Source organism: Actinokineospora bangkokensis (assembly GCF_001940455.1).
Classification (GTDB): domain Bacteria; phylum Actinomycetota; class Actinomycetes; order Mycobacteriales; family Pseudonocardiaceae; genus Actinokineospora; species Actinokineospora bangkokensis.
The window spans coordinates 102,057-330,343 of sequence record NZ_MKQR01000028.1; the positions used below are offsets into that span (position 1 = coordinate 102,057).

Annotated in this window: 204 protein-coding genes, 1 tRNA gene and 1 riboswitch (1 of these 206 only partly in view); of the genes, 107 read left to right on the forward strand and 98 right to left on the reverse strand. The window is 74.1% G+C overall.

Translation table 11 applies throughout. The features are described from left to right. Positions 1-380 precede the first annotated feature (380 nt). A complete protein-coding gene (locus BJP25_RS27585; protein WP_233158302.1) occupies positions 381-905 on the forward strand; it encodes a MarR family winged helix-turn-helix transcriptional regulator in 525 nt (174 codons plus the stop codon). 2 nt (positions 906-907) lie between these two features. After that, complete coding sequence (locus BJP25_RS27590; protein WP_075977952.1) at positions 908-2,545, forward strand: MDR family MFS transporter; 1,638 nt, start codon at positions 908-910, stop codon at positions 2,543-2,545. A gap of 66 nt (positions 2,546-2,611) precedes the next feature. Here the strand turns inward: BJP25_RS27590 and BJP25_RS27595 are convergent, their stop codons facing one another. Together BJP25_RS27595 and BJP25_RS27600 are read right to left on the reverse strand one after the other, a co-directional pair. Then, a complete protein-coding gene (locus BJP25_RS27595; RefSeq protein ID WP_075977953.1) occupies positions 2,612-3,436 on the reverse strand; it encodes an intradiol ring-cleavage dioxygenase in 825 nt (274 codons plus the stop codon). A 152-nt stretch (positions 3,437-3,588) separates the two neighbouring features. Further along, a complete protein-coding gene (locus BJP25_RS27600; protein ID WP_075977954.1) occupies positions 3,589-4,086 on the reverse strand; it encodes an inorganic diphosphatase in 498 nt (165 codons plus the stop codon). Positions 4,087-5,685: 1,599 nt separating this feature from the next. On the opposite strand from BJP25_RS27600, the gene dacB reads away from it, so the two are divergent. The 16 genes from dacB (at position 5,686) to BJP25_RS27685 (ending at position 23,636) form a co-directional block, all read left to right on the forward strand. Beyond that, a complete protein-coding gene (gene dacB, locus BJP25_RS35895; RefSeq protein WP_233158303.1) occupies positions 5,686-8,994 on the forward strand; it encodes a D-alanyl-D-alanine carboxypeptidase/D-alanyl-D-alanine endopeptidase in 3,309 nt (1,102 codons plus the stop codon). 41 nt (positions 8,995-9,035) lie between these two features. Continuing rightward, complete coding sequence (locus BJP25_RS27615; protein ID WP_084794616.1) at positions 9,036-10,100, forward strand: zinc-dependent metalloprotease; 1,065 nt, start codon at positions 9,036-9,038, stop codon at positions 10,098-10,100. Continuing rightward, entirely contained in the window at positions 10,097-11,038 is a 942-nt protein-coding gene (tilS, locus tag BJP25_RS27620; protein ID WP_075977958.1) for a tRNA lysidine(34) synthetase TilS, read from the forward strand. The genes BJP25_RS27615 and tilS overlap by 4 nt, the downstream gene beginning before the upstream one ends. A 10-nt stretch (positions 11,039-11,048) precedes the next feature. After that, positions 11,049-11,594 carry a hypoxanthine phosphoribosyltransferase gene (gene hpt, locus BJP25_RS27625; RefSeq protein WP_075977959.1) on the forward strand — a complete coding sequence of 182 codons (546 nt, stop codon included), beginning with the start codon at positions 11,049-11,051 and terminating at the stop codon, positions 11,592-11,594. 241 nt (positions 11,595-11,835) lie between these two features. Beyond that, positions 11,836-14,181: an ATP-dependent zinc metalloprotease FtsH gene (ftsH, locus tag BJP25_RS27630; RefSeq protein ID WP_075977960.1), complete on the forward strand. Its 2,346-nt coding sequence runs from the start codon at positions 11,836-11,838 to the stop codon at positions 14,179-14,181. Positions 14,182-14,238: 57 nt separating this feature from the next. Continuing rightward, positions 14,239-14,862 (forward strand): GTP cyclohydrolase I FolE, encoded by a 624-nt coding sequence (gene folE, locus BJP25_RS27635; RefSeq protein ID WP_075977961.1) that lies wholly within the window; start codon positions 14,239-14,241, stop codon positions 14,860-14,862. Further along, a complete protein-coding gene (folP, locus tag BJP25_RS27640) occupies positions 14,859-15,692 on the forward strand; it encodes a dihydropteroate synthase (protein ID WP_075977962.1) in 834 nt (277 codons plus the stop codon). The genes folE and folP overlap by 4 nt, the downstream gene beginning before the upstream one ends. Beyond that, positions 15,689-16,072, forward strand: a complete 384-nt coding sequence (gene folB / locus BJP25_RS27645; RefSeq protein WP_075977963.1) for a dihydroneopterin aldolase — start codon at positions 15,689-15,691, stop codon at positions 16,070-16,072. Before folP ends, folB begins: the two co-directional genes overlap by 4 nt. Beyond that, a complete protein-coding gene (gene folK / locus BJP25_RS27650) occupies positions 16,069-16,554 on the forward strand; it encodes a 2-amino-4-hydroxy-6-hydroxymethyldihydropteridine diphosphokinase (protein WP_075977964.1) in 486 nt (161 codons plus the stop codon). Before folB ends, folK begins: the two co-directional genes overlap by 4 nt. A gap of 8 nt (positions 16,555-16,562) precedes the next feature. Further along, on the forward strand, positions 16,563-17,030 hold the full coding sequence (locus BJP25_RS27655) for a DUF3180 domain-containing protein (protein WP_075978465.1): 468 nt from the start codon (positions 16,563-16,565) through the stop codon (positions 17,028-17,030). Between the two features lie 45 nt (positions 17,031-17,075). Then, complete coding sequence (locus tag BJP25_RS27660; protein ID WP_075977965.1) at positions 17,076-19,043, forward strand: DUF6779 domain-containing protein; 1,968 nt, start codon at positions 17,076-17,078, stop codon at positions 19,041-19,043. A gap of 60 nt (positions 19,044-19,103) precedes the next feature. Further along, positions 19,104-20,261 carry a PrsW family intramembrane metalloprotease gene (locus BJP25_RS27665; RefSeq protein ID WP_075977966.1) on the forward strand — a complete coding sequence of 386 codons (1,158 nt, stop codon included), beginning with the start codon at positions 19,104-19,106 and terminating at the stop codon, positions 20,259-20,261. A gap of 169 nt (positions 20,262-20,430) precedes the next feature. Further along, positions 20,431-21,342, forward strand: coding sequence for a Rossmann-like and DUF2520 domain-containing protein (locus tag BJP25_RS27670; RefSeq protein ID WP_075977967.1), 912 nt, complete (start codon positions 20,431-20,433; stop codon positions 21,340-21,342). Continuing rightward, on the forward strand, positions 21,339-22,238 hold the full coding sequence (gene panC, locus BJP25_RS27675; RefSeq protein ID WP_075977968.1) for a pantoate--beta-alanine ligase: 900 nt from the start codon (positions 21,339-21,341) through the stop codon (positions 22,236-22,238). Before BJP25_RS27670 ends, panC begins: the two co-directional genes overlap by 4 nt. Positions 22,239-22,374: 136 nt before the next feature. Continuing rightward, positions 22,375-22,857, forward strand: a complete 483-nt coding sequence (gene panD, locus BJP25_RS27680; RefSeq protein ID WP_075977969.1) for an aspartate 1-decarboxylase — start codon at positions 22,375-22,377, stop codon at positions 22,855-22,857. Positions 22,858-22,859: 2 nt separating this feature from the next. Further along, entirely contained in the window at positions 22,860-23,636 is a 777-nt protein-coding gene (locus BJP25_RS27685; RefSeq protein WP_075977970.1) for a type III pantothenate kinase, read from the forward strand. A gap of 30 nt (positions 23,637-23,666) precedes the next feature. On the opposite strand, the gene BJP25_RS27690 is transcribed toward BJP25_RS27685, so the two are convergent. Next, positions 23,667-24,404, reverse strand: coding sequence for a class I SAM-dependent methyltransferase (locus tag BJP25_RS27690; protein ID WP_075977971.1), 738 nt, complete (start codon positions 24,402-24,404; stop codon positions 23,667-23,669). A 258-nt stretch (positions 24,405-24,662) separates the two neighbouring features. Here BJP25_RS27690 and BJP25_RS27695 point away from each other — a divergent pair, with 258 nt between their 5' ends. Further along, positions 24,663-25,007 carry a histone-like nucleoid-structuring protein Lsr2 gene (locus BJP25_RS27695; protein ID WP_075977972.1) on the forward strand — a complete coding sequence of 115 codons (345 nt, stop codon included), beginning with the start codon at positions 24,663-24,665 and terminating at the stop codon, positions 25,005-25,007. A 6-nt stretch (positions 25,008-25,013) separates the two neighbouring features. On the opposite strand, the gene BJP25_RS27700 is transcribed toward BJP25_RS27695, so the two are convergent. Beyond that, entirely contained in the window at positions 25,014-25,850 is an 837-nt protein-coding gene (locus BJP25_RS27700) for a (2Fe-2S)-binding protein (protein ID WP_143219351.1), read from the reverse strand. A 409-nt stretch (positions 25,851-26,259) separates the two neighbouring features. Between BJP25_RS27700 and BJP25_RS27705 the strand changes: the two genes are divergently transcribed. The 3 genes from BJP25_RS27705 (at position 26,260) to BJP25_RS27715 (ending at position 30,031) form a co-directional block, all read left to right on the forward strand. Then, positions 26,260-28,812: an ATP-dependent Clp protease ATP-binding subunit gene (locus BJP25_RS27705; RefSeq protein ID WP_075977973.1), complete on the forward strand. Its 2,553-nt coding sequence runs from the start codon at positions 26,260-26,262 to the stop codon at positions 28,810-28,812. 107 nt (positions 28,813-28,919) lie between these two features. Beyond that, positions 28,920-29,234 carry an antibiotic biosynthesis monooxygenase family protein gene (locus tag BJP25_RS27710; protein ID WP_075977974.1) on the forward strand — a complete coding sequence of 105 codons (315 nt, stop codon included), beginning with the start codon at positions 28,920-28,922 and terminating at the stop codon, positions 29,232-29,234. 5 nt (positions 29,235-29,239) lie between these two features. Beyond that, entirely contained in the window at positions 29,240-30,031 is a 792-nt protein-coding gene (locus BJP25_RS27715) for an SIR2 family NAD-dependent protein deacylase (protein ID WP_075977975.1), read from the forward strand. 420 nt (positions 30,032-30,451) lie between these two features. Here BJP25_RS27715 and BJP25_RS27720 read toward each other — a convergent pair whose 3' ends face one another. Beyond that, the gene (locus tag BJP25_RS27720) at positions 30,452-31,471 is read right to left on the reverse strand and encodes an endonuclease/exonuclease/phosphatase family protein (protein WP_075977976.1); all 1,020 of its coding nucleotides are present in this window, start codon (positions 31,469-31,471) and stop codon (positions 30,452-30,454) included. Between the two features lie 139 nt (positions 31,472-31,610). Between BJP25_RS27720 and BJP25_RS27725 the strand changes: the two genes are divergently transcribed. Next, the gene (locus tag BJP25_RS27725; protein WP_075977977.1) at positions 31,611-32,576 is read left to right on the forward strand and encodes an ATP-binding cassette domain-containing protein; all 966 of its coding nucleotides are present in this window, start codon (positions 31,611-31,613) and stop codon (positions 32,574-32,576) included. Continuing rightward, entirely contained in the window at positions 32,573-33,370 is a 798-nt protein-coding gene (locus BJP25_RS27730; RefSeq protein ID WP_075977978.1) for an ABC transporter permease, read from the forward strand. Before BJP25_RS27725 ends, BJP25_RS27730 begins: the two co-directional genes overlap by 4 nt. 4 nt (positions 33,371-33,374) lie before the next feature. Here the strand turns inward: BJP25_RS27730 and BJP25_RS36375 are convergent, their stop codons facing one another. Together BJP25_RS36375 and BJP25_RS27740 are read right to left on the reverse strand one after the other, a co-directional pair. Further along, on the reverse strand, positions 33,375-36,563 hold the full coding sequence (locus BJP25_RS36375) for a BTAD domain-containing putative transcriptional regulator (RefSeq protein ID WP_075977979.1): 3,189 nt from the start codon (positions 36,561-36,563) through the stop codon (positions 33,375-33,377). 23 nt (positions 36,564-36,586) lie between these two features. Continuing rightward, positions 36,587-38,035 carry a M1 family metallopeptidase gene (locus BJP25_RS27740; protein ID WP_075978467.1) on the reverse strand — a complete coding sequence of 483 codons (1,449 nt, stop codon included), beginning with the start codon at positions 38,033-38,035 and terminating at the stop codon, positions 36,587-36,589. 59 nt (positions 38,036-38,094) lie between these two features. Between BJP25_RS27740 and BJP25_RS27745 the strand changes: the two genes are divergently transcribed. Continuing rightward, entirely contained in the window at positions 38,095-38,847 is a 753-nt protein-coding gene (locus tag BJP25_RS27745) for an alpha/beta fold hydrolase (protein WP_075978468.1), read from the forward strand. Between the two features lie 10 nt (positions 38,848-38,857). Here BJP25_RS27745 and BJP25_RS27750 read toward each other — a convergent pair whose 3' ends face one another. The 4 genes from BJP25_RS27750 to BJP25_RS27765 all read right to left on the reverse strand — a co-directional run bounded on the left by BJP25_RS27750 (position 38,858) and on the right by BJP25_RS27765 (position 42,032). Next, positions 38,858-39,355, reverse strand: coding sequence for a 2'-5' RNA ligase family protein (locus BJP25_RS27750; RefSeq protein WP_075977980.1), 498 nt, complete (start codon positions 39,353-39,355; stop codon positions 38,858-38,860). A 52-nt stretch (positions 39,356-39,407) separates the two neighbouring features. Then, positions 39,408-40,445, reverse strand: a complete 1,038-nt coding sequence (locus BJP25_RS27755; RefSeq protein ID WP_075977981.1) for a peptidoglycan recognition protein family protein — start codon at positions 40,443-40,445, stop codon at positions 39,408-39,410. Between the two features lie 162 nt (positions 40,446-40,607). After that, the gene (locus tag BJP25_RS27760; RefSeq protein ID WP_075977982.1) at positions 40,608-41,498 is read right to left on the reverse strand and encodes an HhH-GPD family protein; all 891 of its coding nucleotides are present in this window, start codon (positions 41,496-41,498) and stop codon (positions 40,608-40,610) included. A 42-nt stretch (positions 41,499-41,540) separates the two neighbouring features. Then, positions 41,541-42,032, reverse strand: coding sequence for a beta-class carbonic anhydrase (locus BJP25_RS27765; RefSeq protein WP_075978469.1), 492 nt, complete (start codon positions 42,030-42,032; stop codon positions 41,541-41,543). A gap of 177 nt (positions 42,033-42,209) precedes the next feature. Here BJP25_RS27765 and BJP25_RS27770 point away from each other — a divergent pair, with 177 nt between their 5' ends. Continuing rightward, on the forward strand, positions 42,210-42,878 hold the full coding sequence (locus BJP25_RS27770) for a hypothetical protein (protein ID WP_075977983.1): 669 nt from the start codon (positions 42,210-42,212) through the stop codon (positions 42,876-42,878). 6 nt (positions 42,879-42,884) lie between these two features. Here BJP25_RS27770 and BJP25_RS27775 read toward each other — a convergent pair whose 3' ends face one another. Continuing rightward, on the reverse strand, positions 42,885-43,985 hold the full coding sequence (locus BJP25_RS27775) for a LacI family DNA-binding transcriptional regulator (RefSeq protein WP_075977984.1): 1,101 nt from the start codon (positions 43,983-43,985) through the stop codon (positions 42,885-42,887). Between the two features lie 170 nt (positions 43,986-44,155). Here BJP25_RS27775 and BJP25_RS27780 point away from each other — a divergent pair, with 170 nt between their 5' ends. Genes BJP25_RS27780 through BJP25_RS27790 form a run of 3 tightly spaced genes read left to right on the forward strand, consistent with a single transcriptional unit; the run spans position 44,156 to position 46,806 of the window. Beyond that, positions 44,156-45,142: a metal ABC transporter solute-binding protein, Zn/Mn family gene (locus BJP25_RS27780; protein WP_075977985.1), complete on the forward strand. Its 987-nt coding sequence runs from the start codon at positions 44,156-44,158 to the stop codon at positions 45,140-45,142. Beyond that, positions 45,139-45,957 (forward strand): metal ABC transporter ATP-binding protein, encoded by an 819-nt coding sequence (locus BJP25_RS27785; protein ID WP_075977986.1) that lies wholly within the window; start codon positions 45,139-45,141, stop codon positions 45,955-45,957. Before BJP25_RS27780 ends, BJP25_RS27785 begins: the two co-directional genes overlap by 4 nt. Before the next feature lie 9 nt (positions 45,958-45,966). Beyond that, positions 45,967-46,806, forward strand: coding sequence for a metal ABC transporter permease (locus BJP25_RS27790; RefSeq protein ID WP_075977987.1), 840 nt, complete (start codon positions 45,967-45,969; stop codon positions 46,804-46,806). A 94-nt stretch (positions 46,807-46,900) separates the two neighbouring features. On the opposite strand, the gene BJP25_RS27795 is transcribed toward BJP25_RS27790, so the two are convergent. The 9 genes from BJP25_RS27795 to BJP25_RS27835 all read right to left on the reverse strand — a co-directional run bounded on the left by BJP25_RS27795 (position 46,901) and on the right by BJP25_RS27835 (position 55,942). Continuing rightward, complete coding sequence (locus BJP25_RS27795) at positions 46,901-48,115, reverse strand: DUF445 domain-containing protein (RefSeq protein WP_075977988.1); 1,215 nt, start codon at positions 48,113-48,115, stop codon at positions 46,901-46,903. A gap of 165 nt (positions 48,116-48,280) precedes the next feature. Next, positions 48,281-48,931 (reverse strand): hypothetical protein, encoded by a 651-nt coding sequence (locus BJP25_RS27800; RefSeq protein ID WP_075977989.1) that lies wholly within the window; start codon positions 48,929-48,931, stop codon positions 48,281-48,283. A 130-nt stretch (positions 48,932-49,061) separates the two neighbouring features. Then, positions 49,062-50,495: an MBOAT family O-acyltransferase gene (locus tag BJP25_RS27805; protein WP_075977990.1), complete on the reverse strand. Its 1,434-nt coding sequence runs from the start codon at positions 50,493-50,495 to the stop codon at positions 49,062-49,064. A gap of 388 nt (positions 50,496-50,883) precedes the next feature. Continuing rightward, positions 50,884-51,840: a 23S rRNA (guanosine(2251)-2'-O)-methyltransferase RlmB gene (gene rlmB, locus BJP25_RS27810; RefSeq protein WP_075977991.1), complete on the reverse strand. Its 957-nt coding sequence runs from the start codon at positions 51,838-51,840 to the stop codon at positions 50,884-50,886. A 1-nt stretch (position 51,841) separates the two neighbouring features. Beyond that, entirely contained in the window at positions 51,842-53,233 is a 1,392-nt protein-coding gene (gene cysS / locus BJP25_RS27815; protein WP_075977992.1) for a cysteine--tRNA ligase, read from the reverse strand. 135 nt (positions 53,234-53,368) lie between these two features. Further along, the gene (locus BJP25_RS27820; protein ID WP_075978470.1) at positions 53,369-54,058 is read right to left on the reverse strand and encodes an HAD family hydrolase; all 690 of its coding nucleotides are present in this window, start codon (positions 54,056-54,058) and stop codon (positions 53,369-53,371) included. A 161-nt stretch (positions 54,059-54,219) separates the two neighbouring features. Beyond that, positions 54,220-54,690 carry a 2-C-methyl-D-erythritol 2,4-cyclodiphosphate synthase gene (ispF, locus tag BJP25_RS27825; RefSeq protein ID WP_075977993.1) on the reverse strand — a complete coding sequence of 157 codons (471 nt, stop codon included), beginning with the start codon at positions 54,688-54,690 and terminating at the stop codon, positions 54,220-54,222. Continuing rightward, positions 54,687-55,376, reverse strand: a complete 690-nt coding sequence (ispD, locus tag BJP25_RS27830) for a 2-C-methyl-D-erythritol 4-phosphate cytidylyltransferase (protein ID WP_075977994.1) — start codon at positions 55,374-55,376, stop codon at positions 54,687-54,689. Before ispD ends, ispF begins: the two co-directional genes overlap by 4 nt. Positions 55,377-55,450: 74 nt before the next feature. After that, positions 55,451-55,942 carry a CarD family transcriptional regulator gene (locus tag BJP25_RS27835; protein ID WP_075977995.1) on the reverse strand — a complete coding sequence of 164 codons (492 nt, stop codon included), beginning with the start codon at positions 55,940-55,942 and terminating at the stop codon, positions 55,451-55,453. Positions 55,943-56,242: 300 nt separating this feature from the next. Here BJP25_RS27835 and BJP25_RS27840 point away from each other — a divergent pair, with 300 nt between their 5' ends. Both BJP25_RS27840 and radA read left to right on the forward strand, forming a co-directional pair. Continuing rightward, positions 56,243-56,929: a copper chaperone PCu(A)C gene (locus tag BJP25_RS27840; RefSeq protein ID WP_233158304.1), complete on the forward strand. Its 687-nt coding sequence runs from the start codon at positions 56,243-56,245 to the stop codon at positions 56,927-56,929. A gap of 60 nt (positions 56,930-56,989) precedes the next feature. Next, a complete protein-coding gene (radA, locus tag BJP25_RS27845) occupies positions 56,990-58,372 on the forward strand; it encodes a DNA repair protein RadA (protein WP_075977996.1) in 1,383 nt (460 codons plus the stop codon). A 28-nt stretch (positions 58,373-58,400) separates the two neighbouring features. On the opposite strand, the gene BJP25_RS27850 is transcribed toward radA, so the two are convergent. From BJP25_RS27850 to BJP25_RS27880, 7 genes are all read right to left on the reverse strand, one after another. Further along, complete coding sequence (locus BJP25_RS27850; protein WP_075977997.1) at positions 58,401-59,135, reverse strand: ESX secretion-associated protein EspG; 735 nt, start codon at positions 59,133-59,135, stop codon at positions 58,401-58,403. A gap of 10 nt (positions 59,136-59,145) precedes the next feature. After that, positions 59,146-60,423 carry a hypothetical protein gene (locus tag BJP25_RS33795; protein ID WP_143219352.1) on the reverse strand — a complete coding sequence of 426 codons (1,278 nt, stop codon included), beginning with the start codon at positions 60,421-60,423 and terminating at the stop codon, positions 59,146-59,148. Between the two features lie 13 nt (positions 60,424-60,436). Then, on the reverse strand, positions 60,437-61,039 hold the full coding sequence (locus tag BJP25_RS27860) for a DUF3558 domain-containing protein (protein ID WP_075977998.1): 603 nt from the start codon (positions 61,037-61,039) through the stop codon (positions 60,437-60,439). Continuing rightward, positions 61,036-61,530 (reverse strand): PE domain-containing protein, encoded by a 495-nt coding sequence (locus BJP25_RS27865; RefSeq protein WP_075977999.1) that lies wholly within the window; start codon positions 61,528-61,530, stop codon positions 61,036-61,038. Before BJP25_RS27865 ends, BJP25_RS27860 begins: the two co-directional genes overlap by 4 nt. Positions 61,531-61,631: 101 nt before the next feature. Next, a complete protein-coding gene (gene otsB / locus BJP25_RS27870) occupies positions 61,632-64,160 on the reverse strand; it encodes a trehalose-phosphatase (protein WP_075978000.1) in 2,529 nt (842 codons plus the stop codon). A gap of 33 nt (positions 64,161-64,193) precedes the next feature. Further along, positions 64,194-65,633: an alpha,alpha-trehalose-phosphate synthase (UDP-forming) gene (locus BJP25_RS27875; RefSeq protein WP_075978001.1), complete on the reverse strand. Its 1,440-nt coding sequence runs from the start codon at positions 65,631-65,633 to the stop codon at positions 64,194-64,196. A gap of 107 nt (positions 65,634-65,740) precedes the next feature. Then, complete coding sequence (locus BJP25_RS27880; RefSeq protein ID WP_084794750.1) at positions 65,741-67,075, reverse strand: threonine/serine exporter family protein; 1,335 nt, start codon at positions 67,073-67,075, stop codon at positions 65,741-65,743. A 253-nt stretch (positions 67,076-67,328) separates the two neighbouring features. Here BJP25_RS27880 and BJP25_RS27885 point away from each other — a divergent pair. After that, positions 67,329-67,401: transfer RNA gene (locus BJP25_RS27885), tRNA-Thr, on the forward strand. Between the two features lie 55 nt (positions 67,402-67,456). Here the strand turns inward: BJP25_RS27885 and BJP25_RS27890 are convergent. The 8 genes from BJP25_RS27890 to BJP25_RS27925 all read right to left on the reverse strand — a co-directional run bounded on the left by BJP25_RS27890 (position 67,457) and on the right by BJP25_RS27925 (position 75,992). Further along, positions 67,457-68,179: a site-specific integrase gene (locus tag BJP25_RS27890; RefSeq protein WP_143219353.1), complete on the reverse strand. Its 723-nt coding sequence runs from the start codon at positions 68,177-68,179 to the stop codon at positions 67,457-67,459. Between the two features lie 159 nt (positions 68,180-68,338). After that, positions 68,339-68,980: a thioredoxin domain-containing protein gene (locus BJP25_RS27895; protein ID WP_233158305.1), complete on the reverse strand. Its 642-nt coding sequence runs from the start codon at positions 68,978-68,980 to the stop codon at positions 68,339-68,341. Beyond that, complete coding sequence (locus tag BJP25_RS27900) at positions 68,980-70,407, reverse strand: AAA family ATPase (RefSeq protein ID WP_075978474.1); 1,428 nt, start codon at positions 70,405-70,407, stop codon at positions 68,980-68,982. Before BJP25_RS27900 ends, BJP25_RS27895 begins: the two co-directional genes overlap by 1 nt. A 738-nt stretch (positions 70,408-71,145) precedes the next feature. Next, positions 71,146-71,877, reverse strand: a complete 732-nt coding sequence (locus tag BJP25_RS27905; RefSeq protein WP_075978475.1) for an IclR family transcriptional regulator — start codon at positions 71,875-71,877, stop codon at positions 71,146-71,148. A gap of 99 nt (positions 71,878-71,976) precedes the next feature. Next, the gene (locus tag BJP25_RS27910) at positions 71,977-72,942 is read right to left on the reverse strand and encodes a cyclase family protein (protein WP_198943620.1); all 966 of its coding nucleotides are present in this window, start codon (positions 72,940-72,942) and stop codon (positions 71,977-71,979) included. Further along, positions 72,935-73,120 (reverse strand): hypothetical protein, encoded by a 186-nt coding sequence (locus tag BJP25_RS27915; RefSeq protein ID WP_198943621.1) that lies wholly within the window; start codon positions 73,118-73,120, stop codon positions 72,935-72,937. Before BJP25_RS27915 ends, BJP25_RS27910 begins: the two co-directional genes overlap by 8 nt. A 107-nt stretch (positions 73,121-73,227) precedes the next feature. After that, positions 73,228-74,646: a TRAP transporter large permease subunit gene (locus BJP25_RS27920; RefSeq protein WP_075978004.1), complete on the reverse strand. Its 1,419-nt coding sequence runs from the start codon at positions 74,644-74,646 to the stop codon at positions 73,228-73,230. Further along, positions 74,646-75,992, reverse strand: a complete 1,347-nt coding sequence (locus tag BJP25_RS27925; protein WP_075978005.1) for an RraA family protein — start codon at positions 75,990-75,992, stop codon at positions 74,646-74,648. Before BJP25_RS27925 ends, BJP25_RS27920 begins: the two co-directional genes overlap by 1 nt. Positions 75,993-76,285: 293 nt before the next feature. On the opposite strand from BJP25_RS27925, the gene BJP25_RS27930 reads away from it, so the two are divergent. The 10 genes from BJP25_RS27930 to BJP25_RS27975 all read left to right on the forward strand — a co-directional run bounded on the left by BJP25_RS27930 (position 76,286) and on the right by BJP25_RS27975 (position 94,908). After that, positions 76,286-77,059 carry a PP2C family protein-serine/threonine phosphatase gene (locus BJP25_RS27930; RefSeq protein ID WP_084794752.1) on the forward strand — a complete coding sequence of 258 codons (774 nt, stop codon included), beginning with the start codon at positions 76,286-76,288 and terminating at the stop codon, positions 77,057-77,059. Between the two features lie 2 nt (positions 77,060-77,061). Continuing rightward, complete coding sequence (locus BJP25_RS27935; RefSeq protein WP_075978007.1) at positions 77,062-78,396, forward strand: FHA domain-containing protein; 1,335 nt, start codon at positions 77,062-77,064, stop codon at positions 78,394-78,396. Further along, a complete protein-coding gene (locus tag BJP25_RS27940) occupies positions 78,393-80,156 on the forward strand; it encodes a serine/threonine-protein kinase (protein ID WP_075978008.1) in 1,764 nt (587 codons plus the stop codon). Before BJP25_RS27935 ends, BJP25_RS27940 begins: the two co-directional genes overlap by 4 nt. A gap of 89 nt (positions 80,157-80,245) precedes the next feature. Continuing rightward, positions 80,246-86,386: an Ig-like domain-containing protein gene (locus tag BJP25_RS27945; protein WP_075978009.1), complete on the forward strand. Its 6,141-nt coding sequence runs from the start codon at positions 80,246-80,248 to the stop codon at positions 86,384-86,386. A gap of 31 nt (positions 86,387-86,417) precedes the next feature. Next, positions 86,418-87,383 (forward strand): AAA family ATPase, encoded by a 966-nt coding sequence (locus tag BJP25_RS27950; RefSeq protein ID WP_075978010.1) that lies wholly within the window; start codon positions 86,418-86,420, stop codon positions 87,381-87,383. Between the two features lie 5 nt (positions 87,384-87,388). Next, complete coding sequence (locus BJP25_RS27955) at positions 87,389-88,651, forward strand: DUF58 domain-containing protein (RefSeq protein ID WP_143219354.1); 1,263 nt, start codon at positions 87,389-87,391, stop codon at positions 88,649-88,651. Further along, on the forward strand, positions 88,648-90,864 hold the full coding sequence (locus BJP25_RS27960) for a transglutaminase-like domain-containing protein (protein ID WP_143219355.1): 2,217 nt from the start codon (positions 88,648-88,650) through the stop codon (positions 90,862-90,864). Before BJP25_RS27955 ends, BJP25_RS27960 begins: the two co-directional genes overlap by 4 nt. A gap of 739 nt (positions 90,865-91,603) precedes the next feature. Further along, positions 91,604-92,548 (forward strand): methionyl-tRNA formyltransferase, encoded by a 945-nt coding sequence (locus tag BJP25_RS27965; RefSeq protein ID WP_075978012.1) that lies wholly within the window; start codon positions 91,604-91,606, stop codon positions 92,546-92,548. Positions 92,549-92,717: 169 nt separating this feature from the next. After that, positions 92,718-94,055, forward strand: coding sequence for a lysine N(6)-hydroxylase/L-ornithine N(5)-oxygenase family protein (locus BJP25_RS27970; RefSeq protein ID WP_075978013.1), 1,338 nt, complete (start codon positions 92,718-92,720; stop codon positions 94,053-94,055). A gap of 58 nt (positions 94,056-94,113) precedes the next feature. Then, on the forward strand, positions 94,114-94,908 hold the full coding sequence (locus BJP25_RS27975; protein WP_075978014.1) for a PIG-L family deacetylase: 795 nt from the start codon (positions 94,114-94,116) through the stop codon (positions 94,906-94,908). Positions 94,909-94,953: 45 nt separating this feature from the next. On the opposite strand, the gene BJP25_RS27980 is transcribed toward BJP25_RS27975, so the two are convergent. Further along, a complete protein-coding gene (locus tag BJP25_RS27980; RefSeq protein ID WP_075978015.1) occupies positions 94,954-95,901 on the reverse strand; it encodes a threonine ammonia-lyase in 948 nt (315 codons plus the stop codon). A 187-nt stretch (positions 95,902-96,088) separates the two neighbouring features. Between BJP25_RS27980 and BJP25_RS34430 the strand changes: the two genes are divergently transcribed. Further along, complete coding sequence (locus tag BJP25_RS34430) at positions 96,089-96,952, forward strand: hypothetical protein (protein WP_075978016.1); 864 nt, start codon at positions 96,089-96,091, stop codon at positions 96,950-96,952. A 33-nt stretch (positions 96,953-96,985) separates the two neighbouring features. Here the strand turns inward: BJP25_RS34430 and thiE are convergent, their stop codons facing one another. After that, complete coding sequence (gene thiE / locus BJP25_RS27990; RefSeq protein ID WP_075978017.1) at positions 96,986-97,666, reverse strand: thiamine phosphate synthase; 681 nt, start codon at positions 97,664-97,666, stop codon at positions 96,986-96,988. 57 nt (positions 97,667-97,723) lie between these two features. Next, positions 97,724-97,828: riboswitch (TPP riboswitch) on the forward strand. On the opposite strand from thiE, the gene thiO reads away from it, so the two are divergent. From thiO to BJP25_RS28010, 4 genes are all read left to right on the forward strand, one after another. Continuing rightward, entirely contained in the window at positions 97,821-98,936 is a 1,116-nt protein-coding gene (gene thiO / locus BJP25_RS27995; RefSeq protein WP_075978018.1) for a glycine oxidase ThiO, read from the forward strand. (Overlaps the previous riboswitch by 8 nt.) Further along, a complete protein-coding gene (thiS, locus tag BJP25_RS28000; protein WP_075978019.1) occupies positions 98,933-99,133 on the forward strand; it encodes a sulfur carrier protein ThiS in 201 nt (66 codons plus the stop codon). Before thiO ends, thiS begins: the two co-directional genes overlap by 4 nt. Before the next feature lies 1 nt (position 99,134). After that, positions 99,135-99,890 (forward strand): thiazole synthase, encoded by a 756-nt coding sequence (gene thiG / locus BJP25_RS28005; protein WP_075978020.1) that lies wholly within the window; start codon positions 99,135-99,137, stop codon positions 99,888-99,890. Between the two features lie 50 nt (positions 99,891-99,940). Further along, a complete protein-coding gene (locus BJP25_RS28010) occupies positions 99,941-100,378 on the forward strand; it encodes a MarR family winged helix-turn-helix transcriptional regulator (protein ID WP_075978021.1) in 438 nt (145 codons plus the stop codon). A gap of 14 nt (positions 100,379-100,392) precedes the next feature. On the opposite strand, the gene BJP25_RS28015 is transcribed toward BJP25_RS28010, so the two are convergent. Beyond that, positions 100,393-101,733: an MFS transporter gene (locus BJP25_RS28015; protein WP_084794754.1), complete on the reverse strand. Its 1,341-nt coding sequence runs from the start codon at positions 101,731-101,733 to the stop codon at positions 100,393-100,395. Between the two features lie 66 nt (positions 101,734-101,799). Continuing rightward, positions 101,800-102,549: a GntR family transcriptional regulator gene (locus BJP25_RS28020; RefSeq protein ID WP_075978023.1), complete on the reverse strand. Its 750-nt coding sequence runs from the start codon at positions 102,547-102,549 to the stop codon at positions 101,800-101,802. A 173-nt stretch (positions 102,550-102,722) separates the two neighbouring features. Here BJP25_RS28020 and BJP25_RS28025 point away from each other — a divergent pair, with 173 nt between their 5' ends. Genes BJP25_RS28025 through BJP25_RS28035 form a run of 3 tightly spaced genes read left to right on the forward strand, consistent with a single transcriptional unit; the run spans position 102,723 to position 105,283 of the window. After that, the gene (locus BJP25_RS28025; RefSeq protein WP_075978477.1) at positions 102,723-103,739 is read left to right on the forward strand and encodes an SIS domain-containing protein; all 1,017 of its coding nucleotides are present in this window, start codon (positions 102,723-102,725) and stop codon (positions 103,737-103,739) included. A 23-nt stretch (positions 103,740-103,762) separates the two neighbouring features. Beyond that, on the forward strand, positions 103,763-104,317 hold the full coding sequence (locus tag BJP25_RS28030; RefSeq protein WP_084794631.1) for a winged helix-turn-helix transcriptional regulator: 555 nt from the start codon (positions 103,763-103,765) through the stop codon (positions 104,315-104,317). A gap of 57 nt (positions 104,318-104,374) precedes the next feature. Continuing rightward, complete coding sequence (locus tag BJP25_RS28035; RefSeq protein ID WP_075978024.1) at positions 104,375-105,283, forward strand: N-acetylglucosamine kinase; 909 nt, start codon at positions 104,375-104,377, stop codon at positions 105,281-105,283. Between the two features lie 4 nt (positions 105,284-105,287). Here the strand turns inward: BJP25_RS28035 and BJP25_RS28040 are convergent, their stop codons facing one another. Further along, positions 105,288-105,959, reverse strand: coding sequence for a DUF3159 domain-containing protein (locus BJP25_RS28040; protein ID WP_198943622.1), 672 nt, complete (start codon positions 105,957-105,959; stop codon positions 105,288-105,290). Positions 105,960-106,173: 214 nt separating this feature from the next. On the opposite strand from BJP25_RS28040, the gene BJP25_RS28045 reads away from it, so the two are divergent. Further along, on the forward strand, positions 106,174-106,962 hold the full coding sequence (locus BJP25_RS28045) for an SGNH/GDSL hydrolase family protein (protein WP_143219356.1): 789 nt from the start codon (positions 106,174-106,176) through the stop codon (positions 106,960-106,962). Between the two features lie 506 nt (positions 106,963-107,468). On the opposite strand, the gene BJP25_RS28050 is transcribed toward BJP25_RS28045, so the two are convergent. The 7 genes from BJP25_RS28050 to thiC all read right to left on the reverse strand — a co-directional run bounded on the left by BJP25_RS28050 (position 107,469) and on the right by thiC (position 117,130). Continuing rightward, positions 107,469-110,252 carry an AfsR/SARP family transcriptional regulator gene (locus BJP25_RS28050; RefSeq protein ID WP_075978027.1) on the reverse strand — a complete coding sequence of 928 codons (2,784 nt, stop codon included), beginning with the start codon at positions 110,250-110,252 and terminating at the stop codon, positions 107,469-107,471. A gap of 434 nt (positions 110,253-110,686) precedes the next feature. After that, complete coding sequence (mgrA, locus tag BJP25_RS28055) at positions 110,687-111,715, reverse strand: L-glyceraldehyde 3-phosphate reductase (RefSeq protein WP_075978028.1); 1,029 nt, start codon at positions 111,713-111,715, stop codon at positions 110,687-110,689. A gap of 64 nt (positions 111,716-111,779) precedes the next feature. Next, positions 111,780-112,967, reverse strand: a complete 1,188-nt coding sequence (locus tag BJP25_RS28060; protein WP_233158346.1) for a DUF445 domain-containing protein — start codon at positions 112,965-112,967, stop codon at positions 111,780-111,782. Positions 112,968-113,026: 59 nt separating this feature from the next. After that, complete coding sequence (locus tag BJP25_RS28065) at positions 113,027-113,665, reverse strand: Abi-alpha family protein (RefSeq protein WP_143219357.1); 639 nt, start codon at positions 113,663-113,665, stop codon at positions 113,027-113,029. A 112-nt stretch (positions 113,666-113,777) separates the two neighbouring features. Beyond that, the gene (gene thiD, locus BJP25_RS28070; protein WP_075978031.1) at positions 113,778-114,614 is read right to left on the reverse strand and encodes a bifunctional hydroxymethylpyrimidine kinase/phosphomethylpyrimidine kinase; all 837 of its coding nucleotides are present in this window, start codon (positions 114,612-114,614) and stop codon (positions 113,778-113,780) included. Positions 114,615-114,686: 72 nt separating this feature from the next. Continuing rightward, complete coding sequence (gene thiD, locus BJP25_RS28075; RefSeq protein ID WP_075978032.1) at positions 114,687-115,493, reverse strand: bifunctional hydroxymethylpyrimidine kinase/phosphomethylpyrimidine kinase; 807 nt, start codon at positions 115,491-115,493, stop codon at positions 114,687-114,689. Beyond that, positions 115,490-117,130 carry a phosphomethylpyrimidine synthase ThiC gene (gene thiC, locus BJP25_RS28080; RefSeq protein ID WP_075978033.1) on the reverse strand — a complete coding sequence of 547 codons (1,641 nt, stop codon included), beginning with the start codon at positions 117,128-117,130 and terminating at the stop codon, positions 115,490-115,492. Before thiC ends, thiD (BJP25_RS28075) begins: the two co-directional genes overlap by 4 nt. A gap of 224 nt (positions 117,131-117,354) precedes the next feature. On the opposite strand from thiC, the gene BJP25_RS33805 reads away from it, so the two are divergent. Beyond that, positions 117,355-117,990: a hypothetical protein gene (locus BJP25_RS33805; RefSeq protein WP_075978034.1), complete on the forward strand. Its 636-nt coding sequence runs from the start codon at positions 117,355-117,357 to the stop codon at positions 117,988-117,990. 498 nt (positions 117,991-118,488) lie between these two features. Here BJP25_RS33805 and BJP25_RS36380 read toward each other — a convergent pair whose 3' ends face one another. Further along, a complete protein-coding gene (locus tag BJP25_RS36380; protein WP_075978035.1) occupies positions 118,489-119,130 on the reverse strand; it encodes a LytR C-terminal domain-containing protein in 642 nt (213 codons plus the stop codon). Beyond that, positions 119,127-119,429 carry a DUF3263 domain-containing protein gene (locus BJP25_RS28095; RefSeq protein WP_075978036.1) on the reverse strand — a complete coding sequence of 101 codons (303 nt, stop codon included), beginning with the start codon at positions 119,427-119,429 and terminating at the stop codon, positions 119,127-119,129. Before BJP25_RS28095 ends, BJP25_RS36380 begins: the two co-directional genes overlap by 4 nt. A gap of 114 nt (positions 119,430-119,543) precedes the next feature. Between BJP25_RS28095 and BJP25_RS28100 the strand changes: the two genes are divergently transcribed. Then, positions 119,544-120,113: a peptide deformylase gene (locus BJP25_RS28100; RefSeq protein WP_075978037.1), complete on the forward strand. Its 570-nt coding sequence runs from the start codon at positions 119,544-119,546 to the stop codon at positions 120,111-120,113. Positions 120,114-120,144: 31 nt separating this feature from the next. Here BJP25_RS28100 and BJP25_RS28105 read toward each other — a convergent pair whose 3' ends face one another. The 5 genes from BJP25_RS28105 to BJP25_RS35915 form a co-directional block, all read right to left on the reverse strand. Next, complete coding sequence (locus BJP25_RS28105) at positions 120,145-122,376, reverse strand: AAA family ATPase (RefSeq protein WP_075978038.1); 2,232 nt, start codon at positions 122,374-122,376, stop codon at positions 120,145-120,147. Positions 122,377-122,759: 383 nt separating this feature from the next. After that, on the reverse strand, positions 122,760-123,692 hold the full coding sequence (pssA, locus tag BJP25_RS28110) for a CDP-diacylglycerol--serine O-phosphatidyltransferase (protein WP_075978479.1): 933 nt from the start codon (positions 123,690-123,692) through the stop codon (positions 122,760-122,762). Positions 123,693-123,748: 56 nt separating this feature from the next. Then, positions 123,749-124,450: a phosphatidylserine decarboxylase gene (locus tag BJP25_RS28115; protein WP_075978039.1), complete on the reverse strand. Its 702-nt coding sequence runs from the start codon at positions 124,448-124,450 to the stop codon at positions 123,749-123,751. Between the two features lie 80 nt (positions 124,451-124,530). Next, complete coding sequence (locus tag BJP25_RS28120) at positions 124,531-124,950, reverse strand: PIN-like domain-containing protein (protein ID WP_075978040.1); 420 nt, start codon at positions 124,948-124,950, stop codon at positions 124,531-124,533. Further along, positions 124,947-125,087, reverse strand: coding sequence for a hypothetical protein (locus tag BJP25_RS35915; protein WP_233158307.1), 141 nt, complete (start codon positions 125,085-125,087; stop codon positions 124,947-124,949). The genes BJP25_RS28120 and BJP25_RS35915 overlap by 4 nt, the downstream gene beginning before the upstream one ends. A gap of 65 nt (positions 125,088-125,152) precedes the next feature. Here BJP25_RS35915 and BJP25_RS35920 point away from each other — a divergent pair, with 65 nt between their 5' ends. Next, the gene (locus tag BJP25_RS35920; protein WP_233158308.1) at positions 125,153-125,350 is read left to right on the forward strand and encodes a hypothetical protein; all 198 of its coding nucleotides are present in this window, start codon (positions 125,153-125,155) and stop codon (positions 125,348-125,350) included. Between the two features lie 467 nt (positions 125,351-125,817). On the opposite strand, the gene BJP25_RS28130 is transcribed toward BJP25_RS35920, so the two are convergent. Then, complete coding sequence (locus BJP25_RS28130) at positions 125,818-126,099, reverse strand: GlsB/YeaQ/YmgE family stress response membrane protein (protein ID WP_075978041.1); 282 nt, start codon at positions 126,097-126,099, stop codon at positions 125,818-125,820. Between the two features lie 374 nt (positions 126,100-126,473). After that, the gene (gene moeA, locus BJP25_RS28135; RefSeq protein WP_269844586.1) at positions 126,474-127,664 is read right to left on the reverse strand and encodes a molybdopterin molybdotransferase MoeA; all 1,191 of its coding nucleotides are present in this window, start codon (positions 127,662-127,664) and stop codon (positions 126,474-126,476) included. Between the two features lie 127 nt (positions 127,665-127,791). Between moeA and BJP25_RS28140 the strand changes: the two genes are divergently transcribed. The 4 genes from BJP25_RS28140 (at position 127,792) to BJP25_RS28155 (ending at position 134,137) form a co-directional block, all read left to right on the forward strand. Further along, a complete protein-coding gene (locus BJP25_RS28140) occupies positions 127,792-128,421 on the forward strand; it encodes an AIM24 family protein (RefSeq protein WP_075978042.1) in 630 nt (209 codons plus the stop codon). A gap of 90 nt (positions 128,422-128,511) precedes the next feature. Continuing rightward, positions 128,512-129,891, forward strand: a complete 1,380-nt coding sequence (locus BJP25_RS28145) for a serine/threonine-protein kinase (protein ID WP_075978043.1) — start codon at positions 128,512-128,514, stop codon at positions 129,889-129,891. A gap of 197 nt (positions 129,892-130,088) precedes the next feature. Then, on the forward strand, positions 130,089-131,711 hold the full coding sequence (gene groL / locus BJP25_RS28150; RefSeq protein ID WP_075978044.1) for a chaperonin GroEL: 1,623 nt from the start codon (positions 130,089-130,091) through the stop codon (positions 131,709-131,711). Between the two features lie 221 nt (positions 131,712-131,932). Further along, the gene (locus BJP25_RS28155) at positions 131,933-134,137 is read left to right on the forward strand and encodes a HelD family protein (RefSeq protein ID WP_084794755.1); all 2,205 of its coding nucleotides are present in this window, start codon (positions 131,933-131,935) and stop codon (positions 134,135-134,137) included. 20 nt (positions 134,138-134,157) lie between these two features. Here BJP25_RS28155 and BJP25_RS28160 read toward each other — a convergent pair whose 3' ends face one another. Both BJP25_RS28160 and BJP25_RS28165 read right to left on the reverse strand, forming a co-directional pair. Continuing rightward, positions 134,158-134,643 carry an SRPBCC family protein gene (locus BJP25_RS28160; RefSeq protein WP_075978046.1) on the reverse strand — a complete coding sequence of 162 codons (486 nt, stop codon included), beginning with the start codon at positions 134,641-134,643 and terminating at the stop codon, positions 134,158-134,160. After that, positions 134,597-135,088: an ArsR/SmtB family transcription factor gene (locus tag BJP25_RS28165; RefSeq protein WP_075978047.1), complete on the reverse strand. Its 492-nt coding sequence runs from the start codon at positions 135,086-135,088 to the stop codon at positions 134,597-134,599. The genes BJP25_RS28160 and BJP25_RS28165 overlap by 47 nt, the downstream gene beginning before the upstream one ends. 115 nt (positions 135,089-135,203) lie before the next feature. On the opposite strand from BJP25_RS28165, the gene BJP25_RS28170 reads away from it, so the two are divergent. The 6 genes from BJP25_RS28170 to BJP25_RS28195 all read left to right on the forward strand — a co-directional run bounded on the left by BJP25_RS28170 (position 135,204) and on the right by BJP25_RS28195 (position 137,926). Beyond that, positions 135,204-135,449 (forward strand): PspC domain-containing protein, encoded by a 246-nt coding sequence (locus BJP25_RS28170; protein WP_075978048.1) that lies wholly within the window; start codon positions 135,204-135,206, stop codon positions 135,447-135,449. Between the two features lie 69 nt (positions 135,450-135,518). Beyond that, positions 135,519-135,818 carry a hypothetical protein gene (locus BJP25_RS28175; protein WP_143219358.1) on the forward strand — a complete coding sequence of 100 codons (300 nt, stop codon included), beginning with the start codon at positions 135,519-135,521 and terminating at the stop codon, positions 135,816-135,818. A 310-nt stretch (positions 135,819-136,128) separates the two neighbouring features. Continuing rightward, positions 136,129-136,335, forward strand: a complete 207-nt coding sequence (locus BJP25_RS33810) for a hypothetical protein (RefSeq protein WP_143219359.1) — start codon at positions 136,129-136,131, stop codon at positions 136,333-136,335. Positions 136,336-136,410: 75 nt separating this feature from the next. Further along, complete coding sequence (locus tag BJP25_RS28185) at positions 136,411-136,698, forward strand: protease inhibitor I42 family protein (protein WP_075978481.1); 288 nt, start codon at positions 136,411-136,413, stop codon at positions 136,696-136,698. A gap of 140 nt (positions 136,699-136,838) precedes the next feature. After that, positions 136,839-137,441 (forward strand): RNA polymerase sigma factor, encoded by a 603-nt coding sequence (locus tag BJP25_RS28190; protein WP_408607235.1) that lies wholly within the window; start codon positions 136,839-136,841, stop codon positions 137,439-137,441. A 5-nt stretch (positions 137,442-137,446) separates the two neighbouring features. Further along, positions 137,447-137,926, forward strand: coding sequence for a hypothetical protein (locus BJP25_RS28195; protein ID WP_075978052.1), 480 nt, complete (start codon positions 137,447-137,449; stop codon positions 137,924-137,926). A 933-nt stretch (positions 137,927-138,859) separates the two neighbouring features. On the opposite strand, the gene BJP25_RS28200 is transcribed toward BJP25_RS28195, so the two are convergent. Together BJP25_RS28200 and BJP25_RS28205 are read right to left on the reverse strand one after the other, a co-directional pair. Further along, on the reverse strand, positions 138,860-140,173 hold the full coding sequence (locus BJP25_RS28200; RefSeq protein ID WP_075978053.1) for a M1 family metallopeptidase: 1,314 nt from the start codon (positions 140,171-140,173) through the stop codon (positions 138,860-138,862). Between the two features lie 12 nt (positions 140,174-140,185). Next, positions 140,186-144,070, reverse strand: a complete 3,885-nt coding sequence (locus BJP25_RS28205) for a Pls/PosA family non-ribosomal peptide synthetase (RefSeq protein WP_075978054.1) — start codon at positions 144,068-144,070, stop codon at positions 140,186-140,188. A 253-nt stretch (positions 144,071-144,323) separates the two neighbouring features. Between BJP25_RS28205 and BJP25_RS28210 the strand changes: the two genes are divergently transcribed. Beyond that, positions 144,324-144,626: a PadR family transcriptional regulator gene (locus BJP25_RS28210; RefSeq protein ID WP_084794638.1), complete on the forward strand. Its 303-nt coding sequence runs from the start codon at positions 144,324-144,326 to the stop codon at positions 144,624-144,626. Between the two features lie 73 nt (positions 144,627-144,699). Then, complete coding sequence (locus BJP25_RS28215; RefSeq protein WP_075978055.1) at positions 144,700-145,791, forward strand: XdhC family protein; 1,092 nt, start codon at positions 144,700-144,702, stop codon at positions 145,789-145,791. 31 nt (positions 145,792-145,822) lie between these two features. On the opposite strand, the gene BJP25_RS28220 is transcribed toward BJP25_RS28215, so the two are convergent. Continuing rightward, the gene (locus tag BJP25_RS28220) at positions 145,823-146,761 is read right to left on the reverse strand and encodes an o-succinylbenzoate synthase (protein WP_075978483.1); all 939 of its coding nucleotides are present in this window, start codon (positions 146,759-146,761) and stop codon (positions 145,823-145,825) included. A gap of 50 nt (positions 146,762-146,811) precedes the next feature. On the opposite strand from BJP25_RS28220, the gene BJP25_RS28225 reads away from it, so the two are divergent. Then, positions 146,812-147,612, forward strand: a complete 801-nt coding sequence (locus BJP25_RS28225) for a serine hydrolase domain-containing protein (RefSeq protein ID WP_075978056.1) — start codon at positions 146,812-146,814, stop codon at positions 147,610-147,612. 13 nt (positions 147,613-147,625) lie between these two features. On the opposite strand, the gene BJP25_RS34435 is transcribed toward BJP25_RS28225, so the two are convergent. Together BJP25_RS34435 and BJP25_RS28230 are read right to left on the reverse strand one after the other, a co-directional pair. Then, complete coding sequence (locus BJP25_RS34435; protein WP_158075728.1) at positions 147,626-147,802, reverse strand: hypothetical protein; 177 nt, start codon at positions 147,800-147,802, stop codon at positions 147,626-147,628. 39 nt (positions 147,803-147,841) lie between these two features. Further along, positions 147,842-149,503 (reverse strand): DNA repair helicase XPB, encoded by a 1,662-nt coding sequence (locus tag BJP25_RS28230; protein WP_075978057.1) that lies wholly within the window; start codon positions 149,501-149,503, stop codon positions 147,842-147,844. A gap of 104 nt (positions 149,504-149,607) precedes the next feature. Between BJP25_RS28230 and BJP25_RS28235 the strand changes: the two genes are divergently transcribed. The 3 genes from BJP25_RS28235 (at position 149,608) to BJP25_RS28245 (ending at position 151,626) form a co-directional block, all read left to right on the forward strand. Then, positions 149,608-150,105, forward strand: a complete 498-nt coding sequence (locus BJP25_RS28235) for an LppU/SCO3897 family protein (protein WP_075978058.1) — start codon at positions 149,608-149,610, stop codon at positions 150,103-150,105. Positions 150,106-150,179: 74 nt separating this feature from the next. Then, positions 150,180-150,770, forward strand: coding sequence for an LppU/SCO3897 family protein (locus BJP25_RS28240; RefSeq protein ID WP_075978059.1), 591 nt, complete (start codon positions 150,180-150,182; stop codon positions 150,768-150,770). A gap of 133 nt (positions 150,771-150,903) precedes the next feature. Beyond that, entirely contained in the window at positions 150,904-151,626 is a 723-nt protein-coding gene (locus BJP25_RS28245; RefSeq protein ID WP_075978060.1) for an LppU/SCO3897 family protein, read from the forward strand. A 96-nt stretch (positions 151,627-151,722) separates the two neighbouring features. Here BJP25_RS28245 and BJP25_RS28250 read toward each other — a convergent pair whose 3' ends face one another. Genes BJP25_RS28250 through BJP25_RS28265 form a run of 4 tightly spaced genes read right to left on the reverse strand, consistent with a single transcriptional unit; the run spans position 151,723 to position 155,107 of the window. Further along, on the reverse strand, positions 151,723-152,514 hold the full coding sequence (locus tag BJP25_RS28250) for an ABC transporter ATP-binding protein (RefSeq protein WP_075978061.1): 792 nt from the start codon (positions 152,512-152,514) through the stop codon (positions 151,723-151,725). A 1-nt stretch (position 152,515) separates the two neighbouring features. Then, on the reverse strand, positions 152,516-153,298 hold the full coding sequence (locus BJP25_RS28255; protein WP_075978062.1) for an ABC transporter permease: 783 nt from the start codon (positions 153,296-153,298) through the stop codon (positions 152,516-152,518). Further along, on the reverse strand, positions 153,295-154,068 hold the full coding sequence (locus BJP25_RS28260; RefSeq protein WP_233158309.1) for an ABC transporter permease: 774 nt from the start codon (positions 154,066-154,068) through the stop codon (positions 153,295-153,297). The genes BJP25_RS28255 and BJP25_RS28260 overlap by 4 nt, the downstream gene beginning before the upstream one ends. Before the next feature lies 1 nt (position 154,069). Next, positions 154,070-155,107: an ABC transporter substrate-binding protein gene (locus BJP25_RS28265; RefSeq protein WP_084794640.1), complete on the reverse strand. Its 1,038-nt coding sequence runs from the start codon at positions 155,105-155,107 to the stop codon at positions 154,070-154,072. Positions 155,108-155,617: 510 nt separating this feature from the next. On the opposite strand from BJP25_RS28265, the gene BJP25_RS28270 reads away from it, so the two are divergent. The 4 genes from BJP25_RS28270 to BJP25_RS28285 are packed head-to-tail and all read left to right on the forward strand — an operon-like array spanning position 155,618 to position 160,613. Next, positions 155,618-158,797 (forward strand): sensor histidine kinase, encoded by a 3,180-nt coding sequence (locus BJP25_RS28270; protein ID WP_075978063.1) that lies wholly within the window; start codon positions 155,618-155,620, stop codon positions 158,795-158,797. Beyond that, a complete protein-coding gene (locus tag BJP25_RS28275; RefSeq protein ID WP_075978064.1) occupies positions 158,794-159,219 on the forward strand; it encodes a roadblock/LC7 domain-containing protein in 426 nt (141 codons plus the stop codon). Before BJP25_RS28270 ends, BJP25_RS28275 begins: the two co-directional genes overlap by 4 nt. Before the next feature lie 49 nt (positions 159,220-159,268). Continuing rightward, entirely contained in the window at positions 159,269-160,027 is a 759-nt protein-coding gene (locus tag BJP25_RS35925; protein ID WP_332888646.1) for a DUF742 domain-containing protein, read from the forward strand. Beyond that, entirely contained in the window at positions 160,008-160,613 is a 606-nt protein-coding gene (locus tag BJP25_RS28285; RefSeq protein WP_075978065.1) for a GTP-binding protein, read from the forward strand. Before BJP25_RS35925 ends, BJP25_RS28285 begins: the two co-directional genes overlap by 20 nt. 70 nt (positions 160,614-160,683) lie before the next feature. On the opposite strand, the gene BJP25_RS28290 is transcribed toward BJP25_RS28285, so the two are convergent. Continuing rightward, positions 160,684-162,948 carry a helicase-associated domain-containing protein gene (locus BJP25_RS28290; protein ID WP_075978486.1) on the reverse strand — a complete coding sequence of 755 codons (2,265 nt, stop codon included), beginning with the start codon at positions 162,946-162,948 and terminating at the stop codon, positions 160,684-160,686. Positions 162,949-163,027: 79 nt separating this feature from the next. Here BJP25_RS28290 and BJP25_RS28295 point away from each other — a divergent pair, with 79 nt between their 5' ends. From BJP25_RS28295 to BJP25_RS28310, 4 genes are all read left to right on the forward strand, one after another. Further along, the gene (locus BJP25_RS28295) at positions 163,028-163,207 is read left to right on the forward strand and encodes a hypothetical protein (RefSeq protein WP_075978066.1); all 180 of its coding nucleotides are present in this window, start codon (positions 163,028-163,030) and stop codon (positions 163,205-163,207) included. A 124-nt stretch (positions 163,208-163,331) separates the two neighbouring features. Next, positions 163,332-164,714, forward strand: a complete 1,383-nt coding sequence (locus BJP25_RS28300) for an NAD-dependent malic enzyme (RefSeq protein WP_075978067.1) — start codon at positions 163,332-163,334, stop codon at positions 164,712-164,714. Positions 164,715-164,762: 48 nt separating this feature from the next. After that, a complete protein-coding gene (moaC, locus tag BJP25_RS28305) occupies positions 164,763-165,236 on the forward strand; it encodes a cyclic pyranopterin monophosphate synthase MoaC (protein WP_075978068.1) in 474 nt (157 codons plus the stop codon). Then, positions 165,233-166,162, forward strand: coding sequence for a molybdenum cofactor biosynthesis protein MoaE (locus BJP25_RS28310; RefSeq protein WP_075978069.1), 930 nt, complete (start codon positions 165,233-165,235; stop codon positions 166,160-166,162). The genes moaC and BJP25_RS28310 overlap by 4 nt, the downstream gene beginning before the upstream one ends. A gap of 384 nt (positions 166,163-166,546) precedes the next feature. Here the strand turns inward: BJP25_RS28310 and BJP25_RS36385 are convergent, their stop codons facing one another. The 3 genes from BJP25_RS36385 to moaA form a co-directional block, all read right to left on the reverse strand. Then, the gene (locus BJP25_RS36385) at positions 166,547-167,221 is read right to left on the reverse strand and encodes a LysM peptidoglycan-binding domain-containing protein (RefSeq protein WP_075978070.1); all 675 of its coding nucleotides are present in this window, start codon (positions 167,219-167,221) and stop codon (positions 166,547-166,549) included. A gap of 445 nt (positions 167,222-167,666) precedes the next feature. Next, positions 167,667-167,972: a MoaD/ThiS family protein gene (locus tag BJP25_RS28320; protein WP_233158311.1), complete on the reverse strand. Its 306-nt coding sequence runs from the start codon at positions 167,970-167,972 to the stop codon at positions 167,667-167,669. 2 nt (positions 167,973-167,974) lie between these two features. Then, positions 167,975-169,018: a GTP 3',8-cyclase MoaA gene (gene moaA / locus BJP25_RS28325; protein WP_075978071.1), complete on the reverse strand. Its 1,044-nt coding sequence runs from the start codon at positions 169,016-169,018 to the stop codon at positions 167,975-167,977. Between the two features lie 110 nt (positions 169,019-169,128). Between moaA and BJP25_RS28330 the strand changes: the two genes are divergently transcribed. From BJP25_RS28330 to BJP25_RS28355, 6 genes are all read left to right on the forward strand, one after another. Next, positions 169,129-169,521, forward strand: coding sequence for a TOBE domain-containing protein (locus tag BJP25_RS28330; RefSeq protein ID WP_075978072.1), 393 nt, complete (start codon positions 169,129-169,131; stop codon positions 169,519-169,521). A 62-nt stretch (positions 169,522-169,583) separates the two neighbouring features. Beyond that, a complete protein-coding gene (modA, locus tag BJP25_RS28335; RefSeq protein WP_075978073.1) occupies positions 169,584-170,345 on the forward strand; it encodes a molybdate ABC transporter substrate-binding protein in 762 nt (253 codons plus the stop codon). A gap of 20 nt (positions 170,346-170,365) precedes the next feature. After that, positions 170,366-171,130 (forward strand): ABC transporter permease, encoded by a 765-nt coding sequence (locus BJP25_RS28340; protein ID WP_075978488.1) that lies wholly within the window; start codon positions 170,366-170,368, stop codon positions 171,128-171,130. Then, positions 171,127-172,227 (forward strand): sulfate/molybdate ABC transporter ATP-binding protein, encoded by a 1,101-nt coding sequence (locus BJP25_RS28345; protein WP_075978074.1) that lies wholly within the window; start codon positions 171,127-171,129, stop codon positions 172,225-172,227. The genes BJP25_RS28340 and BJP25_RS28345 overlap by 4 nt, the downstream gene beginning before the upstream one ends. A gap of 10 nt (positions 172,228-172,237) precedes the next feature. Beyond that, positions 172,238-173,023: an HAD-IIA family hydrolase gene (locus BJP25_RS28350; RefSeq protein WP_075978489.1), complete on the forward strand. Its 786-nt coding sequence runs from the start codon at positions 172,238-172,240 to the stop codon at positions 173,021-173,023. A gap of 65 nt (positions 173,024-173,088) precedes the next feature. After that, a complete protein-coding gene (locus BJP25_RS28355; protein ID WP_233158312.1) occupies positions 173,089-174,024 on the forward strand; it encodes a metallophosphoesterase family protein in 936 nt (311 codons plus the stop codon). A gap of 10 nt (positions 174,025-174,034) precedes the next feature. On the opposite strand, the gene BJP25_RS28360 is transcribed toward BJP25_RS28355, so the two are convergent. Beyond that, positions 174,035-174,442 (reverse strand): YccF domain-containing protein, encoded by a 408-nt coding sequence (locus BJP25_RS28360; RefSeq protein ID WP_075978075.1) that lies wholly within the window; start codon positions 174,440-174,442, stop codon positions 174,035-174,037. Between the two features lie 93 nt (positions 174,443-174,535). On the opposite strand from BJP25_RS28360, the gene BJP25_RS28365 reads away from it, so the two are divergent. The 3 genes from BJP25_RS28365 (at position 174,536) to BJP25_RS28375 (ending at position 177,785) form a co-directional block, all read left to right on the forward strand. Next, positions 174,536-176,176, forward strand: coding sequence for an AMP-binding protein (locus tag BJP25_RS28365; RefSeq protein ID WP_075978076.1), 1,641 nt, complete (start codon positions 174,536-174,538; stop codon positions 176,174-176,176). Between the two features lie 235 nt (positions 176,177-176,411). After that, positions 176,412-177,026: a TetR/AcrR family transcriptional regulator gene (locus BJP25_RS28370; protein ID WP_075978077.1), complete on the forward strand. Its 615-nt coding sequence runs from the start codon at positions 176,412-176,414 to the stop codon at positions 177,024-177,026. 108 nt (positions 177,027-177,134) lie between these two features. Then, positions 177,135-177,785: an HAD family hydrolase gene (locus BJP25_RS28375; RefSeq protein ID WP_143219360.1), complete on the forward strand. Its 651-nt coding sequence runs from the start codon at positions 177,135-177,137 to the stop codon at positions 177,783-177,785. On the opposite strand, the gene BJP25_RS28380 is transcribed toward BJP25_RS28375, so the two are convergent. After that, positions 177,735-177,926 carry a hypothetical protein gene (locus tag BJP25_RS28380; RefSeq protein ID WP_075978078.1) on the reverse strand — a complete coding sequence of 64 codons (192 nt, stop codon included), beginning with the start codon at positions 177,924-177,926 and terminating at the stop codon, positions 177,735-177,737. The two genes, BJP25_RS28375 and BJP25_RS28380, sit on opposite strands and share 51 nt — an antisense overlap. Positions 177,927-178,128: 202 nt before the next feature. Between BJP25_RS28380 and BJP25_RS28385 the strand changes: the two genes are divergently transcribed. Beyond that, on the forward strand, positions 178,129-178,515 hold the full coding sequence (locus BJP25_RS28385; protein ID WP_075978079.1) for a cold-shock protein: 387 nt from the start codon (positions 178,129-178,131) through the stop codon (positions 178,513-178,515). 438 nt (positions 178,516-178,953) lie between these two features. On the opposite strand, the gene BJP25_RS28390 is transcribed toward BJP25_RS28385, so the two are convergent. From BJP25_RS28390 to BJP25_RS28400, 3 genes are read right to left on the reverse strand one after another with little or no spacing between them, the layout of a single operon-like run. Continuing rightward, positions 178,954-179,412, reverse strand: coding sequence for a DUF2771 family protein (locus BJP25_RS28390; RefSeq protein ID WP_084794647.1), 459 nt, complete (start codon positions 179,410-179,412; stop codon positions 178,954-178,956). 10 nt (positions 179,413-179,422) lie between these two features. Next, positions 179,423-181,447 (reverse strand): MFS transporter, encoded by a 2,025-nt coding sequence (locus BJP25_RS28395; protein WP_408607221.1) that lies wholly within the window; start codon positions 181,445-181,447, stop codon positions 179,423-179,425. 59 nt (positions 181,448-181,506) lie between these two features. Next, a complete protein-coding gene (locus tag BJP25_RS28400) occupies positions 181,507-182,295 on the reverse strand; it encodes a glutaminyl-peptide cyclotransferase (protein WP_075978081.1) in 789 nt (262 codons plus the stop codon). Positions 182,296-182,353: 58 nt separating this feature from the next. On the opposite strand from BJP25_RS28400, the gene BJP25_RS36485 reads away from it, so the two are divergent. The 3 genes from BJP25_RS36485 to BJP25_RS28415 are packed head-to-tail and all read left to right on the forward strand — an operon-like array spanning position 182,354 to position 187,187. Further along, positions 182,354-183,778, forward strand: coding sequence for a DUF3027 domain-containing protein (locus BJP25_RS36485; RefSeq protein WP_084794649.1), 1,425 nt, complete (start codon positions 182,354-182,356; stop codon positions 183,776-183,778). Between the two features lie 8 nt (positions 183,779-183,786). Next, on the forward strand, positions 183,787-186,720 hold the full coding sequence (locus BJP25_RS28410) for a sacsin N-terminal ATP-binding-like domain-containing protein (protein WP_075978492.1): 2,934 nt from the start codon (positions 183,787-183,789) through the stop codon (positions 186,718-186,720). A 29-nt stretch (positions 186,721-186,749) separates the two neighbouring features. Next, positions 186,750-187,187 carry an acetyltransferase gene (locus tag BJP25_RS28415; protein ID WP_233158313.1) on the forward strand — a complete coding sequence of 146 codons (438 nt, stop codon included), beginning with the start codon at positions 186,750-186,752 and terminating at the stop codon, positions 187,185-187,187. A 59-nt stretch (positions 187,188-187,246) separates the two neighbouring features. On the opposite strand, the gene BJP25_RS28420 is transcribed toward BJP25_RS28415, so the two are convergent. Beyond that, the gene (locus BJP25_RS28420; protein WP_075978082.1) at positions 187,247-187,531 is read right to left on the reverse strand and encodes a DUF2530 domain-containing protein; all 285 of its coding nucleotides are present in this window, start codon (positions 187,529-187,531) and stop codon (positions 187,247-187,249) included. A gap of 17 nt (positions 187,532-187,548) precedes the next feature. On the opposite strand from BJP25_RS28420, the gene BJP25_RS28425 reads away from it, so the two are divergent. The 3 genes from BJP25_RS28425 to BJP25_RS28435 all read left to right on the forward strand — a co-directional run bounded on the left by BJP25_RS28425 (position 187,549) and on the right by BJP25_RS28435 (position 191,061). Beyond that, complete coding sequence (locus BJP25_RS28425; protein ID WP_084794651.1) at positions 187,549-189,069, forward strand: NCS2 family permease; 1,521 nt, start codon at positions 187,549-187,551, stop codon at positions 189,067-189,069. Between the two features lie 117 nt (positions 189,070-189,186). Then, the gene (locus BJP25_RS28430; RefSeq protein ID WP_075978083.1) at positions 189,187-189,621 is read left to right on the forward strand and encodes a MarR family winged helix-turn-helix transcriptional regulator; all 435 of its coding nucleotides are present in this window, start codon (positions 189,187-189,189) and stop codon (positions 189,619-189,621) included. Between the two features lie 192 nt (positions 189,622-189,813). Further along, entirely contained in the window at positions 189,814-191,061 is a 1,248-nt protein-coding gene (locus BJP25_RS28435) for an MFS transporter (RefSeq protein ID WP_075978495.1), read from the forward strand. Positions 191,062-191,354: 293 nt separating this feature from the next. Here BJP25_RS28435 and BJP25_RS28440 read toward each other — a convergent pair whose 3' ends face one another. Together BJP25_RS28440 and BJP25_RS28445 are read right to left on the reverse strand one after the other, a co-directional pair. Continuing rightward, positions 191,355-191,993 carry a superoxide dismutase gene (locus BJP25_RS28440; protein ID WP_075978084.1) on the reverse strand — a complete coding sequence of 213 codons (639 nt, stop codon included), beginning with the start codon at positions 191,991-191,993 and terminating at the stop codon, positions 191,355-191,357. Between the two features lie 100 nt (positions 191,994-192,093). Further along, on the reverse strand, positions 192,094-193,596 hold the full coding sequence (locus BJP25_RS28445) for a glutamate-cysteine ligase family protein (protein WP_075978085.1): 1,503 nt from the start codon (positions 193,594-193,596) through the stop codon (positions 192,094-192,096). A 103-nt stretch (positions 193,597-193,699) separates the two neighbouring features. Between BJP25_RS28445 and BJP25_RS28450 the strand changes: the two genes are divergently transcribed. Next, on the forward strand, positions 193,700-194,587 hold the full coding sequence (locus BJP25_RS28450) for a TrmH family RNA methyltransferase (protein ID WP_408607222.1): 888 nt from the start codon (positions 193,700-193,702) through the stop codon (positions 194,585-194,587). Further along, entirely contained in the window at positions 194,565-195,137 is a 573-nt protein-coding gene (locus BJP25_RS28455; protein ID WP_075978086.1) for a DUF2537 domain-containing protein, read from the forward strand. Before BJP25_RS28450 ends, BJP25_RS28455 begins: the two co-directional genes overlap by 23 nt. A 39-nt stretch (positions 195,138-195,176) precedes the next feature. Here the strand turns inward: BJP25_RS28455 and BJP25_RS28460 are convergent, their stop codons facing one another. The 10 genes from BJP25_RS28460 to BJP25_RS28505 form a co-directional block, all read right to left on the reverse strand. After that, on the reverse strand, positions 195,177-197,018 hold the full coding sequence (locus tag BJP25_RS28460; protein WP_075978087.1) for an ABC transporter ATP-binding protein: 1,842 nt from the start codon (positions 197,016-197,018) through the stop codon (positions 195,177-195,179). Further along, the gene (locus BJP25_RS28465; RefSeq protein ID WP_075978088.1) at positions 197,015-198,808 is read right to left on the reverse strand and encodes an ABC transporter ATP-binding protein; all 1,794 of its coding nucleotides are present in this window, start codon (positions 198,806-198,808) and stop codon (positions 197,015-197,017) included. Before BJP25_RS28465 ends, BJP25_RS28460 begins: the two co-directional genes overlap by 4 nt. Positions 198,809-198,962: 154 nt before the next feature. Next, positions 198,963-200,048: a septation protein SepH gene (gene sepH / locus BJP25_RS28470; RefSeq protein WP_075978089.1), complete on the reverse strand. Its 1,086-nt coding sequence runs from the start codon at positions 200,046-200,048 to the stop codon at positions 198,963-198,965. Positions 200,049-200,296: 248 nt separating this feature from the next. Continuing rightward, positions 200,297-201,433: a phosphoserine transaminase gene (gene serC, locus BJP25_RS28475; protein WP_075978090.1), complete on the reverse strand. Its 1,137-nt coding sequence runs from the start codon at positions 201,431-201,433 to the stop codon at positions 200,297-200,299. Positions 201,434-201,719: 286 nt separating this feature from the next. Next, the gene (locus BJP25_RS28480) at positions 201,720-203,072 is read right to left on the reverse strand and encodes a serine hydrolase domain-containing protein (protein WP_075978091.1); all 1,353 of its coding nucleotides are present in this window, start codon (positions 203,070-203,072) and stop codon (positions 201,720-201,722) included. 44 nt (positions 203,073-203,116) lie between these two features. Then, the gene (locus BJP25_RS28485; protein WP_075978092.1) at positions 203,117-203,740 is read right to left on the reverse strand and encodes a response regulator; all 624 of its coding nucleotides are present in this window, start codon (positions 203,738-203,740) and stop codon (positions 203,117-203,119) included. Continuing rightward, the gene (locus tag BJP25_RS28490; protein WP_143219361.1) at positions 203,737-204,909 is read right to left on the reverse strand and encodes a sensor histidine kinase; all 1,173 of its coding nucleotides are present in this window, start codon (positions 204,907-204,909) and stop codon (positions 203,737-203,739) included. The genes BJP25_RS28485 and BJP25_RS28490 overlap by 4 nt, the downstream gene beginning before the upstream one ends. Further along, positions 204,891-205,694: an ABC transporter permease gene (locus tag BJP25_RS28495; protein ID WP_075978093.1), complete on the reverse strand. Its 804-nt coding sequence runs from the start codon at positions 205,692-205,694 to the stop codon at positions 204,891-204,893. The genes BJP25_RS28490 and BJP25_RS28495 overlap by 19 nt, the downstream gene beginning before the upstream one ends. Next, complete coding sequence (locus BJP25_RS28500; RefSeq protein ID WP_075978497.1) at positions 205,691-206,515, reverse strand: ABC transporter ATP-binding protein; 825 nt, start codon at positions 206,513-206,515, stop codon at positions 205,691-205,693. The genes BJP25_RS28495 and BJP25_RS28500 overlap by 4 nt, the downstream gene beginning before the upstream one ends. A 148-nt stretch (positions 206,516-206,663) precedes the next feature. Then, on the reverse strand, positions 206,664-207,815 hold the full coding sequence (locus BJP25_RS28505) for a citrate synthase 2 (RefSeq protein WP_075978094.1): 1,152 nt from the start codon (positions 207,813-207,815) through the stop codon (positions 206,664-206,666). A gap of 342 nt (positions 207,816-208,157) precedes the next feature. Between BJP25_RS28505 and pdxH the strand changes: the two genes are divergently transcribed. Together pdxH and BJP25_RS28515 are read left to right on the forward strand one after the other, a co-directional pair. Continuing rightward, entirely contained in the window at positions 208,158-208,817 is a 660-nt protein-coding gene (gene pdxH / locus BJP25_RS28510) for a pyridoxamine 5'-phosphate oxidase (protein ID WP_075978095.1), read from the forward strand. 106 nt (positions 208,818-208,923) lie between these two features. Then, positions 208,924-210,201, forward strand: coding sequence for an MFS transporter (locus tag BJP25_RS28515; RefSeq protein ID WP_233158314.1), 1,278 nt, complete (start codon positions 208,924-208,926; stop codon positions 210,199-210,201). 133 nt (positions 210,202-210,334) lie between these two features. Here the strand turns inward: BJP25_RS28515 and BJP25_RS28520 are convergent, their stop codons facing one another. After that, positions 210,335-211,159, reverse strand: a complete 825-nt coding sequence (locus tag BJP25_RS28520) for an MBL fold metallo-hydrolase (RefSeq protein ID WP_075978096.1) — start codon at positions 211,157-211,159, stop codon at positions 210,335-210,337. Positions 211,160-211,264: 105 nt separating this feature from the next. On the opposite strand from BJP25_RS28520, the gene BJP25_RS28525 reads away from it, so the two are divergent. Next, positions 211,265-212,173, forward strand: a complete 909-nt coding sequence (locus BJP25_RS28525) for an aldose 1-epimerase family protein (protein ID WP_075978097.1) — start codon at positions 211,265-211,267, stop codon at positions 212,171-212,173. Further along, positions 212,170-213,369, forward strand: coding sequence for an amidohydrolase (locus BJP25_RS28530; RefSeq protein ID WP_075978098.1), 1,200 nt, complete (start codon positions 212,170-212,172; stop codon positions 213,367-213,369). Before BJP25_RS28525 ends, BJP25_RS28530 begins: the two co-directional genes overlap by 4 nt. A 93-nt stretch (positions 213,370-213,462) precedes the next feature. Here the strand turns inward: BJP25_RS28530 and BJP25_RS28535 are convergent, their stop codons facing one another. Then, positions 213,463-214,608 (reverse strand): acyl-CoA dehydrogenase family protein, encoded by a 1,146-nt coding sequence (locus BJP25_RS28535; protein WP_075978099.1) that lies wholly within the window; start codon positions 214,606-214,608, stop codon positions 213,463-213,465. A gap of 94 nt (positions 214,609-214,702) precedes the next feature. On the opposite strand from BJP25_RS28535, the gene BJP25_RS28540 reads away from it, so the two are divergent. The 3 genes from BJP25_RS28540 (at position 214,703) to BJP25_RS28550 (ending at position 218,273) form a co-directional block, all read left to right on the forward strand. Further along, positions 214,703-215,296, forward strand: a complete 594-nt coding sequence (locus BJP25_RS28540; protein WP_075978100.1) for a TetR/AcrR family transcriptional regulator — start codon at positions 214,703-214,705, stop codon at positions 215,294-215,296. A gap of 210 nt (positions 215,297-215,506) precedes the next feature. Continuing rightward, positions 215,507-216,817, forward strand: a complete 1,311-nt coding sequence (locus tag BJP25_RS28545; protein WP_075978101.1) for a citrate synthase — start codon at positions 215,507-215,509, stop codon at positions 216,815-216,817. Between the two features lie 88 nt (positions 216,818-216,905). Continuing rightward, on the forward strand, positions 216,906-218,273 hold the full coding sequence (locus BJP25_RS28550) for a cryptochrome/photolyase family protein (protein ID WP_075978102.1): 1,368 nt from the start codon (positions 216,906-216,908) through the stop codon (positions 218,271-218,273). Between the two features lie 299 nt (positions 218,274-218,572). Here the strand turns inward: BJP25_RS28550 and BJP25_RS28555 are convergent, their stop codons facing one another. Next, complete coding sequence (locus BJP25_RS28555) at positions 218,573-219,757, reverse strand: ABC transporter permease (protein ID WP_075978103.1); 1,185 nt, start codon at positions 219,755-219,757, stop codon at positions 218,573-218,575. Continuing rightward, the gene (locus BJP25_RS28560; protein ID WP_233158315.1) at positions 219,754-220,683 is read right to left on the reverse strand and encodes an ABC transporter ATP-binding protein; all 930 of its coding nucleotides are present in this window, start codon (positions 220,681-220,683) and stop codon (positions 219,754-219,756) included. Before BJP25_RS28560 ends, BJP25_RS28555 begins: the two co-directional genes overlap by 4 nt. Positions 220,684-220,864: 181 nt before the next feature. Here BJP25_RS28560 and BJP25_RS28565 point away from each other — a divergent pair, with 181 nt between their 5' ends. Genes BJP25_RS28565 through BJP25_RS28575 form a run of 3 tightly spaced genes read left to right on the forward strand, consistent with a single transcriptional unit; the run spans position 220,865 to position 223,287 of the window. Next, positions 220,865-221,299 carry a YbaB/EbfC family nucleoid-associated protein gene (locus tag BJP25_RS28565; protein WP_075978104.1) on the forward strand — a complete coding sequence of 145 codons (435 nt, stop codon included), beginning with the start codon at positions 220,865-220,867 and terminating at the stop codon, positions 221,297-221,299. A 16-nt stretch (positions 221,300-221,315) separates the two neighbouring features. Continuing rightward, the gene (locus BJP25_RS28570; RefSeq protein WP_075978105.1) at positions 221,316-221,615 is read left to right on the forward strand and encodes a type VII secretion target; all 300 of its coding nucleotides are present in this window, start codon (positions 221,316-221,318) and stop codon (positions 221,613-221,615) included. Positions 221,616-221,622: 7 nt separating this feature from the next. Continuing rightward, positions 221,623-223,287, forward strand: a complete 1,665-nt coding sequence (locus BJP25_RS28575) for a transglycosylase SLT domain-containing protein (protein WP_075978106.1) — start codon at positions 221,623-221,625, stop codon at positions 223,285-223,287. Positions 223,288-223,659: 372 nt separating this feature from the next. Here the strand turns inward: BJP25_RS28575 and BJP25_RS28580 are convergent, their stop codons facing one another. Together BJP25_RS28580 and BJP25_RS28585 are read right to left on the reverse strand one after the other, a co-directional pair. Beyond that, complete coding sequence (locus BJP25_RS28580) at positions 223,660-225,183, reverse strand: glycerol-3-phosphate dehydrogenase/oxidase (RefSeq protein ID WP_075978107.1); 1,524 nt, start codon at positions 225,181-225,183, stop codon at positions 223,660-223,662. A 10-nt stretch (positions 225,184-225,193) separates the two neighbouring features. Beyond that, positions 225,194-225,811 carry a TetR/AcrR family transcriptional regulator gene (locus tag BJP25_RS28585; protein WP_075978108.1) on the reverse strand — a complete coding sequence of 206 codons (618 nt, stop codon included), beginning with the start codon at positions 225,809-225,811 and terminating at the stop codon, positions 225,194-225,196. Between the two features lie 17 nt (positions 225,812-225,828). On the opposite strand from BJP25_RS28585, the gene BJP25_RS28590 reads away from it, so the two are divergent. Beyond that, on the forward strand, positions 225,829-227,505 hold the full coding sequence (locus BJP25_RS28590; protein ID WP_408607223.1) for an FAD-binding oxidoreductase: 1,677 nt from the start codon (positions 225,829-225,831) through the stop codon (positions 227,503-227,505). Here the strand turns inward: BJP25_RS28590 and BJP25_RS28595 are convergent. After that, the gene (locus tag BJP25_RS28595) at positions 227,459-227,860 is read right to left on the reverse strand and encodes a hypothetical protein (RefSeq protein ID WP_075978109.1); all 402 of its coding nucleotides are present in this window, start codon (positions 227,858-227,860) and stop codon (positions 227,459-227,461) included. The two genes, BJP25_RS28590 and BJP25_RS28595, sit on opposite strands and share 47 nt — an antisense overlap. Before the next feature lie 102 nt (positions 227,861-227,962). Continuing rightward, on the reverse strand, positions 227,963-228,287 hold the end of the coding sequence (locus BJP25_RS28600; protein WP_075978110.1) for an SDR family oxidoreductase. It continues 491 nt past the right edge of the window; the window shows 325 of its 816 coding nt (coding positions 492-816); the start codon falls outside the window, past its right edge; its stop codon occupies positions 227,963-227,965.

The window sequence follows — 228,287 nt, forward strand, 5'->3', positions numbered from 1 at the left end:
CCCCCGAGGACAGGCCCCACCACGCCAAGCACCCCCGTCCACACCGAGCAAGATCACCACGCCCCACGCGTCACCATCCGCAACCCCCGCCCACCCAAGGGGCTCTGGTCCCTTGCGGCCAGTCTACTGAGGACCCCTCCCGCCCACCCCCGCGACGATCTTGCCTGTGGACAACTCGCCCACCATCGGGTGATGCCACCCCACCCCGTTCGCACTGGGCGAAACGACCGAAACCTCCTCCACGGACAGTCACCCCCGGCGAACAGCAAGCTCATGTGACCGCCATCGCACGAAACCGAGTTGCTCCGGGCGCGTCCGCAAGCGCATGCTTGTAGCTACCAACTAATTGGGTGTTGCAAGCAACTCGGGGAGTGCTCATCGTGGGTGTGCCGGACGAGGGGGCGGGTGGGGAGCTGTCCCCGGCGGACCTCGAGCGGGGGACGCGGCTGGCCAACGCGCTGTTCGGCATGGGCAAGCAGCAGGCCAGCGTGGCCGCCCGGATGAGCAAGGGCGGGCTGGACCGGTCCGCGATCGTGCTGCTCAAGACGTTGGTGCACCTCGGGCCGAGCCGTTCGCGGGCGCTCGCCGAGGAGGTCCACTCCGACCCGTCCACGGTCAGCCGCCAGGTGGCGGGGCTGGTCCGGGACGGCCTCGTCGAGCGCCGCGCCGACCCGGCGGACGGCCGCGCCAGCCTGCTGGCCGCGACCGACCGCGGGGTGGCGCTGCTCGACGCCCAGCGCGCCCGCTTCGCGCTGGCCATCGCCCGCGTGGTCGCCCACTGGGAGCCCGCCGACGTCGACGCGTTCATCGCGCTGTTCGAGCGGTTCCTCGACGACCACCGCGATCACCTGGCTCGACTCATCACCGAATGCGCCCCCCCGGCGCGTTCCGAAGGGGATTCGTAGGTATGTCCACACCGGTTCACGACGCCGCACCAGGGCAGCTGAGCCACCGCCAGATCATGACAGTCCTGTCCGGACTCATGCTCGGCATGCTGCTCGCCGCGCTCGACCAGACCATCATGGCCTCGGCGATGAAGACCATCGCCGACCAGCTGCACGGCCAGACGATCCAGGCCTGGGCGACCACCGCCTACCTGATCACGGCCACCATCTCCACCCCGCTCTACGGCAAGCTGTCCGACATCTACGGGCGCAAGCCGATGTACCTGACCGCCATCTCGGTCTTCCTCGCGGGCTCGGTGCTCTCCGGCATCGCGGGCTCGATGTACGAGCTCGCCGCCTACCGCGCGGTGCAGGGCCTCGGCGCGGGCGGCCTCATGTCGCTGGCGCTGGCGATCATCGCCGACATGGTCTCGCCGCGCGAGCGCTCGAAGTACCAGGGCTACTTCATGGGCATCTGGGGCCTGTCCTCAGTGGCCGGTCCGGTGGTCGGCGGGTTCTTCGCGGGCCTGCAGACCTTCGCGGGCTTCGCCGGGTGGCGCTGGGTCTTCCTCATCAACATCCCGATCGCGCTCGTCGCGCTGGTCGTGGTCGCCCGCTTCCTCAACGTCCCGCACAAGCGCGTCGACCACCGCGTCGACTACTGGGGCGCGGCGGCGCTGACCGTCGGCCTGGTGCCGCTGCTGGTCGTGGCCGAGCAGGGCCGCGAGTGGGGCTGGGCCTCGGGCCGCTCGCTGCTGATGTACGCCGTCGGCGTGCTGGGCCTGGCCGCGTTCGTGCTGGTGGAGCGCCGGATGGGCGACGAGGCGCTGCTGCCGCTGCGGCTGTTCCGCCGCCCGACCTTCGCCCTGGCCAACGTCGTCAACTTCATCATGGGCGTCGGCATGTTCGGCATGATGATGTCGCTGCCGCTGTACCTGCAGATCGTCAAGGGCGCGACGCCGACCGAGTCCGGCCTGATGACGCTGCCGATGACCGTGGGCATCCTCGGCGCGGCGATGGGCTCCGGCGCGGTCATCTCCAAGACCGGGCGCTACAAGGTGTTCCCGGTGGTGGGCCTGGGCGTGCTGGCCGCGGCGATGTTCCTGTTCGCCACGATCGGCGTCGACACCCCGCTGTGGCAGTCCATGGCGATCATGTTCCTGGCGGGCATCGGCCTCGGCCTGAACATGCAGACCCTGGTGCTGGTGATCCAGAACGACGTGCCGGTCAAGGACATGGGCGTGGCCACCTCCTCGGCGGCGTTCTTCCGCTCCATCGGCGGCACCGTCGGCACCGCGGTGTTCCTGTCCATCCTGTTCAGCATCGTGGGCGACCGGATCGCGGGCGCCTTCGCCGCGGTGCGCACCGACCCGGCGTTCCTGGCCGCGGCGGCGCAGAACCCGCAGTTCGCCGGTGGCGCGGGCGGTATCGACCTGAACAACACCGAGTTCCTGAGCACCATCGACCCGGTGCTGGCCCGCCCGGTGCTGAGCGGGTTCGCCAGCTCGCTCGACACCGTCTTCCTGGTCGGCGGCCTGGTCACCGTGGTGGCCTTCGCGCTGATCTGGTTCCTCAAGGAGGTGCCGCTGTCGACCAAGTCGGGCATCCAGCGCGCCGCCGACGAGGACGCGGCCGAGCCGGTCCCGGCCGTGGTGCACTGATCGGGCGCTGAACGCGCGGCACGAGGCGGACCCCGCACCTGCTCCAGGTGCGGGGTCCGCCTCGTTTCAGACGGCCACGACCAGGGTCGCGGTGTACCCGCCCGCGGTGTCGCCGGAGACGGCCGCGAGCTGGGAGGTCCAGCCGTCGCTGAAGACCATGTCGCGCGCGAGGCTGGTCCGGGAGAGGTTGCCGGTGCTCCGGGAGTAGCCGTCGGTGGCGTAGACCTGCTTGCACGCCTCCTCCGGCAGCGCCAGCTGCGACGTCTTGACCGGGTCGCCCGCCGAGGTGGCGTCCGCGAGGGAGCGGTAGACCTCGAAGTGCACGTGCGGCCAGCGCCCGGAGTAGGCGGCGGGGAAGATCGAGGTGAAGCTGACCCTGCCCGCGGTGCCGGCCTCTTGGACGCCGCGCAGGTAGTTCTCGCCGGTGAGGCCGCGGGCGTAGAGGGAGTAGTTGCCGTCGCGGTCGCAGTGCCAGAGGTAGACCGCCGAACCCGCCAGCGGGGTGCCCGCTCCCGCGTCCATGACGGTCAGGTCGATGGTCAGGGGGACGCCCTGGGCGGTCGTGGTGGAGGACCCGAAGCTGGAGCGGATGTCCGAGCGGACGATGCCCGACTCGGTGAGCGCGTTCGGCCCGTTGCTGCCGTCGCCGGGGTACGGGCCCGCGGTCTCGTCCGGGATCTCGGTGAGGCCCGCGGCCACCGCTGACCCGCTGGTGGTGGTCGTCGCGCCGGACGAGCCGGTGGCGGCGGGGGCGCAGGCGGCCACGGCGGCCAGGCCCGCGCCACCCAGCAGGGCGAGCACGCGGCGGCGGCCGAGGGTGGCCAGGTCGAAGGCGAGACCCCGGTCGTGGTCGCTCGCCTGGGTGTCCGGGATGTCCTGGTCGGGGTGCATGGGACCAGGGTCGCCGCCGGAACCGGGTGGGGGCTGGGGCGCGGCTGTGCGCCCGCTGTGACCCCGGGCCCCGGGTCGTCCCGGGGCCCCGCGCGGACCCGACCCGGCGCGGGTCAGGTCCGGTGTCCGGGCCCCGCGGGCCCGGGACCCGGCTAGTGCAGGGTCAGGCCCGACTCCTTCAGGCGCTTGAACGAGCGCTCGATCTCGGCCTCGGCCTCGGAGCGGCCGACCCAGTTCGCGCCCTCGACCGACTTGCCCGGCTCCAGGTCCTTGTAGACCTCGAAGAAGTGCTGGATCTCCAGGCGGTGGAACTCCGCGAGGTGGTGGATGTCGCGCAGGTGCTCGGTGCGCGGGTCCTTGGCGGGCACGCACAGCACCTTGTCGTCACCGCCCTTCTCGTCGGTCATGCGGAACATGCCGATCGCGCGGGCGCGGATCAGGCACCCGGGGAAGGTCGGCTCCTGCACCAGCACCAGGGCGTCGAGGGGGTCGCCGTCCTCGCCCAGGGTGTTGTCGATGAAGCCGTAGTCGGCCGGGTACTGGGTGGCCGTGAACAGCGTGCGGTCGAGGCGGATGCGACCCGTCTCGTGGTCCACCTCGTACTTGTTCCGGTTCCCCTTGGGGATCTCGATGGTGACGTCGAACTCCACGCCGTCCCTCGCTCGTCTCGGCTGCCGTTTGCTACCTCACTAGTGTGGACCACACCGGACGGGCGGCCGGCACCGATCCCGACCGGCGGGGTGTGACGTTCGCAGGCCACCAGGGGAGGACCACGCGTGCCCGAGCAGGACCCGGACGGGCGGAGGCCGTCGGACGGCGGTCGGCGGCAACCTGGTGACCAGCCGAAACGTCCCCAGGACGTGCCCGACACCACCCCGGCCTGGCCCGCCGCCGACGACTCCGGCTGGCCCGGCCAGGACGACGACACCCCCGCCACCGGCGCTCCCGAGCCCCGCCGCGACGCCCCCGGGACGCCTGGGAGTGACGAGGACCACGTCCCGCAGGCCCCCGCCGACCCGGTGAAGCCGTCCACCCACCCGGGTGAAACCCCCGCCGCGGCCGCGTGGCCGACCACCGGCGACCCGGACGAATCCGTCTCAGCGGACGAAACGCCCGTCGCGGGGTGGCCCGACGCGGACCACCCCGCCGACGCCGACGAGCCAGCAGATGACGCCCCGGCGGACGACGACGCCGCCGGGTGGCCGGAGGAGCCGACCGCCGAGCCTGGGTCTCCGGCCGAGGCCGAGCGCGGCACGAGCGCGCCTCAGGCGTCGTCGGAGGAGTCTGAGGGCGAGCAGCCTGCGCAGCCCGCCGCGGCGCCCGCGGACGAGGAAACCCCAGCTCAGCAGGCTGAAGAGCAGTCCGCTCCGCCGGTGGACGCCGAGCCTGCGCCGTCGCAGGAGGTCTCTCCCGCGAGCGCGGATGCCGATGCGGCGACCCCCGCAGCGCCTGCGCAGGGCACAGACCCCGAGCGGCCGGAGGCTGCGAACCCGGCCCCAGCGGCTCCCGCTTCGAGCGAGGATGCCGAGCGGCAGCGGCCTGGTGAACCCCAGGCAGCGCCTTTGACCAGCGCCGATGCGGACAGTGAGCCGCAGCCGGAGACCGAGCCGAGCCCGGAGTCGGAGTCGGAGTCGGCTGAGGGCACTGGCGTCCAGTCTGATGACGAGCCGACCCCTGCCCCTGCGGTGCCTGCCGGCAGCGCCGGTGGTGAGGACGAGCAGCCCGCCTCGGGGGCTGAGTCGAGCCCCGAGGCGCCCGCGGACGCTGCGGATGAGTCGTCCGCTGCTGCGCGCGCGGAAGGGGAGTCCGAGCGCGAGCTGGCCCCGGGTGGGGATGCTGCTGCTGGGCAGGCCCCTGCGCGCGAGGGGGCTGAACCGGGTTCCGAGGCGCTGGCCGGTGCGGATGTCGAGGACGGGCAGGCTGCCGCCGCGCGCCCGGAGGCTGAGCCGGAACCCGAGCCGGCCGCAGGTGCGGACACCGACGGTGAGCACCCTGCCACCGCACCGCCGGATGCTGAGTCGAGCCCGGCCCAGGACACGGGTGTCGAGCGGGAGCTTTCTGCTGGTGCCCAGGCTGGGGACGAACCTGATCCGGGTGGGGATGGTGCCGAGGACGGGTCGGAGGCGACCGCGCCCGGCACGGGTGCGGGGCAGGAACCGGTCGCTGGTGCGCGGGCCGACGCCGACCCCGGCCAGGACGAACCTGGACCGAGCGCTGGTGCTGAGCCGGAGCGGGCCACCGACGCGCGGGTGGAGGACGAGCCCGAGCGCGGAGCGCCAGAGGCGGGTGCTGAGCACCAGCCCGCTGACGTGGAGGCGCCGGAGTCCGATGAGCCCGAGCAGGGCATCGAGGGTGACCAGCACGCGGAGGACGCGGACGCCGAGCCCACCCCCGCAGAAGCGCAGGAGACCAGCTCGCCGGACGGGTCGGCCGAGCCTGAGGCTGATCACCCCGGCAGTGAGCCCGGGGCTCCCCGGGCCGAGGACGTCGAGCCGCCCGGGGCGACCCGCGAGCTGCCCACGTTCACCTTCAGCTGGAACGCGCCGCAGCCCGTCGAGGACCTCGACGTCGACCCGGGTGTCGAGCGCGTCGACCCGGAGCAGGTCGCAGGCGTCTACCGCCTCGTCGACGACCTCGACGAGGACGCCCTCGACGAGCACGAGGCCTTCGCCGACGCCGAGGCGGGCGGTGAGCGCGAGGCCGCGGCGCCCGACGCCCCGACCCCGGCCGACCGCTGGGACAGCTCCCGCGCCGAGCCGCAGGATGAGGCGGCGGAAGGCCGGGACCAGCCTCATCAGGCCCAGGACGAGCCGGCTGATAGTCCTGAGCAGGCCGAGCGCCAAGCCCACGACGAGTCCCCGGTTGAGACGCCCGGTGCTGAGGATGAGCCGGGCGCTGACGCTGAGCCGTGGAGTGCTCCCCGGTCCTGGGGCAGCCCACGGGATGACGCGGCCGAGGACCGAGGGCTTGCCGAGCGCTGGGCTCACGACGATGGTGCCGAGAACCGCGGCGAGACGGTCCCGGCGGAGCCCGAGCCGTGGGGTGCCGCCCAGCCCGGGGACAGCTCCCAGGGCGAGGCGGAGGACCAGGGGGAGCCGGAGCGCTGGCATCCGGCTCGGGATGGCGCTGAGGTCCGGGGTGAGGCGCCCGGCGAGCGCGAGGACCGGGGCGGCGAAGCGCCGAGCGGCGGGGACCCCGGGTCGGGAGGGCAGGCCGGTGCGGCGCCCGCTGGGGCGACGCAGGAGTTGCGCAGGCCCGACAGCGGGGCCGAGGAGACCCAGTTCGTCCGGCCGGTGGACCCGGCCGCGCTGGTGCGGCCGCCGGAGCAGCCGACCCGGGTGACGCGGCCGGTGCCGCCGGAGTCCGCCGCGGAGCGGACGACGATCACACCCCTGCCGCCGATCCCGGCCGAGGACGACGTCGCGGGCCGGGGGCAGGCGGAGGACCGCACCGCGCCGCACCGGCGGCCGCAGGACCCGGACCGGACGGCACCCAACCGCAGGCCGGGCTGGGGGCGGGCGCCGGGTGCGCCGCCGCAGCGGTCGGAGGGCGTGGGCCCGGAGCGCGTCGGGTTGCGGGGGCCGCAGGGTGAGCGGACCCGCTTCGTGCCCCCGGAGGCGCCGGGGGAGCGGACGCAGGTGACCGGGATGGCGCCGGTGGGCCGCGTGGCGCCGCCGGAGTCGCCCGCCGAGCGCACCCAGGTGGCACCGGCGGTGCCGGACCGGGGTGGCGAGCGCACCCGGGAGCCGTCCTGGTCCCCCGAGCGCACCCAGGCGGCGACTGGTCCGGGTGCGGATCGGACGGGCGAGCGCACGCAGGTCGCGCCCGGCGCGTGGACCGGGGACCGCGGCCAAGCGGCGCCAGGCGTGGCGGAGCGGTCCGGTGAGCGCACCCGGGGTGGCGATCGGACCGGTGAGCGCACGCAGGTCGCGCCCGGGTCGGTGTCGCGGGCGGGGGACCGGGACCAGGCGCCGGGGGTGGCCGCGCGCGCCCCGGGGGCGGACCGGACCGGTGAGCGGGCCCGGGTGGCGCCTCGGGTGCCGGAGCAGGCCGCGGAGCGGACGCAGTACATCGCGGCCGTGGAGCCGGAGCGGGCGGCGCCGCGGCGGATCCTGCCCGCAGGTGAGGCCAAGGCGGAGCCGGAGGGCGAGGAGCGGGGCGCGCCCGCGAAGTCCCGGCGCGGGGTGCTCGTCGCTGCGGTGGTCGTGGTGGTGCTCGCGCTGGCGGCGGGTGCCGTGTTCCTCGTGCCGGGGTTGGCCGACAAGCTGGGCATCGGCGGCGGGGTGCCCGCTGCCGACATCGCGCCCGCGCCCCCGGCGGTCGAGTTCAACCCGACGCTGCGGGGGCCGTCGGCGCAGGGGGCGGCGCCGACGCCCGCCGGGGTGCAGGCGGCGTTGGCCGGGCCGATCGCGGACCCGGCGCTGGGGACGCTGACCGGTGAGGTGCTGGACCCGGCCACCGGGCAGGTGCTGTTCTCCCAGGACCCGAAGACGCCGCTGGTGCCCGCCTCGACCACGAAGCTGCTCACCACCGCGGCCGCGCTGCTGGCGCTGCCGCACGCCGAGCAGCTGACCACCAAGGTCGTGCAGGGCGACAAGCCCGGGACGGCGATCATCGTCGGCGGCGGGGACGTCACGCTGAACTCGCTGCCCGCGGGCAAGCAGTCGGTGTACGCGGGGTCGGCACACCTGGACGACCTCGTCAAGCAGGTGAAGGCCACAGGCGGGGTGGACACCGTGCTGCTGGACCTGGACCGCTACACCGGCGACCCGCTGGCGAAGGGGTGGCTGGAGGCCGACATCGCGGGCGGCAACATCACCCCGATGGTCCCGGCGATGCTCGACGGCGGCCGCTCCGACCCCACCAAGGACGTCTCGCCGCGGTCGGCGAACCCGGCGCGGTCGCTGGCCGAGGAGTTCGCCCAGCGGCTCGGCGCGACCGTCCCGGCCAAGGCGACGGCGCAGGCGCCCGAGGGGGCCAAGGTGCTCGGCGAGGTGCGGTCGGCGCCGGTCGTGGAGCTGGTGGACAACGCGCTCCAGCGCTCGGACAACGTCCTCGCCGAGGCGCTGGCGCGGGAGGTGGCGCGCGCCAAGGGCAAGCCGGTGTCGTTCACCGGCGCCCGCGACGCGGTGCTGCAGGTGTTGCAGGAGAACGGCTTCGACACCACCGGCGTGGTGCTGGCCGACGGCAGTGGACTGTCCACCGAGAACAGGATCTCCGCCGACCTGCTCGTCGAGGTGCTCAAGGTCGCCGCCGCCCCGGACGGGTCGGACCCGCGCGCGGCGAAGCTGCGGCCGCTGCTCGGCGGGCTGCCCGTCGCGGGCGGCAGCGGCACCCTCGCGGGCCGGTACGCCGGCCCCCAGTCCGCGATCGGCAAGGGCTGGGTGCGGGCCAAGACCGGCACCCTGTCCGGGGTCAACTCGCTGGCCGGGGTGGTGCTCGACACCGACGGCCGGGTGCTGGTGTTCGCGCTGATGTCCAACGGCTCGGTGTCGACCTCGGCGCGGCCGGCGCTGGACGCCGTGGCGGCCGCGCTGCGCGGGTGCGGCTGCCGCTGAGGGACCGGTGGGCCTTGTGCGGCTCGGGTAGCGTCGCAGGGGTGACAGCGACCAGCACGGACGCAGCGCGGGTGTCGCCCATCGACTGGGGCGTGGCCGTCTCGGCGGCGCGCAGGCTGGTGCGGCCCGGCCCGGCCGTGCCGCGCAGCGAGGCCGCCGAGTCGGTGGCCCGGCTGCGCGCGATCACCGCCGACGCCGAGGGGCACGTGCGGTCGCTGACCGGCCTCGGGCACGACCTGCCGCTGCTCGACGGCGACGTGGTCGACCGGGACAGCTGGATCGCCGCGGCCGCCGACAGCATCGCCGCGCTCACCGACGGCGCCCTGCCCGCGCGGGCGGGCGGCAGGGCGCTGGCCGGGGTGCTCGCGGGCACCGCGGGCGTGCAGGCCGGGGTGGTGCTGGCGTACCTGAGCAGCCGGGTGCTGGGCCAGTACGACCCGTTCGCCGGGGGCACCGGGCGGCTGCTGCTGGTGGCGCCGAACATCGTCGCCGCCCGCAAGTCCCTCGACGTCGACCCGGTCGACTTCGACATGTGGGTGTGCCTGCACGAGTGCACCCACCGGTTGCAGTTCACCGCGGTGCCGTGGCTGCGCGGCTACTTCCGCGAGCAGGTGGCGTCCTTCATCGGCGGGCTGGACGACTCGGCCGACAACGTCCTCAGCCGGTTCCCCGAGCTGCTCAAGGCCGCCCGCGCCAAGCCGGACCCCACCGCCTCGTCGGGCCCGCTGGGGCTGGTGGAGCTGATGCAGTCGCCCGCCCAGCGCGAGGTGTTCGACCGGCTGATCGCCCTGTCGACGCTGCTGGAGGGGCACGCCGACCACGTCATGGACGCCGTCGGGCCGATCGTCGTGCCGTCGGTGGCCACCATCCGCAAGCGCTTCAACGCCCGGCGCCGCGGCGGCGGGCTGTTCGACCGCGTGCTGCGGGCGCTGCTCGGCGTGGACGCGAAGATGAAGCAGTACGCGGTCGGCGCGAAGTTCACCACCGAGGTGGTCGACACTGTCGGCATGAGCGCGTTCAACACCATCTGGACCTCCCCGCAGACGCTGCCGCTGCGCTCGGAGCTGGCCGACCCGCAGGCCTGGATCCGCCGCGTCGCCCCGTGAGCCGGGCGCCGCACCCGGCGGTCGCCGAGACCAGGGTCGCGGTCCGCGCCCTGCTGCCCGACCGGGGCCGCGGGCTGGTCGTGGCGTGCTCCGGCGGCGCCGACTCGCTCGCCCTGGCCGCCGCCGCCCGGCACTGCGCCGACCGGGTCGCGGGCGTGGTCGTCGACCACGGCCTGCAACCGGGCTCGGCCGAGGTCGCCCGCACCGCCGCCGAGCAGCTGCGCGGGCTCGGGCTCGACCCGGTGCGGGTGGTCGCGGTCGAGGTCACCGGTCGGGGCGGGCCGGAGGCGGCCGCCCGCCGGGCCCGCTACGCCGCCCTGCGCGCGGCCGCGGGCGAGGACACCGTGCTGCTCGGCCACACCCGCGACGACCAGGCCGAGACCGTGCTGCTGGGACTGGGCCGCGGCTCCGGGCCGCGCTCGATCGCCGGGATGCGCCCGCTCGACCCGCCGTGGGCGCGGCCGTTCCTCGGCGTGGCGCGGGCCACCACCGAGGCGGCGTGCGCCGCGCTGGGCCTGACCCCCTGGCACGACCCGCACAACGACGACCCGCGCTACACCCGCGTCCGGCTGCGGCGGGAGGTCCTGCCGCTGCTGGAGGAGGTCCTGCAGGGCGGGGTGGCGGGCGCCCTGGCGCGCACGGCGGCGCAGCTGCGCGACGACCTGGCCGCCCTCGACGAGCTGGCCGACGGGCTGTTCGACCCGGCGCTGCGGGAGCTGCCGGTCGAGGTCGTCGCCACCGTGCCCGCCGCGCTGCGCAGGCGGGTGCTGCGCCGGTGGCTGCTGGCCTCCGGCGTGCCCGAGTTGACCGATCCGCACCTGCGCGCGGTGGAGGCGCTGGTCACCCGCTGGCGCGGTCAGGGCGGGGTCGCCCTCCCCGGCGGCTTGGAGGCGCGGCGCGCGCATGGCAGGCTGGCCTGCGACCGCCCGGACACCTGAGAGGGGCCCCGTGTACGACGGCGACATCGCCTCCGTGCTCATCACCGAGCAGCAGATCAGCGAGAAGGTCGCTGACCTGGCCAAGCAGGTCGCGGCCGACCACCCCGAGGGCGAGCAGGACCTGGTGCTCATCGGCGTGCTCAAGGGCGCGGTCATGTTCATGACCGACCTCGCCAGGGCGCTGCCGGTGCCCGCGCAGCTGGAGTTCATGGCGGTCAGCTCCTACGGCTCGTCGACCTCCAGCTCCGGCGTGGTCCGCATCCTCAAGGACCTCGACCGCGACATCGCGGGCCGCGACGTGCTCATCGTCGAGGACATCATCGACTCCGGGCTGACCCTGTCCTGGCTGCTCAAGAACCTCCAGTCGCGCAACCCGCGCTCGCTGCAGGTGTGCACCCTGCTGCGCAAGCCGGACGCGGTGAAGGTGGAGGTGCCGGTGGAGTACGTCGGCTTCGAGATCCCCAACGAGTTCGTCGTGGGCTACGGCCTCGACTTCGCCGAGCGCTACCGCGACCTGCCCTACATCGGCACCCTCGACCCGAAGGTGTACGCCTAGGGCGGGGGGTCCTGACCTGGGGTAGCGCAGGCCACACGGGGGGTGCCCGGCCCGCGGGAACCGGGCGGGCGGCTCGTCCGTTGACGTCTTCAGGCAGCCCTCCCCGCACTTCGTCCGGTGGGGGTGGCCTCGCGGACGGTACTCTGGTGGGACCGGAGGCCCCGTCCGGTGGGGCAATGGTCGTCATTGCCCTCACAGGCACGTCAGGGAGGGTGGAGGCCGCCACCGCGGCCGTAAGTGCATGGACCGCAAGCGCCTGCTACGCAACCCGCTGCTGTGGATCTTGGCAGTGTTGCTGATCTACTTCGCCTTCAGCATGCTGTTCGACGACACGCGCGGGTACACCAACGTGTCCACGTCCAAGGCCGTCGCGCAGATCACGGCCGGCAACGTCAAGACGGCTGAGCTGGGCGACAAGGAGCAGCAGCTCAAGCTGACCCTGCGCAACCCCATCGACCAGGACGGCCAGCAGGTCACCCAGGTGGTGACCCAGTACCCGTCCGGGGCCACCGGCGAGGTGTACAACGCCCTCATCGCCAAGGCCGACACCGAGTTCAAGACCACGGTCACCCAGGACTCGTTCCTCACCCAGATCCTGATCTTCCTCATCCCGCTGGGGCTGCTGCTCCTGCTGCTGATGTGGATGATGAACAACGTCCAGGGCGGCGGGAACCGGGTCCTCAACTTCGGCAAGTCCAAGGCCAAGCAGCTGTCCAAGGACATGCCCAAGACCACCTTCGCCGACGTCGCGGGCGCCGACGAGGCCGTGGAAGAGCTGTACGAGATCAAGGACTTCCTGCAGAACCCGGGCCGCTATCAGGCCCTCGGCGCGAAGATCCCCAAGGGCGTGCTGCTCTACGGCCCGCCCGGCACCGGCAAGACGCTGCTGGCGCGCGCGGTCGCGGGCGAGGCGGGCGTGCCGTTCTACTCGATCTCCGGCTCGGACTTCGTGGAGATGTTCGTCGGCGTCGGCGCCTCCCGGGTGCGCGACCTGTTCGAGCAGGCCAAGCAGAACTCCCCGTGCATCATCTTCGTCGACGAGATCGACGCGGTCGGCCGCCAGCGCGGCGCGGGCCTCGGCGGCGGCCACGACGAGCGCGAGCAGACCCTCAACCAGCTGCTGGTCGAGATGGACGGCTTCGACGCCCGCGGCGGCATCATCCTCATCGCGGCCACCAACCGCCCGGACATCCTGGACCCGGCGCTGCTGCGCCCGGGGCGGTTCGACCGCCAGATCCCGGTGTCCGCGCCGGACCTGATGGGCCGCAAGAAGATCCTGCAGGTGCACTCCAAGGGCAAGCCGATCTCCCAGGACGTCGACCTGGACTCGCTGGCCAAGCGCACCGTCGGGATGTCCGGCGCCGACCTGGCCAACGTGCTCAACGAGGCGGCGCTGCTCACCGCCCGCCAGGGCGGGAACCTGATCACCGGCCCGGCGCTGGAGGAGTCGGTCGACCGGGTGGTCGGCGGCCCGGCGCGCAAGAGCCGGATCATCTCCGACAAGGAGAAGAAGATCACCGCCTACCACGAGGGCGGGCACGCGCTGGCCGCGTGGGCGATGCCGGACCTGGAGCCGGTGTACAAGCTCACCATCCTGCCGCGCGGGCGCACCGGCGGGCACGCGCTGGTCGTCCCCGAGGACGACAAGCAGCTGATGACCCGCTCGGAGATGATCGCGCGCCTGGTGTTCGCCCTGGGCGGCCGCTCGGCCGAGGAACTGGTGTTCCACGAGCCGACCACCGGCGCCTCCAGCGACATCGACCAGGCCACCAAGATCGCCAAGGCGATGGTGACCGAGTACGGCATGAGCGCCCGGCTCGGCGCGGTCCGCTACGGCCAGGACCAGGGCGACCCGTTCCTGGGCCGGTCGATGGGCCACGGCGCGGACTACTCCCTGGAGGTCGCGCACGAGATCGACGAGGAGGTGCGCAAGCTCATCGAGGCCGCGCACACCGAGGCGTGGGAGGTGCTCAACACCTACCGCGACGTCCTCGACGAGCTCGTCGAGGAGCTGCTGGAGAAGGAGACGCTGACCCGCAAGGACCTGGAGCGGATCTTCTCCGGGGTGCAGAAGCGGCCCAGGATCACCGCGTTCAACGACTTCGGCGAGCGCACCCCCTCGGACAAGCCGCCGATCAAGACCCGGCGCGAGCTGGCGATCGAGCGCGGCGAGCCGTGGCCGGAGGACGACCAGCGCGCCGAGGTGCCGACCCCGGTCGGCGCGGTCCCCGGCGCGGGTGACCTGCCCGGCGGGCCGCCGCACGGCTCCCCGCAGCTGCCGCCCTACGGCGGCGGGTCCAACGGGACCCCGCCCAACGGGACGCCGCCGCCCTACGGGTCGCACCCGGCGCCGCCGACCAACGGGACCCCGCCGTACGGCCAGCCCTACCAGCCGCACCAGCCCGGTGCGACCTCCGGGCCGCCGCACTACGGCGCCCCGCCCGGGTGGACCCCGGCGACCTCGCCGGAGGGCTCGCAGTGGCAGCGGCCGGGGTGGAGCGGACAGCCCCAGCCGCCGCAACCCCCCCAGGGTGAGAAGTCCAACCCCCGAGACGGGGATTCCGACGGGCGCCCGGCCGGTTCCTGATGCGATGGTGGCGGCGGACGGCCGCCACCGTCCACCCAGCAGGAGCCGGAGGCACCCATGACGACAACGACCGACGGGCTCGGGGCGGACGCGACCGCCCCGAGCCCGGCCTTCGACCAGGACCGGGCCGAGCGGGCCGTGCGCGAACTGCTGCTCGCCTGCGGTGAGGACCCCGACCGCGAGGGGCTGCTGGAGACCCCCGCCCGGGTCGCCCGCGCCTACGCCGAGCTGTTCGCCGGGCTCTACACCGACCCGGAGCAGGTCCTGGACAAGACCTTCGACGTCAGCCACGAGGAACTGGTCCTGGTGACCGACATCCCCATGTACTCCACGTGCGAGCACCACCTGGTGCCCTTCCACGGCGTCGCGCACGTCGGCTACATCCCCGCGCTCACCGGCCGGGTGACCGGCCTGTCCAAGCTGGCCAGGCTGGTCGACCTCTACGCCAAGCGCCCGCAGGTGCAGGAGCGGCTGACCTCGCAGGTGGCCGACGCGGTGGTGCGCAAGCTCGACGCCCGCGGCGCGATCGTGGTCATCGAGGCCGAGCACCTGTGCATGGCGATGCGCGGCATCCGCAAGCCCGGCGCCCGGACCACCACCTCCGCGCTGCGCGGGATCTTCCAGACCTCGGCCTCCTCGCGGGCGGAGGCCATGCAGCTGATCAACGGGCGCACCCGGTGACCCTGCCCAGGCCGGGTCGCTGCGCGGTGGTGGGCGTGCTCAACGTGACCCCGGACTCGTTCTCCGACGGCGGCCGCTACCTCGACCTCGACGACGCCATCGGGCACGGCCTGGCGATGTGGCGGCGCGGCGCGGACCTGGTCGACGTCGGCGGCGAGTCGACCCGGCCGGGGGCGGCCAGGGTGGACGCGCGCACCGAGGCCGACCGGGTGGTCCCGGTGGTGCGCGCGCTGTCCGCCGAGGGCGTCGCGGTCAGCGTCGACACCACCAGGGCCGAGGTGGCCGAGGCCGCGGTCGCGGCGGGCGCCTCGGTCGTCAACGACGTCTCCGGCGGCCTGGCCGACCCGGGCATGGGCCCGGTGGTGGCCGCCACCGGGGTGCCGTGGGTGCTGATGCACTGGCGCGGGCACAGCCGGGACATGGACGCCCTCGCCGAGTACACCGACGTGGTGGCCGAGGTGCGCGCCGAGCTGCTGCGCCAGGTCGACGCCGCGCTGGCCGCCGGGGTCGACGAGAACCGGATCGTGCTGGACCCGGGGCTTGGCTTCGCCAAGCGCGCCGAGCACAACTGGGCGCTGCTGCGCGAGCTGGGCTCGCTGGTGGAGCTGGGCTTCCCGGTGCTGGTCGGGGCGTCGCGCAAGCGCTTCCTGGGCACCCTGCTGGCCGGTCACGGCGGGGCAGCACGCCCGCCGGACGGCCGGGAGGACGCGACCACCGCCGTCACCGCCCTGGTGGCCGCGGCGGGCGCCTGGGGTGTGCGGGTGCACGACGTGGACCGATCCCTCGACGCGGTCGCGGTGGCCGCAGCGGTGGCCGGGGAGGCCGGATGACCGACCGGATCGCGCTGACCGGGCTGCGGGTGCGCGGCCACCACGGCGTGTTCGAGCACGAGAAGCGCGACGGGCAGGAGTTCGTCGTGGACATCACCCTGTGGCTCGACCTGGCCGAGGCCGCGGCCACCGACGACCTGGCCAAGACCGTCCACTACGGCGAGCTGGCCGAGCGGGCGGCCGCGGTGGTGGCGGGCGAGCCGCGCGACCTCATCGAGACGGTGGCCGCGCGGATCGCGGACGCGGAGCTGGCCGACGAGCGGGTGCACGCGGTGGAGGTCACCGTGCACAAGCCCGCCGCACCCATCCCGCTGACCTTCGCCGACGTGGCCGTCACCGTGCGCCGCTCGCGGCGCGGCGGCCGGGGCGGTGCCCGGTGAGCCGGGCCGTGCTGTCCCTCGGGTCCAACCTCGGTGACCGGTTGGCGCACCTGCGCTCGGCCGTCACCGCCTTCGCCGACGAGCTGGTCGCCGTCTCGCCGGTGTACGAGACGGCCGCGTGGGGCGTCACCGACCAGCCCGACTTCCTCAACGCGGTGGTCGTGGTCGCCGCGGACGGCGTCGACGGGTGGGGGTGGCTGCGCCGCGGGCAGGCCGCCGAGGACGCCGCGGGCCGGGTGCGCGAGCGGCGCTGGGGCCCGCGCACCCTCGACGTGGACGTGGTCACCGTGGACGGGGTGACCAGCGACCACCCCGAGCTGCTGCTGCCGCACCCGGGCACCGCCGAGCGCGCCACCGTCCTGGTGCCGTGGCTCGACGTGGAACCGGACGCGGTGGTGCCGGGGGTGGGGCCCGCCCGCGACCTGCTGGCCGGGCTGGACACCTCCGGCGTGCGCCGCCGCGACGACCTGGAGCTGCGGTGAGCGCGCAGATGCGGGCCACCAAGGCCGCCGACCTGGTGCCCGCTGGCGCGGTGGCGGCCGTCGTGGGCTACGTCGGGTGCAGGCTGGTCTACGGCGACCTGCCGCCGCTGCCGACCCTCGCCGGGCTGCCGCTGGCGGTGCTGGCGGTGGTCGAGGCGCTGCTGGGGTACTCGCTGCGCAACCGCATCCGGGGCAAGGGCGGCGGCAGGCCGGTGCAGGCGCTGACCGCGGCCCGCTCGGTGGCGCTGGCCAAGGCGTCGTCGCTGCTCGGGGCGATCATGGTGGGGGTGTGGCTGGGGGTGCTGGGGTACGTGGTGCCCGCGGCGTCCCGACTGGCCGCGGCCAAGTCGGACATCCCCGCGGCGGCCGTCGGCGCGGTGTGCTCGGCGCTGCTGATCGGCGCCGCGCTGTGGTTGGAGCACTGCTGCCGCACCCCCGACGACCCCCGCGAGGACGACGCGCGGTCCACCGGCTGAGCTCTCTTTGATCTCGTCGCGGTAACGGACCGGTACGGTGGGGCCATGACCGGCCGCCCCGACCCCGACGACGAGCGCGATCGCAGCGCTGCCGGGGCCCGCGCGCTGCTGGTGGTGGGCTTGGTCCTGGCGGTCGGCGCGACCGCGGTGCTGGTGCTCAGCGACTCGCTGCGCTGGATGCGCCTGGGCGTGGTGGCCGCGCTGTGGGCGGCGCTGGCCGGGACCTTCCTGGCCGCCCGCTACCGGGGCCAGTCCGCCGAGCGCGCCGAGCACGCCGCCGAGCTGGCCCGGGTCTACGAGCTGGAGCTGGAGCGCGAGGTCGCCGCCCGCCGCGAGTTCGAGCTGGAGACCGAGGCCGAGGTCAAGCGCCAGGCCGACGAGAAGGCCGCCGCCGACCTGGCCGCCCTGCGCGAGGAGCTCACGGCCCTGCGCGAGCACCTGCACCAGCTGCTCGGCGGCGAGGTGCTGGTGGAGCGGATCGCCCTGCACGCCGAGGCCACCAGGATGCGCTCGGTGGAGGGCCAGCGCGGCGGTGACGAGTGGCAGCCGTCCTGGCAGACCGGGGACGCCCCGGCGGTCGGCCCCGCCCGGCCCACCGCGACCCGGCGCAGACCGCTGGCGGTCACCCCGGTGCCCAACCCCGGTGGTGGCCGCCCCCTGCGGACCGACGAGGTCCCCCAGCGCCGCGACCTCGACCAGCACCGCGCCCCCACCCGCCAGGCCCCCGACCCCGAGCGCGTCCACCCGCCGGGCGCCGCCCCGCCCGCGGACCGCCGCACGGCCGACTCCGCCCCCACCGGTCAGCTCGACCGCAGGCTGAACCCCGACGCCGGGTCCCGCGCCGAACCGCCCACCGGTGCCATCCCCACCGCCGCGCCCCGGCGCCCCGCCGACGAACCCACCCGCGCCGACCTGCGCCCCCCGCCCCCCGCGCGCCCGGCCGCGGACGACACGCGCCGCGTCCCCGCGGGCAGGCCCCGCGTGGAACCGGTGGGGCGCGTCGACCCGCAGCGGACCCCCAGTGGCACGTTCCCGCCCGTCGACCAGCAGCGCACCCCGAGTGGCACGTTCCCGCCGGTGGCGGAGCCGGGTCGTCGTGGGCCCGCTGAGCCGGTGGCCCGGGTGGCGCCCCCGGCCGAGCCGGGGGTCAGGCGCCGCACGCCCACTGGCCAGTTCCCGCCCGTCGACCAGGGGCGAAGCCCGAGTGGCACGTTCCCGCCGGTGGCGGAGCCGGGTCGTCGTGCGCCCGCTGAGCCGGTCGCCCGGGTGGCGCCCCCGGCCGAGCCCGGGGTGCGGCGCCGGACGCCCACGGGCGCGTTCCCGCCCGTGGGCCGCCCAGCGGACCCCGCGGACCCGGCCCGCCGCCACAACCCCGCCGAGCCGGTGCGGCGGCGCACGCCCACCGGCACGTTCCCGGCGGTGACCGAGCCCAGCGGGTCCACCCGCCACCCCAACCCGCCACCGGACCCGGCCCGCCGCCGCCCGCCGACCGGCGAGTTCCCGAGCGCCGAGCAAGCGGCCAGGCGCGGTCCCAGCGGCGCCCCCGCGCCCGACGCCCGCAGGCAGCCCGCCGAGGCGGCCCGGCGCGCTCCGGCCGAGCCCGTCGACGCGGGCCGCCGCCGCGCCCCCACGGGCACCTTCCCCCCGGTCGCCGAACCGGGCCGCGCGCCGAGCGCGGCGATCCCGCCGGTGGCCGACCCCGCGCGCCGCGCACCCGCGGACCCGACCCCCACCGGCGCCCACCCCGCCGCGGCCGAGGCCGGTGGCAGGCGCCGGGCCCCCACCGGCACGTTCCCGCCCGTCGACGAGCCGGGCGGGCGCCCCACCCCGGCGGCCGAGCCCGCCGACGAGGGCGGCCGCAGGCGGGCGCCGGAACCGGCGGGCAGGCACGGCGGCGGCGAGGCCGGGCACACCGGGTCGCACACCCAGGGCCTGTCCGTCGAGGAGCTGCTGGCCGCCCACGGCACCGGCGCCACCCCGCGCAGGCGCCGCCGCCGCGACGACGACGACTGACCCCCGCCCCGCGTCCGGGGGTTCCCGGCGTCGCGCAGGGCGTCCGTAAGATCGCGTCCCGTGTCCGATCCGCGCCTGAGCAGGCACACCCCGCGCCGGTTGACCGTGCTGCTGCCCGTCGTCGGGCTGTTGGCGCTGGCCGGGTGCGGGCTGGTGCTGATCGCGCTGAGCACCGCGCGGGTCGGGCTGGAGGCCGAGCTGGTCGGGGTGGGGGCCGCGCTGCTGCCGGTCGGGCCGGTGGTGGCGACCTTCCTGTGGGTGGACCGGTGGGAGCCCGAGCCCGCCAAGCTGCTGTGGTCGGCGTTCGCCTGGGGGGCGTGCGGGGCCACGATCACCGCGCTGCTGATCAACAACACCGCCGAGGCGGTCGGGGACCTGCTGCTCGGGTCGGGCAACGGGGACAAGCTCTCGGCCATCGTGTCCGCGCCGCTGTTCGAGGAGGCGGCCAAGGGCGCGTTCGTGCTGGCGGTGTACCTGTTCCTGCGCGGGGAGTTCGACGGGGTGGTCGACGGCATCGTCTACGCCGGGCTCACCGCGGCCGGGTTCGCCTTCACCGAGAACATCTACTACTTCGGCCGCGCGTTCTCCGACTACGGCTTCGGCGACAGCACCTCGCCGGGCGTGGTGGCCGCGTTCATCCTGCGCGGGGTGCTCTCGCCGTTCACCCACCCGCTGTTCACGATCATGATCGGCATCGGCGTCGGGGTGGCCGCGCGCAGCGCGCACCGGCGCACCAGGGTGCTCGCCCCGGCCCTGGGCTACGCGGGCGCCGTCGTGCTGCACGCGCTGTGGAACGCCTCGGCCACCCTCGGCAGCGGCACCACCTTCCTCACCGTGTACTTCCTGGTGATGGTGCCGCTGTTCGGGGCGGTGCTGTGGCTGATCACCTGGCACCGCAGGCGCGAACAGCGGGTGATCGCCGCCGCCCTGCCGGGGATGGTGGAGCAGCGGTGGATCCTGCCCGCCGAGGTGGAGCCGCTGAGCAGCCTCAAGGGGCGCAGGCACTGGCGCTCCCGGGTGCGCAGGCGCAGCGGGCGCGCTGCCGCCGCGGCCGTGGGGGAGTACCAGGCGGCGGTCAGCGAGCTGGCCTTCCTGGACCGCTCGATCGCCGCGGGCACGGCCGGGCGCACCGGGCAGCAGCACCGGGAGGAGTTGGTCGCGGTGCTCAAGCAGGCGCGCAAGCGGGCGGTGCTGGCCTCGGCGCAGCGCGACGGGTGAGCGCTGTGGCCCAGCGGACACCGTGGTGGCGGTCACCCGGGCGCCACCGGGCCGAGCCGGGGCGGCTACTCTCGCGGCCGTCGTCCGGTACCCGCGCCGATGCGGGACTGGAACGAGTGCGAGGAGCTGCGACGATGTCGTTCGGTGCCCGGGCGCCCCGGGGTGGCCCGTGACCAGGCCCGCCCGGTTGACCGTGGGCGTGGTGTCCGCCGGTCGCGTCGGTGCCGTGCTCGGCGCCGCCCTCGCCCGCGCGGGGCACACCGTCGCCGCCACCGCCGCCGTCTCCCGCGCCTCGCTGCGCCGCGCCGAGGACCTGCTGCCCGGCGTGCCCGTCCGCCCGCCGGACGAGGTGGCCGCGGCCGCCGACCTGGTGCTGCTCGCCCTCCCCGACGACGCCCTGCCCGGCATGGTGCGCGGCCTCACCGCCGCGGGCGCCCTGCGACCGGGGCAGATCGTGGTGCACACCTCCGGGGCCAACGGCGTCGGCGTGCTCGCCCCGGCCGCCGCGGTGGGGGCGCTCACCCTCGCCCTGCACCCGGTGATGACCTTCACCGGCCGCGCCGAGGACCTCCAGCGGGTCGCCGCCTGCTCCTTCGGCGTCACCGCCGCCGACGGCGACGAGGTGGGCTGGAGCGTCGCGGAGGCGCTGGTCGTGGAGGTCGGCGCCGAGCCGGTGCGGGTGCCCGAGGCGGCCCGCCCGCTCTACCACACCGCGCTGGCGCACGGCGCCAACCACCTGATGACCCTGGTCGGGGACTGCGCCGACCTGCTGCGCGCGGCCGGGATCAGCACCCCGGGCACCGCCGAGCGCGTGCTCGGGCCGTTGCTGTCCGCGGCGCTGGACAACGCCCTGCGCCACGGCGACCGCGCGCTCACCGGCCCCGTGGCCCGCGGCGACACCGGCACGGTGGGCACCCACACCGGGGTGCTGGCCGAGCGGGCCCCCGAGCTGCTGACCGCCTACCGCGCGCTGGCCGACCGCACCGCCCGCCGGGCCGCCGCGGCGGGCCTGCTGCCCGCCGACCGGGTGCCCGACGTGCTGGCCGCCCTCGACGACGACCCACCCCAGGAGCAGCGATGACCGCCGCCGCCCCGCGCTTCACCGCCGGGAAGACCCACGTGCACAGCGACCCCGAGCAGCTGGCCAGGGTCACCAGGGCGCTGCGCGCCACCGGCCGCAAGGTCGTGCTGGTGCCCACCATGGGCGCCCTGCACGCGGGCCACCGCGAGCTGATGGCGCGCGCCCGCCGCATCCCCAACACGGTGCTCGCGGTGTCGATCTTCGTCAACCCGCTCCAGTTCGCCCCCGGCGAGGACTTCGAGCGCTACCCGCGCCCGGTCGAGGACGACATCGCCGCCTGCGAGGCCGAGCGCGCCGAGCTGGTGTTCACCCCCGGGGTGGAGGCGCTGTACCCGGAGGCCGCGCAGGTCACCGTGCACCCGGGGCCGCTGGGCGAGGAGCTGGAGGGCGCCGTGCGCCCCGGGCACTTCGGCGGCGTGCTCACCGTCGTGGCGAAGCTGTTCAACATCGTGCGCCCTGACTACGCGATGTTCGGGGAGAAGGACTACCAGCAGCTCGTGCTCATCAAGAAGATGGTGCGCGACCTCAACATGGAGACCCACGTCGTCGGGGTCCCCACGGTGCGCGAGCGCGACGGCCTGGCGCTGTCCTCGCGCAACGCCTACCTCGACGAGGGCCAGCGCGCGGCGGCGGTCACCCTGTCCGCCGCGCTGGCCGCGGGCGCGCACGCGGGCGCCCACGGCCCCGACGCCGCGCTCGCCGCCGCCCAGGCGGTGCTGGCGGGCACCCCGGAGCTGGCCGTGGACTACCTGGAGCTGCGCGCCCCCGACCTCGGGCCCGCGCCGCTCGACGGCGGCGACGCCCGCCTGCTCGTCGCCGCCCGGCTGGGCACCACCCGGCTCATCGACAACGTCCCGCTGTCCCTGGGCCCCACGGCCCTGGGCACCCACGGCTAGGTCGCGCCCCACGACCCGCCACCCACCCCTCCCGTCCCCACCCGGCACCAAGACCGCCCGCCCCCGCAAGGCAACCCGGCACGACAAACTAACGAGCTGCCGCCCCCTCTTGCGGGACAAGCCCGAGGAGCACCCGATGTTCCGCACCATGCTCAAGTCCAAGATCCACCGGGCCACCGTCACCCAGGCCGACCTGCACTACGTCGGCTCGGTCACCGTCGACCCGGACCTGCTCGACGCCGCGGACCTGCTGCCCGGCGAGCAGGTGGCCATCGTCGACGTCACCAACGGCGCCCGGCTGGAGACCTACGTCATCGAGGGCGAGCGCGGCTCCGGCGTGATCGGCATCAACGGCGCCGCCGCGCACCTGGTGCACCCCGGCGACATCGTCATCCTCATCGCCTACGGGGTCATGGACGACGCCGAGGCCCGCACCTTCGAGCCCCGCGTGGTGTTCGTCGACGCCGACAACCGCCAGGTGCACCTGGGCGGCGACGCGGCGTTCGTCCCGTCCGGCCACGGCCTGCGCACCGGCGCGGTCACCGACGTCGAGGCGCTGCTGGCCTCGGAGACCGACGACGCCACCCGGCTCGACGCCCTGCTCGCCCACGAGCGCTGACGGTGCTGCTCACCGTCGACGTCGGCAACACCAACACCGCCTTCGGCCTGCACAACGGCACCGACCTGCTGCGCGGCTGGCGGGTCCGCACCGACGCGCGCACCACCGCAGACGAGCTGGCGATGACCCTGCGCGGCCTGCTCGGCGAGCACGCCGAGCGGGTGTCCGGGGTCGCCGCCCTGTCCACCGTCCCCGCGGTGCTGCGCGAGGTGCGGGCGATGCTCGCCCGCTACTACCGGGGCGTGCCGCGCGTGGTGGTGGAGCCGGGCATCCGCACCGGCGTGCCGCTGCTGGTCGACAACCCCAAGGAGGTGGGCTCCGACCGCATCGCCAACACCCTGGCCGCGCACGCCGAGTTCGGCACCGCCTGCGTGGTGGCCGACTTCGGCACCTCCACCAACCTCGACGTCATCTCGGCCAAGGGCGAGTTCCTCGGCGGGGTCTTCATGCCCGGCATCGAGATCTCCGTCGACGCCCTCGCCGCCCGCGCCGCCGCCCTGCGCAAGGTCGAGATGGTCCGCCCCCGCTCGGTCATCGGCAAGAGCACCGTCGAGTGCCTGCAATCCGGCATCATGTACGGCTACGCGGGCCAGGTCGACGGCCTCGTCCACCGCATCCGCGCCGAACTGCGCGCCGCGGGCCACCCCGGCGACCCCACCGTCATCGCCACCGGCGGCCTGGCCCCCATCGTGGTCGGTGAGGCCACCACCATCGACCACCACCGCCCGGACCTCACCCTGGAGGGCCTGCGGTTGATCTTCGAGCGGAATCGGCGCTAGTCGACCGGTCGGTCGGAAATCGAATCCGGCTCACCGCTTGGCGGCGCGGATGACGGTTGTGATGAGGGGGCGGTCGAACTCGCCGGTCGAAGTCGCGGGGTTCGCGGAGAGGAAGTCGCGGACGCGGGTCAGGACCTCCGCGCGTTCTGCGGCGGGGGCTTGGGAGACGTTGCTGTGGGTCTTCACCGTTTCCAGCATTGAGGCCGCGGTGCGGCGTTGGGCGTGGTGGACCTGGACCTGCTCGGGCGGCTTCAACCCGGGGTGTTCGGGCACGCGCGCGGCGTGATTGCGGGGCGGGCCGATCGAGGTGGTCGCCAAGGACGCCAATTCCGCGACCCACGGCACCGATTGGTCGTCGTGGTTGGCGAGGGTGGCCAGCACGCCGCCGGGGCGCAGCACCCGCAGCATTTCCGGGATGGCGGCCGCCTGGTCGAACCAGTGGTAGGCCTGGCCGACCACGACGGCGTCGACGCAGGCGTCGCGCAGCGGGATGGCCTCGGCGGTGCCGTCGCGGACGGCGACGTCGGGGAACAGCCGGTGGAACCACTCGCGCAGGCGCTCGTCCGGCTCCACCGCGGTGACCTCGATGCCCAGGTCGAGCAGGGCTTCGGTGAGCTTGCCGGTGCCCGCCGCGAGGTCGAGCACCCGCTCGGCGTCGCCGACCGCCCAGGCGACGGCCTCCACCGGGTACCCGGGGCGGTGGCGGTGGTAGTCGGCCGCGGCCGCGCCGAAGGAGGAGGCGCGCCTGGCGAACAACTCCGGTTCCATGCGCGCAACGGTATATCCGCCGCTCCCGCCGCCGGTGCGGTGGCGGGGGATCCGGGTGGTGGCCGCGGTCGAGCGGCCCACTCGCCCCGATTCCGCATTCGCCGTGGGCGGCGCGCCCGACCGGGGTGACCCGTTCGGGTATCGCGGGCTCACGCAATCCGCTGGATTTGCGCTAATGTGGTTGCGCGCGGCAATTCAGCACCGGGTGGCCGAATCGCCCATCGCGCGTCCGCATTCGCGATACGGAGGAGGCCAGCCATGGCGCAGAAGGTCACCGTTTCCCTCGTCGACGACCTCGACGGGTCGGTCGCCGAGGAGACGGTCGAGTTCGGCCTCGACGGCGCGTCCTACCAGATCGACTTGTCTGCGGACAATGCCGAGAAACTGCGCGAGCTGCTCGCAGACTTCATCGACAGCGCGCGCCGCGCGGGCGGGCGCAAGCGCGCCACCGGCAAGCTCGTGGCGAAGGCGCCGCGCTCGGCCAGCGCCGACCGCGAGCAGAACCAGGCCATCCGGGACTGGGCGCGCAAGCACGGGATGACCATCTCCGACCGCGGGCGCATCCCCTCGGAGGTGCTCGACGCCTACAACGAGCAGGCCTGAGCGGGCTCAGCCGCCCCGGCGGGACAGCCGGGGGCAGGTCGAGCAGGTGCCCTGGCCCCGGTCGAGCAGGTAGTGGAAGCAGCAGCTCTCCCGGCGGCGGGTCCACTCCGCCGAGCCGTCGGCGGCGACGACCTGCCGCAGGGTGGAGGGGGCGGTCAGCGGGCGCGGGCCGTCCGCGAGGACCAGCGCGGCGTCGGCCACCCCGGCCCGCTCGTCGCCGCCGTAGCGGCCCGCGAGCCACAGCGCGTTGTCCAGGGCGTCGGTGGCCGCCGACCAGAGCATGCGCCTGCCGAAGCGGGCCTGGTCGGCGAACACCTCGACGAAGCGGGCCGCGTGCGCGGTGAACCGGCCGCGCAGCACCGCGGCCAGGGCCTGCTCGTCGGGGACGGCGGTGGCGTGCGGGTCGCCCGCGTCCGGGTCGTCGGGCAGGCAGGTGAACCCGGGGGTGAGCACGGCGATGGCCTCGGGGTGCGGGCGCGGCTCGGCCATCCGGAAGGCCAGGTGCTCCGGGCGCAGCGAGGGCACCCGGCGCTCGTGGTGGAACAGCAGCCCGGCGACGTACCCGGGCACCCAGAGGTACCAGGACATCACGTAACCGGCGGTCGTCCGATCCGGTGATTCCCCGTACTGGTGGTCGAGCCAGGCGGCCAGCCCCGCGCGCCAGCTGCCGAAGGCCCCGGGGTCGGCGAGGAAGTCGGCGCAGGTGCGCCAGCCGGGCACCCCGCGCTGGTCGCCGTGGCGCAGCTCGACGCGGCCCTGCTGGGGGTCGATGCGGGCCAGCGACGCGGCCAGCGGGCCGCCGGGGGTGACCGCCCGCGGGCGGGGGCGCTGCGCCGTGGTCACGACGGCGTACCGTCACGGTGTGCGACGCGGCCGCTGCTCCACATGGCGTGACCTTCCTGCTCCACAGGGTGATGAAGGTATGCCTAACCTTACCTTGTGGACCCCCGGTTCGGCTATCCGGCGGATGACAGCGGCCTGACAGCGGCCCGCGGAGCACCGCCCGAGGCGCCCTCGACGGGGCTGTTCGCGCTGAGCGGAACCTCCCCCGCTTGCGGAATCCCTCCAGGCCACCGCACGTTGGACCAGGACGAGGGGACCGCCAGGCAACGGCGCCGGGTGGCTTCGGCCGCGAGTGGCACTGAGGCCGTCGCTCGGGCCTACTACAGTGGTCCCACGGTGCTGAATCCGGCTCCCGGCCCACCCGGGAGCGCGGACAAGGGGCCGCCGGCGCAGCAGTCAGGGAGTGCGAATGTTCGAGAGGTTCACCGACCGCGCGAGGCGGGTGGTCGTCCTGGCCCAGGAAGAGGCCAGGATGCTCAACCACAACTACATCGGCACCGAGCACATCCTCCTGGGCTTGATCCACGAGGGTGAGGGTGTCGCCGCCAAGGCGCTGGAGTCGCTGGGGATCGCCCTGGAGGGCGTGCGGCAGCAGGTCGAGGAGATCATCGGCCAGGGCCAGCACGCGCCGAGCGGGCACATCCCCTTCACCCCGAGGGCCAAGAAGGTGCTGGAGCTGTCGCTGCGCGAGGCGCTGCAGCTCGGGCACAACTACATCGGCACCGAGCACATCCTGCTCGGCCTGATCCGCGAGGGCGAGGGCGTGGCCGCCCAGGTGCTGGTCAAGCTCGGCGCCGACCTCAACCGGGTCCGCCAGCAGGTCCTGCAGCTGCTGTCGGGCTACCAGGGCGGCAAGGAGTCCTCGGAGACCGGCGGCCGCAGCGAGGGCACCCCCAGCTCGTCGCTGGTCCTCGACCAGTTCGGCCGCAACCTCACCGCCTCGGCGCGCGAGGGCAAGCTGGACCCGGTCATCGGCCGGACCAAGGAGATCGAGCGGGTCATGCAGGTGCTGTCCCGCCGCACCAAGAACAACCCGGTCCTCATCGGCGAGCCCGGCGTCGGCAAGACCGCCGTCGTCGAGGGCCTGGCGCAGATGGTGGTCAAGGGCGAGGTGCCCGAGACCCTCAAGGACAAGCAGCTCTACACCCTCGACCTCGGCTCGCTGGTCGCGGGCTCGCGCTACCGCGGTGACTTCGAGGAGCGCCTGAAGAAGGTCCTCAAGGAGATCAAGACCCGCGGCGACATCATCCTGTTCATCGACGAGATCCACACCCTCGTCGGGGCGGGCGCGGCCGAGGGCGCGATCGACGCCGCCAGCATCCTCAAGCCGATGCTGGCCCGCGGTGAGCTCCAGACCATCGGCGCCACCACGCTCGACGAGTACCGCAAGTACGTCGAGAAGGACCCCGCGCTGGAGCGCCGCTTCCAGCCCATCCAGGTCGGCGAGCCGTCCCTGGAGCACACCATCGAGATCCTCAAGGGCCTGCGCGACCGGTACGAGGCGCACCACCGCGTCACGATCACCGACGCCGCCCTGGTCGCCGCCGCCACCCTGGCCGACCGGTACATCAACGACCGGTTCCTGCCGGACAAGGCGATCGACCTGATCGACGAGGCGGGCGCGCGGATGCGCATCCGCCGGATGACCGCGCCGCCGGACCTGCGCGAGTTCGACGAGAAGATCGCCGACGTGCGCCGGGAGAAGGAGAGCGCGATCGACGCGCAGGACTTCGAGCGGGCCGCGAAGCTGCGCGACAACGAGAAGCAGCTGCTGGGCCAGAAGGCCGAGCGGGAGAAGCAGTGGAAGGACGGCGACCTCGACGTCGTCGCCGAGGTCGACGACGAGCAGATCGCGGAGGTGCTGGCCAACTGGACCGGCATCCCCGTCTTCAAGCTCACCGAGGAGGAGACCACCCGCCTCCTGCGCATGGAGGACGAGCTGCACAAGCGGATCATCGGCCAGGAGGACGCCGTCAAGGCCGTCTCCCAGGCGATCCGCCGCACCCGCGCGGGCCTCAAGGACCCCAAGCGCCCGTCCGGGTCGTTCATCTTCGCCGGCCCCTCGGGCGTCGGCAAGACCGAGCTGTCCAAGGCGCTCGCGGCCTTCCTCTTCGGTGAGGACGACGCGCTCATCCAGATCGACATGGGCGAGTTCCACGACCGCTACACCGCCTCGCGGCTGTTCGGCGCGCCCCCCGGGTACGTCGGCTACGAGGAGGGCGGCCAGCTCACCGAGAAGGTGCGGCGCAAGCCGTTCTCGGTGGTGCTGTTCGACGAGATCGAGAAGGCGCACCAGGAGATCTACAACACCCTCCTGCAGGTGCTCGAGGACGGCCGCCTCACCGACGGCCAGGGCCGCACGGTCGACTTCAAGAACACCGTGCTGATCTTCACCTCCAACCTGGGCACCCAGGACATCTCCAAGGCCGTGGGCCTCGGGTTCACCTCCGGCAACGACCAGGGGTCGAACTACGAGCGGATGAAGAACAAGGTCAACGACGAGCTCAAGAAGCACTTCCGGCCCGAGTTCCTCAACCGCATCGACGACATCATCGTGTTCCACCAGCTGACCGAGCCGCAGATCATCCAGATGGTCGACCTGATGATCGGCCGGGTCGAGACCCAGCTGAAGAACAAGGACATGGCGATCGAGCTGACCGAGCGGGCCAAGCTGCTGCTGGCCAAGCGCGGGTTCGACCCGGTGCTGGGCGCGCGGCCGCTGCGCCGCACGATCCAGCGCGAGATCGAGGACCAGCTGTCGGAGAAGATCCTGTTCGGCGAGATCCAGGCCGGCCAGATCGTCATCGCCGACGTCGAGGGCTGGGACGGCGAGGAGGCCAACGCCGACAAGGCGAAGTTCGTCTTCCGCGGCGAGCCCAAGCCCAGCTCGGTGCCCGACTCCCCGCCGGTGGAGCTGTCCGCCCCGTCCGCGCCCGAGGGCGAGGACGGCGCCGAAGGCTGATCGCCGGGCGCACGACCACCGGAAGGCGGTTCCCCCTCGGGGGAGCCGCCTTCCGGCGTGTCCGGCGGCACCCGCCGGTCCCGGCCGCGATCACCTAACCTGGACCCATGGCAGTCGTGAAGATCAACGCGATCGAGGTCCCCGACGGCGCGGGCCCGGAGCTGGAGCGGCGCTTCGCCGCCCGGCTGGGCGCGGTCGACAACGAGCCCGGCTTCCTCGGCTTCGAGCTCCTGCGCCCGGTGGCCGGGGAGACCCGCTACTTCGTGCTCACCCGCTGGGAGAGCGACGAGCACTTCCAGGCCTGGATGTCCGGCTCGGCCAAGGCCGCGCACGCGGGCGAGCGCGCCCGCCCGGTCGGCACCGGCTCCTCGGTCCTGGAGTTCGAGGTCGTCCAGAGCTCCACCCCCAAGCCCACCCCGTAGCCCCGGTGGACGACGCGCTCCAGCGCGCCGCCGCCCTCCTCCGCGGGGCCGACGCCGTCCTGGTCGCCGCGGGCGCCGGGATGGGCGTCGACTCCGGCCTGCCCGACTTCCGCGGCACCGAGGGCTTCTGGCGCGCCTACCCGCCCTACGCCCGCCTCGGCCTCGCCTTCGAGGAACTGGCCGACCCCGTCCACTTCGCCTCGGACCCGGAGCTGGCCTGGGGCTTCTACGGCCACCGCCTCCACCTCTACCGCGCCACCACCCCCCACGAGGGCTTCGACGTCCTGCGCGGGTGGGGCGCGCGCGTGTTCACCTCGAACGTGGACGGCCAGTTCCAGCGGGCGGGCTTTACGGGCGTCGCCGAGGTGCACGGCAGCATCCACCACCTCCAGTGCGTCCTGCCCTGCCGCCAGGAGGTGTGGGTGAACGACGCTGAGGTCGAGGTGGACCCGGAGACCATGCGCGCGGTGGGGGAGCTGCCCGCGTGCCCGCACTGCGGTGGTCTGGCCCGGCCGAACATCCTGATGTTCGGGGACGGGGACTGGGTGCCGTCCCGCTCCCAGGGACAACTCGACGCGCTGACCGACTGGCGGCGGTCTGCGGGGCGGTTGGTGGTCGTGGAGGTGGGGGCGGGGAAGGCCGTGCCCACGGTGCGGCGGTACGCGGAATTGGCCAGTGCTGCTTCTGGGGGGTTGATCCGGGTCAACGTGCGGGAGGCTGAGGTGCGGCACGGGCGGGGGGTGTCGCTGGCCATGCCCGCGTTGGAGGCACTGCGGGCGTTGGACGCTGTGGTGTGAGGTTTGGCTGGTGCATGTGTCGCCTCGCCTTCGGCTTCGGCGGATGGAAAGGCGCGGGATTTTCTTTGCTGGCTCGATGTGGTGGTTGTGCTTGACCGGGGCCCCTGCGGCGATCATGTGCTCGGGGTGGGGAAAAGGTGAGGCCTGCGGCCCCACCCCCCGCCGTGGGTAGCACATGATCGCCTTCCCCGGACAAGCACAACCACCACATCGAGCACCCCCGTAGCCGGGCCGGCGGTTGTGTGGGTGGGCGCGCTGCTTCGCACTGTCAGGCAAGCGTTACGAGGTGCTCTTGTGGCCCCAGCTTTTCCCGCTCTCTCAGCTCATGATCGCCGTAGGGGCCCCGCCCAAACAGGTCCACCGCATCGAGCCCGCCCCTGAAATCCCGCGCTCTCCTGCTCGCGAAAGCACCCGGCGGGATCAACGAGGCAGGACCAGCTCCGTGAACACCGCGTTGTGGTCGCTGCCCGCGATCTCGTAGACGGCAGTCATCTGCGCCCCGATGCGGCGGTCGTAGAGGACATGGTCGAGCCCGACCGGCAACCCGAGGGGCGGCTGGGACCAGGTCGGCCGGAGGGCCTCGCCGGTCGCCTCGGCGGCGTCGGTGTAGCCGCGGTCCAAGAGGCGGGTGAGGGAGCCGTGGTCGAGGGTGGCGTTGAAGTCGCCCGCGAGGACGCGGGGGCGGGTGCGGGCGTCGGGGCTGGGGAGGGCGGCCAGTTCGCGCTGCCACTGGGCGCGGTCGGACTCGGAGCCGACCGGGGGGACGGTGTGCACGGACATGACCTCGATGTCCTGGTTGCCGGAGAGGTCGGCGACGGCGGCGGGCATCTCGAAGGTGGTGGGCTGGTCGTTGAGGACGATCTGGCGGAGCGGGACCTTGGCCAGGATGCCGCCGCCCGCGCCGCCGGGCTTGAGGCGCAGGACGCGGTTGGGCAGCAGGTCGGCGATGCCCTCGCGGTCGAGGGCGGCGATGGCGGCCGGGGTCAGCTCCTGCAGGGTGAGGATGTCGACCTTGGCGTCGCGGACCAGGCGGTAGAAGGCGGGGAGGTCGGCCAGGCCGAGGCGCAGGTTGGCGGTCATCACGCGCACGTGCTGGCCGTCGGGCAGGGCCTGGCCGTCGGGCAGGACGCGGGGGGTGAGCACCACGCCGATCGACGCGGTGAGCAGCAGGGCCACGAACGACCACATCCGCCTGCCCACGAGCAGGGCGAACAGGACCACCACCACCCCGGCGGCGCCCGCGTACGGGGTCAGGGCGACCGCGGCGACGGTGAAGCGGTTGCCGTCCCACCCGCTCAGCCGCAGGACGACGAAGCCGAGCAGGAGCAGCACCAGCAGGGCCACCAGGACCGTCACCCAGCGCCTGCGCCTGCGGCGGGGTGGTTCCTGGTGCTCCTCCCAGTAGCCGGTCTCCAGCGGAGCCGGTGGTCGCACGGCCATGCACCCAGGATGCCTGACGCGCGGCGCTGCCAGGGTCCGGCGGCGGCCGCTGTCACCGAGAGGAGACCTGACAGCGCGCTGTGCCCGCGCTGACAGCGGCGGCGGGCACGCTGGTGGCATCCACGAGAAGGGGGAAACCATGAACTCCGAGCTGGCCGTCGAGGCCGAGGGGTTGGTGAAGCGCTTCGGCGCCACCACCGCGCTCGACGGGGTCGACCTGGCCGTGCCCAGGGGGAAGGTGCTGGGGGTGCTCGGGCCCAACGGCGCGGGCAAGACCACCGCGGTGCGGGTGCTGGCCACGCTGCTGCGCGCCGACGCGGGCACCGCCAGGGTCGGCGGGCACGACGTGGTCACCGAGGCCAACGCCGTGCGCGGGCTGATCGGGCTGACCGGTCAGTACGCCTCGATCGACGAGGACCTCTCCGGCACCGAGAACCTGGTGCTCATCGGCAGGCTGCTGGGCATGGCCAAGGCCCAGGCCAAGGCGCGCGCGGCGGACCTGCTGGACCGCTTCGAGCTCACCGACGCGGCCGCGCGGGCGGTGAAGACCTACTCCGGGGGCATGCGCCGCCGCGCCGACCTGGCCGCCAGCCTGGTCGGCCGCCCGGAGGTCCTCTACCTCGACGAGCCCACCACCGGCCTCGACCCGCACAGCCGCAACGAGGTGTGGTCGACGGTGCGGTCGCTGGTCGCCGACGGGGTCACGGTGCTGCTGACCACGCAGTACCTGGAGGAGGCCGACCAGCTGGCCGACCTGATCACCGTCATCGACCACGGCAAGGTCATCGCGGGCGGCACGCCCAACGAGCTCAAGCGGCGCACCGGCAGCCAGACGCTCCAGGTGCGGCCCACCGTGGCCGCCGACCTGCCCGCCGTCGCGGCCATCCTGCGCGACCTCACCGGCGCCGACCCGGTCACCGACACCGAGGGCGGCCTGCTGAGCACCCCGGTCGACGACCCGGTGCTGCTCTCGGCGGTGGTGCGCCGCCTGGACGAGGCGGGCATCACCGCCGACGAGCTCGCCCTGCGCCTGCCCAGCCTGGACGAGGTCTTCCTGACCCTGACCGGGCGCACCGACCGAGTCCACGAGGGGAGCCCGGCATGACCGCCGCCGTCGCACCGGCCCGCACCGTCACCCCGGCCCAGGCCCTGCGCCACGGGCTCGCGCTGGCGGGCCGCTCGCTGACCAAGACCCGCAAGAACCCGGCGTCGCTGCTGGACGTGACGCTCCAGCCGATCATCTTCCTGCTGCTGTTCGTCTACCTGTTCGGCGGCGCGATCGCGGGCAGCACCGACCAGTACCTCCAGCTGCTGCTGCCGGGGCTGATGGTGCAGAACATCGCCTTCGCCAGCCTGGGCACCGGGATGGCGCTCAACACCGACATCACCAACGGCGTGTTCGACCGGTTCCGGGCCATGCCGATCGCCCGCTCGGCGCCGCTGGTCGGCGCGGTGCTCGGCGACGTGGTGCGGTTCGTGGTGACCCTGGGCGTGCTGGTCGTGTTCGCGGTGGTGCTCGGCTTCCGGGTGCAGACCGACCCGGTGCGCTTCCTCATCGCCGTCGCGCTGATGGTGCTGTTCGGGCTTTGCCTGTGCTGGGTGTCGGTGTTGGTGGGCATGCTGGTCAAGAGCCCGCAGGCGGTGCCGGGCACCATGGTGGCGTTCATCCTGCCGCTCACCTTCGGCAGCAACGTGTTCGTGCCCGCGGCCACCATGCCGGGCTGGTTGCAGGCGTGGGTGAACATCAACCCGGTGACGCTGCTGGCCGACGCCGCGCGCGGGCTGCTGCTCGGCGGGGAGTGGGCGGGCGACGCGTTCTGGGCGTTCGTCTGGGCCGTCGCCATCGCGGCGGTGTTCTTCCCGCTGGCGCTGCGCGCCTACAAGCGCAGGATGAGCTGAGTCCTCAGTGGACGCCGGCGTGGGCCGCGACCGCGGCGTGCAGGGCGGGCAGCGCCTCCGCCCGGTCCGCGGCCGCGGCCCGCGCCAGCACCGCGCCCGCGTCGTCGAGCGCGGCGGCCAACTCGGCCCGCAGCAGCACCAGGTCGGGGTTGCCCAGGTCCTGCCCGCCGCGCAGGGCCGCGGCCGTGCCCAGCAGCTCGGCCGCGCCCACCGCGTCGCCGCCCGCCCAGCGTGCCTGCGCGGCCACCTCCGCGATCCCCGCGACCACCGGCATGTCCGGGCCGCGGGAGGTCTCGCCCAGCGCCGCGCGCAGCAGGTCCCAGGCCGCGGGCAGGTCGCCGCGGGCGATGGCCAGGTCCGCCCCGCACACCGCGTGCAGCGCGCCCAGGTGCGGTGAGCGCCTGCCCAGGCCCGCGAACTGGGCGGTGGCGGCGGCGTGCTCGGCCACCGCGTCGTCGAGCCTGCCCAGGCGTCGCAGCAGCGTGGCCAGCCAGCAACGCACCAGCACGCCCAGGTCGTTGGTGGGCCGCTCGACCAGCATCGCCAGCGCGGCGCGGAAGTCGGCCTCGGCGCCCGCGCCGTCCCCGGCCCGGCCGCGCTGCTCGCCCAGCCTGGCCAGCATCCCCGGGGTGTCCTCGGGGGAGCCGAAGTCGGCCACCAGCCGCATGGCCCGCTCGTTCGCCGCGATCGCCGCGGCGTGGTCGCCCGCCAGCGAGCGGCGCTCGGCGATGTGGCCGATGGCCATCGCCTGCCCCCACCGGTCCCCGACCTCGCGGAAGCGCGCCAGGGCCGCCTGCGCCGCGGTCTCGGCGCCCGCCATGTCGCCCTCGTTCTCCAGCAGGAACGCCAGCGCCAGCTGCGCCATCGCCCGCGCCCACGGGTCCGGGTGGTCGGCCACCGCGGCGATGTCGGCGTGCGCCTGCTCGGCGAACCCGCCGAAGGCGGCGAGCATCGGCCCGAGCATGGCCAGCATCGGGTACACCAGCACCGCCTCCGCCGCGCGCAGCTCGGCGTGGGTGGCCAGGATCGCCTCCCGGTCGGGCAGCCCGCCCACGTCGTCGAAGGTGCGCATGGCCCGCAGGGTGGCCCTGGTCGCCGGGGACATCCGGTCGGCGAGCGGGGCGACCACCCTGGTCATCGCCATGGCCTCCTGGTGCTGGCCGCTGACCAGCCAGAACCAGGCCGCGCGCAGGGCCAGCGCCCCGGCCGACTCGGCGTCGCCGTCCTCGGCGGCGGTGCGCGTGGCGGCCAGCAGGCTGTCCTGCTCGGCGGCCATCCGCCGCATCCACAGCAGCTGGTCGTGCCCGCGCAGGCCGGGGTCGGCCACCACGAGGAACTCCAGCACCGCCCGGGTGAACGCGGCCCTGGTCCTGGCCACCTCGGCCGGGCCCTGCTCGGCCAGCCGCTCGGCGGCGTAGGCGCGCACGGTCTCCAGCACCCGGTGGCGCACCAGGCCGTCGCGGCCGGTGGCCACCTGCACCAGCGACTTCTCCACCAGCGAGGCCAGCACGTAGACCACGTCCGCGGCGGGCAGCAGGTCGTCGTCGGCGGCCACGACCACCACGGCGGTCTCGGCGGCGGGCGCGGGGAACACCGACAGCCTGGCCAGCAGCAGCCGCTCGGGCTTGTCCAGCAGGTCCCAGCTCCACTCCACCACCGCGCGCAGCGTGCGGTGCCGGGGCAGCGAGGTGCGGCTGCCCCCGGTGAGCAGCCGGAACCGGTCGTCGAGCCGGTCGCTGACCTGGCGCAGGGTCATCGACCGCAGCCGGGCCGCGGCCAGCTCCAGCGCCAGCGGCAGCCCGTCGAGGCCGCGGCAGATCCGCGCGACCTCGGCGGCGTGCTCGGCCGCGGCGAACCCGGGCGAGGCCGCGGCGGCCCGGTCGGCGAACAGCCGCACCGCGTCGGCCGCCAGGACCTCCTCGGTGCCCGCCTGCTCGTCGGGCAGCCCCAGCGGGCCGACGCCGAACACCACCTCGCCGGTGATGGCCAGCGGTTCGCGGCTGGTGGCCAGCACCGTCAGCCGGGGGCAGCGGGACAGCACCGCGTCGGCCAGCTCAGCGGCCGCCTCCACCAGGTGCTCGCAGTTGTCCAGCACCAGCAGCCCCGGCTGGGCCGACAGCGACTCCACGGCCCGGTCGAGCGGCTCCGCCTGCCGGGCCGCCGCCTGCCCGGCGGGGGTGTCCACCAGGGGCGCGTCGCGGGCGCCCACCGCGCTGAGCACCGCGCCCGCCACGTCCACCGGGTCGCGCACCGGGGCCAGCTCGGCCACCCACGTCGGGCCGCCCGCGGCGGCGGCCACCTCCCGCGCCAGCCGGGTCTTGCCCGCCCCGCCCGGCCCCACCAGGGTCACCAGGCGCGCCGAGCCGAGCAGGGCGCGCACCTCCGCCAGCTCGGCCTGCCTGCCGATGAAGCTGGTCAGCGCCGGGGAGGCGGCGCGGGCCGCGGCCGGGGCGAGGTCGCCGCGCAGCACGGACAGGTGCAGCTCGCGCAGCTCGGCGGAGGGCTCCACGCCCAGCTCCTCGGCCAGCGCCCGGCGCACCCGGTCGACCTCGGCCAGCGCCTCGGCCTGCCGCCCGGACAGCGCCAGCGCCCGCACCAGCACCCCGGCGGCGCGCTCGCGCAGCGGGTGCTCGGCCACCAGCTCGCGCAGCCCGGCGACGGCGTCGGCGTGCCCGCCCAGGTCCACCACGGCGGCCAGCCGGTCCTCCGCGGCCGAGGCGCGCAGCTCGGCCAGCCGGGCCGCGGCGGCGTGGGCGAACGGCGCGTCGCCCAACCCGGCCAGCGCCGGGCCCCGCCACAGCCCCAGCGCCTCGTCCAGGCACGCCACCGCCTCGGCCGGGCGCCCCTCGCGCGCGGCCCGGCGGCCCGCGGCGGCCAGCCGCTCGAACCGGTGCGCGTCGACGTCGTCGGGGGCCACCGCGAGCCGGTAGCCGGTGGCGCTGGACTCCAGCGCGCCCTCGGCGGCCGGGCGCAGCGCGCGGCGCAGCCGGGACACCAGCGACTGGAGGGCGCCGGTGGCGTCGACGGGCGGCCGCTCGCCCCACAGCGCGTCGATGAGCGCGGCGGGCGCCACCACCCGGCCCGCGTCCAGCGCCAAGCGGGCGAGCAGCACCCGCAACCGGGTCCCGCCCGGCTCGACCTCCGCGCCGCCCGCGCCGGTGACGCGCAGCGGGCCCAGGATGGCGACCTGCACCCGTCCAGCTTCCCAGGTCGCGGTTACCGCAGCGTGCCGGGGAACAGGTCGTCGCCTGCCGGCTTGGCCGCGGCGCGGAACCAGGACGCCAGGAACGGCTCCAGGCCGGGCACCCCGGACACCTCGACGGCCATCCGCTCGAACTCCGGCCACGAGGCGTTGCCGTCGCGGTGGGTGCTGAACCACCGCTTGAGCAGCGCGTCGAACTTGTCGTCGCCGATCTTGCGGCGCAGGGCGTGCACCGCGAGCGGGCCCTTGTCGTAGACGGCGGTGAACTCGTTGCCCGCGCCCATGTCGTAGAGCTTGCGGTTCCAGAACCGGCTGTTGCCGCCCACCTCGTCCACGGTGTCGCGGAAGCGCTCGTCGAGGTCGGTGCCGGTGTGCTCGTCCCACAGCCAGGAGGCGTAGGAGGCCAGGCACTCGTTGAGGCAGATGTCGGCCCAGCTCTGCACGGACACGCTGTCGCCGTACCACTGGTGGGCCTGCTCGTGCACGATCGTGTCGAGGTCGGCCCACTTGGCGTAGATCGGCCTGCCCTGGGTCTCCAGGGAGAAGCGGATGTTCTCGTTGAGGAAGATCCCGCCCGCCGAGGTCTGCGGGTACGGGCCGAACTTGGTGGCGAGGAACGCCAGCACCTCCGGCACCCGCGACTCGTCGGCCCTCTTGCCCTCCACGCCGGGGGCGTAGGCGTCCACGACCGGTGTGCCGTCGGGCAGCTGCGAGCGCACGAACGTCCACTTGTCGATGGCGACGGTGGTCACGTAGGGCGCGACCCTGCCCTTCTCCACCCAGCGGAACGTCGTCCACCCGCCGTCCTCGCGCGACGGTTCCTCGACGCCGTTGGACACCACGGACCAGCCGTTGGGCACCTTCGCGTCGACGCTGAAGGTGGCCTTGTCGCGCGGGTGGTCGTTGACCGGGTACCAGGTCGAGGCCGAGTGCGGCTCGCCCGCCACGTACGCCCCGCCCGAGCGCGACACCTGCCAGCCGTTCTCACCGAGGCCGCCCTCGTCGGTGGTGGGCGTGCCCGAGTAGACGACGCGGGTCTTGAACGTCGCACCCGCGGCGACGGGGGGCTTCGGGGTGATCACCAGCTCGTGCTCGCCGTCGCGGGCGAACTGCGCGTCCTGGCCGTCCACCTGCACCGCGCGCACGTCGAACCCGGAGAGGTCGAGGTTGAACCGGGACAGGTCCTGGGTGGCCTTGGCCGTGACGGTCGTGTCGCCGTCGAGGTGCTTCCCGGCGGGGTCGTAGGTGATGCCGACGGCGTAGTCCAGCGCGTCGTACCCGCCGTTGCCGTCCTCGGGGTAGTAGGCGTCGCCGATGCCCCCGGCCCCGGCCCCGGCTTGCTGCGCCCGGGGGGTGGTGGTGGACGCGGAGGACGGCGCCTCGGGGGCGGGCGGGGCGTTGGTGCACCCGGCGAGCGCCACGGCGGCCAGCAGCGTCGCGGTGGTCCGGAACGGGGGTGCCATGGCGCCCATCATGACCGCCCACCCGTGTGCTCCGAGTGGCGTCGGGCAAACTCGCCCGCGTGGACCTCGTCGAGTTCGGCGGCACCGGCACCCCGCTGCTGCTCCAGCACGCGCTGATGGGCCGCGCCGCGACCTGGTGGTCCTGCGCCCCCTGGCTGACCCGCCACGGCCGGGTCCTGGGCTACGACGCCCGCGCCCACGGCCGCAACCCCCACCGCGGCCCGCAGCGCACCGAGGACTTCGTGGCCGACCTGGTGGGCGTGCTCGAAGGCTTGGGCGAACCGGCCGTGCTGGTGGGCCACTCGATGGGCGCCCTGCACTCCCTCGTCGCCGCCGCCCGCCGCCCCGACCTCGTCCGCGCCGTCGTCACCGAGGACGTCGGGGTCGACCTGCGCGGTCGCACCGCCGACTCCTGGCGGGCGCTGTTCGCGCGGTGGCCGGTCCCGTTCCCGTCGCTGTCGCACGTCCGGGACTTCTTCGGCCCCGCGGGCGACTACTTCGCCGAGTGCGTCGAGGAGCGCGACGGCGGCTACCGCCTCATCGCGGACCTGGAGGACCTGTTCGCCACCGCCGAGGAGTGGGGCACCCGCGACTTCTGGTCCGACGTCGAGGCGGTCCGCTGCCCCCTGCTCGTCCTGGAGGCCGAGCACTCCGTCATGCCGCCGGGCCAGCAGGCCGAGGTCGCCCGCCGCTGCGCGGGCGAGGCCACCCACCTCGTCGTCCCCGGCAGCGGCCACCTCATCCACGACTCCGCCCCGGACACCTACCGCGGCGCCGTCGAGGCCTTCCTCTCCGACGTCCTCGCCCGCTGACCCGGCCTGCTCAGCGGGTGTAGAGGACGTCCTCGGGGCCCGCGCTGTCGATCACCGACACCTTGTGGACGCGGCAGCGGATCGGGTCGACCGGGAACAGGGCGCCGAAGGCGCGGACGACGTGGTCGTCGGGGGCGCCCGAGAGGAGGGCGACGTGGGGGACCCAGTTGCCCGGCAGGTAGTAGGTGTTGGGGTTGCGGACCTTGCCCGCCAGCACGTCGTGCAGCGCGGTGTGGACGGCGAGGAGCTCGCCGTCGGTGACCGCGCCGAGCATGAGGACGTTCTCGGTGGTGGCGAAGGTGGCGAGGGAGGACAGCCACACCGCGGGCAGGGAGAGCAGGCGCAGCTCGGCCGCGAGGGCAGCGCGGGTCCTGGTGGGGATCTCCGAGGCGGCGGCGAAGGTCAGGTGCGGGGGCAGGGGGTGCTCGGCGGCGCCGGTGCGGGCGCGCAGGGCGCGGAGGGCGGCGTCGGCGGCGGGGTCGAAGGTCGCGACGACGGCCTGGGGCATGCGCGGAGTGTGCCAGGCCCGGCCCCGGGTGCGGGGCCGGGCCCGGCGCGGGTCAGTCCTTGAGGAGGGCGCGCCAGTCCTGCGTCTCCAGCCTGGTCAGCGCCCTGGCCCGGGGGCGGGTGCCGACCAGCAGGCGGGCCGCGGCGGCGGCCTCGCTGGTGCCGGACAGCTCGACCGGGCGGACCAGCGACGGCCAGGCGCCCGCGCCGACGAAGCCGCGCTCGTCGGCGACCCGGCTGGCGTAGCAGGGCTCGTAGGGCAGGTCCGCGGTGTCGTGGAAGCGGCGCATGGCGGCGGTGGTCCGCTCCCCGAAGACGCCGTCGACGGGCAGGTCGCGGGTGCCGTTCTCGCGCAGCAGGTGCTGGGCGACGCGCACCCGGTCGCCGGTGTCGCCGGGCTTGAGCAGCGGCCAGGACTCCGGGTGCACGACCTCGCGGCCCAGCACCCCGCCGACGGCCGAGCGCAGCTCCGGCAGGCGGCCGTAGAGCACGCCGCCGGGGCACTCGGTGCTGTTGAAGTCGCGGTGGCCGCGGATCTGCGAGGGGGCGATGCCGTACTGCGACGCGATGTAGGCGACCAGGTTCACCAGCGAGTTCCACAGCGCGCCGGGGACGTCGACGCTGGTGTAGAGGCCTTCGTTCTCGATGCCGATGACCTCGCTGTTGTGGTTGCCCACGTTGGCGCCGAGCACGTGCTGCCCGCCGTTGATCAGCACCTCCAGGCTGCGGTGGCGGCCCTCGGTGACGTGCCCGCCGCGGCTGTTGGTCAGCTGCTGGCCCGAGTCGATCCAGCCGTTGCTGTCCATGTGGTAGTTCTGGATCGACCGCGACAGCGAGTAGGCGTGCGCCAGCGACGTGTCGCTGGAGTTCGGGCCCGCGGTGTGGTGCACCACGATGTAGGTGGGCGTGCGGGCCAGCACCTCGATGGCCTCGCTCGGCGGGCGCGCGCCCCAGGTGTCGCACGAGGCGATGGTGGGGGCGGCGGCGCTGGCGGTGGCGGCGCGGGCGGTGGCGGTGAACACCGGCAGGGTGACCCCCGCAGCGCCGACCGCGATGCTGGTGCGTAACAGGTCTCGCCTGGTCAAGGCCATCGCGATCTCCCTCGACTGCGGGGCCGCGGCGGCCCCAGATCGGTGACGTGGCGTGGCCGACCGTAGTTCGGGGCACCGCTGGATGGCAATGGTTCGCCAACCATCGAGCTAATGCGTGGAACGATTTCAGGGGTGACCCCTGCCCGGTTCCCCCACACCGGGTCACCCGCGCGGGGACACCGCGCCGTGCTCGCCGGGCAGCGCGAAGCGGCCGTCGGGGGTCTGCTCGACCAGGCCGTCCACCAGCAGGGAGTCCAGGCACCGGTCGCGCTGGCCCGCGTCGGACCACACCCGGTCCAGCCGCGCCTTGGTGGCGGGCTCGTCGGTGTCCCGCAGCACGTCCAGCAGCAGGCCCCGGACCTGGCGGTCGGTGCCGGCGAACTTCTGCACGGCCTTCGCCGGGCCCGCGTAGGCGGGGCGGCCGTTGCGCTGCCAGGCGCAGCCGTCGAACACCGGGCAGTCGGCGCACCGGGGCCCGCGCGCCACGCACACCACCGCGCCCAGCTCCATCAGCGCCGCCGAGGCCTTGGCGGCGGCGGCCGCGTCCTCGGGCAGCAGGGCCGCCACGTCGGCCATGTCCTTGGTGGTGGAGGGCGGACCCGCGTCCCCGGCGCCGTGCACCGCGCGGGCCACCACCCGGCGCACGTTGGTGTCCACGACGGGGCAGCGCTGCCCGTAGGCGAAGGCGGCCACGGCGCGGGCGGTGTAGGCGCCGACGCCGGGCAGGCCGAGCAGGGTGTCGACGTCGGCGGGCACCACGTCGCCGTGGTCGTCGGCGATGGCCGAGGCGGCCGCGTGCAGGCGCAGCGCGCGGCGCGGGTAGCCCAGCTTGCCCCAGGCGCGCAGCACCTCGCCCTGGGTGGCCGCGGCCAGGTCGGAGGGCTTGGGCCAGCGGGCCATCCACTCCTGCCAGATCGGCGCGACCCTGGCCACCGGGGTCTGCTGGAGCATCACCTCGCTGACCAGCACCCCCCAGCCGGTCGTCCCGGCGGCGCGCCAGGGCAGGTCTCGGGCGGTCTCGTCGAACCAGTCGAGCAGGGCGGGGACGTCCACCGGGGCAGTCTAGGAAGCCCCGGTGGACGCCGCGCGCGGGTCCTACTCGACCTCGGTGATCTTCGCCGTCTGCACGTCGTAGACGAAGCCGCGCACCTTGTCGGTGTGCGGGATGAACGGGCTGCGCCGTACCCGCTCGACCGACTCGCGCACCGACTGCTCGACGTCGGTGAACGCCTCGACCGCCCACGGCGGGCGCAGGCCGGTCTCGGCGGCCACCTCGGCGCGGAACTCGTCGTCGGTGAACGTGGCCAGGCCGCAGCGGGTGTGCTGCATGACGATGACCTCGCGGGTCTGGAGCTTGCGCTGCGAGATGGAGATCGACCGGATCACGTCGTCGGTCACGATGCCCCCGGCGTTGCGCATGATGTGCGACTCGCCGTGGGTCAGGCCGAAGACGTCGAACACCTTGATCCGGGCGTCCATGCAGGTCACCACCGCCACGTGCAGGCTGGGCACGGGGGTCGGCAGCTCCGGGGCCCCCAGGTCGGGCCCGTCGGCGTGGCGCTGCAGGAGGTCGTCGATCGCGGTCACGGCCACCCTTTCCGTTTGGTCCACAGTGTTCGTTTCCATGCAACCGGTCCGTGGCGCGCGCGACAAGGTGCTTTCGGTCAACATCACTCATGGTGCATGTGTCCCGCACCGATAGCCCCTGATCGGGTGTCCTGTCGCTACCCTGTTCGGCCGCGGGCCGGGGTTACCGTCCTGCGGGTGATCGATCCCGCCGCACCCCTGCCGAAGTCGGTGTACGTGCGCCGCCGGGCGGTCGCGGTGGTCGCCGCAGCCGCGGGCGTCGTCGGCCTGGTCTGGCTCATCGCGCTGGTCATCGGCGAGGGCGACCCCGAGGTCGCGCCCGCCGCGGGCGCCCCGCGCACCACGACGACCGCGCCCACCACCGCCGCCCCCGACCCGAGCACCGCCGCCCCCGGCGCCGACCCGCCGCCGTCGGGTGCCGCGCCCGCCCCGGCGCCGCCGCCGGACCCGGGGGCGCCGTGCGCCGACCCGGCGGTGGCCGTGACGGCCGAGCTGGGCGCGCCGGGCTACCGGGTCGGCCAGCGGCCGGTGCTGCGGCTGGTGGTCACCAACGGCGGGCAGGTGCCGTGCACCCGCGACGTCGGCCGGGCGCTGCGCGAGCTGGTCGTGGTCGGCGCCGACGGCGCGCGGCTGTGGTCGAACAACGACTGCGCGCGCGCCGAGGGCGCCCAGCCGCAGGTGTTCCAGCCGGGGGAGCGGCAGGTGTTCGAGGTGGTGTGGGCCGGGCGGACCTCCGCGCCGGGCTGCCCGCAGGACCGCGTGACCGTGCCCGCGGGGGCCTACCGGCTGGTGCCGCGGCTGGGCGGGCTGGTGGGCGCGCCGGTGCCGTTCGAGCTCACGGCCTGAGCGGTGTCACGGGCCGAACCAGCGCTCCTCGGTGGTGCGCGGGGTCGACGCCGTGGTGCCCTGGACGAGCTCGGTGTCGAGGGTGACCTCCCGGGGCCGGGTCGGGTCCGGGGTGCCCAGCAGCAGCCGACCGGCGGCCCTGCCCTTCTCCAGGACGGGCTGGCGCACGGTGGTCAGCCCGATCCGCTCCCCCTCGGGGATGCCGTCGAAGCCGGTGACGGTGAGGTCCTGCGGCACCCGCAGCCCGCGCCTGCGGGCCTCGGTGATCGCGCCGAGGGCCAGGATGTCGGAGGTGGCGATGATCGCGGTCAGCCCGGGGTCGGAGTCCAGCAGCTGCCCGGCGGCCGAGGCGCCGCTGGCGGTGGTGTGGTCGAAGCGCTCCACGACCGGGATGCGGGCCCACTCGACCCCGGCCGGGCCGAAGGCGTCGGCGATGCCCGCCAGCCGGGCCCGCTGCACGTGGAAGTGCGCCGCCTCCTGCCGGTCGACCGCGGCGAAGCCGTCGTTGCGGTCGCGCGCCAGGCGCATGCAGACCACCCCGACCCTGCGGTGGCCCAGGGTGATCAGGTGCTGGGCGAGGCGGGTGATGGCGGCCCGGTCGTCGATGCCGACCCGGTCGACGCCGTCGACGATCGGCTGGTCGGCGACCACGGTGGGCACCGGCCGCGACAGCACGGCGGCCAGGTGCGGGTCGTCGTCGGGCACCGAGTAGACGACGAAGCCGTCGACGCCCGCGCGGTGCACCGCGGCCACGTCCTCGCGCTCGGGGTTGACCGGCACCAGGTGCAGGCCCTGGCCCGCGCCCTCGCAGGCCAGCGCCAGGCCCTCCAGGAAGCCCAGGGCGGCAGGGTCGCGGAAGGCGTAGGACAGGTTCTCGGTCAGCAGCAGCCCGACCGCGCCCGCTTTGCGGGTGCGCAGTGACCGGGCCACCGGGTCCGGGCCCGGGTAGCCCAGGCGGCGCGCGGTGTCCAGGACGCGGCGGCGCAGCTCCGGTGAGAGCTGGTCTGGGCGGTTGTAGGCGTTGGACACCGTGGTCCTGGACACCCCGAGCTCGGCCGCGAGCGATGCGAGGGTCGCCGGGCGTCGAACGTGCATTGACCGCGCCATGGACTGACCGTAACGGTTCAGAACCGCCGGCAGAAGCCCGGTTACCGCCCGGTCGCAGGTGGGGTGTCACCCGGTCGGCGGACACGGCGCGCGGGGTCTGCCGTAGTCTGAAACCGACAACCGTTTCCATTATCGCGATCTTGTGCCGCAACTGCCCTGGGAGAAGCCCGATGAGACGCCCGTCCCCCCGCTCCGCGACCACCGCGCTCGGTCTCGCCGCCGTCACCCTCGCCTCGGTCACGGCGTGTGGTGGCTCACAGGGCTCCGCGGCCGCGGATGGCCCGGTCGTGGTCGTCGCCTCCACGAACGTGTGGGCTTCGGTCGCCCAGGCGGTCGGCGGCGACGCGATCACCGTGAACGCCCTGCTGAGCGACCCGGGGGCGGACCCGCACGGCTACGAGGCCAAGCCCGCCGACGCCACGAAGTTCACCGACGCCAAGGTCGTGATCTCCAACGGCGGCGGTTACGACGACTTCGTCGACGGGCTGGCCGACAACGCCAAGGACGCCCGCCGCATCGTGGCCTTCGACCTCTCCGGCAAGGGCGGGGACCACGACCACGGCGAGTCGGCCGCCGCGAGCAGCGGCGAGGCCGGGCACGCCGAGGACGGGCACGGCCACGACCACGCCGTCAACGAGCACGTCTGGTACGACTTCGCCACCGTCGGCAAGGTGGCCGACGAGCTGGCCACCGACCTCGGTGAGCTGGTGCCCGCCCGCAAGGACGAGTTCGCAACGAAGGCCGCCACCTTCCGCGACGGCCTCACCCAGCTCACCACCAAGGCCGAGGCCATCGGCAAGGCCAAGCCCGGCGCGAAGGTGCTCGCCACCGAGCCCGTCGCCGGGTACCTGCTGGAGACCGCGGGCCTCACCGACGCCACCCCGGAGGAGTTCTCCGAGGCCATCGAGGAGGAGACCGACCCGCCCGCGGCCGCCGTCGCGGAGGTCAACACCCTGGTGGGGTCCAAGCAGGTCGCGGCGGTCGTCTACAACGGCCAGACTGAGACGCCGGTCACCAAGCAGCTCAAGGAGAAGGCCGCGGCGGCGGGCGTGCCGGTCGTCGCGGTGACCGAGACGCTGCCCGAGGGCGCCACCGGCTACCTTGACTGGATGACCAAGCAGGTCGACTCCCTCGCGGGAGCAGTCTCCGGAACGTGAGCCCGATCGTGACCACCGCACCCGTCGTCTCCCTCTCCGGCGCCCGCCTCGCCTACGGCGAGCGGGTGCTGTGGGACGGGCTCGACCTCGACGTCGCCCCCGGCGAGTTCGTCGCCGTGCTCGGCCCCAACGGGTCGGGCAAGACCAGCCTCATGCGCGTGCTGCTCGGGCTGCGCGCGCTCTCGGCCGGGCGGGTGAGCGTCGCGGGCGCCGCGCCCGGCCGGGCCAACCGGCGCATCGGCTACATCCCGCAGCAGCGGGCGCTGGAGCCGACCCTGGCCCTGCGCGGCCGCGACCTGGTCGGCCTGGGCTGGGACGGGCACCGGTGGGGCCTGGGGCTGCGCGGGGTCCGCGAGCGCGGGCGCCGGGTGGCCGAGGCGGTCGCCGCGGTGGGCGCGGAGGGCTTCGCCGACCGCCCGGTCGGCCTGCTCTCCGGTGGGGAGCAGCAGCGGCTGCGGGTCGCCCAAGCGCTGGTGGGCGACCCGGCCGTGCTGCTGTGCGACGAGCCGCTGCTCTCCCTCGACCTGGCCCACCAGCGGGCGGTCAGCGACCTGATCGACGCCCGGCGGCGCTCGGCGGGCACGGCGGTGCTGTTCGTCACCCACGAGATCAACCCCGTGCTGCACCTGGTCGACCGCGTCCTGTACCTGGTGGACGGCCGGTTCCGGATCGGCCCGCCCGCCGAGGTGATGACCTCGCGCACGCTCACCGAGCTGTACCGCACCGACGTGGAGGTGGTCCGCGTGCGCGACCAGATCCACGTCGTCGGGGCGCACGGCGAGGTCTGCGAGGACTCCCACCTGGCCGAGCACTGAGGACTTGAGGTGTCCGACTTCTTCGACCCCGAGCTGACCCTGCGGCTGCTCTCGCTGGACTTCGTGCTCAGCGCCCTGCTGGTGGCCGCCGTGCTGGGCCTGCTGGCGGGGGTCCTGGGCCCGCTGATCGTCAGCCGCAACATGGCCTTCTCCGTGCACGGCACCTCGGAGCTGGCGCTGACCGGCGGCGCCGCGGCGCTGCTGCTGGGCTGGGACGTGGGCAACGGCGCGCTGGCGGGCGCGGTCGTCGCCGCGCTCGTGCTGGGCCTGCTCACCCGCCGCAGCACCGAGTACGACTCGGTCATCGGCGTGGTCCTGGCGTTCGGCCTGGGCCTGGGCGTGCTCATGCTCTGGCTGTACAAGGGCCGCGCGGCCAACAAGTTCGGCCTGCTCACCGGGCAGATCGTCGGCCAGGACTTCGCCAGCATGGCCCTGCTCACCGGTGCCGCGGTGGTGGTGCTGGTCGTGCTCGCCCTGGTCTACCGCCCGCTGCTGTTCGCCTCGGTCGACCCCGACGTGGCCAGGGCCCGCGGCGTGCCGACGACGGCGCTGGCGGTCCTCTTCGCCGTCCTGGTCGGCGTCGCGACGGCCCTGGGCGTGCGCACGGTCGGGTCGCTGCTGGTGCTGGCCCTGATGGTGACCCCCGCGGCGGCCGCCGCCCGCGTGACCGCGAGCCCGCTGCGCGCCACGCTGCTGGCCGTGCTGTTCGCGGAGCTGTCGGCGGTCGGCGGGATCATCCTGTCCCTGGCCCCCGGCGCCCCGGTCAGCGCCTTCGTCACGGCGATCTCGTTCCTGATCTACATCGTCTGCTGGCTCGTCGGCAAGGCCCGCCGCACGGCGCTCGCCTGAGCCCTGTTCCACGGCCCCGCCACCCACCCCGCGCGTCCCCGCCCGGCACGAGCTGACGCCCCCTGGTGAACCACGCCCCAGCGGGCCGGGCCGGTCAGAACTGGCCGAGGAGCAGGAGCACCTGGAGCTCCCCGACCAGGGCGCCGATCACCGCGCCCACGGCGATCAGCTTCCACTCGTCCTGGCGGAAGGCCGGGCGCAGCAGGCCCTCGTACTCCACGCGCGTGAGCTGGTTCATCTTCGCCGCGATGGTGTTGCCGATGTCCAGCGCCTCCCGGGCGTAGGGCTCGGCGGCGAGCGCGGTCGACTCCAGCTGGGCCATCGCCCGGTCCGCGGCGGCCTCGCGGATGCGCGCGAACCGCTCGGGGCCCACCGCGACCGCCACCAGCGGTCCGGCCACCCTGGCCTGCTCGGCGACGGACTGCTCCACCAGCTGCCGGATGCCGTGCAGCAGCTTGTCCGACCGGGGCCCGCGCAGCACCCCCTCGACGATGTTCGGCACCGTCATCACCTCGCGGGCGATCAGGTCCCCGTACTGCCTGGCCACCTCCACCCGCCGCCGCTGGAAGACGCCCTGGAAGCCGAACCGGGGTGTGCGCGGGAAGAACACCAGCTTGATCGCCAGCCAGTCGGTGAACCACCCGATCAGCGCCCCGAACACCGGCAGCACCCACGCCTGGTGGGTCAGCGCCCACACCGCGGTCTGCACCAGGCCCAGGGTGAACCCGAAGTAGATGCCGCACCGGGCGATGAAGGCCATCTCCGGCCGGGAGATGTCGCGCACCAGCCGCACCAGCAGCGCCTTGTCCCGCTCCAGCGCCGCCACCGCGACGGCCTGGACGTCGAGCACCTCCCCGATGTCGGCGCGCACCCGGGCCAGCACCGCGCGCACCAGCTCCGGCGTCCCCGCCTGCACCTGCTTGACCACCAGGTCCCTGGCCAGCGGGGGCAACCGCGCCCACAGCTGCGGGTGCTCGGCGGCCACCACCTCCCTGGCGATGCGGTCCACCGCCACCAGCATCGGCCCCTGGACCTCGCGCACCACCCGCTCGGGGTCCAGCCGCGCGACGATCTCCGCCGGGTCCACCAGCTTGCCCGTGATCAGCTCCGCCGAGACCCGGATCATCCGCGCCGAGTGCCGCGGCACCACGCCCTGCCAGCCCAGCCAGGGGTCCCACAGCCCGACGAACCGCAGCGGCCGGAACATCATCTCGATCGCGACCCGCTTGGTGACGTACCCGATCACCGCGGCGATGAACGGCATCGCCGCGTACACCACCCAGTGCTGGGAGAACCCGTCGGAGAACATCTGCAACCGGGCCCCTTCGCTCAACTGGCGGCCAGGCTAGTGCAGGTGGGGCGCGGCGGCGAGCGGCGGCGTGCCCGTCGTGGCCTGCTGCTCCGGAGGGCTGCGCGTTGCGGGCAAAGGGAAAGGGGGTAGCGGTGGCCTTCGCCGCTACCCCCTCCCGCGCGGTCAGGCGTCGCAGGCGGTGGGGTCGACGACGAGCTGGGAGTTGTCGCCCTTGACCCCGAAGATCGGGATCTGGTTGGTGGGGGTGATGGTCCCGCCGGCGCTGGTGTAGCTGGCGAGCGCGCCGATGAAGTCGGGGTTGGCGGAGTCGTCCTGGGCGATGGCGAACAGGATGGTGAAGGTGCGGCCCGCGAAGAAGTCGTCCTTGCACGTGTAGCCCGCGCGGGCGGTGGTGCCGCCGCCCTCGAAGAAGCGCAGTTCGTTGCCGTCCGGGGTCTTCAGCAGGCGCAGGCCGTCGGGGCCGAGGTCGACCAGCTCCAGGGTGTCGGTGTCCGGGCCGACGGACTCGGTGACGACGAGCTCGGCCTTGCGGTCCTTGTTCACGTCCACCGCGCGCGGCGCCACCACGCCGCCGTCCGGGGTGGACAGCGGGATGACCAGCTCGTAGGTCTGGCCGCCCACCACCGCGGTGATCTTCTGCTCGGTGCCCTCGGACTGGGCGGCGACGCTCACCTGGTCGGCGGTGCCGTCGCCGTTGAGGTCGGCCTGCACGTCCGCGGCCGGTGCGGCGAGGGCGGGGGTAGCGGCCAGGGCCAGCGCGCCCGCGGTGGCGGTGGTCAGCGCGGCCGCGCGGGTGGTGGACAGCAGACTCACGGTGGACTCTCCCTCCGCGCGGACGCCCGTGTCCGCGCTGTCACCGGTTCACCGGTTCAGGTTGGTGAAGGGAACATAACCACCAGTCGTGGCGTCCGGTAGGGCGTGACCGAAGTCACGACCAGGGGTGTTAGAACTGGTAGTAAAGGAAGGGGCTGAAGGTGCCCGACGCGACAAGAACCGCTGCCCAGAGCAGTCCGGGCACCATCACCGCCACCCGCAGCGCCTGCGCCGCCCGGCCGCGAGAGGACTCCAGCAGCGGGCCGGTCACCGGGCCCGGCGGCAGCAGGAAGACCACCGCGGCGAGCAGCAGGGTCACCAGCACCTGGTGGGTCACGGCGATGTCGACCTGGTCGGTGAGGCCGGTGAAGTCCGGCAGCAGCATGTGCCCGACCATCAGCAGCGCCTGCCCGAGGTCGGCGGCGCGGAAGAGCACCCAGCCGACGACCACCAGCAGCATCGTCAGCACCCGCCTGCCCAGCCGCCGCCACGGGTCCGCGGGCGTGCGCTCCAGGCCGAACCCGCGCTCGACCACCAGCAGGGCGCCGTGGAAGACCCCCCACACCAGGAACGTCCAGTTGGCGCCGTGCCAGAACCCGGTGAGCACGAACACGATGCCCAGGTTGCGGTAGGTGCGGGCGGCGCCGTGCCGGTTGCCGCCGAGCGGGATGTAGACGTAGTCGCGGAACCACCGCGACAGCGACATGTGCCAGCGCCGCCAGAACTCGGTGATCGTGACCGAGGAGTAGGGCCGGGCGAAGTTCTCCGGCAGCCGGAAGCCGAGCATGCGCCCGAGGCCGATGGCCATGTCGGAGTAGCCGGAGAAGTCGAAGTACAGCTGCAGGGTGTAGGCGATCGCGCCGAGCCAGGCCACCGCGAAGGTCATCTTGTCGCCGGGGGTGGCGAAGCACTGCTCCACCAGCGGGCTCAGCGAGTCGGCGATGATCACCTTCTTGCAGAGGCCCAGTGCGAAGCGGGGGAAGCCGGAGGAGATGTCGTCGAGCCGGTGGGTGCGCTGCTGGGGCAGCTGGTCCGCGATCTCCCTGTACCGCACGATCGGGCCCGCCACCAGCTGCGGGAACATCGCGATGTAGGCGATGAACGACACCGGGTCGCGGCTGGCGGGCCGCTCGCCCCGGTACACGTCCACCACGTAGGAGATGTGGTGGAAGGTGTAGAAGGAGATGCCGATCGGCAGCAGCAGGTGCACCACCGGGAAGTCGCCGCCGAGGATCCGCGCGAAGCCCGCCAGCTGCTCGGTGGCGAACCCCGCGTACTTCCACACCACCAGCACCAGCACGTCGAACCCGACGACCCCGATGAGCAGGGTGCGCCTGCGCGAGCGGGAGGTGTCCCACTCGTCGGGCTCCAGCCACAGCCCGGCGACGTAGTTGACGGCCATGCAGGTGAGCAGCAGCAGCGTGGTCGAGCCCGCGCCCGCCGCGTAGAAGAACAGGCTGGCCACCGCGATGATGGCGTTGCGCCAGTGCCTGGGGCACACCAGGACCGCGACCAGCACGATCGGCGTGAAGTACCACAGGAACAACGGACTGGCGAACGACATCCCTGCCCCCTCGGCGGCCAGACGGCCCCCAGACCCTAACCGTCCTGGTCCGTCCGGGTACCGCCCCCGCCACGAACTCGCCCGACCCGACGACCTCGTGCCCGCACGCCCCACCCCCGCGCGGACGCGGGTAGGGAGTCCGCCGGACGTTCACCGCTGAGGCGGCGTCAGCTCATCCGTCGTTGTACCCGGTTGCCTCGGGGACCGGCGGCCGTGGTGCCGGGTCGGGGACGATGCCGGGTGGGGACGCGGGGGTCAGTAGCGGTCCGTCGAGCGCTGCGTTGTTGTGCCGGGTCGCCTCAGGCGGGACAGACGGCCGTGGTGCCGGGTCGGGGACGATGCCGGGTGGGGACGTGGGGGCGGGGGGCGGGGGCGTGAAACACAGCGCTCAGGTGCGGCCCTCGACGCGCCTGCGGCGGGCGACCTCGGCGAGGACGACGCTGGTGGCGACGGAGGCGTTGAGCGACTCCACCCCCGCGGCCATGGGAATGCTCACGGTGGCGTCGCAGGCCTCGCGGACCAGGCGGGACAGGCCGCGGCCCTCGGAGCCGACGACCACCACCAGCGGGCCGGTGGCCAGGGTCAGCTCGTCGATGTCCATCGTGCCGTCGGCGTCCAGGCCGACGATCATCAGGCCCTTGGCGGCCAGCGAGCGCAGCTCGCGGGTGAGGTTGGTGGCCACCGCGACCGGGATCTTGGCCGCGGTGCCCGCGCTGGTGCGCCAGGCCACGGCCGTCATGCCCGCGCTGCGGCGCTGCGGCAGCAGCACCCCGTTGGCGCCGAACGCCGCCGCCGAGCGGATCACCGCGCCGAGGTTGCGCGGGTCGGTGACCCCGTCGAGGGCGACCAGCAGCGGCGGCTCGTCGGTCTGCCCGGAGGCGGCCAGCAGGTCGTCGGGGTGGGCGTACTCGAACGGCGGCACCTGCAGGCCCAGCCCCTGGTGCATGGCGCCCTGGGTGAGCCGGTCCAGCTCGGGCCGCGACACCTCCAGCACCGAGATGCCCCGGTCGGCCGCCAGCCGCACGGCCTCGGCCACCCGGTCGTCGGCGTCGATGCCCAGCGCCACGTACAGCGCGGTCGCCGGGATGCGCGCGCGCAGGCACTCCACCACCGGGTTGCGGCCCGCGATCAGCTCGTTGGCGGGCTTGTCCTTGGTGGTGGCCGCCGACCGGCGCGCCTGCGCGTTGGCGACCCGGTGCGCCTTGTGCCCGGGGCGGTCCTCGGCCTTGGGCGTGGGGCCCTTGCCCTCCAGGCCCCGGCGGCGCTGACCGCCGGACCCCTTGACCATGCCCTTCTTGGTGCCCGGCTTGCGCATCGCGCCCTGGCGCCTGGAGTTGCCTGCCACGTCAGCTGTCCTTCAACGTCCACTGCGGACCGTCGGGGGTGTCCTCGACGGCGATGCCCGCGCCCTGCAGGCGGTCGCGGATCGCGTCCGCGGCGGCGAAGTCGCGCTCGGCGCGGGCGCGCTGGCGGTCGGCCAGCAGGCCGGAGATCAGCGCGTCGACCGCGTCGTGCAGCCCGTCCGCCGCGGCCGACCCGGCGGCCCACCGCGGCGCGAGCGGGTCGAGCCCGAGCACGTCGGTCATCGCGCGCACCGCGGCCGCCTCGGCGCGGGCCGCGGCGTCGTCGCCGGAGTCCAGCGCCGAGTTGCCCGCGCGCACCGCGGCGTGCACCGCGGCCAGCGCGGCCGGGGTGCCCAGGTCGTCGTCCAGCGCGGCGGTGAACTCCGCGGGCAGGTCACCGACCGCGACCTCCCCGGTGCGCTGGACGACCTTGCGCACGAACGACTCGACGCGCTGGTAGGCGCGCACCGCCTCGTCCAGCGCGGCCTCGGAGTACTCGATGTTCGACCGGTAGTGCGGGCCGACCAGGTAGTAGCGCAGCTCCTGCGGGCGCACCTTCGCCAGCAGCTGCGGGATCAGCACGGTGTTGCCCAGCGACTTCGCCATCTTCTCGCCGGAGAGGGTCACCCAGGCGTTGTGCACCCAGTAGTTGGCGAACCCGTCGCCCGCCGCGTGCGACTGCGCCTGCTCGTTCTCGTGGTGCGGGAACGCCAGGTCGATGCCGCCGCCGTGGATGTCGAACGCGCTGCCCAGGTAGGTGCGCGCCATCGCGGAGCACTCCAGGTGCCAACCGGGGCGCCCGGGGCCCCACGGCGTCGGCCAGGACGGCTCGCCCGGCTTGGCCGCCTTCCACAGGGTGAAGTCGCGCGAGTCGCGCTTGCTGGTCGTCGTCGGCTCGCCCTGCTTCACCTCGTCCGGGCTCTGCCTGGTCAGCGCGCCGTAGGCGGGGAAGGAGGTCACCGAGAAGTACACGTCGCCGTCGACGGCGTAGGCGTGCCCGCGCTCGATAAGCTCGGCGATCATCTGCACCATCTGGGTGATGTGCCCGGTGGCCCGCGGCGCCACCGACGGCGGCAGGCAGCCCAGCAGCGCGTACGCCTCGTCGAAGGCGCGCTCGTGCGTGGCCGCCCACTCCCACCACGGCCTGCCCGCCTCGGCGGCCTTGGCCAGGATCTTGTCGTCGATGTCGGTGACGTTGCGCACCAGCCGCACGTCCAGGCCGCCGCGGGCCAGCCAGCGGCGCAGCACGTCGAAGTTGAGCCCGCTGCGCACGTGCCCGATGTGCGGCACGCCCTGCACGGTGGCCCCGCAGACGTAGATGGAGGCGATCCCCTGCTCGCGCGGCGCGAACTCGCGCAGCGTCCGGCTGGCGCTGTCGAACAGGTGCAGGGGCACGGCGATCTCCTGGTCGGGAGCGTGTGATCGGGTCATGATGGTACGGGCACGCGGTGCGGGTGGCGGCACGCACCACCGCACCGGACTCGGCCGGACGTCGTCCCCGGTCAGCGCGCCGCTGTCAGTCCACCGCTGTCAGAGCGCGCTGTGCGCGCGCACCGCGCGGAGCAGCGCGTCGGGGCGGTCCTTCGTCGCCTGCGGCTCCACCCGCTCGAACCGACAGCCGATCCGGGCCGCGCCGCCGTCGGCCTCGGCGCTGTCCCCGACCATGAGCGCGTCCGCGGGCTCGACGCCCAGCCGGTCGCAGGCCAGCCGGAAGATCTTCGGGTCGGGCTTGACCACGCCCTCGGCGTAGGACAGGACGAACTCGTCGACCAGGTCCGCCAGCCCGTGCGCGGCGAAGGTCGGCCGCAGGTCCCAGGCGATGTTGCTGACCACCGCGACCTTCACCCCCGCGGCGCGCAGCAGGCGCAGCAGCTCGGGGGTGTCGGGGTAGGGGACCCAGGAGGCGGGGTCGAGCATCCGGTCGTAGAGCCTGCTCGGCACGCCCTCGGCCAGCCCGAGGGCGGGGGAGCCCAGCGAGGCCTCGTAGGACGCCCGGTGCACCTCGGGGTCGAGGTCGCGCCGGTGCCAGGCCTGGTGCAGGTCGGCGGGCAGGTGCTCCGGGGTGCCGGTGGGGATCGTCATCAGCGCGAACAGCTCGACGACCCGCTCGGGGCTGATCTCGGTGCCGTCGGCGGCCAGGTAGGTGTGCTCGCTGGAGGCACCGGGTTCCAGGCGGAACAGGGTGCCCGAGAAGTCCAGCAGGACGCCGCGGATGGCCACGGCGCCCACGCTAGACCATGGTCACGCCCCACCAGCCACCCCCTTGGCCCCTGCACCACAGCAGGCGACCGCGGGCGCGGCCCTCAGCGCGAGGTCACCCCTGTTGGCGGGAAACGGGCCCGAGCGCGGCCGGGAGGGCGTCTGTGACGAGAGCCACGGGCTCAGCCGTCCGCGCGCACCAGCAGGGCGGTGGCGATCGCGGCGATGCCCTCGCCGCGACCGGTGAGCCCGAGGCCGTCGGTGGTGGTGCCGGAGACCGACACGGGGCCGCCGACCGCCGCCGACAGCGCGCCCTGGGCCTCGGCCCGGCGCTTGCCGATCTTGGGGGCGTTGCCGATGACCTGCACCGCGGCGTTGCCGACCTGCCAGCCGTCGGCCTCGACGAGTCTGCGCACCTCCGCGAGCAGGGTCGTGCCGCGCGCGCCCGCCCACCGCGGGTCGCCGGTGCCGAACACCGCGCCGAGGTCGCCCAGGCCCGCGGCCGACAGCAGCGCGTCGCACAGGGCGTGCGCGGCCACGTCGCCGTCGGAGTGGCCCGCGCAGCCGTCGACGCCCTCCCAGAGCAGCCCGGCCACCCAGCACTCCCGGCCCGCCTCGACGGGGTGCACGTCGGTGCCGACACCGACCCTCACGCTGGTGCTCCTTCGGCGAGGACGGCCTCGGCGATCGCGAGGTCGAACGGGGTGGTGACCTTCATCGCACGCGGGTGGCCGGGGATGGTGAGCACCGGCACGCCGATCTTCTCGACCAGGCCCGCGTCGTCGGTCGCGGAATCGCCCGCCTCGGCGTACGCGCGGCGCAGCGTGGCCACGTCGAAGCCCTGCGGGGTCTGCACCACGCGCAGCGCGGCGCGGTCGGGGGTGTCCTGCACCACGTCGTGCGCGTCCACGCGCTTGACGGTGTCCGCCACCGGCAGGACGGGGATCACAGCGGGGGAGCCCGACTCGACAGCGGCGACCACCGCGTTGACGACGGACGGGGGGGTGAAGGCGCGGGCGGCGTCGTGCACCAACACGGTGCGCACGTCCGGGTGAACCCGCAGCGCGTGCTCGAAGGCCAGCCGCACGGAGGCGGTGCGGTCGGCACCGCCGGGCACGACCTCGGCCACCAGGCCGTGCGCGGTGAGAAGGGCGGAGGTCGCGGAGACCTCGGCGGGCGGGGCCGCGACGACCACGTGCCGCACGCGGCCCGCTGAGAGCAGGCCGCGCACGGCGTGGACGAGCAGAGCGACCCCGCGGACGGGGACCAGCGCCTTCGGCACGCCGTGGCCGAGGCGCTCACCTCGGCCCGCGGCGGGCACGAGCACGACCGTGCTCACCGGGAGCCATCCCTGGGGGTGTCGGGTGGGGTCGAGGACCCCGGGTGGAACGGGTGGAGCGGTCCGGCCGCGACCTAGACCGGGGTGGTGGACAGGACCTCGTCCAGCAGGACCTCGGCCTTGTCCTCGTCGGTGCCCTCGGCCAGCGCCAGCTCGCTGACCAGTATCTGCCGGGCCTTGGCCAGCATCCGCTTCTCGCCCGCGGACAGGCCGCGGTCCTTCTCCCGCCGCCAGAGGTCTCGCACCACTTCGGCCACCTTGTTCACGTCACCGGACGCGAGCTTCTCCAGGTTGGCCTTGTACCGACGCGACCAGTTGGTCGGCTCCTCGGTGTGCGGCGCGCGCAGGACGTCGAAGACGCGATTGAGGCCCTCCTGGCCCACGACGTCCCGCACGCCCACGATCTCGGCGTTGTCTGCGGGGACGCGAACCGTGAGGTCACCCTGCGCGACCTTGAGGACGAGGTACTTCTTCTCCTCGCCCTTGATCACGCGGGTCTCGATCGCTTCGATGAGTGCGGCACCGTGGTGCGGGTAGACGACGGTCTCTCCGACCTTGAAAACCATGTGTCCTCTGCCCCTTTCGCTGACCCCATCTTAACACGGGTCGGCCGCGCCCGGTGACCGACCTGTGATCCGTCTTCGCAGGTCAAGGGCCAAATGGGGGAGGCGCGTGGGGTTGACAAACGCCCCCGGCCCGTACTCAGCCCCCGCGCCGGGGCGCCTGCCAGCGCGCCTGCCGGATCCACTGTGGACGCCCCGCCACCGGGTCGGGGGCGCCGCTATGGCCGACCACACGCGGGCGCGGGCGGGCGCTGCGGCTAGGCTCCTGGGCGGCAATGTCGGCACCGGACGCGGGAGTCCTTCGTGAGTCGTGCACAGCAGAACCGGACCGGACGGGCGCGCCTGGCCCCGGCGGTGGTCGGCCTCGGGCTGGCCCTCGCGCTGGCCGGGTGCGGGGCCGGTCAGATCACCCAGACCGACTCCATGCTGCCCGCGGTCAACGGTGTCGAGGCGGGCCAGGGCGCGGTCGTGCTGCGCGACGCCGCGATCGCCTACCCCGAGGGCGGGTCGTACAAGTCCGGCGCCGACGCGCCCCTGGTGCTCACGATCGTCAACACCGGCGCGAACGCCGACAAGCTCACCTCGGTGACCACCCCGGTCGCCGCCTCGGCCACCATCACCGGCAACACCGACCTCCCGGGCGGGTTCGCCCTCGCCGTCGGCACCCCGGGCGTCGACGTCCCCGGCGGCGCCGGGACCAGCACCTCCGCGTCCGCGTCGGCCACCAGCGCCCCCGGCTCGTCCTCCGCCGCCCCGAGCAGCGGCGCGAGCAGCGCGCCCAGCACCACCAGCGGCGCGCCCAGCTCGGCGGCCCTGCCGCTGGGCCAGATCCGGGTCGTGCTCACCGGCGTCAACACCAAGCTGGTGCCCGGCGAGACCTACCCGGTGACCTTCGTGTTCGCCAACGCGGGCCAGGTCACCGCCCAGCTGCCGATCGCCGCCCCCAGCTCCCCGCGCACCGAGTCCGAGCACGGCGAGCACGAGGGCTGATCCCCGGCACGAGCCGCGGGCGGGCGCCGGGTGTCGGTGCCCGCCCGTAGCTTTGTCCCCGTGGCCACCACCAAGACCCCCAAGCCCACCTACACCTGCGCCGAGTGCGGGCACGGCACGCCGAAGTGGCTCGGCCGCTGCCCGGAGTGCCAGGCGTGGGGGACGCTGCAGGAGGTCGGCGCCCCGCGCCCCGGGCTGGCCAGGGTCGCCGCGGGGGCGCCCGCCACCCCCGCCCGGCCCATCGACGAGGTCGACGTCGAGCAGGCCAGGGCCCGGCGCACCGGGGTCGGTGAGCTGGACCGGGTGCTCGGCGGCGGCCTGGTGCCCGGCGCGGTCGTCCTGCTGGCCGGGGAACCGGGTGTGGGCAAGTCCACGCTGCTGCTGGAGGTCGCCTACCGCTGGGCCGCCCGCGACGGCGACCACGGCCCCACCCTCTACGTCACCGGCGAGGAGTCCGCGGGGCAGGTCCGGCTGCGCGCCGAGCGCACCGGCAACGTCCACAAGTCGATGTTCCTGGCGGCCGAGAGCGACCTGCCGACCATCCTGGGCCACGTCGACGAGGTGAAGCCGGGCATGCTCGTGGTCGACTCCGTGCAGACCATGACCACCCCCACCGCCGACGGTTCCCCCGGCGGGGTGACCCAGGTCCGCGCGGTCACGGCGGCGCTGGTCGCCCTGGCCAAGGAGCGCGGCCTGCCGGTCGTGCTCGTCGGCCACGTCACCAAGGAGGGCTCCATCGCGGGCCCGCGGGTGCTGGAGCACCTGGTCGACGTCGTCCTGCACTTCGAGGGCGACCGGCACTCCTCGCTGCGCATGCTGCGCGGGGTCAAGAACCGCTTCGGCCCGGCCGACGAGGTGGGCTGCTTCGAACTCGTCGAGGGCGGCATCGTCGGCGTCCCCGACCCCTCCGGGCTCTTCCTCAACAAGCGCGAGGCGGGCGTGGCGGGCACCGCCGTCACCGTCGCCGTCGAGGGCAAGCGCCCCCTGCTCGGGGAGGTCCAGGCCCTCGTCGCCCGCTCCCCCCTGGGCACCCCCCGCCGCGCCGTCAGCGGCCTGGACTCCGCCCGCGTCGCCATGGTCCTCGCCGTCCTGGAGCGCCGCGGCGGCGTCCGCCTCGGCGACTCCGACGTCTTCGCCGCCACCGTCGGCGGCATGAAGATCCCCGAACCCGCCGCCGACCTCGCCGTCGCCCTCTCCGTCGCCACCGCCGCCAAGGACGTCGCCCTCCCCCCGGACCTCGTCGTCCTCGGCGAGGTCGGCCTCGCGGGCGAGGTCCGCCGCGTCTCCGGCGTCCGCTCCCGCCTCGCCGAAGCCCTCCGCCTCGGCTTCACCAAGGCCCTCGTCCCCACCGACTCCGGCGAGCACCCCCCGGGCATGCAGGTCCGCGAGGTCCCCGACCTCGCCTCCGCCATGCACAACCTCGCCGTCCTCCGCAAGTCCTGAGCGGACCCGGCGGGCCTGCCGCTCCCGGTCACGGCCTGGTCAGCGAGGCCCTCGCTTCGCGCAGCCTGCGCACCAGTTCCTGCCTGCTGCCCGGCGTCAGCAGCACCTCCGCGCCCACCCGCACGTTCAGGTAGCGGCCCTCGGTTGTGTCCGCGACGCGCAGCGGGCTCGGCAGCGCGACCCTGCGCCCCGCGCTGTCCCGGACGGCCACGTGCAGCTCCGCGCCCCCGGTCGTGGGCAGCCCGATGAGGTGGCGGGCGCGCCGCAGCTCCACGGCCGGGCGGCGGACCCCGGCGGGCGGCTTGCCGCGCAGCTCCGCCGGGTCGAGCTGCACGGGCTGACCGCGACCCGGCGGGCACACCGGTGCCTGGTCGACCAGGGTGGCGGGCAGCGCCTCGGGGTTGGCCTGAGCCAGGGTCACGGTCCCGCCGTCGCGCACGGCCAGCACCGCGTCCCGGCCGGTGGCCGCCGCCAGCACGCCGATGTGCTTGCCGCGGTGGAAGATCCAACCGTAGAACTCCACCGCGGGCCTGCACAGCAACGCCAGCGTGGCCTCGACGTCCCGGTCGACTCGGCCGTGCTCGTCCACCCCGCCCTGCCCGCGCAGCTGGTCCCAGGCCTGGGCCTCGGCGCGCTCCCGGTCGTCGCGGGGCAGCCAGCCCGCCTCCGGCCGCAGCGCGACGTGCAGCTCACCGAGGCCCAGCGAGCGCACCACCCGGTCCAGCGCGTCGACCGGCAGCACCACCACGCGGTCCAGCGTCACGCCGACCCGCTCACTCGCCGATCACGGGCGGGGCGGTGGGGATGTCGTTGCCGAACACCGCGTCCGGGTCATCGATGACGAGGTAGTCCGGGCGGGAGTGCTCGTGGTCCTCCTCCCGACCCGCACCGGCCCCGCTGCCCACCGCTCCGCCAGGACCGCCCGCGCGACCACGCTCACCGGAGCCCGGCACGCCGAGGCCCCCGCGGTTGGCCGCCCTGCCCTCGGCGTCCGCTCCGGCCATGCCGCCCTGCCCCGCCCTGGCCCCGCGCTCGTCCAGCGCGCCGCGCGAGCCCCTGGCCTCCTCGCCGCCCGCGTGCGCCCCACGGGGCGCCCCCCTGCCTTCCGGGTCGGCCGCGGCACCTCGCCGGGCGTGTTCGTCGAGGCTGGCCAGCGGCGCGCCGCGACCGGTGGACGACCTGCCGTCGCCGCTGGTGCCCCGCGTGACGCCGCGCCCATCAGAAGGGGCGGGTGCCCTGTCGCCGGGCCCCAGCGGGGGGTGTCCGCCGTCGAACGCGTTCGGTGGTCCCGGGACCGGCCGGGGTGCACCGCCCGCGCTGGGCGGCGCCACGACCGGCGAGGTCACGCCGGACGGCGCCGTTCCGCCGTTGCCGGGAGCCGGTGCGGGAGGCGGCGCGGGCTGCCCGCCACCCACCTGCACGTCGTGCCCGGAGGTCACCGGGGGCGGTGCGTACCCCGCCGTCCGCGTGCTGTCCCCGCCGCCGGACCCGCCCGGGTCGACCTCGCCGCCGAACTCCCGCGCCTGCGCAGGTGGCAGTGGCACGACGGCGATCGACGCCTCGTCCGGCCGCAGCGTGCCGTAGGTGACGGGCAGCTCCGCCAGGTACGCCCGGGTCGTCTCCTCGTAGCGCTCCATCGCCGCGGCGTTGATGGCGTTCGCCTCGTCATAGGCGCCGAGCTGCCGCTCGTAGGTCTCATCCGCGTCGGTGAGCACCGAGGACAACCAGCCGGGCTCCTGCGGCTTCGAGGGGACCGGCACCACGGTCGCCCCGGTCACCCGGAACATCGCCGCCTGCGCCTCCACCGCGTACCCGGCCTGCCGGATGTCCGGCCCGGACACCTCGTGCTCGACCGCCAGCGGCGCCGCTCCCCGCTGCGCCGCCCCCGCCGCCTCCCCGCTCCACCCGCCCTCCATGCTCGACGTCATCCGCCGCACCTCCGCGGCGTGCGCCTCGTACTCGTCGACCACGGCGCGCAGGTCCTCCAGCGCCCGCAGGTTCGCCTCGGTCGACCCCGCCCGGAAGTTCGCGTAGATCTGCGACCCGCTCATGCCCCGGCCCACCTCACGCCCCCTTCAACGTGACCAGCACCTGCTCCGCCACCGCCACGACCCGCTCGCACACGTCCTGACCACCGGCGAACTGCCGCCGCGCGCTGATCGTCACCTCGTCGTTGATGGCGACGATGACGTTGCACCCCCCGCGCTCGCGGTTGTCGGTGATGTCGGCGAAGACGGCCGGGTAGCCGCTGACCTCGGTCGGCTCCCACAACTCGAACTTGTCCAGCTCCGCCTGCGCCTGGTACTGGGTCCGCAGGCCGTGTTCCAGGTTGAGGGTGAAGTTGACCGAGTACTGGCCGCGGTTTTCCGGTGGTTGCCAATCGCATGCCGGGGAGGACTTGAGCGTCAGGTCCGACGTGCCCGGTGGGACGAGGCCCAGCGCAGTGGCCTGATCCGGCGTCAGGAGCTTGCACGGGTCGCCGTAGAAGGGCCGGCCGTCGAGTGGCTTGTCGACCGTGAGGGCCCCATTCTCCTCATCGGGCGTGGACGAGGGGGTCGATCCGCCGGAGGTCTGCTCAAGCGGAGCGGGGACCGGCTTTCCCGTCTCCGCTGCGCACGCGGACAGCAGCACAAGGGCGGCGAATGCCGCGGGGAGGGCCCGGTTCACCCCGTCCTCCCCTGCAAGGCGGCGGCGTTGCCGCTGTCGGTGCCCGCGTACGCGTCCCTGGCCTGCTTCAGCTTGGCCACGTATTCGTCGGTGTAGCGCAACATGTCGGAGTTGTGCTGGTGGGCCAAGGCGAGGTTGCCCGCGACCGCCTTGGTGAACTGCTTGCTCACCTCGTCACGGGCAGGCGGCTCCAGCGCCTCCATGGCCGCGCTGATCCGCCGACCGCTGGCCTCGACCTGAGTGCGCAAGTCCGTCCAGCGCTGGATGAGGGCGTCGAGCTCGGCGACGCTGTGCACCTGGAACTGGCCGCCGCCCCCGCCACCGCCGGTGGTGTACGGGGTACCCGGAGCGGGCAGGTGGATGCCGCTGCCGTCCAGCCAGCGGCGCAGGTGCTCGTACGCTTCGGCGGCCTTGCGCCCGGCTTCCGCGACCGAGACCGAGGCGTCGATCTGCTGGTCCGGGTCGCCTGGTGGTGTGGTGCCGTCCGGCATGTGCCTCTCCCCCTGGATGCCGCGCTTCCAGGGGGAGAGACTACTAGTGCGGGCCTCGGGTTCCGCGTGTTCCGGCGGAATGCCCCGATCGGGCTAGTCGGTCACTCGGAGAGGAGTTGGGCGCACCGGATCAGGCCGAGGTGGGAGTAGGCCTGGGGGTGGTTGCCCAGGGACCGCTCCGCGATGGGGTCGTACTCCTCGGGGAGCAGGCCGGTGGGGCCCGCGGCGTCGACGATCTGGGCGAAGAGGTCTTCTGCTTCGGTGCGGCGGCCGGTGAGCAGGTAGGCCTCGATCATCCAGGCGGCGCAGAGGTGGAAGCCGCCCTCGTCGCCGGGGAGGCCGTCGTCGCGGTGGTAGCGGTAGACGGTGGAGCCGGAGCGCAGCTCGGCCTCGGTGGCGGTGACGGTGGCGACGAAGCGGGGGTCGGTGGGGTCGATGAGGCCGACCATGCCGATGAGCAGGGTCGCCGCGTCGAGGTCGGTGCCGTCGTAGGCGGTGGTGAAGGACTTGACCTCGTCGTTCCAGCCGTGGGTGAGCACGTCGTCGGCGATGCGGTCGCGCAGCTGCTCCCAGCCCGGCTCGACCTCGCGGCCGTGGGCGAGGGCGAGCTTGACCGCGCGGTCGACGGTCAGCCAGCACATGACCTTGGAGTACACGTGGTGGCGGGGGCGGTGGCGCTCCTCCCAGATGCCGTGGTCGGGCTCGTGCCAGCGGCGGGTGACCGCCTCGGCCATCGCCCGCACCATCGCCCAGTCGCCGTCGGTCAGCGAGCCGCGGGCCTCGGACAGGGCCATCACCAGGTCGACGACCGGGCCGAAGACGTCCAGCTGCACCTGCTGGTTGGCCAGGTTGCCCACCCGGACCGGGCGCGAGCCCGCGTAGCCGGGCAGGGTGTCGATCACGGCCTCCGGGCCCAGGGTGGTGCCCGCGATCGTGTACAGCGGGTGCAGCCGCTCCGGGCCCGCGACGGTCTCCAGCACGCCGTGCACCCAGCCCAGGAACGCCTCGGCCTCGGCGGTGGACCCCAGCGACACCAGCGCCTTGGCGGTCATCGACGCGTCGCGCAGCCAGCAGTAGCGGTAGTCCCAGTTGCGGACGCCGCCGATCTCCTCCGGCAGCGACGTGGTGGCCGCGGCCATGATCGCGCCGGTGCCGCTGTGGCAGAGCCCGCGCAGGGTCAGCGCCGAGCGCCCCACCAGGTCCTTCTCCACCGGCGGCAGGGTCAGCCCGTCCAGCCACCGCGACCAGTACGCCCCGGCGCGGGCCTTGCGGTCGGCCTCGGCCACCGGGTTCGGCCCCAGGTCACCGGTGCCGCAGCGCAGCTCGAACACCACCGGTTCGTCGGCCCGCAGCGCCACCACGGCGCGGGCGGTGTCCCACATGCCGTCGGAGACGACCTCCCACGCCACACCGGGGGAGCGCAGGGCGATCGGGTCGGAGGTGCCCAGCACGCGGATGCCGTCGGCGGTGGCCTCCAGGCGCACCTGGACCTGCCCGAACTCCGGGCGCGGCGCGAACTCCACCACGACCGAGGAGGTGCCGGTGAGCACCCTGGTGAGGTCGGTGCGGAACTCCGCGGCCTCGTGGTCGAGGTAGTCTGTGACCAGCAGGCCCGACCAGCGGGTCTCCACGGTCATGGTGCCGGGCAGGTAGCGCTGGCCCAGCGGCAGGCCGCCGTGCTCGGGGCGCACCGAGAAGTGCCCGGCGGTCGGCCCGCCGAGCAGGTCGGCGAACACCGCCGCCGAGTCCGGCTCCGGGTGGCACAGCCAGGTCAGCCGGGCGTCCGGGGTGACCAGGGCGACCGAGCGCTCGTTGGCCAGCATCGACAGCCGCTCGATCGGCGGGGCCTGGTCGCCGTAGAGCCAGTTGCGCCGCTCCTCCAGCAGGAACGCCAGCATCTTCGCCACCGACACGGTGTCGTCGATGCGGTAGCCGGCCAGCGTCTCGCCGTCGCCGACCTTGACCCCCAGGTCGGGGCCGGAGAGCCGGGCGAAGGCCTTCTCGTCGGTGACGTCGTCGCCGACGAACACCGCCGCGGTCGCCCCGACCTGGTGGCGCAGCACGTCGAGGGCGTGGCCCTTGTCGGTCTGCACCACGGCCAGCTCGACCACGGCCTTGCCCTCGGTGACCTGCACGCCGTCCCAGGTGCACGGGCCACCGCGGACCGCGGACAGCACCCGCTCGGCCACCTCGGCCGGGGCCCGGCGCACGTGCACGGCGATGCTGGCGGGCTTGACCTCAAGCTGCACGCCGGTGGCGCCGTCGACCAGCTTGGCCAGCTCGTCCTCCACGCGCTGGTGCAGCGCGCGGGCGGCGCCGTCGAGGGCGTGCACGAAGCCCACGTCGAACTCCGAGCCGTGGCTGCCGACCAGGTGCACCTCCGACGGCAGCCGGGACAGGGTGGCCAGGTCGCGCAGCGCCCGGCCGGAGATCACCGCGGTGGTGGTCTCGTGCAGGCCCGCCAGCGAGCGCAGGGCCGCGACGGAGTCGGTGTTCGGGCGGGCCTTCTCGGGGTCCTCGACGATGGGCGAGAGAGTTCCGTCGTAGTCGCACGCGACCAGCAGGCGCGGGGTGCGCGCCAGCTGCACGATCGCGCGCCGCAATTCGGCGGGGAGGGCCTCGGCGGTCAACGCCTTCTCCTTGGGGACATCGGTGTCAGGGGGCTAGTGGCCGTGCTCCGGGTCCAAGGCATCGAGGAAGGAGCGCGCCCACCGGTCGACGTCGTGGGTCAGCACTTGTCGCCGCAGCGCGCGCATCCTACGGCGACCTTCGGCTGGATCGATCGTGAGGGCCGCGAGCATGGCCTTCTTGACGCCGTCGAGGTCGTGCGGGTTGACGAGGAAGCTACTCGTCAGCTCGGCCGCGGCCCCGGCGAACTCGCTGAGGACTAGGGCACCGCCCAGGTCGTGCCTGCACGCCACGTACTCCTTGCAGACGAGGTTCATGCCGTCGCGCACCGGCGTCACCAGCATCACGTCCGCGGCGGCGAAGAACGCCGCCAGCTCCGCCCGCCCGACCGACTGGTGCAGGTAGTGCACGACCGGCCGCCCGACCTTGCCGAACTCGCCGTTGATGCGGCTGACGATCTGCTCGATCTCCCCGCGCATCCGCTGGTAGTGCTCGACCCGCTCGCGCGAGGGCGTCGCCAGCTGCACCATGGCGACCTCCTCCGGGTCGACCTTGCCCTCCTGGAGCAGCTCCTGCAGGGCGTAGAGGCGCCGGTCGATGCCCTTGGTGTAGTCCAGCCGGTCGACCCCGAGGATGACCTTCTTGGGGTTGCCCAGGTCGGCGCGCACCTGCTGGGTGCGGGCGATGGTCTCCTTCTTGCGGGCCAGCGCGTCCAGGCCGGTCGAGTCGATGGAGATGGGGAACGCGCCCACCCGCACCGCCCGGTCGCCGAGCTGGATGACGCCGGGGCGGGTGCGCACGCCGACCGCGCCGCGGGTGGGCTCCAGGCCCAGCAGCCGCCGGGCCAGCCAGAGGAAGTTCTGCGCGCCGCCGGGCCGGTGGAAGCCGACCAGGTCGGCGCCGAGCAGGCCGCGCACGATCTCCGCCCGCCAGGGCAGCTGCATGAACAGCTCGGTGGGCGGGAACGGGATGTGCAGGAAGAAGCCGATCCGCAGGTCCGGGCGCAGCTCGCGCAGCATCGACGGCACCAGTTGCAGCTGGTAGTCCTGGATCCACACCGTCGCGCCCTGGGCGGCGACCTTCGCGCACGCCTCCGCGAAGCGGTGGTTGACCTTGACGTAGGTGTCCCACCAGCCGCGGTCGAACACCGGGGTGGCCACGACGTCGTGGTAGAGCGGCCAGAGGGTGCCGTTGGAGAAGCCCTCGTAGTAGTCGCGCACCTCCACCGCCGACAGCGCCACCGGGTGCAGCCGCAGGTCGTCCTCGACCAGCTCGTCGACCTCGACGTCGGGCACGCCGGGCCAGCCGACCCAGGCGCCGCTGTGGCTGCGCAGGAACGGCGCCAGGGCGCTGACCAGGCCACCCGGGCTGTGCTTCCAGCGCTGGGTGCCGTCGGGCAGCCGCTCCAGGTCGACCGGCAGGCGGTTGGCCGCGACGATGAAGTCCGCGCCCCCGGGTCCGTTTCCGCTGCTCACGCTGGCTGCGCCTCCTGTCGGCCCGGGGACGGGGTGGTGGGTTCGAGGCTAACGGCCGCGGGCCCGGCCCGCGCCCTGCGGGCGGGGCCCCCGGCGCGTGCCGTGGGTCACTCCAGCCTGCGCCGGGTGGGCCGCAGCGGCCCGGACATGCGCGGCCCGGCCAGCCGCCGCTCCAGCCGTCCCAGCCCGGAGCGCACCGGCTGGGCCAGGTACTCCCCGAGGACGACCCCCGCCGCCAGCGCCAGCGCGATGGCCGCGGCCAGCATCAGCGTCGGCAGCCCGGCCACCGACCGCTCCACGGCCAGCTGGAAGACACCGCGGTAGGTGGTGATGCCCGGCAGCAGCGGCACCATCCCGGACACGGCCACCACCAGCGGCGGCATCCGCAGCCGCCGCGAGACGACCCCGCCGCCGAACCCGACCGCGGCGGCCGCGGCCGCCGACGCCGCGATCGGCCCGGTCCCGGTCAGCGCCAGCGCCCCGTACACCGCGGTCCCGACCCCGCCCGCGGCCGCGGACACCGCGAGCGCGCGCGGCCGGGCATAGCTGGCCAGCCCGAAGCACCCGGCCGCCGCGGCCCCGGCGAGCGCCTGCACGGGCAACCGCAGCGGGCTCGGCGGCAGCGGGTCGGCCAGCGGCGTGTACTGCATCCCCAGTGCGGTGGCGACGTTGAACGCCAGCACCACCCCGGTGATCAGCCCGGCGGTCATCAGCGAGACCTCCATGGCCCGCCCCGCCGCGGTGACGTTGTAGCCGCTGATGGCGTCCTGCACCGTCGACACCACCGACAACCCCGACAGCAGCACCGTGATCGCCGCCGCCACCAGCACCGTCGGCCGGTCCGCTGGCACCAGCCCGCTGGTGAAGATCGCCAGCGCGCCCCCGGTCGCCAGCGCGCCGCCCACCGCCTGCTGGAAGAAGAACGGCAGCGCCCGCCGGTTCAGCAGCCGCCCCACCCGGTCGATGACGGCCGTGATCCCCCCTGCGAACAGCGCGCTCAGCGGCGCCCCACCGATCAGGATCGTGATCGCCACCGCCATCCCCGCCCACGCCAGCGTCGCCACCCAGCGCGGGTACGGGTGCTCGGCGCTGGTGATCCGCTCCAGCTCCACCTGCGCGTCCTCGGCGCTCACCCGCTGCGCGGTGATCCGCCGCACCAGGTCCTCCACCGCCGCCAGCCGGGTGTAGTCCAGCGACCGCGACCGCACCACCCGCAGGCTGGTGATCGGCGGTTCCTCGCTGCCCCGCCTGCACGCCACCGTGATCGAGGTGAAGATGACGTCCACCTCGCAGTGCGGCAACCCGTACGCCGACGCCACCGCGATGATCGTCGCCGTCACGTCGGAGGCCCCCGCCCCCGACGTCATCTGCACCTCCCCGATCCGGATCGCCAGGTCCAGCACGAAGTGCACCGTGCGCTCGGCGGGCAGCGCGGGCCCCATCACCACCTCGCGCGGCACCCGCGCGGGCGGCGCCGCGCGCTCCTCCTCCCGCACCCGCCACCACCCGGCCCCCGCGCGCTCCACCCCGGCCCCACCGCCACCGCGCCGCTCACGCCCGGAGCGCCCCAACCGCACCGAAACCGCCTCCCGTCAGACACATCGGATGAATCCCAGCGACAGTGTCCAACCCCGGCCCGCCCCGCAACAGCACGGGTCAGGGCCCTAGGATGTCCCCTGGTGCCCTGTGCGCCACGCCGGTATAGCTCAATTGGCAGAGCACTCGCCTTGTAAGCGAAAGGTTCGGGGTTCGAGTCCCCGTACCGGCTCTCTTCCCCCTGGTCAGCAGGGGTGTTGGCGGGAGCTGTCCGAATCCGCCCATGGTTAACCTATGCTTTGCCCGCGAATCTCGGTCCGCGTCCCGGCCGCCGCGTGCCCCACCACCTTGCACGCCAGTTGCACCTCCTGCGTGGTGTGGACGTTGCTGTGCACCAGGTAGTCCGCGATCTCCCGGGCGCTCAGCCCGGCCCGGTTGAGCCGGTCAGCCACTAGTGCCGGAACATGTACGAGTGCAGCTCCGCCGGGACGGTTCCGTCCGGCACCTTCCGCAGCGCCGTCCGCGCGTTGTTGGGGTCGCGCAGCGTGCCCCGCGAGGACCGGAAAACGAACTCCGACCACCGCTGCTCGTATCGTGCCCGCAGACACTCCACCGCCCCACCGAGGCGGCTTGATCGTCCGCATCCCCGCGCTGGTCTTGGTGTGCGGCTGCACCGCCAGGCCCTCACACGCGATCCGCGTCGCCGTCCCCTCGAACCGCACCGTCCCCGCCTCGAAGTCGCCCCACGACCAGTCCAGCGCCAACAGCTCCCCGATCCGGCACCCCACCCCGGACAGCGCGGTAACGAAGTCCGGCAGATCGTGCCGTTCGGTGTACGGCAACGTCCGCAGGTGACCTTGCCGCCGCGCCGTAGAGTCCTCGGTTAGCACGATCTTCGGCTGCGCCTTCCTCAGCCGCGCCGGGCTCAGCTCCCGAACCGGGTTGTCCTCCCGGGCGTCGTGCCGCACCGCCAACGAGAAGATCCTCCTCAGCACGATCTTCCCGTGCACCCCCGACGCCTATTACTGATATGGAGGCTGCAACTGCGGCGCGAATCCTACGTCTGGCCTACGCTAATAGGACGAACAAGCGCGAAATTCTGGAGTTGTACAGCGACGTTCTTATCGACTGGTTCGAGGTGTCCACATCGTCAAACTGTTTGTGACGTCTTATTGATGCCATTCGTTCACTACGGAATCTATTGTTTTCAGCATTGCTTTCCATCCGCTCAACTGATTCACTTTTCCATGCAGATCCAAGGACTCCAATAGCTGTCTTCTGTGAGAAGAAAATCTAGCGTGCATCTGCTGGCGTCGACGTCCGGTTGTTTCGGAGGCGGCAACCAGGCATTCTGCGAGAATCTGCTTAGGATCCGATCTTCTCTCTACCTCGCGGAGGGAGGGCAGGGGTAGTTGACTCCTTCCATTAGGTTTCCCGGCAACTCTGCGTATCGCTTGTTCGTCGAGTAGTAGCCAAGCTTCTGTCATTCTTACTGGAATGACTGGAAGTATCCGGCCGAAGAATCCAGCGGCAGTGCATCCTTTTGTTATCTCGTCAAGTCTTACGGCCGGTTCTACGTTGTCACTGTCGCGGTGCACGATTATCAGATCGGGGACGGAAGACTGCCCTTGAAATGCTAGTCCGCTCGAAACTCGTCCGGCAACCGTCTTGTCTTTGAGATGTGGAAGAAGTTCGAAGTCGAGCGAAGTAACTCGAAGCTGAATGCCGCGAAACAGGAAAAGCGATTCGAAGATTTCGCCGAGAGCGGAATCGGACGTGCCTTCGCAGAGGTACAGGCCGCGCTTTTCCATTAAGCGCTCCTCATAGGCAAAGACAATTGGGCGTGAGGCGGTGCTGTCAAGTATGCGACTATGTCAGCTTTGGTGAAACCCAACGATTGATTCCAAGAGGCGCGCCAAGACCCTTCATATGGAGTCAGTCTTACTGACTTGACGATGTTCTTCTTATCCATTGTTTGCTGCTTGGCTTCCGCAAGTAGGAGATCTCCAGGATCACATAGCTGTACTACCCCAGGAGAATGGGTATTAACAATGACTTGGCGGAATGGATTACTTGGCCCGATAGCTTCGGTGGCATCCACTGCAAGATCTCTGATGAGATTCAGCATTGCAGTCAGATTGGCGGGGTGAATCCCGTTCTCCGGTTCTTCCATGCAAAGCACGCCCGTAAACTCGGGGTCCTCTAGGAGAACACACAAAGCAAGGAATCGAAGTGTTCCTTCCGATAGGGCGCGAGCGGGCAGTCTTAGGCCGCCACGTTCTTGAAGAAATAGGGTAAAAACCTCACGTACTGGGTCCGAAACAACCTCAATCTCCTCAACCGTTACACCCGTTAGATCGGATAGCCTGCCAGCAACCCGGGCATATACAGCTTCTTCGCCGTCTGCTTCATTAGTGCGACCCGCTTCGTGTACGATTCTATACAGAGAGGAAGCGAGATGGCGCCCGTTAGTTTCCATTCGTCGAGGATCAGTAAAGTTGTCTGGCGTTCTCAGAGCTGAGGGTTCGAGTGCTAGACGTCGCCAGCTTTGCATCTCGCGTCGCGCCGCAAGAATCGTCGGATAGTCATTGGTGCTAACAGTGCTCAATACAGTCCTGCCTGCGCGTTCTGCAAGCCGCGGTTGAGGTTTTCCTCGACTACCACCATCCCCGTGAACATTAATGATTATGACATCATCTCGCAATTCTGTAGAAAGGTAAGCCTTGCCGCTTCGGTGGCCTTTTACTACCGAATTGCGAAAATGCTGAGCGTTATGCCGAAACTTCAGGTGCCGCGGTGCGTCTGACTTGATTATATGGCGCAATTCTTCCCATAGGAGTGTAAGTCTGCCCACGCCTCCTTCCCCTTCTGGGGGCGAATAACCGAGCTTCAGCTCGTAGCGCAAGAACGTTGTCGTGGCTCTCGCCGATGATCCCAAATCGTCTTCTACTTCGTCGGGCACCAACATCTCAACCGCAAAACTTATAACTTTATCACTAGATCGAAAACCGTCCCAAAAAAGATCCCTAATATCGCCCGCTCGGCCAGAGCTGGCGCTACGAACCATTTGTGCAGACTCCATCAATGAATCTGTGGCCAAATAAGATAGAAACTCGATTGCGTCGAATATATTGGACTTTCCTACGCCATTCGTTCCTGCGATGCACGTAAAGGGTCCAAATTCGACAGATGTGTCATAGAGATTTTTAAAGCCTTTTACTTCAAGTCGGGTTAGCATGCTGTTACTGTACTGGTCGAGGTCGCCTACCGCGTAGCCATGCGGCGTATGGTTGCTTTAGCTTGCTGAATCTGCCTCTAGGGGATCAAGGCACCGCCGCCTGCGCGGCGCGGCAGCGGTGGGCCGGTCCAGGCCGCTCGGGTGCGGTGTCCGCCGTGCCACGGCACGGGCTCCCGCCTCGCTCCGGCCGCGAGCACGCGGCACAGCTCCCTGGCCGGTGCCGGAGCTGCCACGCCGCGCCAGGCGGCACGGCACCGGGACTCCCGTGAGGCCACGCCTCCCCAGCGGGCAGCGTCACCGCTGGACGCGTGAGTGCTCCTTCGCCCTCGATCGTCTAGCTCCGGGAGGGGGTCATCAAGGGCGCCTGCGGCGTCGCTGGCGCCATGAGGCGCTCACCCTTGACGACCCCCCTCCCGGGGCTAGGGATGGTCTGTACGAAGGAGCGGGGGAAGTAAGCAGCGGGGATGCGAGCCGCGGCTTAGTGAGCCTGAGCTGGGCGGATGATCAAGCTGAGCACCCATGCTTTACCCATGAACACCCTGCCAGTCGACGTCAAAGATGCACGATGACGAACGTTTGCACTCGTTATCTGTGCTGCTAACGGGCGCTTCTGGCAGTCCATGAGGGACAACGGCAGGGGCGCGGGGTCGAGCGAAAGGTTCGGGGTTCGAGTCCCCGTACCGGCTCCACCGCAGTTCAGGCGTGGTCTGACCGGACCGCTCGGCGCGTCGCCCCGGGTCAGGGGATTCGGCGGGAGATGGCGAGTGCGGCGCGTTGGAGTTCGGCGCCGAGTTCCTGCACGCGGTCCTCGGGCAGGTCGGCGGTGGTGCCGGTGACCTGGACGGCGGCGGTGGCCTCGCCGTCGGGGGTGGGGACCGGGGCGGCGACGGAGGCCATGCCGGGTTCGCGCTCGCCGCGGGCCTGCGAGTAGCCGAGCGCGCGGATCGAGCTGAGTTCGGCGGCGAGGGCGGCGCGGTCGACGACGGTGCCGTCGGTGCGGGTGTGGTCGGTGAGCTGGTCCAGGTAGGCGGTCAGCTCCTCGTCGGACATCTGCGCGGCGAGCGCCTTGCCCGCGCCCAGGTGCAGGGGGAGCCGTTCGCCGACGGGTAGTTCGTAGCGCAGGGGGGCCGCGCCGGTGACGCGGGCCAGGACGACGCGGGACCAGCCGATGCGCTTGAACAGCGACGCGGTCAGGCCGGTCGCCGCGGCCAGGTCCTGGAGCACGGGTCGTGCGGCGGTGAGCAGGGGGCTGGTGGTCAGGTAGGCGTGCGCGCCGAACACCAGGCCGACGCCGGGGCGGTAGCCGTGGGCGTCGCGCTCGACCCGGCCGCGCGCCTCCAGCACGCTCAGGATGCGCTGGGTGGTGGGGATGGGGAGGCCCGCGCGGCGGGCGATGTCGGTCAGCCGCAGGGCGTGGTGGCTGCTGTCGACGACCTCCAGGATGTCGATCGCGCGTTCCAGCGACCGCATGCTGGTCGCGGTTTTCGGCTGGTCCGGCACGGTGCCCCCTGCGAGGTGATCGCTGACGGCACCATCCTTCCACACAGTGGTAATGAGTACCGTGAGCGGTCAGCGCAGGGCGGTGGCGTTGGGCGGTGAGCCGACGCCGCCGACGAGGTGCAGCGGTTTGACGACGACGAGCGCGTCCCAGCGCTGGTGTTCGCGGCTGTCCGCGACGAGGGCGGTCAGGTCCCACAGCTCGCCGAGCGGGACGCCGAGCTTGGCGATGAGCTCCTGGTGCACCATCCCCCCGTCCTCGGGGGCGGTGCGCAGGAAGGTGTCGGTGGCGACCGGCAGCACCTCGACCGCGAACGTGTCGGTGGCCAGGAGCGCGACCCGGTGGTCCCACAGCCAGGCGGGCAGGTCGCGGGTCTGCCGGAAGCCGGTGGCGCGCCGGGCCTCCCGCACCTCGGCGCGGCGCTCGTCGTCGGCGTCGAGGAACCACCGCGCCCAGCCGGTGTGCACGAGCACGAGGTCGCCGGGGCGGACCCGCTCGCCCTGGGCGGCGAGGGCCCGGTCCAGCACGTCGACGTCGAGCGCGGGTCCCCACCGGTGGTCGAGCGGGGTGCCCTCGGCGGCGAGCAGGCCTTCGACGTCCACGACGACACCGCGGCCGACGATCGGCTTCTCCGCCCACCGCTGCACGCCGAGCGCCGGGTGCCCGGCGCGGACGTCCTCGTCCGGCACGCCGTTGTAGAAGCCGTGGCCGGAGGCGCGCCGGTGGCGCAGCCCGTCGACCTGGGAGGTGGCTTGCAGCCAGAACTCGCGCAGCACGTCGTCGCGGGAGTTCTCGTGCGCCGCGACGACCTCGTGGCGCGGCGCCGAGCGCGCCCGCGCCATGGGCGGGTCGAAGGCGTCCAGCGCGTGGTCGAGGCTGAACACCGCGCCGCGCTCCACCGACGCGGCGGCGGCCGCCACCTCGGCCGGCCCGGCGAAGTTGGCGGTGCCGCGCTCGGGGTCGCGGTCGAACACGCCCCAGCTGGAGCCGGGCGGGTGGCGGGTGAGCAGCTCGGCGTAGGTGGGCACGTCAGCCATGCTGGTCCTGCTTGCCGTAGGACAGCGCGAACGACAGCAGGCCCGCCACCGACGCCCCGCCGAACGCGAAGGGGGCGAGGGTGCTCGCCCACTGCCGGGCGGCGCTCGCGTCACCCAGGGCCAGCGCCGCGGCTTGACCGAGGACGATCGCCAGGCCCGCGAGGAGGAAGAACACCACGGACACTCCGAAGAGGACGGATGTCGCGGTCGCTGCCCTGCTCGGCGTTGAGAGGTGTGCGCTCACTGGTTCTCCTGGTTCAGTGCGAAGGGCGGTCGGGCGAGGGGTCAGACGGGCAGGACGCCGACGGCGATCAGCACGCCGAGGCCGAGGATGGGCAGGCAGTAGTAGCGCAGCAGCGGCAGGAACGTCTTCACCGGGTCGACCCGCGCGATGCCGGAGGCGACGTAGATCGGTGCGCCCGAGGGGGGTGAGGCGCCCTCGGTGGAGGCGAAGATCAGCACGGCCGCGGCGGCGACCGGCGCCGGGATGCCCGCGCCGACCAGGGCCACGACCGCGACCGGGCCGATGGCGGCCATCGTGGCGCTGGCGGTCAGCGGGACGGCGGTGGCCACGACGATCACGCCGATCGCGACCGCCATCAGCCACGCCGGGGCGTCCAGGCCGGTGAGGACCTGCTTGAGCTGGCCCGCCAGGCCCAGGTCGGCGAGGACGTTGGAGGCGGAGAACGCGGCCACGATGGTGATGCCGATGACACCGAACGACGGCGCGGCACCGGCGATCGTGGTCCGCCAGCCCGCGGCGGTGCGCGGCAGGTGCCTGCGGCCCAGCACGAGCACGAGCGCGATCATCAGCACCGGGATCCAGGTGACGAGGCTGATGACGTCCGGCATCGCGTACGGCTGGGCGGCCAGCGCCGTGCCGTCGGAGAGCACCACCGGCTTCTTGAGCTGCTCGCCGACACCGGAGTAGGTGCCCAGGGCCTCGGCGACCGGCCCGCGGGTGAGCAGCAGCGGCACGAGGATGGGCAGGAACAGCAGCAACGACGTCCACCCGGTGCGCAGGCTCTGCCGCAGCGGCAGCAGGTCGGCCCGCGACATGGGCTCGATCCCGTTGCGCCGCACCAGGTACCACACCAGCACGATGCGGTAGCCCAGGCACCACAACCCGGCCAGCGCCAGCGGCGCGACGATCTCGTCGGGCTGCATCACCCCCTGGGCGGCGAGGCCGCCGACGAGGATGAACATCGTGGCGGAGAAGGGGAACGACACGCCCATGCCCGCGCCGCCCGCGACGACCGTGGCCGCCAGCTCGGGCTTGACGCCCGACCGCTTCATCCACGGCACGGTCACCGACCCGACCGCGGCGGTGACCGCGGCGCCGACGTGGGCGATGGCGCCGAACGCGCCGCCCGCGACGGTGGCGGTGTAGACCGACCCGCCGCGCAACCGGCCCAGGCCCGAGTTCAGCAGGTCGATCAACCGGTCCAGCACCGGTGTCCTGGTCAGCAGGTAGGACATGAACACGAACGCCAGGCCCGCGAACGTGACCTCCTCCTGCATCGCGTCGAGCACGGCCTCCCCGATCGAGTGCCACGCCGAGCCGCCCGCCACGCCGCCGACCAGCGCGAACCCGCAGACCGCGACGAACCCGATGGCCATCGCCTCGCCGATGTTGCGCTTGACGACCGCGTTCCAGAACACGATCACGCCGACGAACGCCAGCAGCGCCCACACCCCGGTCATCACGCGGTCCCGGCGAGGATCGCGGCCCGGCGGCGGGCCTCGTCGGCCTCGACGGCCCGCCCGCCCCGCAGGCTCGCCCCGACCTCGGCGGCGGGCACCACGATGACGCCGTCGTCGTCGCCGACGACCAGGTCGCCGGGCCGCACGACGACGCCGCCGACCGCGACCGGCACGTTCACCCGGCCGGGCCCGTTCTTGTACGGCCCGGCGGGGCAGACCCCGCGCGCCCAGGTCGGGAAGCCGATGTCCTCCAGCTCGACGACGTCGCGCACGGCCCCGTCGACCACGATCCCGCGCACGCCGCGCCGCTTGGCCCGCTCGGCCATCAGCTCCCCGATCAGCGCGCGGCTGGTGTCCCCGCCGCCGTTGACGACGAGGACGTCGCCGGGCCTCGACGAGGCGATCGCGCTGTGCAGGGCGAGGTTGTCGCCGTTGCGCACCCAGACGGTGCGCGCGCGACCCACCACCCTGGCGCCGCGCCACAGCGCGCGGATGCCGCCGTCGAGCATGCCCATGCGGTCGCGCGCGTCACCGATGTTGGCCACCGGCAGCCCGGCGAACCGGTCGAACAGGTCGTCGGAGGGGGCCAGGGCGGCGTCCGCGGCGGCGCGGTGGGTCTCCGCGGTGGCGCGCGTCATCACCGCCCGCATCCCCAGCTCCTCCAGCAGGTCCGCCGCCGCCTCCGACTCGCCCGCCCGGCGCGCGGCGTGCTTGAGCGTCCCGTCGTGCAGCCTGGCCAGCGCCTCGTCGCCGCCGGAGAGCTCGCGGGCGATCTGCTCGCGCACCCACGCCTCCGCGCCCGCCGCGTGCCCGGCCGCCACCGACTCGACGAGCAGCGCGCCGAGCCCCTTCATGAACGTGCTGCGCAACAGCTTGCGCGCCGAGGCGTCACCCGGGGCGCCGCCGATGTCCTCGGCGGCGGCGCCGAGCGCGGCGAAGGCCTCGGTCACCGCGGTGGAGGCCTGCCCGCTGACGATCACCGAGGTCGCGGCGCCCCGCGCGGGCACGGGCCCGATCACGGCGACGTCGGCGAACCGGTGCTCGCCCACGACGGCCGCGATCCGCTGCTTGACCTCCCGCGCGGCGGTGTTGAGGTCCGCGAACACCGCGTCCGGCGCGAGGTGGGGCGCCACCGACGCGGCGGCGCCCTCGGCCGCGGCGCCGCCGACCAGGCTCACCACCAGCCGCGCGCCGCTGACCGCGGCCTGCGGCGACTCGGCGCGCACGACCTCCGCGGGGGTGGTCCCGGCGACGGGGTCGTACCCCGCGACCTCCCAGCCCTGCTCCACCAGCCCGGCCGCGTACAGCGCGCCTGCTTCGCCCAGCCCCAGGACCGTCGCCCGCATGTCGCCTCCAGTTTTCATACAGTGATAACCGGTCTCGCTAGATGGTTACTATTGCCGCGAGGTGAGAAGTACGTCAACCCTTCGCGGCGAAGTCGGGAACGGGTTCGGGTGCGGCGCCCGACCGCGTCGGGTGCGTGCGGCGGCACGGGGTCACCCCTGGCCACCGCGCGGCCCGCTGTGGCGCATGTGCGCTCCCGGCTGCGGTGAGCGGGGGTGGGGGTGGATGCTCACGGAGTGCAACGTTCCTGCGAGTCCCGGCGATGTCGTCGGCAGGTGTCCGGGTGGAGGTCGTCGTGAGTGTTCCGGTGGTCCGGGTGGGGGCCGCGAGTGACGTGGGGGCCGTGCGCGCCGCCAACGAGGACTCGTTCCTGGTGGGGGAGTCCGTGTTCGCCGTGGCGGACGGGATGGGTGGTCACGCCGCCGGGGACGTGGCCAGCGCGATGGCGGTGGAGGGGTTGCGCGGCCTCGACGCCGAAGGGGGGAAGCGGGCCGATGACGTGCGCGCCCGGTTGGTGCGGGTGAACGCCGACATCGTGGCCGCGGGGGTGCGCGACCCCGGGCGGTCGGGGATGGGGACGACGGTGACCGGGATCTGCCTGGTGGACTTCGCCGGGTCGCCGCACTGGGTGGTGTTCAACGTGGGGGACTCGCGGGTCTACCGGTTCGCCGACGGGGAGTTCGCGCAGCTGACCACCGACCACTCCGAGGTGGCCGAGCTGGTGGCCGCCGGGGAGCTGACCCCGGAGGAGGCGGCGGTGGACTTCCGGCGCAACGTCGTCACCCGCGCCCTGGGGTCGGCCGTGGCCCCCGAGCCGGACCTGCTGGTGCTGCCGCCGACCGAGGGCGACCGGTTCCTGCTCTGCTCCGACGGGCTCACCAACGAGCTGCCCGACGAGGACATCGCCGCGGTGCTGGCCAGGGTCGACGACCCGAAGGAGGCCGCCCAGCGCCTGGTGGCCGACGCGGTGGCCGCCGGTGGCCGGGACAACGTCACCGCCGTCGTCCTCGACCACGTGCGCTCCGCGGCCGACGACGCCGGGGAGACCGCGCCGAGGAAGGTGACCTAGCGATGCCGTCGCGGTACCGCGCGGGTGGGTGGACCGCGGTGCTCGGCCGCCGGTGTGCCCTGCTCCTCGCGGTACCGCCGGACTCGCCGGTGGTGGCCGCCTGCTGGGCGCAGGTGGACGCCGACCCCCTGGAACTGCTCGCCGCCGCGACCGGGGGCGCGCTGCGCGGTGCACCCGACTTCGCCATCGCCGGGCAGGGCGTGCTCCTGCTGCGCGGGGCGGCCCGCGCGGTGGTGGGCGACGAGGAGTTCGCAGGCGCTGGGGTGAGCACGTGGCGGGAAGTGCCGCTGGCCGAGGGTGTGGGCGCGGTGACGCTGGTGGCCGAGGACGCCACCGGACCTGCTTTGCCGCTGTTGGGCGGGATCGTCGCCGCGGGCGAACTGCACGTCGACTTCGCAGGCACAGCGCAGCCTCACCCCGCCGGGCGGGCACCTGACGAACCCGAAGCACGACAAGCGCAGCCCATCGCCTCCCAGGCCGCGCCACCTGAGCAGCGGGACGAAGCACCGGAGCAGCCGGTGCCCCCCGTGTCTACGGAACCTGCGCAGCCAGACGACGCGCCGGCGCCGTCGGCTCTCGGGCAGCCGGTGTCGTCCGATGTTGTGGCGCTTGAGAAGCCGACGAGTGACCCGGTGCTCGCGCAGCCGCCTCCCGCCGAGGTCGCGGTGCCTGATCAGCGGGACGAGGTGCCGCCGGAGCCGACCGGGATGACGGAGGTCGTGCCGGGCGGTGCGACGACCACCGTGGCCGCCGTCGACGCGATGGTGTCCGCCCTCGCCCAGCCCGCCTCCGGGGCCACCGAGTTCATCCCCCGCGACGCCACCCAGGTCATCACGCACCTGGACTGGGCGGCCACCCCGCCGCCCCCGCGCGCCCTCGCGCCCGGGCACGTGCTCGCCGTCCGGTGTTCCCAGTCGCACCTGAACCCGCCCGAGGCGCGGCAGTGCCGGGCGTGCCAGGGGCCGATCGCGGAGCAGGAGATCGAGGAGGTGCCCCGGCCGGTGCTGGGGGCCCTGCGGTTCTCGACCGGGGACCTCATCCCGCTGGACCGGGGGGTCGTCATCGGGCGGGCGCCGGACGCCTCCGCGACCGCGCAGGGGGTGCGGCACGTGCTGAAGGTGCCCGGGGACGACATCTCGCGCACGCACGCCGAGGTGCGGTTGGACGGGTGGCGGGTGCTGGTGGTCGACCTCGGGTCGCGCAACGGGACGTCGGTGACGCCGCAGATGGAGGTGACCTTCGAGGTGGGGGCCGAGCGGGCGGTGGAGCTGGCGCCGTGGGCCTACGTGGCGCTGGGCACCGGGGGGACCGGGTTCACCTACGAGGTGACCGGGTGAGCGCGCCGCGCATCGAGGGGCTGCGGTGGCAGCGGTTCATCGGGTCCGGCGGGTTCGCCGACGTGCACCTGTACCGGCAGGCGCGGCCGCGCCGGTCGGTGGCCGTGAAGGTCCTCAAAGGACTGGAGCCCGCGCTGCGGGAGCAGTTCACCGCCGAGGCCGACGCCATGGTGGAGCTGGAGGACCACCCGAACATCACCCCGGTGTACTTCACCGGTGTCAGCGACGACGGCAGGCACTACCTGGTGATGCCGTACTACCCGCAGGAGAACTACGCCGACCGGGCGCGGCGGGGGCCGCTGCCGGTGGCCGAGGCGCTGTCGGTGGGCATCCAGGTGGCGGGGGCGGTGGACGCGGCGCACCGGGGCGGCATCCTGCACCGGGACATCAAGCCCGCCAACATCCTCGTGGACAAGCACGGGGCGCCGCGGCTGTCGGACTTCGGGATCGCGGGCCGGGTCGGGGTCACCGAGACCGGGGACGTGGCGATGTCGGTGCCCTGGGCGTCGCCGGAGGTGGTGGCCGGGCACGCCTCGGCCTACACCTCGGACATCTACTCGCTGGCCGCGACCACCTGGCACCTGCTCGCGGGGCGCTCGCCGTTCGAGGTGCCCGCGGGCGACAACTCGACCGACGCCCTCGTCCGGCGCATCCAGGACCCGGCCGCGCGCCCCTTCCCGCTGCCGCCCGGGGTGCCCGCGGAGCTGGAGAAGGTGCTGCTGCGCGGGCTGTCCCGCGACCCGGCGCACCGGCACCAGGCCGCGCGCGACTTCGCCCTGGCGCTGCAAGCGGTGGAGTACCGGCAGGGCACGCCGACGACGACCATCACCATGGTCAGCACCCCGCGCCCGGCCGAACCGCTGTACCAGCACACGTTCGGCCCCCGGGGGACGCCGCAGCCCGAGCCCGAGGACCTCGACAAGACCGCCGTCAAGCGCGATGGAGACGACGACCCCGTCGACGAGGCCCCGGCCGAGACGTCCTACACCCCCAAGGCGCCGACGGAGACGGGCTTCCGCCCCCGCAGGCAGCCCGCCCCCGAGACGGGCCACCAGCAGCAGCCCGCCGCCGAGACGAGCTACCGACCCAGGGGGCAAGCCGCGCCGGAGACGAGCGTGCAACCCCGCAACCCGTTGCCGCCACAGGGTTTCGCGCCCCTGGCGCAGCGCCCTCCTGGCACCTCGGGCCCGCAGGGCCACCCCCGCCCGGACAGCAGGCCCACGCCGCCGCGCTACGACTCGGGTCCGCGCTACGACCAACCCGCGCCCCGGCCCACCCCTCCTCCGCCGCCTGCCCAGCAGCCCAGGCAGGACACGCTGCCCCAGGGCCCGCCACCGCAACCGCCCGCCGAGCAGAAGAAGCCCCTCGCCGCCATCGCGCTCGGCGCGGTGGCCGTCCTCGCCGCCGTCGTCACCGGTGTGATCCTGTTCACCGGTGGGGGTGGCGGGAAATCGCCCAGCAGCACCGTCGCCGCGCCGCCGAAGGTGGTGCAGGAGGACGTGCCGCCGGGCAAGCCGACGCTCGTCGCCTCCCGCGTCGACCCGGCGACGGTCCGGTTCACCTGGACCTACTCCGCCCAGTTCAGCTCCGACACCTACGCCTGGCGGACAGCCGACGGACAGCGCTCCGGCACCTCCCCGACACCCGTGCTCACCCTGCCGTCGCCCGCGGGCACCCCGGTGTGCGTGCAGGTGAAGGTGGTGCGCGCGGACGGCAGCAACGCCTCCGCCGAGTGGTCGCCGCAGAGCTGCGCGAGTTGACAGAAACCTGTCCGTTATCCCCTTCCTGCAACACCGGGGCCGCAGCCCGCGATAACGGCGGGTGACAGGCCAGGGACGTAAGGGGAGAAGTGGGCTTCTTCAAGCGGCACCGCACCGCGATCGCGTCCACGGCGGTCCTGGTCCTCGGCGCGAGCGCCCTGGTCACCTTCGCCCTGTCCTCCACCGGCTACCCGGTGCGCCAGGCCGACCTGCACGACGGCGGGATCTGGGTGACCAGCGACGCCGACGGCCTCGTCGGCAGGCTGAACAAGCCGGTCGGCTCGCTCGACGCCGCGTTCTACCCGCCCGGCGGCGCGCAGACCTCCTACCAGCTCGACGTGCTGCAGGACGGCGCCGCCGTGGTCGCCCGCGACCTGGCCACCGGCCGGGCGCTGCCGGTCGACGTCGGCCTGGCCAGGGCGCTGCCGGACGGCGCGGTGCCGGTCGGTGCGGACGTGCGGCTGCGCTTGGGCGGTGGCACCCTGGCCGCGCTCGACCCCGCCTCGGGCAAGGTGTGGGCGACCAGGGTCGACGAGCGGGCGGGCACCACCGACCTGTCCGGCATCGACCCCGCCGGGCCCGCCGTGGCCACCCTCGACGGGGGCGGCACCGCCGCGCTCGCGGTCGGTGTCGACGGCGCCGTGCACGCGGTGTCCGCCAGCGGCAAGACGGTCACCGTCCGGGTCGGCGACAGCGGCTTCGAGCCCGCCGACTACGGGCAGCTGAGCGGCAAGCCGCGCGCGGCGCAGGCCACCGCCGTCGGTGAGCTGATGGTCGTGCTCGACACCGGCGACGGCACCCTCTACCTGCCCGACGGCTCCACCCGCGCCCTCGGCGCGGACGCCGACGCCCGCTTGCAGCAGCCGTCGCAGTCCGCGGCCACCGCGCTCGTCGCCACCAGCCGCGGGCTGTTCGCTGTGGGGATGGGCGACGGCGCCATCACCGCCCTGCACGAGGGCGCCGCGGGTGCGCCCGCCGCGCCGGTGCGCCTCGGGGACTGCGTCTACGCGGCGTGGGCCAAGTCCACCCCCGGCTACGTGCGCGCCTGCGGCGGCGGCAAGGCCACCCCGGGCAACCTGCGCGACGAGGCCGCCCTGGTCAAACCGCAGTTCCGCGTCAACAGGCAGGCCGTGGTGCTCAACGACCTGGCCACCGGCGCGGTGTGGGACCTGGGCACGCAGCAGAAGGTCGACGACTGGTCGGCGGTCAAGCCCCCGCCGATCGAGAGCGACAGCGACAAGTCCAAGGACGACAAGAACACCGACGCCGCGCGGGACAAGCCGCCGAAGGCCGTCGACGACACCCTGGGCGCGCGGCCGGGCCGCACCACCGTGCTGCACGTGCTGGACAACGACTCCGACCCGGCGGGCAACACCCTGTCGATCACGGCGCTGAGCGCCACCCAGGTCGCGGGCTCCCAGCTCTCGGTCGCCCCGGACGGGCAGACCGTGCAGGTCACCATGCCGCCCGGCGGGCAGAGCGCGTCGTTCAAGTACACCGTGGACGACGGGCGCGGGCTCACCGCGACCGCCACCGTGTCCGTGCAGGCGCGCGCCGAGGCCGAGAACAAGCCCCCGGAGCCCCGGCTGGCCTACCAGCCCCGGGACTGGTCGGTGCCCGCGGGCGGCAACCTCGTCATGCCCGCCCTGGCCGACTGGCGCGACTTCGACGGCGACCCCATCGTGCTCGCCGACGCGGCCGCCGAGGCCGGGTCCGTCACCACCACCCCGGACGGGTTCGTCGAGTACACCGCCCCCGCCGAGCCGGGCCGCCAGCCCGTGCGGTTCCGGGTCACCGACGGCCGCTCGGAACCGGTGGGCGGCACCGAGAACGTCGTCGTGCAGGACCCGGCCGCTGGCGCGGCGGTCGCCCCCACCGCGGAGCCGGACGTGGCCCGCGGCCAGGTCGGCAAGCCCATCGTGGTGCGGCCGCTGGAGAACGACCGCCCCGGCGCCGACCCGACCGACCCGCTGGCCCAGCTCGCCCTGGCCGCCGAGGTCGCCACCCCGCCGGGCACCACCGTGCTCTCCGACCTCAAGACCGGCACCGTCACGGTGACCGCCACCAAGCCGGGCACCACGTTCCTGGAGTACACCGCCTCCTACGGCAACGCCCCCTTCGCCAAGGGCAGCATCCGGGTGGACGCGGCACCGGCCCCGCCGTCGCCGCTGCCGCCGGTCGCGGTGCCCGACAGCGCGGTGGTGCGCGGGCAGCTGCCCACCCTGGTCGACGTGCTCGCCAACGACTTCGACCCGGCGGGCGACCTGCTCGTGGTGCAGCGCGCCGAGACCACCACCGACGCCCAGTTGCAGGTGGCCGTCGTGCGCGGGCGCTGGCTGCGGATCAACGCCGTCACCCCGGCGCTGCTGCCGAACCCGCAGGTGGTGCGGTACAGCATCACCAGCGGCGCCACCGGTGAGGTCACCGGCGAGGTGCAGGTGACCCAGCTCGCCCCGCCCGCCGACGACACCCCGGTGCCCAAGGACGACCACGCGACCGTCCGCGCGGGCGACGCCGTGACGATCCCGGTGCTGGACAACGACACCTCGCCCAGTGGGGCGCCGATCGTGCTCCAGGCCAACGTCCAGGGCGCACCCGGGCCCGGCATGTTGTCGGTGACCGGCGTGCAGGACCCGGACACCCAGGTCGGCACGGCCTACACCAACGGCGGCACCGTCCGCTACGTGCCGCCCGCGGCCGTGGACGCGCCGACGAAGGTGACGGTCAAGTACGTGGCGCAGAACGCCTCGGGCTCGCCCGCCTTCGGGTACGCGCACATCACGATCACCCCGGCGCCCTCGCCCACCAACCCCGACCAGGCGCCCACCCCGCAGCCCGTCGAGGCGCGCGCGACCGCGGGCGACACCCTGGAGATCTCCCTGCCCACCTCCGGCGTCGACCCCGACGGCGACTCGGTGACCGTCACCGGGATCGGCTCCGCGCCCGCCCTGGGCCGGGTGCTCGCCGTGGGCGCCACCTCGGTCACCTACCAGGCGTACCCGACCACCGCGGGCACCGACAGCTTCAAGTACGTCGTCACCGACCCCTACGGCAAGTCCGCGGAGTCGGTGGTGCGCGTGGGCGTGGTGCCGCCCGGCGACCCGCAGCCCGCTGTCGCGGTCGACGACGTGGTCACGGCCGCGCCCGGGTCCCGCGTGGCGGTGTCGGTGCTGGACAACGACGTGCGCGCCCCCGGTGACACGCTCGTGGTGGAGCCGCTGGACAAGCGCAACCCGGTGCTGCCGCCGGAGGTCGAGCTCGACGAGCAGACCGGTGTCGTCGAGCTGACCGCGCCGGAGGCCACCGGCAAGCCGCTGGTGGTCGTGTACGCGATCGCGGGCGGCCTCGGCGACCCGTCGCTGGCGACGCTCACCCTGCGCGCGCAGGAGGACTACAACGCGCCGCCGGTCGTGGCCGACACCTACGCCCAGCCCCCGCCGCCGGGCTCCGGCACCGTCGCGGTCAACGTCCTCGACCACGCGGGCGACGTCGACGGCCCGTCCGACAAGCTGACCGTCACCAGCACCAGCGACCCCCGGGCCGTGGTGAGCGGCGGCGAGCTGACCGTCCCGGTCACCGACCAGCCGCGCACGGTCGCCTACGAGGTCACCGACGCGGGCGGTGCCAAGGCCGTCGGGTTCCTGCACGTGCCCGCCACCGGCAACGGCGCCCCCTACGCCAAGGCCGGGCAGTCCATCGAGGTCGACGTGGACGGCAGCACCACCGTCGACCTGGCCGAGTACGTGGTGGACCCGGCGGGCAAGCCGGTGAAGCTGACCCTGGTCGACCGCATCGCCACCTCGCCCGCCGCGGGCCTGCGCGCGGCCGCGGACGGCGAGGCCAAGCTCGTGCTCACCGGCCTCGCGGGCTACAACGGCCCGGCCGCGGTGACCTTCCAGGTGACCAACGGCGCCTCCCTGGCCGACGGGCAGACCGCCTACATCTCCGTGCCGGTGCAGGTGGGCCCGGAGGTGCCGGTGCTGCGCTGCCCGAGCGGGGCGATCACCCTGACCGCGGGCGGCACCAGCGCGGGCATCGACGTCACCTCCGTCTGCCACGTGTGGACGGCCAAGGCCGAGACCGCCCGCGACCTGCGCTACTCGGGCGCGTGGAAGGCCGACCCCGGCGACGTCGACATCGACGGCAACGGCAGCAGGCGGCTGCGGCTCACCGCCGCGGGCGCGGCCCGCCCCGGCGCCACCGGCGTCCTGGAGGTCACCGTCGACGGCACCGACGCCGCCCCCGCCGCGCTGCCGGTGGTCGTCGCCGCCGCCCCGCCGCCGTCGGTGGCCCCGGTCATCCAGGACGGCATCAAGGCGGGCGACACCGCCGAGGTGTCCATGGTCGCCTACGTCCGCTCCCGGCTGCGCGACCCCGAGGTCGGCGTGGTGTCGGTGCGCCAGGTGGCGGGCATGGCCGCGACGACCTCGGTGGCGGGCTCGCTGGTGCGGCTGACCCCGGGCGCCGACGCGCACGGCCAGATGGCCTTCGACGTGGTGGTCACCGACGTGCCCGACCGCTCCCGCACCGACCGGCAGGTCACCGGGCGCATCACGCTCAACGTCCTGGGCGTGCCGGACGCGCCCGGCACCCCGGTGCCCGGCCGCACCACGCTGAGCAAGGTCGTGGAGCTGTCCTGGCCGACCCCGGCGTCCAACGGCGCGCCGATCGAGGGCTACGAGGTGGAGTACGACGGCGGCTCGCAGGCGTGCGCCGCGTCGCCGTGCACCATCACCGGGCTGACCAACGGCCGCGACTACAGCTTCGCGGTCAAGGCCAGGAACCTCGTCGGCTGGAGCCCGCTGTCCGGCCGGTCGGCGGCCGCGCAGCCCAACACCGTCCCCGGTGCGGTGGGCGCGATCACCGCCAGCGACCCGCAGGACCACAGCCTGCGGCTGAGCTGGAGCGCCCCGCCGAACGAGGGCACGGCCGTGCAGCGCTACGAGATCGCCTGGACCGGCGGCGGCCGCTCGACCGCCCAGGGCACCTCGGCGACGATCACCGGCCTGGACAACGACACCGTCTACACGTTCACGATCGTCGCGGTGAACGCCCAAGGACCCGGCCCGGCCAACACCGGCCGCGGCCAGTCCGCAGGCGCCCCCGCGGCGCCGGGCGCGCCCACGGCGACGACCTCGCTCATCGCGGGCGGTTCGCGCACGGCGGTCGTGCTGGACTGGGCGGCCGTCGGGTCCAACGGCCCCGGCCCCACCACCTACACGGTGAACCGGGACGGCCGTGCGATCTGCACCGACACCTCCGCCACCACGTGCGCCGACGACGGCGTGGCCAACGACGGCACCGTCTACAGCTACACCGTGACGGCGAAGAACTCCGTGGGGCACACCTCCCCGCCCAGCCCGCCCGCGCAGGTCGAGGCGTCCGCCCAGCCCGACCCGGTGTCCGACATCCGCGTCACCGCCACGGGCCGGGACAACACCGCCGACCTGTACTTCGACGTGCCCCCCTCCCGCGGCAAGACGAACACGGTGAAGTGCACGGTCAACGGCGGCGGCTCGTGCGGAACGTGGACCTACGGCCGCGACGGCGCGCAGAACGCCTACTACGCGATCACGGTGCCCACCAACGGCACCGAGTACACGGTGACCCTCCAGAACTGCAACGGCTCCACCGGTCCCAACGCGTGCAACCAGGCCACCAGCGGCGCCTTCACCACCTACGGCAACATGAAGGACCTCACCGTCTCCGCCTCCCCCAACGGGCAGAGCGTGAACTACAGCGTCTCGGTGGACCCCAACGGCAAGCCCGCCACCGTGCGGGTGCAGAGCAGCGCCGGCCGCGACGAGTCCTTCACGACCTGCGCGTGCGGGGTGTGGTCGCAGTCGTTCACCGACAACGTCGGCTACAGCTACACCGACACCATCACCGTGACCGTCAGCGACGCGGGCAGGCCCACCCTCACCAAGCAGGCCCAGGCCCGCACCCAGGACCCGCCGCCCCCGCCGCCGTCGGTGGAGGTCGCCAAGGGCAACCCGTGCAACGGCAACTGCGCCGGGTGCACGGACGTCAGCTGCGCGTTCATCTTCGTCACCACCAAGAACTTCACCGGTGGCGTGACGTGCACGTTCAACAGCGACCACGGCAACGGCGGCTTCGTCAACCAGAACTACGGGCCCAACGAGGCGCGGCAGTCCCAGAACTACTACGGCTACCCGGGCGAACGCGTCTACGTCACCTGCGGTGGCGTGCAGGGATCGGCGCTCTGGTGAACACCCCCACCCAGGAAGAGAAGGACGGCGCATGACGGCCACCCCGGAGCAGGCGCAGCTGTTCGCGCAGACGTTCGACCGGTTGGTCGCGAACGTGTGCGTGGCGATCGTCGGCAAGGAGCACGCGGTGCGGCTGGCGCTGACCTGCCTGCTCTCCGACGGGCACCTGCTGCTAGAGGACTACCCCGGCACCGGCAAGACGTCGCTGGCCAAGGCCCTGGCGCGGTCGGTGCAGGGCAGCAACTCGCGCATCCAGTTCACCCCGGACCTGCTGCCCTCCGACGTCACCGGCGTCACCATCTACGACCAGCGCAAGCAGGAGTTCGAGTTCCACCGCGGGCCGATCTTCGCCGCGATCGTGCTGGCCGACGAGATCAACCGGGCCTCGCCGAAGACCCAGTCGGCGCTGCTGGAGGTCATGGAGGAGGGGCGGGTCACCGTCGACGGCAAGCCCTACGAGGTGGGCAAGCCGTTCATGGTCATCGCCACCCAGAACCCGGTGGAGCAGGCGGGCACCTACCGGCTGCCGGAGGCCCAGCTCGACCGGTTCCTGATGAAGACCTCGCTGGGCTACCCCGACCACAACGCGACGGTGGCGCTGCTGACCGCCGCGGCCGTGCGCGACCGGTCGGTGCAGGTGCAGCCCGCGATCAGCACCGCGGCGGTCGGGCAGCTGTCGGCCACCGCCGACCAGGTGCACGTGGACGCGGCGGTGCTCGGCTACATCACCCGGATCGCCGAGGCCTCCCGCGAGCACGAGCACGTGCGGCTGGGCGTGTCCGTGCGCGGCTGCCTGGCGTTCGTGCGCTGCGCGAAGACGTGGGCGATGACCAAGGGCCGCCACTACGTCACCCCCGAGGACGTCAAGGAGCTGGCGACCCCGGTGCTCAGCCACCGCGTCCTGCTCAACCCGCAGGCGCAGTTCGACGGCGTGTCCGTCGACGACGTGATCGCCAAGCTGCTGGCCGACGTGCCGCCGCCGGTGGCGCGGGGCTGACACCGTTGTCCAGCGCGACCGGCACGGGCCGGGTGAGGGTGGGCGCCGCCGCCGCGGCGGCGCTGCGGGAGGCGCGCCGCGCCGCGCGCCGGTGGGCGCCGTGGCTGGGCGTGGTGACGCCGCTGGGCTGGCTGGTGCTCGGCGGGTCGGTGGTCTGCTGGCTGCTGGCCGCCGCGTTCGGCTGGCTGGAGCTGCTGGTGGTGGGCGCGACCGGGCTGCTGGTGTTCGCCCTGTGCACCGGCTGGGCGGTGGGGCGCACGGCGCTGGAGGTGCGGTTCGGCCTCGACCGCGAGCGGGTGGTGGCCGGGCAGTCCACCGGGTGCGGGGTGGAGGTCGCCGGGCGGCGCTCCGGCGGGCGGCTGCTGGCCCTGGAGCTGGAGCTGCCGATCGGGCCCGACATCCGGGTGGTGGACGTGCCGGGGCTGGCCGCCGGGCAGGTGCACCGGGAGTGGTTCGAGATCCCGACCACCCGCCGCGGCGTGATCCCGGTGGGGCCCGCGGTGACCGTGCGCGGCGACCCGCTGGGCGTGGTGCGCCGCGCGCTGTCCTGGGACCGCCGCCGCGACCTGCACGTGCACCCGGTGACCACGCCGCTGTCGTCGCTGGGCGCGGGCCTGCTGCGCGACCTGGAGGGCCACACCACCAACGACCCGTCGAACAGCGACCTGGCCTTCCACACCCTGCGCGAGTACGCCCCCGGCGACGACCGCAGGCACATCCACTGGCGCTCGTCGGCGAAGGTGTCCGGGGCCGCGCGCAACGACACGTTCCTGGTGCGCCAGTACCTCGACACCCGGCGCGCCCGGCTCGTCGTGGTGGTCGACGGGCACCCGGCCGCCTACGCCGAGCCCGACGACTTCGAGGTGGCCATGTCCGTGGCGGGGTCGCTGTGCCTGCGCGCGGTGGAGGACGAGATCGACCTGTCGCTGCTGGCCGCCGGGCAGGTGGTGCACGACGCCACCGCGCAGCGGGCGCTGGACGGGCTGGCCATGGCCACCCCCGCCGAGCTGCCGCTGGCCGAGCTGACCGCGCGGGCGGCCAGGATCGCCCCGGACGCCACCATGGTCGCCCTGGTGACCGGCGCGCACCGCGACTTCGCCGAGCTGGACCGGGCCGCCGCCCAGTTCACCCAGGACACCAGCAAGACCGCGTTCGCCGTGGCCGCCGGGCGCCCCGCCGGGCTCACCGGCAGCGCGTCGCTGACCATCGCGGCCGTGCGCGACCTGACCGACCTGCGCGCCGTCGTCGAAGGGGGCACGTTCGGATGAGCCGCCCGCTGCTGCCCGTCCGCGGTGACGTCACCGACGCGGGCTTCCTCACCCTGGCGTTCCTGGTCGCGGTCGCGGGCTTCGCAGGCACGTTCACCGGCTGGGCCTTCCTGCTCGTCGGCGTGGTCGGGCTGGGGCTGGGCATCGTGGTGGGGCACGTGGCGAACGTGCTGCGCCAGCCGCTGGTCACCGTCGCGGCCATGACCGTCGGGGTGTTCTTCCTGCTCGGCGGGGCCGTGGTCATGCGCGACCGGGCGGTCGCGGGCTTCCTGCCCGGCCCGGACGCGCTCGGCGGCCTGGCCGAGTCCGGCGTCGACAGCTGGAAGGAGCTGCTGACCACCGTCCCGCCGGTCGACGGCAGCGGCCCGATGCTGGTGATCCCCTACATCCTGGGCCTGTTGTGCGGGGCGGGCGGGTTCACCATGGCCCGCAGGCTGCGCTGGAGCGCGGCCCCGGCGCTGGCCCCCGCCCTGGTGCTGGTGGCGGTGATCCTGCTCGGCACGCACGAACCGGACGCCCCGCGCCTGCAGGGCGCGGCCTTCGCCTGCCTGGTGCTGTGCTGGTCGGCGGTGCGCGCCCGGCGCCGCCGCAGGCCCATCCGCGACGGCGGCCGCCGCGCGACCCGGCTGGCCACCGGCGCCGGGGTCATCGCCGTGGCCGCGGGCGTCGCGGTGGTCGCGAGCCCGGTGCTGCCCGGCGCGGGCGGCGACCGCACGGTGCTGCGCGACTACGTCACCCCGCCGTTCGAGATCGACCAGTACCCCTCACCGCTGGTGGGCTTCCGCAAGTACACCAAGGACGCCAACCAGCTGTGGGACCAGACGCTGTTCACCGTGCGGGGCCTGCCGGAGGGCGGCCTGGTGCGCATCGCGACGCTCACCGACTACACCGGCACCGTCTGGGGCGCCGACAGCGGCTTCCAGCGGGTCGGCCCGCGCATCACCACCACGGCCCAGGGCACCCCCGCGACCGTGACGGTCACCATCGGCGCCGCCTACGCCGCCTCCGACGACGTGAACGCCTGGCTGCCCACCGCGGGCGTGCCCACCGGGATCAGCTTCGACGAGCCTGGGCACACCGACGGCTTCCGCTACAACCTCGACACCCTCTCCGGCATCGTCACCGACCGGCTCTCCGCGGGCGACAGCTACACCATCGAGGCGGTGCTGCCGAGCACCCAGCTGCCCGAGGACCCCCAGCCCTTCGGCCGCCCCACCGTGTCCACCGCGGCGTCCACCTTCGTCAACGCGAAGGCGACCGGGTGGGCGGGCAGCGAGACCGACCTCGGCGCCCGGCTGCGCGCGGTGGCCTCCCACCTGCGCGACAACGGCGCCTACAGCGACGGCGGCCCCGGCGAGCAGGAGTACCTGCCCGGCCACGGCACCGGCAGGCTCACCGCCTTCCTCAACGCCCAGCGCCCGGTGGGCGACGACGAGCAGTACGCGGCGGTGTTCGCCCTGATCGCCAACCAGCTCGGCATGCCCACCCGCGTCGTGCTCGGCGCCCAGCCCGGCCCGGACGGGGTGGTGCGCGGCGAGCAGGTGCAGGCCTGGGTGGAGGTGCACCTCGCGGACGGCTCCTGGGTGCCCCTGCGCGCCGCGGACTTCATGCCCGACCGCTCGAAGAAGCCGGACAAGCAGCCCCCGCAGCAGGTCGAGAACACCGACGCCTCGATCGTCCCCCCGCCCAACACCGTCCACCCGCCCAGCTCCCTCACCGACGCCAGCCAGGTCGACCCCAACGCCACCCGCCGCCCCGGCGACCTCGACGAGGGCTCGGCCCCCTGGCCCGCCTTCGTGGTCTTCCTGCTCACCTGGGTCCTGCCCCCGCTGGCCACCGCCGCCCTGCTCTGCCTGCTCGTCCTCGGCGGCAAGGCCTGGCGCAGGCGCCGCCGCCGCACCCGCGGCACCCCGGCCGCCCGCGTCGCCGCGGGCTGGCAGGAGGTCCTCGACCGCGCCAGGGACCTGGGCGCGGTCATCCCCCCGGGCCTCACCCGCCCCGAACAGGCCCGAGCCCTGGGCGACCGGGCCGTCCACCCCCTCGCCCACACCGCCGACGCCACCGTCTTCGGCCCCCACGACCCCACCGACCACACCGCCACCACCTTCTGGACCACCGTCGACGCCGTCCGCAAGGCCATGGGCTCCCACACCAGCCCCCTCCACCGCGCCCGCGCGGCCCTCAACCTCACCACCTTCCGCACTCGCACCTAGAGCCCCCGCCCGCACCACCCACCACGCCGAACCCAGGCCGACAACCCGCCCCGGTTGGTGGTCCCGTCGTGCGGGAAGGCGACCACCCCCAAACCCGAACCCGGGCTGCACAACCCGCCCTGGTGGGTGGTCCCGCTGGCAGTGGAGGCGACCACCCCAGGAAGCCGAGCCGGGGCAGACGGCTCTGCCCGGTTGGGTGGATTCGCTTGGTCGGGGGAGGCGATCATGTGCTACCCAACGGGACGGGCGGGCGTCTTTTCAGCCCGCCTTTTCCCCGCCCGCAGCGCATGATCGCCGTAGGGGCCCCGACCAAGCGAATCCACCCAACCGGGCCACCCACCCAACCCCCCACCCCCCGGCAAAGCCAAGTGGCCCCACCCACAGCCCCACCCACCAAGCCGCCAAACCCACGCACCCACAGCCCCCACTCTCCGACGCGGATTCGGTGAACCGGTGTGAAACACCCGGCCCGCACCGGCGATGCACCCGGTGAACGGCCCCGGTGGACCCCCAGCTCCGGGGCCGTTCCCCTGCCCGGCCCCGCCCGCCGCAGCCGGAAACCCCCGAGTTCTCCCCAGCCTGGGGACAGCCCTGTGCACAACCATGACCCGGAGAGCCGCTTGACAAACCCCTCCCCACCAGCAATAAAACCGCCGCGCCACGACAGCGGGTCGCCCGGGCAGGAGAGGTGAGGCTAGCCTAACCGCGACGTGTCTCCGAGGTGCCCAGGAGGGTTTCGATGCGGGTGGTCATGTTCGGCTTCCAGACGTGGGGTCACCGCACCCTGCGGGCGCTGGTCGAGTCCGACCACGAGGTCGTCGCGGTCGTCACCCACCCGCGGGGCGGCGGGGTGTACGAGCGGGTGTGGGGCGACTCGGTCGAGGACCTGGCCCGCGAGCACGGCATCCCGGTCGTCCTGCGCGAGCGGCCGGACGCGGCGCTGGTGGACGAGCTGCGGGCGTTCGGGGCGGACATCTTCGTCGCCGCCAACTGGCGCACCTACCTGCCCGCCGAGGTGTTCGACCTCCCGCCGCTGGGCACGCTGAACATCCACGACTCGCTGCTGCCCGCCTACGCCGGGTTCTCCGCGATGATCTGGGCGCTGATCAACGACGAGCCCGAGGTGGGCGTCACCGCGCACATGATGGACGCGACGCTGGACGCGGGCGACATCGTGCTCCAGCGCAGCTTCCCGGTCGGCCCGCGCGACACCTCCGGCGACCTGGTGCTCCGGTCGATGGACGTCTTCGGCCCCATCACCGTCGACGCGCTCGCGCTCATCGCCTCCGGCGAGCGGGACTGGCAGAAGCAGGACCGGTCCCGGGCGAGCTTCTTCCACAAGCGCGCGGAGGAGGACCTGCGCATCGACTGGACGTGGTCGGCCGAGGAGCTGGACCGGTTGGTGCGCGCGCAGTCCGCGCCGTACCCGAGCGCCTTCTGCTTCCACCGCGGCGAGCGGCTGGAGATCGTCACCGCCGAGGTGTCGCGCGAGGTCTACGGCGGCACGCCGGGGCGCATCTTCTACCGGGAGGGCGACGGCGTCGCGATCGTCGCGGGGGCGCAGGCGCGGCGGGGGCGCAGCAAGGCCCTGCTGGTGAAGTCGGTGCGCACCCCCGAGGGGGAGGAGCTGTCGGCGGAGAAGTACTTCACGCACATGGGCGGCTACCTCACCTCCCGCCCCTGACGCCGCTGCCGCGCGGGCCGGGTCGCGGACGGTCCGGCCCGTGCCCGGAAAGTGAGGTCTTGGCGATTTAGGGTCGCCTAACTTAGCATGGGAGCCCGCGGCTCGGCGGCCTGTGACGCGACCATCACCAGGCACTCCCGGAAGCCGATCTTTTAGGTTAGCCTCACCTATGTTCCGGTGTGGCGACGCGAAGGGATCGGTTGTGAGCAGCGAGGTGTACGACCTGGTGGGCATCGGGTTCGGTCCGTCCAACCTGGCCCTGGCCATCGCCGTCGACGAGCACAACCGGCGAACCCCCGGCGCCCGGCTGCGCACCGCGTTCCTGGAGAAGCAGCCCACCTTCGGCTGGCACCGGGGCATGCTGATCGACGACGCCACCATGCAGGTGTCCTTCCTCAAGGACCTGGTCACGATGCGCGACCCGAGCAGCGACTTCAGCTTCTTGTGCTACCTGCGCGACCGCGGGCGGCTGGTGGACTTCATCAACCACAAGACGATGTTCCCGCTGCGCGCGGAGTTCCACGACTACTTCGAGTGGGCCGCGGCCAGGGTCGCCGACCAGGTGCACTACGACCGCGAGGTCGTGTCCGTGCGCCCGGTCGAGCGCGACGGCGAGGTCGTCGCGTTCGACGTCGTGGCCTCCGACGGCGGCGCCGCGGTGACCTACCGGGCCCGCAACGTCGTCGTCGCCACCGGCCTGCGCCCCCGGCTGCCCGAGGACGCCATGCCCTCGGACCGGGTGTGGCACAACATCGAGCTGATGCACCGCCTGCCCGAGCTGGTCGCCGCCGCGCCCCGGCGGGTGCTCGTGGTGGGGGCGGGCCAGTCGGCCGCCGAGGCGGTGGCGGAGCTGCACTCGGCGCTGCCCGGCACCGCCGTCTCGGCCGTCTTCGCCCGCTACGGCTACGCCCCCGCCGACGACAGCCCGTTCGCCAACCGGATCTTCGACCCCGAGGCGGTCGACCACTTCTACGGCGCCCCGGAGGAGGTCAAGCGGTCGCTGCTGGACTACTCCCGCGGCACCAACTACTCCGTCGTCGACCTCGACCTCATCGAGGAGCTGTACCGGCGCGAGTACCGGGAGCGGGTCAGCGGCGAGCGCAGGCTGGACATCCGCAACGCCTCCCGCGTCGTCTACGCCCGGGAGACCGACGAGGCCGTGTACGCCACCGTCGAGTTCCTGCCCACCGGCGAGACCGAGGTGCTGGAGTGCGACGCGGTCGTCTACGCGACCGGGTTCCACCACATCGACGTGTTCGACCTGCTCGGCCGCGCCGCCGCCACCTGCGTGCGCGACGCGGACGGGCGCGCGGTGATCGGCCGCGACTACCGGCTGGCGACCGCCCCGGGCGTGCGCGCGGGCATCTACGTCCAGGGCGGCTCGGAGCACTCGCACGGCATCACCGCGACCCTGCTGTCGAACACGGCGGTGCGGGTCGGGGAGATCCTGGACTCGGTGCTGGCCCCCGAGGTGGCGGTCGTGCCCGAACTCGCCCAGGCGCGCTGACCCGTCGATCCGGCTGTCGGTCGGGCGGACTGTCGGTCGGGCGGACTACGGTGCGGGCATGGCAACGCTGGTCACCTTCCACGCCCACCCGGACGACGAGTGCATCTCCTGCGGTGGCGTGATGCGCAAGGCCGCCGACGAGGGGCACCGGGTGGTGCTCGTCGTGGCCACCCGCGGCGAGCTGGGCGAGGTCCCGGACGGCTTCCTCGACGAGGGCGAGCAGCTGTGGGAGCGGCGGGTCAAGGAGACCCACGCGGCCGCCGACGTGCTCGGCGTCGCCCGCGTGGAGTTCCTGGGCTACACCGACTCCGGGATGATGGGCGAGCCCACGAACACCGCCCCCGGCACCTTCTGGACCGCCGACGTCGAGGAGGCCGCGACCCGGCTCGCGGCCATCCTCACCGAGGAGTCCGCCGACGTGCTCACCGTCTACGACGACTTCGGCGGCTACGGCCACCCCGACCACATCCAGGTGCACCGGGTGGGCCTGCGGGCGGCCGAGCTGGCGGGCACCCCCCGGGTGCTCCAGGCCACCACGAGCCAGGAGCGGATGCGCGAGGGGATGCGGCGCTTCCGCGAGGCGGGCTTGATGCCGCCGCCCGCCGAGGGCGAGGGCGACGGTGACCCCGCCATGGGCAAGCCCGAGGCCGAGCTGACCTGCTCGGTCGACGTCTCGGCCTACCTGGACGCCAAGCGCCGGGCCATGCGGGCGCACCCCAGCCAGATCGCGGAGGAGTCGTTCTTCCTCGCGCTGCCCGACGACGCGTTCGCCCAGGCGTTCGGGATCGAGGACTTCATCGAGGTCGGCAAGGCCCCGGGCATCGTCGACGACGACATCATGCACGGCCTGTAGCCGCCGCCCGGGCGGCGCTCGGTCGGGCGCCACCCGGGGCAGCGGTCAGCCGAGCAGGTCCTTGGCCAGGGCGTCGTCCATGTTGCCGCCGGAGACCACGGCCACGGTGACGCCCGCGGGCAGCTCGGCGGCGTGGTGCAGGTAGGCGGCCGTGGCGACGGCCCCGCTCGGCTCGGCCACCAAGCGGGCGCGGCGGGCCAGGGTGCGCACGGCGTCGCGGATCTCGTCCTCGGAGACGGTGACGATGCCGTCGACGAAGGCCCGCAGGTGGGCGAAGGTCAGCTCCGAGGGCTGGCTGCGCAGGCCGTCGGCGATGGTGCGGTTGCGGTCTGCCACCGACCACCGGCGCAGCTCACCGGCGGCCAGGCTCTCGGCGGTGTCGCCCGCGAGCTCCGGCTCCACCGCCCACACCTGGGTGCCCGGCGACGCCGCCTTGATGGCCGCGGCCGTGCCGGAGATGAGCCCGCCGCCGCTGACCGGCACCAGCACCAGGTCCGCGCGCAGGTCGGCGGCGATCTCCAGGCCCACGGTGCCCTGCCCGGCGATGACGTCCGGGTGGTCGAACGGGGGGATCAGCGACGCGCCGGTGCGCTCCTGCACCTCGGCGGCCAGCTTCTCCCGCTCCCCTACCTTGGACAGCAGCACCTCGGCGCCGTGCGAGCGGGTCGCCTCCACCTTGACGGTGGGGGTGTCCTCCGGCACGACGATCCAGGCCCGGACGCCGAACGCCTTCGCCGCGTAGGCGACCGCTTGCGCGTGGTTACCGCTCGAATAGGCCACCACCCCCCGTTCCCGCAGGTCGTCGGGCAGGGCGGCGATGGCGTTGTAGGCGCCGCGCACCTTGAACGCGCCGATCGGCTGCAGGTTCTCCGGCTTGAGCCACAGTGGACGGTCCGGGTCCGCCCACGGGCAGGGCAGCAGGGGGGTCCGGACCGCCACGCCCGCGATCCGGCGGGCGGCGGCGTCGATGTCGTCAGCGGTGACCAGGTTCACCCCTGCATTGTGCCGCACGGTCAAGTGTCCACTGTGGAGCGACGGTGTTGCGGTGCTCACTTTCGGTGAACTTTCCCGGGGGGTCGTTCGTCTTCCTTGCGGAGCACGGCACGGAACCGATCACGTCGCGGAACTGGTCGACGACACGAAAACGGTTGAAGCGAGAAGGATGGGCAAGACGGGGAGCATGGGCAAGGCAGTCAGCAGCGAGGAGCAGAAGGAATCGGGCATCCGGCCCGCGCAGGTGGCGGCCGCCGCGCTGGCCGCGGCGACCGCGGCGGTGCTGGGGTCCACCCTGGGGGTGGCGGGCACGGTCATCGGCGCGGCCATCGCCAGCATCGTCAGCACGGTCGGCGGCGCGCTCTACCTCAAGTCGCTGGAGCGCACGAAGGAGGTGACCAGGGTCGTCACGGCCCGGGTCACCGGCCGCGGCAGCGTCGTCACCGTCGCGGGGCCGGTCGAGAAGACCACGGCCACCGCCGTCGCCACCCCGGGCGGCGCCGACCCCGGCGAGGCCGATCAGACCAGCGCCGATCCGACCAGCAACGATCAGACCAGCGCCGATCCGAGCAGTGCCGATCCGAGCAGTGCCGATGAGGACGGCGCCGATCAGAGCAGCACCGACCAGGACGCGGAGCGGGGTGCGGAGGTCGGGCCGCCCGCCCGGCCCGGGTGGTTGCGCCGCCCGGTCGCCCTCGTCCTCGGCGGCGTCCTGGTGTTCGTCCTGGGGATGGGCGTGGTCACCGGCCTGGAGTGGATCCGCGGCGGGTCCCTCTCCGGCGGCGGCGCCACCACGGTCGGCAGCCTCGTCACCGGCCGCACCGCCACCACCACGACGGTGGTCGTGACCAACCCCGGGGTCACCACGGTCACGGAGACGGCCGACCCCACCGGCACGCAGGCCCCCGGTGCCACCACCACCGAGGAAGCCCCCACCACGACCACCACCGCCGACCCCACGACCACCACCACGACGCAGGCCCCCGCGACCACCACGACCACGGTCCCCAGGACCACCACCACCGCCCCCGCGGTGACCCCCACGCCCTGAGGGGGGCGCGGCTGAGCGCGCGGGGCCCGGCCGTCAGGGAACGGGCTCCGCGCGCAGCGCTGTCGACAGCAGTTCGGCTGCCTCCCGGGGGTCGGCGGCCTCGGTGATGGCCCGCACGACCACCACCCGGCGCGCCCCCGCCGCGAGCACCCGCGGCAGCCGGTCCAGGTCGATCCCCCCGATCGCGAACCACGGCCGCGCCGTCCCCAGCTGCGCGGTCGCCTCCACCAGCCCCAGGCCCGGCGCCGAGCGGCCCGGCTTGGTCGGGGTGGGCCAGCAGGGGCCGGTGCAGAAGTAGTCCACGCCCGGCTCGTTGGCGGCGGCGACGGCCTGGGTGAGGTCGTGGGTGGAGCGGCCGATGACCACCTCGTCGCCGACGACGGCGCGGGCGGCGGGGACGGGCAGGTCGTCCTGGCCCAGGTGCAGGACGTCGGCGCCGACGGTGCGGGCGATGTCGGCGCGGTCGTTGACCGCCAGCAGGGCGCCGTGGGCCGCGCACAGCTCGCTGACGGTGGTCAGCGCGCGCAGCTCGGGCCCCGCCTCCAGGGGCACGCCGCCGCGCTTGTCGCGGATCTGCACCACGTCGACGCCGCCGGACAGGGCCGCGTCCACGAAGTCCGCGAGGTCCCCCCGGGACTGCCGGGCATCGGTGCAGAGGTAGAGCCGCGCGTCCGCCAGCCGGGTCCTGATCTGCTCGCCGCTCAATCCAGGCATGGCGTGGACAGTAGCCCGTGGGCACCTGCGCGCACCCCGCCGCGTGGTCTACGGTGGAGGCGGTCGCACGGGAGTCCGGGGACGGGCTGAGAGGGAGCTGCTGCTCCGACCGTTGGACCTGATCCGGGTCATGCCGGCGCAGGGAGCGTGGGAGATGTCTGTTGCCGTCATCGGTGGCGGGGTCGTGGGCTTGACCGCGGCCCACCGGCTCGCCACCGCGGGGCGGTCCGTCGTCGTGGTCGACCCGGCGCCGCGCACCGGGGGCGGGTCCTGGGTCGCCGCGGGCATGCTGGCCCCGGTCACCGAGGCGTGGCTGGGCGAGGAGGCCGTGCTCGCGCTCGGCACCGCCGCGCTCGACGCGTGGGAGCCCTTCGCCAGGGAGCTGGGCGGGGACATCGGGCTGCGCCCGCACGGCACGCTCGCGGTGGCCTTCGACGCCGCCGAGGCCGCCGACCTGCGGCGGCTCGCGGACTTCCTGGAGTCGCGCGGCCGGGCGGTCCGGCGGCTCACCGGCCGGGAGCTGCGCGCGCTGGAACCCGGGCTAGGCGCCGTCCGCAGTGGACTCGACGTGCCCGGTGACCTCAGCGTCGACACCCGCAAGCTGCTCACCCGGCTGGACGCGGCGTGCCGCGCGGCGGGGGTCCGCTTCGTCGACCGGCGGGCGGTCGGGCTGGTGCCCGGCGGCGTGCTGCTCGACGACCCCGGAGACCCCGAGAACCCTGAAAACTCCACTGTGGACTGCGACGCGGTGGTGGTCGCCGCGGGCGCGTGGAGCCGCGACCTGCACCCGGCGCTGGCCGACCTGGTCCGCCCGGTCAAGGGCGAGGTCCTCGTGCTGCGCGCCCGCTCGCGCTCGCTGCCCCCGCCGACCCGCACGGTCCGCGCGCACGTCGACGGCCGCTCGGTCTACCTGGTGCCCCGCGCGGGCGGCCACCTGGTCGTCGGCGCCACCCAGCAGGACGTCGGGTTCGACACCGAGGTCACCGCGGGCGGGGTCGCAGACCTGCTCGCCGACGCCGAGCGGGTGCTGCCGGGGGTGCGCGACTACGAGCTGGTGGAGGCGGCGGCGGGGCTGCGGGCGGGCAGCCGCGACAACCTGCCGCTGGTCGGCGTGCTGGAGCCCGGGGTGGTCGTGGCCACCGGGCACCACCGCAACGGGGTGCTGATGGCGCCCCTCACCGCCGAGGCCGTCGCGGCCCTGGTGCTCGGCGGCCCGGTCCCTGGTCCCGTCGCCGCGGCGGCGCCGTCGCGGTTCGGAGGTGTGGTGTGACGATCGAGGTCAACGGCAGCGAGCGCGCGGTGCCGGACGGGTCCACCGTGGCCGAGGTGCTGCGGCTGCTCGGGCTGCCCTGCGACGGCGTGGCCGTCGCGGTCAACGGCGTGGTGGTGCCCCGCACCCAGCACGGCGCGGCGGTGGTGCCCGCGTGGGCGCAGGTCGAGGTGCTGACCGCGGTGCAGGGGGGCTGAGGTGGACGACCCCCTGGTCATCGCCGGTCGGGAGTACTCCTCGCGCCTGATCACCGGCACCGGCGGCGCGGCGAACCTGGCCGTGCTGGAGCGGGCGCTGGTGGCCTCCGGCACCGAGCTGACCACCGTCTCGCTGCGCCGCGTCGACACCGAGGGCGGCACCGGCGTCCTGGAGCTGCTGCGCCGCCTGGGCATCGACCCCCTGCCGAACACCGCGGGCTGCCGCACCGCCGCCGAGGCCGTGCTCACCGCCCGCCTGGCCAGGGAGGCCCTGGGCACCGACTGGGTCAAGCTGGAGGTCGTCGCCGACGACCGCACCCTGCTGCCCGACCCGGTGGAGCTGCTGGACGCGGCCACCCAGCTCGTCGACGACGGCTTCGTCGTCCTGCCCTACACCAACGACGACCCGGTCCTGGCCCTGCGGCTGGAGGAGGTCGGCTGCGCGGCGGTGATGCCGCTGGGCTCCCCGATCGGCACCGGCCTGGGCATCGGCAACCCGCACAACATCGAGCTGATCGTGGCCAGGGCGGGCGTGCCGGTGGTCCTGGACGCGGGCATCGGCACCGCCTCCGACGCGGCCCTGGCCATGGAGCTGGGCTGCGCGGGTGTGCTCCTGGCCACCGCCGTCACCCGCGCCGACGACCCGGAGCGGATGGCCGCGGCCATGCGCTCGGCGGTGGTCGCGGGCAGGTTGGCCAGGTCGGCGGGCCGCATCCCGCGCCGCTTCTGGGCGCAGGCCTCCAGCCCACCCCGCTGACGGCCCGGGGCAGGTGCCCGCGCGCCCGCCGCCCCCCGGCACAATGAAGTATGCGGACTACGGCAGACGGCGACGTCCCCGCTCGGCTCTACCTCGCCATCGGGCGCTTGTCGCGGTCGTTGCGGCGCGCGGGCAGCACCGGCATGGGGCACGGCTCGATCTCCGCCCTGTCCACCCTCGCGGGCTGCGGCACCCTGCGCCTCGGTGACCTCGCCGCCAAGGAGGGCGTCGCCGCCCCCACCATGTCCCGCATCGTCGCGGGCCTGGTCGACGCCGGGTACCTGCGCCGCGAGCCCGACCCCGCCGACCGCCGGGCCTGGCTCGTCACCGCGACCGAGGAGGGCGAACGCGTCGTCTCCAGCGTCCGCAGCACCCGCATGCAGGAGCTCAGCCGCCGCCTCGACAGCCTCCCCGACCCCGACCGCGACCTGCTGATCCGCTGCATCCCCGTCCTGGAGGCCCTGCTCGCGGACAACCCCGAGGGCTGACCGCCCGGCCCGCGTCAGTCCGCGGCGGGCGCGGGGGCGGCCAGGACGTTGTCGCGGATGGTGAGGGCGGCGGCGGAGCCGAGGGCGACGAGGGTGGCGCAGATGACCAGGGAGGTCTGCCAACCGGCCGTCATGGCCCGGGGGTCCTGGTAGGCGGTGCCGGTCAGGCCCGCGGCGGCGGGCAGGACGGCGACGGCGAGGAGGGTGCCGGTGCGGGCGATGGCGTTGTTGACGCCGGAGGCGGTGCCCGCGTAGCGGTCGGGGGCAGCGGCCAGGACGGTGGCGGTGACGGGGGCGACGGTGGTGGCCAGGCCGAGGCCGAAGACCAGGACGGCGGGCAGCACCGAGCCCAGGTAGGTGGCGCCGGGGGTGATCCGGAGCATGAGCAGCATGCCCGCGGCGACCAGCAGGGGGCCGACCACGAGGAACCAGCGCGGGCCCCAGCGGGCGGCCAGGGCGCCGCTGCGGGAGGACAGGGTGAGCATGACCAGGGTCATCGGGGCGCTCGACACCGCGGCCGCGGTGGGGGAGTAGCCGAGCGAGACCTGGAGTTGCAGCACCATCAGCACCAGCACCCCGCCCAGTGCCGCGTACATGACCAGGGTGAGCAGGTTGGCCACGGCGAAGGTGTGGCTGGTGAACAGCCCCGGCGGGACCAGCGGGTCGTGGTGGCGGCGCTGGACCAGCAGGAACGCCGCCAGGGCCAGCGCGCCGCCGACCGCCGAGCCGACGACGAGCCAGTCCAGGCCGCGCACGGGGCCCTCCACCAGGGCGGCGGTGACCCCGGCCAGGCCGAGGGCGCCGAGCACCGAGCCGAGGTAGTCGGGGTGCCCGGTGACCTGCTCGTCGCGGGTCTCGGGCACGAAGCGCAGGGCCAGCAGCACGCACACCACCGCCACCGGCACGTTGACCAGGAACGCCAGCCGCCACGACCACAGCTGCACCAGCAGCCCGCCGATCAGCGGGCCCGCCGCCGCGGCGATGCCGCCGAGCCCCGACCAGGCGCCGATCGCCCTGGCCCGGTCCTCGCGGTGGAACACCGATTGCAGGATCGCCAGCGACCCCGGGGTCAGCAGCGCGCCGCCGATCCCCTGGAGCACCCGCGACACCACCAGCACCTCGGTGCTCGTGGCCAACCCGCACAGCGCGGACGCGGCGCCGAACCACACCACGCCGATGACGAAGACCCGGCGCCGGCCATACCGGTCGCCCAGCGAGCCGGCCACCAGGATCAGCGAGGCCAGCGCGAGCAGGTACCCGTCGAGGATCCACTGCAGGCCCGCCACCGACGCCCCGAACTCGGTGCCGATGCGCGGCAGCGCGACGTTGACCACGCTGCCGTCGAGCATGACCATGCCGGACCCGAGGATGGTGGTGGCGAGCACGCCCCGGGCGGCGGGGGTGCCCCAGCGGAGGTCCACTCAGGGCCGGTTCAGGGTGGCGACGAACTTGTAGCGGTCGCCGCGGTAGACCGAGCGGACCCACTCCACCGGGCGCTGCTCGGTGTCGAAGGAGTGCCGGGACAGCAGCAGCATCGGCATGCCCACGTCGGCGCCGAGCAGGTCGGCCTCCAGCGGGCCCGCCAGCGCGGTCTCGATGGTCTCCTCCGCTTGGCCCATCTCGACGTCGAAGCGCTCGCGCAGCACCTGGTAGAGCGAGGCGCCGCCGCTGATGTGGCGGCGCAGGCCGCGGAAGCGGCCCAGCGGCAGGTGCGTGGTCTCCACCGCCATCGGCTCGCCGTCGGCCAGCCGCAGCCGGTGCAGGCGCAGCACCTTGGCCCCGGCGCGGATGGCCAGCAGCCTGGCCAGGTCGGCCTCGGCGGTGATCTCGGAGACCTCCAGCAGCTTCGACGAGGGCTCGCGGCCCTGGGCGCGCATGTCCTCGGTGTAGGACGACAGCTGCAACCGCTGGGCGACCTTGGGCTCGGCGGCGAAGGTGCCCTTGCCCTGCACGCGCAGCAGCCTGCCCTCGACGGTCAGCTCCGCGAGCGCCTGGCGGACGGTGGTGCGGGAGACGTCGAACTCGGTGGCCAGCGAGCGCTCGGTCGGGATGGGCGAGCCGGGGGGCAGCGACCCCAGCAGGTCCAGCAGGTGCCGCTTGAGCCCCCAGTACTTCGGTTCCCGCTGCACCCGCGCCGTGTCCGGCCCGTCGGCCGTGGACGTGTCGAGCATGGTGTCCCCTCCTGAACTCGTCCCGGGTACAGGATGCCCTGTCCGGTGGGGTCGCCGCGATCACACCCGCCGCGACGACCACCCGCACGGGTGGCGGCTGCTGCTAGCATTGGTCTAGACCTTGGTGGTGACGGCGAGGGGAGTCGGTCGTGGTGGACGAGCCGGGGCTGCGGATGCGCGCCGAGATCGCCGAGCAGCCGGGGGTGCTCGGCGCCGCCGTCGAGCGGCGCGGCGCGCTGGCGCCGGTGGCCGGGCGGGTGCGGGGGTTCGCGCCGCGGTTCGCGCTGTTCGCCGCGCGCGGGTCGAGCGACCACGCCGCCCTCTACGCCAAGTACCTCACCGAGGTGCTGCTGGGGCTGCCCTCGGGGCTGGTGTCCCCGTCGACCACCACGCTCTACGGCGCCCGGCCCGACCTGTCGGGCGTCCTGCACGTCACGGTCAGCCAGAGCGGCGGGTCACCCGACCTGGTGGAGGCCACCCGGTCCGCCCGCGAGCGCGGCGCGCTGACCGTGGCGGTGACCAACACCCCGGGGTCGCCCCTGGCGGAGGTCGCGGAGCTGTCGGTGGACATCGGGGCGGGCCCGGAGCTGGCGGTGGCGGCCACCAAGACCTACAGCGCCACCCTCCTCGCGCTCTACCTGCTGGTCGACGCCGTGCGCGGCGGCACCGGTGCCGACGTCGCGGACCTCGGGGAGCTGGCGGCGTCGGCGCTGGCCGGGTCCGAGGGGCCGGTGGCCGAGGCGGTGACCCGGCTGCGGTTCGTCGACCGGGTGGTCACCACCGGCCGGGGCTACTCGTCGGCCACGGCCGCCGAGGCCGCCCTCAAGCTCGCGGAGACCAGCTACCTGTCCGCCCGCTCCTACAGCGGCGCCGACCTGCTGCACGGCCCGGTCGCCGCCGTCGGCGCCGACACCGCCGTGCTGGCTTTCACCAGCGCGGGCCGCGGCGGCGCCGCGATGGAGCCCGTCCTCGCCGCCGTCCGCGAGGCCGGGGCCGACGTCGTCGCCGTCGGCTCGGCCGCCGCCGAGGTGCCCGCCGCGGTGCGGGTGGGCGTGCCGCGCACGGCCGAGGAGGTGGCGCCCATCCTGGAGGTGCTGCCCGCGCAGCGGCTGGCCCTGGAGCTGTCGCTGGCCCGCGGCGGCAACCCCGACCGCCCGCGCGGGCTCAACAAGGTCACCCAGACCCGGTAGCCGGTGCTCCTAGACTGGGTGGCGTGCGCAGGACGTCGTTCGCCGACTGGTCGTGCTCGGTCGCCAGGGTCGTGGACCTGCTCGGTGACCAGTGGACCCTGCTCGTGCTGCGCCAGGCCTACCTGGGCACCCGGCGGTTCGAGGCGTTCCACGAGGAGTTGGGCATCGCCCGCAACACGCTCACCGAGCGGCTGGACCGGCTCACCTCGGCGGGCGTGCTGGCCAGGGTGCGCTACCAGGAGCGGCCGGACCGCTACGAGTACGCGCTGACCGAGATGGGCCGCGACTTCTTCCCCGCGCTGGCCGCGATCATCCGCTGGGGTGACCGCTGGCTCGACGGCGGCGAGGGCCCGCCGATGGTGCTGCGCCACCGCGACTGCGGGCACGCCACGGCGGCCGTGGTCCGCTGCGCGGAGTGCGACGGCGAACTGGACGTGCGCGGGGTGCGGGTGGAACCGGGGCCCGGGATGGACGCCGACACCGCGGCGGCCTTCCTGGCCAGGGCGGAGCGGGCCCGCGCGCGGCGGGCGAGCACCGGGCCGGAAGACGGAGGTGCCCGCTCCGTCGAGGGGGTTTAACGGAGCGGGCAAGGCCGATGGTACGCCAAACGGAGCAGCGCGGCTTGGGGGGATCGGGTGAACACCGCACGGCGTGTCGTGGTCGGCGTCGACGGGGGCGGCACGGCGGTGCGGGCCGTGGCGGTGGACCCGTCCGGGCAGGTCGTCGGGCGCGCGGCGGGCGGCGGGGTCAACCCCAACTCGCACCCCCCGGAGGTCGCGGCCGCCCGGGTGGCCGAGGCCATCGCCGCCGCCCTGGGTCCGCACACCCCGGCGGGCTGCGTGGTCGGCATGGCGGGCACCGCGAAGCTGCGCGCCGACCCGGCCGTGGCGGCGCTGTTCGACCGGGCGTTCGCCGGGGCCGGGCTGACCGGGCCGCCGCTGGTGCTCACCGACGCCGAGGTGGCCTTCGCGGCCGGGACGGACGAGCCGGACGGCACCGTCCTCATCGGCGGCACCGGCTCGATCGCCTGCCGGGTCGAGGGTCGCAGGCGGGTGGCCACCGCGGGCGGGTTCGGCTGGCTGCTCGGCGACGAGGGCTCGGCGTTCTGGGTGGGCCGGGAGGCGGTGCGGGCCACCCTGCGGGCGCTGCAGACCGGCGCCGCGCCCGGCCCGCTGGCGCGGTCGGTGCTCGGCGCCGCGGGGGTGGACGACTTCGGCGGGTTGATCACCGCGTGCAACGCGCGGCCCCCGATCGCGCTGGCGTCCTACGCCCCGCTGGTCACCGCGGCCCTGGCCGACCCGGTGGCGGCGGACATCGTCGAGCGCGCCGCGCTGGCCCTGTGCGCCGAGGCGGAGGCCGCCTGGGTCGCCGGGCCGGTGGTGCTGGCCGGGGCGCTGGCGCACGCGGGCAACCCCATCGGGGGACGCCTGCGCGAGGTGCTGGGCGCGCACCGGGTGGTGGCGGCCGTGGACGGCGCGCTGGGCGCGGCGTGGCTGGCCGGGTTGGACGCCTTCGGCGGGTTCGCCCACCCGGCGTCGGGCTGAGCGGTCACCCGGCGGCGGGCCCGCCCCCCTCGGGCCGCTGCTCGCCGGGCACGCGCGGGTGCAGGAAGCCGGGGTGGTCGGCGGGCAGGCTCCTGGGCACCAGCCACGCGCTGATGCCCACGGCCAGCGCCACCAGCGGCCAGGACAGCGCCACCCGGGCGACGGTGAGCGCGACGACCTGCCCGGACCACCACAGCAGTCCGAACACGACCACCCGCAGCACGTACGTGGCCGTCCACACCCAGCTCGTGCGGCAGTAGGCGCGCAGCAGGTCGGGGTCCTTGCGCCAGCGGGTCCGCTGCCGCAGCAGCAACCCCACGACGATCCCGAGGAACGGCCAGCGCACCAGGGTGCTCAGCGCCCACGCGAGCGCGCTGGCGGTGTTGGACAGCAGTTGCAGCAGGAAGAAGTCCTCGGCCCGGCCGGTGTAGAGGGCCACCAGCGCGCCGACGACGACCGCGGCGAGCCCGCCGAGCACCGCGGTGACCTTCTCGCCGCGTGAGGTCCGCCACACCGCGACCGCGCCCGCCGCCACCACGGCCGCCCCCGCGCCCCACCCGATGACCTGCCCGGACAGCAGCCAGCCGAGGGCGAAGGCGACCGGCGGGACGGTGGCGTCGAGCGCCCCGCGCCTGCCGCCCAACAGGTCGGCGAGGGAGTCGGTGGAGGTGCTCACCCCTCCAGCCTGCACCAACGGGCCGTGGTGAGGTAGCCCTAACCCCGGTTGGGGATGCTCCCAGCATCACGGCCAATGGAGTGGAGCGGGCAGGACACGGGTCCTAGGCTTGTCCCCCTGCCTGTCGCCCGCGGTGGGAATGGCTGGGTGCTGCCGCGAGTTGGTTGGGATGGGCAACGGTCAAGGGATGTTTCGAGGCGAGGGGAGGCCGGCCGTGCACGGTTACGACAGCTGGGTCGCTATCGGAGACAGCTTCACCGAGGGCATGGGTGACATGGCGCCGGACGGTTCCTGCGTGGGGTGGGCCGACCGGTTGGCGGAGCTGATGGCGGTGCAGCGCCCCGGCTTCCAGTACGCGAACCTGGCGGTGCGCGGCAAGATGCTGGCCGAGATCATCGCCGAGCAGGTCCCGCTGGCCGAGGAGGCCGCGCCCGACCTGGTGTCGCTGTGCGGCGGCGGCAACGACATCATCACCCCAGGCACCGACCCCGACGACGTGGCCGCCGACTTCGACGCCGCGGTGGCCCGGCTGCGCGCGGCGGGCAGCGAGGTCGTGCTGTTCACCGGCCCGGACCCGAAGGTCCAGCCGCTGCTGCGCCGGGTGCGCGGCAAGGTCGGCATCTACAACGGCCACCTGCACGCCATCGCCGAGCGCAACGGCGCCCGCCTGGTCGACCTGTGGTCCATGGACGCCCTGCACGACAAGCGCGCCTGGTGCGAGGACCGCCTGCACTTCTCCAGCGACGGCCACCGCCGCATCGCCCTGCGCACCGCCGAGGTCCTCGGCGTCCCGGTCGTCGACGACTGGCGCGAACCCCTCCCGCCCGAGGACCCCAAGCCCTGGCTCCGCCTCCGCCAGGACGACCTCACCTGGACCACCACCCACCTCCTCCCCTGGGTGGCCCGCCAACTCCGCGGTGAATCCCTCGGCGACGGTCTCACCCCCAAGCGCCCCCAACTGACCCCCTACGCCGTGGACCGCACCCACCACCACGTCTTCTAGTCCCCCCACCCCGTCTCCCCGCCCGCCTCCGGCCCCCACCAACCGGACACAAAGGACCAACCCCCACCCACTCGCCTTTTCGTCCTTCCGTCTCACCCAACCCCCACCCACCGCAGGCCCGACAGCACAGTGCCCGGGTGGGTGGTTGTGCTTGGTCGGGGGTGACGATCATGTGCTACCCAAACGGGACGGGCGGGCGTCTTTTCAGCCCGCCTTTTCCCGCCCGAGAGCACATGATCGTCATAGGGGCCCCGACCAAGCACAACCACCCAGCCGGGCAGACCCCCAAAAACCCGCCGTTCACCAGCCACAGGGCGCAGCCCCCCGCGGCGGAGGCGTCCCCCACCCCGCCCCCGCCGCGTCCCGGGCCACGGACCGGCCGGCACGACTCCCCCCGCTGCACCGGCCGGTGCGCGGGCGGCGGACCCCCACGTGCCGCCGCCGCGGCGCCGTCGACAGCGAGGTCGGCGCCGGGGTGGACACTGCCAGTGCCCGACCGGTCACGGCTAACCGCTCGCTAAACCGGCCAGTCGCTCGTGGACGGTCGCGGCGAGCGGGGAGCCCGCCTCCTGGTAGAGCCGCAGCGCGCGCTCCCACTCGGCGCGCGCCTGCGCGCCCAGGCCCCGGTCGTGGAGCACCCGGCCGATGACGTCGCGGCCGAAGGCCTCGGTGAGGCCGAGCCCGTCGGCCGCGGCCAGCTCCACCGCCTCGCGGGCGTGCGCCTCGGCCGCCGCGCCGTCGCCCAGTTCGTGCTCCAGCTCGGCCAGGTTGGCCAGGGCCAGGCCGATGAACCCGAGGTCGCCGGTCTCCCGGAACTCCCGCACGGCGCGCTCCTGCGGCTCCAGGGCGGCGGTGAGCTCGCCCAGCTCGCGCAGCACCTGGGCGATGTTGTTGTGCAGGTTGGCCACGCCGAGCCGGTAGCCGCCGCGCTCGGCCAGCTCCAGCGCCTTGCGGTACCCGGCGAGGGCGTCGGCGTGCCGCTGCCTGCCGAAGTGGGCACTGGCGACGGTGTTGAACGCCATCGCCATGAGCACCTGGTCGCGCAGCCCGGTGGCCACCGCCAGCGCGCGCTCGCCGTCGGCGAGCAGTTCGGCCTCCTGGTTGTACCGGCTCAGCAGCACGCACCGGCTCAACCGGACCAGCACCTCGCCGCGCTGGTCGCCCGCGGCGCGCGCGGACTCCAGCCCGGTCTCCAGCAACCACTGCCAGTCGTCGCGGCGCGGGCGGGTGCGGCGGAACTCCCCGCACAGCCTGGCCAGCCGCCACACCTGGTCGTGCAGGCCCGCCGCGGCGCCCTCGGCCACGGCGGCGAGCAGGTTGCCCCACTCGCGCTCGAACCACGCCAGGGCGCCCGCGCGGTCGGTGACCGGGGGCAGCGGCAGGTCGTCGGCGGACTCGTCGAGGTCGTCGGCGGGGCCGCGCAGGTGCCTGCGGGCGCCGTCGGCCACGGCCAGGTAGAACCGCAGCACCTCGGGCAGCCGCTTGGCCCGGTCGCCGCCCGCCAGGTCGCGGGCGTAGGCGCGGACGAGGGCGTGGGTGTCGAACCGGTCCTCCTCGACCTCGGTGACCAGGAAGGTGGCGGCGAGCCCGCGCAACCGGTCCCGGGCGGTGTCCACCGGGACGCCCGCGAGCGCGGCCACCAGGTGCGGGCCGGTGGTGCGGCCGGGCAGGACGCCGACCAGGCGCAGCGCCTCCACCCGCTCGGCGCCCAGCGCGCCGACGGTGACGTCGAGCGCGGCGCGCACCCCGGAGTCGGTGTCGTCCACCCGCAGCGCGCCGAGCCGGGTGCGCTCGTCGGCGAGCCGGTCGACCAGCTCGCGCGCCGACCAGCCGGGGCTGGCGGCGAGCCGGGCGCCGACGATGCGCAGCGCCAGCGGCAGGTGCCCGCACAGCTCGGCCAGCCGGGCGAGCTCGTCGGCGCCGGTGGCGCCCGCGGCGTGCGCGATGACGGCCTGGGCGTCGGCGGGGGCCAGCGGCTCGACCACCCGCAGCGCGGCGCCGAAGGCGACCAGCCCGTCGAGCCTGCGCCTGCTGGTGACCAGCACCAGCGCCGCGCCGCCGCCGGGCAGCAGCGGCATCACCTGGTCGGTGTCGCGGGCGTCGTCGAGCACCACCAGCACCCGGCGGTCGGCCAGCAGCGTGCGGTAGAGCGCGACCCGGTCGGCCTGCTCGGCGGGCACGTCGTGCTGGGCGACGCCGAGGGCGAGCAGGAACCGGCCGAGCACCGCGGCCGGGTCGAGGGGGGCGTTCGCCGGGTCGAACCCGGACAGCGAGGCGAACAGCGTCCCGTCCGGGAACCGGGCCGAGGCCCGTGCCCCCCACACGACGGCCAGCGCCGACTTGCCCACGCCCGCGGGCCCGGCGAGCACCCCGACCGCGGGCGCCACGCCGTCGCCGGACGCGCTCAGCCCGTCCAGCCAGCGCAGGTCCTCGTCGCGGCCGGTGAACCCGGACGGTGCGGGGGGCAGCTCCGCGGGCACCAGCACGCCCAGCTTGGGGCTGATCACCGCGCTGCGCCGGGGTTGCAGCAGGGTGGCGTCGTCGCGCAGCACCCGGCTGTGCAGCTCGCGCAGCGCGGGCCCGGGGTCCATGCCCAGCTCGCGCGCGGCCCGCCGGGCGAAGCGCTGGTAGAACTCCAGCGCCGCCGCGCGCCGCCCGGAGCGGTAGAGGGCGAGGACCAGCTGGTGCACCAGGTGCTCGCGGAACGGGTGGGTGTCGACGAGCGCGACCAGCTCGCCGATCACCTCGTCGTGGCGGCCCAGCTCCAGGTCGGCGTCGAGCCGGGCCTCCAGCACGGTGAGCCGCAGCTCGGCCAGCTCCGGGGCGCGCACCCGGCCCGCGATGTCGGACAGCTCCGGGCCGCGCCACAGCGACTGCGCCCGCGCCAGCAGCTCGGCGCGCACGTCGGCGGGCTCGCCGCGCGACTCGGCCAGCAGCCGCCGGGCCAGCGCCACGTCGATGCGGCCCTCGTCGACGGCGAACCGGTAGCCCGCGCCGGTGGTCTGGATCTGCGCGGTGCCGTCGGGGTCCACGGTGGACAGCCACTTGCGCAGCCGGGAGATGTAGCCCTGCACGATGGTGCGCGCGGTGGCGGGCGGTTCGTGGTCCCAGAGCACGTCGACGATGCGCTCCACCGGCACCACCTGGTTGGGCTCCAGCAGCAGCATCGCCAGCAGGCCGCCGATGCCGGGCCCGCCGGGCACCGACGCGCGGCCGTCGACGACCGCGCCGACCGGGCCGAGCACGCAGAACCTCGGGCCCGCGACCGCGCCGTACCGCTCCTGGGCCATCCGCCACCCCCCGATCGACCAACCCCTGGGGCAAACGTAAAGCCTGCCTCGTCTTGGGGCAGCGGTTGTGTGCGGAGTCAACCGGACGGCCTAACCCGGTCCAGGGGTGCGGCCCCGTGGCCGCCGATCCCGAATATCGGCGGCCACGGGGCCGGACTCCCCGCGCCTGACCCGGGGGAACAGGACCCACCCCGAGCGGGAAACCCCGCACGCCCGCGGTCGGCAGCGGTGGAGCGAGCGGTCGCGCTGTGGCGTCCGCAACACGAACATAACAGCGCGCACCCGCTCCACCACAGCCGGGTCACCTGGACAGCCCAGTGGTCCCCCGCCTCGCGGCGCTGCACGCCCGGGGCGCTACCGGGTGCCGCCGACGTCACGCGCGGGCGGTCGAGGCGCTCACCGCGTGGCCGCCTGCGCGGTGGAGCGGTCCGGGGTCAGCCCGCGTTGCGGGACGGCGCCCACAGGTCGATCCCTGAGTCCACCGCGTGCTCGTCGATCGCGGCGAGCTCGTCCTCGGTGAACGGCGGGGCGGCCAGCGAGTCCAGGCTGTTGTCCAGCTGCGCCACCGAACTGGCCCCGACCAGCGCGCTGGTCACCCGCTCGTCGCGCAGCACCCAGGAGATCGCCAGCTGCGCCAGCGACTGCCCGCGCTGCCGGGCGATGCCGTTGAGCCCGCGCACCCGCGCCAGGTTCTCCGCCGACAGCAGGTCCGTGCTCAGCGACGAGTCCCGGCTGGCCCGCGAGCCCTCGGGCACGCCGTCGAGGTACTTGTCGGTGAGCATCCCCTGGCCCAGCGGGGAGAACGCGATGCACCCGGTGCCCAGCTCCGCCAGGGTGTCGAGCAGGCCGCCCTCGACCCACCGGTTCAGCAGCGAGTACGACGGCTGGTGGATCAGCAGCGGCACCCCGGCCGAGCGCAGGATCTCCGCGGCCTCCCGGGTCTTGGCGGGGGAGTAGGAGGAGATGCCGACGTAGAGCGCCTTGCCCTGCTGCACCGCGGAGACGAGCGCGCCGATGGTCTCCTCCAGCGGCGTCTCCGGGTCGAACCGGTGGGAGTAGAAGATGTCGACGTGGTCGAGGCCCATGCGGTGCAGCGACTGGTCCAAAGAGGACAGCAGGTACTTGCGGGAGCCGTGGTCGCCGTACGGGCCCGGCCACATGTCGTAGCCCGCCTTGGTGGAGATCACCAGCTCGTCGCGGTACGGCCGGAAGTCGTCGGCCAGCGCCTTGCCGAAGGTGCGCTCGGCGCTGCCGTAGGGCGGGCCGTAGTTGTTGGCCAGGTCGAAGTGGGTGACGCCGCGGTCGAACGCCCGGCGCAGGATCGCCCGGCTGGTCTCGTACGGGCGGTCCTCGCCGAAGTTGTGCCACAGCCCGAGGCTGATGGCGGGCAGCTTGAGCCCGCTGCGCCCGGTGCGCCGGTAGGGCGTCGAGTCGTAGCGGGAGTCATCGGCCAGGTACGGCATGGTTCTCCTCCGGTAGTCGTGCTCCGCCCATCCAACCCAGCGGCCAGCGCCCGCGCGAGCCGGCTCAGCGCGCCAGCGCCTCCACCAGCAGCACCTGGAGCTCGCCGACGCCGAAGCCGAGCACCGCGCCCACGGTGATGAGGATCCACTCGTCCTGCTCGAACGCCGGGCGGATCAGCCGCTCGAACTCCTCGTCGGACAGCTCGCGCATCCGCTGCACCAGCGTGCCCCGGATGTCCATGGCGTGCTCGGCGTACTCCTCGATCGAGGCCAGCGCCTCCGGCAGCCGGGCGGTGGTGATCTCGGCGACGCGCTGCTTGAGCCGGTGGTAGCGGGTGCTGCCCACGGCCAGCACCACCAGCGGGTGCACCGGCCCGCCCTGGCGGTCCACCGCGTCCCGCACGACCCGCTCGACCAGGGCGAACAACCGGTCCGACAGCGGGCCGCGCAGCACCGCGTCGATCACGTTGCGCGGGGTGATGATCTCCCGCGCGATGAGCTCGCCGTACTCCTGGGCGACCTGCTCCCGGCGGCGCAGGAACATCCCCTGCCACTCCACGAGCCCGCCGAGGAAGCGCTTGGGCCGGGTCGGGTAGAAGATCATCTTGAGGGCGAGCCAGTCGGTGAACCACCCGGTCAGCCCGCCGAAGACCGGCATCACCCACGGGTTCTTCAGCGTCGCCCACGCCAGCGCCTGCACCAGCCCGATGGCGAAGCCGAACACCGCCCCCGACCGCACGATGAACCGGAACTCCGTGCGCCCGGCCTCCTGGAAGATCCGGTTGAGCAGCGCCTTGTCCCGCACCAGGCTGCCGACCACCATGCCCTTGAGGTCGAACACCCCGTCGACGTCCTCGCGCACCAGCCGCAGCAGCTCCCGCACCAGCTGCGGCGCCTCGGCCCGCACCCCCTCGGTGATCCGCTGGCGCACCGGCTCGGGCAGCGTCGCCCACAGCCCCGGGCGCACCTCGTCGGCCACCGCCTCGGTGATCTCGGCGATGCCCGCCAGCAGCGGCCCCTGGATCTCGGCCACCACCCGCTCCGGGTCCAGCCGGTCGACCACCTCACCGGGGGAGATCAGCTTGTCGGTCATGGTGTCGCAGGCGATCGCCGCCATCCGCGCCGCCTTGCGCGGCACGATGCCCTGCCAGCCGAACACCGGCCGCTTCCCGACGAACTCCAGCGGCTGGAACATCATCCGGATGGCCACCACCTTGGTGACCCACCCGATCACCGCCGCGATCACCGGCATGGACAGGTAGACCGCCCAGTTGCGGGCGAGGTCGGCCAGCAGCGCGTCCACGCCGGGCCTCAGGCCGGGCGCAGGGTGCGGGTGCCCGGGTCGCACACCGCCCAGAACGCCCGGCCCAGCTCGGAGAGCCGCAGCACCTCCTTGACCACCTTCGGCCCCCACCGCCCGCCCGCCCGCTCCTCGGCCGCGCGCACCCGCTCGTCGGCCAGCAGCAGCTCGTACTGCGTCCGCAGCCCCGGCTCCTCGCCGCCCACCTCCACCAGCCCGAAGTGCCGCAACCGCGTGACGTACTGCGGCGTGAGCCCCGGCTGCGCCACCCCCGCCGCCGTGCCGATGCTCGACGCGTTCTCCACCAGCGGCCGCCCCGACCGCGCCACCAGGTGCACCAGCGGGTGCGCCGCCCCGTCGCTCAACGCCGCCACGATCCGCGCCTCGTCCGGCAGCAGCTGGTCCACCACCGCCCGGAAGTAGGCGTCCCGCGCCGCCGCCCGGCTCTCGGTCACCGCCCGCTCCAGCAGCTCCGCCATCCCCGCCCGCAGCGGCTCCCGCCCCGCGGTCAGCGCCCTCGGCGCGGGCTCGGGCTCCCCGAACAGGAACCGCTCCGCCACCCCCGCCCCCGGCAACAACCGCGCCACCTGCAGGAACGGGTCCACCACCCGCCCCACCGCCCCCACGGCCCCAGCACGCCTGTCCGCCACCAGCACCTCCGCTCCGAGGACCCACCCTGGTCTACCACACCGCGGTCGATCTTCCCAGGTCACGAGCGGTGCCGAGATCGGCGCACCCCACGGGCAAGCGCTTGCGCCCGGGTCAGGGGGTGAGGAAGGTGGCCGCGTCGGGCAGGCGCCAGAGGGGGGAGACCGGGCCGACGCCCGCGCCGACGGGGTAGGCGGCGCGGACGGACTCGACGATGAAGTCCTTCGCGGCGGCGACGGCGGAGACGACGTCGTGGCCCTTGGCGAGGGCGGCGGTGGTGGTGGAAGCGAGGGTGTCGCCGCTGCCGTGGACGTGGGGGGTGGCGAAGCGGGGGCCGACGAACTCGTGGAAGTCGGTGCCGTCGTAGAGCAGGTCCAGGCACTCCGGGTCGCCGCGCAGGTGGCCGCCCTTGACCAGGACCCACTCCGGGCCCAGGTCGTGCAGGGCGCGGGCGGCGTCGCGCTGCTGGGCGCGGGTGGTGACGTCGAGGCCGGTGAACAGGCGCACCTCGTCGAGGTTGGGCGTGACCAGGGTGGCGCGGGGGAACAGCAGGGTGCGGTAGGAGTCCATGGCCGCGGCGTGCAGCAGCGGTTCGCCGTGCATCGAGGCGGCCACGGGGTCGACGACGAACGGGGTGCGGCCGCGTCCGATGTGGACCCGGTCGCAGGCGCCCGCGACCGCCTCGATGATCTCCGCGGTGGCCAGCATGCCGGTCTTGGCCGCCTGCACCCCGATGTCGGTGGCCACCGCCTCGACCTGCGCCGCGACCACCTCCGGCGGGACGGTGTGCACGCCGGTGACGCCCAGGGAGTTCTGCACCGTCACGGCGGTGACGGCGGTGAGCCCGTGCACCCCGCAGGCGAAGAAGGTGCGCAGGTCCTGCTGCAACCCGGCGCAGCCCCCGGAGTCGGAACCGGCGATCGTCAGCGTCCGCGGCGGCGTGGTCGTCATGGGGGCCATTCTGGTCTGCCCGGCCCCGCGACCTGCGCCGCCCCCGAGCGGGTCGGGGGCGGCGCGGGCGCGTCACGGCAGCGGGCTGGTCAGCCGCCAGAGGGGCGAGACCGGGCCGGTGCCCCGGCCCAGCGGGTACGCGGCGCGCACGGACTCGGTGATGAACCCCTTGCCGAACGCCACCGCCTCCGGCACCGACCGGCCCAGGGCCAGCGCCGAGGTGATGGCGGCGGCGAGGGTGTCGCCGCCGCCGTGGGTGTGCTCGGTGGCGAACCGCGGGCCGGTGAACTCGTGGAAGTCGGTGCCGTCGTAGAGCAGGTCCAGGCACTCCGGGTCGTCGCGCAGGTGGCCGCCCTTGACCAGCACCCAGCGCGGGCCCAGGTCGTGCAGCACCCGCGCCGCCTCCCGCTGCCCGGCCCGCGAGGTCACCGCCACCCCGGTGAGCAGCCGCACCTCGTCCAGGTTCGGCGTCACCAGGGTCGCCCGCGGGAACAGCGCCGACCGGTAGGACGCCAGCGCCTCCTCGTGCAGCAGCGGGTCGCCGTGCATGGAGGCGGCCACCGGGTCCACCACCAGCGGCCCGGCGTCCACCTCGTCGAGCGCGCCCGCCACCGCGGCGATCGTCCCCGCGGTGGCGAGCATGCCCGTCTTCACCGCCTGCGCGCCGATGTCGGTGACCACCGCGCGCACCTGCGCGGCCACCACCTCCGGCGGCACGACGTGGTAGCCGCTGACACCCACCGAGTTCTGCACCGTCACCGCCGTCACGGCCGTCATCCCGTGCAGGCCGCAGGCGAAGAACGTGCGCAGGTCGGCCTGCAACCCGGCGCCGCCGCCGGAGTCGGACCCGGCGATGGTGAGCGCCCGCGGCGGGGTCACCGGACCACCGGCAGGTACACCCGCCCACCCGCCTCGCCGAACTCCTCGGCCTTGGCCGCCATGCCCGCCTCGATCGCCTCCGCCGAGGACAGCCCGTGCTCCTCGGCGTAGCGCCGCACGTCCTGGGTGATCTTCATCGAGCAGAACTTCGGCCCGCACATCGAGCAGAAGTGCGCGGTCTTGGCCGGTTCGGCGGGCAGCGTCTCGTCGTGGAACGACCGGGCGGTGTCCGGGTCCAGCGCCAGGTTGAACTGGTCCTGCCAGCGGAAGTCGAACCGCGCCCGCGACAGCGCGTCGTCGCGCTCCTGCGCCCGGGGGTGGCCCTTGGCCAGGTCGGCGGCGTGCGCGGCGATCTTGTAGGTGATCACCCCGGTCTTGACGTCGTCGCGGTCGGGCAGGCCCAGGTGCTCCTTGGGGGTGACGTAGCAGAGCATCGCCGTGCCCAGCCAGCCGATCTGCGCCGCGCCGATGGCGGAGGTGATGTGGTCGTAGCCCGGCGCGATGTCCGTCGCGAGTGGACCGAGGGTGTAGAACGGCGCCTCACCGCACAGCTCCTCCTCCAACCGCACGTTCTCCGCGACCTTGTGCAGCGGCACGTGCCCCGGCCCCTCCACCATCACCTGCACGTCCTTGGCCCGCGCCCGGTGCGTCAGCTCCCCGAGCGTGCGCAGCTCGGCGAACTGGGCCTCGTCGTTGGCGTCGGCGATCGACCCCGGGCGCAGGCCGTCGCCCAGGGAGAAGGTGACGTCGTAGGCGCGCAGGATGTCGCACAGCTCGTCGAAGCGGGTGTAGAGGAAGCTCTCCCGGTGGTGGGCCAGGCACCACGCCGCCATGATCGACCCGCCGCGGGAGACGATCCCGGTCACCCGGCGCGCGGTCAGCGGCACGTACCGCAGCAGCACGCCCGCGTGCACGGTCATGTAATCCACGCCCTGCTCGCACTGCTCCAGCACGGTGTCGCGGTAGACCTCCCAGCTCAGCGCCGCCGGGTCGCCGCCCACCTTCTCCAGCGCCTGGTAGATCGGCACGGTGCCGACCGGCACGGGGGAGTTGCGCAGGATCCACTCGCGGGTCTCGTGGATGCGCTTGCCCGTGGACAGGTCCATGACCGTGTCGGCGCCCCACCGGGTCGCCCACACCATCTTGTCCACCTCCGCCTCGATGCTCGACGACACCGCGGAGTTGCCGATGTTGGCGTTCACCTTCACCAGGAAGTTCTTGCCGATCACCGCGGGCTCGCACTCGGGGTGCCTGCGGTTGACCGGGATGACAGCGCGCCCGCGGGCGACCTCGTCGCGGACGAACTCGGGCGTGGTGCCCTCGCGCGCGGCGCAGAACCGCATCTCGTCGGTGATGACCCCCGCCTTGGCGTAGGCCAACTGGGTCACCGCGCCGCCCACCGGCTCCAGCGCCCACGGCTCGCGCAGCCGGGGGAGTCCGCTGTGGACGTCGATGGCGGCGTCCGGGTCGGTGTACGGGCCGGAGGTGTCGTACAGGTCGAGGTGCTCGCCGTTGCTGAGCAGCACCCGCCGCTCGGGGATCCGCAGGTCCCCGGCTTCCCGGTACACCCTGCGGGACCCGGAGATGGGCCCGGTGGTCACCGAGGGGTGCACGGAACGGTCGTCGAGCGTGGACAAGGAGGCCTCCCTACGCCGGCATTACCCGGTCAGGTTCAGCGGTCGGCGGCACCGGGTCCTGCGAATGGACACCAGCCGCCCTCTCAGCCCGCCATGGCGCGAGCTCCCGCGGTGCGTGTTCAGTTGTGCCCCCGAGGCTGCCAGACGCCACCGCGCGCTGCCAACCCCCACGACTTCCCGCAAGATCATCGCTTCCGGGCCGCACCCCGCACTACAGTTGCGCCATGGCCCAGCCGTTCCCGCCCGGAGCCCGCCTCCTGGCCCGCCCCGCCTCGGCCACGCCCTGCCCCACCTGCGGCAACCCCACCGGCCGCGGCTACCCCGACTGCACCGCCTGCGCCGCCGAGGTCGACGCCTACTGGCTCGCCGACTGGGGCGCCCTGCTCTCCGGCAGCGGCGTCGCCGAGGGCACCCAGGAGGAGAAGGACCTCGCCGCCCAGGTCCTCACCGCCCCACCCGGCCACCACCCCTGGACCTGCGACGACTGGGCCATGCGCCGCACCCCCTGCCCCGAGTGCCGCGCCGAACTCGGCTCCGGCGCCCTCGACTGCCTCTCCTGCGCCTCCGCCGACCAGAGCCGCTGGGCCTGGCCCCACCTCGCCCCCACCGACCGCATGCACCCCAACGAGAAGGCCCTCCGCCAAGCCGTCACCCGCCTCCGCTCCGCCGAACGCGGCCGCCCCGGCGTCGTCAGCTTCTGCAAGCTCGTCCTCCCCTTCCTCCTCACCGGGGAGACCCCCACCCGCGTCCAAGCCCGGCGGATCCGGATGCACCTGATGGCTGGTCGGGAGGATGAGCTTTCCGAGGCCACCAGCATTGCCCACATGGCGTCTTTGCCCACCCTCCCTTGGCGTTCTTAACCCCCTCCCCCTCCCTCCTCCACTCCGTTCTTTCCCAGCGCTTCGCGCACCCCAGCGCTTCGCGCCCACTCGGCGCTTCGCGCATTCCCCCAACGCGCTCCGCGCGCACGCCCTTCAAGTCGCGGTCTTTCCTCCGGGGCGGAGCCCCGGGCACCGGCCTGCGGCCGGTGTGAAAGAGCGCCGGATTTGCAAGACAGGCCCGGCTGGGTGGACTTGCTTGACCGGGGCCCCTATGACGATCATGCGCTGTCGGGCGGGAAAAGGCGGGCTGAAAAGACGCCCGCCCGTCCCGTGTGGGTAGCACATGATCGTCACCCCCGGTCAAGCAAGTCCACCCACCCGGGCACACCGTTGGCGGGTGCGGTTGGGCGGGTGGTTGCGCTGCTTTAAAGGCCGCTTGGGGTGCGGTTGGGTGGGTGGTTGCGCTGCTTTAACGGCAATGGGGTGTCGTCCCGCTGCGCGGGACGACACCCCATTGCTATCTCGGGCTTGGGCCTGCTACTTGCCGGGGCCCGCGTACTCCCTGGTGACGATCAGGATGACGCCGGGGTTGGCGTGGGAGATGCCTTCGAAGCGGGGTTCGACCCGGACTCCCAGGTCCTTGGCCAACTGGTTGGCGGCCGCTTCCTCCGCTGTTCCCGGGGTGAAGTAGACGGTGGTCTCGCGGATGGTGCCGCCCGAGTAGTTGCCCACTTCGGTGACTGTCCAGCCCAGACCGGAGACGTCCTGGCTGGCTCGTTCGGCGAGGTTCTTGATGGTGCTGTTGTTGTAGACGCGGATCGGGGCGGTGCGCGCGTCGGGGGCGCCGCCTCCGGCCGGGGGAGGGGCGGCGGCGGTGGTGGTCACCGGGGGTGCCGCAGTGGTGGTGGTGGTCGTCGTCGGCGGTGCCGTGCTGGTGGTGGGCGCGGCGGACGACGCGGACGACGCGGGGGGGCCGGAGGTGGCGGCGGGGGAGCTGGTGAGGTCGCCGCTGGTGGGGGCGGCGGCGGTGGTGCTGGTGGGGGCGGGTTCGGCGGTGCTGTCGCCGTTGCCGCCCACGAGGGTGACGACCCCGATCACCGCGGCGACCGCCGCCACGCCCATGAGGGCGAGGCCGACGAGGCGCCCGGGTCGGGCCGGTCCGGTGGGTTCGGTGCTCATCGCGGGTCCATCCCCAGCCTGCGCGCCGCCCTGGCGCGCTGCCTGCTCGCTCGCAGCCGACGCAGTCTCCTGACCAGCATCGGTTCGGCCGCCACGGCCGCGTCCTTGTCGATCAGCTCGTTGAGCACCTGGTAGTACCGGGTGCTGGACAGCCCGAAGCGCTCGCGGACCGCCTGCTCCTTCGAGCCCGGCGAGGTCCACCACTGCTTCTCGAAGGCGAGGACGGCCAGCTCGCGCTCGCTCAGCCCGGTCGACCGCGCGCCCCCGCCCGCCTCCGCGGGCACCTCGGCGGCGTCCATCGATCTCCTCGCATCCGGGTGCGGATCTGCCGCGGCCATTACACCACGTCACCACCGGATGTGATCGTCACCGGCGTCGGCGCGTCCCCGGCGGGTTCTGGCTAACCTGCGCTCATGACAGTGCGGCGCATCGTGATCGCGGGTGACCCGGTCCTGACCACCCCCACCACCCCGGTCGAGGCCTTCGACGACGCCCTCGCGGCGCTGGTCGACGACCTGTTCGAGACGCTGGCCGCCTCGCACGGGGTCGGCCTGGCGGCCAACCAGGTCGGGGTCCCCAGCCGCGTGTTCGTCTACGACTGCCCCGACGACGACCGGGTCCGCCACCGCGGCGTCGTGGTCAACCCCGTCCTGGAGACCTCCGAGCTGCCCCAGGGGATGCCCGACCCGGACGACGACTTCGAGGGCTGCCTGTCCGCCCCCGGCGAGTCCTACCCCACCGGCCGCGCCTCCTGGGCCAAGGTCACCGGCTTCGACGTCGCGGGCAACCCCGTCGAGGTCGAGGGCACCGGGTTCTTCGCCCGGTGCCTCCAGCACGAGACCGACCACCTCGACGGCCGCCTCTACCTCAGCCGCCTCACCGGCCGCTACGCCCGCGAGGCCAAGCGGATGCTCAAGGCCAACGGCTGGAACACCCCCGGCCTGTCCTGGGACCCCGCCACCGAGCCCGACCCGTTCGGCTGACCCCTCAGCCGCGGCCCGCGGCCCGCGACCCTCAGCCGCGACCCGCGGCGTAGGCCTCCAGGGCGGCGAGCTGGGCCGGGTCCAGCGACGGGCGCACCGCGGCGCGGGCGGCGGTGAGGTGGGCCGAGGTGACCTCGGTGGCCTCCAGCGACTCCCGCATGGCCGTCAGCGCCGCCTCCCGGACCAGCGCCGCGCAGTCCGCCGCCGAGTAGCCCTCCAGGGTCTCGGCGTACGCGGCGAGGTCGACGTCCTCGGCCAGCGGGGTGCTCTTCGCCGTGGCGGTGAGGATGGCGGTGCGGGCCTCGGCGTCCGGTGGCGGCACGTAGATCAACCGCTCCAACCTGCCCGGCCGCAGCAGGGCCGGGTCGACCAGCTCGGGGCGGTTGGTGGCGCCGACGACCACCACGTCGCGCAGCGGCTCGACGCCGTCCAGCTCGGTGAGCAGGGCCGCGACGATCCGGTCCGACACCCCGGAGTCCGAGGACTGCCCGCGGCGCGGCGCCAGGGCGTCGACCTCGTCGAGGAAGATCAGCGCGGGGGAGGCCTCGGCGGCCCGGCGGAACAGGTCGCGCACGGCCCGCTCGGACTCGCCCACCCACTTGTCCATCAGCTCCGCGCCCTTGACCGCGAGCACGTTGAGCTGACCGGTGCCCGCCAGCGCCCGCACCAGGAACGTCTTGCCACCCCCGGGCGGCCCGTAGAGCAGCACGCCCCTCGGCGGGGCGACGCCCAGGCGGGCGAAGGAGTCCGGGTAGCGCAGCGGCCACAGCACCGTCTCGGTGAGCGCCTGCTTGGTCTCCACCATGTCGCCGACGTCCTCCAGGCTGAGGTCGCCGGTGCGCAGCGAGGACGACAGCGTCGACGGGCGCACCACGCCCAGCGCGCCGGTCAGGTCCTCGGTGGAGATCCGCGGGTCCTCCCGGTCGCGCAGCGCCGCCCGGATCGCCGCCTCCCGGCGCAGCGCGATGAGGTCCGCGGCGACGAAGCCGGGGGTGCGCTCGGCCAGCGCGCCCAGGTCCACCCCGGGCTCCACCGGCAGGTCGCGCAGCAGCACCCGCAGCAGCTCCACCCGCACCTTCGCGTCCGGCAGCGGGATCGCCAGCTCCCGGTCGATCAGCTCGACGCCGCGCGCCCGCAGGTCCACCGCCTCCGGCCGCGCCGAGGTCGCCACCAGCGCCACCTTCGGCAGCGCCACCGCCCGGCGCAGGATGTCCAGCACCACCGTCGCCACCGGCGGCGGGGACGCGGCGGGCAGCAGCGCGTCCAGGTCGTCGACCAGCAGCACCGCGGGCGAGCCGCCCCCGGTGTGCCGCCGCACCGCCTCGACCGCCGCGGTCACCGCCGCCGCGGCCGCGTTCGCCTCCAGCACCGCCACCGTCGGCGCCACCAGCTCGACGACCTCGGCCCCCTGCTCGCGGGCCACCGCCCGGACCAGGCTCGCCTTGCCGACGCCCTCCGGCCCGGTCACCAGCACCCCCAGCCGGGCCCGCGCCCCCAACCGCTCCAGCAGCTCCGGGTGGCTGAACGCCAGCTCGAACCACTCCCCGAGCGTGCGCGCCGCCTCCTGCGACCCCACCAGGTCGGCCAGCGGCAGCGGCTCCGGCCGCTCCTGCTCGGCGGGCTGGTAGGCCACCGGCTCGGCCGCCGACCCGACCGCGACCGGGGACCCGCCCACGGGCACCGCCTCCCGCCGCTCACCCGTGCGCGCCCCGTCCCGCCACCCGACCACAGTGGACGAGTGCACGGTGACGACCCCGGCGGGCTCCACGGCCGTGACGGTCAGCAGCTCGTTCGTCCACGTCGCCCCGATCGCCCGCGACAGCTTCCCCCGCACCTCCCCCACGTCCGCCCCCGGCACCAGGTCCTGCGGCAGCAGCGACACCGCGTCGCCCACCGTCAGCACCTTCCCCACCAGGGCCGCCCGCAACGTCTCCGGCGTCAACGACGTCGACGCCAACCGCGACCCCGCCACCGTCACCGCCGCGGCCCTGGCCACCTCGACCGGCCCCACCACCACCTCGGACCCCTCGGTCAACCCGGTGTTCGACAACGTGATGTCGTCCAGGTAGGCCACCCCCGGCGCCCCGGCCCCGTCCCCGGCCGCCGCCAACGCCGCACTCGTGCGACCCCCCACCAACCGCACCGCGTCCCACTGCCGCAACCCCAGCGCGGCCAACACCTCCGGGTGCAACCGCACAACCCCCCGGCGGGTGTCGAGCGCGGACGGCGACAACCGGACGGTCAACGTGATCTGCGGTTCCACACCCCGAAGTCTTCCACGCCCCAGCCCCCCGCGAAGCCCAACCACCCACCCAACCCACCGCTCACCGGGCCTGGGCAGCCCCCATGCCCATCCTCCCGCACACCACGCTTGGCCGCATCGAGTTGTCCACAGGCCCCGGGGAACCCCCGATTTCCATTCTCCCACCAAAAGCGCGACACCGGGTCTCGCCATCCACAGGGCCTGGGGACCCCCAAAATCTATTCTTCCACCCAAGGCGCGAGGTCGGGGCTGGCCATCCACAGGCCCAGGGGATCCCCCGTTTTCCATTCTTCCGGGAGATGGCGTGCTGCGGGGGACGGTGTCCACAGGGGGTGAAACAGCTCCGCCCGGGCGCGGGGCCCGGGCGGAGGGGGAGCGGTGGGTCAGCGGTCGGAGCCCGCGCCGGGGCGGGACTGGCGGCGGAGGCCGGTGCGGCGCCAGGAGCGGCCTCGGGGGCCCGGGCGGCGCTCCGGGGGGAGCATCATCGGGAGGGGTTCCTCGGCGCCGCGGATGGGGCGGCGGACGGCCCGGCGGGCGGCGCCCGCCACGCGGCGGACGGGGGCGCGCAGGCCGAGGCGGCGGCGGTAGCCGCTCTCGCGGCGGATGGCGCGGCGCTCCTTCGGGGGGACGTTCCAGGCCTCGGGGTGGTGGGCGAGCCACTGCTTGCGGCGGACCGCGTACGGGATGTGCAGCAGGTAGGCCACGAGGAGGACGGCCAGGGCGAGCATGGGGTAGGTGATGACGGCCGCGGCGAGCAGGCCGACGCCGACGAGCAGGGGGGCGACGGCGCGGGCGGGCACCTTCACCGTCTTGACCGAGAGGGTGGGGATGCGGCTGATGAGCAGGACCGCGACCGCGATCGTCCACACCATCACCACCGGCTGGGACTGCCACCAGTGCCCGGTGTCGCCGTACTCGATGGTGAGGATCATCGGGAGCAGGGCCAGCAGGCCGCCCGCGGGGGCGGGGACGCCGACGAAGAACTCCTTGGCGTACGGGGGTTGCTCGGCGTCGTCGAGCAGGGTGTTGAAGCGGGCCAGGCGCAGGATCATGCAGACGGCGAAGACCAGGCAGCAGACCCAGCCGACCCGGTCGCCGCCGAAGCGCCAGGTGTAGAGGACCAGGGCGGGGGCCACGCCGAAGGAGATGGCGTCGGCCAGCGAGTCCAGCTCGGCGCCCATCTTCGAGGTCGCGTCGAGCAGGCGGGCGATGCGGCCGTCGAGGCTGTCGAGCACCGCGGCCACGGCGATCGAGGCGATGGCGTAGCCCAGCTGGCCCTTGAGGGTGAACTGCACCGCGGACAGGCCCGCGCACATCGCGAGCACGGTCACCGCGTTCGGCAGCAGCCGGACGCCGGGGGAGGCGGGCACCGTCAGACCCCCGGCAGCTCGGCCAGGACGGTCTCGCCGCCGATGGTCCGCTGCCCGGGCTCCACCAGCACCCGGCTGCCCAGCGGCAGGTACAGGTCCACCCGCGACCCGAACCGGATCAGCCCGTAGGTCTTGCCCGCGACGACCTTCTCGCCCTCGCGCACGTAGCTGAAGATCCGCCGCGCGACCAGCCCGGCGATCTGCACCACGGCCAGGTCGTGCCCGTCGGCGGTGCGCACGTGCAGGCTGTTGCGCTCGTTGACCTCGCTGGCCTCGTCCAGGTCGGCGGAGAGGAACTGGCCGGGCCGGTGCACCGCCCGCACCACCTCACCGGCCGCCGGGATGCGCTGGACGTGCACGTCGAACACCGACAGGAACGCGCTCACCCGCAGCATCGGCTCGGCGGGCAGCCCCAGCTCGGCGGGCGGCACGGCCTCCACCACGTGCGAGACGGTCCCGTCCGCGGGCGCCAGCGCGATCCCCGGCCGCTGCGGCGTCACCCGCTCCGGCTCCCGGAAGAACCAGGCCAGCCACGCGGTCAGCACCCCGCCCGCCACCCCGGCCCGCTTCGAGAACCGCCGCACCAGCAGCGTCCCCACCACCCCGCCCGCGACGAAGGGCCGCCCACCCGGGTGCACCGGGGGGATGATGCTCCTCGTCAGCGCGACCAGGTGCTTGATCGTGGATTGCGGCGCGGCGCTCATCAGCAGGCTGTTCCTCGCGTCGGGACCGGGTGATTGCGGCACACGGTACGCCGGCGCCGCGAGCGGCGGCTCGCTGCTGGTCAGGAGCGGGACAGCGCGATGGCCTTGATCCGCTGTTCGCGCTGGTGGGGGATCGCTTTGAGCGGGTAGGCGGCCTGTGTCCCCGCTGCCAGCTCGGGCAGCACGAGCGTCAGGCCCACCGTGATCGCGGCCGAGTCCAGCGCCAGCCCGGCCAAGCCGGCGACCTTGGCGCCGCGCAGCCCGATCCAGTGCAGCCCGGACTCGATGAGCGCGATCCGCTCCTGGGGGTCGGCCAGCTGGTTGGCGTCCCGGGTGACGATCGCGTCGAAGCCCCGCCCGCGGAGTTCGGCGAAGAGCGGGATGTCGTCGACGGCGGCCAAGCCCTCGTCCCGAGCGCAGGAGAACTGCTGCGCGCCGTGGATCGCGGCCACGTTGGGGATGAGGCGGGGACTGAGGTTGTGGTCGATGAAGAACTTCACTCCGCTCCTCGGACGGCGAGGTCGAACTCGACCGCGTCGCGGGCCGCGTCCGCGGAGACCCCCGGGTAGTAGTAGTCCACGCCGTCGAGGGGCACATCGCCGGTGGAGACCAGCGTGGCCACCGCGTCGTAGGGCACCCTGGTCCGGCGATGGTCGGCCAGCCGCCCAGGCGCGCCGCCCGGACCTCCAGGTTCCCGCGCGGGTGGAGGAAATCGACGACCTGGTCGCCGCGCTTGTTCTCGAACGGCCCGAAGATCTCGGCCAGGCTCAGCACCTCGTACTGCCCCCGGTTGCCGACGACGTCCACCCCGACGCCGTCGTCGTTGACGACGGCGATGGTGCGGCCGTCCGTGCCGAAGCGGTAGTGCGAGGGGTGCTCGGTCAGGTCGAGGGCGGGTAGCGCCTCGAAGGCCCGCCGGATGGATTGCAGCGAGGTGCGGGCCCGCAGGCGCACGACCGTGCGGAGCGCAACCAGGTCGCGGAAGGAGTAGAGCAGCGCAGGCCGGACGGCCACCTCGGGCGAGAACAGCCCGGTGCGGTGTCAGTGCCGGAGCCTGCTGGGGGTGGCACCGGTCAGCACCGACGTCAGGTTCGTCGGGAAAGCCACGGGTGTCACCGCCTCCGGAGTGCGTCGATCTGTCCCGAGTGTGCCACCACCCGCGCCGCGGGTGGGCTCACTTCAAGGCGATGACGCCTGTTCAGGGAGGTGGGACGACGGGGCTCCCGGTGGGTGCCTGCGCCCCCCGACGACGCAGGCGACCCACCGGGTGCCCCGTCTTGGAGCGGGTCGAGTCTACGTGGTGGGGGTGGGTGTGGGCAATGGTGGACCAGTTCGGTTCGGTTCTTGGTGAATCGGTAACCGGGGGTTCACCTGCGGCCGCGGGGGTTGGTGCGGCCCTGGGCGAGGCGGAGCAGGGCCAGCAGCAGGACCGAGCCGAGGGCGGCGACGCCGAGGCTGGGGAGGTCGAACTCGAAGGTGAAGCTGTCGCCGGTGAAGGCGCGGTAGAGCAGGCCGCCGAGGGCCGCCCCGACGACGCCGACCAGGATGCTGACGAGGCAGCCCTGGGGGCGGCGGTCGCGGCCGCCGACCACCAGGTTGGCCGCCCAGCCGACGATCGCGCCGAACACGATCCACGCCACGATGCCCATGGGGGCAGGGTATCGGGTGTCTCGCCTGCGGCGTCGCTGTTGGCTCTGGCGTGTGGTTGTGGTCGCCTCGCCTTCGGCTTCGGGGCGTGGAAAAGCCCGGTCGTTTGGTGGCGGGCTCGATGCGGTGGTCCTGTTTGGCCGGGGCCCCTGCGGCGATCATGTGCTCGGGGTGGGGAAAAGGTGAGGCCTGCGGCCCCACCCCCCGGCCGTGGGTAGCACATGATCGCCTTCCCCGGCCAAACAAGACCACCGCATCGAGCAGGGGCTTAGCCGGGCTTCCTGCTGCGTGGGTGGTGGCGTTGTGGGCAAAGAGAAAGAAGGGAAGAAAGGAGGTGGGGATCAGGAGAGGGGGAAGGGCGAGGCGGTGCGGGGGGTCAGGTGAGGAGCACTACGTCCACTTCGGTGCCCTCGGGGATGGCGGTGGTGGCGGCGGGGACCTCGATGAGGCAGTTGGCGGCGGCGAAGGAGGCGAGGAGGTGGGAGGCGGGGCCGCCGACGGGGACGACCTGGACGCGGCCGGAGTCGAGGTGGGCCCTGCGGTACTGGACCTTGCCGCTCGGGGAGGTGAGGGGGGTGGTGACGCGGGCGCGGGTGCGGGGGCGGTCGGGGGTGGGGTGGCCCATGGCGGTGAGGAGGGCGGGGCGGAGGAACAGCTCGAAGGAGAGGGCGGCGGAGACGGGGTTGCCGGGGAAGGCGATGACGGGCAGGCCGTCGACGGTGCCGGAGCCCTGGGGGCCGCCGGGTTGGATGGCCACGCGGACGAAGCGGACGCCGTGGTCGGTGAGGGCGTCCTTGACGACCTCGTAGGCGCCCGCGCTCACGCCGCCGGAGGTGACCAGGACGTCGGCGTCGACGTCGGCGACGACCCGGCGGAAGGCGGGGACGTCGTCGGGGACCGCGCGCAGGACGGTGGCCAGGCCGCCCAGTTCGCGCACGGCGGCGGCGATGAGGACGCTGTTGGACTCGTAGATCTGGCCGAACTCCAGCGGGGTGCCCGGCTCCACCAGCTCCGAGCCCGTGGACAGCACCACCACCCTGGGGCGGCGGCGGACGGGCAGGTCGGCGGCGCCGACGGCGGCGGCCAAGCCGAGCTGGGGCGGGCCCAGGACGGTGCCCGCGCGCAGCACCACCGTTCCCGCGCGCACGTCCTCACCGACGCGGCGCAGGTGCTTGCCCGCGGGGACGGGCGCGGTGATGTGCACTGTCCCGGTGCCCGCGTCGGTCAGCTCGACCTGGACCACCGCGTCCGCGCCCGGGGGCAGGGGGGCGCCGGTCATGATGCGGTGGGCGGTCCCGGGCTCCAGGGGGCGCACGTCGGTGCGGCCTGCCGGGATGTCGTCGGCGACGGGCAGCGACACCGGGGCGGTGGCGACGTCCTCGGCGCGCACGGCGTAGCCGTCCATCGCGGAGTTGTCGAAGGGCGGCAGGGACACCGGGGCCACCACGTCCTCGGCCAGCACCAGCCCGCGGCAGTCCGCGAGCGGGGTCGGCACCACGGGCATCTCCGGCACCAGCCCGGCCACGACGGCGCGGTACTCGGCGGGGGTGTAGGTCGCGTCGGCCACGGCACCATCCTGTCCCAGCGGCGCGGCGGGCACCCCCCGGGAGGGGTCCGGTGCGCCTCTCCCACGCGCGGGCGCCCGCGCGTGGGAGACTGCGCGCGCCGTCCCAGGTCGCAGGAGGAGCCAACGCATGCAGGTCCGCACCCGGCACACGCCCGCGTTCGGCGTCGCGCGGCTGCTGCTCGCCCCCGGGGAGGCCGTGCAGGCCGAGGCGTCGGCGATGCTGGCGACCAGCTACGGGGTGCACATCGAGCCGCGCAGCCGCGGCGGTCGCGGCCGGTCGAAGCCCGCCGTGTTCACCGCGGGCACCGAGGGCGGGTGGGTCGACATCACCCCCGCGTTCCCCGGCGACGTGCACACCATCGACCTGGACGGCACCCAGGGGTGGTGCGTGTCGCGGGGCAGTTGGCTGGCGGTGACGGCGACGCTGCGGGCCGACGCGCAGTGGCCCGGGTTCCACGCGCTGTTCGGGGCCGAGCACGGGTTCCTGGAGCACGCCACCGGGTCCGGGACGCTGGTGCTGGCCTGCTGCGGGGCGCTGGACACGATCACCCTGTCGCCGGGGGAGTTCATCAGCGTCGACCCCGCGCACCTGCTGGGCTACAGCGACGACACCCAGGCGCGGCTGCGGGCGATCAGCCAGTCCGGGCCGCAGTCGGTGCGCACCGGGGAGGGGCTGATCCTGGACTTCGCCGGGCCCGGCACGGTGCTCACCCAGACCCGCACGCCGCGGGCGATGGCCGCGCTGCTGGGGCACTGAGCCGCGCCGCCGGGCGCCGGTGCGGGGCGCGGCGCGCTGGTTGGGACTACCGGCCACGCCGCGCGCGCCACGGGCGTTAGGCTGCGGTGCGTGTCGGAGGACCTCACCGGGCGTCGCCTTGGCCACTACCGCATCGACGGGGTGCTGGGCAAGGGCGGCATGTCCGTGATGTACCGGGCCACCGACGTCCGGCTCGGCAGGCGGGTGGCGCTCAAGGTCATCGCCGAGCACCTCACCGAGGACCCCGAGTTCCGCGAGCGGTTCGTCGACGAGGCCCGCAACACCTCCGCCATCGACCACGCCAACGTCGTGCCGCTCTACGACTTCGGCGAGGTCGACGGGCTGCTCTACATCGCGATGCGGCTGGTCGACGGCTCGGACATGGCCAGCCTCATCAAGGAGGGGCCGATGCGGCCCCAGCGCGCGCTCGGCCTGCTCAGCCAGGTCGCCGAGGCGCTGGACAACCTGCACGAGCGCGGCCTGGTGCACCTCGACGTCAAGCCGGCGAACGTGCTGGTGACGACCCGCGAGTCGGCCACCGAGCACATCTACCTGGCCGACTTCGGCCTCACCCGGCGCGGGGCCACCGGCCACCGCACCCGCGGCGGGGACTTCCTCGGCTCGCCCACCTACGCCGCGCCGGAGCACCTGCGCGGCGAGCCCGTCGACGGCCGCACCGACCAGTACTCGCTGGCCTGCGTGCTCTTCGCCTGCCTGGCGGGGCGCCCGCCGTTCCAGGGGCAGGTGCCCGAGGTGATCCAGGGCCACCTCAACCGGGAGCCACCGGCGCTGACCGAGCAGGTGCCGCAGCTGCCCCCGGCGATCGACGACGTCGTCCGGCGGGGCATGGCCAAGACCCCCGGCCAGCGCTACGCCACCTGCCGCGAGCTGGTGGCGGCCGCGCGCGTGGCCCTGTCCGGCGCGCCGCGCCAGCAGCAGCGCGGGCCGCAGGGCCCGGGCATGTCCCCGCTGGGCCCCCAGCAGACGGGCCCCCAGCAGATGGGTCCCCAGCAGACCGGGCCGCGGCCGCTGGGCCCCCAGCAGGGGGGTCCCCAGCGGACCGGACCCCAGCAGACCGGGCCGCAGCAGACCGGGCCGCAGCAGGCGGGGCACCCCGGCCAGCAGCGGTCCTACCAGCCGACCGGGCAGCGCCCGGTGCCGCAGCAGTCCGACCCGGTGCGGCTGCGCCCACCGGTGGCGCCGGTGGGCAGCGGCGCGTTCGGCAGCACCGGCAAGGCGGGCAACCGCTGGCTGGTGCCGGTGGTCGTCGGGGTCGTCGCGGTGGTGGCGATCGTGCTCGCGGTGGTGTTCCTCGGCGGGTCCGACCCCGGCGGCGGCGAGGAGCCCGAGCGCCCCGGCCCGACGATCCCGGTGGGCCCCCAGCCTTCCGGCGACCCGACCTCGGGGCCGTCGTCGTCCGGGTCGCGCAAGCCGCTGCCGCCCTCGATCACCATCATCCCCGCGCCCTGACCGGGTGGCGCTGGCGCGCCCCCCACCTGCGCTTCTTGCACTCGCCCCCGTCGAGTGCTAAACACGTGTTGGCACTCGGGGTCGCCGAGTGCCAACAGACTAGGTCGGGAGTGGTGAGGCCGGCTCAGCAGCCGGTCGTCCGTCGCGGGCACCGCCTGGCCGCAGGTGTTTGTCGATCAGTGGAGGACCACACCGCAATGGCCAAGTTGATCGCGTTCGACGAGGAAGCGCGCCGCGGTCTCGAGCGCGGACTGAACACCCTCGCCGACGCCGTGAAGGTGACGCTGGGCCCGCGCGGCCGCAACGTCGTGCTGGAGAAGAAGTGGGGCGCGCCCACCATCACCAACGATGGTGTGTCGATCGCCAAGGAGATCGAGCTCGAGGACCCGTGGGAGAAGATCGGGGCCGAGCTGGTCAAGGAGGTCGCCAAGAAGACCGACGACGTCGCCGGTGACGGCACCACCACCGCCACCGTGCTCGCCCAGGCGCTCGTGCGCGAGGGCCTGCGCAACGTCGCCGCCGGTGCCGACCCGCTGTCGCTCAAGCGGGGCATCGAGCAGGCCGTCGAGGCCGTGATCGAGCAGCTGCACAAGTCCGCCAAGGAGATCGACACCAAGGAGCAGATCGCCGCCACCGCGTCGATCTCCGCCGGTGACTCCTCCATCGGTGACCTCATCGCCGAGGCCATCGACAAGGTGGGCAAGGAAGGCGTCATCACCGTCGAGGAGAGCAACGCGCTCGGCATGGAGCTGGAGCTCACCGAGGGCATGCGCTTCGACAAGGGCTACCTGTCGGGCTACTTCGTCACCGACGCCGAGCGCCAGGAAGCGGTCCTGGAGGACCCCTACATCCTGCTCTACGGCTCCAAGATCTCCTCGGTCAAGGACCTGCTCCCGCTGCTGGAGAAGGTCATGCAGTCGGGCAAGCCGCTGCTGATCATCTCCGAGGACGTCGAGGGCGAGGCGCTGGCCACCCTGGTCGTCAACAAGATCCGCGGCACCTTCAAGTCCGTCGCGGTCAAGGCCCCGGGCTTCGGCGACCGCCGCAAGGCGATCCTGCAGGACATCGCGATCCTGACCGGTGGCCAGGTCATCTCCGAGGACGTGGGCCTCAAGCTCGACAACGCCGACATCACCCTGCTGGGCCAGGCCCGCAAGGTCGTCGTCACCAAGGACGAGACCACCGTGGTCGACGGCGCCGGTGACGCCGAGCAGATCGCCGGTCGCGTGTCGCAGATCCGCGCCGAGATCGAGAAGTCGGACTCCGACTACGACCGCGAGAAGCTCCAGGAGCGCCTGGCGAAGCTCTCCGGCGGCGTGGCGGTCATCAAGGCCGGTGCGGCGACCGAGGTCGAGCTCAAGGAGCGCAAGCACCGCATCGAGGACGCGGTGCGCAACGCCAAGGCCGCCGTGGAGGAGGGCATCGTCGCCGGTGGCGGCGTGGCCCTGCTGCAGGCCGCCGAGGCCGCGTTCGCGGGCCTCAAGCTCGAGGGCGACGAGGCCACCGGTGCCAACATCGTCAAGGTGGCCGTCGAGGCGCCGCTGAAGCAGATCGCGGTGAACGCGGGCCTTGAGGGCGGCGTCGTGGTGGAGAAGGTCAAGGGCCTGCCCCAGGGCCACGGCCTCAACGCCGCCACCGGCCAGTACGAGGACCTGCTCGCCGCGGGCGTGCCGGACCCGACCAAGGTGACCCGCTCGGCGCTGCAGAACGCCGCGTCGATCGCCGCGCTGTTCCTCACCACCGAGGCCGTCGTGGCCGACAAGCCGGAGAAGGCCGCGGCCGCCCCGGCGGGCGACCCGACCGGCGGCATGGACTTCTGATCCAGGCCTGAGCACGACCACCGGGGCCCCGGTCCGCACCAGCGGACCGGGGCCCCGGCGCGTGCGCGGGCGGTGGTGGCAGGCGGGCGCCGGGACGCGGTAGTGTCAGAACTTCCGCGAAAAAGAAAAAAGACGCCGGGAAATCGGCGTCGTGGAAGTGATGATAAGCCGGTGGAGGGCACTTGTCAACCGAGATCGACGTCGAGCAGGAGTACGTCTCGATGTTGTACGCGCGGCTCGACGGGCTGCGCGCGGACGCGGACCGGCGGTTGGCCCAGGCGCTCGCGGAGAAGAGCAGCAGCACCACCGCGATGACCGAGCGGGACGCCGAGACCGCCCACCACAGCGCCGCGCTGGCGCAGTACAGCTCCGTGGAGAACGGGCTGTGCTTCGGCCGCCTGGACTTCACCGACGCGGGCCCGCGCTACATCGGCCGCATCGGCCTCTACGACGAGCGCGGCGACTACGAACCGCTGCTGATGGACTGGCGCGCCCCGGCCGCGCGCCCGTTCTACCTGGCGACCGCGGCCAACCCGGAGGGCGTGCGCAGGCGCAGGCACATCCGCACCTCGCGCCGCCGGGTCACCGGGGTCGACGACGAGGTGCTGGACCTGGCCACCGGCAAGGACGTGCACGACGGCGTCACCGGGGAGGCGGCCCTGCTCTCGGCGCTCAACGCCACCCGCACCGGCCGGATGTCCGACATCGTCGAGACGATCCAGGCCGAGCAGGACGACATCATCCGCTCCGGGCTCACCGGCGTGCTGGTGGTCCAGGGCGGCCCCGGCACCGGCAAGACCGCGGTCGCGCTGCACCGCGCCGCCTACCTGCTCTACACCCACCGCGAGAAGCTGTCCCGGCGCGGCGTGCTGGTGATCGGCCCGAACCAGACGTTCCTCAAGTACATCGGGCAGGTGCTGCCGTCGCTGGGTGAGACGGGGGTGCTCCTGCAAACCGTGGGTGAGCTGTACCCGGGGGTGCGGGCCACGCGCGCGGAGCACCCGCGGGCCGCGCTGATCAAGGGGCGGCTGGACGTGATCGACGCCCTCAAGCGGGCGGTGCGCGACCGGCAGGTGGTGCCCGAGGAACCGGTGGTGCTGATCTTCGAGCGCGAGGAGCTGGTGCTCGACGGCCCGACCGTGCGGGCCGCCGCCGACCGCGCCCGGCGCTCGCGTAAGCCGCACAACGAGGCCCGGCCGATCTTCGCCGCCGAGGTCGTCGCCGCCCTGGCCCGCCAGGAGGCCGACCGGCTCGGCGCGGAGTTCCTGGAGGAGGGCGACCTGGCCGACATCCGCCGCGAGCTGGCCGACGACGACGACGTGCAGGAGGCCATCGAGCGGCTGTGGCCGCAGCTGACCCCGCGCCACCTGCTCGCCGACCTCTACACCAGCGCGGAGCGGCTGGCGGTCGCCTTCCCCGACCTCACCGACGACGAGCGCGCGCTGCTGCTGCGCGCCCCCGGCGACGGCTGGAGCCCGGCGGACGCGCCGCTGCTGGACGAGGCCGCCGAGCTGCTCGGCGTCGACGACCGGCTGGCCAGGGCCCGGCGCGCCGCCGAGGAGCGCGACGCCCGCGACTACGCCCAGGGCGTGCTCGACATCCTGCAGATGCAGGACGACGCCGACCCCGACATCCTCACCGCCTACGACCTCATCGACGCCCACCGCCTCGCCCAGCGCACCGAGGAGGAGGACCACCGCACGGCCGCCGAGCGCGCCGCCGCCGACCGCTCCTGGACCTTCGGGCACGTCATCGTGGACGAGGCCCAGGAGCTGTCGGCGATGGCGTGGCGGGTGCTCATGCGCCGCTGCCCGTCCCGTTCGCTGACCCTGGTCGGCGACGTCGCGCAGACCGGCGACCTCGCCGGGTCGACGCGGTGGGAGGACATCCTCGGCCCCTACGTCGAGGACCGGTGGCGGCTGACCGAGCTGACGGTCAACTACCGCACCCCCGCCGAGATCGCGGAGTTCGCCACCGAGGTGCTGGCCGAGCTGGGCACGTCCCTGGCGCCGCCCGCCCCCGTCCGCGAGACCGGGGTGCTGCCCTGGGCGCAGCGGACGACGTCGCTGGCCGAGACCGCGGCGCAGCTGGCCAAGGAGGAGGCGACCGCGCCGGGCACCGTGGCGGTGCTGGTGCCGGAGTCGCTGGTGGACGAGGTGGGCGCGGCGGTGAAGTCCGCCGTGCCGGACGCCGCCGTCGGCGAGCACCCCGAGCTGGAGAGCAAGGTGGCGGTGCTGACCGTGCGGGAGGCCAAGGGCCTGGAGTTCGACTCGGTGCTGCTGGTGGAACCGGCCGCGGTGGTCGCGGCGTCCCCGCGCGGGCTCAACGACCTGTACGTGGCGCTGACCCGCGCCACCCAGCGGCTCGGCGTCGTGCACGCCGAGGAGCTGCCCCCCGCGCTGCGGGCGATGGCCGCCCGGGCCTGACGCGCCCGGGCCGCCACCGGTCAGCGCAGGGAGATCGCGACCTCCTCCAGGTGGTTCATCGAGGTCTGCATGCCGTGCTCCATGCCGGAGTTGATGTGCATGTCGCGGTGCTCCTGGTTCTGGTGCTCCACCAGGACGGTCAGGGTCGTGCGGCCGTCCGCCTCGGTGAGGGTCAGGGTGTTCACCGCGAACCCCTCGGGGGCGCCCTCGTAGACCTCGGTGGACACGATCCGCTCGTCGGGCACCAGTTCGCGGTACTCGCCGTGGAAGGCCACCTCGAACCCGCCCTCGGCCACCATGGCGTAGCGCCAGGTGCCGCCGACGCGCAGGTCCACCTCGACCGAGGTCACCGTGCCCATGTCGCCCGCCCACCACCGGGCGATGAGCTCCGGCTCCGTCCACGCCCGGTACACCAGGTGCTTGGGCGCGTCGAACTCGCGCGTGATGAGGATCGTGGTGTCACCGGGGGTCGTCACCACGGCCGTGCCCTTGGTCGCCATCGCCATCTCCGTGCTCCTCCTGCTCGTTCTCGTCCTGCTCATGTCTGTACTGCTCGGGCCTGTCCTGCTCGGGCCTGTCCTGCTCGGGCCTGTCCTGCTCGCCGTCCGCCTGCGCGGCGCCCTGCTCCAGGGTGAGGTCGCGCAGCACGTCGTCGAGGGCGGAGAACCGCCGCTCCCACGTGCGCGCGTACTGCTTCACCCAGTCGTGGACCTCGCGCAGTGGGGCCCCGTTCAACCGGTACAGGCGCTGCCTGCCGACCTCCCGCACCTCGACCAGGCCGACCTCGCGCAGCACGCGCAGGTGCTTGGACACCAGCGGCTGCACGACGCCCATCGCCTCGACGAGGTCGGAGACCGAGCGCTCCCCGGCGGCCAGCAGGTCGACGATCTGCCTGCGCCGGGGCTCTGCCACCGCGGTGAACGCGTCCGCCGCGGCCGGTGCTCTCGCCATGCGGGGAACAATACATACCCATATGGGTATACGTCAACGGTCAGGGTTCACCCCGAGCCGGGAACCCGGGTCGTTCCCCGATGGCGGCGCGGCCGCGGCCCGGCAGGCTGGTGCCATGACGAACGACAGCGACAGCGACCTGAACGGCCACACCGCCACCACCACGCGCACGCTGCGCCGCAGCCGCACCGACAAGATGGTCGCGGGGGTGTGCGGCGGGCTCGCGAAGACCCTGGGCGTCGACGCGGCGCTGGTCAGGATCGGCCTCGTCGCCGCGACCCTGCTCGGGTTCGGCGCCGGTGCCCTCATCTACCTCGCCGCGTGGATCCTCATCCCCGAGGAGGACGCCCCGGCGTACTAGGTCGTGCGCCTGCCACAGGGGCGGACGAGCCTGCGGCACCTCCCCGGGGGCAGGCCCTAGCCTGTGGGCGTGGGCGGCGAGCAGCGGACAGGTGTGGCGCGGGCCGTCGTCTTCGCCGCCGCGGCGCTGCTGGCGGCGGCGGGAAGCGCCACCGCGTTCGCGGTTGCCCTGGCGGGTCCGCTGCTGAGCGGGAACCCGGGCGCGGCGCTCGCCGCCTTCGCCGGGATCCTGCTGGTGGCGCTGGCCCTGGGCGTGGTGCTGGCGGCGCGGGGCCGCACGAGCCGGGCCATCCTGCTGGCGGGCGGCGGCGCGGTCTTGCTCGGCGGCGCGCTCGCCGTGGTGGTGCTGGCGCTGCTGCTGCGCGGCTGACCGATCTGGCGCAACGCTGACACGGCGCAAATTCGCCGCGGTGCGGTGTATCCCCGGTCGGGGCCCCGGCTCTTAGTGGGTGTCCGGACGAGCCGACCACCCGGGGGAGGAAGCCATGTCGACCAGCACGAGCGCACCGGATCTCGCGGTGCGCGTCGCGCCCGGCAGGGCTGGGGGCCGGGTGGGCGGCGGGTCCGGGTCGGCCGCGGCGGTGCGGGGGAGCGCCGCCCGGTCGGCACGGGGGGAAGGGGTCCGGTCCGCGCCGGGGGGCGCGGCCGGACCGGCGCGGGCGACCGCGGCCGGGGGGTGGGTGCGGGGGCGCACCCTCACCCGGCTGTGGTCGCACGACGCGTCGACCGGGGTCTGGGTCTGGGTCGAGGGGACCGGGTGGACGCGGTTGTGCCCCGGGGAGGGGTTCGACCGCCTCGTCGTGGCCGCGGTGGGGGCCGCGCACGACGGGCGCCTGGTGGACTACCGCGTGGACGCGGTGGGCCGGATCGAACAGATCCTGGTGTGAGCGGGGGACACGGTGGCGGCGGAGCGGGCGCAGGGGGCCCGCTCCGCCACCGCGGACACGGGCGAGGAGCGGGCGATGGCAGTGGTGCGCTTGTCGTCGGCGAACGCCGACGGGCTGACCGGGGTGTGCCGGGGGGACACCGTGGAGCTGCGGCTGCCCGCCTGCCCCGCCGCCGAGCTGGGCTGGCGCTGGCTGCTGCCGGAGGCGCTGCGGCTGGTCGCCGACCGGCCGGGCACCGCGGGCGGGCGCACGCTGACCTTCGCCGTCACCGCCTCGGGCCTGCACGAGTTCCGGGTGGAGCTGGCGCGGCCGTGGGAGGGCGAGGCGGCGCAGGCGTTCACGTTCGTGCTGCACGCCCCCTAGGCCGGACGCCGGTCGACGACGGGTGCTTAGCCCGGACGGGTGATACCGGGCAGGTGCCCGCGCGCCCGGACCTCCTGGTTCGATGCACTTGTCGCCACCGGCGAGCACGACCCCGGACGACGAGGAGTGGGGTGGACGAGGTGATCAGCGCGGTCGGGACCGATCCACCGCCGTGGGAGGGGTTGCAGGGCGTCGACCGCCACGCGGCCTGCCTGCTGGCGGCCAGGGCAGGCGACAAGTCGGGCCTCGACGCCCTCGTGGCCGACCTGACCCCGCTGGTGTGGAACATCTCCCGCGGCGTCGGCCTGGACCGCTCGGCCGCGGAGGACGTGGTGCAGACGGTGTGGCTCACGCTGCTGCGCAACCTGGAGAAGGTCACCGAGCCCAAGGCCCTGGTGGGCTGGTTGGTGATCACCACCAAGCGCGAGGCGGTCCGCACCCGCCGCCGCGGCGCCGCGGAGGTCGAGCTGGCCCCCGAGGTCGCCGAGGGCGTCCAGAGCACCGAACCGCTCCCGGAGGCCGAGGCCCTGCGCGGCGAGCGCGACCACCGCCTGTGGCGCGCCTTCCACGCCCTGCCCCAGCGCTGCCAGGAGCTGCTGCGCCTCACCGTCCTGGACGGCCGCGCGGAGTACCGCCTGGTCGCGGAGGCCATGCAGATGCCCAGGGGCAGCATCGGCCCCACCCGCGGCCGCTGCATCCAGAACTTGCGCGACCTGTACGACGAGGGGGACGGTGGCAGATGAGGACCATGGACGACCACGAGATGGACCCCGCCGAGCGGGAGCACTGGCTGGCCGAGGTGGCCCACCTGGTCGACGACCTCGACCCGGTCCCCCCCGGCCTGGTCGAGCGCACCCAGTTCGCCCTCGCCATCGAGGACATCGACGCCGAGGTCGAGCTGGAGGCCGCCCGCTGGGCCGACTCCCGCCCCCTCGCGGGCGTGCGCGGCGGCGCCCCCGGCACCATCACCTTCTTCGTCGGCGACCTCACCGTCATGGTCAACGTCACCCGCACCGGCGAGAGGCAGCGCATCGACGGCTGGCTCGTCCCCGCGGGCGAACACGCCGTCGAGGTCCGCGTCGCCGACCACGACTCCGCCAAGACCACGGCCGACGAGGGCGGCCGCTTCGTCCTCACCGAAGTCCCCCGCGGCACCACCCAGATCCTCGTCCGCATGACCGGCGGCCAGAAGCCCCGCACCGTCGTCACCCCCACCGTCGTGCTCTAGCGGCACGCCGAGCAGTCCCCCTTTCCCCTCTCGCGCAACGGTTCCCACGTCGAGGCCAATCCCAAGGCCGCTTCGCGACAGCACCACCCCACACAGGAAAAACCCACAGGCGGCTTTCAGCCGCCCCCGAAGCCCCCTTTTGAGCAGCGCAACCACCCACCAAACCGCGCCCCCAAGCCGCTTTCGCAGCAGCGCAACCACCCCCACAACCGCACCCTCAAGCGGCTTTCAAAGCAGCGCAACCACCCGCCCAACCGCACCCGCCAACGGTGTGCCCGGGTGGGTGGACTTGCTTGTCCGGGGGTGACGATCATGTGCTACCCACACGGGACGGGCGGGCGTCTTTTCAGCCCGCCTTTTCCCGCCCGACAGCGCATGATCGTCATAGGGGCCCCGGTCAAGCAAGTCCACCCAGCCGGGCTCTTCTCTCAGATCAGGCGTTCTTTTCACGACCGGCCGCAGGCCGGTGCCCGGGGCTCCGCCCCGGAGGAAAGACCGCGACCTGAAGGGCGTGCTCGATGTGGTGGTCTCGTTTGGTCGGGGCCCCTACGGCGATCATGTGCTCGGGGTGGGGAAAAGGTGAGGCCTGCGGCCCCACCCCCCGCCGTGGGTAGCACATGATCGCCTCCCCCGACCAAACAAGACCACCCCATCGAGCAGTCCGAGTGGCGCGTGTTGCGTCAGCGGGGTGGTTGCGCTGCTGCACAAGCAGCGCTCGGGCGGCGGTGGGCAGGGGCGGCGGGCGCGAAGCGCGCGGGGGATGCGCGAAGCGCACTGTGGGGCGCGAAGCGCCAATAGTGTGCGGAGCGCGTAGGGGAATGCGCGAAGCGCTGAGTGGGCGCGAAGCGCCGAGGCCGCGCGAAGCGCGTAGTGGTGCGCGAAGCGCCAGGAAGTAGCGAAGCGCGTGGAGAGAGCGAAGCGGGGAAGAAGAGGCTAGAGGCGGGGTAGGGCGGTGGTGTGCAGCCAGTTGGTGAAGAGGGGGGCCAAGGACTTGCCCGCGTGGCGCTCGGCCAAGGCCACGAAGGCGTCGGTGGTGACGGTGGCGTGCTCGTGCTCTCGGGTCCACTCCCGGACCAATTGGAAGAAGCGGTCGGTGCCGAGCTCCTTGCGCAGGGCGTGGAGGGTGAGTGCTCCGCGCTGGTAGACGCGGTCGTCGAAGAGGTTGTCCTTGCCGGGGGCGGAGAGGATGAGGTCCTGGGGCTGGGTCGCCACGGAGCGCCAGGCGCGGTCGGCGAGGACGTCGGCCTTGGGGCCGTGGGCGAGGTCGGACCAGAGCCACTCGGCGTAGGTGGCGAAGCCCTCGTTGAGCCAGATGTGCTTCCACTCGGCGACGGTGAGGCTGTTGCCGAACCACTGGTGGGCGAGTTCGTGGGCGATGAGGTTCTCCGAGCCGCGGTGGCCGTCGACGTGGTTGGTGCCGAAGACGGACAGGGACTGGGCCTCGATGGGGGCGTCGAGGTCGGCGTCGGCGACGACGACGGCGTAGGTGGGGAAGGGGTAGGGGCCGAAGAGGGTGGTGAAGGCGGCGATCATCTCGCCCTGCCTGGCGAAGTCGTGGCGGGCGGCGGCGGCGACGCGGGGTGGGACGGCGAAGCGCTGGGGGACGGGGGTGTCGGCGGTGAAGGTGCCGTACCGTCCTATTTGGAGGCTCAGCAGGTACGTGGGCGTGGGGGCGGGCAGCACGTACTCCCACGTGGTCGTGGAGGCGGCGCTGCGGCGGGAGGTCAGGGCGCCGGTGACCTCCACGTGGTAGGCCGACCCGGTGGTGACGACGACGCGGTAGGCGGCCTTGTCCGACGGGTGGTCGTTGCACGGGAACCAGGTGGGGGCGCCGAGGGGCTGGCTGGCGACGATGACGCCGTCGTCGAGGTGGTCCCAGCCGAGGTCGCCCCACTGGGGGGTGGGGATGGGCCCGGGGGAGCCGCCGTAGCGGACGTCGACCTCGAACACCCCGCCCGCCGGGAGGGGGCGGGCGGGGGTGATGACCAGCTTGCCGGCGCGCTGGGCGTGCTTGGCCTGCTTGCCCGCGACCGCGACCCGGGTGGCGCGCAGGCCGTGCAGGTCCAGGGTGAAGCGGGACAGCGCGTGGGTGGCCACCGCGGTGATCCTGGCCCGGGCCGCGAGGCGGCCCGGGCCGACCTTGTAGTCCAGCTCCAGGTCGTAGAACCGCACCCGGTAGCCGCCGTTGCCGTGGGCGGGCAGGTAGCTGTCGCCCGAGGTGGGGGCCCCGTGGTCACCTGCGGTCATGGGGCCATCTAATCAGCGGCCCGCGGGCCACGCCGAGATCGGGTTGCCCAGCCAGCGGGTGCCGGGCGGCACCGACTCGCCGCGCATCACCAGCGACGCCGGGCCGACCGTGGTGCTGTCGCCCACGGTGGCGCCGGGCAGGGCGATGCCGTGCGGGCCCAGGGTGGCGCCCGCGCCCACGGTGACCGGGGCCATGCTCATGATCCGGTCGTGGAACAGGTGGGTCTGGACCACCACGCCGCGGTTGACCGTGGCCCCGTCGCCGAGGGTGACCAGGTCCATCTCCGGCAGCCAGTAGGTCTCCACCCACGCGCCGCGGCCGACCCGGGCGCCGAGGGCGCGCAGCCACGCCGACAGCAGCGGGGTGCCCGTGGTGGCCGGGACGAACCACGGCACCGCCAGCACCTCCACGAACGTGTCCGCCAGCTCGTTGCGCCACACGAACGAGCTCCACAGCGGGTGCTCCACCGCGCGGAAGCGGCCCACCAGCAGCCACTTCGCCAGCATGGCCACCTCGCACGCCGCGATGCCCGCGCCGAGCAGCAGCAACCCGCCGAGCAGCAGGCCCAGCCACCAGCCCAGCCACAGGAACCCGGCGGCGACGAGCACGCCGAGCGCGGCGGTCGCCATCACCGGCAGCACCCGGCACACCTCGACCAGCGCGCGGGCCAGCACCAGCCGCCGCGGCGGGTCGAAGGTGGTGCTCTCGTCGCCGCCCGCGACCGTGCGGGGCAGCCGCATCGGGGGCATGCCCAGGTAGGACGAGCCCGCCTTGGCCTTCTTCGGCGTCGAGGACAGCACCCCGACCAGGCCCCGCTTGGGCACCGCGCGACCGGGGGCGGTCATCCCGGAGTTGCCCAGGAACGCCCGCTTGCCGATCTTGGCCTGCTCGATGCGCAGCCAGCCGCCGCCCAGCTCGTAGGAGGCGACCATGGTGTCGTCGGCCAGGAACGCGCCGTCGCCGACGGTGGTCATGCTCGGCAGCGCCAGCACGGTGGAGGCCTCCACCCGGCGGCCGACCTTCATGCCCAGCGCGCGCAGCCACACCGGGGTGGCCAGCGAGGCGTAGAGCGGGAACAGCCCGACCCTGGCCAGGCCCATGACCCGCTCGGTGGCCCAGGCCTGCCAGGCGACCCGGCTGTGCACCGGGTGCAGGCCCGCGCGCAGGCCGATCGACAGCAGCCGCACCGAGACCAGCACCAGCAGCGCGTAGGCCACCAACCAGGTCGCGGTGGCGGCCGGCACGCCTGCCAGGGCCCAGCCGAGGGCGGCGGGCAGTGAGGCGGCGCCGGAGACGAACGCGCCCAGCACCAGCAGCGCGGGCACGGCGGCGAGCACCGGGAACAGGCTCAGCGCGAGCGAGGCCACCGCGTAGGCCAGCACCCAGCGGCGCCTGCGCGGTGGGCGGGCCGGGCGCTGGTGGGCCTTGCCGTCGCGGCTGGCGGGCGAGCCCGACCAGCGCTCCCCGGCCGGGACCGCGCCGAGCACGCCGGAGCCGGGGGCCACCTCGGCGCGCTTGCCGACCCGGGCGCCCGGGAACAGGGTGCTGCGCGAGCCCACGGTGGCGCCCGCGCCGACGCGGATGCGGCCGATGCGCAGCACGTCGCCGTCGAGCCAGTGCCCGGACAGGTCCACCTCGGGCTCCACGGCCGCGCCCCGGCCCAGCTTGAGCATGCCGGTGACCGGGGGCAGCGAGTGCAGGTCGACGTCGGCGCCGATCCTGGCGCCGAGCGCGCGGGCGTAGTGGGTCATCCAGGGCGCGCCCGCGAGCGTGGTGGCGCCGGTGAGGTCGACGATCCGCTCCGCGGCCCACAGCCGCAGGTGGACGCTGCCGCCGCGCGGGTAGTCGCCGGGGGTGACCCCGCGCAGCAGCAGCCGGGCGCCGCCCGCGGCGATGGCCATCCGGCCCCAGGGGCTCAGGACCAGCAGCCAGCCGGTGCCCACCGCCCACCACGGGGTCGTCGGCGCCCAGGCGAGGGTGCCGGTGGCGGCGGCGAGGTTGGCCAGGGCGGCCAGCACCACCACCCAGCGGGCGCCGACGATGGTCAGCAGCGGGACGGTCGCCAGCACCTGCACGACCTGCGCCCGGCGCGGGGTGGGGGTGATGGCGCGCTCGGACTGCACGCCCGCGGCGGCGGCGTCGACCAGCTCGGCCAGCGCGCCCAGGGTGGGGTGCTGGTAGAGGTCGGCGACGGCGATGCCGGGGGCCTGCTCGCGGATGCGGGAGACGAGTTGCGCTGCGGTGAGGCTGCCGCCGCCGTGGTGGAAGAAGTTCGCGTCGGGGCTGCCCGGGGCGACGCCGAGCACGTCGCGCCAGAGCCCGGCGAGCCACTGCTCGGTGCCTGAGAGCGCGTCGGTGTCAGCTTCGGCGGTGTCGAGGTCCAGCGGCCAGGGCAGCGCGGCCCGGTCGACCTTGCCGGAGGTGCGGGTGGGCAGGGTGTCGACCTCGGCCAGCAGCGGCACCAGGGCGGCGGGCAGCTGCCTGCGCAGCGCCTCGACCGCGGCGGCGGCGTCGTAGCCGTCCTGGGTGACGACGTAGCCGACGAGCAGCTGGTTGCCCGCGGCGGTGGCGCGCACGGCCGCGGCGGCGCCCGCCACGCCCGGCAGCGCCTGCAGCGCGGCGTCGACCTCGCCCAGCTCGATCCGGCGCCCGCCCAGCTTGACCTGCTCGTCGGCGCGGCCGAGGAACAGCAGCCCGGCCGCCTCGGCGGTCACCAGGTCGCCGCTGCGGTAGGCGCGCTCCCAGCCCAGGGCGGGCAGCGGGGCGTACTTCTCGGCGTCCTTGGCCGGGTCGAGGTAGCGGGCCAGGCCCGCGCCGCCGATGACCAGCTGCCCGGAGCCGCCCAGCGGCACCGGCTGGTCGTCCTCGTCGACCACGGCCAGCTCCCAGCCGTCCAGCGGCAGCCCGATGCGCACCGGGCCCTCGCCGGTCAACCTGGCGGCGGTGGCCACCACGGTGGCCTCGGTGGGGCCGTAGGTGTTCCACACCTCGCGGCCCTCGACGGCCAGCCGGGCGGCCAGCTCGGGCGGGCACGCCTCGCCGCCGAAGATCAGCAGCCGGACCTCGGCGAGCGCCTCGGCGGGCCACAGCGCGGCCAGCGTCGGCACCGTGGACACCACGGTGATCTCCCGCTCGACCAGCCACGGGCCCAGGTCGACGCCGGTGCGCACCAGCGCCCGCGGCGCGGGCACCAGGCAGGCGCCGTTGCGCCAGGCCAGCCACATCTCCTCGCAGGAGGCGTCGAAGGCCACCGACAGCCCGGCGAGCACCCGGTCCTCGGGGCCGATCGGCTCGTCGGCCAGGAACAGCCCGGCCTCGGCGTCGACGAAGGCGGCGGCGCTGCGGTGGCTGACCGCCACGCCCTTGGGCTTGCCGGTGGAGCCGGAGGTGAAGATGACCCATGCGTCGTGGTCAGGGGTCGGGTTGCCGGGGGTGCTGCCGCTGTCGAGCAGGGTCGTGATGGCCAGACCCGCGCCGAGGGTGGCGGTGACGGCGGCCTCGCCGAAGACCAGCTCGGCGCGCTCGTCGGGGTCGTCGAAGTCGACCGGGACGTAGGCCGCCCCCGCGGCCAGGGTGCCCAGGATGGCGACGTAGAGGTCGGTGGTGCCCGAGGGCACGCGGACGCCCACCCGGTCGCCCAGGCCCACGCCCGCGGCGCCGAGCGCCTGGGCGGTCCTGGCGACCTCGGCCAGCAGCGCGCGGTAGGTCAGCGCGGTGGTGCCGTCGTCGAGCGCGGGGGCGTCCGGGTGGCGCGCCGCGGTGGCGGCCAGCACGTCGAGCAGGGTGCGCGGGGCGGCCTCGGGCCCGGAGCGGAACACCGCGAGGCCGCGCGCGGCGGCCGCGGCCAGCGGGTCGTCGGCCTGGAGCAGGGACGGCGTGTGCTCGATCACCGTCATCGCTGCGTTCGCATTTCTCACCTTTTCGGTGCGGGGGCAGAGCCTGACCAGCGCACATTACCGGTCGTCACCGCGGCGAGGGCGCCGTGACCGGGGTGTTCGTGGCATGTTTCACACAGATGAGTTACGCGTAACGCTCGGCGCGGCAACGCGATCGCACGTATCGGATTCCGATAGCAGTGCGGATGCCCTTGTGCGGCAGCGCGTCCAGCAGGTATCGGAGTCCGATATCGTGGGCTGATATCTTGGACCGATGGACGTGGTGAAGGACTTCCGCAACGGTGCGCTGCGGCTGCGCGTGCTGCACCTGGCGACCTCGGGGGAGCCGCACGGCGCGGTGTTCACCGAGCACCTGGCCTCGGCGGGGCACAAGGTCTCGCCCGGCACGCTGTACCCGCTGCTGCACCGCCTGCAGGAGGCAGGCCTGCTGAAGTCCCGGTCCGAGGTGGTCGAGGGCAAGCGCGTCGTGCGCTACCGGACCACCAAGCGCGGCCGCAAGTCGCTGGCCGACTGCCGCGCGGTGCTCACCGAGCTGGCCGACGACGTCGCGGACTAGGGCAGGCGAGGGCGGGCGGGTCGGCGCGGCTCCAGCGCTGGCCCTGGTCCGCTCCGGCTGCTTGGCTGGTGCGGTGCGCGACGTCCTCGACGAGCTGACCCGCCTGCGGGCGGCGGGCGAACCGGTGGCCATGGCGACGGTCGTGGCCACCTTCGCCTCCGCCCCCCGACCGCCCGGCGCGGCCATGCTGGTCACCGCTGACGGCGCGGTCGTCGGCAGCGTCTCCGGCGGCTGCGTGGAGGGCGACGTGCACGCGGTGGCACTGGATGTCCTGGCCACCGGGGTGCCGGTGCTTCGCCGCTACGGGGTGAGCGACGACGACGCCCTCTCGGTGGGCCTGACCTGCGGCGGGATCATCGACGTGTTCGTCGAGCGGGTGGACGGCGACTGGGCGCCGGTGGCGGGGCTGGTGGCGGCGGAGGAGCCGGTGGCCGCGGCGGTGGTCGTCGAGCACCCGACCCTGCTGGGCGAGCGCCTGGTGATCACCCCCGGCGGGCACACCGGCGGCACCGGCAGCGCCCGCGTCGACGCGGCGGTGGTCGACGACGCCCGGGGCCTGCTGGCGGCGGGCCGCGACGCCACCCTGCACTACGGCCCGGATGGCGAGCGGCGGGGCGAGGGGCTGTCGGTGTTCGTGCGGTCGTTCGAGCCGCCCGCGCGGATGCTGGTCTTCGGCGCGATCGACTTCGCCGCCGCGATGGCCAGGATGGGCGCCTACCTGGGCTACCGGGTGACCGTCTGCGACGCCCGGCCGGTGTTCGCCACGACCACCCGCTTCCCCGAGGCGCACGAGGTCGTCGTGGACTGGCCGCACCGCTACCTGGCCGCCGAGCTGGCGGCGGGGCGGGTGGACGGGCGCACGGTGGTGACCGTGCTGACCCACGACCCCAAGTTCGACGTCCCCCTGCTGGAGGTGGCGTTGCGCGGCGGGCTGGGGTTCGTCGGGGCGATGGGGTCGCGCCGCACCCACGACGACCGCATCGCCCGGCTGCGCGCGGCCGGGCTCACCGACCGCGAGCTGGCCGGGCTGTCCTCCCCGATCGGGCTCGACCTGGGCGCCAGGACCCCGGAGGAGACGGCGGTGTCGATCGCCGCGGAGGTCATCGCCCGCCGGTGGGGCCGCGACGGCGCCAGGCTCAGCGACGGCGCGGGCCGCATCCACTGATCGTCAGCCACTGATCGTCAGCCACTGATCGTCAGCGCTGCTGGGCCAGCGAGCTCACGCGCAGGTAGCGGGCCAACCACGCGGCGGTGGTCTCGGCGTCGGCCTCGACCAGGGTGTCCGGCACGGGCGCGCGGCGCGGCACGGCCATCGTGCCGCCCTCGACCACCAGCGGCGACGAGGTGTTGTCCGCGGTCAGCAGCGACGTCGTGGCCAGCCCGCAGGCGTGCTCCAGCGACGGCAGCGCGCCCGCCAGCGCCAGCCCGGCGGCGAGCCCCACGCTGCTCTCCACCGCCGACGACACCACGCACGGCAGCCCGCACGCCTCGGCCACGGCGAGCGCCCGGCGCACCCCGCCCAGCGGCGCCACCTTGAGCACGGCGATGTCCGCCGCCCCCGCGACCGCGACCTTCATCGGGTCCTCGGCCCGCCGGATCGACTCGTCGGCCGCGATCGGCACCGACACCCGGCGGCGCACCGCGGCGAGGTCCTCGACCGCGGGGCACGGCTGCTCGACGTACTCCAGGCCGCCCGCGGCCTTCTCCAGCGCCTGGATGGCGGGCACCGCCGCGTCCACGTCCCAGGCGGCGTTGGCGTCCACGCGGATCAGCCCGCCCGGCCCCAGCGCCTCGCGCACCGCCGCGACCCGGTCGGCGTCCTCCGCGAGCGTCGACCCCGGGTCCGCGACCTTCACCTTCGCCGTGGTGCAGCCCGAGGCCGCGACGATCTCCAGCGCCCGCTGCGGGGGGACCACCGGCACCGTGCAGTTCACCGGCACCCGGTCGCGCACCGGCTCGGGCCAGCCCACCTGGGCGGCCTCCAGCGCGCTGAGCAGCCAGGGCACCGACTCGGCGTCGTCGTAGTCGAGGAAGGGGCAGAACTCACCCCACCCCGCGGGCCCGTCGAGGAGCAGCCCCTCGCGGGTGGTGATGCCGCGGAAGCGCGTTCGCATGGGGATGGCGTAGACCTGCACCCCCGTCATCCTGCCCGTCCCCGGGGCGCGCGGCTCAGTACGCTGCGGGCATGCGGTTGATCGAGGACTGGCCGGTGGAGAACGCCGCGGCGGCGGTGGTGCGCGGCGGGGACGTGGTGGACAGCTCCGGCGACCAGGAGCGCGGCTACCGGCTGGCCTCGGTGACCAAGCTGCTGTCCGCCTACGCCGTGCTCGTCGCGGTGGAGGAGGGCGCGGTCGAGTGGGACCAGCCCGCGGGCCCGGAGGGGGCCACCGTCCGCCACCTCATCGCGCACACCGCGGGCTACGCGTTCGACTCCACCGACGTGCAGGCCGCCCCCGGCACGCGGCGCATCTACTCCAACGCGGGGTTCCAGGTGCTCGCGGACACCGTGGCGGAGTCCTCCGGCATCGGCTTCGCGGACTACCTGGCCGAGGGCGTGCTGAAGCCGCTAGGCATGGCGTCGACGGCGCTGGAGGGGCACGCCGGGGCCGGGGCCGTCTCGACGTGCGGTGACCTCGCGGTGTTCGCGGGGGAGTTGCAGAACCCCACGCTGGTGAGCCGCGAGCTGTTCGCGGAGGCCACCTCGGTGGTGTTCCCCGGGCTCAACGGCGTGCTGCCCGGCTACGGCATGCAGAAGCCGAACGACTGGGGCCTGGGGTTCGAGCTGCGCGACGGCAAGTCGCCGCACTGGACGGGCACGGCCAACTCCGCCCGCACCTTCGGCCACTTCGGGCAGTCCGGGACCTTCCTGTGGGTCGACCCGGAGGCCGGGCTGGCCTGCGTGGCGCTGACCGACCGGCAGTTCGGGCCGTGGGCGGTCGAGGCCTGGCCGCCGTTCAGCGACCAGGTCCTCGCCGACCACCGCTGAGGACCGGACCCGATCAGCCCGGCGTGCCGGGGCGCGGCGGGCCGTCGGACTCCGGGGCCGGGTCGGGCTCGACGGCGTGGCGGCCCACCGCCTCCTCCGCCAGCTCCTTGGCCTCCTCGATCGTCTGCTTGCTGTGCTCGGCGAGGTGGCCGTCGGTGTCGTGCTTGCTGAGGTCCACTGCGTCGCTCATGCCCCGGGGGTACCCGGGCCCGCCGCCGCCGAACCCGGCTCAGCCGACCTCGGGCAGCGGCGGGCCCAGCAGGTCGTCGGCGTCGCAGATGCGGTAGGCGTAGCCCTGCTCGGCCAGGAACCGCTGCCGGTGCGCGGCGTAGTCGGTGTCGAGGGTGTCGCGGGAGACCACCGAGTAGAAGTGCGCCTGCCGCCCGTCGCCCTTGGGGCGCAGGATCCGGCCGAGCCGCTGCGCCTCCTCCTGCCGGGAGCCGAAGGTGCCGCTGACCTGGATGGCGACCGAGGCCTCCGGCAGGTCGATGGAGAAGTTGGCGACCTTGGACACGACCAGGGTGCGCAGCTCGCCGGTGCGGAACCGGTCGAACAGCTCCTCGCGCTCCTTGTTCTTGGTCGACCCCTGGATCACCGGGCAGTCCAGCGCCGCGCCCAGCTCGTCGAGCTGGTCGAGGTAGGCGCCGATGACCAGGGTGGGCTCGCCGGGGTGGCGCTCCAGGATCCGCTTGACCACCGGGACCTTCGTCGCCGCGGTGGAGCACAGCTTGTAGCGCTCCTCCGGCTCGGCCACCGCGTACTGCAACCGCTCGTTGTCGGTGAGCGTCACCCGCACCTCGGTGCACTCGGCCGGGGCGATCCAGCCCTGCTCCTCGATGTCGCGCCAGGGCACGTCGTAGCGCTTGGGGCCGATGAGGGAGAACACGTCGCCCTCGCGGCCGTCCTCGCGCACCAGGGTCGCGGTGAGCCCGAGGCGGCGCCGGGACTGCAGGTCGGCGGTCATCCGGAACACCGGGGCGGGCAGCAGGTGCACTTCGTCGTAGACGACCAGGCCCCAGTCTCGGGAGTCGAACAGCTCCAGGTGCTTGTACTCGCCCCCGGACTTGCGGGTGATCACCTGGTAGGTGGCGATGGTGACCGGGCGGATCTCCTTGCGCTCGCCGGAGTACTCCCCGATCTCGTCCTCGGTCAGCGACGTGCGCGCCACCAGCTCGCGCTTCCACTGCCGCCCGGAGACGGTGTTGGTGACCAGGATCAGCGTGGTGGCCTCGGCCTTGGCCATCGCCGCCGCGCCGACGAGGGTCTTGCCCGCGCCGCAGGGCAGCACGACCACCCCGGAGCCGCCCGCCCAGAACGACTCGGCGGCCAGCCGCTGGTAGTCGCGCAGCTGCCAGCCGTCCTCGGCCAGCGCGATCGGGTGCGCCTCACCGTCGACGTAGCCCGCCTGGTCCTCGGCGGGCCAGCCGACCTTGAGCAGCACCTGCTTGAGCCGCCCGCGCTCGCTGGGGTGCACGACCACGGTGTCGTCGTCGATGCGCGCGCCCAGCATGGGGTTGATCTTCTTGTTGCGCAGCACCTCCTCCAGCACCGCGCGGTCGTGGGAGACCATCGTCAGCCCGTGGGCGGGGCTGTTCTGCAGGGTCAGCCGCCCGAACCGGCCCATGGTGTCGACGATGTCGATCAGCAGCGGCTGCGGCACCGGGTAGCGGGAGTAGGTCGACAGCGCGTCGACCACCTGCTCGGCGTCGTGGCCCGCGGCGCGCGCGTTCCACAGCGCCAGCGGGGTGATGCGGTAGGTGTGCACGTGCTCGGGGGCCCGCTCCAGCTCGGCGAACGGCGCGATGGCGATCCGCGCCTCGCCCGAGCGCTCGTGGTCGACCTCCAGCAGCAGCGTCTTGTCGGACTGCACGATCAGCGGACCGTCGGTCACGGTGTGCTCGCTCCTCGCTCGGGGTGGGCGGTGGACCCGCGGGGGGATCCAGTCTGCCAAACACCGCAGGTGGGCAGCTTAGTCCCGTCCACTACCGTGGCGCCGTGGCTGACGAGGGGGAGCGACCGGCGCGCAAGCGCTTGCCGGGCTGGGCGGTGGCGGCGAGCACCGCGGCCGTGTTCGTGGTGGCGTTCCTGCTCATGCGGCTGTTCTCGGTGGGCGAGCCGTCGCTGGCCGCGGGCGGGTGCGCGGCGGTGAGCGGGGCCGCGGCGGACGCCGAGCTGACCGCGCTGGACTGCGACGACGACGGCGCCTCCTTCACCGTCGTCTCCACCGGCGGCGCGCCGGGGTGCCCGGACGGGGTGTACCGCGAGCTGACCTCCGCCGGGCAGCACTACTGCCTCATGCCGAACTTCAAGGCGGGCCGCTGCTACGCCCCCGACGACGAGAACCGCTCCCTGGTGCTGTCCGACTGCGCCGCCGACGACGCCTTCCGGGTCACCGAGGTGCGGCAGGGCGCCACGGACGCGGGCGCCTGCCCCGGCGGCAACGGCCTGGACTACCGCGAACCGCCCGTCGTCTTCTGCGTGCAAGCCCCCTGACGCACGTATCCCGGCCCGCCCGCACCGGGATAAGGTGCGATGCTCAACCTCCTCCAGCCGCAGGGGTGCCACCGATGTCGAACCCGCAGCAGCCGCAGGACCCGCCGACCCCGCCCATCGGGCTGGAGCTGCCGGTGCGGCTGGCGGAGGTCGACGAGGAGCCGGTGGTCGACCCGGCGCGGCGCAAGCGGCTCGCGCTGGTGGCCGGGGTCGTCGCGGCGGTGGCCCTGGTGGCGTTCTTCGGGCTGCGCCCGGTGCTCTTCGGCGCCGCCGGGGCCGAGCCGGGCGACTGCGTGGTGGTGACCAGCGTCTCCGACGCCGACGTCGACCCCCTGGACTGCGCCGACCCGCGCGCGGTGTTCCAGGTGGCCGAGCGGCTCGACTCGTCCGCGGCGACCTGCCCGCGCGGCAACTACGTGCGCTACGCCGAGGGCGGCCGGTCCTCGGACTTCTCGCTCTGCCTGGTGCTCAACACCCGGGTGGGCGACTGCTTCACCGACCTGGCGGGCCCCTCCGACCGCATCGCCAGGGTCGACTGCGCGGGCGCCGCCGTGCGCGTCACGGCGGTGGTCGACGGCGACCCGGCCGCCGACTGCGCCGAGGGCGGCGAGCCGGTCCAGTTCTACACCGCCCCGCCCCGCACCATCTGCGGCGCCAAGCCCTGAGCCGGTTGTCGTCACGGCCGGGTGGCGGTTGGTCCAAAACCACCTCGGTTGTCGGTGTCGCCCGCTAAATTCCGCTACGCGCGGTAGCTCCGGTGGGAGCTGCCCCCGTTCAGCGAGAGTTCAGAGGTGCACGATGACCAACCCCCAGCCGCCCGCGGGTCCGCCCATGCCGCCGCCCCAGGGTCAGCCGTACCCGCCCCAGGGGCTGCCGCAGCACCCGCCGCAGGGTCAGCCGGTGTACCCGCCGCAGGGGCAGCCCCCCTTCGACCAGGGCCAGCAGCCGCCCGCCCCGCAGGGCGCGCCCGTCCCGATGCCGCCGCCGGGTGAGCAGCCGCAGCAGAAGAAGCCGAAGAAGGTGCTGCGCGCGCTGGTCGGCATCGGCGTGGCGATCGTGGTGGCCGTCGGGTTCGCCGTGCTCCGCCAGGTGATCTTCGCCCCGACCGGGGCGGACGTGGGCGAGTGCATCAAGGTCGTCGACGCCAGCACCGACGACGCGAAGATCGACACCGTGGACTGCGGCACCGACGAGGCCGTCTACGTCGTGGCGAAGAAGCAGGACTCCGGCTACGCCACGTGCAGCGGCGGCGCGTACGAGACCTACTCCGCCCGCGGCCGCGGCAGCTCCGGGTTCACCCTGTGCCTGGCGCTCAACGCCGAGAAGGGCGAGTGCTTCAACGACCTGGACTCCCCGGAGAAGGCGCGCAAGGTCGACTGCGCGAGCAACCCCCAGGTCACCGTGCTCGACGTGATCACCGGCCAGAGCGACGAGCAGGCCTGCGCCGAGGTCGCCGACGTCACCGGCGCCCTGGCCTACACCGAGCCCGCCAAGGTCATGTGCGTCAAGCTCGCCTCCTGACCCCGCAGCGCAGCGCCCCCGCCCTGGACGACCGGGACGGGGGCGCTGCGCTGTCTGGAGTTCTGGGCTGCCTGGGGTTCGGCGCTACCTGTGGGGTCAGCGCGTGGCGGGCTCCGCCGCGGGGGCGGGGGTGCCCTGGAGCAGGCCCGCCACCTTCGCGCGCAGCTCGACGAACTCGTCGCTGGCCCGGGTGGTGATCTGGTCGCGCTCGGCGCCCAGCTCCACCGGCAGCTGCGCCACCACCGTCGCGGGCGACTTCGACAGCACCAGCACCCGGTCGGCCAGGTAGACGCTCTCGTCGATGTCGTGGGTGACCAGCAGGACGGTGGTGTCCTGCTCGCGGCGCACCCGCAGCAGCAGGTCCTCCAGCTCGAACCGGGTCTGGGCGTCGACCGAGGCGAACGGCTCGTCCATCAGCAGCAGCGCCGGGCGGTAGGCCAGCGCGCGGGCGATGGCCACCCGCTGCTGCATGCCGCCGGAGAGCTGCCAGGGGTACTTGCGCCCGGCCCCCTCCAGGCCCACCGAGGTCAGCGCCTCCGCGGCCCGGGCGGCCCGCTCGGCGCGCGGCAGCGACCGCAGCGGGAACTCCACGTTCTTCTGCACCGACAGCCACGGGAACAGCGACCGGCTGTAGTCCTGGAACACCACCGCCAGGTCGGCGGGCACGCCGTCGACCGGGGTGCCGTGCAGGCTGACCCGGCCCCGGCTCGGGGTGACCAGGCCCGCGATGGTGCGCAGCAGGGTCGACTTGCCGCAGCCGGACGGGCCCACCACGCACACCAGCTCGCCCGCGGCGACGGTGAAGCCCAGGGCGTCGATCGCGGTGTGCGGGCCGTCCTTGCCCGGGTAGGTGTGGCCGAGGTCGGTGACCTCCAGCATGGTGCTCACGTCAGCCTCCGGTGGCGAGGGTCTGTGCTTCCAGCGAGTGCCGGGGCTGCCAGGCCAGGGCCCGGCGCTCGGCCAGCAGGAGCAGCGTGTTGAACAGGTAGCCCAGGACGCCGAGCAGCACGATCCAGGCCCACATCGTCGGCAGGTCGTAGTCGCGCTGGGCGGTGAGCAGCTGGTTGCCGATGCCGTCCTCGGAGCCGACCAGCTCCGAGACCACCATCAGGATCAGCGCGATGGACAGGCTCAGCCGCAGGCCCGCGAAGACCTTCGGCAGCGCGGCGGGCAGCACCACGCCCAGCAGCCACTGCGCCCGCGACAGCCGGAACGCCCTGGCCGTGTCGACCTTGGTGGCGTCCACCGAGCGGGCGCCGTCGACGGTGTTGAGCAGCACCGGCCACACCGCGCCGAAGACGATGGTGGGCAGCTGCATGGAGGTGACGCCGATGGTGGCGGCGAAGAACGGCACCAGCAGCGGCGGCGGGATCGAGCGCATGAAGGTGAACACCGGCCCGAGCAGGGCCATCGCCAGCGGCGAGCGGCCGAGCGCGATGCCCAGCGCCACCCCGAGCACCCCGGAGAGCAGGAAGCCCAGCAGCATCCGGCCCACCCCCGGCACCACGTGCTCGCCGAACAGCGGGGAGAACCACAGCCCGCCCGCGGCCTCGGCGATGGTGCTCGGCGGCGGGAAGAACACGTCGTCGGCGGCCCGGGTGGCCAGCTCCCACAGCAGCACCGCGACCACGAACACGACCCAGCGCTGGGCGGCGCCCTTGAGCAGGTTCACCGCCCACCCCCGCGCGCGTTCCAGGCGAAGAGCCGGTCGTTGAGCTTCTCCAGCCCCGCGTTGGCCGCGTAGCCGAGCACGCCCGCCAGCACGGTGCCCGCGAGCACCACGTCCATCTCCGCCGCCCCCTGGCTGGCTTCCATGATCGTCTGGCCGAGGCCGATGGTGCCGCCGGAGAACAGCTCGACGCTGACCACCACCGCCAGCGCGATGGCGGTGCTCAGCCGCACCCCGGTGAGCACGAACGGCGCCGCGCTCGGCAGCGCCACCCGGCCCAGCACGCCCAGCCTGCCCACCCCGAAGGCGCGCGCGGTCTGCACGTGCAGCGGGTCGAGCTCGTCGAGGGCGTAGACGGTGTTGAACAGGATCGGCCAGACCCCGCCGAAGACGGCCAGCACGATCTTGGTGTCCGGGCCGGTGCCGAAGGTCAGCAGGGCCAGCGGGATGAGCGCGACCGAGGGGATCGGCCGCAGGAACTCCACCAGCGCCATGACCGCGCGGCGCACGACCGCGGCGCTGCCGAGCACGAGCCCCGCGGGCACCGCGATCGCGGTGGCCAGCACCACCGAGATCAGCGTGGCCAGCGCGGTGGCGACCAGCGCACGCAGGAAGTCGGCGTCGCCGAGCAGCCGCACCAGGGTCACCAGCACGACCGACGGGGGGCGCAGGTAGTTCTCCGGGACCAGGCCGGACCGGCTGACCGCTTCCCAGACGAGGAAGAGGCCCGCCAGCCCGGCCAGCCCGGCGGTGAACCGCGAACCGAACCGCACGTCAGCTACCGGCGGTGGCGCCCGTGTTGGGGATCATGGTGGACACGTCGAGCTCGCCCTTGATCACCCCGAACTCGGTCATCAGGTTCGCGACGCGCTGGATGCGGTTGGCCTCCAGCGAGGTCGAGTAGGTGGAGATGGTGACCAGCTTCGCCGTCTGCGGGTCGACCTTGGCGTACTTGACGAACATCTCCTCCATCTTCGGCCGGTCGGTGGCCTGCGACTGCGCCCTGGCCAGGCCGCGCTGGAACGCCGCGATGGTGTTCGGGCTGGTGGTGGCGAACTTGCCGTTGCCGCTGATGGCCACGTAGCCCGACATCGGGATCTCCGCGGTCGGGCCGGAGGCGCCGTCGAACACCGGGGTCGCGCCCAGCTGCTTCTCCGCCACGGTCACCCACGGCTCGACGACGACGGCGCCGTCGACCTCGCCGTTCTGCATCGCGGTGATCATGTTCGGGAACGGCATCTCGATCCAGTTGACCTGGGTGTAGTCGACGCCCTGGGTCTTGAGCACCGACATCGGGGCCAGGTCGGTCATCGAGTTCTTCGCGGTGATGGCGATCTTGCGGCCGGGGGCGTCCGACGGCTTCTTCATCGTCGAGTTCGGCGGCGACACCACGACCAGGTGGCCCGGCTTGGCGGCCAGCGCGTCGGCGACGATCTTGAAGTCGGCCACCCGCTTGCTCTGCGCGAGCAGCGGCGCGGGGTAGGAGGCGAAGGCGATGTCCAGGTCGCCGTTGAGGATGCCGCTGATCGCCGCGGGGCCCGAGCCCATCACGACCGGCTCGACGTCGAGGCCCTGCTCCTTGAAGTAGCCCTGCTCGACGGCCAGGTAGAACGGCGCCACGTCGACGACCGGCAGCACACCCACCTTGATCTTGGCCTTCTCGACCGCGCCGGTGCCCTGCGGCGCTGCCGTGCTCCCGGCGTCGTCGCCGCCGAGCAGGCCGCAGCCGCTCAGGGTGGCGAGCAGGGTCATCGCCAGGGCGGCGATGGGCAGGCGGGCACGGGCCCGTCCGCGGGTGTTGCCTCGAAGCATTGCAGCCTCTCCTCGTAGGAGCGTGGGGATGGGGGGCGGCTCTTTGCCCCTGGACACCGAGTCGCACTGTAGAGACTTGGCATGCGGGTCACAATGAGTGCGCACAGGATGTCGTGCGGTGAACTCTCTCACTGAATCGGGTACACCTGTTGCCCCGTACGGACGAATCACAGACCCGCCCTGACCTGGGTTTTACTGTCCGTAGCAGGTTTTCGGCGTTACCCGAATTGACTGGTCCATACGGGTGATAACCCCCCTACGGTAAACCGCGTTTACTTCACCCTGGTGCGATAACGTCCGCCACTGGTGATCATCACGTCCGGTGACGATGCCCTGGAAGGGTTACGTCCCGCCCCAGACTTCGCTACCTTCTGTGCGCACAGCCAGGAGTACGCTCAGCGCGGCAGCACGGAGACCGCGGGCCGCACGGCCGCGTCCTCGTGCTGTGGTGCGTGTCCGGATCGGGGCCCCACCTCGACGGGCGGTTCAAGTGCAGGGAGAGTGCTGGCAGTGCCCGACCACAGCGGTGGGCCCACCGCGTCCGAGGTAGAGGCGGGCGCGGCGGCCAAGGCGAGGAGCTCCGGTCGCAAGATCGTCGAGGGCGGCTCGCGCTGGCGGCTGCGCAACTGGCGGCTGCGCACCAAGCTGATCGCCGTCCTGCTGGTCCCCATCCTCACCGCGATCGCCCTCGGCGTGCTGCGCGCGGCGGGCGAGCTGGAGCGGGCGGGCACCTTCGGCGACGCCTCCACCAGCATCTCGGCCACCCTCGACGTGGTGTCGCTGGTGCACGACCTGCAGAACGAGCGCAGCCTCGTGGTGTCCTACGTCGCCGCCGGGCGCCAGGGCGACACCGCCCAGATGCGCGCGCAGATGACCGCCACCGACAGCGGCCTCAACCGCCTCCAGCAGGCCGCGAGCGGCACCGACACCCCCAACGGCCCGCTGCTGGGCAACCTCACCAGCAGGCTCGGCGCGGTCGGCGCCGTCCGCGAGGCGGCGCTGTCGAGCGCCTACCCCGACGTCGCCGTCTACGGCGCCTACACCTCGCTGCTGGAGACCGTGCTGTCGGCGGGGGCGGAGTTCACCTCCACCCTCGGCCAGCCCGAGATCTCCCGGCTGGGCGCTGCCTCGCTCGGCATCGTGCAGGCCAAGGAGTTCCTGAGCAGGCAGAACGCCATCCTCATGATCGCCGCGGCGCGCGACGCGTTCCCCTCGGGCATGCAGGACCAGGCGCGCGCCGCCGAGGCCTCCTACAACGCCGCGATCGCCAACTTCCGCTCCAACGCCGACTCCACCGAGCAGCAGTTCTTCGCCGACACCTTCTCCGGCAAGGAGGTCGACGGCCGCGAGGGCATCGCCCAGGGCGCGCTGAACAACGCCGACGCGGGCCGCCCGCTGGCCATCCCGGTCGCGGACCTGGTCAACGACGCGCGGGTCACCGCGGACTCCATGCGCAAGGTCGAGCGGGTGCTGCTGGACAAGCTGCGCCAGACCGCGGACTCGCTGGCCTCGGACGCGGCGTTCAAGGCCTGGCGCGACGCGGCCATCGTGCTGCTGGCCATCCTGGCCGCGCTCGGCGTCACCGTCCTGGTCGCCCGCTCGCTGCTGGTGCCGCTGCGCGTGCTGCGCCGCGACGCGCTGGACGTGGCGAACCGGCGGCTGCCGGAGACGGTGCAGCGCATCCTGGCCGACCCCGACCCGGTGGAGGCCTCGAAGTCCGCCGTCGACCCGGTGCCGGTGTTCACCAGGGAGGAGACCGGGCAGCTGGCCCGCTCCTTCGACGCGGTGCACGACCAGGCGGTCCGGATGGCGACCGAGCAGGCGCTGCTGCGCGACAACATCAACTCGATCTTCGTCAACCTCTCCCGCCGGTCGCAGACCCTGGTCGAGCGCCAGCTGTCCCTCATCGACCGGCTGGAGCAGGACGAGCAGGACCCCGACCAGCTGGCCAGCCTGTTCGAGCTGGACCACCTGGCCACCCGGATGCGGCGCAACTCCGAGTCGCTGCTGGTGCTCTCCGGCTCCGGCCTGTCCCGCCAGCTGTCGCGGCCGGTGCCCGCCGCCGAGGTCGTCGGCGCGGCGGTCTCCGAGGTCGAGCAGTACGCCCGCATCGAGGTGCTCTCCGCCCCGGAGATCTCCGTGCAGGGCCGCGCGGTGTCCGACCTGGTGCACCTGATCGCGGAGCTGCTGGACAACGCGACCTCCTTCTCCGAGCCGGAGAAGAAGGTCTACGTGCGGATGGCCACCACCCGCAAGAAGGAACTGGCCATCCAGATCACCGACTCCGGCGTCGGCATGACCGCCGACGAGATCGAGCAGACCAACTCCCGGCTGGCCGACCCGCCCGACCTCGACGTCGCGGTCACCAGGCGGATGGGCCTGTACGTGGTCGCCCGGCTGGCCAAGCGGCACGACATCAAGGTGCGGCTGCGCGACAACGAGGACATCGAGGGCGGCCTGATCGCCCGCATCACCGTCCCCGCCGCCCTGGTCACCAGCGGCTCCGGGCACACCAGCACCATCCAGCAGACCCCGGGCCTCGGCGACACCGCGGTCAAGGCCAGCGGCATCGCGGGCGCCTTCGGCGGCGGCGGTCGCGGCGGCGCCGCGGCGGGCCCGCGCTCGGAGGGCGGCATCCTCGCCGAGTCCCCGGTCGAGCGCTCCGCCGACGACCTGGCCGGGTTCCCCGCCTTCGAGCCGCAGTGGGGCGGCGCGGGCGGCATCGAGGACACCGGCGGCTGGGGCCCGCCCGCCGACCCCGCCGAGGTGGCGGCCAAGCTCAACGGCCACGGCTTCGACTTCTCCGGCGGCCCGTTCAGCCCCTTCGCCGCCGACGGCGACGGCGCCGACGACCGGGCCCCCGGCGACGACCGCGACGACCGCGACGATGACCGAGCGGGCGACTACGCCGACGAACCGCTGGAGGAGCCCGCGGGCACCCCGGACGGCGGCCTGACCGACAGCGGCTACGACCTGTTCGCCTCCGCCACCCCGGTCGAGGCCGACGAGGCGGGCGACACCGCCGCCGAGGAGCACTACGCCCCGGCCAACGGCCACATCAACGGCTTCGGCGACGGCGGGTTCGACCCGTACTCGCCGTTCACCCCGCGGACCGGGGGCGCGCCGGAGCGGCCGCAGCCCGACCGGTCCCTCGACGCCCCCACCGAGCGGCTGCCCATCTACGAGGCGGTCCTGTCGCAGTGGTTCGAGGCGTCGGACTCGACCTCCAGCCCGCACCCGCTGGCCGGGGGCGAGCCGGACGGGCGCGACCAGGGCGAGGCCGAGCCCGGTCCCGCCGAGGACGACCAGCGGCCCGCCGCCGAGCCGGAGCGGGTCGCGGCCGAGGAGGTCTCCGCCGCCCGCGCCGCCGCCTGGCAGTCGCCCGGCGACGACGGCTGGCAGCGGGCCAAGGCACTGCTCGACACCAGCGCCGACGCGATGACCAGCGCCGGGCTGCCCAAGCGGGTCCCGAAGGCGCACCTGGTCCCGGGATCGGCCGCACCACGGGAGGAGGCCGCTGAGCAGCGCACCGCGGCCCCTCAGCTCCCGCCCCGCACCGCGGACGCCGTCCGCGGGCGCATGGCCAGCTTCCAGCAAGGGGTGAGGCGGGGGCGGCACGCCCTCGTCGACGCCTACCCTGGAGACCAGACCGGTTCCGCAGAGGGCCGCCAAGACGAGGAGCAGGAGTGACGACCGCGTCCGTTCACCAGCCCGGCAGCTTCGGCTGGCTCATCACCGATTTCGTCCGCCAGGTGCCCGGCGCCGCGCACGCCGTGGTGGTGTCCGCGGACGGCCTGCTGCTGGCGGGCTCGCAGGGCCTGCCGCGCGACCGCGCCGAGCAGCTCTCCGCCGTCGCGTCCGGCCTGGTGAGCCTGACCGCGGGCGCCGCGCGCTGCTTCGAGGCGGGCGGGGTCAACCAGACCGTGGTCGAGATGGACCGCGGGTACCTGTTCCTGATGTCGATCTCGGACGGCTCGTGCCTGGCGGTGCTGGCCGCCCCGAACTGCGACATCGGCCTGGTCGCCTACGAGATGACGCTGCTCGTCGAGCGGGTCGGCCAGCAGATGACCCCCGAGCTGCGCGCGCAGCTGCAGGGCTCGCAGCGCAGGTAGTGGCGTCGAGGGTGATCAGGCGATGAGTGCCGAGCGGAGGCTGACGGACATGACCGAGCGCGGGTGGGAGAACCTCTCCGACACCGAATTCGGTGAACCGCCGAACCGGTTCGACATCGACGGGTTCCGGGCCAGGCTCTTCGGCGGGCCCAGCGCCACCCTCTACGGCGACCCGGGCAGCGACGCGGGCATCCCGGCGCAGAGCGACTGGGACTCCAAGGAGATCCCGGCCGTGGCCGAGCTGTCCGGGCACCAGCCCGACCACCAGGTCGACCGCGCCCTGTCGGCCTACGCCGAGGGCTACGCCGACGACGGGTACCGCGGCGACGGCTACGGCGACGAGGACTACGGCGCCGAGGACTACGCCGACGACGGCTACCAGCCCTTCGCCGACGACGGCCGCGCCGAGCCGCGCTTCGACGGCGTCGGCGTCGGCGGCCACGGCTTCCACGACCCGGCACCGCACGAGACCGGTTCGCTGGTCCGCCCGTACACCAAGACGGGGGGGCGCACCCGCTCCGACTACGATCTGGCGATCGAGGCCCTGGTCTCCACCAGTGAGCGCGGGCGGGTCCCCGATGCCGCGGTCCGCCCGGAGCACCGGTCCATCTGCGGGCTGTGCCTGGACACCCGCTCGGTCGCCGAGGTCGCCGCCCACCTGCGGCTGCCGCTGGGCGTCGCGCGGGTGCTCATCGGCGACATGGCGGGCATGGGCCTGGTCTCGATCCACCAGAGCGGCATGGTCGTGGGCGACCGGCCGTCGATCGAATTCATGGAAAGGGTGCTCAGTGGGCTCCGCAGGCTCTAGTCCCCTCAGCGCGCGCGGCGCGGCCCCGCAGCCGACCACCTCGGCGAAGATCGTCGTCGCGGGCGGGTTCGGCGTCGGCAAGACGACCCTGGTCGGGTCCGTCTCCGAGATCGTCCCGCTGACCACCGAGGCCGTCATGACCGAGGCGTCGGTCGACGTCGACGACCTGTCGTCGACCCCGAACAAGGTCACCACCACGGTCGCCATGGACTTCGGCCGCGTCTCGCTGGACTCCGACCTGATCCTGTACCTGTTCGGCACCCCCGGCCAGCACCGGTTCTGGTTCATGTGGGACGACCTGGTGCGCGGCGCGATCGGCGCGATCGTGCTGGTCGACACCCGCAGGCTGGCCGACGCGTTCGCCTCGATCGACTTCTTCGAGGACCGCGGCCTGCCCTACGTGGTGGCGCTGAACTGCTTCGACCGGGTGCTGCACCACCGCATCGACGACGTGCGCGACGCGCTGACCGTCGAGCCGTCGGTGCCGATCGTGACCACCGACGCGCGCGACCGCGACTCCACCAAGGAGACGCTGATCACCCTCGTCGAGCACGCGATGCAGCAGCGGATGTCGCGGGCGGGCTGAGCGCCCGCCCCGCCACCGCGGGCGACCGCGGCAGGCCCGTCCCGGACCCCCGGGGCGGGCCTGCCGCCGTTCAGCCCTCCTCGACCAGCGCGGCGCTGGTGATGCGGTGCAGCGGGAAGCGGCGCAGGTCGTCGCTGTCGGGGTCGGTGCCCTCCAGGATGCCGCCGCCGACCCTGGTGGGCGCCACGACCCGCTGGCTGGCGACCCCGTGCGCGTCGACCAGCCCGATCCACACCCGCCTGCCCGCCCTGGCCGCCTCCTGGAGCAGGGCGAGGGTGTCGGCGGTGCCCGCCGCGCCGCTGGGCCGGGCGGAGACCGCGCGGCCCCGGCGGCTGTCGGCGGCCCGGTCGCCCGCGCGCATCGCCTGCACCATGTCCAGCAGCTGCTCCGGGCCGGGGGTCCTGGCCACCGCCCGGCGCAGCGCCCTGGCCGGGGCCTGCACCCGCCTGCCCGCGGCGCGCAGGTCGACGACCTCGCCGTCGGTGCCCTCGGCCACCGGGGCGAACCCGGCCGCGCGCAGGTCGTCGAGGATCTCCAGCAGCGGCAGCGGGCTCACCAGCACCGTGGGGGCGATCCGGCGCAGCTGCGCCCCGGCGGCGACCGGGTTGGCCAGCACCTCGGCGATCAGGGCCGGGTCGTCGCAGCGCAGGAAGCTGGTGGTGGAGCCGCCGCGCAGCCTGCCGTGGCGGCGGGCCACGTCGTCGACCAGGTACTCCAGCGACTGCGGCACCGGGGTCTTGGAGCGGGTCTTGAACAGCTCGTGCAGGTCCGCGGCGGAGCGGCCCGCGTCCAGCGCCCGGCGGATGGAGGTCTCGCTGACCCGGTAGACCGTCGCCGACCCGGCGGACTCCACGTCGGCCACCTCGTCGATCAGCGCGGCCAGGTGCGGCTCCAGCGGGCCCGGCGCCACGACGGTGAGGTCGGCCTGCACGAGCACGTGGTCCACCGGCTCGGGCAGCGCGTCGGTCATCCGCTTGGCGGCCGCGGCGGCGCCCTCGGCCACCAGCACCCGGCCGGGGCCGCTGAGCGCGCCGAGCGCCACCACCCCCAGGGTGGTCGCCTCCGCCAGCGCCCAGCGCACGACCTCGTCGCGCAGCCTGCCGCCGCGCCGGGGCGCCCGCCAGGCCAGCAGGGCGGCCACGTCGTCGGGGTCGGTGACCGCGGTGCCGGGCGGCAGGGCGGCCAGCACGTCGAGCACCCGCAGCCGCTCCACCGGGGCGATCGGGCGGCGCAGGTCGTCCGACAGCGGGGCGAGGATCTTGTCCTTGGCGTCGCGCAGCCCGCCCAGGCCGGGCAGCCGGGGCAGGTCCAGCCAGGCCGCGGCCAGGGTCGACCAGCGGTTCGCCGGGCCCCCGGCCAGCCACAGGTCGGCGTGCTGGGTGGGCACCCACTCCGGGGAGGACGCGGACTCGCTGTCGGCCACCAGCGAGGCGGCCACCGCCACCTCCACCAGCAGCACCGCCTCGTTCTCCGGCAGCTCGGTGGCCTTGGCGACCCGCTTGACGTCGCGCACGCCCAGCCCGCCGGACTTGAGCACGGGGGCGGGCTCGGCCGACCACAGCCGGATCAGGGCCTCGGTGCGCCGGACCAGCTCCAGCGCCGCCCCGCCCGCGGTGGAGTCGACCAGCGCCACCTTGCGGTGGGTGGTGCGCAGCGCGGGCTCCTCGGCCGAGACCGCCGAGCCGCCCGCCAGGGTGCCGCGCAGGGCCGCGCCCACCTGGGCGGGCAGCTCGACGGTCTCGGCGTCGACCCTGGTCAGCAGGCCGCGGGCGAGCAGCCGCTGGATCGGCGTGCGCGCCCGCTCCAGCGGCAGCACCTCGGCGGCGTCGCGGGTGCGCCCGACCGGGCGCGAGCCCGCCAGCGCGTCGAGCACCTTGCGCTCGTCCTCGGGCAGCCCGGCGAGCAGGCCGGGCACGTCGACCCCGTCGAGGTCGGGCTTGGGCCTGCCGAGCGCGGCCGCCGGGCCCGCGGCCTCGCGGGCGGCGGGCGGCAGCGCCACGGCGTCGTCCGGGCCCCAGGCCAGGGCCAGCGAGCGCATCCGCTCGACGGCGGCGGCGACCTGCGCGGGGGTGGCGCCCAGCCGCGCGGTGAGGTCCGCGACGGGCACCGGGGCCTGGTCGGCGCCGGCGGCCAGCAGCGCGTCGAGCACGGCCAGGGTGAAGGTGTCCAGGCCCTCCGCGGCGCGGGCCACCGACGCCCGGGTCGTGGCCCGGGTGGCGAGCACGGCGGTGTCGGCGGGCCGGGGCGTCGCCAGGTCGGGGCGGGCGCGCAGGACGGCGGCCAGCGCCTCGTCGTCCCTGCTGCGCAGCCAGTCGGTGAGCGTGGTGCCGGACACCCTGACCACGGTATACGGCGGGCGGTTCCGGTAACCTCTGGCACTGCCCGGACCAGCAGGCCTGACCCGAGGAGGACCCGTGGCCAAGGTCTCCAAGAAGGACCGCGTCGACCCCGAGTGGCGGGCCGACGACGACGGCGCGCACCCCGTCTCCGAGCTGCACTCGGACCGCCAGGGGGCGCTCTCGCCGTTCGGCGACACCACCTTCCCGCTGGACAGCGTGCCCTACGTGCACCCCACCACCGAGATCAACCGCTGACCCGGGGCGGCCGGAACCGGTCGCATTTGTGACCGGGGTGCGGGGATAGGCTGCGCGGGGGCTCACCGGCCCACAAGACCGATCGGCACGCCGATCGCAGGCACGACGCAGTCTGGAGCGCAGCATGCCCGTCCCCGGTCCCGGCTACTCCATCACCGTCCGGGTCGAGGCGCCCCCGTCGGCGGGCGCCGCAGGCGACCTCACCAGCGCGGTCGGCCGGGTGGGCGGGGTGATCACGGCGTTCGACGTCGTCGAGTCGCACTCCGACCGGGTCGTCGTCGACATCACCTGCAACGCGATGTCGGCCAACCACGCCCGCGACATCACCGACGCGCTCCAGGCCCTGCCCGGCGTGGAGGTGCGCAAGGTCTCCGACCGCACCTTCCTCATGCACCTCGGCGGCAAGATCGAGGTCAGCGCGAAGGTCGCGCTGCGCAACCGCGACGACCTCTCCCGCGCCTACACCCCCGGCGTGGCGCGGGTGTGCACCGCCATCGCGGAAAACCCGGCCGACGCCCGCCGCCTGACCATCAAGCGCAACACCGTCGCGGTGGTCACCGACGGCTCGGCGGTGCTGGGCCTGGGCAACATCGGCCCCGCCGCGGCGCTGCCGGTGATGGAGGGCAAGGCGGCGCTGTTCAAGAAGTTCGCCGGCGTCGACGCCTGGCCGGTGTGCCTGGACACCCAGGACACCGAGGAGATCATCCGCGCGGTCGAGCTGATCGCGCCGGTCTACGGCGGGGTCAACCTGGAGGACATCGCCGCGCCGCGCTGCTTCGAGATCGAGGCCCGGCTGCGCGAGAAGCTCGACATCCCGGTCTTCCACGACGACCAGCACGGCACCGCGATCTGCGTGGTGGCCGCGCTGCGCAACGCGCTGCGCGTCGTGGGCAAGCAGCTGGCCGACTGCAAGATCGTCGTCTGCGGGGTGGGCGCCGCGGGCTCGGCGATCATCCGGCTGCTGCTCCAGCGCGGCCCCGGCGACATCCTGGCCGTGGACGTCGACGGCATCGTCCACTCCGGCCGCGGCGACACCGACGGCAACCTGCGCTGGGTGGCGGCCAACACCAACCGCGAGGGCAAGGCCGGTGGCCTGCACGACGCGCTGGTCGGCGCGGACGTGTTCATCGGCGTGTCGGCCCCGAACCTGTTCGGCGCCGAGCAGGTGGCCACCATGGCCGACGACGCGGTGGTCTTCGCGCTGGCCAACCCGGACCCGGAGATCGACCCGCTGGAGGCCCAGCGGCACGCCGCCGTGGTCGCCACCGGCCGCTCGGACTACCCGAACCAGATCAACAACGTGCTGGCCTTCCCCGGGGTGTTCCGCGGCCTGCTCGACGCCCAGGCGCACGGCATCACCGACCTGATGCTGCTGGCCGCCGCGGACGCGATCGCCGACGTGGTCGACGGCGACCGGCTCAACGCCTCGTTCATCGTGCCCAGCGTGTTCGACGCCGCGGTGGCCCCGGCGGTGGCCGACGCCGTCCGCAAGGCCGCCACCGCCTGACCCGGCGCCCGGCGGCCGGGTCCGCCGGTCGGCCGTAGGCTGGCCGGCGTGGGCGAACTCAGCCACGTCGACGCCACCGGCGCAGCCAGGATGGTCGACGTCACCGACAAACCGGCCACCTCCCGGACCGCGGTCGCCTCCGGCGTGCTGCGCACCACCGAGGAGGTGGTCGACCTGCTGCGCCGCGACGGCCTGCCCAAGGGCGACGCGCTGGCCACGGCCCGCGTCGCCGGGATCATGGCGGCCAAGCGCACCCCCGACCTCATCCCGCTGTGCCACCCCATCGCCATCGCGGGCGTGCGGGTGGAGCTGGACCCGGTGGGCGCGGACGTCCGCATCCGCGCCACGGTGAGGACCACCGACCGCACCGGCGTGGAGATGGAGGCGCTGACCGCCGTGTCGGTCGCCGCCCTCACCCTGCACGACATGGTCAAGGCCGTCGACCCCGCCGCCACCATCGACGCCGTCCGCGTCGAGCGCAAGGAGGGCGGCAAGACCGGCACCTGGGAGCGCCCCGCATGAGCAGGACAGCCCGCGTCATCACCGCCTCCACCCGCGCGGCGCGCGGCACCTACCCGGACAAGACGGGCCCGGTCATCGCGGCCTGGCTGCGCGACCGCGGGTACGACACGCCGGACGCGCGCGTGGTGCCCGACGGCCCCGAGGTCGAGGCCGCCCTGCGCGCTGCGCTGGCCGACGCGCCCGCGGTGGTGATCACGACCGGCGGGACCGGGCTCAGCCCCACCGACCGGACCCCGGAGGCGACGCTGGCCGTGCTGGACCGGCAGATCCCGGGGCTGGCGGACGCCGTGCGCGCCGCCGGGCTGCCCGGGGTGCCCACGGCGGTGCTGTCCCGGGGGGTGGCCGGGGTCGCCGGGGCGACGGTGGTGGTGAACCTGCCGGGGTCCTCCGGTGGGGTGAAGGACGGGCTGGGCGTGCTGGCGGGGGTGCTGGAGCACGCGGTGGACCAGGTCGCCGGGGGCGACCACCCGCGCGGCGGCGAGGCACTGGGCGGCGAGGCGCGGCCGGGCGTGGTGGCGCGGGCGGAGGTGACCGAGGGGGTCATCTCCGCGGCCGAGCACGCGGCGTTGGTGGCCGACCGGGCGGCCGGGGCCGTGGTGACGTTCGAGGGGGTCGTGCGCGACCACGACGGGGGGCGGGAGGTGGCCTCGCTGGAGTACGAGGGGCACCCCTCGGCCCAGGGGGTCGTGGCGGAGGTCGCCGCGGAGTTCGCGGGGCGGGGTGGGCTGCGGGCCGTCGCCGTGTCGCACCGGGTCGGGGCGCTGGCGATCGGGGACGTGGCGCTGGCCGTCGCCGTGTCGGCGGCGCACCGGCGGGAGGCGTTCGTGGCGTGCGCCGAGCTGGTGGACGAGGTCAAGGCGCGGTTGCCGATCTGGAAGCACCAGGTGTTCGCGGACGGTTCCGACGAGTGGGTGAACTGTCCTTGAGGCTTTGCCGGTGACGCCTCGCCTTCGGCGTTGGAAGAGCCCGGTCGTTTGTTTGCGGGCTCGATGTGGTGGTTGCGCTTGACCGGGGCCCCTGCGGCGATCATGTGCTCGGGGTGGGGAAAAGGTGAGGCCTGCGGCCCCACCCCCCGCCGTGGGTAGCACATGATCGCCTCCCCCAGTCAAGCACAACCACCGCATCGAGCAGGGGCGTAGCCGGGCCGCCTGCTGCGTAGGTGGTGGCGTTGTGGGAAAGCGGAGTGGGTGGGGGCGAGGGTTGGCGCCGTTGGCTTCCTGCTGCGTGGGTGAGTGTTGGCCCGGGGATGGGCGGAGCCCCCCGTGCTGGCGCACGGGGGGCTCCGGGGACGGTAGCGCGGGGCTACTGCGTCACTTCGTCGCGATCTTCTGACCCACGAGGATCAGGTTGGGGTCGCTGATGAAGTCCTTGTTCTTCTCCGCCAGGGCCTGCCAGCCGCCGGTGACGCCCTGGGACTGGGCGATCTTGGAGAGGGTGTCGCCCGCGATGACGGTGTAGTCGCCCGCGGGGTTGGAGGTCGCGACCACGGGGGTGGCGGGGGCGGTCCGCTGGACCGGGGCCGCCTTCTTGGTGGTGGTCTTGGCCTTGGCCTTGGGGGTGGCCTTCTTGGCGGTGGTGGTCGACTTCTTGGTGGTGCTGGAGGTCGACTTCTTGGCGGTGCCCGACGACGCGGCGCCGGACTTCTTGCCGCACACCGGCCAGGCGCCGATGCCCTGGGACTGCAGGACGTTCTCGGCCACGCGGATCTGCTCCTCGCGGCTGGCGTTGTGGGCCGAGCCGGAGCCGCCGTTGGCGCGCCAGGTGCTCGGGGAGAACTGCAGGCCGCCGTAGTAGCCGTTGCCGGTGTTGGTGGCCCAGTTGCCACCGCTCTCGCACTGGGCGATCGCGTCCCAGTTCACCGTGTCGGCCGACGCGGGGGTGGCCAGCGCGGCCATCGGGGCTCCGACCGCGACGCCCGCGACGACGACGCGGGCGATGGTGCGCTTGGTGGCGGACGGCTTGCGGTGCTTGCCTCGGTAGGACATTGAGATCTCTCCTCCCGTGCCTGCGGGCCTTGGCCTGCGGGTCGGTCCGGGGTGTCCGGTCCGGCCGGTGTCCTACCGGCGCCACCTCGACCCTGGGGTCGGGCGGTGGTCCCTCGCCCCTGTCCGGAAGTCGCTTTCGCTCGGGGTTGGTTCCCGGGGGCCCGCCGGACAGGGCTTGGCACTGCGGACACCCGGGTCGTGCTGCTCGGTCGGTTTCGGGTCCGACCGAGAAGCGACGGTACGTAACCGCGGGGCCCGCGCCAAACGGAAGAAGGTGTGACCGTCATCACGGTAACGGTGGGCAACCGAGTCCGATCGCCGCCATCGGCGCAGCTCAGAGGCGCGCATCTGCTTGTTACTTGGCCGTGTCCTGTCCGAGATCAATGACTTTCGGTGAGACCTGGCTAACCCTGAACGGACCCGCGCTAGGCCGATCGAGGCGCGCTCAGCCACCGGCGAAGGGCGGCAGGACGTCCACCGAGCAGACGGCGGGCAGGGGGGTGTCGCGGCCCCGCGCCGCCACCCCGTCGACGAGGAAGCTGACCGAGGCGAGCACCCGCGCCATCCGGTCGCCGTGCCTGCGCTCCAGCTCCGCCACCACCGCGCCGAGGTCCACCTCGCCCGCCAGGTCCAGCTCCTCCTCCGGCACGCCCGCGGCCGCCCGCGCGGCCGCGAAGTGGCGCACGCGCACGAGCGCGCCCGTGCCGCGGGCCCCGCCGTGGTCGAGGTCGTCGCGCAGCTCCTGCTCCACCCTCAGCCCCCGATCGCGCTCATCGGCCGGTCGGGCTGGGTGAACCCGCCGCCGTCGATGCCGTGGCCCGCGAGCTTGCCCCACATCGCCGCGCGCCACAGGTCCGCCAGCTCCGCGTCCGAGGCGCCCGCCCGCAGGGGGCCGCGCAGGTCGGTCTCGGTGCGGCTGAACAGGCAGGAGCGCAGCGAGCCGTCCGCGGTGAGCCGGGTGCGGTCGCAGGCGGCGCAGAACGGCCGGGTGACCGAGGCGATCACCCCGACGTCGCCGGGGCCGCCGTCGACCAGCCAGCGCTCGGCCGGGGCCGCCCCGCGCGGCCGGGGCGAGGGGGTGAGGTCGAACCGCGCCCGCAGCAGCTCCAGGATCTCCGCGGCGGTGACCATCTCCGAGCGGTCCCACCCGTGCTGGGGGTCCAGCGGCATCTGCTCGATGAACCGCAGCCGGTAGCCGTGCTCCAGGCAGAACCGCAGCAGGTCGGCGGCCTCGTCGTCGTTGACCCCGCGCAGCAGCACGGCGTTGACCTTCACCGGCGCCAGGCCCGCGGCGTGCGCGGCGGCCAGGCCCGCCAGGACGTCGTCGAGGCGGTCGCGGCGGGTCATCGCGGCGTAGCGGTCGGGCCGCAGGGTGTCGAGGGAGACGTTCACCCGGTCCAGGCCCGCCGCGCGCAGGGCGGGTGCCCGGCGGGCGAGGCCGATGGCGTTGGTGGTCATCGACAGCGACGGGCGCGGGTCGAGCGCCGCGGCCGCCGCGATGATCCCCTCCACCCCCTTGCGCAGCGTGGGTTCGCCGCCGGTGAACCGGATGTCGGTGACGCCCAGCTCGGTGACGGCCACGCGCAGCAGCCTGGTCAGCTCGGCGTCGGTCAGCAGCTCGTCGCCGGGCAGCCAGTCCAGGCCCTCGGCGGGCATGCAGTAGGTGCAGCGCAGGTTGCAGCGGTCGGTCAGCGACACCCGCAGGTCGGTCGCGACGCGGCCGTACCGGTCCACCAGCCTGCGGTCGTCCGGCCTGGGGGTCCGGCTCGGGACGCTGGGGACACCCAGATCGACCATGTTCACCGCTTCAAGGGTAGTCGCCGTGCGTGGCCGCTCGGGGCCCTCTCGGGGTAGGTGCGACGCTTTTCGCCGCTCCGATCCGCAGGTGCGGCAGTATGGTTCCGGGCATGCCGCAATTTCGGTTCTCCGAGGCCGCGCGCCTGCTGGGCGTGAGCGACGACACCGTGCGCCGGTGGGTCGACGCGGGCCACCTCGCCGCAGGGGTGGACGGCGCGGGCCGCAAGGTCGTCTCCGGGGCCGAACTGGCGCGGTTCGCCCGCGCGCAGGCCACCGCCGTGCCGGACCCCACGGGCGTCGGCAGCTCCGCGCGCAACCGGTTCACCGGCCTGGTGACCGAGGTCCGGGCGGACGCGGTGATGGCGCAGGTGGAGATGCAGTGCGGCCCGCACCGCGTGGTGTCGCTGATGAGCGCCGAGGCCGTGCGCGAGCTGGGCCTGCGACCGGGCTCGCTCGCCGTCGCGGTGGTCAAGGCCACCACCGTCATCGTCGAAACGCCCTGAGCCCGTTGCCGCCGAACCCCTTGCGCTGCAACGCACCCAACACCGAACCCGGGAGACCCAGCATGCGCGCCCTCGCCGCCGCCCTCGCCGCCGCCGCGCTCGCCCTCGCCGGGTGCGGCGGCTCGGACACCGGGGCCGCGCCCCAGCAGGCCCAGCCCCGCACCCTCACCGTCTTCGCCGCCGCGTCGCTGACCGAGGCGTTCACCGCGTTGGAGAAGCAGTTCGAGTCCACCCACGCCGGTGTCGACGTCAAGCTCAACTTCGCCGGGTCGTCCGCGCTCGCCCAGCAGATCACCAACGGCGCCGCGGCCGACGTGTTCGCCTCCGCCGACGAGGGCAACATGGAGAAGGTGCAGGCGCAGCAGGCCTCGCCCGCGAGCGTCTTCGCCACGAACAAGCTCGTGATCGTCACCCCGCCCGGCAACCCGGCCAAGGTCAGCGGGTTGGCCGACCTCGCCAGGGGCGGCGTCACCGTGGTGCTGTGCGCGCCCCAGGTGCCGTGCGGGTCGGCCGCGCAGAAGGTGGAGCGGGCCGCCGGGGTGGACGTCAAGCCCGCCAGCGAGGAGCAGGACGTCAAGGCGGTGCTCACCAAGGTGCGAGCCGGGGAGGCCGACGCCGGGCTCGTCTACGTCTCCGACGCCGAGGCGGCCGGGGCCGACGTCACCGCCGTGCGGTTCCCGGAGGCCGACAAGGCGGTCAACAAGTACCCGATCACCGTGCTTACCGATGCCCCGCAGGCCGCGCTGGCGCAGGAGTTCGTCGACCTGGTGCTCGGCGCGCAGGGGAAGGCCGCGCTGGCGCAGGCCGGTTTCGGCGCGGCGTGAGGCGCGCGGGGTCCGGCGCGCTGCCGGGGTTGCTGTGGGTCCCCGCCGCCGCGGCGCTCGCCCTGGTGGTGCTGCCCGTCGTCGGCCTCGTCGCGCGCTCGGACCTCGCCGAGCTGCCGTCGGAGGTGACCAGCCCCGGCGCCCTCGCGGCGCTGCGGCTGTCGGTCGCCACCGCGCTGGTGTCGACCGGGCTGTGCCTGCTGCTCGGCGGTCCGCTCGCCGTGGTGCTCGCGCGGTCGCGGGTGCCCGGCGTGCGGCTGCTGCGCGCCGTCGTGCTCCTGCCGCTGGTGCTGCCGCCGGTCGTCGGTGGGTTGGCGCTGCTGTACCTGTTGGGGCGCAACGGCCTGCTGGGCTCGCACCTGCCCGGCCCGCGCATCCCGTACACCACCGCGGCGGTGGTGGTCGCGCAGACGTTCGTGGCCATGCCGTTCCTCGTGGTGGGCCTGGAGGGCGCGCTGCGCACGGCGGGGGAGCGGTACGAGGCGGTGGCGGCGACCCTGGGCGCGCGCCCGTGGACGGTGTTCCGCCGCGTCACGGTGCCGCTGGTGCTGCCCGCCCTGGGCTCGGGCCTGGTGCTCTCGTTCGCCAGGGCGCTGGGGGAGTTCGGCGCCACGATCACCTTCGCCGGGTCGCTGGAGGGGGTCACCCGGACCCTGCCGCTGGAGGTCTACCTGCTCGCCGAGACCGATGTGGACGGTGCGGTGGCGCTGTCGCTGCTGCTGGTCGTGCTCGCCGTGCTGGTGATCGCGGTGGCGCGGCCCCGGGCGCTGGAGGGCGTGCGGTGAGCGGCCTGCGCGCCAGGGTGCGGCTGCGCCGCGGCTCGTTCGACCTCGACGTCGACGTCCAGGTCTCAGCGGGGGAGGTGCTGGCGGTGCTGGGCCCCAACGGCTCGGGCAAGTCGACGCTGCTCGGCGCCGTCGCGGGCCTGCTGCGCCCCGACGACGGCCTGGTCGAGGTCGGCGGGCGGGTGCTGACCGACACCGCCCGCCGCGCGCACCTGCCGCCCGCCCGCCGCGGCGTCGGCCTGCTCGCCCAGGACCCGCTGCTGTTCCCGCACCTGACCGCGCTGGCCAACGTCGCCTTCGGGCCCCGGGCCACCGGCTCGGGCAGGCGGCGCGCCACCGAGCTGGCCCACCGGTGGCTGGCCGAGGTGGGCGCGGCGGAGTTCGCCCGCCGCAAGCCCGCCGCCCTCTCCGGCGGGCAGGCCCAGCGCGTCGCCCTCGCCAGGGCGCTGGCCGCCGGGCCGGGGCTGCTGCTGCTCGACGAGCCGTTCGCCGCGCTCGACGTCGACGCCGCCCCGGCGCTGCGCGGCGTGCTGCGCCGGGTGCTCGCCGCCGCGGGCCAGACCGCGCTCCTGGTCACCCACGACCCGCTCGACGCGCTCGCCCTGGCCGACCGGGTGGTCGTGCTCGGTGCGGGCCGGGTGGTCGAGGAGGGCCCCACCCGCGAGGTCCTGTCCCGCCCGCGCACGGCCTTCACCGCCAGCATCGCGGGCCTCAACCTCGTCGAGGGCACCGCCACCCCCGAGGGCCTGCGCACCCCCGACGGCACCCGCATCGCCGCCGCGTCGACCCCCGGGCGCGGGCGGGCGGTGGCGGTGTTCCGGCCCGCGGACGTCGCCCTCTACCTCGACCCCGGCCACGGCAGCCCGCGCAACGTCCTGCCCGCCGAGGTCACCGCGCTCGAACCGCACGGCGACACCGTGCGGGTGAAGGTCACCGGGGCCCACCCGTGGCTGCGCGGGCTCGCCGCCGACCTCACCCCCGCCGCCGTCGCCGACCTCGCCCTGGAGCCGGGCACCCCGGTGCACCTGGCGGTCAAGGCCGCCGCGGTCGGGGTGCACCCGGCGCAGCCCCCAGCCGGGACCGCCGCGCCGCAGTAGCGTGCAGCGCATGGGCTGGACGTACCTGATGGACATGGACGGGGTGCTGGTGCACGAGGAGCACCTGGTCCCCGGCGCCGACGAGCTGATCGCGGAGCTCACCGCGGCGGGCAACCCGTTCCTGGTGCTGACGAACAACTCCATCTACACCCCGCGCGACCTGCGCGCCCGGCTGCTGCGCACCGGGTTGGACGTGCCGGAGCGGTGCATCTGGACCTCGGCGCTGGCGACCGCGAAGTTCCTGGCCGACCAGCGGCCGGGCGGGTCGGCGTTCGTCATCGGGGAGGCCGGGCTGACCACCGCCCTGCACGAGGTCGGCTACGTCCTCAGCGACACCGACCCGGACTACGTGGTGCTCGGGGAGACCCGCACCTACAGCTTCTCCGCGATCACCCGGGCCATCCGGCTCATCGAGCAGGGCGCCAAGTTCATCGCCACCAACCCCGACGCCACCGGCCCCAGCCGGGAGGGGTCGCTGCCCGCCACCGGCGCCGTCGCCGCGCTGATCGAGCGGGCCACCGGCCGGTCGCCGTACTACGTGGGCAAGCCCAACCCGCTGATGATGCGCTCGGGCCTCAACGCCCTCGGCGCGCACTCCGAGTCCACCCTGATGATCGGTGACCGGATGGACACCGACGTGCGCAGCGGCCTGGAGGCGGGCCTGCGGACCATCCTGGTGCTCACCGGCATCTCGGCCCCCGACACGGCCGAGCGCTTCCCCTACCGGCCCACCCTGGTGCTCGGCTCGGTCGCGGACCTGGTGGGCCGAACGGCGGATCCGTTCGGCGCCGGATGATCTCCCAGGTCACCGGCGGGGCGGGGGCTGCGCGGGCGGCGCGGGGCTCGCCTATCGTCAACGGGGTGGAGCACGACCCTGCTGAAGCCGGTGTCGCCCGTACCTACGTGGTCGGAGACGTGCACGGGCACCGGGACGAACTGGTCGAGGCCCTGCACGCCACCGGTCTGGTCGACCGCGCGGGCGGCTGGACCGGCGGCACCGACCACCTGTGGTTCCTGGGCGACTTCGTCGACCGGGGCCCGGACGGCATCGGCGTGATCGACCTGGTCATGCGCCTGGGCCGGGAGGCGGCCGAGGCGGGCGGGCAGGTCGAGGCGCTGCTGGGCAACCACGAGGTGCTGCTGCTGGGCATGCACCGCTTCGGCGGCACCGAGGTGCCCTCGGACTTCGGCCCGCGCAGCTTCGCCCGCAGCTGGGAGATGAACGGCGGCCTGCTCTCCGACCAGGAGGGCCTGACCGACGAGCACGTCGACTGGCTCACCACCCGCCCCGTCGTCGCCCTCGTCGGCGACGACCTGCTCATGCACTCCGACACCACCGAGTACTTCTACTGGGGCGACGACGTCGACTCGGTCAACGACGGCGTCCGCGAGGTCCTGCACTCCGACGACATCGTCGAGTGGTGGGAGCTCTGGCGCCGCATGACCACCCGCTACGCCTTCCGCGGCCCCGACGGCGAACGGGCCGTCGACGAGTGCCTGGCGGCCTTCGGCGGCACCATGGTCATCCACGGCCACAGCGTCATCGCCGACCAGGTCGGCCTGCCCCCGGCCCTCATCGAGGGCCCCTACCACTACGCGGGCGGCAAGGCCCTGGGCGTCGACGCGGGCCTGTTCGTCGGCGGCCCCTGCCTCGTCGTCCCCCTCCCCTGGCAGCCCCCCACCCCCGAAGACACCTCCTGGGCGGACGAAGACGACGAGGACGAGGACCCGTCCCCCGAGGACACCGACACCCCTGGGGAACCCGACACCCCCGACGACACGACCAAGCCCGACTAACAGGCAGGGGTCAGTAGCGGGAGTAGGTGCCCGCGGGGACGTAGCGGTCGGTGGGGACGATGACCGAGCCGAGGGGCATCAGGCTGATGGGGACCAGCTTGAAGTTGGCGATGCCCAGCGGGATGCCGATGATCGTCACGCAGAGCAGGGCGCCGGTGATGACGTGGCCGATGGCCAGCCAGAGGCCCGCGAAGACCACCCAGATGACGTTGCCCACGACGGAGGCCGCGCCCGCGTCGCGGCGGGTCTCGATGGTGCGGCCGAAGGGCCACAGGGCGTAGTTGGCGATGCGGAAGCTGGCCAGGCCGAACGGGATCGTCACGACCAGCACGCAGCAGATGATGCCCGCGATGACGTAGCCGACGGCCATCCAGAAGCCGCTGAGGACGAGCCAGACGATGTTGAGGATCAGGCGCACGCCACCCAGTGTCCAGGAAATCCGGGTCCCCCGTCGGGGCGGGCGCCGATCTAAGGTGACGGGGAGCACATCCAGCGCCGGAGGGGACCCGCCATGACGACCGCACTGCCCAGCTACTCCTCCGGCACCTCCGAGGTCCCGCTGCTCGGCGACACCATCGGCGGCAACCTCGACCGGACCGCGGCCGCGCACCCGGACCGCGAGGCCGTGGTGGACCGGGCGACGGGCAGGCGGTGGACCTACGCCGAGTTCGCCAGGGACGTCGACGCGGTGGCGCACGGGTTGCTCGGGCTCGGGGTGGGCAAGGGCGACCGGGTGGGGATCTGGGCGCCGAACTGCGCGGAGTGGGTGCTCACCCAGTACGCCACGGCCAAGATCGGTGCGGTCCTGGTCAACATCAACCCCGCCTACCGCGTGCACGAGCTCCAGTTCGTGCTCAACCAGGCCGGGATCCGCACCCTCATCGCCGCCGAGAGCTTCAAGACCTCCGACTACGCGGGGATGGTCGAGCAGGTGCGCCCGCACTGCGCCGCGCTGCGCGACGTGGTGATCATCGGCACCGGCGCGTGGGAGGCGCTGCTGGCCGCCGGGGGCGACCCGGCCGCCCTCGCGGGCATCGGCGCCACCCTCTCCGCCGACGACCCGATCAACATCCAGTACACCTCGGGCACCACCGGCTTCCCCAAGGGTGCCACCCTCAGCCACCACAACATCCTCAACAACGGCTACTTCGTCGGCGAGCTGTGCTCCTACACCGAGCAGGACCGGGTGTGCGTGCCGGTGCCGTTCTACCACTGCTTCGGCATGGTGATGGGCAACCTGGCGATCACCAGCCACGGCGCCTGCCTGGTGATCCCCGCGCCCGGCTTCGACCCGGCGGCGACGCTGCGCGCGGCGGCCGAGGAGCGGTGCACCTCGCTGTACGGGGTGCCGACGATGTTCATCGCGCTGCTGGCCGAGCCGGGGGTGGACGAGCTGGACCTCTCGGCGCTGCGCACCGGGATCATGGCGGGCTCGCCGTGCCCGGTGGAGGTGATGAAGCAGGTCATCGAGCGGTTGGGGATGGCGGAGGTGACCATCTGCTACGGCATGACCGAGACCTCGCCGGTGTCGACGCAGACCCGCGCCGACGACACCGTCGACCGCCGGGTGTCGACGGTGGGCCGGGTGCACCCGCACCTGGAGGTCAAGGTCGTCGACCCGGACACCGGCACCACCGTGCCGCGCGGGGTGCCCGGCGAGCTGTGCACCCGCGGGTACTCGGTGATGCTGGGCTACTGGGACCAGCCGGACAAGACCGCCGAGGCGATCGACGCCGCCCGCTGGATGCACACCGGCGACCTGGCGGTGATGGACGATGAGGGCTACCTCAACATCACCGGCCGGATCAAGGACATGGTCATCCGCGGCGGCGAGAACGTCTACCCGCGCGAGGTGGAGGAGTTCCTCTACACCCACCCATCGGTGCTCGACGCGCAGGTCATCGGGGTCCCGGACGCCAAGTACGGCGAGGAGCTGATGGCCTGGATCCGGGTGCGCGAGGGCGCGGCGCCGCTGACCGTCGAGGACGTGCGCGAGTTCTGCGCGGGCAAGCTCGCCCACTACAAGGTGCCGCGCTACGTGCACGTGGTCGACGAGTTCCCGATGACGGTCACCGGGAAGGTGCGCAAGGTGGAAATGCGCGCCGCCGCGGTGGAGATCCTGGGATTGGCGGCACCGGAGCAGACCGCCTGAAAAGATTTGTGCGCGCGCAATCACCGGGCAGTGCCCGAGCGGGTGCGCACATTTCGGACGCGCGTGCATCTTGCTGTTGCGGATGGGGTCCGCAAAGGTGGCCGCCGTGCCGCCTTGGGTCGGATAACATGGTCCTGACCTGGGGATTGGCATCGGATGACAAGAAATGAATCGAAATCGGATTTGTGGCGTCCACCTCTTTGACACCTTCGGCACGCGCTGACAACGTGGCTCCATGACCACCTTCCGGGCGCGCGTTCCCTATGCCGAGGCGGCCAAGGCACTGCTGCGCGACACCCTGTTCGACGCGGCGGGAGAACTGCTGCGCCACCGCGGCTGGTCGGACCTGACCATGGCCGACGTCGCCGCCGCGGCCGGGGTCTCCCGGCAGACGCTGTACAAGGAGTTCGGCAGCAGGCCCGCCTTCGCCCAGGAGTACGTCCAGCGCGAGGTCGACCGGTTCCTGCGCGCGGTGGAGGACGCCGTGCGCGACAACGCCGCCGACCCCAAGGCCGCCGTGGCCGCCGCCCTGGAGGTCTTCCTCACCGCGGCCAAGGAGCAGCCGCTGGTGCGCGCGATCGTCGCGGGCGACGGCGGCGACGGGCTGATCTCGCTGGTCACCGACCAGGCCGGGCCGGTGCTGTCGGAGGCGACCACCCGCCTGGCGGTGTGCCTGCGCCGCACCTGGCCGGACCTGCCCGACGCCGACCTGCGCATCGTGGCGGAGAACCTGGTGCGGCTCGCGGTCAGCCACGCCGCCTCGCCGAGCCCGGACCCGGCGGTCTCGGCCCGCTCGGTGGCCAACCTGTTCGGCCCCTACATCGACGTCCTGCTCGACAGCACCCCGTGACCGGCGGCCCGGCCGGGTGGCACCCGGCCGGGCCGCCCGCCCGGGTCCGCCGGCGCCCGCCCGTCCCGGTCGCCGGGAGCACCGCGGCGGCGTCCCTAGACTCGGGTCGTGAGCTTCGCCGTCGGCTTCGACCTGGACATGACCCTCATCGACGCGCGCCCCGGCATGGCCGCGGCGATGCACGCCCTGGGCCGCGAGTCCGGGCTCGCCCTCGACGGGGACCACTTCGCGGCCAACCTCGGGCCGCCGCTGGACATGGTGCTGCGCGGGTTCGAGGCCCCCGAGGAGCGCATCCCCGGCCTGATCGACAGGTTCCGCGAGCTGTACCCGGACGTGGTGATCGGTTCCACGCTGCCGCTGCCCGGCGCCGCCGAGGCGCTGCGCGCGGTCAAGGAGCGCGGCGGGCGCACCCTGGTCGTCACCGGCAAGTACGCGCTCAACGCCCGCCGCCACCTCGACCACTTCGGCTGGGAGGTCGACGCGCTGGCGGGCGAGCTGTGGGCCGACGCCAAGGGCGCGGCGCTGCGCGAGCACGGCGCGTCGGTCTACGTCGGCGACCACGGCGGCGACGTGCTGGGCGCGCGGGCGGCGGACGCGGTCGCGGTCGGCGTGGCCACCGGCCCGTTCACCGCCGAGCAGCTGGCCGAGGCGGGCGCGGACGTGGTGCTCGCCAGCCTCCTGGAGTTCCCCGCCTGGCTCGACGGGTACCTAGCGTCGGCGCACGGTGTCGACGACCGCGACCACCAGCCCCAGCGGTAGCAGCATCGACACCGCCCACAGCCACGGCGCCTGCCCGCCGAGCGCGGCCAGCACGAAGATCGCCACCACGGCGAGCAGGCCGACGGCGAACAGCACGAGCCCGGCGGTGAACGCGCGGCTGCGGCGGGCGGGAGCGGTCATGCGACCAGGATAGTTCGCCCGCCGTGCAACACCGGGCGGTCCCCGCGCGAACTCCCCGGGGGCGAACTCGGCGGCGCGCCCGCCCCGGTGTGCCCTACCCTGGACAGGACGCGTCCAGGGCACGCCCCCCGGGCGCGTCTGCCTTGTGCGGACGCCACCCGCGCTGGGCGCGACGTTTGACGACGAGGGAACGGTGAGATCAGTGCCGACCGGCAAGGTCAAGTGGTACGACTCGGAGAAGGGCTTCGGGTTCGTCACGCAGGACGGTGGCGAGGACGTCTACGTCCGCTCCACCGCGCTGCCCGCGGGGGTCCCCGGCCTCAAGGCGGGCCAGCGCATCGAGTTCGGCGTCGCCGACGGCAGGCGCGGCCCCCAGGCCCTCTCGGTGCGCCTCATCGACGCCCCGCCCTCGGTCGTCGAGGCCCGCAGGCGCCCCGCCGAGGAGCTGCACGGCCTGGTCGAAGACATGATCAAGATGTTGGAGGGCGTCGTCCAGCCCGACCTGGCCCGCAAGCGCTACCCGGACCGGAAGGTGACCAAGCGGATCGCCGAGGTCATGCGCGCGGTGGCTCGGGAGCTGGACCCGTAACGGGGGTGCTTGTCCCGCCTCGCCGGGTCGCCTCGCCTTCGGCTTCGGCTCTGGGAAAGGCCCGGTCGTTTGGTGGCGGGCTCGATGCGGTGGTCCTGTTTGGCCGGGGCCCCTGCGGCGATCATGTGCTCGGGGTGGGGGAAAAGGTGAGGCCTTCGGCCCCACCCCCCGGTCGTGGGTAGCACATGATCGCCTTCCCCGGCCAAACAAGACCACCGCATCGAGCAGGGGCTTAGCCGGGCTTCCTGCTGCGTGGGTGGTGGCGTTGTGGACGAAGACGGCGGCTTGGGTTGGGCGGCTGGCGTTGTCCACAGCCTGCTGAGTTGTGCACAGGGCTTGTGTGGGGCTCGATTTTCGTTGCCCTGCGCCGGTAGCGTTGAAAACAGGGGTCCCCTTGCCCGGGGGACGCCTGCGTGGGCGTGGGGCTTGGGGGCTGGGCTACTCGGGTGGGGTTTCCATGTTCCAGTAGGTCGTCACCAGGGGTTCGATGCCGTTGACGAACTCGACCTTCTGGACCGAGGCCAGCAGGAGCTTCTGGGAGCCCGGGGGCAGGGTCAGGGTGAAGGCGTGCTGGTTGTCGGAGGGGTAGAAGGCCTTGCTGGCACCGTCGACGCGTTGGCCCTGGGCGTCGAGGTAGGAGAAGGCGACCGCCCAGACACCGTCGGAGACCTCGGCGGGGACGGAGATCTGGACGGGCTTGTCGGGGCGGACGCGGAGGGACACCAGGGCGTCGGGGTCGCGGTACTCGCGGCCCTGGGCCAGGTCGAAGCGGAGGTTGGGGCCCGCGGCGGCGGCGTGGCCGTCGGCGTAGAAGGTGACCTCGGGGTCGCTGGGGGCGGCGCAGCCAGCCAGCACGGCGGTGGTGGCGGCCAGGGCTGCGGTGAGGGCTCGGCGCACGGGGGTGACCCTACGGCTGCTGACCTGGGGGGACCGGTGCGGGGGTGGGGCCGCGGCGGGTGGCGGTGGGGCGGGCGGGGCGTTCGCCGCCGAGACCGGGGATCAGGGAGGTGCCGCGGCGGGTGAGCAGGGTCTGGGTGAGGCCGAGGGCGAGCATGGCCGAGACCACCAGGAAGCCGACCCACCAGATCGGCGGGAGCAGCACGCCGACGGCGCCGCCGAGGACCCAGCCGAGCTGCAGGACGGTCTCCGAGCGGCCGAAGGCCGAGGCGCGCGACTCCTCCGGCAGGTCGTCCTGGATGACCGCGTCGAGGCTGTTCTTGGCCAGGGCGGAGGCGATGGCGCCGACCAGGCCGACGACCGCGGCCATGGCGATGCCCGGGGCGACCGCGGCGACCACCGTCGCGGCCAGGCAGCCGATGACGCAGCCCAGCACCAGCTGCTCGGGGCTGCCGGTGTGCAGGCGGGCGCCGATGGCGTTGCCCGCGAAGCTGCCCGCGCCCGCCGCGGCGGCGACCACGCCGAGCAGCAGCAGCTGCTGGAACGGCTCGGCCTCGTTCTGGGCGCGGATGGCGAACGCGGTGAACATCATCAGGAACCCGGTCAGCACCCGCACGGTGCCGTTGCCCCACAGCGACACCACCACGTGCCTGCCCATCGGCCTGCGCTTGGCCTTGGCCGGGTGCGCCTTGAGCGAGGCGGGCACCTCGCCCTCGGTGACCTCCACCCAGGACGGGATGCGCAGCGCCTGCGCCGCGCCCACCAGGCAGACCACCACGGTGAACCACAGCGCGCCCGGTGAGCCGAACAGGTTCGCCAGGCCCGCGGCCACCGCGCCGAACACGGCCCCGGCGACCAGGCCGAACACCGTCAGCCGGGCGTTGGTCTTGGCCAGGGTGATCTCCGGCGGCAGCACCCTGGGGGTGATCGCCGCCTTGAGCACGGTGAACGACTTGGACAGCACCATCTTGCCCAGCGCCGCCGGGTAGAGCAGCCAGTCGTCGAAGTGCAGGGCCATGACCAGGCACATCAGCGCCTGGCCGAGCGACACCGCGCACATCGCCAGCCGCCGCCCGCGCTGCAACCGGTCCAGCAGCGGGCCGATGACCGGCGCCACGAGGGCGAACGGGGCGACGGTGATGAGCAGGTAGAGCGCGACCTTGCCCTTGGACTCCCCGCTGGCGGCGGAGAAGAACAGGGTGTTCGCCAGCGCCACGGCCATCGCCGCGTCCCCGGCGTAGTTGAGCATGGTGGCGTAGGTGAGCGAGGTCAGGCCGGACTTGTCCGCGCCGTCGGCGTTGGCCGCGCGGCGGAAGGCGGAGACGGCCTGGGTGGTGAGCTGCCTGCCGCGCATCGCCGCGACGCGGGTGACGGTCAGCTTGCGCGGGTACTGCGGGCCGCCGGGCTCGGGGCCGCGGTCGTCGCGCGGGTCCGGGCGCCGGTCGTCGGGGTGGCGGCTGTCGCGCTCGTCCCTGTACCTGTCTTCCCTGTACCGGTCGTCCCTGCGGCGGTCGTCGTACCGATCGTCCCGGTAGCCGTCGTCCCGGTAGCCGCCGTCCCGATGTCCGTCGCGGTAGCCGCCTCGGTGACCGTCGTCGCGGTAGCCGTCGTCGCGGTGGTCGCGGCGGGGCGGTTCGCGCCGGTCGTACCGGTCGTCGCGGTAGCCGGGCTCCTGGCGCCACGGGGGCGTCTCCCGGTAGCCGTGCGGGCGCTGGTCGCGGGGGTCGGGGCCGCGGTCGTCGCCGTGGTAGCGCGGCGGCCGGTCGCGCAGGGCCCGGCGGTCGAGGTCGCCGTAGGTCTCGTACTGCGGCTGGTCGGGCTGCTCCAGCGGGCGGGTCGACCCGCGGCGCGGCGGGGGTGGCGGCTCGGTGCGCGGGCGCTCGGCCCAGCCCACCGGGCCGCGCCGGGGCGCGCGCGGGGGTTCCGGCTCGGGGGCGGGCTCGGGGGACGGCTCCGGCTGCGCGGCGAAGCCCCACCCGCGCTTGCGGCCGCGCCTGCGGTCGGGGGTGTGGTCGTCTGATCCCGAGCGGAACACGCTGCCATCCTCCCCCATCGACCCCCGTCCCAGCAGGAGGACGGGCAGGTCCGACCCCGTCAGGGCGCCTCGGTGAACCGGACGCGGAACATCGCGGGCCACAGCTTGCCGGTGACGAGGAACTCGTCGGTGCCCGGCACGGCCGCGATGCCGTTGAGCACGTCGGCGCCCTGGCGCTCGGCGTCGGTGAGCAGCCCGGTCAGCTCGACCACCCCGGTCACCCGGCCGTTGACGGGGTTGATGCGCACGATCCGGTCGGTCTGCCAGATGTTCGCCCACACCTGCCCGTCGACGCACTCCAGCTCGTTGAGCTTGTCGACCGGCCTGCCGTCGGCGTCGAGCACCGACACCCGGCTGCGGATGGTGAACTTGCGCGGGTCGCGGAAGGTGAGGGTGTTGGTGCCGTCGCTCATCACGAGCCTGCCGTTGTCGTGGCAGATGCCCCAGCCCTCGCCCTCATAGGTCACCCGGCCCTGCTCGCGCAGCGTGGCGCGGTCGCGCTTGATCGCGACGCCGTTCTTCCAGGTGATCTGCCAGAGGTCGTCGCCGACGACGGTGATGCCCTCGCCGAAGAAGTTCGCGGGCAGGTCCGCCGACGAGCGCACCTGGCCGGTGGCCGGGTCGAGCGCGCGGACCTGCGACTTGCCCTCCAACCCGGTCCCCTCGTAGAGGACCCCGTCGGCCACCTCGAACCCCTGGGTGAACGCCGAGGGGTCGTGCGGCAACCGCTCGACGACCTCGGCGCGCAGGCGGGTCGAGCTGGGGGTCGAGGTGGGGCCTGCCTGGCTGGTGCAGGCGGTGGCGGCGGTCAGCAGCAGCGCGGCGAGCGCGATCCGGGCGGCGGGCACCCACCCAGCCTGGCACGGCTGTCCGGCGCGTTGGGGGCGTGGGGCACAATCAGCGGTGATGACCTCGACGCGAGCACCAGAAGCCGAGACCGACCCCGCGCTGATCGCGGCGGTCGACCTCGCGCGCGCAGCCGCCGCCGACCAGGCGGGCCGGGACGTGGGCGCGCACGTGGCGGTCGTGGCCGAGGACGCCGCGGCCGCCACCCACCTGTTCGAGGCCGACCTGCCCGGGTACCTGGGCTGGCGGTGGGCGGTGACGGTGGCCTCGGCGGGCCCGGGCACCGCGGTCACCACCAGCGAGGTCGTGCTGCTGCCCGGCCCGGACGCGCTGGTCGCCCCGGCCTGGGTGCCGTGGAGCGAGCGGGTGCGCCACGGCGACATGGGCGTCGGCGACCTGCTCCCCACCGACCCGGACGACCCGCGCCTGGTGCCCGGGTACGTCCAGTCCGACGACCCGGCCGTGGAGGCGCTGGCCACCGAGGTCGGCCTGGGCCGCAAGCGGGTGCTCTCCCGCGAGGGCCGCCTCGACGCCGCCGACCGCTGGCGCGCGGGCGAGTTCGGCCCCGGCGCCGACATGGCCAAGGGCGCCCCGGCGCACTGCGGCAGCTGCGGCTTCTACGCCGCGGTCGCGGGCTCGCTCGGCGCCGCCTTCGGCGTCTGCGCCAACGAGGTCGCCCCCGCCGACGGCCGCGTGGTCCACGCCGAGTACGGCTGCGGCGCGCACTCCGAGGCCGAGGTGGAGCAGGTCTCCCCGGTGCTGGTCGCCGACCTGATCTACGACGACTCCCTGCTGGACGTGGCCGCCAACGAGCGCACCGAGGTCCCCGGCCCCGACGAGGTCACCGAGGTGGCCGAGGTCGCGGGCGTCGACGAGGCCGCCCCCGCCGAGACCACCGCGCCGCCCGCCGACCTCACCCCCGAGGCCGAGGCGGTCGTGGAGGCCCAGGAGGCCGCCGAGGCCCTGGCCCCGGAGAACCCCGCCGCCGACGCCGTGGACCACGCCGTGCACGCCGCGGTGCTGGAGGCGGAGCACGACGCCGCGCTGGCTGGTGGGCAGGAGCAGGTCGCCGGTGCGGAGTTGACCGAGGTCGCTGAGCCGGATGCCGCCGAGGCCATCGTGGCCGCTGGGTCCGTCGAGCAGCACTTGGACGTGCTCGACGGCGCCGCTGAGCCCGCGGAGCAGCCGGAGGCCGTCGAGGCCCCCGTCGAGGTCGAGGGGACCGCGCTGCCCGAGCCCGTCGAGACCTCCGCCGAGCTGGCGGGCGCGGAAGCGCCCGCGCCGGTCGAGGCCGTGGTGGCCGTCGAGACCGACGTCACCGCCGACGCCGACCTGCCCGCCGAGGACGACCTGCCCGGGGTCGACCCCGCCGCCGCGGCCGAGGCCGCCCCGGAGGGTGCGCCCACCGGGTCGACGCAGCCCGCGGACGGGACCGCGCAGGTCGACCCCGCCGCGGCCGAGCGCGGGGCCGAGTCCGAAGGGTGAGCGGCGACGTGTCGGGTGCTGATCCGTTCGGCACCGGGGCGCTGCGCACCTCCGTGCTGACCGCGTGGGCGTCCTCGCCCACGCGGTTCCGGGAGGACGCCAACGCCGAGGAGGACCTGTACCTCGGGGGCTACCGCGATCGGCTGCTCGTGGAGCTGGCGCAGAACGCCGCCGACGCCGCGGGCGGCGGCGGGGTGCTGCGGCTGGCGCTGGTCGACGGGGAGCTGCGGGCGGCCAACACGGGCACGCCGCTCGACGCCGACGGCGTCGCCGCCCTGGCCTCGCTGCGCGCCTCGTCCAAGGAGCAGGGCGTCGGGCAGTTCGGCGTGGGGTTCTCCGCCGTGCTGGCCGTCACCGACGAGCCGAGCGTGGTGACCGCGGGCGGCGGGGTGCTGTTCTCCGCCGAGCGGACGCGGGCCGCGCTGGCCGAGCACCCCGAGCTGGTGGCCAAGGCCGAGGAGCGCGGCGGCCGCGTGCCCGTGCTGCGGCTGGTGTGGCCCACCGACCAGACCGCGCCCGAGGGGTTCGCCACCGAGGTCCGGCTGCCGCTGCGCTCCGGTGTGGACGGTGCGGCGCTGCTGGCCGGGTTCGCCGCCCAGGCCGAGGAGGTGCTGCTCGCGCTGCCCGGCCTGGCCCGCGTCGAGGTCGGTGACCAGGCGTGGTGGCGGGTCGACGAGGACGACCGGCGAGCGGTGCACGGACCCGGCGGCGTGGCCCGGTGGTGGGTGCACCGGGTCGCGGGCGTGCTGCCCGACGAGGTGGTCGCCAAGCTGGGGGTCGAGGCGCGCGAGCGGCCGGGGTGGTCGGCCACGTGGGCCGTGCGGGTCGACGCCGACGGGGTGCCGATGCCGCTGGGCGAGGACGTGCTGCACGCGCCGACGCCCACCGACGAGCGGTTGTCGCTGCCCGCGCGGCTGATCGCGACGCTGCCGATCGAACCCTCCCGGCGCAGGCTGCGCCCCGGTCCCGCGGCCGACGCCGTGCTCGCGGAGGCCGCCCGCGCCTACCCCGACCTCGTCGCGCGGTTCCCCGCGCCGCACCGGACCGCGCTGGTGCCCGTCGCCGGGTTCCCGCTGTCCGAGGTGGACGACCGGCTGCGCGGGCTGCTGCTGGACCGGTTGCGCCGCAGCGCCTGGCTGCCCGCCGCGGGCGAGGGCGAGCCCCGGCTGCTCACCCCCGCGCGGGCCAACGTGCTCGACGTCGAGGGCGACGGGCTGGCCGACCTGGTGTCCGCCGTGCTGCCCGACGTCGCCGCCGGGTTCCTGTCCGGGCAGCCGCACGCCGCCGCGCTGGCCGCCCTGGAGGTCACCCGCCGCACCCTCGGCGAGGTCGTCGAGTCCATCACCGGGGTGAGCCGTCCCCCGTCCTGGTGGCACCGGCTGTACTCCGCGCTGGCCCCGGCGATCGAGACCGACGCCACCGCGCGCACCGAGCTGGGCGGGCTGCCCGTGCCGCTGGCCGACGGGCGCACCCTGCCCGGCCCGGCGGGCGCGCTCATGGTCGAGGACCCGGAGCTGCTGGACCTGCTCACCCACGCCGAGGTGGGCGCGCTCAAGGTGCTGCACGCCGAGGCCGCGCACCCGGTGCTGGAACGGCTGGGCGCCCGCGTCGGCGGCCCCGCCGACCTGCTCGACGCGGGCGGCCTGCAGGACGCCGTCGAGCGCAGCCTGGACGACGTCGAGTCCGGTGTGGACGTCGCGGGGCTGGCCTCGGTGGTGCTGCGGCTGACCCGCGACGCCGGGGTGCGCCCGGGGGAGCGGCCGTGGCTGGGCGCGCTGGCCCTGCCCGACTCCGTGGGCGACTGGCGCCGCGCCGACGAGCTGGCGCTGCCCGGCTCGCCGCTGCTCGACGTGCTCGACGCCGACGCCCCGGTGGGCGTGCTGGCCGCGGAGCTGGCCGAGCGGTGGCCCGCGCACGTGCTCACCGCCCTCGGCGTGCTCGACGCGTTCGCCTTCGTCGAGGACGACGCCCCCACCGGCCCCGACCACGCCCTCGTCGACGAGGCGCTGTGGTGGGACGCCCAGCCCGAGCCGCCCGCGCGGGTGCTGGCGGTGCGCGACCTCGACCTGGTCACCGACGAGGCCTGGCCGCGCGCGTTGACCCTGCTCGCCGCCGAGCCCGACACCTGGCGGGCGCTGCACCAGCCCGGCGGCCACACCGCCTGGTGGATCAGCCGCAACGCCCTGCTGGCCGGGCACGCCCCCGCGCACTGGCGGCTGCCCTCGGCGCAGGAGCTGGCGGGCCTGTACGACCCGGTGCCGGACCTGGGCGTCGACGAGCGCGTGCTCGCCGCCATCGGCGTGCGCGCCGAGCTGGTCGTGGCGGACGCCGACGACGCCGAGGACCTGCTGGTGCGGCTGGGCGACCCGGACCGCGGCCTGCACCCCGGCGCGGTGCTGCGCACGCACGCCGCGCTCGCGGAGGCGGTGGCCGACGACGTGTTCGACCCGGCCGACGTGCGGCTGCCCGAGCACACGCGGACGCTGGCGGGCACGGTCGCCGCCGACTGCGCCGTGCTCGACGCGCCGTGGCTGCTCGCGGTGCTCGGTGAGGACCAGGTGGTCTCGGCGGGCCCGGACTTCGCCCTCGCGGAGCCGCTGGCCGAGCTGCTCGACCTGGAGCTGGCCAGCGAGGTCGTCGACGCCGAGGTCGTCGCCGACGGCGAGCCGGTGCCGTGGTCGGAGCTGGGCGCGGTGGCCGCGGCGTGCGAGCTGCTGGGCGTCGACCCGCCGCGGGGCAGCGCGGTGGTGCACGACAAGCTGGTCGTGCGCACCGACTCCGGCGACCACCCGGTCACCTGGTGGGTGACCCCGGACGGCGTGGCGCACTGCGAGGACACCCCCGAGGCGCTGGCCCGCGCCCTGGCCTGGACCACCGACCGCTGGACCGAGCGCCACCTGCTCACCGCGCTCATCGAGGAACCGGCGCACTACCTGACCTGACCCGGGGGCGACGTGAGCGAGGTGCGGAAGTGACCAGGGTGGAGCGGGCGCGTCCCGAGCAGCACGCGGCCCTGCTGCGGATCTGGCGGGCCGCCGTCGAGGCCACGCACCACTTCCTCACCCCGGCGGACGTCGAGTTCTACGCGGGCGTGGTCGCCGAGCACCTGCCGCTGGTGCCGGACCTGCGGGTCGCGCTGTCCGCGGCGGGCGACCCGGTCGGGTTCATCGGCCAGTCCGGCGGGGAGGTCGCGATGCTGTTCGTGGACCCGGTCGCGCACGGCACCGGCGTCGGCACCGCCCTGCTCGACGACGTCGCCCGCGACCACCCCGTGCTGCTGGTGGACGTCAACGAGCAGAACCCCGCCGCCCGCGGCTTCTACGAGTCGCGGGGCTTCACCGCCACCGGCCGCTCGCCCCTCGACGGCGAGGGCAGGCCGTTCCCGCTGGTGCACCTGCGCCGCCCCTGACGGGTGGCCGCGGGCGCCGCCAGGTGCGCGCCGTGTGAACGCGTGTAACGGTTGGCGCCTCAGTCGACCTTCTGCGCCGTCCGGGAGCCCCGTTCCGACGCTCGCTGCTGCCACAGCATGATCCCAGCCCCTACTATCCCCAGTGCCACACCGGACAGCGCGGTCCACAACCAGATCGGTGGGGTCCTGTCGAAGCCGTAGCGGGCCACGAGCAGGGCGACCGCCGCCACCACCCACCCGCCGGTGCCGACGTACACCACGGGGCCCAGCGCGAGCAGCCGCCGCGGCAGCGGCGGGGTTCGGCGCTGGTGCTCTGGCTCTGCGTTCTCCGCCGGTCCGGACACACCCGGGAGGCTACGCCATGGCCACCGAGCACCAGCCCGAGGCGAGCGCGCCGAGCGCGCCAGAGCCCGAGCCCGCCACCGACCCCGCCCCGCCGCCGCGCTCGGGCGTGGACCGGTTCTTCCACATCTCCGACCGCGGCTCGACCATCGGCCGGGAGGTGCGCGGCGGGCTGGTCACCTTCGTGACCATGGCCTACATCGTCGTGCTGAACCCGCTGATCATCGGCAGCTTCGCCGCCGACGACGCCGGGGCGCACAAGGACATCTTCGGCAACGTCCTGCCCGTGGGGCAGGTCGCCGCGGTGACCGCGCTGGTCGCGGGCGTGATGACGATCCTGTTCGGCATGGTGGCCAACGCCCCGTTCGCGCTGGCGACCGGGCTGGGCATCAACACCCTGGTCGCGGTCACCCTGGCCCCGCAGATGACCTGGCCGGAGGCCATGGGCCTGGTCGTGGTCAACGGCGTCGTGGTGCTGCTGCTGGTGGTCACCGGCGTGCGCAAGGCGGTGTTCAACGCCGTGCCGGGGCCGCTGAAGTCCGCGATCGCCGTCGGCATCGGCCTGTTCATCACCCTGATCGGCCTGGTGGACGCGGGCTTCGTCCGCAGGCTGCCCGACGCGGCGGGCACGACCGTCCCGGTCGGACTCGGGATCAACGGCTCGATCGCCTCCTGGCCCACGTTCGTGTTCCTGGTGGGCCTGCTGCTCACCGGCATCCTGGTCGCCAAGAAGGTGCGCGGCGCCATCCTCATCGGCGTCCTGGGCACGGCGGTGTTCGCCATCGTCCTGGAGGCCATCGTCAAGGCCGGGCCGTCGGCGGGCACCAACCCCAAGGGCTGGAACCTGGGCTACCCCGGCCTGCCGGACAGCTTCTTCTCCCTGCCGGACCTGTCCCTGGTCGGGGACGTGTCCTTCGGCGCGTGGGGGCGCATCCCGGCCCTGACCGCGGCGCTGCTGGTGTTCACCCTGGTGCTGACCGACTTCTTCGACACCATCGGCACCATGACCGGCCTGGGCAAGGAGGCGGGGCTGCTGGACAAGGACGGGCAGCTGCCCAACACCACCAAGGCCCTGTTCATCGACGGCGTGGGCGCGGTGGCGGGCGGCGCGGCGTCGTCGAGCTCCAACACCGTCTACATCGAGTCGGCGGCGGGCATCGCCGAGGGTGCCCGCACCGGCCTGGCCAACGTCGTCACCGGCCTGCTGTTCCTCGTCGCCATGTTCTTCACCCCGCTCTACGAGGTCATCCCCATCGAGGCCGCCGCCCCGGCCCTGGTCGTGGTCGGGGCGATGATGATGGCCCAGGTCACCGAGATCGACTTCAGCGACTTCAGCATCGCCCTGCCCGCCTTCCTGACCATCGTCGTGATGCCGTTCACCTACTCCATCGCCAACGGCATCGGGGTCGGCTTCATCACCTACGTCGTCCTGCAGGTGGTCACCGGCAAGGCCCGCCGCATCCACCCGCTGATGTGGTTCGTCGCCGCCGCCTTCGCCGTGTACTTCGTCATCGGCCCCATCGAGGCCGCCCTCGGCTGATCCGCCGCACCCCCGCCCGGAGGCGGCCCCCACCCGGGGGCCGCCTCCGCGCACGTCCGGGGCCCGGTGAGGGCGGACACCTGGAGGTTGATTAGTTGTTGAGGTAAGCTAACTACTGTGCCCGAGGCGTCGGATGGGGAGTTGACCAGCAGGCTGCGGTTGGCGGTGGTGCGGCTCAACCGGCGGTTGCGGGCGCAGCGGGCCGGGCAGGGGTTGAGCCTCACGCAGTTGTCCGCGCTGTCGTGCCTGCACAAGTGCGGGCCGATGTCGCCGGGGGAGCTGGCGGCAGCGGAGGGGGTGCAGCCGCCCTCGATGACCAGGGTGATCGCCGCCCTGGAGGAGCAGGGGCACGTGAGCAGGCGGCCCAACCCCGACGACGGGCGGCAGGCGATCGTGGCGCTCACCGGCAGCGGCCTGGCCCGCATCCGCGAGGACATCTGCGCCCGCGAGGCGTGGCTGGACCGGCGGCTGGCAGAACTGGACCCGGGGGAGCGCGACGTCCTCGCCCGGGCCGCCGAGATCATCGACAGGATGGCGGGGAACAAGGACTAGATGCGGGCCTACACGGGTGGTACCCGGGAGCACAGACCGACCGACGACACCGACCTCCGCGAACCCGCTCGGCAGCACGTCGAGCGCCCACCCGAACCCGACCCGCCCGAGCCCGCCGCGACCGCGACCCCCAAGACCGCGGCGATCGCGGACACCGCCGCGGAGGCCGAGCCCACGACCGCCCCGCCCGGGATGTTCTCCTCGCTGCGGGTGCGCAACTACCGGTACTTCTTCTCCGGCCAGATCATCTCCAACGTCGGCACCTGGATGCAGCGCATCGCCCAGGACTGGCTGGTCCTCCAGCTCACCGGCAACGACCCGGTCGCCCTCGGCATCGCCGCCGCGCTCCAGTTCCTGCCGACGCTGATGCTGTCGCTGTGGGCGGGGGTGCTCGCCGACCGGTTCGACAAGCGCCGGATGCTGGTGCTGGTGCAGACCGGCATGGCGGCCAGCGCGCTGGTGCTGGGGCTGCTCGACGTCACCGGCGCGGTGCAGGTGTGGCACGTCTACGTGCTGTGCTTCGTGCTCGGGGCGTTCTCCGCGGTGGAGGTGCCGACCCGGCAGTCGTTCACCGTCGAGATCGTCGGCCGCGACCAGGTCACCAACGCCGTGGCGCTCAACTCCACCAGCTTCAACCTCGCGCGCATCGTCGGCCCCGCCATCGCGGGCGTGATGATCACCCTGGTGGGGACGGGGTGGCTGTTCCTGGGCAACGCCGTGTTCACCGTCGCGGTGATCGTCGGCCTGCTCGCGATGGACCCGGCGCGGCTGATCCGCGGGCCGCGGCTGGAGCGCTCGAAGGGGCAGCTGCGCGAGGGCCTGCGCTACGTGTGGCGCCGCCCGGACCTGATGACGGTGATGGTGCTGGTGTTCTTCGTCAGCACCTTCGGCATGACCTTCTTCGTCAGCCTCGCCGTGGTGGCGGCCAACGTCTTCCACCGCGACGCCGCGGGCTACGGCCTGCTGTCGACGACGCTGGCGGTCGGCACCCTGGCGGGCGCGCTGCTGGCGGCGCGGATGTCGAACCGGGGGGCGCCGAGCACGCGCAGGCTGCTGACCGCCGCGCTGGTGTTCGGCGTGCTGGAGGTGGTGGCGGGGCTGATGCCCAGCTACCTCACCTTCGCCATCGCGCTGGTCCCGGTGGGCTTCTTCGTGATGACCTTCATGACCACGGCGAACTCCACCGTGCAGCTGGCGGTGTCGCCGGAGATGCGCGGCCGGGTCATGGGCCTGTACATGCTGGTGTTCGTCGGCGGCAACCCGCTGGGCGCGCCGATGACCGGGTGGCTGGCCGACGAGTTCGGCGGCCGGTCGCCGCTGCTGGTCGGCGGGTCGGTGGCCGCGCTGGCGGCGCTGGTCTGCGGGCTGGTGCTGGCGCGCCGCGGCGGGGTCCGGCTGCCCGCGCGGGTGCGCGGGCTGCGGGTGCTGCGCCGGGCCTGACACCGCGCAGGCAGGAGGGGGAAGGCCGTCACCCGAGCGGGTGGCGGCCTTTCGTCGACCGGGGGGTTGCGCTGGTGGTGAAGTAAGGCTAACCTAAGTCTCGTCCGCTTCGTGGTGGGAGCGGCAGTCAGTTCGGGAAACAGCGAGGCCCCGGACTCCCAGCGTCCGGGAGTCCGGGGCCTCGCGCTTTGCGCCGCCCGGCGAGGGGGCTTGTCGGAGCACCCCGCCAGACCCTGCGCGGGGGGCTTGTCGGAGCACCCCGTCAGGTCTCGGGAGGGCCGCGGCCCTCGGCGTCAGGCCTTGGGCGTCGGCGGCTGCAAGCCCACGACGGTGCCCGCTCGGGCCGCCTCGAAGCGGGCGGCCACGTCCGCCCAGTCGACGATGTTCCACAGGCGGTCGATGTAGTCGGCCTTCACGTTCTTGTACTGCAAGTAGTAGGCGTGCTCCCACGCGTCGAACGCCAGCAGCGGCGTGGTGCCGATCGACAGGTTCGAGTGGTGGTCCTTGAGCTGCTGGGTCACCAGCCGCTGCCCCACCGGGTCCCAGGCCAGCAGCCCCCAGCCCGAGCCCTGGATGGTGCTCGCGGCGGCGGTGAGCTGGGCGCGCAGGCCGTCGAAGGAGCCGAAGTGCTCGTCCACCGCGGCGGCGAGCTCGCCGGTGGGCTTGTCCCCGCCGTCCGGGCTGAGGTTCTTCCACCACTGGATGTGCAGGGTGTGGCCCGCCAGGTTGAACGCCAGCGTGGTCTCCAGGCCGACGATCGAGCCGAAGTCGCCCTTGTCCCTGGCCTCGGCGATCTTGTCCAGGGTGTCGTTGACGCCCTTGACGTAGGCGGCGTGGTGCTTGCCGTGGTGCAGCTCGTTGATCTCGCCGATGATCACCGGCTCCAGCTGCCCGTAGTCGTAGTCCAGGTCGGGCAGGACGTAGGGGGCCACGCGCGGTCCTCGCTTCTTCTCGCCAGCAGGTGTCAACTGCAATCTACTTGCAAGAAGTGGCGGGCGCACGCGGCCCCGGGGAGTGGGACGCCCGCCGGGCTCAGCCCTCGACCGGCCAGGTGTGCACCGGGGCGCCGGTGGCGCTCAGCTCCGCGTAGCGGCCGAGCATCGCGGCCAGCGCCTTGTCCCGGTCGAGGCCGCGCTGCTCCAGGTCGGCCACGGTGTCGCGCTGCCAGGCCGAGCCGCTGCGCCGGGTCCGGCAGCGGGCCTCGACGACCGACAGGTGCTGGTCGCGGGTGGCCGCGCCCACCCCCAGCTCGGCCAGGCCCGCGTCGGCCAGCGGCAGCAGGTGGTCGAGCACCAGGGTCGCCGGGTCGGTCCACCCGGCGCCGGGCCAGTACAGGTGCGCGCCGAAGCCGTGCCGGGCGGCGGCGTGCAGGTTCTCCTCGGCCGCCTGGAACGACAGCCGCGCCCACAGCGGGTCGGTGGTGGTCGCGAGCGCGCGCTGGGCGCCGTAGAAGAACGCGGCGTTGGCCAGCACGTCGGTGGTGGTGGGGCCCGAGGGCAGCACCCGGTTCTCCACCCGCAGGTGCGCGCCGTCGGCGGTGACGTCGTACACCGGGCGGTTCCAGCGCCAGATGGTGCCGTTGTGCAGGCGCAGCTCGGCCAGCCGCGGCACCGCCCCGGCGGCCAGCGCCTCGATCGGGTCCTCGTCGTCGACCTCGGGCAGCAGGCCGGGGAAGTAGCGGGCGTTCTCCTCGAACAGCTCGGTGACCGAGGAGATCCAGCGCTCGCCGAACCACACCCTCGGCCGCACGCCCTGGTTCTTCAGCTCGTCCGGGCGGGTGTCGGTGGACTGGAGGAACAGCGGGATGCGGGTCTCGTGCCACAGCGCCGTGCGCAGCAGGAACGGGGAGTTGGCGCCGATGGCGACCTGCACCCCGGCCAGGCACTGCGCGGCGTTCCAGTGCGCGGCGAAGTCCGCGGGCGCCACCCGCAGGTGCAGCTGGGTGGAGGTGCAGGCGGACTCGGCGAGGATCGAGTCGTGCAGGCTGCGCAGCCGCTCGGCCGCGGCCCCGCCCGGCAGCGGCGCGCCGTCGAGCGCCAGCCGCACCCGCTCGCCCCTGGCCGCCACGATGCGGTCGTTGAGCCGCCGGTAGCGGGGGTTGGCCGACAGCCAGCGGGTGTCGAAGTGCTCGGCGCGCAGCGTCGGCAGGCTGCCGATCAGCACCGGGGTGGCGCCCTCCGCCCGCGCCGCCACCGCCGCGCGGTCGAGCGCGCCGCGCATGTCGTCCTCCAGCGCGCGCAGCCCGTCGTCGGTGAGCGGGCGCGGCGCGGTGTTGAGCTCCAGGTTGTGCTGGCCCAGCTCGGTGGTGAAGGCGGGGTCGTCGACCCGGTCGAGCACGGCCCGGTTGCGCATGGCGGGCTGGTGGTCGGCGTCGACGAGGCTGAACTCCAGCTCCACGCCCACGGTGGGGGCGGACGGGGCGAAGGCGCCGTCGGCGAGCATCACCCGCAGGGCGGCCAGGCCGCGCCGGACCTTGTCGCGGTGGTCGTCGTGGTCCTCCCGGGGACCCCCGGCCACCCGCACGTCGCGCCCCATGTCCGCCTCCCGGTCCGCTGCGGATGCCCACGGTCGCACTTGCCCGCGCGCCCTGCCAGCGGCCAAAGCGGTGCTCTGCGTTATGTCGTCATCACCCTCAGCGATGACCCGCGCACCCCCCGGCGACCGCGGCGCGGCGTGGGAGACTGCTGCCGTGGCGCAGGTGATCGAGGTCGACGACCCGGCCGACCCGCGGCTGGACGACTTCCGCGACCTGTCGACCGCCGACCGCAGGCCGGACCGCCCGGGCGGGCGCGGGCTGGTGGTGGCCGAGGGCGTCGTGGTGGTGCGGCGGCTGCTGGCCTCGGCCTACCCGGTGCGCGCCCTGCTCGGGGTGCGCCGCCGGGTCGAGGCGCTGGCCGACGACCTGACCGGGGTCGACGCCCCCGCCTACGTCACCACCGCCGAGGTCATGGCCGAGGTCGTCGGCTTCCACCTCAACCGCGGCGTGCTGGCCACCGCCGACCGGGCCGCCCCACCCGACCCCGCCGCCCTGGTCGCGGGCGCGCGCGCCGTGGCGGTGCTGGAGGGCGTCGGCGACCACGAGAACCTGGGGTCGATCTTCCGCAACGCCGCCGCGCTGGGCGTCGACGCCGTCCTGCTGGGACCCGGGTGCAGCGACCCGCTCTACCGGCGCAGCGTCCGCGTCTCCATGGGCCACGTCCTCGCCGTCCCGTTCGCCCCGCTCGAACCCTGGCCGGACGGGCTGGAGCGGTTGCGCGACAACGGCTTCCGCGTCTTGGCGCTCACCCCGCGGGCGGGCTCGACCCCGCTGGCGGCGCTGCCCCCCGCCCCGCGCACCGCGCTGCTGCTCGGCTCGGAGGGCCCCGGCCTCACCGACGAGGCCATTGCCGCGGCGGACGCGGCCGTCGCCATCCCGATGTCCCGCGGCGTCGACTCGCTCAACGTCGCCACCGCGGCCGCCGTGGCCTTCTACGCCCTGCACCCGCACACCGAAGGGGATCCCGGTGCGACTGCACGTCGAGGCTGACCACCCCGTCCTCACCGGCGACGACGGCACCGGCCCCCGGGCGGTCGACCCCGCCACCCTCCCGCTCGACCGGGACCTCGTCACCGCGCTCACCGAGTGGGCCAGGGTCGCCCGGGCGGTCGACGGCGAGGACGCCGGGGCGCTGGTCACCCGCCGGGGCCTGCAACTGGCCGCCCGCCTGGCCACCGCCATGAACCACCCGATCGACTACGTCGACCCGATCACCGGCGGCACGACCCCCGTCCGCCCCGCCCCGCGGCAGGCCCGCCCGGCCCCCGCGCCCACCGGCGAGCCGACCCCGTGGCTCACCGGGCTCACCCTCTCGGCCTTCCTCGCCGCGATCACGGTCGTGGCGGTGGTCGCCCTCGCCATCACCCTGCACGACACCAACCCCGTGCTGCCCCTGGTGTCCAACCTGGTCGTCACCGCGGGCCTGCTCCCCTCCATCTGGCTGGCCCGCCGGACCCCGACCTGGCGCTGGGTCTCCTACGGCGTGGCCACCGGCATCGCCCTGAGCTGGCTCGTGCTCCCGTTCGTCCTGTTCTCCTGACGCCTGTCCTCCCGGTGCCGCGCCGCGGGCGGGCCTGCCTCACACCAGGGACTCCCGCCAGGCCTGGTGCAGCCCGGCGAACGCCCCGCCCGAGGCGATCAGCTCCGCGGGGGACCCGTCCTCCACGACCCGCCCGCCGTCGACGACCAGCACCCGGTCGGCGATGAGCACCGTCGAGAACCGGTGCGCGATGATCAACGCCGTGCGGTCGACCAGCACCGACTCCAGCGCCCGCTGCACCACCGCCTCGGTCGGCACGTCCAAGCTGGACGTCGCCTCGTCGAGCACCAGCACACCGGGGGAGGCCAGGTAGGCGCGCGCGAACGCGATCACCTGCCGCTGCCCGGCGGACAGCCGACCCCCGCGCTTGCGCACGTCGGTGTCGTAGCCCTCCGGCAGCGCCGAGATGAACTCGTGCCCGCCGACCGCCCGCGCCGCCGCCTCCACCTCCGCGCGCGTGGCCCGCGGCGCGCCCAGCGCGATGTTGTCCGCGACGGACCCGCTGAACAGGAAGTTCTCCTGCGTCACCATCACCACCGCGCGCCGCAGGTCGGCGTCGGCGACCTCCCGCAGGTCCACCCCGTCCAGCCGCACCGCCCCCTCGCTGGGGTCGTAGAAGCGCGCGACGAGCTTGGCCACGGTGGACTTCCCGGCGCCGGTCGGGCCGACCAGCGCGACCGTCTGGCCCGCCGGGACCACCAGGTCCAGCCGGTGCAGCACCACGGGGGTGTCCGCGCGGTAGCGGAACACCACCCCGCCGAACTCCACCGCCCGCCCACCGCCGCGCGCGGGCAGCGGGCGCGGGTGCTCGGGCTCGGCGACGTCCGGGCGCTCCTCCAGCAGGCCGGAGATCTTCTCCAGTGCCGCCGAGGCCGAGGAGTAGGCGTTGGCGAACATGGCGATCTCGTCGAGCGGGTCGTAGAAGCGGCGCAGGTACAGGGTGAACGCGGCCAGCACGCCCAGCTCCAGCCCGCCGCCGATCACCCGGTAGGCGCCGATGGCCAGCACCAGCGCCAGCGACAGGTTGCCCACCAGCCGCACGGCCAGGGTGAAGTGGGCCATCACGGTGAACGCGCGGTGGTTGGCCCGGCGGAAGTCGTCGTTGAGCGCGTCGAAGATGCGCTCGTTGCGCTCCTCCCGGCGGTAGGCCTGCACGGCGCGGATGCCGTTCATGGTCTCCACGTACTGCACGATCACCTTGGCGATCGCGCCGCGGGTGCCCCGGTAGGCGGCGTCGGAGTGCTTCTGGAACCAGCGGGTCGCCAGGTAGACGGGCAGGAAGCCGATGAGCACCAGCGCCGCCAGCGGCGGGTCGAGCCACAGCATCAGCCCGGCGATGCCCAGCAGCGACAGCACCGCGCTCAGCGTGTTCTCCACGCCGGTGTCCAGCAGCTCCTCCAGCGCGTCGACGTCGCTGGTCATCCGGGACACGACCTTGCCGGAGGTGTACTCCTCGTGGAAGGACACCGACAGCCGCCCGGAGTGCTCGAACACCCGCTGCCGCAGGTCGGTGAGCACGTCGCGGCCCAGCCGCCCGGACAGCCGCATGAACGCGTAGAACAGCCCGGACGCCGAGGTCGCGGTGGCGAAGTAGCCGACGACGCACCACAGCAGGGTCGTCGGGTCCCCGTCGACCGCGCGCGGGATGCCGGAGTCGAGCGCCACCGCGACCAGCAGCGGCCCGGACAGCGTGGCCGCGTTGTAGAGCACCACCAGCGCCAGCGCGGCCAGCGCCACCCACCGGCGCGGGCGCAGCAGCGACCCGAGCAGTGCCCGCGACCGCCTGCGCAGCTGGGTGCCGACGCCAGCGAGCAGCTCGTCGTCGTCCTCGGCGGCCACGCCCCGCCAGGACAGCTCGTCGTCGGGGACCTGCTCGCTCACGACGCCACCGCGCCTTCCTGCTCGGAGTCCAACGCGGACATCAGCGCCCGGTAGCCGGGGTCGGTGGCCAGCAGCTCAGCGTGCGTGCCGACGGCGGTGACCCGGCCGCCGTCGAGCACGGCCACCCGGTCGGCCAACCGCACGGTGCTGGAGCGGTGCGCCACCACCAGCGCGCTCACCCCGCTGAGCACCCGGCGCAGCGCGCGCTCCACCTCGGCCTCGGTGTGCACGTCCAGCGCCGAGAGCGGGTCGTCGAGCACCAGCAACCTCGGCCTGCCCACGACCGCCCTGGCCAGCGCCAACCGCTGCCGCTGCCCACCGGACAGCGACAGCCCCTGCTCGCCGATGCGGGTGTCGAGGCCCCAGGGCAGGGCGCGCACGAAGTCCTCGGCGCTGGCCACCCGCAGCGCCAGCCACACGTCGTCGTCGGTGGCGCCCGGGGAGCCCAGGGCCACGTTCTCCCGCACGCTGGCGGAGAACAGCACCGGCTCCTCGAACGCGGTGGCCACGGTCGCGCGCAGGTCGGCCAGGCGCGCGTCGCGCACGTCCACCCCGTCCACCAGCACCCGCCCGCCGGTCACGTCCGCCAGGCGCGGCACCAGCGCGGTGAGGGTCGTCTTGCCGGAACCGGTGGGCCCCACCAGCGCCAGCGTCTCCCCGGGCCGCACCACCAGGTCCACGCCGTCGAGCACGGGCGCGCCCGCCCCCGGGTAGGTGAACCGCACGCCCTCGAACCGCAGCTCACCGCCGGTGGCGGGCAGGTCGGCGGGCTCGGCGGGGTCGGTGATGGTGACCTCGGCGTCGCGCACCTCCCAGTACCGCTCGCACGCGGTGGCGCTCTGGTTGGCGTCGGCCAGCAGCCAGCCGATCGAGTCGATGGGCCAGCGCAGGTACCCGGCCACGGTGACCGCGGCGACCAGCGTGCCCACCGTCATCGTGCCGTCGGCGATGCCCAGCGCCCCCACCAGCAGTTGCAGCCCCAGCCCCAGCTCGGGCAGCAGGATGATCACGGCGATGAGCGCGGCCAGCACCTTGTACTTGGCCAGCTCCGTGCGCCGCCAGGCCGCGGCCTGCCCGGCGAAGCGGCGGGCGATGTCGGGCCCCCGGCCGAAGGCCTTGAGCACCCGGATCCCCAGCACCGACTCCTCGACGGTCGTGGCCAGGTCCCCCGCCTGGTCCTGCGAGCGCCGCGCCAGCACCGCGTACCGGGTCTCGTGGTGGGCCGAGACCAGCACCAGCGGCACCCCGCAGGCCAGCGTGATCAGCCCCAGCCACGGGTCCAGCACGAACAGCACCCCGATCCCCAGCAGGATCGTCGTGGTGTTGACGACGATGAACACCGCGCTGAACCCGATGAACCGGCGCAGCGTCGACAGGTCGGTGACCGCCCGCGACAGCAGCTGCCCGGACTGCCACTGGTCGTGGAACGCCACCGGCAGCCGCTGCAGGTGGCGGTAGAGGTCCGCCCGCAGGTTCGCCTCGATCCGCGGCCCCGGCGCCGAGGCCAGCCGCCGCCGCGCCCACACCAGCAGCGCCTCGGCCACCCCCAGGGCGGTGATCAGGGCGATCAACCACCCCAGCGACCCGGGGTCGCGCCCGGCCACCGGCCCGTCCAGCACCGCCTTGATCACCAGCGGGGTGGCCAGCCCGCACACCATCGCGGCCAGCACGGCGCCCGCCGACCCGATCAGGTACCAGCGGAAGGGCTTGACGTAGGGCAGCAGCCGCAGGAGCGTGCGCAACCTCGTGCCGCTGGTCGTGGAGTCGGTGTCGGTCTCGCCGGAGGTCATCAGGGGTCCCCTCGGGTTGTGGCCCGAGGAGACAGGTTAGGGCGGTACCTGGTGGGGGAGCACCTGGTTTTCCGCCGCGCGGCGTCGAGCGCCTACGCCCCCGCGCGCGGCGCAGGCACGTCAGACCCGCGGCTCGACCACGGGGTCGGGGAGATCACCCGCGGTTGGAGCGGGTCCCCAGGAGCACGTCCTCCCAGGACGGCACGGTGGGGCGGGCCTTCTTCCCGCTCTTGGGCCGCCGGACCGCCGCCGCGGGCTCGGCCTTGCGCGGGGGCTCCTCCATCAGCGCCTCCTGCTCGTCGGCGCCCTCGGGCGACGACGGCGGGGACTGCGGCCCGGGGGCCTGCTCCGGGTGCACCACGTCGTCCGGGAACTCCACGACCGCCGCCTGCTCCGCCGCGGGCCCCGCGGTGTCGTCCGGCGCGGTGTCGTCCAGGGCGGTGTCGTCCAGGGCGGCGGCGGGCACGGGGTCGGGCGTCAGCTCGAAGTCCTCGACGAACTCCTGCTCGGCGTCGCGCACCGGCGCGGCGGGCAGCTCCGCGGCGACCGGCGACGCCGGGTACGGCTCGTGCGCCGCGGGCTCGACGTCGGTGGTCTCCAGGTTGATCGCGGCCTGGGCCAGCTCGGTGACCGGCCGGACCGTGCGCAGCGGCCGGTTGGGCTGGGGGTCGAGCAGGTCGTGGGCGTGCTCGTCGACCGGGGTGACGGTGCCGCCGTTGACCCCGGGGGCGAAGGTCCAGTGCGCGCGGTTGTGGCTGCGGCCCGCGGTCCAGGACAGCCGGACGACCCACTTGCCGTCCTCGCCGCGCCAGGAGTCCCACTCGGCGACCTCGGCGTAGTCGTGGCCGCGCAGGGTGAACGCGTGCTGCACGACCTCGTCGAGGGTCTGCACGTCCGGGCCGCCCTCGCGCACCGGGTGGGCGCGCTGGGCCATCTCGGCGTAGCGGGAGCGCTCCAGCAGCACCGGGTAGGCGAAGCGCTCCACCTTGTGCGTGGGCACCCCCGCCGCCTCGGCGACCTGCTCCACCGACTCGCCCGCGCGGATGCGGGCCTGGATCTCGCGAGGACGCATCTGGCTCTCCAGCTCGATCTCGATCTGGCCGAGTCGGGTGACGTCTCCTCGGGCGGCGGCGCGCAGCCGCTCGTCCGCCGGGAGGGTGAAGCGCTCGCCCCGCGCGTGGTCCTCGCAGATGACGGTCTTGCCGTCATCCGAGAGCCCGACGACCCGCAGCGCGCGCACCGTGCACCTCCCATACGGCATGAGCAGAAATCACTCGTCAGCGTCCCACGGTAGATCGGCCCTGGGGCCTGGCGCGGCAGGCGCGCCGCGATCGCCGTGACATCCCTTCGTGATCTTGCCGTATCCACCTGGGGGGTCGCATCCCGATTGGGTGAACCTTCACCCATTCGCGCCGCGTGTCCCCCTGGACACGCCGCAGGGCCACCGCCCACGGTGATCGGGCGGTGGCCCTGCGGCAGGGGGGTACCTCAGCCGAGGTGCTCCACCACCCAATCGATGGCATTGGTGAGCGTCGTCACATCGGTGGGCTCGATGGCCGGGAACATCGCCACCCGCAGCTGGTTGCGGCCCAGCTTGCGGTAGGGCTCGACGTCGACGATGCCGTTCGCCCGCAGCGCCTTGGCCACGGCGGCCGCGTCCACCTCGTCGGTGAAGTCGATGGTGCCCACGACCTGCGACCGGTGCGCCGGGTCGGCCACGTACGGGGTGGTGTAGGAGGTCTTCTCCGCCCAGCCGTAGAGCCGCTGCGAGGAGTCCCTGGTCCGGCTGGTGGTCCAGTCCAGGCCGCCGTTGCCGTTCATCCAGTCCAGCTGCTCGGCCAGCAGGAACAGCGTCGCCACGGCCGGGGTGTTGTAGGTCTGGTCCTTGACCGAGTTGTCCAGCGCGGTGGTCAGCGACAGGAACTCGGGGACGAACCGGTCCGACCCGCCGATCTCGGCGACCCGCTCCAGCGCCGCCGGGCTCATCAGCGCGATCCACAGCCCGCCGTCGGAGGCGAAGGACTTCTGCGGGGCGAAGTAGTAGACGTCGAAGTCCTCCGCCGCCACCGGCAGCCCACCCGCGCCCGAGGTCGCGTCGATCGCGACCAGCGCGCCCTCGGACCCGGCGGGCCGCACGACCGGCACCGCGACACCGGTGGAGGTCTCGTTGTGCGCCCAGCCCACGAGGTCGGCCCCGGCCTGGTAGGCGATCTCCGGCGCGCTGCCCGGCTCCGCGCTGACCACGATCGGGTCCTGCAGGAACGGCGCCTTCTTGTTCACCGAGGCGAACTTCGAGGAGAACTCGCCGTAGGTGAACAGCTGCGCGCGCTCGCGCACCAGCCCGAACGCCGCGGCGTCCCAGAACGCGGTGGTGCCGCCGTTGCCCAGCACGACCTCGTAGCCCTCGGGCAGCGAGAACAGCTCGCGCAGCCCCGAGCGCACCCGGCCGACCAGCGACTTCACCGGCTTCTGCCGGTGCGAGGTGCCCATCAGCGCCGCGCCCTCGGCGGCCAGCGCGGCCAGCTGCTCCGGCCGCACCTTGGACGGCCCGCAGCCGAAGCGCCCATCGGAAGGCTTGAGCTCCTCGGGGAGCTGAAGCGTGCTCGGATCGGCGGTCTGCGTCATCTCCTGCGCCTTTCGGGAACGGGAAGCACGTCCACGGTCGACACCCACCCTAGGCCCGTCCACGATGTGAACGCGGCTGGGTTGACCTCGCTGTGCCGGATTTCCTCCCGCCACCCACCCCCTCGTCCCCGCCCGGCGCCGTCCCCGGCCCGGCAGCGCGGCAGGCGGCTGGGTTGGTGGTACTGCCCACCCGGGTGGATTTCCTCCCGCCACCCACCCGGGTGGGATTCCTCCCGCCACCCCCCCCACGTCCCCGCCCGGCACCGTCCCGGCCCGGCAGCGCGGGTCAGGTGGTCCGCCAGCCCTCCTCGACGCCGCCGGGCACGGCCTCCGGGGTGCCGTAGGGCAGGCGGGTGAAGACGAAGGTCGCCAGGTCGAGGTGCGACGGGTCCCCGGCGGCGTCGCGGCGCAGGGCCAGCGTCTCGCCCGCGTAGTAGCCGTCGAGGCCGACCCACTCGTCGGTGCCCGCGGGCTCGAAGCGCGAGGCCCGGCCGCGGCCGGACACCGGCACCAGCTCCAGCCACCGGTCGCGCAGCAGCCGCAGCACGTACGGGGTCGGCCCCCAGTACCAGTGCCCGGTCAGCGCGAGCAGGGCCGGGTCGGCGGCGGGGTCGGGCTCCCACTCGGCGGGCAGCGACGGCTCCAGCTGCTCCACGGTCGTGATCAGGTCCACCGCGAGCGCGCCAATGCCGACCCCGGAGGTGGAGTTGGCGAAGCACAGCGCCCCGGTGCCGGTCGCCGGGTCGGCCAGCACCATGGCCAGGAAGCCGGGCATCGACCCGCCGTGGCCCGCGAGCCTGCGCCCGCCCACCCGCATCGTCTGCAGGCCGAGGCCGTAGCCGGTGGTCCAGGCGTCGGCGTCCTCGACGTGGGCGGGTTCGCGCATCTCCGCGACGGTGTCCGGGTGCAGCACCCCGCCGGTGTCGCCGCCGACGAACCGCGCCCACGTCGACAGGTCGGCCACCGTCGACCACAGCTGGCCCGCGGGGGCCATCGCCCCGGCGTCCGGGGTGGGCTCGTGCAGCAGGACGTCGGCGTGCGGGTGCACGGCGTAGCCGGTGGCGGCCGCCCCCTCGGGGTGCGGGGTGGTGCGGGCCATGCCCAGCGGGTCGAGCACCTCCGCGCGCAGCGCCGAGTACCAGTCGGTGCCGCGGTGGCGGGCCACGACCTCGCCGAGCACGCCGTAGCCGACGTTGGAGTAGTGGAACCGCGACCCGGGGCGCAGCTTGGTGGTGTCCGGGGTCAGCGACCGGTTGAGCGCGTCCCAGTCGGCGCCCGGCGTGCGCTCCCACCAGGACCCCGGCGACTCCGAGGTCAGCCCGGCGGTGTGCGAGAGCAGCTGCGCGATGGTCGCCCGGCCGAAGCTCGTGCCCGGGACGTGCGCCTCCAGCGGGTCGTTGAGGTCGAGCACGCCCTCGTCGCGCAGCCGCATGACCAGCACCGCGACGAAGGTCTTGGTGATCGACCCGATCCGGTACTGGGTGTCGGTGGTGGGGGCGGCGCCGTCCACCCGCCCGCGCTCGCCGTGCCACACCAGCGCGTCGCCGCGCACGACCCCCGCGACCAGCGACGGGGCGCGGGAGGTGGACTGCTCGGTGGCCAGCCTGCGCAGCAGCGCGTGCTCAGTGGTCTGCAGCATGCCGGCGATTGTCGGCCATGCCCGGCGGCGGCCTCCCCCGGGGCTCAGCCGGGCAGCAGGCCGCGGGCCATGGCGGTGGTCACCGCGGCCGTGCGGTCGGAGACGCCCAGCTTGGCGAAGGCGCGCAGCAGGTGGGTCTTCACCGTGGCCTCGCCGATGTGCAGCTCCCGGCCGACCTCGGCGTTGGTCATGCCCGTGGCCACCAGCGCGAGCACCTGCACCTCCCGGCCGGACAGCTCCGGTCGGGCGGGCGCGCGCACCCGGTGCACCAGCCTGCCCGCCACCGAGGGGGCCAGCACCGTCTCGCCGCGGTGGGCGGCCCGCACCGCCGCCGCCAGCTCCGCGCGGGAGGCGTCCTTGAGCAGGTAGCCCGCGGCGCCCGCCTCCACCGCGCGCAGGATGTCGGCGTCGGTCTCGTAGGTCGTCACGACCACCACCCGGGTGCCCGGCAGCTCGGCGGTGATCCGGGCGGTGGCGCCCGCCCCGTCCAGGCCGGGCATCCGCAGGTCCATCAGCACCACGTCCGGGCGCAGCGCCCGCGCGGTGGCCACGGCCTCCGCCCCGGAGCCGGCCTCGCCCACCACGTCGAGGTCGGGCTCGGCGGCGAGCATCCCGCGCAGCCCCTGCCGCACGACCGGGTGGTCGTCGACCAGCAGGACGGTGATCACGGGCGCACCTTGAGCACGACGGTGGTGCCCTGGCCGGGGGCGGACTGCACGGCCAGCTCGCCGCGCACCTGCTCGGCCCGGGCGCGCATGCCCCGCAGGCCGTAGCCGTCGGTGGGGGCGCCGGGGTCGAAGCCCGCGCCGTCGTCGGTGACGGTGAGCACCACCGCGCCCGCGGCGTGCACCAGGTCGACGGTGACGGCGGTGGCGCCCGCGTGCTTGCCGACGTTGGCCAGCGCCTCCTGGGCGGTGCGCAGCAGCACGACCTCGACCCCGGTGGGCAGCCCGCCCCCGGGCACGCCCTCGGCGTGGAAGTCCGCGGCGGTGCCGGTCTCGGCGGCCAGCCGCTCGACCTGGCGGCGCAGCGCGGCGACCAGGCCGCCGCCCGCCAGCGCGGTCGGGGCCAGCGCGGCGACCATCGCCCTGGCCTCGGCCAGGTTCTCCCGGGCGGTGCGGGTGGCCAGCGCCAGCGCCCGGTCCACCCTGTCCCGGTCCTGGTCGGCCTCGGCGGCCTGGAGCAGGGTGATGATGCTGGTGAAGCCCTGGGCGAGGGTGTCGTGGATCTCCCCGGCCAGCCGGGCCCGCTCGGCGGCCACCCCGGCCTCGTGCGAGAGCCGGACGACCTCGGCCCGGCTGGCCTCCAGCTCCCCGATGAGCCGGGCCCGCTCGCCGTTCTGCCGCACGACCCGGTGGATGAACGTGCCCATCAGCAGCGACAGCGCCAGCCCGAGCACCGCCGTGGGCAGCAGCCCGCCCAGGTCGCCGACGCCCTGCCCGGTCAGCGCGGGCACCAGCAGCGGCAGCAGGTTGGCCAGCACCACCACCGGTGCCGCCGCGGCCAGCGGCAGCGCCATGAACACCATCGGGCAGAGCGCGAAGAGGGCGAACGCGCTCGCCGGGGCCAGCCGCAGCGCCACCGCGAACAGCACCAGCGACACCGCGGTGAAGACCCACGTGTGCGGCGCCCGCTCCCGCAGCACGGCCCGGTCGCGGCCGTAGGCGGCGTAGAGCACGCCGATCGCCAGCACCGCCCCGGCCGCCCAGAACCGGCCGGGCGCGTCGCCGGAGGCGATGAGCGCGGGCACGAACAGGTAGCCCACCGCGTAGTAGGCGTCCCACAGGCGCAGCGACCGGCTGTCCTCGGCCCGCGCCGTCACCGCCGGTCGGTCCACCGGAACACCACCGCGCACAGCGCCGCGCCGACGGCGCACCAGCAGAGCAGCACCAGCGCCACCGTCCCGTGCTCCCACGATCCCGCCACCTCCTGTGCGGCCATCGTGTCCGGGAGGAACACCGAGCGGAAGCCCTGGGCCATCCACCGCACCGGGAACAGCGCCGCGACCTGGGTCATCACCGAGGGCAGCGCGCTGGTCCGCACGAACACCCCGGAGGTGAACTGGAGGGCCAGCACCGGCACGTTGAGCACCGCCGCCGCGGCCCGCGAGGACCGGACCAGGCTGCTCGCGGCGATGCCCAGCAGCGAGCACGCCAGCACCGAGAGCGCGAACACCCACGCGAAGGTCAGCCACCGGCCCGGGTCGGCGGGCAGCGGCAGGTCGAATGCCACCACCGCCACGAGCAGGACCAGCGCCACCTCGGCCAGCGAGCTGACCGCCACCAGCACGACCTTGCCCGCGAAGTACGCCCCCGCCGGGACGGGCGTGCCGCGCAGGCGCTTGAGCGTGCCGTCCTCCCGGTCGGCGGTGATGCCGACGCCGACGCTGAGGAACGCCGTCGACAGCACGCCGTAGGCGACGGTGCTCGCGGCGAGCACGTGCGAGTACGGCTCCGGGCCCGCCCCGCCGCCGCCGATCCCGCCGAGCAGCAGCAGGACCAGCGCGGGCAGGCAGAACGTGAACAGCACGGCTTCCTTGGCCCGGAAGAACATCCGCAGCTCGGCCACACCCCTCGCGAGGCCGATCCGCAGCGGGCTGGGCAGCGCCACCGGGCGGGTCACGCCGCCGCCCCGATCAACCGCAGGTACACGTCCTCCAGGCTCGGCTGCCGCACGGCCAGCCCGCGCACCGGCCCGCGCCGGGCCAGCTCGACGACCAGCCCCGCCGGGTCGGCGGAGGTCGTCTCGTGCTCGCCGTCGCCGTCGGTCCAGCGCACGAGCGCGGGCGCGGTGTCCCGGCCGCCGACGGTGCGGGGGGTGCCCTCGGCGATGATCCGCCCGCCCGCGATCACCGCCAGCCGGTCGGCCAGCGCCTCGGCCTCGTCCAGGTAGTGCGTCGTCAGCAGCACGGTGCTGCCGCTGTCGCGCAGCGACCGCACCAGGTCCCAGAACCGCCGCCGCGCCTCGGGGTCGAACCCGGTCGTCGGCTCGTCCAGGAACACCAGCTCCGGCCTGCCCACGATGCCCAGCGCGACGTCCACCCGGCGCCGCTGGCCCCCCGACAGCGAGGCCAGCCTGGCCCCCGCCCGGTCGCGCAGCCCGCACAGCTCCAGCACCTCGTCCACCGGCCGCGGGTCGGGGTAGTAGCGGGCGAAGTGCCGCACGACCTCCCGCACCGACAGCTCCCCGGCGTCGGTGGCCGACTGGGCCACGATCCCGATCCGGGCCCGCCACGCCCGCCCGGCCCGCGCCGGGTCCTCGCCCAGCACCCGCACCCGGCCCGCGTCGCGGCGCCGGTGCCCCTCCAGGACCTCGACGGTCGTCGACTTCCCGGCGCCGTTCGGGCCCAGCAGGGCGTACACCTCCCCCGAGCGCACGCCCAGCCCCACACCGTCCACCGCGGTCGTGCCGCCGTAGCTCTTGCGCAACCCCGTCACCTCGATCACGTCCACCCGTCGAGCATCGCGTGTGGACCGTCGCGGTGGGACGACCGCGGGGTTGACCCCGCTGTCCACCGATCGGTGGACAACCCCGGGAACGGCGGAAGCCGCCTCCCGCGGGGGGAAGCGGCTTCCGCGACGAGGTGCCGGGTCAGGCGGTGGTGCCCCAGCCCTCGACCTCCTCGGGCTTGCGCGGGCCGGGGCCGATGTACTTGGCGGCCGGGCGCACGAGGCGGCCGGTGCGCTTCTGCTCCAGGATGTGCGCGCACCAGCCCGCGGTCCGCGCGCAGGTGAACATCGCGGGCATCATGTGCGTGGGCACCTGGGCGAAGTCCAGGATCACCGCCGCCCAGAACTCCACGTTGGTCTCGATCGCCCGGTCCGGGCGGCGCTCGCGCAGCTCGGCCAGCGCCGCCTGCTCCAGCGCCTCGGCGGCCTCGTAGCGCTCGGCGCCGAGCTCCTTGGCGGTGCGGCGCAGCACGCGGGCGCGCGGGTCCTCGGCCCGGTAGACCCGGTGCCCGAAGCCCATCAGCCGCTCCTTGCGGTCGAGCAGGCCCTTGACGAAGCCGCGGGCGTCGCCGGACTCCTCCACCGCCTTGATCATCGGCAGCACGCGGGCCGGGGCGCCGCCGTGCAGCGGGCCGGACATCGCGCCGATCGCGCCGGACAGCGACGCCGCCACGTCGGCCCCGGTGGAGGCGATGACGCGGGCGGTGAAGGTGGAGGCGTTGAGGCCGTGCTCGGCGGCGGAGACCCAGTAGGCGTCGATGGCCTGCACGTGCCGGGGGTCGGGCTCGCCGCGCCAGCGGGTCATGAACCGCTCGGTGATCGTCGAGCACTGGTCGACCCGCGACTGCGGCACGGCGGGCTCGTAGATGCCGCGCGCGGACTGCGCCACGTAGGACAGCGCCATCACCGAGGCGCGGGCCAGCTGGTCGCGGGCCTCGGCGTCGGTGATGTCGAGCAGCGGCTGGTAGCCCCAGATCGGCGCCAGCATGGCCAGGCCCGCCTGCACGTCGACCCGGACGTCGCCGGAGTGCACCGGCAGCGGGAACGGCTCGGCGGGCGGCAGGCCGGTGCCGAAGCGGCCGTCGACCAGCAGCGCCCACACGTCGCCGAAGGTGACCTTGCCCGCCAGGTCCTCGATGTCCACGCCGCGGTAGCGCAGCGCGCCGCCGTCGCGGTCGGGCTCGGCGATCTCGGTGCGGAAGGCGACCACGCCCTCCAACCCCGGGCGGAAGCCGTCGTCGGGCTCCGCGGGGGCGGGGTCCTGTGCCTTGCCGTCGTGCACCGCGTTCGTCATTCGCCTCTGCCCTTCCCGATGCCCATGTTGCGGTCCGCGGCCGTGTCCGGTCGGCACCCTGCGGCAGGCAGCTCGTGGCAGCGCGCGAGCGCCGGGCACCAGTGCACGGCTGGCTCCGACCTTCCCCTGTGCCGGACGAGCCTGCAATCTTTCCCGCCGGTGTCGTCGGTCACGATCCAGTGGAACGATTCAGGTGTCCGAAACCCTCCAAGGGGTGATCCAAACCCCGTGAACTGCACGGATCCGGTGGTACCCGTCACCGGTCGAGCGGTTTCCGTTCACCGGGAATCCCCGTACCTTTCAGGTTGCGAGGTGACCCCTGAGCAGCGAGGAGAGGCCCCCATGACGGCAGGCGACATCGCACTGAAGCTCCCGACCATGCGCGTCGCCTACGAGGAGGGCACCCTCGCCGAGGGGGAGCTGCTGCCGACCTGGCACGAGCAGCTCCAGCTGTGGCTGGACCAGGCCGCGTCGCAGGGGCTGCCGGACGCCAACGCCATGGTGCTCGCCACCGCGAGCGCCGACGGCCTGCCGTCCTCGCGCACCGTGCTGGCCAAGGGCCTCGACGAGCGCGGGGTGGTGTTCTTCACCAACTACACCTCCGCCAAGAGCCACGACCTGCTCGCCACCCGCTACGCCTCGGCCACCTTCCCCTGGTACGGCCTCCAGCGGCAGGTGACGGTGCGCGGGACCGTGGAGAAGGTGCGCAGCGCCGAGACCGCCGAGTACTGGGCGCAGCGCCCGCGCGGCTCGCAGCTGGGCGCCTGGGCCTCCCCGCAGTCCATCGTGGTCAGCGGGCGCGGCTCGCTGGAGGCCGCGCTGGCCAATGTGGAGCGCCAGTTCGCCGACGCCGAGACCATCCCGGTGCCGCCGCACTGGGGCGGCTGGCGGATCCAGCCGGAGTCGGTGGAGTTCTGGCAGGGCCGCGCCGACCGGATGCACGACCGGCTGCGGTTCAAGAACACCCGCGGCGGCTGGAAGGTCGAGCGCCTCGGCCCGTGAGGCCCGCGGGCCCTCGCGCCCCGCTGCCCGTGCCGCCTGCCTGGTGTGTCCGGTGACCTGGGGACATCACAGCGGCGTTAAAGGTTAGCGGGGCTAAGCTCCGCTCGTGAGCAACGAGGTGCGACCGCGCGGCAGGCTGCGCGAGGTCATCGGCAAGATCGTCATCGACACCCGCCCGCTGCGGGTGCGCGACTACCGCCTGCTCTGGTACTCCACCGCGGTCACCGCCATCGGCAGCCAGCTGACCGCCGTGGCGGTGCCCAAGCAGGTCTACGACCTCACCGGGTCCTCCGGCTGGGTCGGCGTGGCGGGCGGGGTCGGCCTGGTCCCGCTGCTGGTGTTCGGGCTCTGGGGCGGCGCCATCGCCGACGCCGTCGACCGCCGCAAGGTCATGGTGGTCAGCAACATCGGCATCGCGGTGACCTCCGGGCTGTTCTGGGCCCAGGCCTTCCTCGGCCTGGGCTCGGTGCCCGCGCTGCTGGTGCTGCTGGCCGTCCAGCAGGCGTTCGCCGCGGTGAACATGCCCACCCGCAGCGCCGCCGTGGCCCGGGTGGTGCCACCGGAGCTGCTGCCGCCCGCGAACGCGCTCAGCTTCACCACGTTCACCTTCGGCTCGGTGTTCGGGCCGCTGCTCGCGGGCGCCCTCATCCCGCTGCTCGGGCTGCCCACCCTCTACCTCGTCGACACCGCCGCGCTGGTCATCGCGCTATTGATGGTGCTGCGGCTGCCCGCCATCCCGCCAGGGGAGACCTCCTCGCGCACCGCGGGCATCGCCGACATCCTCAACGGCTTCCGCTACCTCGCCGCCCGCAAGCTGCTGCTGATGTCGTTCCTGGTGGACATCATCGCCATGGTCGCGGGGATGCCGCGGGCGCTGTTCCCCGAGCTGGCCGAGCGCTCCTTCGGGGACCCGCCCGGCGGCGGGGGAGTGGCGCTGGGCCTGCTCTACGCGGCCATCCCGATCGGGTCGGTGGTCTTCGGCCTGTTCTCCGGCACGTTCTCCCGGCTCACCCGCCGCGGCGCGGTGATCACCCTCGCGGTCTGCGCCTGGGGGCTGTGCGTCGCCGCGGCGGGGCTGACCTCGGCGCTGTGGCTGGCCGTGCTGCTGCTCGCCCTGGCGGGCGGGTTCGACCTGGTCAGCGCCGTGCACCGCAGCGCCATGCTCCAGACGGAGGCCACCGACGAGATGCGCGGGCGCATGCAGGGGGTGTTCACCGTCGTCGTGGCGGGCGGGCCGCGGCTGGCCGACGTGCTGCACGGCTGGGGCGCCGAGGCCGTCGGCGCGAGCGTGGCCCTGGTCGCGGGTGGCGCGCTGGTGGTCGTGCTGACCGGGGTTGCGGTCGCCTGCGCCCCCGCGTTCTGGCGCTACCGCTTCCAGGGCTGACCCGGCGGTCGCGACCGCCGTGCTGCTGGTGTCCATAGTGGACATCTCACTGCTCGGCGGTACCACGTTGCCGCTGCTGGTGTTCGCTGGCGCCGCCGTGCTCGTGCTGCGCCAGGAGGACGCCCGTCGCCCGCTAGGACGTGAAGCGCGACAGCTCGGTGTCGTCGTGGGCGGAGAACACCGCGACCTCCGAACCGTGCTGCCGGACGAGGTCGCGCAGGCGCTGCTGGTTCGCCTTGCGCTCCTTGGCCAACGTCTGCACGGCACCCTCGAACACGCGCAGCACCGGCGTCGTCGACGGCTTCTGGTCCAGCTGCGCGCGGTGGAAGTAGGCGTCGCCCGCGTGCAGCAGCCAGCCGTCGTCGCCCTTGACGGCGACGCCGACGTGCCCGCGCGTGTGCCCGGGCAGCGGGACGAGCAGGAAGTCCTCCGACAGGCCGGGCAGCGCCTTCACCGCGTCCAGGCCGAACCACCGCTCACCCGGGGTGTCCTCGTGCACGGCCCACTTCGGCTGGTGCGCCCACTGCGCCGCCACGTAGCGCTGCTTCTCCCCGGCCGTCGCCGGGTTCGTCGCGGCCCGCAGCTCCGGCCCGTGCACGTGCACCGTGGCCCACGGGAAGTCGACGAGCCCGCCCGCGTGGTCGAGGTCGAGGTGGGTGAGCAGCACGTGCCGCACGTCGCGCGGGTCGAACCCGAGCGCCGCCACCTGCTCCACCGCCGCGGCGGCCGGGTCGCGGCGCGGGTTCACCAGCCACCAGAACGGCCGGGGCATCGTGCCCGGCGGGTTCGCCAGGTCGCCGCGGCCGAGCCCGCTGTCGACCAGCACGAGCCCGTCCGGGGACTCCACGAGCAGCACGTGGCAGCACATCCGCGCGGTGCGCAGCAGCCCCGGTCGGCCGTCGACGAGGGAACCGCCGAGCGGGCGCATCGGACCGCAGTCGAGGTGGTGCACGCGCATGGGGGACACCTTCCAGGTGAGGACCGGCCGGGGAGATCCAACACGCTCCCGGGCCCCGGGTCCAGAGGTCTGTGGGCGGGCGCGCCGGGCCGTAGGCTTCCGGCCATGGACGTTGAGCAGTGGGAGATCCGGTCCGGTCGGGCCCGCGCTGTGGTCAGCGCGCACGGCGCGGGCCTGCGGGTGCTGGAGCGCGACGGGGTGCCCTACGCCGAGACCTACGCCGCCGACCAGGCCCCGCCGATGGGCGCGGGCGCGGTGCTGGTCCCGTGGCCCAACCGGGTGGCCGACGGGCAGTGGCCGCTCGACGGGGTGACCCAGCACCTCAACCTCACCGAGCCCGACCGCGGCAACGCCATCCACGGCCTCGTCCGGCACGAGGAGTGGACCGCCACCGCCCGCGCGCAGGACTCGGTCACCCTGTCGGTGCTCGTCGACCGCCGCCCCGGCTGGCCGTTCACCTTCGAGACCACCGTGACCTACTTCGTCGACGACTCCGGGCTCACCGTCACCCACGGCCTGCGCAACCTCAGCGAGGACCCGATGCCCTTCGGCGTCGGCACCCACCCGTACCCGAGGCCGGGCAACGCCGACGTCGACGACTGCGCGCTCACCCTCGCCGCCACCACGCGGCTGCCGGTGGACCCCGAGCGCCTGCTGCCCAGCGGTCCCGCCGAACCGATCACCGACTTCGACTTCGCCGCGGGCCAGCCGCTGCGCGGCGTGGTGCTCGACGACGCCTTCGGCGGCTGCGAGCCCGGCGCCGACGGCCTGGTCCGCCACGCCGTCACCGGCCCCGGCGGCGGCGTCGAGGTGTGGGCGGACGCGGTGTTCAAGTGGGTGCAGGTCTACACGGCCGCGGAGTTCCCCGGGAAGGGGCAGCGCGCCGTGGCCGTCGAGCCGATGACCTGCCCGCCGGACGCGCTCAACTCCGGTGAGGACGTGCTCGTGCTCGCCCCGGGGGACAGCTGGACCGGGTCGTGGGGCATCTCGTGGGTCGAGGGGGAGGGCGCGTGAAGGTCGCGATCACCGGGGGCCGGGTCGTCCCCGTGCTGGGCGAGGTCGTCGAGGGCGGCACGGTGCTGGTCGAGGACGGGCGGATCACCGCCGTCGGCGCGGACGTGGCCGTGCCCGGCGACGCCGAGGTCGTCGACGCGTCCGGCCGCTGGGTGCTGCCCGGCTTCGTCGAGGCGCACGGCCACCTCGGCGTGCACGAGGAGGCCGAGGGCTGGGCGGGCCAGGACACCAACGAGATGACCGACCCGGTCACCGCCAAGGTCAAGGCGCTCGACGGCATCAACCCCGACGACGAGGGCTTCCGCGACGCGCTGGCGGGCGGGGTCACCACCATCGTCGTCAAGCCCGGCTCCGGCAACGTCATCGGCGGCCAGACCGTCGCGGTGAAGCCGTGGGGCAAGACCGTCGACGAGATGCTGCTGCGCGACCCGGTGAGCATGAAGAGCGCCCTGGGCGAGAACCCCAAGCGCGTCTACGGCGAGAAGAAGCAGATGCCCTCCACCCGCCTCGGCGTGGCGGCGGTCATCCGCGAGGCGCTGACCAAGGCCCAGGACTACAAGGCCAAGCGCGACGCCGCCGAGGGCCCCTTCGACCGCGACCTCACCAACGAGGCCCTCGTCAAGGTCCTCGACGGCGAACTCCCCTGGTGCCAGCACGCCCACCGCGCCGACGACATCGCCACCGCCCTGCGCCTGGCCGAGGAGTTCGGCTACAACCTCGTCCTCAACCACGGCACCGAGGCCCACCTGCTCGCCGACCTCATCGCCGAGCGCGACATCCCCGTCGTCATCGGCCCGCTGTTCACCACCCGCAGCAAGGTCGAGCTCCGCCAGCGCACCCTGCGCAACCCCGGCATCCTCGCCCGCGCGGGCGTGCGCATCGCCATCACCACCGACCACCCGGTCATCCCCATCAACTTCCTCGTCCACCAGGTCACCCTGGCCGTCAAGGAGGGCCTGGACCCGGAGGTGGGCCTGCGCAGCATCACCCACAACCCGGCCCAGATGCTCGGCCTGGACGACCGCGTCGGCGCCCTGGCCCCCGGCCTCGACGCCGACATCGTCCTCTGGTCGGGCGACCCGCTCGACGTGATGAGCCGAGCCATGCAGGTCTTCGTCAACGGCAGGCAGGTCTACCACTTCGACGAGGCGACGGGGTTGGGCGTGACGGAGGACCCGTACTACCGGGAGGCGTGAGGGGTTCGGCTGCTGCGCAGCGGGGGGAGGACGTGGAGCTGCTGCGCAGCAGCCTCAAAGAACGCGGATTGCCCTGCGGGCTCGACGGGGTGGTCAGGCGGACTTGAGCTGGCGGGCGATGACCATGCGCTGGATCTGGTTGGTGCCCTCGAAGATCTGGGTCACCTTGGCCTCGCGCATGTAGCGCTCCACCGGGAAGTCCCGGGTGTAACCGGCTCCGCCGAGGACCTGGACCGCGTCGGTGGTGACCTTCATGGCCGCGTCGGTGGCGACCAGCTTGGCGACGGAGGCCTGGCGGACGAAGGGCAGGCCGCGGTCGCGGCGGCGGGCGGCGTCGAGGTAGGTGGCGCGGGCGGTGTCGACGGCGGCGGCCATGTCGGCGAGGACGAACTCCAGGCCCTGGAAGTCGATGATGGGCCTGCCGAACTGGGTGCGGCCCGCGGCGTAGGCGACGGCCTCGTCGAGGGCGGCTTGGGCGAGGCCGACGGCGCAGGCGGCGATGCCGAGCCTGCCGGAGTTGAGGGCCTCCAGGGCGAAGCGCAGGCCCGCGCCCTCGGGGCCGATGCGGCGGTCGGCGGGGACGCGGGCGGCGTCGAAGGTGATCTGGGCGGTGGTGGAGCCGGTGAGGCCCATCTTGCGCTCGGGGGCGGCGGCGGACAGGCCGGGGGTGGCGGCGTCGACGAGCAGGCAGCTGATGCCGCGGCTGCCGTCGTCGGAGGTGCGGACCATGGTGGTGTAGAAGTCGGCCTCACCGCCGTGGGTGATCCAGGCCTTGGTGCCGGTGACGGCGTAGGCGTCGCCGTCGCGGCGGGCGCGGGTGGTGAGGGCGGCGGCGTCGGAGCCCGCGTGCGGCTCGGACAGGGCGTAGGCGCCGAGCAGGTCGCCGCCGAGCATGTCGGGCAGGAAGCGGTCGCGCTGCTCGTCGGTGCCGTGGTGGGCCAGTGCCCAGCACGACATGGTGTGCACCGACAGGCCGACGCCCACCGACATCCACGCGGCGGCGACCTCCTCCAAGACCTGCAGGTAGACCTCGTAGGACAGCTCCGCGCCGCCCCAGCGCTCGGCGTAGGGCAGGCCCAGCAGGCCGCTGCGGCCCAGCAGCCGGAACTGCTCGCGGGGGAACTGCCCGGCCTCCTCGTGCTTGGCCGCGTGCGGCGCCAGCTCGTCGCGGGCGATCTCGCGGACGAGGGCCAGCAGGTCCTCGGCGTCGGTGTCGGGCAGCACGCGGTCGACGGTCATCGGGGTCCTCCGGGGAACACGCGGTACGCGCAGCTGTACTGGGGTGCCCTCCAGCGTACTGTGCGGGGTGCTGGGCTGTCGATAACCTGGGCCGATGACCCGCTCCACCCGGCGCACCCCGACGGCCCGCCAGGCCGCGCTGCTCGACCAGTTGCTCCAGCTGTTCCTGGTCGAGGGCTTCGCCGGGGTCACCCTCGACGACTACGCCGCAAGGCTGCGCTGCTCGAAGTCGACGCTGTACGCGCTGGCCCCGAGCAAGGAGCAGCTGGCGCTGAAGGTGGTCGGGCAGTTCTTCCGGGTGGCCACCGAGCGGGTGGAGAAGGACGTGGCGGGCGCGGGCGACGCGCGCGAGCGGATCGCGGCCTACCTCTCCGGCGCGGCCAGGGAGCTGGGCGTGGCCTCGGCCGCGTTCGTCCGCGACGTGGTCGACTTCCCGCCCACCCGGGCGGTGTACCAGCGCAACGCCCAGGCCGCGGCGGCCCGGCTGCGCGGGTTCATCACCGAGGGCGTCGCCCAGGGCCGCTTCCGCGACGTCCCGGCCCGGCTGGTCGGGGAGATGGCGGGCTGGTTGATCGAGGGCATCCAGTCGGGGGTGATCGGCGAGCGGGCCGGGGTGTCGGACTCCGCGGCCTTCGCGGGCCTGTCCGACCTGCTGCTCGGCGGGCTCGCGCGCGCCGACGACCGCTGAACCCGCCGCCGCCTTGTGATACGTGTCCCATGAGCCCGCCGCAGGCCGGGGTACGGCTGTCCGTGCTGCGGCGGGCGCACTAGCGTAGGAAGCTCAGGACCCCAACGGGGCGGTGCTGCGCTGCGGCGACATCGAGCCGCGATCGCACCCGACCAGGGCCGCACCGGCTCGGCCGTCACCGCCCTGACCGAGTGTGAGAGGTACTTGCACATGCCCGACGGGACCGCTGCGCCCACCGACAAGACCGCCACCCTGCACTACCCCGGCGGCGAGCACGAGATGGCGATCGCCCCCGCCACCGAAGGCACCTCCGGCGTCGACCTGGGCAAGCTGCTGGCCAAGACCGGGTTGGTGACCCTGGACAGCGGGTTCGTCAACACCGCGTCGTGCTCCTCGGCGATCACCTACATCGACGGCGACGCGGGGATCCTGCGCTACCGCGGGTACCCGATCGACCAGCTGGCCGAGAAGTCGACCTTCCTGGAGGTCAGCTACCTGCTCATCTACGGCGAGCTGCCGACGCAGGCCGAGCTGGACGACTTCACCCACAAGATCAGCAGGCACACGCTGCTGCACGAGGACCTCAAGCGGTTCTTCGACGGGTTCCCGCGCGACGCGCACCCGATGCCGGTGCTGTCCTCCGCGGTCTCCGCGCTGTCCACTTTCTACCAGGACAGCCTCAAGCCGTTCGACCCCGAGCACGTCGAGATCTCCACCATCCGGCTGCTGGCCAAGCTGCCCACCATCGCCGCCTACGCCTACAAGAAGTCGGTCGGCCAGCCGTTCCTCTACCCGGACAACTCGCTGGGCCTGGTGGAGAACTTCCTGCGGATGACCTTCGGCTTCCCGGCCGAGACCTACGAGCTCGACCAGGACATGGTGCGGGCGCTGGACCTGCTGTTCATCCTGCACGCCGACCACGAGCAGAACTGCTCGACCTCCACGGTGCGGCTGGTGGGCTCGTCGGAGGCCAACCTGTTCGCCTCCATCTCCGCGGGCATCAACGCGCTGTTCGGCCCGCTGCACGGCGGCGCCAACTCCGCGGTGCTGGACATGCTGGTCGGCATCCGGGACTCGGGCGGCGACGTCGACACCTTCGTCAAGAAGGTGAAGAACAAGGAGGACGGCGTCAAGCTCATGGGCTTCGGCCACCGGGTCTACAAGAGCTACGACCCGCGCGCGGCGATCGTGAAGAAGACCGCCGACGACATCCTCGGCAAGCTCGGCGGCAACGACTCGCTGCTCGACATCGCCAAGCAGCTGGAGGAGCACGCGCTGGCCGACGACTACTTCGTCGAGCGCAAGCTCTACCCCAACGTCGACTTCTACACCGGCCTGATCTACCGGGCGATGGGCTTCCCGACGAAGTTCTTCACCGTCCTGTTCGCCCTGGGCCGCCTGCCGGGCTGGATCGCGCACTGGCGCGAGATGATCAACGACCCGGCCACCAAGATCGGCCGCCCGCGGCAGGTCTACACCGGCCACACCGAGCGCGACTTCAAGGCGATCACCGAGCGCTGAGCCCGGTCCCGCCAGGAGGGCCGCCCCCGGCACCGGGGGCGGCCCTCCGCTGTGCGGGGACCCGCCGGGGTGGGTAGCGTCTGCCGCCGTGGCAGCATCCCCCGCGATCGTCTGGTTCCGCCGCGACCTGCGCCTGGGCGACCACCCGGCGCTGCTGGAGGCCGCGGACCGCGCGGGCTCGGCGGTCGCCCTCTACGTCCTCGACGACGCGCTGCGCGACCGCTCCGGCGCCCCCCGGCTGGACTTCCTCTACGGCTGCCTGCGCGCGCTCGACGACCAGCTCGGCGGCAGGCTGCTGGTGGTGCACGGCGACCCGGTCGACGCCGTCCCCCGGGTGGCGCGGGCGTTCGGGGCGGGCTCGGTGCACGTCTCCGCCGACGCGGGCCCCTACGGCAGGCGCCGCGACGAGCGGGTCGAACAGGCCCTCGGCGACGTCGAGCTGGTGCGCACCGGCTCCCCGTACGCGGTGACCCCCGGCCGGGTGACCAAGGACGACGGCACCCCCTTCAAGGTCTTCACCCCGTTCAGCCGCGCCTGGGCCCGCCACGGCTGGCGCGCGCCCGCGAGCACGTCGAAGTCCACAGTGGAGTGGGTGGACCCCGGGGACAAGTCCGGCGGCCCGCGGCGGGTGCGGGTCCCCACCGCGCCCGCGCACTCGGCCACCCTGCCGGAGCCGGGGGAGCGGGCCGCGCTGGAGCACTGGTCGGACTTCCTCGAAGGCCCGCTGCGCGACTACAAGCGCGACCGCGACAAGCCCGGTGTGGACGGCACCTCCCGCATGTCCGCCTACCTCCGCTGGGGCTGCGTGCACCCGCGCACCCTCCTCGCGGACCTCGCCGGGCACTCCGGCGACGGCCCCGACACCTACCGCACCGAACTGGCCTGGCGCGACTTCTACGCCGACGTCCTGTGGAACCAGCCCCGGACGGCCAGGGAGAACTTCAACGAGCGCTTCGACGCCATCGAGCACGACTCCGGCCCGCACGCCGACGAGCACCACCGGGCCTGGGCCGAGGGCCGCACCGGCTTCCCCATCGTCGACGCGGGCATGCGCCAACTGCTGGCCGAGGGCTGGGTCCACAACCGCGTCCGCATGATCGTCGCCTCCTTCTACGCCAAGGACCTGCACCTGCCCTGGTGGCGCGGCGCCCGCCACTTCATGCAGCACCTCGTCGACGGCGACCTCGCCTCCAACCAGCACGGCTGGCAGTGGACAGCGGGCTCCGGCACCGACGCCTCGCCCTACTTCCGCGTCTTCAACCCCACCACCCAGGCCGAGAAGTTCGACCCCACCGGCGACTACGTCCGCAAGTACGTCCCCGAACTCCGCGGCATCGAGGGCAAGAAGGTCCACCAGCCCCAGGACAACCCCCCCAACGGCTACCCCACCCCCATCGTCGACCACGCCCACGAACGCCAAGTGGCCCTGGACCGCTACAACAAGATCAAGGCCTAACCCCACCTTCCACGCCCCACCCCGCTGCCTTCAAAGCAGCGCGCCCACCCACAAACCGCAACGCGCCCCACGAGGACTGCTCGATGGGGTGGTTGTGCTTGGTCGGGGGAGGCGATCATGTGCTACCCAACGGGACGGGCGGGCGTCTTTTCAGCCCGCCTTTTCCCCGCCCGACAGCGCATGATCGCCGCAGGGGCCCCGACCAAGCACAACCACCGCATCGAGCCCGCAAACCAATCCGCGCTCTTCACAGAGCTGCGCAGCAGCTCCCCGCTCCCCAAGCCGCGCAGCAGCCCCCTTCACACCCCGCGCAACGCCTCCCGCACCCGCACCCGCCCATCCGTCCGCAGGATCGCCCCCGCGTACACCCGCCCACCCACCCACGCCAGCCCCGCCACCGCCACCACCATCAGCACCAGCGCCACCGCCACCTCCCACCCGCTGGCCACCCCCAGCGCCAGCCGCCCCGGCATGAGGATCGGCGCGAACGGCGGCAGCAGCGACAGCACCGCCGTCGCGGCGCCGCCGGGTGCCCGGGACAGCAGGCCGAAGCCGAGCACGAACGCCAGCACGAGCACCGAGGTCACCGGCAGCAGCACCGACTGGGTCTCCTCCTGCCGCGACACCAGCGATCCCGCCGCCGCGAACACCGCCGCGTAGAACAGGTAGCCGAGCAGGTACCAGACCAGGCCCCACAGCAGGGTCCCCGCCGCGGCAGCCGGGATGGTCAGCACGCCGGTAGCCCAGGCGAGCACGACCCCCGCGCCGCCGATCACCGACAGCTGCGCCAGGCCCACCACGCCGAGCCCGATCACCTTGCCCAGCAGCAACTGCCAGGGCCGCACCGCGGCGAGCAGCAGCTCCGCGACGCGGCTGGACTTCTCCTCCACGACGCCCTGGGCGACCATCGTGCCGTGCAGCAGCAGTGACGTGTAGAGCAGCACGACCACCACCAGCGCCACCGCGAGGCGCTGCCCGCGGGCGGGGTCGCCGGTGTCGATGGCGTGCACGTCCACGGTGGCGTCGGAGACGGTGGCGAGGACCTCGGCCGGGTCGACGTCGTCGCCGAGGGTGGCGAGCAGGCCGCGCAGGACCTCCTGCTGCACCAGCGCGGTGAGGGCGCCGCGCAGGTTCTCGTCGACCGAGTCGCGCACGAGCACGCGCAGGGCGCTGGGGGTGCCGGTGACCAGCGCGTCCAGGGTGCCGTCCGCGACCTGGGCGGTGCCGTCCGCCTGGTCGCGGATGGTGGTGGTCTCCACCACCAGGCCGCGGGCCCTGGTCTCGTCCTTGAGCGGTTCGGCGATGGCGGTGGCCTGGCCGAGCAGGCCGACCCGGGGGCCGTGCCGGTCGGTGAACAGCGAGGTCTGCACCAGCACGAACGCCACCAGCACCGCCACCGACACCGCGGTGCCGAGCAGGAACGAGCGCGCCCGCAGCCGGGTGCGCAGCTCCCGGCGGGCGATGACCCAGACCGTCCTGGTCACCGGTCGACCACCTCGCGGTAGAGGTCGACCAGGGCGGGGCGGGCCAGGCGGAACTCGCGCACCGGGCCGGTGGCCAGCGCCGCGGCGAGCACCAGCTGCTCGTCGGCGCCCTCGGCCAGCGCCAGCACGGTCCTGGTGCCCTCGACGCCGGTGACCCGGGCGCCGGGGACGCCGTCGGCCCAGCCGGGGCGGGCCCCGGGGGCGTCGACGACGAGCACCTCACCGCTGCCCGCGCGCAGCTGCGGCACCGTCCCGGCGGCCACCGCCCGGCCCGCCCGCGCGATGACCACCCGGTCGCAGACCCGCTCCACCAGGTCGAGCTGGTGGCTGGAGAACAGCACCGGCACCCCGGCCGCGGCCCGCTCGCGCAGCACGTCGGCGAGCACGTCGACCGCGGCGGGATCCAGGCCGGAGAACGGCTCGTCGAGCACCAGCAGCACCGGGTCGTGCACCAGGGCGGCGGCCAGCTGCACGCGCTGCTGGGTGCCCAGGCTCAGCCGCTGCACCTCGGTGCCGCGGTGCGGGCGCAGGCCCAGCCTGGCCACCCAGTCCTCGGCGGCCCGGTGCGCGGTGTCGACGTCGGCGCCGTGCAGCTCGGCCAGGTAGACCAGGTGGTCCAGGACGCGCATCCGGGGGTAGAGGCCGCGCTCCTCGGGCAGGTAGCCGAAGCGCACCCGGTCGGCCGGGGTGACCGGGGCGCCGCCCCAGGTGACCGCGCCGGAGTCGGGGCGCAGGATGCCCAGCACCACCCGCATGGCGGTGGTCTTGCCCGCGCCGTTGCCGCCGACGAAGCCGACCAGCTCGCCGGGGTCGGCCCGCAGGTCGAGCCGGTCCAGGGCGGTCACCGGGCCGAACCGCTTGCTCACCGCCGTGACCAGCAGCCCCGCGGCCCCGGCGTGCGCCGCCCCCGCCCTCGCAGAAGGCACCAAGTACCCCTTCCCGGCTGCTCCGTCGTGGTCCAGTATCCCGGGTGCGGGCGGGTCGGCACGCCGGTGCCCGGTGCGACCGCAAACGAGTTCGGCGTTTCCGGCACGAGCCGGAACCGATCGGAGGATGCTCCGTCATACAGGGGCGGATGCTCCGGGTAGGACCATTGGAGAGGTCAGGATGAACCCTGAACAGTGGCTCGCGCAGTACGACGAGGAGCTGCAGCAGGTGGCGGCGAAGGCCGCGAAGACGGAGAAGGCGCTCAAGGAGATCTCCGGGTCCGCGACCTCCTCCGACGGCGAGGTGTCGGTGCACGTCAGCGCCAACGGCGTGACCACCGGCCTCGTCCTGCGCCAGGGCGCCCGCGAGCACGAGCCCGACCAGCTGGCCAGGCTGATCATGGAGACCACCCGGCAGGCGCAGCGCGACGCCAGCGCCCAGGTGGTGGCGGCCATGGAGGGCCTGGTCGGCGACGGGGAGGCGCTCGACGTCGTCAAGTCCAGCATGCCGGTGGGCTTCCGCGGGGACGCCGAGGACGGCGGCGCGCCCGCGCCGCGCCGGGACAAGCGGTCCGACGACGAGTACTTCGACAACCCACCCGAAGTCGTGAACTAGAACGGGGCGGAATCCGATGGGCCAAGGTTTCAACGTCAACGTGCCGGAGTTGGTGAGCCACGCGCGGACCGTGGCGAACATCTCCCACCAGGTGCAGGCCGTGACCAGTTCCGCCCAGGCGGTCAACGGGGACGCCTTCGGGGTGATCGGGCAGTTCTTCGCCCAGGCCGTCATCGGCGCCTGCGGCGACGTGGTGCAGGGGATCGTCAAGGTCGCGACGTCGGTGGACGACGTGCGCAAGGGGCTGGAGGCGGTCGCCAAGACCTACTCCGACATCGACGCGGCGAACGCGGGCACGTTCGCCGGGAAGCTGTGAGGCGGGCATGACGACCACCGGCACGACGACCTCCACGACGACGGCGTCCGGCGCGCGCACCGCCGAGCAGGGCGCGCAGAACCTCACCAACGACATCACCAGCGTGAAGTCCTCCATCGAGCGCGGCGACTGGCTGGAAGCGGGCCTGGGCGCGACGAACGTGGCGATGGACGTCATCGGCATCATGGGCGACCCGCTGCAGGCGGCGGGCTCGGCCGGGTTCGGCTGGATCATCAGCCACATCTCGTTCCTGCGCAAGCCGTTCGAGGCGCTGTTCGGCGACGTCAACTCGATCCTGGGCAGCGCGGGCGGCTGGACCAAAACCGGCTCCCAGCTGACCCAGACCGCCGAGTCGTTCCGCCAGGCCGCGGTCAAGGAGACGACGAGCTGGGTGGGCGCCGCGGCCGACGGCTACCGCAAGGCCGCCGCCACCCAGGCCCAGGGCCTCGACGCGCTGGCCCAGGTCAGCAAGGCCATCGGCGAGACGGTCAAGCAGGCGGGCCAGCTGCTGGCCGAGGTCCGCAACGCGGTGCTGGACTTCATCAACAAGTGCGTGCAGAAGGTCATCCAGATCATCATCGAGGCCCTGGCGAAGGCCTGGCTGAGCTTCGGCGCCTCGATCGCCGAGGGCATCGCCCGCTCGGTGGCCACCGCGGTGCAGACCGCGCAGAAGATCGCCTCGAAGGTGCAGAAGTTCGTCTCCTCGCTGCAGAAGATCATCCAGGCGGTGCAGAAGGTCGTCCAGCTGGCCAAGGCGGTCAAGCAGCTGCTGGAGACCATCGGCGGCAAGGCCGCGGGCACCGCCCCGGCGCAGACCACCCAGGCCCCGCAGGTCAACCCCGGCCAGCTCGACCAGGCGGCCAACACCCAGTACAGCAACAACGGCCAGACCAACCAGGCCAACTACGGCCAGCAGCAGGTGCCCGGCTACGGCGGCTACCAGCCGCTGCCCCAGGGCCAGTCGAACTCGGCCAACTACGGCCAGCGCCCCACCCCCGGCTACGGCGGCTACCAGCAGCCCTCGGGCGGCTACACCAACCCCGCCAACTACGGCCAGGGCACCACCCCCAGCTACACCGGCTACCAGCCCCCGGCGGGCCAGGGCAGCTACCAGCAGCCCCCCACCTACGGCAACTACGGCGGCAACACCCCCAGCTACGGCGGCTACCAGCCCATCCAGCAGCCCACCCCGTACACCCCGGGCGGCTCGACCCCGGGCACCCTCCCGCCGACCCCCGGCCAGGTCACCCCGCCCAACTACGGCACCTCCGGCCCGCCCCCCACCCCGGGCGCCCCCGCCTCAATGGTCGACCGGGCCCGCTGGATCGGCAGCGCCGTGGAGATCCTCGTCGCCCACGGCGTCGACCCCTCCAAGATCGATCCCGGCCTCATCGCCCAGATCGTCGACCGCCAGTCCGGCGGCAACCCGCACGCCATCGACATGTCGGCCCCCGGCGCCGCCGACGGCCAGGCCCCCAAGGGCATCATGGGCGTGACCGACCAGCAGTTCCAGCAGCACCAGGTCCCCGGCTACCAGAACATCTGGGAACCCGTCGACAACATGCTGGCGGGCATCAAGCACCTCGTCCAGGAGTGGGGCTCCATCATGGACGCCCTCAACGCCCTCAACGGCGGCACCTCCGGCACCGGCCCCATGACCATCCAGGCCTGACCCGCACCACCACAGCACCACACAGAGAGGGCCGCTCCCCCCGGGAGCGGCCCTCTTCCTGTCCCACCTACAAACCACCCCCACCTCACCCACCCCTCATCTCGCCTGCCCTGTCCTTGAGGCAGCGCGCCCACCCACCCAACGCAACGCGCCCTGCAAGGACTGCTCGATGGGGTGGTCCTGCTTGGTCGGGGAAGGCGATCATGTGCTACCCACAGCGGACGGGCGGGCATCTTCTCAGCCCGCCTTTTCCCGCCCGACAGCACATGATCGCCGCAGGGGCCCCGACCAAGCAGGACCACCCCATCGAGCCAGCAAAGCAATCCGCGTTCTCTTCTTAGCTGCGCAGCAGCTCCATGCCCGACCACACGCTCACAACCCAGCGAGAGCGCGCTCCACCAACCCCTCCACAACCCCCCGAACAGCGTCCCCCTCCGCCCGCACCAACCCCACCCGGCTCCGCCGCTCCACCACGTCCTCCACCGTCAACACCCCCTCGTTGCGCACCCCCCACACCACTTCCCCCGCGGTCACGTCCCCCCACAGCACCTCCCCCAACTCCGCGTCGACCTCTCCCATCGCCGCGACCACCCCGGCCTCGACCCCGTACCGCCCCACCAATCCCGCGGGCGCGTCCACCCGCGCCAGCTCCTCCCGCGACGCCGCCCCCACCAGCGGGAGATCGGCGGAAACCGAAGGCCCGCAGGCCAACCCGCCGCGCACCACCGCCACGTCCACCGCGTCGGCCGCCATCCGCCGGTACGTCGTCAGCTTCCCCCCGACGACGGTCACCACCCCCTCCGACGACACCACGACGGCGTGGTGCCGGGACAGGTCGGCGCTGCGCCCGGGGGCGTCGAGCAGCGGGCGCAGCCCGGCGAACGCGCCCAGCACGTCCGCCCGCCGCACCGGCGCGGCCAGCGCCGAGGACGCGACCCCGAGCAGGAAGTCCACATCGGACTCCGGGACCTCGGGCACGTCCGGCACCGGCCCGTCCACCGGTTCGTCGGTGAGCCCCACGTACACGCGCCCGCCCGGCTGCGGCAGCACGAGCCCGTAGCGGCCGAAGGAGATCGGCACGGCCAGCGCGGTGCCGGTGATCCCCAGCCGGGTGCCGTCGAGCACCAGGTGCGTGCCGCGCGAGGGCCGCAGCACCACCTCCGGCACCAGGGACCCGGCCCACACCCCGGCCGCGTTGACCACCACCCGCGCCCGCACGTCGAAGCGCTCCCCGGTGAGCGCGTCCTCGGCCGACACGCCGTCGCGCCGCGCTTCGAGCACGCGCGCCCGGGTGATGACCCGCGCGCCCAGGCCCGCCGCGGTGCGGGCGAGCGCCACCACCAGCCGCGCGTCGTCGACGAGCTGGCCGTCGAACGACAGCAGCCCGCCGCGCAGGTCGCGGCGCAGGCCCGGGGCCAGCGCCAGCGCCTCCTGCGCGGACACCCGGCGGGGCCGGGGGAGCAGCGACGACGGGGTGCGGGCGGAGCGGCGCAGGCCGTCGCCCGCGACGAGCCCGGCCATCGTCAGTGCGGCGTCCCGGCTCGACACCCCGGGCGTGAGCGGCACCAGCTGCGGCAGGGCCCTGGTCAGGTGCGGGGCGGTGCGGGTCATCAGGACGCCGCGCTCCACCGCGCTCTCCCTGGCCAGCCCGACGTCGCCCTTGGCCAGGTAGCGCAGGCCGCCGTGGACGAGCTTGCTCGACCAGCGCGAGGTGCCGAAGGCCAGGTCGTGCGCCTCCAGCAGCACCACCGACAGCCCGCGCGCGGCCGCGTCCAGCGCCACCCCCGCCCCGGTGACCCCGCCGCCGACGACCACCACGTCCGCCACCCCGTCGGCGGCGGCCGCCAGGTCGCGGGCGCGGCGCCGGGCGTTGAGGGCGGTGGGGCGGTCGGACACGGGGTGCTCCTCAGGGGGACAGGGCGGCGTCGAGCAGGTGCGCCAGCTCGGCGTAGAGGGCCTCGGCGTCGAGGTCGGCGGTGGCGGGGGCGTGGGACAGCACGAACGACTGCACCACCAGCAGCAGCGCCCTGGCCTGCGCCCGCGGCTCGGCCCGGCGGACGGTGCCGTCGGCGTGGCCCGCGGTGATGTGGGCCAGCAGGAACTCCTCGGCGATCTGCTGGGTGCTGCCCAGCCGGGTGACGACGTAGGGCAGCACCAGGTCGCCGTCGCGGTCGAGGATGGTGCGCATGAGCGGGTCGGCGGCGATCGCGCGCACCCCCGCCACGGCCCCGGTGACGAGCCGGTCGCGGGCGGCGGGGCGGTGCGCGACCTCGGTCTGGGTGCGCGCGAGGGCCTGGCCGAACTCCCTGGTCATCAGGGTCGCCAGCAGCCCGCGCACGTCCGGGAAGCGGCGGTAGAGGGTCATCCGGCTGACCTCGGCCCGGCGGGCGACGTCGGTCAGCGTGGTGCGGCGCACCCCGTTGGCCAGGACGCAGTCGCGGGCCGCGTCCAGCAGCACGTCGTCCTCCACCCGGGTGGGCGCGGTGCCCCTGGAGACCGTGTTGCTGTGACGTTTATCCGTCATGTGTCACACTCTATCCCGTGAGCGCTGAGAGGAACCACCCCGACCGGCCGGACCAGCTGGACCGCCTCGCCCGGAGCGGGTGGGCGCGGGCCGGGGACGCGGCCGCCGCGCTGCCCGCGCACGCGGGGCGCTGGCTCGCCGCGCGCACCGGGTGGACCCCGGCGGGCACACCGGCCGCGCCGGGCGCGGTGGCGCCGGTGCCGCCGTCGGCGCTGCCCGCGTCGGTGCGGGCGGAGCTGGGGACCATTGTCGGGGTGGAGCACGTCCTGGTCGAGGCCGACGACCGGTTGGGCCGCTCCGGCGGGCTGTCCTACGTGGACCTGCTGCGCCGCCGCGGTGCCGGCGACCTGCTCGTCCCCGACGCGGTGGTGCGCCCGGCGGACCCGGGTGAGGTCGGTCGCGTCCTGGCCGCGTGCGCCGAGCGCGGCGTCGGCGTGGTGCCCTTCGGCGGCGGCACCTCGGTCGTCGGCGGGGTCGCCGCGCTGCGCGGGCGGTTCGACTCGGTGGTCGTGCTCGACCTCGACCGGCTCGACCGGCTCGTCTCGGTCGACCCGGTCTCCCGGCTGGCCGTCCTGCAGGCCGGGGTCACCGCGCCGCGCGCCGAGGAGCTGCTGGGCAGGCATGGGTTCACCCTGGGCCACTTCCCGCAGTCCTACGAGCGGGCCACCCTCGGCGGCTTCGCGGCCACCCGCTCCTCCGGGCAGGCCTCGGCGGGCTACGGCCGGTTCGAGGACATGGTGGCGGGGGTGCGGCTGGCCACCCCGCGCGGCGACTGGCGGCTCGGCGTCGCCCCGGCCAGCGCGGCGGGCCCGGACCTCAAGCACCTGGTCATCGGCAGCGAGGGCGCCTTCGGCGTGATCACCGAGCTGACCCTGCGGGTGCGCCCCAAGCCGGTGCTCACCCGCTACGAGGGGTTCGTCCTCGACGGCTGGGCGGCGGGGGTCGACGCCGTGCGGGCGCTGACCCACGACGGCGTGCGCGGCGCGGTCACCCGGCTGTCGGACCCGCAGGAGACCGAGGTCGGGTTCGAGCTCAAGGGTGGCTGGAAGACCCGGGCCGTGCGCGGGTACCTCGCCGCCCGCGGGGTGCGCGAGCCCTGCCTGCTGATCGTCGGCTGGGAGGCGCGGACCGCCGCGCAGCTGCGGGCCAAGCGCAAGGCCACCAGGGCGTCCCTGCGCGGCGCCGTGGCGCTGGGCAGGCCGGTGGGGGAGGCGTGGCGGCACGGCCGGTTCGCCGGACCGCGCCAGCGCGACGCCCTGATGGACCAGGGCGTGTGCGTCGAGACGCTGGAGACCGCCGCGCACTGGTCCAAGCTCAGCGAGCTGCGGGCCGCGGTGGCGCGGGCGCTGACCGCCGAGCTGACCACCGCGGGCCGCAGGCCGGTCGTGGCCTGCCACGTCTCGCACACCTACGAGACCGGCGCCTCGCTGTACTTCACCGTGCTCGTGCCGCGCGACCCCGAGGACCCGGTGGGGCAGTGGACGCGGGCCAAGGAGGCCGCCTCGGCGGCGATCCGCGGGCTGGGCACGATCACCCACCACCACGCCGTCGGCGTCGACCACGCCCCGCACCTGGCGGCCGAGATCGGGCAGCTCGGCGTGGACGTGCTGCGCGCGGTGAAGCGGGAGCTGGACCCCGAGGGCGTGCTCAACCCCGGGAAGCTGCTCCCCGAGGACCCCACCGCACCACGGTGAGCGCGAGCCCGCCGACGACACCCGCGGTGAGCAGCACCATCGTGGTGGTGCCCCGGTCGCTCAGCGCCTCCTCGCAGGTGCCCAGGTAGGACACCAGGGTCAGCTTGTCCGGCCTGCCCAGGTCCTCGTCCACCCACGCCGTCTCCACCCCGCCGACGGCGTTGCCGCAGGTGACCGGGCCGCCCGCGGGGTCGGTGCCCGCGACGTGCACGGGCACGAGCAGCAGGACGAGCCCGAGCAGCAGCGCGGCCACCACCAGCACCCCCGCGAACCGCCGCGGGGTGAGCGTGATCGCGGCCAGCGGGTCGGGGCCGGGCTCCGGGGTCGCCTGCGCGGGTGGCTGCTCGTCGCTCATGCCAGAAGGGTCCACCACGGCAGGGCCTTTGCCCAGGGTCCGCAGCGCCGCCGACCGGGGCCCGCGGCGGGTCGGGGGCGGGCGGGCCGCCCCGGCGCCCGGTCAGCCCAGCGCGGCCTTGGCGGCGTCCTCGACCGGGGTGGCCGCGCGGCCCAGCAGCTCGGCCAGGTCGGGGCGCACCCGCTCGAACACGCCCGCGCCGATGTTGACCTCGATGTCGGTCAGCAGGTCGGCCAGCGGCTCGGGCAGGCCGAAGCCGACCAGGCCCGCCTTGCGCTCGGCGGCGGTGACGGCGGTGTGCCGCAGGCCCGCGAGCGCGGCCAGCTCGTCGAACCCCCACGCGCGGGGGCCGGTCAGCTCGTAGGCCTTGCCCTCGTGCCCCTCGCCGGTGAGCACGACCGCGGCGGCCTCGGCCAGGTCGGACCGG

What these genes read in the sequence shown, in the direction of transcription:
- BJP25_RS27590 (WP_075977952.1), top strand. Translation starts at nt 908, where the DNA reads ATGTCCACACCGGTTCACGACGCCGCACCAGGGCAGCTGAGCCACCGC.
- BJP25_RS27595 (WP_075977953.1), bottom strand. Translation starts at nt 3,436, where the DNA reads ATGCACCCCGACCAGGACATCCCGGACACCCAGGCGAGCGACCACGAC.
- ftsH (WP_075977960.1), top strand. Translation starts at nt 11,836, where the DNA reads ATGGACCGCAAGCGCCTGCTACGCAACCCGCTGCTGTGGATCTTGGCA.
- folE (WP_075977961.1), top strand. Translation starts at nt 14,239, where the DNA reads ATGACGACAACGACCGACGGGCTCGGGGCGGACGCGACCGCCCCGAGC.
- folB (WP_075977963.1), top strand. Translation starts at nt 15,689, where the DNA reads ATGACCGACCGGATCGCGCTGACCGGGCTGCGGGTGCGCGGCCACCAC.
- BJP25_RS27655 (WP_075978465.1), top strand. Translation starts at nt 16,563, where the DNA reads ATGCGGGCCACCAAGGCCGCCGACCTGGTGCCCGCTGGCGCGGTGGCG.
- BJP25_RS27660 (WP_075977965.1), top strand. Translation starts at nt 17,076, where the DNA reads ATGACCGGCCGCCCCGACCCCGACGACGAGCGCGATCGCAGCGCTGCC.
- panC (WP_075977968.1), top strand. Translation starts at nt 21,339, where the DNA reads ATGACCGCCGCCGCCCCGCGCTTCACCGCCGGGAAGACCCACGTGCAC.
- panD (WP_075977969.1), top strand. Translation starts at nt 22,375, where the DNA reads ATGTTCCGCACCATGCTCAAGTCCAAGATCCACCGGGCCACCGTCACC.
- BJP25_RS27690 (WP_075977971.1), bottom strand. Translation starts at nt 24,404, where the DNA reads ATGGAACCGGAGTTGTTCGCCAGGCGCGCCTCCTCCTTCGGCGCGGCC.
- BJP25_RS27695 (WP_075977972.1), top strand. Translation starts at nt 24,663, where the DNA reads ATGGCGCAGAAGGTCACCGTTTCCCTCGTCGACGACCTCGACGGGTCG.
- BJP25_RS27705 (WP_075977973.1), top strand. Translation starts at nt 26,260, where the DNA reads ATGTTCGAGAGGTTCACCGACCGCGCGAGGCGGGTGGTCGTCCTGGCC.
- BJP25_RS27710 (WP_075977974.1), top strand. Translation starts at nt 28,920, where the DNA reads ATGGCAGTCGTGAAGATCAACGCGATCGAGGTCCCCGACGGCGCGGGC.
- BJP25_RS27720 (WP_075977976.1), bottom strand. Translation starts at nt 31,471, where the DNA reads ATGGCCGTGCGACCACCGGCTCCGCTGGAGACCGGCTACTGGGAGGAG.
- BJP25_RS27725 (WP_075977977.1), top strand. Translation starts at nt 31,611, where the DNA reads ATGAACTCCGAGCTGGCCGTCGAGGCCGAGGGGTTGGTGAAGCGCTTC.
- BJP25_RS27730 (WP_075977978.1), top strand. Translation starts at nt 32,573, where the DNA reads ATGACCGCCGCCGTCGCACCGGCCCGCACCGTCACCCCGGCCCAGGCC.
- BJP25_RS27740 (WP_075978467.1), bottom strand. Translation starts at nt 38,035, where the DNA reads ATGGCACCCCCGTTCCGGACCACCGCGACGCTGCTGGCCGCCGTGGCG.
- BJP25_RS27750 (WP_075977980.1), bottom strand. Translation starts at nt 39,355, where the DNA reads ATGCCCCAGGCCGTCGTCGCGACCTTCGACCCCGCCGCCGACGCCGCC.
- BJP25_RS27755 (WP_075977981.1), bottom strand. Translation starts at nt 40,445, where the DNA reads ATGGCCTTGACCAGGCGAGACCTGTTACGCACCAGCATCGCGGTCGGC.
- BJP25_RS27775 (WP_075977984.1), bottom strand. Translation starts at nt 43,985, where the DNA reads ATGGCGCGGTCAATGCACGTTCGACGCCCGGCGACCCTCGCATCGCTC.
- BJP25_RS27780 (WP_075977985.1), top strand. Translation starts at nt 44,156, where the DNA reads ATGAGACGCCCGTCCCCCCGCTCCGCGACCACCGCGCTCGGTCTCGCC.
- BJP25_RS27795 (WP_075977988.1), bottom strand. Translation starts at nt 48,115, where the DNA reads ATGTTCTCCGACGGGTTCTCCCAGCACTGGGTGGTGTACGCGGCGATG.
- BJP25_RS27805 (WP_075977990.1), bottom strand. Translation starts at nt 50,495, where the DNA reads ATGTCGTTCGCCAGTCCGTTGTTCCTGTGGTACTTCACGCCGATCGTG.
- BJP25_RS27835 (WP_075977995.1), bottom strand. Translation starts at nt 55,942, where the DNA reads ATGGTTTTCAAGGTCGGAGAGACCGTCGTCTACCCGCACCACGGTGCC.
- BJP25_RS33795 (WP_143219352.1), bottom strand. Translation starts at nt 60,423, where the DNA reads ATGAGCGGGTCGCAGATCTACGCGAACTTCCGGGCGGGGTCGACCGAG.
- BJP25_RS27865 (WP_075977999.1), bottom strand. Translation starts at nt 61,530, where the DNA reads ATGCCGGACGGCACCACACCACCAGGCGACCCGGACCAGCAGATCGAC.
- BJP25_RS27880 (WP_084794750.1), bottom strand. Translation starts at nt 67,075, where the DNA reads ATGGGGCCCGCGCTGCCCGCCGAGCGCACGGTGCACTTCGTGCTGGAC.
- BJP25_RS27895 (WP_233158305.1), bottom strand. Translation starts at nt 68,980, where the DNA reads ATGGAAAAGCGCGGCCTGTACCTCTGCGAAGGCACGTCCGATTCCGCT.
- BJP25_RS27900 (WP_075978474.1), bottom strand. Translation starts at nt 70,407, where the DNA reads ATGCTAACCCGACTTGAAGTAAAAGGCTTTAAAAATCTCTATGACACA.
- BJP25_RS27905 (WP_075978475.1), bottom strand. Translation starts at nt 71,877, where the DNA reads ATGCGGTCGCTGGAACGCGCGATCGACATCCTGGAGGTCGTCGACAGC.
- BJP25_RS27910 (WP_198943620.1), bottom strand. Translation starts at nt 72,942, where the DNA reads ATGGCTGACGTGCCCACCTACGCCGAGCTGCTCACCCGCCACCCGCCC.
- BJP25_RS27920 (WP_075978004.1), bottom strand. Translation starts at nt 74,646, where the DNA reads ATGACCGGGGTGTGGGCGCTGCTGGCGTTCGTCGGCGTGATCGTGTTC.
- BJP25_RS27925 (WP_075978005.1), bottom strand. Translation starts at nt 75,992, where the DNA reads ATGCGGGCGACGGTCCTGGGGCTGGGCGAAGCAGGCGCGCTGTACGCG.
- BJP25_RS27935 (WP_075978007.1), top strand. Translation starts at nt 77,062, where the DNA reads ATGCCGTCGCGGTACCGCGCGGGTGGGTGGACCGCGGTGCTCGGCCGC.
- BJP25_RS27950 (WP_075978010.1), top strand. Translation starts at nt 86,418, where the DNA reads ATGACGGCCACCCCGGAGCAGGCGCAGCTGTTCGCGCAGACGTTCGAC.
- BJP25_RS27960 (WP_143219355.1), top strand. Translation starts at nt 88,648, where the DNA reads ATGAGCCGCCCGCTGCTGCCCGTCCGCGGTGACGTCACCGACGCGGGC.
- BJP25_RS27965 (WP_075978012.1), top strand. Translation starts at nt 91,604, where the DNA reads ATGCGGGTGGTCATGTTCGGCTTCCAGACGTGGGGTCACCGCACCCTG.
- BJP25_RS27970 (WP_075978013.1), top strand. Translation starts at nt 92,718, where the DNA reads ATGTTCCGGTGTGGCGACGCGAAGGGATCGGTTGTGAGCAGCGAGGTG.
- BJP25_RS27975 (WP_075978014.1), top strand. Translation starts at nt 94,114, where the DNA reads ATGGCAACGCTGGTCACCTTCCACGCCCACCCGGACGACGAGTGCATC.
- BJP25_RS34430 (WP_075978016.1), top strand. Translation starts at nt 96,089, where the DNA reads ATGGGCAAGGCAGTCAGCAGCGAGGAGCAGAAGGAATCGGGCATCCGG.
- thiE (WP_075978017.1), bottom strand. Translation starts at nt 97,666, where the DNA reads ATGCCTGGATTGAGCGGCGAGCAGATCAGGACCCGGCTGGCGGACGCG.
- thiO (WP_075978018.1), top strand. Translation starts at nt 97,821, where the DNA reads ATGTCTGTTGCCGTCATCGGTGGCGGGGTCGTGGGCTTGACCGCGGCC.
- BJP25_RS28010 (WP_075978021.1), top strand. Translation starts at nt 99,941, where the DNA reads ATGCGGACTACGGCAGACGGCGACGTCCCCGCTCGGCTCTACCTCGCC.
- BJP25_RS28015 (WP_084794754.1), bottom strand. Translation starts at nt 101,733, where the DNA reads ATGGTCATGCTCGACGGCAGCGTGGTCAACGTCGCGCTGCCGCGCATC.
- BJP25_RS28020 (WP_075978023.1), bottom strand. Translation starts at nt 102,549, where the DNA reads ATGCTCGACACGTCCACGGCCGACGGGCCGGACACGGCGCGGGTGCAG.
- BJP25_RS28025 (WP_075978477.1), top strand. Translation starts at nt 102,723, where the DNA reads ATGCGCGCCGAGATCGCCGAGCAGCCGGGGGTGCTCGGCGCCGCCGTC.
- BJP25_RS28050 (WP_075978027.1), bottom strand. Translation starts at nt 110,252, where the DNA reads ATGGCCCAGGAGCGGTACGGCGCGGTCGCGGGCCCGAGGTTCTGCGTG.
- mgrA (WP_075978028.1), bottom strand. Translation starts at nt 111,715, where the DNA reads ATGCCGTACCTGGCCGATGACTCCCGCTACGACTCGACGCCCTACCGG.
- BJP25_RS28060 (WP_233158346.1), bottom strand. Translation starts at nt 112,967, where the DNA reads ATGCCGGTGATCGCGGCGGTGATCGGGTGGGTCACCAAGGTGGTGGCC.
- thiD (WP_075978031.1), bottom strand. Translation starts at nt 114,614, where the DNA reads ATGACGACCACGCCGCCGCGGACGCTGACGATCGCCGGTTCCGACTCC.
- BJP25_RS33805 (WP_075978034.1), top strand. Translation starts at nt 117,355, where the DNA reads ATGGCCCAGCCGTTCCCGCCCGGAGCCCGCCTCCTGGCCCGCCCCGCC.
- BJP25_RS36380 (WP_075978035.1), bottom strand. Translation starts at nt 119,130, where the DNA reads ATGAGCACCGAACCCACCGGACCGGCCCGACCCGGGCGCCTCGTCGGC.
- BJP25_RS28095 (WP_075978036.1), bottom strand. Translation starts at nt 119,429, where the DNA reads ATGGACGCCGCCGAGGTGCCCGCGGAGGCGGGCGGGGGCGCGCGGTCG.
- BJP25_RS28100 (WP_075978037.1), top strand. Translation starts at nt 119,544, where the DNA reads ATGACAGTGCGGCGCATCGTGATCGCGGGTGACCCGGTCCTGACCACC.
- pssA (WP_075978479.1), bottom strand. Translation starts at nt 123,692, where the DNA reads ATGTGCGCGGGCCTGTCCGCGGTGCAGTTCACCCTCAAGGGCCAGCTG.
- BJP25_RS28115 (WP_075978039.1), bottom strand. Translation starts at nt 124,450, where the DNA reads ATGAGCGCCGCGCCGCAATCCACGATCAAGCACCTGGTCGCGCTGACG.
- BJP25_RS28130 (WP_075978041.1), bottom strand. Translation starts at nt 126,099, where the DNA reads ATGGGCATCGTGGCGTGGATCGTGTTCGGCGCGATCGTCGGCTGGGCG.
- BJP25_RS28140 (WP_075978042.1), top strand. Translation starts at nt 127,792, where the DNA reads ATGCAGGTCCGCACCCGGCACACGCCCGCGTTCGGCGTCGCGCGGCTG.
- groL (WP_075978044.1), top strand. Translation starts at nt 130,089, where the DNA reads ATGGCCAAGTTGATCGCGTTCGACGAGGAAGCGCGCCGCGGTCTCGAG.
- BJP25_RS28155 (WP_084794755.1), top strand. Translation starts at nt 131,933, where the DNA reads ATGTTGTACGCGCGGCTCGACGGGCTGCGCGCGGACGCGGACCGGCGG.
- BJP25_RS28160 (WP_075978046.1), bottom strand. Translation starts at nt 134,643, where the DNA reads ATGGCGATGGCGACCAAGGGCACGGCCGTGGTGACGACCCCCGGTGAC.
- BJP25_RS28165 (WP_075978047.1), bottom strand. Translation starts at nt 135,088, where the DNA reads ATGGCGAGAGCACCGGCCGCGGCGGACGCGTTCACCGCGGTGGCAGAG.
- BJP25_RS28170 (WP_075978048.1), top strand. Translation starts at nt 135,204, where the DNA reads ATGACGAACGACAGCGACAGCGACCTGAACGGCCACACCGCCACCACC.
- BJP25_RS28185 (WP_075978481.1), top strand. Translation starts at nt 136,411, where the DNA reads ATGGCAGTGGTGCGCTTGTCGTCGGCGAACGCCGACGGGCTGACCGGG.
- BJP25_RS28195 (WP_075978052.1), top strand. Translation starts at nt 137,447, where the DNA reads ATGGACGACCACGAGATGGACCCCGCCGAGCGGGAGCACTGGCTGGCC.
- BJP25_RS28200 (WP_075978053.1), bottom strand. Translation starts at nt 140,173, where the DNA reads ATGACCGCAGGTGACCACGGGGCCCCCACCTCGGGCGACAGCTACCTG.
- BJP25_RS28205 (WP_075978054.1), bottom strand. Translation starts at nt 144,070, where the DNA reads ATGACGGTGATCGAGCACACGCCGTCCCTGCTCCAGGCCGACGACCCG.
- BJP25_RS28210 (WP_084794638.1), top strand. Translation starts at nt 144,324, where the DNA reads ATGGACGTGGTGAAGGACTTCCGCAACGGTGCGCTGCGGCTGCGCGTG.
- BJP25_RS28225 (WP_075978056.1), top strand. Translation starts at nt 146,812, where the DNA reads ATGCGGTTGATCGAGGACTGGCCGGTGGAGAACGCCGCGGCGGCGGTG.
- BJP25_RS34435 (WP_158075728.1), bottom strand. Translation starts at nt 147,802, where the DNA reads ATGAGCGACGCAGTGGACCTCAGCAAGCACGACACCGACGGCCACCTC.
- BJP25_RS28240 (WP_075978059.1), top strand. Translation starts at nt 150,180, where the DNA reads ATGTCGAACCCGCAGCAGCCGCAGGACCCGCCGACCCCGCCCATCGGG.
- BJP25_RS28245 (WP_075978060.1), top strand. Translation starts at nt 150,904, where the DNA reads ATGACCAACCCCCAGCCGCCCGCGGGTCCGCCCATGCCGCCGCCCCAG.
- BJP25_RS28265 (WP_084794640.1), bottom strand. Translation starts at nt 155,107, where the DNA reads ATGCTTCGAGGCAACACCCGCGGACGGGCCCGTGCCCGCCTGCCCATC.
- BJP25_RS35925 (WP_332888646.1), top strand. Translation starts at nt 159,269, where the DNA reads ATGACCGAGCGCGGGTGGGAGAACCTCTCCGACACCGAATTCGGTGAA.
- BJP25_RS28300 (WP_075978067.1), top strand. Translation starts at nt 163,332, where the DNA reads ATGCCCGTCCCCGGTCCCGGCTACTCCATCACCGTCCGGGTCGAGGCG.
- BJP25_RS28310 (WP_075978069.1), top strand. Translation starts at nt 165,233, where the DNA reads ATGAGCAGGACAGCCCGCGTCATCACCGCCTCCACCCGCGCGGCGCGC.
- BJP25_RS36385 (WP_075978070.1), bottom strand. Translation starts at nt 167,221, where the DNA reads ATGTCCTACCGAGGCAAGCACCGCAAGCCGTCCGCCACCAAGCGCACC.
- moaA (WP_075978071.1), bottom strand. Translation starts at nt 169,018, where the DNA reads ATGGTCGATCTGGGTGTCCCCAGCGTCCCGAGCCGGACCCCCAGGCCG.
- BJP25_RS28330 (WP_075978072.1), top strand. Translation starts at nt 169,129, where the DNA reads ATGCCGCAATTTCGGTTCTCCGAGGCCGCGCGCCTGCTGGGCGTGAGC.
- modA (WP_075978073.1), top strand. Translation starts at nt 169,584, where the DNA reads ATGCGCGCCCTCGCCGCCGCCCTCGCCGCCGCCGCGCTCGCCCTCGCC.
- BJP25_RS28350 (WP_075978489.1), top strand. Translation starts at nt 172,238, where the DNA reads ATGGGCTGGACGTACCTGATGGACATGGACGGGGTGCTGGTGCACGAG.
- BJP25_RS28365 (WP_075978076.1), top strand. Translation starts at nt 174,536, where the DNA reads ATGACGACCGCACTGCCCAGCTACTCCTCCGGCACCTCCGAGGTCCCG.
- BJP25_RS28370 (WP_075978077.1), top strand. Translation starts at nt 176,412, where the DNA reads ATGACCACCTTCCGGGCGCGCGTTCCCTATGCCGAGGCGGCCAAGGCA.
- BJP25_RS28380 (WP_075978078.1), bottom strand. Translation starts at nt 177,926, where the DNA reads ATGACCGCTCCCGCCCGCCGCAGCCGCGCGTTCACCGCCGGGCTCGTG.
- BJP25_RS36485 (WP_084794649.1), top strand. Translation starts at nt 182,354, where the DNA reads ATGACCTCGACGCGAGCACCAGAAGCCGAGACCGACCCCGCGCTGATC.
- BJP25_RS28425 (WP_084794651.1), top strand. Translation starts at nt 187,549, where the DNA reads ATGGCCACCGAGCACCAGCCCGAGGCGAGCGCGCCGAGCGCGCCAGAG.
- BJP25_RS28435 (WP_075978495.1), top strand. Translation starts at nt 189,814, where the DNA reads ATGTTCTCCTCGCTGCGGGTGCGCAACTACCGGTACTTCTTCTCCGGC.
- BJP25_RS28445 (WP_075978085.1), bottom strand. Translation starts at nt 193,596, where the DNA reads ATGGGGCGCGACGTGCGGGTGGCCGGGGGTCCCCGGGAGGACCACGAC.
- BJP25_RS28450 (WP_408607222.1), top strand. Translation starts at nt 193,700, where the DNA reads ATGACCCGCGCACCCCCCGGCGACCGCGGCGCGGCGTGGGAGACTGCT.
- BJP25_RS28465 (WP_075978088.1), bottom strand. Translation starts at nt 198,808, where the DNA reads ATGACCTCCGGCGAGACCGACACCGACTCCACGACCAGCGGCACGAGG.
- serC (WP_075978090.1), bottom strand. Translation starts at nt 201,433, where the DNA reads ATGACGCAGACCGCCGATCCGAGCACGCTTCAGCTCCCCGAGGAGCTC.
- BJP25_RS28480 (WP_075978091.1), bottom strand. Translation starts at nt 203,072, where the DNA reads ATGCTGCAGACCACTGAGCACGCGCTGCTGCGCAGGCTGGCCACCGAG.
- BJP25_RS28505 (WP_075978094.1), bottom strand. Translation starts at nt 207,815, where the DNA reads ATGACGAACGCGGTGCACGACGGCAAGGCACAGGACCCCGCCCCCGCG.
- pdxH (WP_075978095.1), top strand. Translation starts at nt 208,158, where the DNA reads ATGACGGCAGGCGACATCGCACTGAAGCTCCCGACCATGCGCGTCGCC.
- BJP25_RS28520 (WP_075978096.1), bottom strand. Translation starts at nt 211,159, where the DNA reads ATGCGCGTGCACCACCTCGACTGCGGTCCGATGCGCCCGCTCGGCGGT.
- BJP25_RS28525 (WP_075978097.1), top strand. Translation starts at nt 211,265, where the DNA reads ATGGACGTTGAGCAGTGGGAGATCCGGTCCGGTCGGGCCCGCGCTGTG.
- BJP25_RS28535 (WP_075978099.1), bottom strand. Translation starts at nt 214,608, where the DNA reads ATGACCGTCGACCGCGTGCTGCCCGACACCGACGCCGAGGACCTGCTG.
- BJP25_RS28540 (WP_075978100.1), top strand. Translation starts at nt 214,703, where the DNA reads ATGACCCGCTCCACCCGGCGCACCCCGACGGCCCGCCAGGCCGCGCTG.
- BJP25_RS28545 (WP_075978101.1), top strand. Translation starts at nt 215,507, where the DNA reads ATGCCCGACGGGACCGCTGCGCCCACCGACAAGACCGCCACCCTGCAC.
- BJP25_RS28565 (WP_075978104.1), top strand. Translation starts at nt 220,865, where the DNA reads ATGAACCCTGAACAGTGGCTCGCGCAGTACGACGAGGAGCTGCAGCAG.
- BJP25_RS28570 (WP_075978105.1), top strand. Translation starts at nt 221,316, where the DNA reads ATGGGCCAAGGTTTCAACGTCAACGTGCCGGAGTTGGTGAGCCACGCG.
- BJP25_RS28575 (WP_075978106.1), top strand. Translation starts at nt 221,623, where the DNA reads ATGACGACCACCGGCACGACGACCTCCACGACGACGGCGTCCGGCGCG.
- BJP25_RS28585 (WP_075978108.1), bottom strand. Translation starts at nt 225,811, where the DNA reads ATGACGGATAAACGTCACAGCAACACGGTCTCCAGGGGCACCGCGCCC.
- BJP25_RS28595 (WP_075978109.1), bottom strand. Translation starts at nt 227,860, where the DNA reads ATGAGCGACGAGCAGCCACCCGCGCAGGCGACCCCGGAGCCCGGCCCC.